Origin of the sequence: Sodalis glossinidius str. 'morsitans', assembly GCF_000010085.1 — a bacterium.
Lineage (GTDB): Bacteria > Pseudomonadota > Gammaproteobacteria > Enterobacterales > Enterobacteriaceae > Sodalis > Sodalis glossinidius.
In genome coordinates this window covers 1-230686 of sequence record NC_007712.1, presented here as the reverse complement: position 1 = coordinate 230686, position 230686 = coordinate 1, and the positions used below count along the sequence as shown (strand labels likewise).

The window sequence follows — 230686 nt, the reverse complement described above, 5'->3', positions numbered from 1 at the left end:
TGATTTTGGTAAAAGCCTTGCTGCTGCCGCCTTCCACCATATAGGTGGCCAGCGTCCAGGGACTGCCCGAGAAGCCGATTAACGGCACCGCTCCCTGCAAACGCTGTCGGATGGCGCGCACCGCATTCATCACATAGCCGAGCTCCTGTTCGGGATCGGGTATCGGCAGCTGTTCCACGTCACGCCGATGCTGAATCGGCCGGGCAAAGCGCGGTCCTTCACCCTGCTCAAACCACAGACCCAGTCCCATTGCGTCCGGGACGGTAAGAATATCGGAAAACAGAATGGTGGCATCCAGCGGAAAACGACGCAGCGGCTGCAGCGTCACCTCACAAGCCAGATCGGCATTACGGCACAGCGACATGAAATCACCGGCCTCGGCGCGCGTCGCTTTGTATTCCGGCAAATAACGGCCGGCCTGGCGCATCATCCAAACGGGCGTTACGTCGACCGGCTGGCGCAGCAGCGCACGCAAATAACGGTCGTTTTTCAATTCACTCATTCAGGTTTCCTTGCTGTCAGAGGTAAATTGTAGCATGTACGACGGATTTTACCGATGCGCGCGGCAAAGCGCGACGGTATCTTCAATCAGTCGGCGCGCTACGGTCCCCGGCGGCAGCGGCAGCGCGTCGTAACGATACCAGCCGGCGTCGAGAAGCTCATGCGGATCGTGCCGGATATCGCCACCGTCATAATCGGCCATATAACGCCATCATCAGCGAATGAGGAAACGGCCAGGGCTGCGAGGTCACGTAACGCACATTTTTGACCCACACCTGTGTCCCCTCCATACCTCGCGCGCGACGCATTGTTCCAGCGTCTCCCCTACTTCGACAAAGCCGGCCAGCACGGTATAGATTTCCCCGCGATGGCGGCTGTGGCGCGCCAGCAAAATGCGATCATCGCGTCGGATAGCCACGATAATGCAGGGCGCGATTTGCGGGTAATACCGTTCGTGACAGTGGTCGCAAAAACAGTCCCATTCCGTCTTGCTGCGGCGCATCGCGTGGCCGCAGTAGCCGCAGTGGCGATGGGAACGGTAGAACTCCGCGAGCTGCACGCCCCGTCCGGCAGGCTGAAACAGGCCCGGTTCGGCATCAAGTATTTGCCGTACCGATCCCATATCCCGCGGCATCGTTCGGCGCACCAGCCAAAGGGCAGTTCCCCCTTCGGCAGCCAGAGTTTGGCCTTCTGGCTGACCACCACCAGCCCTGTTCATTCCCTCTAAGTTCGTGTTCCATTTTAGTTGCACTACCTCTTATTCACTGGCAAGCTAGAAAACCTTAACGTTTTGCTCGCTTTTATTTATCAGTTACGCAGCGTTATTTTTATCACTTCGGAGTCAATCATGCTAAACCAGTTGGAAAACCTGGCGAAATGCGTTGGTGGCAATAATGAACTTATTGATCAATGGTTGCAGGCCCGCAAAGGACTTTTAGTGGCCTACTACCATTTGATCGGCCTCAAGCCCAACAAAGAAAAGCATACTCCGCTGGACGAAGAAGCGCTGGACGCCTTTTGCCATCAGTTGGTGGATTATCTCTCCGCCGGGCATTTTCTCGTTTACGATAGTATCGTGCCTGAGGGCGAGAGCTCGTCCACGCTGACCTACAGCGGTCTGCAGGAAAATACGCAGCAAATCATGGCGCTCTACGACAGCCATCTTGAAAACGCCATTGACCACGACAACTATCTGTCATTCCAGGAAGCGTTGTCGGGCGTGGGGGAAGCGCTGGCGACGCGTTTCGTCCTTGAGGATAAACTGATTCAGCAAGCGATGGAGTAGAGTGTGCAAGCCGCATCGACACTCCCCGCCGCCAACAGCGCCGATATTGCCCGGCCGGCCTGAGTCATCCCGGTAGCGGTCGCGAACAGGTGGAAGCGGTGCTGACATGCGGCGTGGGCAGCGTCGCGGTGGGCAGTGCTATCACCCGGGCGCCAGACTGGCGGCAGGCGACCACGGACCTGCAACAGCAAATATCGGCATGGGAGCGTGACCATGAGCGATGATAGACAGCGCACCACGGCCACTGCCGTTTGCCTGCCATCGGCCACGGCGTTGGACGATCACGCCTTTTTACGCTACAGCCGCCAGCTCTTGCTAGAGGATATCGGCATAGAAGGCCAAAAACGGCTGCTGGCGGCGCTCAATCCCGGCGGCCGCTACCTGCCGCTCACGCGCCGATCTGGTGCTGGATTGTAGCGATAATATGGCCACCCGCCACGCCATCTAATGCCGCCTGCGTGCGGCGCGGCATCGCACTTATCAGCGCCAGCGCGGTCGGTTTCGACGGCCAGTTGCTAACCGTACGCCCACCGTGGCGCGAGGGCTGCTATGCCTGCCTGTTTCCTGATAAAGAAGAGCGGCAACGCAACTGCCGCACCGCCGGGGTTGTTGGCCCGGTGGTCGGCATGATGGGCACGCTACAGGCGCTGGAGGCAATCAAACTTCTTTGCGTCGTTCCGAGCGATAGCGCCGGCCAATTGCGGTTGTTCGATGGCAAAACCTTACAATGGCGCACCCTGCGCCTGAACCGCGATCCCCACTGTCCAGTCTGCGCGGCCGCGTCAGCGTCCCCCGCGCGGGCGGGCGGGAGCGCCCGGAGACTTACCCGATGAAAATCACGCTTAACGACCTTCCGCTGGAGCTGGCGTAGCCGGTGACGCTGGCGGTATTACTTACGGAACATCATCACCCCGCGTCGGCAATGGGCGGATTACCGGGTACAGGATGGTGACGATATTCTCTTATTCCAGGCAATCGCCGGAGGCTAAACCATGTTTACCCTAGCATAAACTTCCTTCAAGTCGCGTTTATTCACCGGTACCGGCAAATTCACCTCGGCGCAGCTGATGCTGGACGCCATCCTCGCCTCCGGCAGCGAACTGGTTACTCTGGCGATGCGCCTGGTCGATTTACACGGCGGCGGCGATGCGCTGCTGCCGGCATTACGGCAGGCCGGCGTCCGGTTACTGCTCAACACGTCCGGCTCCAAAACCGCCGAAGAAGCTCTGTTCGCCGCCCATTTGGCGTGCGAAGCGCTGGGCACCCACTGGATCAAACTTGAAATCCATCCGGATATGCAATACCTGTTGCCCGATCCGATTGAAACCTTAAAAGCGGCGAAGCAGTTGGTCAAAGAGGGGGTTGTGGTGTTGCCCTACTGTGGCACCGACCCGGTCCTCTGCCGCCGGCTGGCAGAGGCGGGTTGCGCGGCGGTAATGCCGCTGGGATCACCTATCGGCTCGAATCAGGGGCTAAAAACCCGTGATTTCCTGCGTATTATCATCGAACAGGAGCAGGTACCGGTCGTGGTGGATGCGGATATCGGCGCGCCAAGTCAGGCGCTTGAAGCGCTGGAAATGGGCGCGGATGCGGTACTGGTCAACACCACTATCGCCGTGGCGCAGGATCCCGTTGCAATGGCGCTCGCTTTCCGGGTCGCGCTGGAAGCCGGCGAATTGGCCCGTCAGGCCAGCGCCACCAGCCCGCTGACCGGCTTTCTAACCCCCCGGCGGAGGCTCAAGCATGACCAGCTTTACCCCGCACTGGCAGCGGATTCAATGGGACGACGTCGGCATGCGTATCCACAGCCAGACGGCCCGCGACGTCGAACGGGCGCTGGCGGCGGAAAACCCCGGACCGGCGGAAATGATGGCGCTACTGTCGCCGGCGGCACTGCCCTATCTGGAGCCGCTGGCTCAGCGAGCGCAGCGGTTGACCCGCCAACGCTTTGGCAACGCCATCAATTTTTACTTGCCCCTTTACCTGTCAAATCTCTGCGCCAACGACTGTACTTACTGCGGCTTTTCCATGAGCAACCGCATCCGCCGCAGGACGCTGGATGAACAGAAAATCCTCAGCGAGTGCCGGGCTATCCGCGCCAAGGGCATTGACAACGTGCTGCTGGTTACCGGCGAGCATAAAAGTAAAGTGGGCATCGACTATTTTCGCCGTTACGTGCCGCTGGTACGCCAGGAATTCAGCTCGCTGATGATGGAGGTGCAACCGCTATCACAGGCGAAATACGCCGAGCTGAAAGGCCTGGGGCTGGACGGCGTGCTGGTGTATCAGGAAACCTATCATCCGCCCACCTACCGGCACCATCATTTGCGCGGGCAGAAACAGGATTTTGTCTGGCGGCTTGAAACGCCGGATCGTCTGGCGCGGGCCGGGATCGACAAGATCGGCCTCGGCGTGCTAATCGGCCTTTCTGATAACTGGCGCGCCGACTGCTATATGGTGGCCCGTCACCTGCTGTATATGCGCCACACCTACTGGCAGAGCCGCTATTCGCTGTCGTTCCCCCGGCTGCGTCCCTGTACCGGCGGCGTAATGCCGGCCTCTTTAATGGACGAAGCCTAGCTGTTGCAGGTCATGTGCGCTTTCCGCCTGCTGGCGCCGGAGGTGGAAATTTCCCTATCCACCCGCGAATCCGCCCATTTTCGCAATCATGCGGTCCCTATCGTGGTGAATAGCGTCAGCGCCGGATCCAAGACGCAGCCGGGCGGCTACACCAGCGATCGGCCGGAGCTGGAGCAATCTCTGCCCCACGATAACCGTTCACCGCAGGAAGTGGCGCACGTTCTTATACAAGCGGGGTTACAGCCAGTGTGGAAAGATTGGGAGCCCTACCTGGGACGCACGGCCGTTGCCGCAGACGGCGTCTGAACACGACGCCGTCTACGCGCGAGACAAAAAAAACCGCTCCCTCCGGAGCGGTTTTGGCTTCGCCAGCGGCGAGGAACGGTATCGACAATCAGTCGTCGTTGCCGCCCAGACCCGCATTCAACAGTTCAGCCAGGTTGGCGGAAGCTTCATCGGCGGTAATCTGCGGCGCGGCCGGCGCTTCGCCCTGCTGACGATGGCGAGCGCGTTCCTGATGATAAGCGTAACCGGTACCGGCCGGGATTAACCGTCCGACGATGACGTTTTCCTTCAGGCCGCGCAGTTCATCGCGTTTCCCGGCCACAGCGGCTTCGGTCAGCACGCGCGTGGTTTCCTGGAACGACGCCGCGGAGATAAACGACTCAGTGGCCAGCGAGGCTTTGGTGATACCCAGCAGATCACGCACATAAGTCATCTCTACCTTGCCGTCGTTTTCCAACTGACGGTTGGCAATCTTGATGCGCGAGTATTCCACCTGTTCGCCTTCCAGGAACTCCGAGCTGCCGCTGCTGGCGATCGTTGCTTTACGCAACATCTGACGAACGATAACTTCAATGTGTTTATCGTTGATCTTCACGCCCTGCAGACGGTAGACGTCCTGGACTTCGTTGACGATATAGCGGGTTACCGCATGGACGCCACGCAGACGCAGAATGTCGTGCGGCGATTCCGGACCGTCGGAAATCACATCACCGCGCTCCACGCGTTCACCTTCAAATACGTTGAGCTGACGCCATTTCGGGATCATCTCTTCGTATGCGTCGCTGCCGTCCACCGGCGAGATAACCAGACGACGTTTACCTTTGGTTTCTTTACCGAAGGAAACAATACCGCTGATCTCGGCCAGAATCGCCGGCTCTTTCGGACGACGGGCTTCAAATAGATCGGCAACGCGCGGCAGACCACCGGTGATATCCTTGGTCCCGCTGGTTTCCTGCGGCAGACGCGCCAGCGTATCACCGCCGGTGATTTTGGCGCCGTCTTCCAGCTGCACGATCGTTTTGCCCGGCAGGAAGTACTGCGCCGGCATGTCGGTACCCGGCAACAGCACATCGTTACCGTTAGCGTCGACAATGCGCAGCGCCGGACGCAGATCTTTACCGCCGCTGGTACGCTCGGCGGTATCCAGTATCACTATAGAGGACAAACCAGTCAGTTCGTCGGTCTGGCGGGTAATGGTCTGGCCGTCGATCATATCGGTGAAGCGGACGAAACCGTCGACTTCGGTGATAACCGGCATGGTATGCGGATCCCAGTTGGCAACGGTTTCGCCGCCCATGATCTCCGCGCCGTCGCCTTTGGCCATCACAGCGCCATAAGGCACCTTATAGCTTTCTTTGGTACGGCCGAATTCGTCAACCAGCTTCAGCTCGGTGTTACGCGAGGTGATCACCAGCTTGCCGCTGCCGTTTACCACGAACTTGGCATTGCTGAGACGGATAGTCCCTTTGTTTTTCACCTGAATACTGGATTCCGCCGCAGCACGGGACGCGGCCCCGCCGATGTGGAATGTACGCATGGTCAGCTGCGTGCCAGGTTCGCCGATGGACTGAGCGGCGATAACGCCGATGGCTTCGCCCTTGTTCACCAGATGCCCACGCGCCAGATCGCGGCCGTAGCAGTTGGCGCACACGCCGAAATCGGTGTCGCAGGTCACGACCGAACGCACTTTGACGCTGTCGACGGAATTTTCTTCCAACACGTCACACCACTTCTCGTTCAGCAGGGTATTACGCTCGACCAGAATATCCGCGGTGCCCGGTTTCAGGACATCTTCCGCCGTGACGCGGCCCAAAACGCGCTCGCGCAGCGGCTCTTTGACGTCGCCACCTTCGATAACCGGCGTCATCACGATACCGGCGAAGGTGCCGCAGTCGTCCTCGGTCACCACCAGATCCTGCGCCACGTCGACCAGACGGCGGGTCAGGTAACCGGAGTTAGCGGTTTTCAGCGCGGTGTCCGCCAGACCTTTACGTGCACCGTGGGTGGAGATGAAGTACTGGAGTACGTTCAGACCTTCACGGAAGTTCGCGGTAATCGGCGTCTCAATGATCGAGCCATCGGGCTTGGCCATCAGACCACGCATACCGGCCAGCTGACGAATCTGCGCCGCCGAACCACGAGCGCCGGAGTCGGCCATCATAAAGATGCTGTTGAACGAGACTTGACGCTCTTCCTCGCCGTCACGGTTAATCACGGCTTCGGTGGACAGGTTGTCCATCATCGCCTTGGCGACGCGCTCGTTAGCCGCGGCCCAAATATCGATTACCTTGTTATAACGTTCGCCTGCGGTGACCAGACCCGACTGGAACTGCTCCTGGATCTCGGCAACTTCGGCTTCGGCTTCATCGATAATTTCGGCTTTCTTCGCCGGAATCACCATATCGTCGATGCCGACAGACGAGCCAGAACGGGCGGCGTAGGCGAAACCGGTGTACATGATCTGGTCGGCGAAGATGACGGTCGGCTTCAGACCCAGCACGCGATAGCAGGTATTGAGCATCTTGGAGATGGCTTTTTTACCCAGCGCCTGGTTCACTAGCGAGAACGGCAGCCCCTTCGGTACAATCATCCACAGGATGGCGCGGCCAACGGTGGTGTCTACCAGATGGGTGTTTTCTACCGATTCGCCGTTGTCTCGTTTCTCGTGCTCGGTGATACGCACTTTAACACGGGCATGCAGCTCGGCCACGCCGGCGCGGTAAATGCGTTCCGCTTCTTTCGGCCCGGTCAGCACCATGCCTTCGCCCTTGCCGTTGACACGATCGCGGGTCATATAATATAGACCCAGCACGACGTCCTGGGACGGCACGATAATCGGCTCGCCGTTGGCGGGCGACAGGATATTATTGGTCGACATCATCAGCGCGCGCGCTTCCAGCTGAGCTTCCAGCGTCAGCGGCACGTGGACCGCCATTTGGTCGCCGTCGAAGTCGGCGTTGTATGCCGCACACACCAGCGGGTGCAGCTGAATGGCTTTACCTTCAATCAGTACCGGCTCAAACGCCTGGATCCCCAGACGGTGCAGCGTCGGCGCACGGTTCAGCATGACCGGGTGCTCGCGGATGACCTCGTCGAGGATATCCCACACCACGGCCTCTTCGCGCTCGACCATTTTCTTGGCCGCCTTGATGGTGGTCGCCAGACCACGCAGCTCCAGCTTGCCGTAAATGAAAGGCTTGAACAGCTCCAGCGCCATTTTCTTAGGCAGGCCGCACTGATGCAAACGCAGGTACGGACCAACGGTGATAACCGAACGGCCGGAGTAGTCGACACGTTTACCGAGCAAGTTCTGGCGGAAGCGACCTTGCTTACCTTTGATCATGTCGGCCAGGGATTTCAGCGGACGCTTGTTGGAACCGGTAATGGCACGGCCGCGACGGCCGTTATCCAGCAGTGCATCGACCGCTTCTTGCAGCATACGCTTTTCGTTACGCACGATGATATCCGGCGCGGCCAGATCCAACAGACGCTTCAAGCGGTTGTTACGGTTGATCACCCGGCGATACAGATCGTTGAGATCCGACGTCGCAAAGCGACCGCCGTCCAACGGTACCAGCGGGCGCAGATCCGGCGGCAGTACCGGCAACACGGTCAGAATCATCCATTCCGGCTTGTTGCCGGACAGCACGAAGGCTTCCAGCAGCTTGATGCGCTTGGTCAGCTTCTTGCGCTTGGTTTCAGAGTTGGTTTCTTCCAGCTCTTCGCGCAGCTGCTCGCATTCCTGCTCCAAATCCATGTTTTTCAACAGGGCCTGGATCGCTTCGGCGCCCATCTTGGCGTCGAATTCGTCACCGAACTCTTCCAGCGCGTCCAGATACTGCTCTTCAGTCAGAATCTGACGGCGTTCAAGGTTGGTCATGCCGCCTTCAACCACGACATAGGATTCAAAATACAGCACGCGTTCAATATCGCGCAGCGGCATATCCAACAGCAGACCGATACGGGACGGCAGCGATTTCAAAAACCAGATATGGGCAGTGGGCGAAGCCAGCTCGATATGACCCATACGCTCACGGCGCACCTTGGTCTGGGTCACTTCAACGCCGCATTTCTCACAGATAACGCCGCGGTGTTTCAAACGCTTGTACTTACCGCACAGGCATTCATAGTCTTTGACCGGCCCAAAAATACGGGCGCAGAACAGACCATAGCGCTCCGGTTTAAAGGTGCGGTAATTGATGGTCTCCGGCTTTTTCACTTCACCGAACGACCAGGAACGGATCATGTCTGGCGAGGCCAGCGCAATTTTGATCGCATCAAACTCTTCGGTCTTAGTTTGCGCTTTCAGAAACTTAAGTAAATCTTTCACGGATTGGCTCCTGTCGGAGTTGGATCTGTTAGGCGCCTGAAACGCTCAGGCGCCCTTATTACCAGTGCGAATCGCACCCGGGGGGCGGAAAATCAGTCTTCTTCCAGCTCGATATTGATGCCCAGCGAGCGGATTTCCTTCAACAGGACGTTGAAGGATTCCGGCATACCGGGTTCCATCATGTGATTGCCATCCACGATGTTTTTGTACATCTTGGTGCGACCGTTAACATCATCCGACTTGACGGTAAGCATTTCCTGCAGGGTGTAGGCCGCGCCGTAGGCTTCCAGCGCCCACACTTCCATCTCCCCGAAGCGCTGGCCACCGAACTGCGCCTTGCCGCCCAGCGGCTGCTGAGTAACCAGGCTGTACGAGCCGGTGGAACGCGCATGCATCTTGTCATCAACCAGATGGTTAAGTTTCAGCATGTACATATAGCCCACCGTAACTTGGCGCTCGAACTGCTCGCCGGTGCGGCCGTCAAACAAGGTGATCTGACCGGAGGTCGGCAGGCCACCGAGCTGCAGCAGCTCCTTGATTTCTTTCTCTTTGGCGCCGTCAAATACCGGCGTGGCGATCGGCATCCCTTTCTTCAAGTTCTCCGCCAAACGCAGCACTTCCTCATCGGAGAAAGTGTTGAGATCCACTTTCTGGCGAACATCATCACCCAGGTTGTACGCCTTCTGGATGAACTCGCGCAGTTTGGCCACTTCTTCGTGCTGTTTCAGCATGGCGTTAATCTTGTCGCCGATGCCTTTTGCCGCCATACCCAAATGGGTTTCCAGAATCTGGCCGATGTTCATACGCGACGGTACGCCCAGCGGGTTCAGAACGATATCCACCGGCACGCCGTTTTCGTCGTAAGGCATATCTTCGATCGGGTTGATCTTGGAGATAACACCTTTGTTACCGTGACGACCCGCCATCTTGTCGCCCGGCTGAATCTGACGTTTCACCGCCAGATACACCTTGACGATTTTCAGCACGCCCGGAGCCAGGTCATCGCCCTGGGTAATTTTACGGCGCTTGGCTTCCAGCTTCTTCTCGAACTCGTGCTTAAGCTCGTCATACTGCTCGGCGAGCTGTTCAAGCTGGTTTTGCTTCTCTTCGTCGGCCAGACCCAGTTCCAGCCAGCGCTCGCGGGTCAGCTTATCCAGCTTCTCCGCTTCAATGCCGCCAGAGATCAGTACGTCGCGAATACGGGCAAACAGACCGGCTTCAAAGATCTGCAATTCTTCGGTCAGGTCCTTTTTGGCCTGCTTAAGCTGCATTTCCTCGATTTCCAGCGCGCGCTTGTCTTTCTCCACGCCGTCGCGGGTAAATACCTGAACATCGATAACGGTACCGGAAACGCCGTTCGGCACGCGCAGCGACGAATCTTTCACATCAGAGGCTTTTTCACCGAAGATGGCGCGCAGCAGTTTCTCTTCCGGCGTCAGCTGGGTTTCCCCTTTCGGCGTCACCTTGCCCACCAGAATATCGCCGCCGGTCACTTCCGCGCCGATATAGACGATACCGGACTCATCCAGCTTGGAGAGCGCGGCTTCACCCACGTTCGGGATGTCGGCGGTAATTTCCTCAGGCCCCAGCTTGGTGTCGCGGGACACGCACGCCAGTTCCTGAATATGGATGGTGGTGAAACGATCTTCCTGCACCACACGTTCGGAGACTAGCATCGAGTCTTCAAAGTTGTAGCCGTTCCACGGCATGAACGCGATACGCATATTCTGGCCCAGCGCCAGCTCACCCAGATCGGTGGACGGACCGTCAGCCAGCACGTCGCCGCGCTCAACCGGCTCACCCAGCGAAACGCAAGGCGTCTGGCTGATACAGGTGTTCTGGTTGGAACGGATATATTTGGTCAGGTTGTAAATATCGATACCCGCTTCGCCCGGATACATTTCATCCGGGTTGACGTTAATCACGATACGGGAGGCGTCCACATACTGCACCGTTCCGCCGCGTTTCGCCACGGCGGTAACGCCGGAGTCAACGGCGACCGCACGTTCCATACCGGTGCCGACCAGCGGCTTGTCGGTACACAGCGTCGGCACCGCCTGACGTTGCATGTTCGCACCCATCAAGGCGCGGTTGGCATCGTCGTGCTCCAGGAACGGAATCAGCGAGGCGCCGACCGAGACCACCTGCTGGGTGGAAACGTCCATATAGTCAACCTGATCGCGGCTGAACAGGCTCGATTCGCCTTTGCTGCGGCAGGTCACCAAATCGTCAACGAAACTGCCGTCGTCGCCGAGGTTGGTGTTGGCCTGCGCGATAACGAAGTTGCCTTCCTCAATCGCCGACAGATAATGGATTTCGTCGGTAACCACACCGTCTTGCACGCGACGATAAGGTGTTTCCAGGAAACCGTACTCGTTGGTCTGCGCATACACGGACAGAGAGTTGATAAGACCGATGTTCGGCCCTTCCGGGGTTTCGATGGGGCACACGCGCCCGTAATGGGTCGGATGCACGTCGCGCACTTCAAAGCCCGCGCGTTCGCGCGTCAGACCGCCCGGGCCCAACGCGGAGATACGGCGTTTGTGGGTAATCTCGGATAGCGGGTTGTTCTGGTCCATGAACTGCGATAGCTGGCTGGAGCCGAAGAACTCTTTCACCGCCGCCGAAATCGGTTTGGCGTTGATCATATCCTGCGGCATCAGGGTATCCAGATCGCCTAAAGACAGACGCTCTTTCACCGCGCGCTCCACGCGCACCAGACCGACGCGGAACTGGTTCTCCGCCATTTCACCCACCGAACGGATACGGCGGTTGCCCAAGTGGTCGATATCGTCGACTTCGCCTTTACCGTTACGAATATCGATGAGCTTCTTCATCACTTCAATGATGTCGTCTTTGCTCAGGATACCGGAACCTTCAATCTCTTCACGCAGCAGCGAACGGTTGAACTTCATCCGGCCAACCGCGGACAGATCGTAACGATCTTCCGAGAAGAACAGGTTTTCAAACAGATTTTCGGCCGCTTCGCGGGTCGGCGGCTCGCCGGGACGCATCATGCGGTAGATTTCCACCAGCGCACTCAGGCGATCGCTGGTCGGATCGACACGCAGCGTCTCGGAAATATAGGCGCCGTGATCCAAATCGTTGGTGAACAGCGTTTCGATACGTTTGTGGCCCGCCTGGCTCAGCTTGGCCAGCAGGTCCAGCGTCAGTTCCATGTTGGCGGGGACGATGATTTCACCAGTATTTTCATCGATGTAATCTTTTACCACCGCCTTGCCGATAATGTATTCGACAGGGACTTCGATCTGCGCGACGCCGTCTTTTTCCAACTGGCGAATATGGCGCGCGGTGATGCGACGGCCTTTTTCGACATAGACGGTGCCGTTGGCCTCGATATCAAACGAGGCGGTTTCACCACGCAAGCGCTCAGGAAGCAGCTCCATCTGCAGCTTTTTGTCGTGAATTTCATAAACCACTTTGTCGAAGAACGTATCCAGGATCTGGCCGGTGCTGTAGTTCAGCGCGCGCAGAATAATGGTCGCCGGCAATTTGCGGCGGCGGTCGATACGGACGAACAAGTTGTCTTTCGGGTCGAACTCGAAATCCAGCCAGGAGCCGCGGTAAGGAATGATACGCGCATTGTACAATACTTTACCGGAGGAGTGCGTCTTACCCTTGTCGCTGTCAAAAAATACGCCAGGGCTGCGGTGCAGCTGGGAAACGATAACACGCTCGGTACCGTTGATGACAAAAGTGCCGTTATCGGTCATGAGCGGGATTTCGCCCATGTAGACTTCCTGCTCCTTGATGTCTTTTACCGTACCTTCCGGCGCTTCGCGCTCGTAAATGATAAGGCGCAGCTTGACGCGCAGAGGTGCGGAAAACGTCACGCCGCGGATCTGGCATTCTTTGACATCAAAGACAGGTTCGCCCAGGCGGTAACTGACATATTGCAGTTCAGAATTGCCGCTGTAGCTCTGTATAGGGAATACGGAACGGAAAGCTGCTTCCAGACCGTACTGACCTTCCGGATCTCGCTCGATAAACTTCTGAAACGAGTCAAGCTGGATGGATAGGAGATAGGAAACGTCCAAAACCTGCGGACGTTTTCCGAAGTCCTTACGAATGCGTTTTTTTTCGGTATAGGAGTAAACCATAGGGTTCCTCAGCTAGCTGACAAGTCGACCCACTCTGTCCGCCCTACTAGGACAGTACATGCAACGCCATTTATCACGATCGGAGAATCGATATTCTCTCCGCAATACTTGTTTCTATCACTCTTAAATCATTTCGCTGCACTTTGCTAAACCAGGGAGGCTCAGCAGGCGATGCAGTATATTAAGTCGTCGATAGAAAAAAATATTGTGGTTAATCAGTAGCTAAATGGTGTGAAACGCTACTGATCCCCCTACAGCGCAAAAAGGCTGGTGACCAAAAAGCCACCAGCCATCAGCCTAATTCAGGCTGCAACCTGGAAGGTTAACTTATTTAACCTCAACAGAAGCACCCGCTTGTTCCAGGTCTTTCTTCAGTGTTTCGGCGTCATCTTTGCTCACGCCTTCTTTCAGGGTGGCAGGTGCGGATTCAACCAGGTCTTTGGCTTCTTTCAGGCCCAGACCGGTAGCGCCACGCACGGCTTTGATGACGGCAACTTTGTTCGCGCCGATTGCGCTCAGAACAACGTCAAACTCGGTTTTCTCCTCTGCAGCTTCAGCCGGGCCACCTGCGGCAACGGCAACAGCAGCAGCGGCAGAAACGCCGAATTTTTCTTCCATCATGGAGATCAGTTCAACAACGTCCATGACGGACATTTCGGCAACTGCGTCCAGAATTTGTTCTTTAGTGATAGACATAACAAGTGTTCCTAAAATTCAGAAAGTATTTATACGTTTGCAATAGCTTCAGAATAAAACCGGCGCTTAAGCCGCTTCTTTCTGATCGCGCAGTGCGGCCAGCGTGCGAACCAGTTTTCCTGCAGAGGCTTCTTTCATGGCCGACATCAGGCGGGCGATTGCTTCTTCGTAAGTTGGCAGAGTGGCCAGGCGATCGATCTGCGACGCCGAGATAACTTCGCCTTCAAAGGCTGCGGCTTTAACCTCGAAATTAGCATTGTCTTTGGCGAAGGCCTTGAACAAACGAGCGGCAGCGCCCGGGTGTTCGTTAGAAAATGCAATCAGGGTCGGACCGACAAACGTGTCTTTCAGGCACTCGAAAGGAGTACCTTCAACGACGCGGCGCATCAGCGTGTTGCGAACAACGCGCATGTAAACACCGGCTTCACGACCTGCTTTACGCAGTTCAGTCATTTTATCTACCGTAACGCCACGGGAATCCGCGACAACGGCAGACAGCGCGCCTTTGGCTACTTCGCTGACTTCAGCAACAATCGCTTGTTTGTCTTGAAGATTTAATGCCATTAGCTTGTGCTCCTGGATTTAAACGGGGTACCCCCGGAACTCACTTCACATACCGCCACAGCGACGGTAAGCGTCGAAATACGGTGAGCAGAATCCAGCAAACGAAAATGTTATTCAGGCTCTGTCACCGTCTACGCAGGAAAATTAAGTGCTGTGACACACACCTGCGGTCTTGGACGGAGGTTGGATAGGCCAAGCTCCAACCGAAAAAATCTGTTTGTTACGCCCGCGGTCAAAAGGAAACCGTCCCGGAGAAACTTCGGGCGTTAAATTCTAGACAAATCCAACGCCCGCGTAAAGCAATAATTAAGCGGTCGTGGTGGACAGGCCGCTTTGATCCACGGCAACACCTGCGCCCATGGTGGTAGACAGGCTGACTTTCTTGATGTAAACGCCTTTAGCCTGCGTCGGTTTAGCTTTTTTCAGCGCGACCAGCAGAGCTTCCAGGTTTTCTTTCAATTTGTCAGACTCAAAGTCCACTTTACCAATGGTGGTGTGGATGATGCCGTTTTTGTCGTTGCGATAGCGCACCTGACCGGCTTTCGCGTTTTTAACCGCTTCAGCGACGTTCGGAGTCACAGTGCCGACTTTCGGGTTCGGCATCAGGCCGCGCGGACCGAGGATCTGGCCAAGCTGGCCGACAACACGCATCGCGTCCGGAGAAGCGATAACCACGTCGAAGTTAAACTCGCCTTTTTTGATCTGGTCAGCCAGATCATCCATGCCGACCAGGTCTGCACCGGCGGCTTTCGCCGCTTCCGCATTGGCGCCCTGGGTGAACACGGCGACGCGTACGCTGCGGCCGGTGCCGTGCGGCAGCACGGTGGCGCCACGGACGTTCTGATCGGATTTACGGGCATCGATGCCCAGATTGACGGCAACGTCGACGCTTTCAACGAACTTAGCGGTAGCCAGTTCTTTCAGCAGAGCTACGGCTTCACTGATGTCGTACTGCTTGGTGGAATCAACTTTGTCGCGGATGACGCGCATGCGCTTGGTCAGTTTAGCCATTTCTTAATCCTCCACCACCAGGCCCATGGAACGCGCGGTACCCGCAATGGAGCGAGACATCGCTTCCACGTCGGCACCGGTCATATCAGCCGCTTTGGTTTCCGCGATTTCACGGACCTGCGCGCTGGTCACTTTACCGACCTTGTCTTTATTCGGCTTACCGGAACCGGATTTGATGCCTGCGGCTTTCTTCAGCAGCACGGCGGCCGGCGGGGTCTTGGTAACGAAAGTGAAAGAGCGGTCGGAATACACGGTGATAACAACCGGAATCGGCAGCCCTTTTTCAATGCTCTCAGTTTTGGCATTGAAGGCTTTGCAGAATTCCATGATGTTAACGCCCTGCTGACCCAGGGCCGGACCTACCGGCGGACTCGGGTTTGCCATGCCTGCAGCAACCTGCAGCTTGACATAAGCTTGTACTTTCTTGGCCATGTTGATTTCCTCTAATGGGTGCTAGCGCCGTTTAAGGCTCCCCCGTAAATAAGCGTTTACGTGCACAAAGACGAAAGGCGCGAAATTTTAGATTAATTTCGCGCCCCGAGCAAGCAAAAATGTTGTTGGCGATTCAGCCTTTCTCGACCTGACCGAAATCCAGCTCCACCGGCGTGGCGCGACCAAAGATCGAGACCGACACCTTCAGGCGGCTTTTTTCGTAATCCACCTCTTCCACCACGCCGTTGAAGTCGGCGAAGGGGCCATCGTTGACGCGAACCAGCTCTCCCGGCTCGAAAAGGGTTTTCGGCCGCGGCTTGTCGCCGACCTGCTGCAGGCGGTTCATAATGGCGTCGACTTCTTTGTCGCTGATAGGCGCAGGCCGATCCGAGGTGCCGCCGATGAAACCCATGACGCGCGGTACGCTGCGCACCAAATGCCAGCTGGCATCGTTCATCACCATCTGCACCAGGACATAGCCCGGGAAAAACTTGCGTTCGCTTTTACGACGCTGGCCGCCGCGAATTTCAACCACTTCTTCCGTCGGCACCATGACTTCGCCAAACAGCTCTTCCATATCATGAAGTTTGATATGTTCGCGAAGGGACTGCGCTACGCGTCCCTCAAAACCGGAAAACGCCTGAACGACATACCAGCGTTTTTTTGGAGCTTCGGACATCTTAGAACCTCAGGCCAGTAATAAACGATACCACACGGACCAGAATGCCATCCAGCCCCCACAGAATCAGTGACATCACGGCGGTCACCGCGGCGACGATTAACGTGGTATGTAACGTTTCCTGGCGGGTCGGCCAAATCACTTTACGTACTTCGGTGCGCGCTTCACGCGCAAACGCAACGGTGGACTTGCCTTTGGCAGTTATCATGGCCACACCGCCCGCGATAGCAATAATAAGCACGACAGCCAGCGCTCGCAGCAGCAAGTGGTAATCGCGGCAGTAATAGTTACCGACGATAGCCACGACCAACAGAATCGCGACGACTAACCACTTAACCACTTCCAGGCCGCGCCCGCTTCCTTGAGCTTCGGTATTCGCACTCATAAAAAAACCTGTCACATAGGATTCAGACAAACAACTTATAAGCCCCGCAAAGCGTGAGGCTACCAATCGAAGTATGCCCTGGATGAGCAACATTACCTCGCGCCACAGAACAAGAGCCTATCTCTCCAATGATTATGACTTAAAATCGCTGATGAGATAGGTTCTCTGTCACAGCGTAGAAAAAGGGCATCGAATCATGCCCTTTAACCGCATGTCGCGTCAAATGGTTATTCGACAAATGTCGGCAATTGCCAGCTTAAGCGATAACTTTGGCAACAACGCCGGCGCCAACGGTACGGCCGCCTTCGCGGATAGCGAAACGCAGGCCGTCGTCCATGGCGATCGGGGCAATCAGATTAACAACCATCTTGATGTTGTCGCCAGGCATGACCATTTCAACGCCTTCCGGCAGTTCGATGGTACCGGTCACGTCAGTCGTACGGAAGTAGAACTGCGGGCGGTAGCCTTTAAAGAACGGCGTGTGGCGGCCGCCTTCGTCTTTGCTCAGAATATAAACTTCTGATTCAAACTGGGTGTGCGGCTTGATCGAGCCCGGCTTGGCCAGAACCTGACCACGCTCTACGTCGTCACGCTTGGTACCGCGCAGCAGAACGCCAACGTTCTCGCCGGCACGGCCTTCGTCCAGCAGTTTACGGAACATTTCAACGCCGGTGCAGGTGGTTTTGGTGGTGTCTTTGATGCCGACGATTTCCACTTCCTCACCCACTTTGACGATGCCGCGCTCTACACGACCGGTGACCACGGTACCGCGGCCGGAGATGGAGAACACGTCTTCGATCGGCAGCAGGAACGGCTTGTCAATGGCGCGTTCCGGTTCCGGAATGTAGCTGTCCAGCGCTTCTGCCAGTTCGATGATCTTGGCGGTCCAGGCTTCATCGCCTTCCAGCGCTTTCAGCGCCGAGCCGCGGATAACCGGCGTGTCGTCGCCCGGGAAGTCGTACTGCGACAGCAGTTCGCGCACTTCCATTTCTACCAGTTCCAGCAGCTCTTCGTCATCGACCATGTCGCATTTGTTCATGAACACGATGATGTACGGTACGCCGACCTGGCGACCCAGCAGGATGTGCTCGCGGGTCTGCGGCATCGGGCCGTCTGTCGCGGCAACCACCAGAATAGCGCCGTCCATCTGCGCCGCGCCGGTGATCATGTTTTTCACATAGTCGGCGTGTCCCGGGCAGTCTACGTGCGCGTAGTGGCGGGTCGGGGTATCGTATTCAACGTGTGAGGTGTTGATGGTGATACCACGGGCCTTTTCTTCCGGCGCGTTGTCGATCTGATCGAACGCGCGCGCGCTACCGCCGTAGGCCTTGGCCAGAACGGTGGTGATGGCGGCGGTCAGGGTCGTTTTACCATGGTCAACGTGGCCGATAGTACCGACGTTAACGTGTGGTTTTGTGCGTTGAAACTTTTCTTTAGACATCGATTGTCCCTCTAAGACACGAATATATCGGTGGTATCACCACATCAACCAGGCAACATGCCTGCTGAATTTGTTTTCTTACAGAAAGGGAATCAGGAGGGAGACTAGAAGTGGTGCTGATAGGCAGATTCGAACTGCCGACCTCACCCTTACCAAGGGTGCGCTCTACCGACTGAGCTATATCAGCACATTGGAGCGGGCAGTGGGAATCGAACCCACATCATCAGCTTGGAAGGCTGAGGTAATAGCCATTATACGATGCCCGCATCTTGAAACTCGGCTACCTGATATTTCTGTAGATTGTAGATTGATGCCAGGATTCCGGGCCGATGCTACGCATCGTTGTCTTTCTGCGCTCGGCCCGAACCTTGATCGAGGGTTCTCACCCCTTCCCCCACTGCGCCATGATGCTCTGCAGCCGGGTGTGTATCGTGCTTGATACGAATTTGGTGGTGGGGGAAGGATTCGAACCTTCGAAGTCTGTGACGGCAGATTTACAGTCTGCTCCCTTTGGCCGCTCGGGAACCCCACCAGATTTTTTTTGGTGCCGGCAGAAGGAGTCGAACCCTCGACCTACTGATTACAAGTCAGTTGCTCTACCAACTGAGCTATACCGGCATCAAGTGATGCGCATTCTAGGTAGAGCGGACGACCTATGCAACAAAAAAATCGCGTAATTCGCACTTTCGCTCAGAAATTACCCAATTTCACAACGGTGCGCGCAAAATTGGTTATTATTCATGCTCGAAGCAGTGGAATATCACGCTTTAGCCTGCATAGTAGCACTGTCGGCGCAACGGGTACAGCCCCGGCGTAGCCCTGTTTACTTATCAATGACCGCACACCGGTAACGGCAGGGGCGACGGCGGCCGAGGATCGCACGTCAGGCTCACAATTCCTCACCCGCGGCAGAAAAAACACTCTACGCTGGGTACGAGGCTGTCTATACTATGCAGCTTGTTTTCTTTCCGGGTTAGCGTCCTGCGCCCTGAATAGACTGTGCAACGGGCTGGCTCACGTTATGATTAAAGCTGTGCAATCTCCCCCCACACCATACCTGCAATTCAGCCGCAAACAGTGGGCCGCGTTGCGTAATTCCGTGCCGCTGACGCTCACCGAAGCGGAAATCGTCAATCTCAAGGGGATAAATGAAGATCTTTCCCTTGAAGAAGTGGCAGAGATTTATCTGCCGCTGTCGCGTTTGCTCAATTTTTATATTAGTTCCAATCTGCGCCGCCAGGCCGTGCTGGAGCAGTTCCTTGGCACCGACGGCCAGCGTATTCCCTATATCATCGGCATCGCCGGCAGCGTGGCGGTAGGCAAGAGCACCACGGCGCGCGTGCTGCAGGCGCTGTTGAGCCGCTGGCCCGAACACCGCACGGTAGAGCTGGTGACGACCGACGGGTTTTTGCATCCCAACAGCGTACTCAAGCAGCGGGATCTCATGAAGAAAAAGGGCTTTCCGGAGTCCTATGATATTCGCAGCCTGGTCAATTTCGTCTCGAAAGTGAAATCAGGCACGCCGCGCGTGACGGCCCCGGTCTATTCCCACTTGATTTACGACGTTGTGCCCGACGAACAGAAAGTCATTTCCCAACCGGACATTCTGATATTGGAAGGATTAAACGTGTTGCAAAGCGGCAGCGATTATAACCATGATCCCCACCACGTGTTCGTCTCCGACTTTGTCGATTTTTCCATCTATGTCGATGCGCCTGAGACGCTGCTGCAGAGCTGGTATATCAATCGTTTTCTAAAATTTCGCCAGGGAGCGTTTTCCGATCCCGACTCCTATTTCCACCATTATTCCCAGCTTTCCGAGCAAGAGGCGGTCGCCATCGCCAGCCAGCTGTGGAGCGAAATCAACGGCCGCAACCTGCAGCAAAACATTCTGCCTACCCGCGAGCGCGCGAGTCTTATCCTTGGCAAAAGCGCCAATCATGCGGTGGAGAGAGTCCGGCTGCGCAAATAGGGTCGTGCCGCTACTGCGGCAGACCCACCTTACTCCTCCTCCGGCATCGCGTCAGCGCGAATCTGCACGCCGCCGCAGATCCCTATCCATGCCCAATGCGCTTTTGCACCTACGCCGCCCTGTTTATTGGCGCCAGATGTCTCCCCAGGTATTATAATGCTTTTAGTGTCAGTCTCGGGTGTATCCGGTTCGCGTGGTCGACCCGGTCCGCAGAGCAACGAATGCTCGCTGTTATTCAATCGAGAGGCCCGTTAAGCGGTTTGTTTCAATCGACCGGCTGCGGTGCCCTCCGTTCCATCGGCCGCCTTCCTAGCCAGCGCAGGCCGGATACGGGCGATAATGACGACCCGCGCAGACTTCTACCTTATCTGCCCGATATCGGGCGGCACTGTTTTTGAGGGGGGGAATGAATGGAATTATTATTACTCAGTAACTCGACATGCCCCGGTAAACGCTATCTGGAGCACGCCATCGTCCCGATTAGCGACCTGCTGCGGGGCAGGCGGCGGGCGCTGTTCATACCGTTTTCCGGCGTCATCGTCGATTGGGACGCCTATACCGATAAAGTCAGACAAGCGCTAGAGCCGCTGACCGTCGAGGTAACGGTATCCATAAAACGGCAGACGCCGGTGCGGCCATGGCGAATGCCGAGGTCATTATCATCGGTGGCGGTAATACCTTTCATTTGTTGAAACACTGTCGCGACCGTGGCTTGCTGCGTGCGATCCACCGCCGGGTGCAGGAGGGCGCCGCCTATATAGGCTGGAGCGCCGGCGCCAATCTGGCATGCCCCACCCTATACACTACTAAAGATATGCCCATTGTCGATCCGGGCGGTTTTAACGAGCTTGGGCTTATCAATTTCCAAATCAATCCCCATTATACCAATCAGCTGCCCGCGGGCCATCAGTGCGAAACCCCCCAGCAGCGGCTAGATGAGCTCTTGCGGGCACGGCCGGAGATGACGGTGTTGGGGTTGCCCGAAGGCGACTGGTTAACGGTGGTCGGGGCGCAGCAACGCTTGCCGGCCCCTACGATCGGCGCTTTATCAATCACGCCGATTTGCCCGAGCCGCGGGCGTGCTGACGCCGGGGAGTCTGCTCCCCTGAATTAAACGTCAGCGCCCAGCCTGGCGACGGGACGGCTTTGGGCTGCTGCCCATCGCCGCCGTCCTCAGCGGCAAAAGCGTCACGGCTACTGGCCGCGCAGCGATATCTCTCCGCCCAAATAGGCATGCAGTTTCCCTTCCTGATCCAGCAGCAAGGCCCCCTGCGCGTCGATGCCGCGCGCAATCCCCTTGATTTCCCGTTCGCCAATAAGCAATTTCACCGGCCGGTCAAAGAAGTTGTCCAGCGCCTGCCAGCGGGCGACAAACGGTGCGAACCCGTCACGCTCGAATTGCCACAACGCCTGCCGCAGCGTGTCGGTCAATTCAGCGGCCAATGCGTTACGGTCGATGGCAATACCCGCTTCCTGCAAGTTAATCCACCCTTGGTCGATTTTACCCGCAGCGCCTTCGCGCATCGCCAAATTGATTCCAGCGCCTATGACGACATGGGCGGCATCACCAGCCTTACCGGAAATCTCCACCAGGATCCCGGCCAGTTTGCAGTCGTTCAGATAGAGATCGTTCGGCCACTTTACGCGAACCCCTTCTGCGCCAAGGCGTTGCAATACCTCCGCCATGACAATACCGACCATCAGACTGAGGCCACCTGCCGCCGACGGGCCTTGCTCAAGACGCCAATACAATGACAAATACAGATTATTGCCGAACGGCGATATCCACTGTCGACCGCGCCGGCCGCGCCCTTGCGCCTGATACTCCGCCACGCAGGCATCTCCTGGCTGTGCAATGCCGATACGTTCGATTAAATACTGATTGGTGGAGTCAATTACCGGCAGCACCGCCAGCCGACCCGCCGGTAAGCGCGCGCGGATGACGCTTTCATCCAGTAATTGCAGCGGAGCATATAAACGATAGCCTTTGCCGGGCACCGTAAAGACATCCACACCCCAGTCGCGCACCGTTTGAATGTGTTTGTTGATGGCAGCACGGCTCATTCCCAACACCGCACCAAATTGTTCGCCAGAATGGAATTCGCCATCGGCCAATAAACTAATCAGTTTAAGCGGGATGGTCACGTCTCTCATGTTATTGCTCCCACCGCATCCACTTCGCCAAAGGCACCAATAAACCGCACTTCAGGCTCCAGCCAGACCGCAAACCGCTCCGCAACCTGTTGACGCACATAGCGCGCCAGCGCGGCAACATCCTCACCCGTCGCGTTATCAGCATTGACCAAAACCAGCGCCTGTTTATCATGCACCGCCGCACCGCCGAGGCGATAGCCTTTAAGTCCGCAGCGATCGATAAGCCAACCTGCCGCCAGCTTCACCCCGCCCTCCGGCTGAGGATAATGGGGGGCATCAGGGTAGCGGCTTAACAGTCGTTCCGCTCTCGAGGCATCAATAACCGGATTTTTGAAAAAACTACCGGCGTTGCCCTGCAGCGCAGGGCCGGGCAATTTCGTGCGACGCATCGCGCAAACCGTATCATAAATCAGCCGCGGTGTGGCTTGCTGCGGATCCAGGCGGGCCAGAACTCCATAGGTCAATACCGGTTGCCAGGCTTTGGCGAGCCGAAGGCCCACCGCAACAATGGCGTGGCGTTCGCGCAGCGCGTGCTTAAAGATACTGTCGCGGTAACCGAATTGACATTCAGCTGCACTCAGGCGACGTAAGGTGCTGGTTGCCAACTGCAGCACATCGACATAGTCACAGAACTGGCGCAGCTCGACGCCATAAGCGCCAATGTTCTGGATCGGTGCAGAACCAACGCAACCGGGTATAAGTGCCAGATTCTCAAGACCCGGCATATGTTGTTCGAGACAGGTGCGCACCAGGTCATGCCACACTTCTCCAGCGCCGACGTGCAAATGCCAAGCATCGGGGCACTCTTCGATTGTTACGCCCGCAATCCGGTTCAGCAACACGGTGCCGGCATAGTTTTCCAGAAACAACACATTACTACCACCACCCAACACCAGCACCGGCGTAGCGTCGTCCGCAGCCTGCCGCCATAGCGTGAACAGCTCGGCTTCCGTATACGCCGCGATTACGCGCCGTGCCCGCACATCAATGGCAAAGCTGTTCAGGGGCTTTAACGCTCCACTGTCCGTCATCATTACATAACCTGTCTTTACTTTTATTGCCGTTAGTCTACTCGATCGCACTAGAAGGCAGCGAGTGACATTTTATGACGCGGGCGTGCCTGGGTACGTTCCTAGTGTTCGCTTAACGTTGGGCAACGTTGCAACGTCGCTTAGCTGTCGGACTCTGTAGAATCGAGCAATTCTTTCCAGGATTTATTTATCTGCGCCAGTTGCTCCCTGAACGGCAGCGGGCTCTGGCCATGACCTTGCTTGGCCAGATTATCAAATGTCGTAAATATCTCGTCATTAGCCTGTTTTATCGGATCAAAATCTGTAGGTGTTTCAACATTTCGGGAGAAGAGTTCACCCGTAAATACACTGATTAACGGATGCATGCCTGCGCCGGTTGGAATAAATATCTTATCTTGCTCAGACACTTCTTTTCCGTTCTTCTTGGCCTCTTCATTTTTTTCGGCATCTTTATCCCTGCACTTCAATCCTCTAATCCTCTCTCCATCGAGGCCGTACCTATTTCATGTAGATACCCCTTAGGCACGGACTGACCGATTTGCTTGCAATACGCCGTCATAGCATCGAACGCTTCGCTGTATACCAACGCCATGGTTGCTTCAACAACTGCTCAAAACCCTTTCCATCTGTTGTGAGAAAATGATTGACGGTGGCTTGCATTTTCTCTTTTGCGGCGGCGATATCCTCAGGTGTCAAAGGGTTTTTTCTCATGATGGCGGCATCATGAACGGCCACAGGCGTTGACTTGGCATTATCGGCGGGTTTTTCAGCGCTAGTTAACTTGTTCCCAACAGCGGACAAAAACTTATATGTGCTTATCATCCCGCCAATGCAGCGATTGGTAACCGTTGTGCTAAAAGTTTTCGCATTATTCTCAATTGTCATGATGCAATGCAAAATCTGACGACTCTAGTCACTTTTAGCGGACGTTTTCGCGCTGCCATTATCCGTCTGTTCCGGTTTTAGAATGTAACTACCCGTTTTAGAGCCAATAAACATGCAACTCTCCTTCTTATGATTGTCGAATTTCGGATTATATTAAGCGTGGCTAAGCACTGACCTGATACTACCTGGCTATAAAAGCCATTACGCCGTGGTCGCGCAACGTCGCTCCGTTGATCAAAGGGTATTAGACAGCACTCATTATCCGGCAACCATCAAATTTCGATATAACGAATCATTTGCGGCCCTTAGGTGGGGGAAGATTTGTCACGCCGCCGGCATATTAAGTGACTTAATTCGTGCGGCAGCACCCGTTACAGGCAAAAACAGTAGCAGGGGGGTGCGCCTGACCGCGGGCGCAAACGCGCCTTTATCGGAGAGAAAGTTGACTGTTGCGTCGCCGGCAGCAGGTCGCCATGGTCCTCAAAAACAAAAAGCCCTCTGCGGTTGCAGAGGGCTCGTTGATACTGCTCGTCACGGGCTACCCGTTAGGACGTAATGGATGCCTGGCAGTTCCCTACTCTCGCATGGGGAGACCCCACACTACCATCGGCGCTACGGCGTTTCACTTCTGAGTTCGGCATGGGGTCAGGTGGGACCACCGCGCTCGTGCCGCCAGGCAAATTCGTTTTCCGCACCGCTTTCACCATGCAGACTGCTCTTGCTGCCCAACCCTCACTTGCGTGACCATCGGGCGTTATCCGGAACATCGCTGATATCGTCTTTCTGGCGCTCGCGTTCATGTCGCTTGCGCTTTGCCGCTAACGTTCGTTACAGCTCTGGCTTTCGCCCTCTCTCAAACAGCTCAGGTGTTGTAAGGTTAAGTCTCACGGGTCATTAGTATCGGTTAGCTCAACACCTCGCAGCGCTTACACACCCGACCTATCAACGTCATCGTCTTTAACGTCCCTTTAGGAGGCTCAAGGCCTCAGGGAAGACTCATCTCGAGGCAAGTTTCCCGCTTAGATGCTTTCAGCGGTTATCTCTTCCGCACGTAGCTACCGGGCAATGCCATTGGCATGACAACCCGAACACCAGTGGTGCGTCCACTCCGGTCCTCTCGTACTAGGAGCAGCCCCTCTCAATCTTCCAGCGCCCACGGCAGATAGGGACCGAACTGTCTCACGACGTTCTAAACCCAGCTCGCGTACCACTTTAAATGGCGAACAGCCATACCCTTGGGACCTACTTCAGCCCCAGGATGTGATGAGCCGACATCGAGGTGCCAAACACCGCCGTCGATATGAACTCTTGGGCGGTATCAGCCTGTTATCCCCGGAGTACCTTTTATCCGTTGAGCGATGGCCCTTCCATGCAGAACCACCGGATCACTAAGACCTGCTTTCGCACCTGCTCGAGCCGTCACTCTCGCAGTCAAGCTAGCTTATGCCTTTGCACTAACCTCACGATGTCCGACCGTGATTAGCTAACCTTCGTGCTCCTCCGTTACGCTTTGGGAGGAGACCGCCCCAGTCAAACTACCCACCAGACACTGTCCTCGGCCCGGATGACGGGCCTGAGTGAGAACATCAAACATTAAAGGGTGGTATTTCAAGGTTGGCTCCATGCAGACTGGCGTCCACACTTCAAAGCCTCCCACCTATCCTACACATCAAGGCTCAATGTTCAGTGTCAAGCTATAGTAAAGGTTCACGGGGTCTTTCCGTCTTGCCGCGGGTACACCGCATCTTCACGGCGAGTTCAATTTCACTGAGTCTCGGGTGGAGACAGCCTGACCATCATTACGCCATTCGTGCAGGTCGGAACTTACCCGACAAGGAATTTCGCTACCTTAGGACCGTTATAGTTACGGCCGCCGTTTACCGGGGCTTCGATCAAGAGCTTCTCCTTACGGATAACCCCATCAATTAACCTTCCGGCACCGGGCAGGCGTCACACCGTATACGTCCACTTTCGTGTTTGCACAGTGCTGTGTTTTTAATAAACAGTTGCAGCCAGCTGGTATCTGCGACTGGCTTCAGCTCGGGGCGCAAGGCCCTCCACCTACATGCCAGCGTGCCTTCTCCCGAAGTTACGGCACCATTTTGCCTAGTTCCTTCACCCGAGTTCTCTCAAGCGCCTGGGTATCCTCTACCTGACCACCTGTGTCGGTTTGGGGTACGATTCGATGTGACCTGGAGCTTAGAGGCTTTTCCTGGAAGCGTAGCATCAATTCCTTCACTACCGTGGTAGCTCGTCATCACGCCTCAGTGTTATGAAAGAGCGGATTTGCCTGCTCTTTCCACCTGCACGCTTGAACCGGGACAACCGTCGCCCGGCAAACCTAGCTTTCTCCGTCCCCCCTTCGCAGTCACACCTAGTACAGGAATATTAACCTGTTTCCCATCGACTACGCCTTTCGGCCTCGCCTTAGGGGTCGACTCACCCTGCTCCGATTAACGTTGAACAGGAACCCTTGGTCTTCCGGCGAGCGGGCTTTTCACCCACTTTATCGTTACTTATGTCAGCATTCGCACTTCTGATACCTCCAGCAGCCCTCACAGGCCACCTTCACAGGCTTACAGAACGCTCCCCTACCCAACGGACGTATCCTTAAAACGCCTTGCCCTTGTCCGGCTGTTGCCGACTTAACGGGAATGTGGCTTGCACGCGCCCGCTCATCGTCGCGTGGAGCGTTTTAAGTGATACGTCCGCTGCCGCAGCTTCGGTGCATGGTTTAGCCCCGTTACATCTTCCGCGCAGGCCGACTCGACCAGTGAGCTATTACGCTTTCTTTAAATGATGGCTGCTTCTAAGCCAACATCCTGGCTGTCTGGGCCTTCCCACATCGTTTCCCACTTAACCATGACTTTGGGACCTTAGCTGGCGGTCTGGGTTGTTTCCCTCTTCACGACGGACGTTAGCACCCGCCGTGTGTCTCCCGTGATAACATTCTACGGTATTCGCAGTTTGCATCGGGTTGGTAATCCGGGATGGACCCCTAGCCGAAACAGTGCTCTACCCCCGTAGATGACTTCACGAGGCGCTACCTAAATAGCTTTCGGGGAGAACCAGCTATCTCCCGGTTTGATTGGCCTTTCACCCCCAGCCACAAGTCATCCGCTAATTTTTCAACATTAGTCGGTTCGGTCCTCCAGTTAGTGTTACCCAACCTTCAACCTGCCCATGGCTAGATCACCGGGTTTCGGGTCTATACCCTGCAACTAGACGCCCAGTTAAGACTCGGTTTCCCTACGGCTCCCCTATACGGTTAACCTTGCTACAGAATATAAGTCGCTGACCCATTATACAAAAGGTACGCAGTCACACCCCGAAGGATGCTTCCACTGCTTGTACGTACACGGTTTCAGGTTCTATTTCACTCCCCTCGCCGGGGTTCTTTTCGCCTTTCCCTCACGGTACTGGTTCACTATCGGTCAGTCAGGAGTATTTAGCCTTGGAGGATGGTCCCCCCATCTTCAGACAGGATATCACGTGTCCCGCCCTACTCATCGAGCTCACAACAAGCGCACCTTCGGATACGGGGCTATCACCCTCTGTCGCCGGACTTTCCAGACCGTTCTCCTGATGCGCAAGCTGATGATGGCTCTGGGCTGTTCCCCGTTCGCTCGCCGCTACTGGGGGAATCTCGGTTGATTTCTTTTCCTCAAGGTACTGAGATGTTTCAGTTCCCCTGGTTCGCTTCGTCAAGCTATGGATTCACCTGACAATGATGCAACGAGTTGCACCGGGTTTCCCCATTCGGACATCGCCGGCTGATAACGCTTCATATCAGCTCACCGGCGCTTTTCGCAGATTAGCACGTCCTTCATCGCCTCTGACTGCCTAGGCATCCACCGTGTACGCTTAGTCACTTAACCTCACAACCCTGAGCTGTCTGCGCGCTACAGTGATAACGCTTGCGCGTTACCTCAGGTTTGCTTACTTCGTTTGAGAGACTCGCATACTGAGTTTGCACTTCAGCATGTGTTTCAAATTTTCAGCTTGTTCCGGATTGTTAAAGAGCGGTATTTCGCAGCGCGCTTGATAAACGCGCTCTGAAATAACACTACAGCAAAAAAAACCTTCTCATACCCACAAATGACCAAACCCGACTCCACAGCGAAATGGTGGAGCTAAGCGGGATCGAACCGCTGACCTCCTGCGTGCAAAGCAGGCGCTCTCCCAGCTGAGCTATAGCCCCAAGTCGTTTACCTTGCATATGCCGTCGCTCACCCGCGACGATACCGTTTACCTGCCGGTAAACCCGATACCGCACCGCGACGTTACAGTACGACAGCCAGTCTCGCCTTCTTCGCCCCCCTGACGCACAGCCTCTCATGCCGCCTGTCGGCAACATGCTGCCCTCCTCATCACGGGAACCCACGGAAATAAGCAGAACTGGTAGGCCTGAGTGGACTTGAACCACCGACCTCACCCTTATCAGGGGTGCGCTCTAACCACCTGAGCTACAAGCCTATAGCAGGTTTTTCTTGCTCGTGACAATTATCAGACAATCTGTGTGGACACGTCACTCAACGTATCGCTTAGGTAAGGAGGTGATCCAACCGCAGGTTCCCCTACGGTTACCTTGTTACGACTTCACCCCAGTCATGAATCACAAAGTGGTAAGCGCCCTCCCGAAGGTTAAGCTACCTACTTCTTTTGCAACCCACTCCCATGGTGTGACGGGCGGTGTGTACAAGGCCCAGGAACGTATTCACCGTGGCATTCTGATCCACGATTACTAGCGATTCCGACTTCATGGAGTCGAGTTGCAGACTCCAATCCGGACTACGACGCACTTTGTGAGGTCCGCTGACTCTCGCGAGATCGCTTCTCTTTGTATGCGCCATTGTAGCACGTGTGTAGCCCTACTCGTAAGGGCCATGATGACTTGACGTCATCCCCACCTTCCTCCGGTTTATCACCGGCAGTCTCCTTTGAGTTCCCGACCAAATCGCTGGCAACAAAGGATAAGGGTTGCGCTCGTTGCGGGACTTAACCCAACATTTCACAACACGAGCTGACGACAGCCATGCAGCACCTGTCTCAGAGCTCCCGAAGGCACCAAGGCATCTCTGCCAAGTTCTCTGGATGTCAAGAGTAGGTAAGGTTCTTCGCGTTGCATCGAATTAAACCACATGCTCCACCGCTTGTGCGGGCCCCCGTCAATTCATTTGAGTTTTAACCTTGCGGCCGTACTCCCCAGGCGGTCGATTTAACGCGTTAGCTCCGAAAGCCACAGCTCAAGGCCACAACCTTCAAATCGACATCGTTTACAGCGTGGACTACCAGGGTATCTAATCCTGTTTGCTCCCCACGCTTTCGTACCTGAGCGTCAGTCTTCGTCCAGGGGGCCGCCTTCGCCACCGGTATTCCTCCAGATCTCTACGCATTTCACCGCTACACCTGGAATTCTACCCCCCTCTACGAGACTCTAGCCTGCCAGTTTCAAATGCAGTTCCCAGGTTAAGCCCGGGGATTTCACATCTGACTTAACAGACCGCCTGCGTACGCTTTACGCCCAGTAATTCCGATTAACGCTTGCACCCTCCGTATTACCGCGGCTGCTGGCACGGAGTTAGCCGGTGCTTCTTCTGCAGGTAACGTCAATCGATAGCGCTGTTAACGCTAACGCCTTCTTCCCCGCTGAAAGTGCTTTACAACCCGAAGGCCTTCTTCACACACGCGGCATGGCTGCATCAGGGTTTCCCCCATTGTGCAATATTCCCCACTGCTGCCTCCCGTAGGAGTCTGGACCGTGTCTCAGTTCCAGTGTGGCTGGTCATCCTCTCAGACCAGCTAGGGATCGTCGCCTAGGTGAGCCATTACCCCACCTACTAGCTAATCCCATCTGGGTTCATCCGATGGTGTGAGGCCCGAAGGTCCCCCACTTTAGTCTTGCGACGTTATGCGGTATTAGCTACCGTTTCCAGTAGTTATCCCCCTCCATCGGGCAGATCCCCAGACATTACTCACCCGTCCGCCGCTCGCCGGCAAAGAAGCAAGCTTCTTTCCGCTGCCGCTCGACTTGCATGTGTTAGGCCTGCCGCCAGCGTTCAATCTGAGCCATGATCAAACTCTTCAATTAAAAGCTTGATGCTCAAAGAATCAAAACTGGTATTCATATGAATATTTGTTGTTCACTCTTCAAGACTTGATATTTCGGTATGTCGATATCGTCTTGTGAGTGCCCACACAGATTGTCTGATAAATTGTTAAAGAGCAGTGCCGGCTGTTTTCTCGACCCGCACGGGTGGCACATATTACGCTTTTCTGCTGTAAAGTCAAGCTTTTATTTTCCCGTAGCGGGCCGCCTGCCTCTGGCTGAGCCTGTGCGCCGTAGCGACTGTTCCCGGTCAGTGGAGGCGCATTATAGGGCCTTCGCGGCCGTTGACAAGGATAAATAACTAAAATAGTTTTAATTGGTTTTTTTCAGCAAAACGGCCCGATTAGGGGCGCGGCGGCGCCTGTTTGGCGGTCAATTGCGCTAAATCACCGGCAAAGGCAGAAACTTGCTGCCAATCCGTATATTCCACTTCCTTGGTGCGATCGGTTTCACCGCCGGTCATGCGCATTATCATCTGGATCATCACTCGATCAAACCAGCTGTAGCGGGGGTAGCACAATGCACCCGCGAACACGGCGCAAAGATCCGGTCGCCAGGGGGTTTTCGCCAGGAATTTCCGGGTGTAGACGTTCGTGCTAGGGGTGCGTTTATCGGGCTTGCGCGCCGTCAAATTGACGGCATAAAACGCACTGGGGATACTGTGCAGCCATTCAAGCTGCTGCGCGATAAAGTGGTCAAGATCCGCGGCAAAGCGGCCATAGCGTATGGCCGCCCCCACGACCACCCGCTGATAACGCTGCAGATCAAGATCCTGTGCGAGGTGCAAATCCACCACATCACATTCGCAGCAATCGGTAAGATGGGCTGTAATCGCGCGCGCAATTTTGTGCGTTTGGCCATCGTGGCTCAAATAGAGAATCAACGTTTTCATGGTAAACCTTGTATCACTCACGCCAAAAGGTCGGCGTAAACAGAACCAATAAAGTGAATACCTCCAGACGGCCAAACAGCATGGTCAGGATGAGGATCCACTTGGCCACCGCGTTCATGGAGGTAAAGTTATCGGCCACGACACCCAGGCCGGGCCCGAGGTTGTTTAGCGTTGCCGCCACCGCCGCAAAAGCGGAAAAGTTATCGACACCGGTGGCGACTACCGCTACCATACTGAGGATAAACACTAGCGCATAAGCGGAAAAAAAACCCCAAACCGCTTCCAGAATTCGTTCCGGCAGCGCCCGGTTACCCAGTTTGATGGTGTACACCGCGTTTGGATGCACCAAGCGTTTCAGTTCACGCGAGCCTTGCAAATAGAGCAGCAGAATGCGGATCACCTTCAACCCGCCTCCCGTAGAGCCGGCGCAGCCACCGATAAACGCCGAGCAAAGGAGCAATATCGGCAGGAATAACGGCCATTGAGCGATGCCGTCAGTGGTAAACCCGGCGGTGGTTGCCATGGAAACCACTTGAAAAAACGCCTGATTAAGCGTTTGCAGGCTGTTAGCGTATACATCGTAACGCCAAAGAATCAAAATGCAGACCACCACCAGCGTCAACTGTACCGCAATAAACATGCGAAATTCGGGATCTCGCCAGTAGACTTTCAGATTGCGGCCGCTGAGGGCTGCGAAATGGAGACCGTAATTGCATCCGGATATCAGTAGAAATATGGCGACAATCGTGTTGATAAGCGGGCTATGGTAATAGCCAATACTCGCATCGTGGGTGGAAAAGCCGCCGATGGCGATAGTGGAAAAACTGTGGCTAATCGCATCGAATGCCGGCATACCCGCGCCCCACAGCGCTAGCGCGCAGGCGATGGTCAGCGCCACATAGATGAGCCATAAGGTCTTGGCGGTTTCGGCGATACGCGGGCGCATTTTATTGTCTTTCAGCGGACCGGGCATTTCCGCGCGATACAGCTGCATGCCGCCGACGCCGAGGATAGGTAGAATCGCCACCGCCAGCACAATAATACCCATGCCGCCAAACCACTGTAGCATCTGCCGGTAAAACAAAATGGCGTGGGGTAAGGTATCAAGCCCTACCAGCGCCGTGGCGCCGGTGGTGGTCAGCCCAGAAAAGGATTCAAAAAACGCATCGGTGACTGACAAATTAGGGTGTTCGGCAAATAAAAACGGCAACGCACCCACACTACCCAGAACGGTCCAAAACAGCACCACAATGAGGAACCCTTCGCGAGATTTCAATTCACTTTTTTGACGACGGTTCGGAAACCACAGCAAAAGTCCAATAGCCTGTGCGCAAAAAAATGTTTGCGCGAAAACGCTGCCGGCACCATCCCGATAGATCAAGGCCACCAGGCCGGGGATTATCATAGTCACCGAGAACAAGGTGACGAGCAGACCCACGATGCGGGTTATGGTGCGAAAATGCATGTCTGCACTATCCTTAATGATTACACAATTCAGGCGGAAGGTATTATTGTGGAACCAGCGTCAATTGCAATGCGTCGCGGCTAAGATCGCGCAATTTATCATTGGCCACCGTAATGCGATGCAGCGGTATCTCGAGAGTGAGTTATAATCGATTCCTGATATTTACCTTCAACGATTAGCCCTTCAGCCTGCTGTATCGCGACCTCTACCCAGGCCAACTGTGGGTAATGGCAGCGCAGCACGAAACACCAGCGCTGTAGGCTTTGACCAGTCCGCCGGTGCCCAGTTGAATCCCTCCATAATAACGCACCACTACCGCAGTGATTTCCCCGAGACCGCTTCTATCCAGCTGGGCCAGGATTGGCTTGCCAGCGGTACCCGAGGGCTCTCCATCTTCGGATAACCCCCGTAGGCGGGAGTCAGAAGGCGGGCCTGCAATATATGCCAAGCAGTGATGCGCGGCCGTCGGATGCTGCCGGCGACATTGCAGGATATAAGCTTTGGCGGCGTCGATCCCCTGAGTGGGGGACAGTAACGTGATAAAACGACTTTTTTGATTTCCTCCGTCAGCGTGACTTCCGCCGCCGGTGCGAACCATGACGTCGTCATTCCAATTTCAGCGCGCGCGTCATATTTTCGATGTGATTGTCGTGAATAACGATATTGTCCTCAATACGAATACCGCCATAAGGCTTAAAGCTTTCAATACGCGACCAGTTGAAATGACGGCCAAAGGTGTTGGCGCGCCAAGGGGCCAGCAGCGATTCGATAAAATAAAGACCGGGTTCGATAGTCAACACCATCCGCGGCTGCAGCACGCGCGTGCAGCGCAAATGAGTATAGCGTGACTGCGGCGCCAAAGACGTGCCGCGATCGTCTTGCATAAAGCCGGCGACATCGTGCACTTGCAACCCTAACGGATGGCCTAGGCCGTGGGGGAGGAACGGCAGGGTCAACCCCTCCGTCACCATCGCATCCTCACTCAAGCCACTGAGGATATCAAACTGCTTTAAAAGCTTAGCGATTCTACCGTGCATCTGTAGATGATAATCGATGTAGTTAACGCCAGTTTCAATGGTGGCGATAAGCGCCTGCTGCTCGCTATTCATCGCCGCGATCAGCGCGGCGAAGTCACTGTCTTTCTGCGCCGCATAGGTTCGGGTCAGGTCGGCGGCGTAACCGTTGTATTCGGTGCCGGCATCGATAAGAAAACTCATTACGTGTTCTGGCGTGTGCTGGTCCAGACGGGTGTAATGCAATACCGCCGCATGTTCATTCAGGGCGATAATATTATCATAGGGCACATCGGTATCGCGGTGGCCGCAAGCGCTGAGATAGGCGATATTGATATCGAATTCGCACATACCGGACAAGAAAGCCTCTTTTGCCGCCCGATGACCATTTACCGCTGATTTTTGCGCTTCGCGCATGCAGGCTAGTTCGTAGTCGGTCTTGTAGGCCCGGTGATAATGCAGATAATCCAGTACCGGCTGCGGGTTGATAAAGTCACGTTCCATTCCCAGCAGAGATGCCCGATGCGGCGACGATCCCAAATAGGCGACGTTGTCGCGCGGGGGCAACAGCGCGGCAATCTCGTCCGGATCGGCGAACGGGACGATATCTACATACGGCGTCCAAAAGCTGTCCGGCAACGGTTCCACCAGGTACCAATAATCTATTGACAGGTAGTACCACAGTTTTGGCTTGTTAACTCCGTCGACCCACAGCCAGCAGTGCGGCACGCGGGTAACCGGAAACCAGGCTTTGAACTGTGGATTGACCTTAAACGGGTAGTCATGATCATCAAGAAAGCGGCTTATCGGCTCGCCGGCATGGATCAGTAATCCTTCCAGCTGCTGGCGCTGTAATATCTCCCGGGTGCGCTGTTGGAGAGTGGCGATATGATCCCTGTATAACGAAGAAAGCGATTCCATTTTCAGACCCTATGCGGAACGTAATTGACCCATATTACCATAGCGCTCCGCCTGGAACAGCGCCCGACCGCCGCCGCGCGAGTCACTGCGTTGGTGCGGAGAGATCGGTTTAGATAAAAGCGAAAGCGTCACCAAAAATGCGTTCGACCACGGCGCTGCGCTCGGCGCAGAAACGTTCACGGGCGATTTTCGCCATTTCAAAGCGCCCCGCGATATAAATATCGTAGGGTTCCAGAGAGCCATAGTCCTGCATCACCGCCATCAGCACTGTGCCGGAACGACCCTGCCAGTACTCATCAGGCTGTTCCACAACCGGTACCACAGACAATTGCGGATGCAGTAGGGTAAGCGCTTCCAGCCCGTCTAAATCATACAGATGATCTCGCTCCCGTCCCCCCCAGTATATCGCCACTTTTCGCTCGGGCTGGCGCGCCAGCACCGTCAATAAAATAGAACGTGCGTAAGAGAAGCCGGTGCCACCGGCGATCAGCACGATCGGCCGGTCGGTATTGTCACGTAACCAGGCTTCGCCTTGCGGGACTTCGACGGTGATTTCCCTTTCTTTCAGGATACGGTCCATGACCGCCATCGCATACAGATTGAGTTCGGAAGCGCCGATATGCAGCTCGATAAACGTCGTTTCCATGGGCGTCGACGCCAGGGAAAAAGGCCGTTTATCACGTTCATCCATTACCACCATCAGGTACTGACCGGCGCGGAAGTGGAAAGCCGCTTCCGGTGCCAGCCGTACGCGGTAAACAGTATCAGTAATGGCATCCACGGAAGAGACCTTACAGGTCAATGTTGTCATGCAGTCCCTCTGTCGGGTCATTAAGCAAATTGCCACGGGCGCCACGTATATTACGACTCGTGACCATTGTTCAGGATAGCCAGTTGGTCCCAGATAGCGTCAACGCGCGCGCGTACCGTCCGATCCATTTCAATCGGCGTGCCCCATTCGCGCTGCGTTTCTCCCGGCCATTTATTTGTCGCGTCCATGCCCATTTTCGAGCCTAGTCCGGAAACCGGCGAAGCGAAATCAAGATAATCTATCGGCGTATTTTCCATCAAGACCGTATCGCGTGCTGGATCCATTCGGGTGGTCATCGCCCAAATCACGTCTTTCCAATTACGTGCATTAATATCATCATCGCATACGATGACAAATTTGGTATACATGAATTGACGCAGGAAAGACCAGACGCCCATCATCACCCGCTTGGCATGACCGGCATATTGTTTTTTGATGGTGACCACCGCCAGACGATAGGAACACCCTTCCGGCGGCAAATAGAAATCCACGATTTCCGGGAACTGTTTTTGCAAAATAGGTACGAAGACTTCATTAAGCGCTTCGCCCATTACCGCCGGTTCATCGGGCGGGCGACCGGTATAAGTTGAGTGGTACAGCGCATCGCGCCGCTGCGTAATATGGGTGATGGTAAAAACCGGGAAGCTATCGGTTTCATTGTAATAGCCGGTATGATCGCCATACGGTCCTTCCGTCGCCGTTTCGCCCGTCTCCAGGTAACCTTCCAGCACGATTTCGGCGCTGGCCGGTACGTCCAAATCGCAGGACGCACACTTGACCACCTTGGTTTTGCTGCCGCGCAGCAGGCCTGCGAAAGCGTATTCGGAGAGCGTATCAGGCACCGGCGTTACCGCGGCCAGGATCGTCGCCGGGTCGGCACCGAGTGCAACCGCGACCGGAAAGCGTTGACCAGGATTTTGCTGCGTCCATTCCTGGAAATCCAGCGCCCCGCCGCGGTGCGAGAGCCAGCGCATAATCACTTTATTTTTGCCTAATACCTGCTGGCGATAGATACCAAGATTTTGCCGTTCCTTGTGCGGCCCGCGGGTGACCGTAAGCCCCCAGGTGATAAGCGGCGCGGCGTCGCCGGGCCAACAGTGCATGATCGGAATACGGCCGAGATCCACATCCTCCCCCTGCCAGATCTGTTCCTGGCAAGGCGCAGAGTTCAGCCGTTTGGTCGGCATATGCAGCACCTGGCGAAATTGGGGAGCCTTGTCCAGCAAATCGCGAAAGCCCTTAGGCGGCTCCGGCTCTTTTAAAAACGCCAGCAATTTGCCCACATCGCGCAAAGCGTTAACGCTCTCCTGACCCATACCGAGCGCCACCCGTTCAGGGGTGCCGAACAGGTTGCACAGCACCGGCATGGTGTACCCTTTCGGGTTTTCAAACAGAAGTGCCGGACCGCCGGCGCGCAGCGTGCGGTCGGCAATCTCCGTCATTTCCAGATAGGGATCGATGGGCAAGCTGATTCGTTTTAATTCTCCTCGCTGCTCCAGCAGGGCGAGGAAGTCGCGCAAGTCACGGTATTTCATAGCTTCATCAGGAACATTATTTAGCCTGCATTATAAGATCTGTTTATCAGCCTTGCTGGCCTTTTGTCAAAGATCGGTAAAAATAAGCCGTCCTGACTGCCCGACAGCGGCGGCGTCCTGTGCTATATATATGTTATGGCTTTTGCTATGCTGAGACTTCGATGAGATAGGTAAATTGTTACTATGGAAGCTTGGTATTTATTGTATTGTAAACGCGGGCAATTACTGCGAGCTAAAGAACATCTGGAACGGCAGGCCGTTGCCTGTTTGACGCCGATGGTCACCCTGGAGAAAATCATCCGGGGCAAGCGCACAGAAACCTGCGAGCCACTGTTTCCAAACTATCTGTTTATCGAGTTCGATCCGGAAACGATCCATACGACCACCATCAGCGCAACCCGCGGTGTAAGCCACTTTGTCCGCTTCGGCAGCTTACCGGTAATTATCCCTTCCGCAGTCATTAACGATCTGCGCGAGCATAGTTTTGACAACGTGACCGATCCTGAGACGCCTTTATCCGGCGATAAGGTATTGATCACCACCGGAGTATTTGAGGGGCTGCAGGCCATTTACACCGAACCCGACGGCGAGGCGCGCTCTATGCTGTTGCTGAATCTATTGAACAAACAGGTCTATCAAAGCCTGGATAATCGTCTGTTTCAGAAAATGCAGTAGCCCGTATTAGCGCGGCGGACAACGCCGAAAAATCTGGCCATAGCAGCTACCTACAGCCCAAACCGCCTTAGTCCTGACAGACGTCATCGTGGCGCATACCGGTGTTACTCAGGCTCGTCTCCTCGGGATCTTCCTCTTTCCTCATCACGTTTGCGCCCTTTACCAACATAGAACCGGGCGAAGAAAAAGCCGATTTCAAACAGCAGGTACATGGGTATTGCCAATAGCGTCTGGGAAAACACATCCGGCGGCGTCAGCAGCATACCAATGACAAAGGCGCCGACGAGCACATAGGGCCGCTTTTTGCGCAGATCCTCCGGCGTCACCACGCCGCTCCAGCACAGCAGTACGATCGCCACCGGCACTTCAAACGACACCCCGAACGCCATAAACAATGCCATGACGAAATCGAGATAATTATTGATATCGGTCGCGATAAGCACGCCGCGCGGGGCGGTGTGGGCAAAGAAACTGAAGGCCAGCGGGAAGACGACGAAATAGGCGAAAGCCATACCGGCGTAAAACAGCAGCGTGCTGGAGAACAATAGCGGCATCATCAGCCGCCGTTCATGTTTGTACAGCGCGGGAGCAACGAACGCCCATACCTGGTAGAGCAACAGCGGCGCGGAGACAAATACCGAGACGATGATGGTCAGCTTGATTGGCGTGAAGAACGGCGACGCGACATCCGTCGCGATCATGCTGGCGCCCACCGGTAGCTGTTTGATAAGCGGTGCGGATATCAGCTGATAAATATCGTTAGCAAAATAAATCAGCGCCAAAAAAACCACCAGCACGCTAAGGATGCAATAAAGTAGCCGCTTGCGCAGTTCGATTAAGTGACTGATCAGAGGTTGGGTATCATCAACGGCCATGGACTAGCGATCATTATTCAGTGGAGAAGTGGACGAAGCCGGCCCCGTGGCGGTTGCCGCTCTGCCGGGTTCTTCTGGTGCCGGCGCCGGCGCGGCGGGCGTCGCAGCCTGCGTGGCCAGGTTTGCGGCGGAATCAGCCGGCGCGGATACTTTGGCGCTCGGCGAGGTCGAAGCAGCATCAACGCTTGCGGCAGCCGGCTGGCCGATAGCAGCGGCTGCAATCGGCTCACCCGGATTAGCGACCGAATCGGCCGGCGCAGAAGCCTTGACGCTTGGCGCCATTAGCGGCGCTTCAGCCTGACGATCGCCCTCCGCCGGCGTCACGCCGTCATGCAACGCCTCCGGATCGGTGACCAGCGGGTTATGAATGGTATGCGGTTCAGTCGGGTCCAGTGCTGCGCTATTGATACCCTTGAAATATTTCTTCATGGACTCCGCCGCCTCACGCAGCTCCTCCATAGAAGCTTTCAGCTCCGGCGACAGATTGTTTTTACTGGCCTCTTCGACTTTTTTCAGGCTGTCCTGCAACTCTTGCAGCTTAAGCTCCTGCGTTAATTCGTTCTGCACCGTCGACGCCATAGATCGTATTGCCCTGATCCACCCTGTCACCGTCCTGACCGCAACCGGCAGCCGTTCCGGACCCAGCACCACCAGTCCGATAACGAATAACAGCATAAGCTCACCAAATCCAATATCGAACACGGCTTATACATGCTCTTTATCTTTATTTTTGGCTTCATCCGGACATGCCAGGTTGGCTTTCGGCTCAATGGGCGGCGCGGTAAAATCGGCATCCTGAGAGGACTTGTCCGACGATGTCGACGTCGTGTTGTCATCCTCGCTCATGGATTTTTTAAAGCCTTTAATCGAGGCGCCCAAATCCGATCCCAGGCCGCGCAGTTTCTTGGTGCCGAACAACACCACCACGATAGACGCAATGATCAGTAACTGTGTAATGCTAATACCACCCATAACTTTGCCTCACAAAAGGGGTAAAACTCGGGTTAACGTTTCACCGACGGCTACGCAGTGCGTTTCCAGCCGATAATCCAACTGACGGTACCGGCGGCCATAAGCCAGGCCGGCAGGGATCCTTCGTCAGCGCCTTGCGTCATTAAAAACGTGCCAATGAGCAGCAGCGTGGCGCCAATGCCGAACAGAAAACGGGATTGGCTTTGGCGCACGTGATGAACCCGCATTTCCACCGTCAAGCGATCGACGCTTTTCTGCAACAGGCGATGTTGCTTGAAGCCGTCGTAAACAAGTTCGGGCAACTCGGGCAACTTTTCCGCCCAATAGGGCGCCTTTTCCTTAAGCGCGCGCAGAATGGCCGGCAGACCCATCTGATCCTTGATCCATTCTTCCAGAAAAGGCTTGGCCGTTTTCCATAAATCCAGCTGAGGATAAAGCTGGCGCCCGACGCCTTCAATATACAGTAGCGTTTTTTGCAGTAATACCAGCTGCGGTTGCACTTCCATATTAAACCGCCGCGCGGTATTAAAAAGATTCAATAGTACGTGGCCAAAGGAAATTTCCGCCAGCGGCTTTTCAAAAATAGGCTCGCAGACGGTGCGAATAGCAAACTCGAAATCTTCGACATTGGTATCCGGCGGCACCCAGCCGGAGTCCACGTGCAGCTCCGCTACCTTGCGGTAATCGCGGTTGAAAAAAGCGATAAAATTTTCCGCCAGATAGCGCTTATCTTCTTTATTAAGCGATCCGACAATACCACAGTCGATACCGATATACTGCGGGTTCTCGGGATGTTCAAAACTGACGAAAATGTTGCCAGGGTGCATATCGCCGTGAAAAAAACTATCACGGAAAACCTGGGTAAAAAAGACCTGTACCCCGCGCTCCGCCAGCAGCTTCATATTGGTGCCCTGCTTCTCCAGCGCGGCCACATCATTGACCGGTACGCCATAGATGCGCTCCATCACCATCATGGTTTCACTGCAGTAGTCCGGGTAGACCTCCGGGATATACAGCATCGGGCTACCGTCAAAATTACGTCGCAACTGGATGGCATTGGCCGCTTCACGCAGCAAATTGAGTTCATCGAGCAGCGTCTTTTCATATTCCAGCACGACCTCGACCGGCCGCAGACGTCGACCGTCCGGCAGCAGATGCGGCACCCAGCTGGCCAGCCGGTACATCAGACGCATATCGGCTTTGATCATCGGCAAGATATCCGGGCGGATCACTTTGATCACCACCTCTTGGCCGTTTTTTAGCCGGGCAGTATGCACCTGCGCAATCGAGGCGGAAGCCAGCGGTTCCTGCTGAAAATCGTCGAACCAGGTTTCCAGCGGCTGCCCCATGGAACGCTCGATATGCGCGCGCGCCAGGGCGCCGTCAAAGGGCTGCACCCGGTCTTGCAGCATCGCCAGCTGATCGGCGATGGCCGGCGGAAACAGATCGCGGCGGGTCGAAAGCATCTGGCCGAACTTGATCCATACCGGACCCAGTTCCTGCAACGCCAGGCGTAAACGTTCGCCCAGCATGCGTTGTGCATGGTTGTTCGGCATCCAGAACAGCAAATTGCGTCCCAGCCGCAGCGGCAGAGTCAACCGCGTTTTCGGGATAAGCTCATCCAGGCCGTAGCTGAGCATGACACCAATAATCAGATAGAGGCGGCGGAGCTCTCCGAATATCATCTGCTGGCCTCCAATTTTTCCAGGCGGGCCGCCAGATTCTCGCCGGCCCGGGTGACCTCATCCACTTCGCCGCAAAACCACGCCTGTTCCAGGGCCGAGGGCGCCAGGCGCCATTCATCAGTTATTGCCTGCATCACCCGCCCTTGGCCGGTGCGCAACAACCGCGGCGTGCTGGTCAGCCAGCGCGCGACCGTTCGACTGACGCTTTCAGCGGCGATATCGCCTATCCAGGGGGCCAGCAGTTCAGCCCCATCGAATTCAGCCATATCCAGCAGCGCGGCGAATTGCTGCAGGCACTGGAGATCGCCCTCTACGTCTAGGAAGCCTTGCTTAATCAGCTGCGTCAACTGCTGACGTTCCCGCAGCGCCGGCAATGTGGCAAGACGGGTGCGCACCGTGCAATCAGCCGCGCCATCCCAGGCGTTGAGCACATCCACCTGACGCTCGCCGAATACCAGAATAACCGGCGTCTCCCATTCGGCCAATTCAAACCGCAAAACTTTACCTTTCAGGCGCTCACGGGCGGCGGACATAGCGCGATCTTGATAAAGCAGGCGTTCAAGCACGACTTCCAGCGTTGCGCTTATCAACGGCATCAGCAACATGTCATATCCCGATCAGAATTTATAACCGCGGTGCAGGGCCACGATGCCGCCGGTCATATTGAAATATTCGGCGCTGTCGAACCCGGCATCCAGCATCATCGATTTGAGTGTTTCCTGATCCGGATGCATGCGGATGGACTCCGCCAGATAGCGATAGCTACCAGCATCCCGGGCCACCATTTCGCCGATGCGCGGCAGAACGTGGAAGGAGTAGAGATCGTAAGCTTTTTTAAGCGGCTTGAAACGCGGGGTGGAAAACTCAAGAATCAGCAGTCGCCCGCCGGGTTTCAGCACCCGGTACATAGACTTTAACGCCTGCTCTTTCTCGGTCACGTTGCGCAGACCAAACGAAATGGTAATACAGTCGAAGGTATCATCCGGAAACGGCAGCGCTTCAGCATTGGCCTGAACATAGCTGACATTGCCCAGAATGCCGCGATTACGCAGCTTCTCAAGCCCCACCTTCAGCATGGAGTCGTTGATGTCCGCCAGCACCACCTCCCCGTCTTCACCCACCAGACGTGAAAATTTGGCGGTCATATCGCCGGTGCCGCCTGCCAGATCCAGAACTTTTTGCCCGGGGCGCACGCCGCTGCACTGGATAGTGAAACGTTTCCAGATGCGGTGAATACCGAAGGACATCAGGTCATTCATCAAATCGTATTTTGCCGCGACGGAGTGAAAGACATCCGCCACCATCAACGCTTTCTGGTCCTTCGCTACGGTGCGGTACCCGAAGTGGGTCGTTTCACGCTTGTCGTCATCTGCCATGTTCGTCGTCCTGCTCAATCAGTTTCAGAGAAGTGTAACAGATGCGTGCTGAAAGCCCCACCGCGGCACGTTACTCCCGCAGCGGGCATTCCTCACGCGGCTGCCGTGACGGACCAGACCCGTCCCGTGCCCCATCCGTCGGTGAATCGCGTTCTTCCTCCTGCTGTGGCGCACCCGCTGTCGGCAGGTCAGTCACCGCCGCCGTCGCCTCGCCGGGGCGATCGGCAAACGGAACATGGACGCCCGGCGCTGAAGCAATGGGCCGTTTAATTTCTACGCCCAGGGCGCGGAACCCTTCAGCCTGGCCGATAATATTACCACGCCCGTCGGACAATTTATTCTTCGCCAGCCGGTAGCTGGCTTGCGCTTTATCAAGGCTTTGGCCGATAGCATTAATATCATCGACAAACAGCCGCAATTTATCATACAGGCGCGCCGCGCGTTCGGCGATATGCTGAGCATTGCGGCTTTGATGCTCGTAACGCCACAGGTTATTGATAGTGCGTAGCGCAACCAACAGCGTGGTGGGACTGACCAACATAATATTGTGCGCCAGCGCTTCGCTTATCAGCTCCGGCTGCCGGCTAATCGCCACCATAAAGGCCGGCTCTATCGGCACAAACATCAGCACATAATCCAGCGAGCGTAATCCCGGCAATTGCTGATAATCTTTACGTCCCAGCAATTTCATATGGGCGCGTAGCGAATTGACATGCTCGGCGAGCGCCAACTGGCGTTCAGCATCATTATCGCTGTTAAAATAACGTTCATAGGCCACCAGCGACATTTTCGCGTCAATGACCACATCTTTACCCTGCGGCAGCCGCACCACCACATCGGGCTGAAGACGTCGACCGTCGCCTTGCTGAATGCTGATCTGGGTCTCGAACTCATGACCTTCACGCAGCCCTGACGCTTCCAGCACCCTGCTAAGCACTACTTCGCCCCAATTTCCCTGCGCCTTGTTATCTCCCTTGAGCGCGCGGGTCAGATTGACGGCCTCTTGGGCCATCTGGGCATTGAGCTGCTGTAAATTGCGGATTTCATGGGCCAGCGTGTGGCGTTCACGCGCCTCCTGGCCAAAACTGTCCTGCACCTGGCGGCGAAAGCCCTCCAGTTGTTCGCGCAGCGGCATCAGCAGCCGGTCAAGGCTCTGCCGATTTTGCTCGTCTACCTTGCGTCCGCTGTGCTCAAAGATGCGGTTGGCCAGATTTTCAAACTGCGCCGACAAGCGTTGCTCGCTGTTCATTAACAGGCGTTGCTTCTCTTCTGCCCCCAGCCGGGTTTCCTCAAGACGGATAGCGACTTCACGCAGTTCCGCCTTCTGGCTGCTGTTAATTTCCCTCTGTGCCCGCAGCTCTTGATTCAGCTGCTCGCACTCCTGGCGAAAATGGGCAAGAGAGGTCAACCGCGCCTCGGCGGCGGCCAACCGGCCGAACAGATCACGCTGCTCGCATTCGCCCTCTCGCGTCGCAAGTTCGGCCTGCCGGCGAATGTTTTGTTCGTCGGCGAGCGCCTGACGCGCCGCCTGCAGCCCCTGCTCGAGACTGACCCGTTCCGCTTCCTGCGCCAAATGCCGCTGATGCAGACGGGTGCCAGCAATGAGCCAACCAACCCCCACGCCAATGAGTGCGCCGCCGATACCGTAAAACAGGCTGTAATCCATAGTGCCTCCACCTAACTCATGCTGACAGTCACGTTAAGGGGAAACTGTATAGATGTCCAGCTCCTTTTATTGGCCGACGAAGCGCGCCAGCCAGTGCAGGCCGAATGCCCAGAACGCTGCAGACACAAAATTGGCTAATTGGAACCCTAGCCGCAGCATACCGAAAAGCCCTGCCACGAGCGGTACTACCGCACGCAGCGGGCCGAAAAAGCGTCCGAGAAAAACGCCGGCTATCCCCCAGCGGCAAAAAAGACGTGGCTGCGCTGGAGCATGGCGGTATGACGGGTGAAAGGCAACAGGTCATAGACCCGTTGCTGATAGTGGGCGCCCACCTATTAAGAGAGCCAGTCGCCAAAAAAAGCCGCCCGCAACCGCGGCACAATAAATCGGCCAAAACGGGATGCCGGCTTCGCCAATCAGCGCGCCCAGCCCGAGCAAGATAATCGTCGCCGGCAGCAGTAGCGACAAAAAGGCCAATGACTCGCTGAAGGCCAGCAGAAAGACGATGCGGCAGGCCCGCCCAGATTCGGAGACGCCGCCCGCGGGCCCATCGACCGTCGTCAGACGGTAAACAACAGACGGGAGGCCTCGACGACGATAGTCACGGCGTCGCTTTCCGTTTGTTGCAATGCCGCCACATCAGGCGTTTCCTGCTGCAGGCGGTTGACGATAACCCCCGCCACCATACCGGCACGCAGCCCCTGCGTCGCGCACATGGTCAATAAAGTCGCGGATTCCATTTCGTAATTCATCACTCCCATACCCTGCCATTCCTGTAGTGATCCTTTAAACTGCCGCACCACCCCGCCAGAATAGGTGTCATAGCGCTCTTGGCCGGGATAAAAGGTGTCGGAGGAAGCGGTGACGCCCACGTGCAACCGGGCGCCTCTCTGTTTCGCCGCCTGCACCAGTGCGGTGGTGCAGGCAAAATCCGCTACCGCCGGGAATGCCAGCGGCGCAAAGTGCTGGCTGGCGCCGTCCAGACGCACGGCGGCGGTGGTGACCAGCACATCGCCCACATTGATGGCGTTTTGGATGGCGCCGGTAGTACCCACCCGCAAAAAGGTGCGGATGCCAAGCTGGGACAGTTCTTCCACCGCGATAGAGGTAGAAGGCCCGCCAATGCCGGTAGAACATACAACCACCGACTTGCCCTCCAGCTCCGCGCGCCAGGTGGTAAATTCACGGTGCGTCGCCAAATGTACCGGATTGGTCATCAACCGGGCGATTTTTTCCACCCGTTGGGGATCGCCCGGTACGATGGCAAGCGTAGCGCCTGCCAGGTCGGAAAATGTCAGGCCAAGATGGAAAACGTCAGACCGCTCCACGGCATATCCCTCTGAAAAAGATAGCTTATATCGCCGATAATATCATTAATTCCCGGGATTTAACGTGATAAATCCCCGTTTTTTCTCTCCGTGCCCTACCCCCCGCTACGGTTGGCGCGCACGAAAAGCTTGCGTAACTGGAAGCACGATCTACATTCGCATGATGGCGGCATTGACGGAACCGGCTTCGGCGATCTAAGTTGACAGGTGTAGCTGTTTAACTGGTGATAATGACAAAAGGTTAATGCCAATGAGCCCTAACGATACCCTTACTCCTTCGACGTCGGTTACCGGTTTTGCCCGCGCCGCGGGCGCACCGGGCGCAATCGCTATCGTCACCGACGAGGCAAATTTGACCTGCGGCCCCACCACCGTTCCCAGCCCACTGGCCAGCATGACGCTTTACCGGTAGTCATCGTGGTGCAGGAAATTTTCGGCGTCCATCAACACATTCAGGACCTTTGCCGCCGCTGGCCAAGGCACCTAATCAAAATTCAATTTTTTGTTTTATAAGTTTTTTATTTAAAAGTAAAATTCAAAGCCCCTTTTTAAAGCCACTTTTAAAATTTCGTCAATCCGCATTGCACAAAAAGCAAGCGACAGAGAGTGTATAGCAGTCCATGCTAATCTGTTGTAGTCCTCTGTATATCCCCAGCCCTCAAACACCAAGACGCACTTAACTATTCGCAAGATTTTATATTCACCAGTGCAATCATGTGTCGGTATAATATTAAGGCACAGGACAGAAGTCAAATGTTAATGAAATGTTTTCATTAAACATTCAAGTAACAAAGGTCGAAAACACAACAAATAGAAATTATTATTTATCAATACCTTATGTTTTTCACCTCTAGAATCTATATATGTTGCTCCAACTGTTCAGACTGGCACCTAATTCTATGTTTTTAAATATAAAAATAGCCTGAACACTTGTGTTCAGGATTTTTGGGTTTTCAGAGTCGAAATGTTAAATCTATGTTTCAGATAAAAAGCCCCGGAAAGGAGCTTTGAAGGGTGTTTGGGTAAAATATTATAGTGCTAAGGTATCATCCTCCGCCACGTCCTGCAACCATTCCTCGGCGCTCTCCGTCAGTTCCAGGTTGTACCGAACGCCTTTTTCTTTCTTGTCTTTCTTCAACTCCGTACCGTACTCTTTCAGCACGATGGGCAGTCCCGTCCAAAGGTGGTCAGCGTCAACGGGCGCTGGTGTCTGCAAGCCTCCAGATAGGTCAGATACGCATGGTAGAGGTATACTCTGGGGTCTGACGGGATACGGTTATTCCCCATATATATCCCATTGGCGTTTTCCAACGCTTTCAGGTGCTCGCAGAAGCTGTAGAGCGTGTCGTTGATATTTTTAACCGCCAACGCCTCGCTGGAATCCCGTTGCAGCACCAACAGGCGTTTAGCACGTTCTGGCTCGCTAAACGCCTCCAGTAGGGCGCGGACGATGACCGGTACCTCCGCACTGATTTTCTCTAATTAATAGCGGGTCTTGCTGCGATTCCTTTACCGAATGATTAAATGGAAAAATCACACGGCGTCGGGCGATGCCCTCTTGCCGTTCAGTAAAAAGCTCATCGGCTCGTTGTCGATAATAATCACCACGGCTTTTAGCACAAGGCTGTAGGGCTTAAGGTGCTTGGGGTCAATCAGCACACTATCGCTCCCGGTTACCGTCTTGATACCTGCACCCGCCCCGACGTAGCGCACCTGGTCGGGCAAGGTGATTAGACTCTTGCCAACAAACGGTTCACGCTCGCGGGCGCTATCCAATGCCGCCATGCTGCCGCTTTCCGCGTTGTGCTCCCCGGCCAGCAGCGTTGCAATACCGGTAAAGACGCTTTTTCCACTCCCCCCCCGGTGCCGGTTACCTCCAAAAAAGCTGCCAGTCATAGCGGTTTGCCAGTACCATAAACAGCACTGCCTTGATGCAAGCGGCTTTACGCTCTTCGCTATCGGCGCATGCGCTTTCGGCGTTTCGCCGGGCAACGGTGGTGTGTAGCTAATACCGTTATGGGTCGTCAGCCAGTCCTCGGCCTTGTGCGCCCGGAACGTTTTGGCGTTCAGGTCGTATACACCGTTCGCAAAGCCGACAAGGTGGCGGCTGGCCTCACCCATGAGCGGGATTTGCCATTTCATCGTATCCACGGCGTTAGTGATATCGCGAGGAGAGAATGTCGCCTCGTTCTCGCAAAATATCTGCGCCATCTGACGTTTCAACTCGCCATCCGGCAGATGCTACCATATCTGACCATTATAGCGATGCACCATCTCGCCGCACGCCTTGAGCCGCACATCGCCGTAGTACTCTGCCAGCAACGCGCCTCTTTGACTGGCGGCCATCTTTTTTTCAACCAACTGTGCGCGAAGGTGGTAAGCGCCGCGATTTACCCAGCCGAGGTCTTGAGCGTCATTGAAGATTGCCCGGCAGTTGGTGGTACTGGCCTTTAATGCATCCCAGCGTTTGGCGGCGACTTCTTCCAAATCCTCCTCGTAAGCCTCTTGGGCCGTTGCCGACCAGTCAATAAACAGTTGGCGCGCCTCGTCTTCGTCTCAGCGATCCTCTTCGCGACCAGCGCAGCAACGCGCAGCGGGAGCGCGTCAACGTCCACTGGCGCACCGTCAAAGGTCATGGCCCTGGCGCGGCTGTCGGGGCAATAGAGGAAGCTCTGCGCGCCATAGACGCTACGGTCCAGCAAGAGATAATCATCGCCGCTGGTTCATGTCGCCTTGCTCACGTCTACACTGTCAAGCGTGAAGCCGATATCAGCCATCAGTAGGCCCTCAAACGCTTCACACACTGCCGGATGCATCGGGATGCACCAGTCGAGAAAACGCCACCACGAGGCGTATACGCGGCGATTGAGGCGTATGGCTGGCCGTCTGATAGGAAAAGGCCGCATAGCGTGGTAAATGGTCGGTCAGTTTGCGCACCGCCCTCGGCGTACAGGCGTCGAAGTCATAGCCGCCAAAGGCGCAGGCAGCCATATTTTTCTTGATACGCAGCATACCGGCCTCCTTGACCGGCGGTGCGAACCAGAACAGTTTGGCTTTTTCAGCGCGCAGCGCTTGAGCGCTAATGTCCGGCGTTATGGCAATTGTCGTGCGCTTAGCAATAATGCGCTGGCGAAACGCATTAAACTATCCACAGTCTGCAGCTCGGGGGGGGGGGAGGTACTCGAAGATTATTTTTACTGTGCTCGAATTCTAGGTAGTGGATGTTAGTTTCTACATCACCCTTGCGATCTATTTCATAACCTGGATGTGCCTCCACCCAATCATCGTTAGCTATTTTTTCAGTGTAAGGACGAACTAACATTTCTGGTGCCGCTATAAATTCACAGTGAAAATTGCTTATTTCCTCAAACAGGTCGTGATATCTTGTAGCGCCATCGCTTCGGCGGCACGCTCAAGTGTGTATTCAGGAAGGAAAAAATTAGGTGGGATAGACTTGGCTTTTTTGCTCATTAAACGTTCGCCTTATTGCAATCGCCTCGAGAATGAAGTGAGGCAGGGTGGTAAGGCGAAACCGCCGGTTCTTCCCGTCGGGATAGCCTCAGTGACATTTTGTCATACCCCAGACGCAGATCAACGGCTGTAGACTGCACTGGACGACTTACGGGGTTTTTGCCAGAATCGGCGGAAAGTAGAGGGTGTGAGAATTTGCAATTCTAGCCGAGCGATAGAATTAAGCTTAATCAATGGGTTACATATACGGGCAAGGGTGGAATTTGAAATGCGCCCCTTGAGCGGAGGGGAGTTTGCGCTCGCCCGTTTTGGGGTGCTCAAATTGTAACCGAAGGTGGGATTCCACTATCGCTTATAATTTGAGCAAAATTTTGATTCGGGGTGTTTACCTCTTGCCATGTGCACAGAGTGTGTCGGCTGGGCTTTTGCAGCTAAGATATTGATATATATGGTATATTAGATTTGCGCTACGGCTAAGCACTCGTTTTTGGGTGTTTACCTAGCGTTTGCGAGTTACCGATGGTAACGCACAAATTTCGAGCAATGCTCAGAAATGAGCTTCGGGATTTCCCGATTTCAAATCGGCAAATTCCGATACGGTTACTTTTTGAACTACAAAATTTTTGTAGTTGCGAGTCGCTAGAAGATACGCTCAACCCTGAGCGTATCTGGCAAGGGCGAATTTGAAATCCGTGCTATGCGTCATGACACCGGGTGTTCAGAGTGGCAGATTGCCGCAACGTATTGCTATTTACCATGGCTCAACATTGAGCCATCTACCCCCTGCCCGAAAGCGTAGAGTCGATTCCGGCGTTTCGACGGAATTAAACAAAATCAATGGGTTGGCAGATTACCCGAATTTGGGTAATTAAATAAAATCAATGGATTATGCAAGAGCAACGAAATTAGTTGCTCTGACCTCCCCGGATTCGGGGAGCGCAAAAATCGGCATTGGTATTCAATATGTTATCTGGGCACAAGCCCCCTCTAGTCTCGCTGATTTTGCGAGTAACTTAATAGTAACGCACAAAGTTTGAGCGAAGCATTGATTAATGCTCCGGGGCTGCACAAATCTCCAATCGGCATTAACATTCAATAGGTTATCTGCACATACCCCATGAACTGCGTCGAAATAATCGACGCGGTTGGCCGTGCTGCACAAATCAAAAATATCCTAGCTATTTCAATCTATTATCTGCACACAACACCCTGTATCACACTCGAAAGTAGTGCTCATCGTCAGCTTTTTCCGGATTTTGCAAAGTTCCACTGCCGTGGAGTCGTGGAAGCTGATTTCTGCTTAAAAGTTGAACTACAAAATTTTCATAGTTCAAAATATAGAAAGGTGCACGTCAACCGACATCGTCAATCACTTCACTGCTCACGCGACCATGCCTGAAAGCGTCTGTGCGCCATTGTGAGAAGATTTCTATTCTAGGGGTAATCGAGTCAGACATTGGCAAAGCGTCTCTATCAAGCTAACAGGTGCCTTAAAATCGATATCGGTGAATGGATGCATGCCTGAAAGCGTCTGTAAGCCATCAGGTGCGTTTTATCTGCCAACTCAGTGTTTGAGGATGGAGAGAGAAGAAAATCGCTTACAGCGCCAACACGTGGGCCAAATGGGAAATTGCTGGAGACTGTTGGATGTGCCGGAAATGCGGATAACAAGATAGGTTTATAATGACATTGGTATTTATTTATGTGGGGGTGATTTCAGTAACGGTGAGGCCGAGACCAGCCAGAGCAACACCTTCATGCTCACCGATACGCTGACCCGCTGGCATAAATCCGAACTCGGCCAGTTCGCCCAGAGGCACTGACATCCATCTCGGCTCGTCGAGTTTGACATAAAAGCAATCATTCAACTCCCTCTGTGGCTCATCAGCCACCAAAAACCTTCATGTCTTCATCTCTCTTAAAGAAAGATGAAGACATTACCGGATAATAAAAATATTCTTTTTTAATTAAAGCACCATGTTTATTTTAAATTTCGCTCCTCGACAGGCCGGTATAAAATACCCAAAAACCATGAAAGATATAATAACACAGATCATAACAAGCTTATACACCTCATGGTTAATAGCACGCCAGAATATGCATTAAAAAATTTTATCTATATATTATAAAACAAAATTTAAAATATAAATAGCAAAAGAAAAAATTGACATGCAAAAAACACAAAAACAAATAAAAAAATCGATCGAAACGATCTATAACCTTTTCTTTTCTTTTGTTTTTTTTCTGGATAAATTAGCCTCAGCTTTTAAAGCAGAATAAATTTTTAACAAACCTTAACCATGGAAATATAAAACACATGAAAAAAATGTTACCGCCAATGGTGGCAACTCTGTATTTAATTCATATTCCTTGTGTACTTGCTGAAGAAGATAAAGGGCATCATGCAAAGCTTTATCACAATCAACAAATTAAACAGCCAGAACAAGAAACACATGCGTACGCACCTAACTATGGCACTGTCGTTGGAAATAACGGTAGTGCTATGGCTATGGGAATACAAAGCCGAGTAGATAGCGACACTCCCGCCATAGCCATGGGTGACTCTGCGATTGCAGCAGCTGATTATTCTATCAGTATCGGGGGATCAAGTTATTCCGACGGAATAAGCTCTATTGCAATGGGCGTTTTATCTTATACTGGCGGTAATTATGGCCTTGCAGTAGGTGCATCGAGTCACGCTAGAGCAACAGAATCTACCGCGTTGGGTAGCAATAGTTTTTCTTTGTCACCAAGCTCTGTCGCATTAGGCTCTGAATCTATGACAGAGAGACAGCCCGGAATTATAACCGAACTCTTTACTAATGCTAATAGACAGACATCTGGTGAAGTATCTATAGGTAATAACTATCAACTGAGACAAATAACTCATATTGCAGGAGGCACTGAAAAAACAGATGCTGCAAATATAGGTCAGTTACAAGCAATAGACAATAAAATAACCAACTTAAATTCACGATTTGATGAAAATGTATCTAAAAATAAAGAATTCATGGAAAATATGGAAAAGAATACACAAATTATCGCTGATAGTACTGAAGACATCAAAAAACATACTCAGGACGCAAGTCAATTTTCTACTTTAACTCAAGAGCACAAGGAACATGCTTTCTCTGCATTGCAAAAAACACAAAGCCATGAAAGCGCCGCAAGTATCTCTGCTCAAAATGCAGCTGAACATGAATCATTCGCCCATTCCAGTGCAGCTCAAGTGGCAAAATTTAAAGATATAGCAGAACATGATGCACAATCAATTGAGGGAAATAAAAGAGTTTCTGAAGGAGCATTAACACATATTGAAAAATCAAGAAAAGACGCAAAAGAAATGGCGGATATGACGAATAATTTGGAAATGGCTGCCAGTAAATCTTCCCATAAAGCAGCTGAACACGAAGAAACCGCTCGCGTCAGCGCAAACGAGGCAGGACAGCATCGTGATGCTACCCTTCACGCGCGAAATACTGCTGTAGATTTAGCGACGCAAACAATCGAATACAAGGATAAAGCAAAAAAATCATTTGTGCAAATTGAGGGATATCAGCAACAGGCTCATAGAAATTTTATCGCATTAAAAAAACAACATAATAAATTATTAACGCAAGAAAGAAGAGATAAGAAAAATATAGATAGAAAAATCACTGAAGACGCGAATGGTGTTATTCACATTGGTCAGTATGAAAATGGGACATCCATTTCTGTGAGTGGTCAGCAGGGTGACAGAACCATCACCGGCGTGGCTGAAGGTGTCAGAGGCAATGACGCTGCCAATATTGCTCAACTAAACCGTGTGAAAAATACCGCCACTACCGCGCATGCGATAGCTCAAAAAAATACTTCACGCATTAAAAACCTTGAAAATCAATTATCCAAAACCAACGCTAAAATAGACAGAGGATTAGCCGCATCTGCTGCACTAACCAGCCTTTTTCAGCCTTACGGAGTAGGTAAATTCAATGTTACGGCAGGCATCGGTGGGTACGGCTCTTCTCAGGCGCTAGCTATAGGGACTGGATATCGTATCAATAAAAATATGGCGATTAAAGCCGGAGCTGCTTATTCTGCGAGTGGTAGCATGATGTATAATGCATCATTTAACGTTGAATGGTAAGAAAGAACAATTAATACTTACCTCGGTGCAAAAATCTCCGTCCGGCCACGACATAATGCCCATTCCACCCCGCTATAATCGCACTGTAGCCGGTCAAGCTTTGAGGGAAGGAGCCGCACCACATCGGGATGCGAATGCACTATCATCACGATATCGCCCTGCACTGCCGCCTGCGCATAATCGTCCGGGGCTAGCGTAAAATGGTCCGTCGGAGACGGGTGGATATTGCGACACGGCAGGTAGTGCGCCCCTGTAGCCGTCTGAACAATCAGCCCGCACGCTTCTTTCGGGTATTCCCGCACCACATGCTCGCGGATGGGGCCTAACAGTGTCTCATCCATGTTACCGTCCCTGGAGGTTAGCGCTGGGTTGACCACCAAATGATAACGGCTGGTCGGGGCCGAAACGCGATTTACAATCCGCCAGTCGACCGCCACAAACATCTTTGGACGGGTCATTGGTTGGTACGCCGGCCTTGGTGAAATATTTTATCCCCTGATAGTCACAGCCATTACCGGAGCGATACCAGCCGCGCATCGCCCAGATACAGACCGGCGAAATCTGGCGCGTCGGGAGCTGAAGGTTTTGGATGTCGAAGGGGGTGCACAGCTCAAAATCCATCTGCTCCGGGGTCTCTGACACCTTGGCGTTGACGTAAAACAGCTGCACCCGCTCCTGTGTGTTGTCAGCAAGCGGGTTCCCCTCCTGCCAGTTGGCCGCGTCCAGGTATTTCGCCAGCGTGGTATGGATTTTTACCTTGGCCTGCACCAGGTCGTCATAGGCCAGACACAGCGTGGTAACATGGTTGCCGATGTTGCCCACCGACAGCCCAGGCTGTGGCTGCGACCCGGTACTAGTTGATGCCAGTCCGGTCACGGTGTAAGGGTGCGGATCGTACTCGTTGCCCTGCCAGCGGATAGAAGGCAGATTTTCCCCAGCAAAGGAGGCCCAGCCGTCAACATTGATATTATGGGCATGAAAGCGCAGCACCCTATCCATACCAAATGCCGTGCCGTCAACTTCGACCAGCTGAACCAGCGATCCCGGCTCAAGCGACTGTAAATCCTGTGTCAGACTCATGTCGAAAACGCCTCCCCGAAAGTAAAACCGATTTCCACCAGAGCGCCGTGAAGAAATCGCGTCCGGATCGCATCAGACTTGACGCGATAACGTTTTTTCTCCCCCCAGGGGTTAACCCACCAGAAGGCACTGGTTACATGGTTTATCAGAAAACGCCGAACGGCCAGCAGCGACGCCCGATCGCCGTTACAACTCAGTAACCAGCTTTCGCTGATATCATGAATGCCTTTACTGCTCACCTGCTTATAACCCTCGCCGAATTGCGCTTCAATCGTCGCCACTTTCAGCTGTTCACTGCTGTTTACCCTGACAGGCCAGCTAAATGTGTCCATTTTTACCGTCCCTTAATGGCATACCAGAGGGGAGATCCCTGTCTGCCCGCCTGTTCATTGACCACATTGATAATGAGTGGCTTTAATTGGTTCGCGATGCCATTAACATCCATCCCCCGCCCCGGCCGCGCTGTCACTGCGTTCATCGGTAGTGAAAACAAAGCCCCCCATATTCACAATCACATCGCCACCGCGTCCGCCGCCGTCCACGGCCTGCACACCCAGACTACCGTCGGGTCCACGCTTGAGTGGCATAATGGCTTCCGGGCCGGATTCCCCCATCAGCCCGGCGCCGTGGGAAAACGCAAACAGCGTCGGTTGACTGACCACCTGCCCGCTAAAGGCGCTCAGACTCCGGGAGGCGTAGACACCGCCTTTAGCGTTCAGGCTCAGCCCGTTATAGGCTCCACTGCTGAACGCATTGGCCGCAGAACGCCCGCCACCGCCAAAACCGCCCATAAACGAGGAGAAAAGTGTTTTGGTGATCAGCGCCTGCGCCGCCGTATCCACCAGATTTTTAATGACCGATTGCGCCAGTGAGGCAAACAGCCCCGACAGACTCTCCTTGAAAGAGCGGGCCCCGGTCAACATATTGGTTGTCCTTTCGCGCAGGGTCTCCGCCAGTGACAGCGACAGCTTGTGCAACCGGCTTTGGCCGCCATACAGGGCTAATGCGGCCTGATATTGCGCGTCCGCCGAATCCTGAGCGGTTTTTTGCATCAGCGCTTCGTACTGGGTTTTACTCAGGCTGCCGTTGGCATAGTACGCATCCAGAAGACTTTGTTGCCGGACCAACTGATTTTGCAGCGCCACTACCGGGTCAATCTCACCGGCAAGGCTAAGGCGAGGGGCAGCGGCAGACTCGGCCTGTGCTTTCGCTAGCGCCTGCGTACGGGTATAGGTCAGTTGATGGCGAGCCATGTGTTAGTCCTGCTCGCTCAGCAAGCGCGCCGCCCACAACGCATTCAACTCGCGGCTGGCGTCCCGCTCGTGGCGTAGCTGCGTTTTGACCGGGGAATAGCGCTCAGCCAGCTGTTGGCGCTGCCGCTGATAATTCTCTGCCTGCATTCCCTGCACACGCTGGAGATCAGACTGTGCCACCCCGGTGGCCTTGGCGCTCGCCAGCAACCGTGACTGCGCCGCCTGCTCTTGCAGGGCAAGGCGCTGTAAACTACCGGCGTGAGCTTGTTCAATCTCCTGGCGCAACTGCTGATACTGATTCAAGGCCAGTTTTTGACCCGATTTTGCCGTGGGGCTGTCCAGACCGGACCAGGGCGTTTTTACCGTTTCCGGCGGTGTGGCCTGTTTCGGCTTGACAGGGCCGTATGCCCCTGCTTTCAGATGTGCAAGCGCCTGGTGCGCATTGTCCAGCGAAGCCTTAACGGTTTGTGCCCCTTTATTGACGGCTTCCCAATCTGCCAGGGCGCGTTTTTTATCCGCCTCCACCTCTGAACGCTGGCCGAAAGGATCAAAGGCATTCAGGCCTTCCAGACGACTGTCGTAATCCTGCACCGCCTTCATCAGCTGGTTACGTTGGGTGATTTGGTTTTGATACTGCGCCGACAAATCCAGCACCTTGACACCAGCTGTTTTGACGACAGCGCCATCAGCGCCTCGGTGGTCTCCGTCACCGCCTCTTTCAGCCCAATCGCTGACTCACGGGCGTCTTTGGCCTTTTGATGAAAATAGAGCAAGGCGGAGCCCGCCAGTATGGCCGCCCACCAGAGAGCGCGCGCCCCGCGCGCCACGGACACCGCCGCCGAGACCGACAATCGTGCGTTGGCTGCCGCTAACTGCTCGGTGGCCCGCACCTTAGCAAGACGGGCCTCGCGTATCGTGCGACTTAACGCGATATGCTCACGCTGATAGCTTAGCTGGATGCCGTTCGCCCGGTTTACCGCCGTCTGGGCCGCCAGATAACGCGCCTGCTCCTGTGCCAGCTGTCTTGATGCCTGCGCCTGCGTGGCACGAGCAGTCTCGCCCTGTTGTGCCGCGGCGGCTTTGGCCGCCTGTTGTTGTGCGACCCAACCGGCGTTCCCGCAAGCCTGCGGTAAGCCGGGTGGTCAGCACCGGGATCAGGGTATAGAGCGCCACCGATGCCACGGTGGTGAAATTATCCGCCAAAGCATTAGTGGCGTGGGTGATATTTTATATCCCGGTGCGTAACGGCCCGTTCCCCGACTGGCCCACCTGGCTAACCAGCCCTTCAAACGCGCTGGTGAGTCCCATCAGATCACCATTGAGGTTATTCACGCGAATGGCCGACTGTTCATACGCGGTTTGGGTACCGGTCAGCGCATGGGTCAGCGCCTCCAGCTTGTCGCGATTATCCACCAGAATGGAGGCGGCATTGATGTTCTCCACCCCAAACAGCTTGACCGCCTGTGCTGTGGAAAGCTTTTTCTTCGCTAGCGTATCCAGTGCGCCAACCAGCCCGACCACCGAGGGTTTCAGCGTTTTATCGGTGCCTTTTTCAAGCGTCAGAATAACGTTTCGTAGCGCCGTGCCCGCCTGTCCGCCCTTGACTTCACGCTCGGCCAGCACCTGAATGGCCGCATTCAGCTGCTCAAACCCCACACCCGCTTGCGCCGCCGCCACACCGCCGTTTCTGATAGCCTCACTGGTCTGGGCAATTTCCGAGGAGCCGTACTTCGCCCCAGCCACCAGCACGTTGATATAGCGGTCGGCCTGCTCGGCGCTGGCACCAAACTGGTTCAGCGATAACGCCAGCATCCGGATCGCCTCCGGTAAGGTGGTGCCGGACGCCTGCGCCAGAATCAGCGCACTGTGGGTGGCGTTTGTCAGACCATCAGCGGTGTTTAACAGCGCCGGTTTGGCGGACACCATCAGCTTTAACGCCTCGGCGGCCTGGCTGGCGCTGTACTCGGTGGTGCGCCCCATCTGCTGCGCTGCCGCATCCAGTTTTTTTAACGCCTCGCCGGTCGCCCCGGTTATTGCTGACAAATCCGACAAGGCCTGACTGTATTGCCGTGAAGTGTGGATAACGGCACCCAGGGACAGCCCCACGCCCGCCAGCCCGGCCAGTCGCGAGGCCACGCCGCCAATAGCGGACGCCAGGCGCTGGTAGGCCACTTCGGCTTTTTGGGTCTCCTGCTGCACATTGCGACTAAAGCGACGCGACTGATCGCCCGCCTGACGATAAACCGCCGTCAGCTGGGGCGTAAACGCATTGTTCAGGTACAGGCCTACGGCCAAAGAAGCAATATCTGCCATCGTTATCCTAACGCTCGCATCACGGAAGCACATTGCGCCTCAACGTTTGAGACGGCTGGCTGCGCCGGGGGAAAGTCCTGTTTACAGGTAGGGGGTCACGCGGCGCTGCCTGCATCAGCAAATACGCCTGCCAGTGGAGGAGCTGAGCGGCGGGTAGCGCCGCCAGTTTGCGAATGTCTGCCTCGCCCAGGCGCTCTGCCAGTTGAAACAGAAAATAAAGCCAGGGCGAGTCGGTCAGTTTTTTTGCGCGTCCTCCAGTGATCCCATAGCATGGCGTTTGACGGTGGCAATGGCATCCAGCAGTGTGCCGTTATCGTGGGCCGCCATCAGCGCGTCTGCACTTGGCAGGGCCTCCGGGGGTATCGGCTGTCCGTCCGGATCACACAGGCAATCCAGCAGCATCTGCACGTTCAGCAACGACGCCTGACGCATATCCCCCGCATCAAATGCCTGCGTCGCTTTTTCTTCCTGCTCAAGTAACGCCAGCGCGGACAGACGACAGATAAAATAGCGCCCGCCTAACAATTCACATTCCTGCGCCGTGTTCAGCGGTTTGAGCAACGACATTTTCAGGTTGTCGGTGTAAACAGTCTGCTTCATACGCCATCTCCTGCACCACCTGTGCCTTTACCACCACCACCGCTAGATGGGGGCGTTGTCTTTGTTCCCCAGGTCAGTGTGTTTTGCTTACCTTTAACGGTGATCTGAATGGCTTCATTGGCCGGGGCGCTGATTTCATTCATCTCCCAGCCCGATAACGCCAATATCATGGTAGCCGTTCGTTTATTCGGCAATTCAATGTAAAACTGCACGGTTTCCCGGTTTTGCACCGCCGTCAAAAATGCAGAGAAGTCCGCATCTTCGGGATTATCGATAAACACCAAGGATTTTTCCGGACCTTCCGGTAAATCGGAGATAAACTGCTTGTTGGTATCAATCAATGTTGTACAGTCGATATAGCCGCCGGTTTGACCGGTCGCGCCAATCGCCCGACATTGACATAGGTTACTCTCTCTTTAGGTGGCATTAGCTCTGGCTACCGATTCTCAATGCCGCGACGGATTTCCGCCGCCAGCAGGCGTAAAACGTGGGATGTCTGGTATTCCAGCGCCGGGCGAATAAAGGGATGGGCGACTTGCTTCACGGTACCCCATTCCTGCGCCAGCGCTTTCATGCGGTGTTTTTTTTCGGGGCCAACCCGTAACGTGACCTGCGCCCGCCCGCCGGTAGTGCTGCGTATGGTGATACTGTCGCGCATATGGACGTCGTGACTCTCAGCGTCAAAACCGGCATGCTGACGCATATCGGCCTGAACCGGCGTCAACGCCGCCCGCCCTGCCTGACGCAGGATTTTTGTCGACATATCACGGCCCAGCGCCTCAAACTTGTTGCCCAAGCATTGCCAGCCCCTCAGCCTTCACAGTCATCATGAGGCGATTTCCGGGTGGCAAATCAGATAATTACGTACCCGACGGTATCACTTGCCGTCCTCCAGGCTGTCGTACAGGCGCGAACGCTCGATATACTGCACCGGGCATCCGCCTAGACCGGTGCCGCACTGTTGGTAAAAAGCTTTTCCTTCACATATTCCAAAGAATTACTGGAAATGCGACCCTGTGCCAGCAGATCGCGTATCACCAGACGCCGCAATCCCGGCATCACAATCCCCGGCACCTGCATCGGCTGGATCAGTGTTCCGGCGGATGCCGCATCACTGCCCAGGGATTTATTGAAGGTTTTCGCCTCAAAGTGACCCTTGCTGCCGTTCCAGGACTGGGTAAGCTCTTCCGCTGCCCGTTCAGCGAAGCCTTTTTGCACCGTCGGGTTATCGGCCCCTGGCCCGCCTTTTTGCTCAAGGTCAAACAGACGGGTCCCGGCGGCTTTTAACTCTTCCTGCACCTTAATCAGATCGTCATTAACGCAACACCCCGTGTTCGCGGGGTGCATGACCTAATTCATCCAGTGGAACGTTTTGCGATTGCCGCGTGGCGACATCGCCGCCGGGTAACGGCGGGTAATTATCCAGCCGCCGCATTTCATTGATGGTGAGTAACCCCGCGTCCCCATTGCTTCATAAAGGTGGCCCGTGAAGCCGAGTCCCCACTCAGCAAGCCATCAAGGTTATGCTCGGCATGCAGTCGCCCCACGTCAGCGGGCCTGACCAGCCAGCGCTGGATACAATGTTCCCAGCGGGTGATGTAGGGTTGCAGGGTGTATTGCAGGAAGCCCAGGTTCTGTTGCTCAATACCGGTACCCCACGATGTAGACTTTTCCACATCACCCACCAGATGCGGCGGGACGCCAAAGAAACGCGACAATTCACTGACCTGAAATTTGCGCGCCGCCATCGTCTCTGCATCCTGTGGACTGACGCCAATGTCGTGTGCCGAAAAGTTAGACTCCAAAATCCACAAACGCTTTTTCACCGGACCACCGGCGATTTCACGGAAGTTGGCTTCAACCTGGTCACGCTGCTCGGCACTCAACATATGATCGCCGACCGAGAGGATTTTGGGCGACTTGCAACCGTTGGCGTAAAATTCTCGTTGCTCCTCCTCCACCGCCACGCCGCCAGATTTCGCGGCATGGGCAATGGGAGAGAGGCCAACCAGACCGTTAAAGCCTAAGCCTTTCAGATGGAAAATTTCATGCTGCCTGAAGCGCGCAAATTCATGGTCACGCTGGTATTTGTAGATAATCTGTCTGCCTTCCAGCAGCACATCCATATTCGCCGACAGCAGCGGGATAAGGCTGACCACGTCTCCGGCACGGTTGCGCTCAATCAGCGCATAAGCGTTGCCGTAAAAACAGAGCTGCAGGGTCATCGCCTCACGAAACTCCTGGGCAGTCATATACGGATTAGGTGAATAACGTAGCAACCGCGCCAGCGGATTATCCAGTCCGACCTTGGTGCGATTATCCGTGCGGTCAGTCTCGAAAACGTCCAGCGGCAGGCTGTCAGGGTGGAAATCAGACTGACGCAGCGCCAGACGGTAGAAATTTGCAGAATGCGCTCATCGGTGACAGGCGAATCGCCCAACGAGCCACTGGCAGAGACCGGGCCGGTTTGCGAGCCCTGCTCCGGGGTTACCAACCGTCCGCCAACAAACCAGGACGCCAGCCGTGCCCACAGCCCGTTATGGGTGCGCAAATCGATACTGTAATTTTTTTCAGTCATTACATGCTCAGGAGTCGCGAAAGAAGATCCTCGAAATCGCCGCCAGAGGCCGCCATTTCACCGTTCAAGGCACCGACTGCCATCGCCACCATGCCATCAATGCGCCCGGTGGCCTTGGCCTTGTCCAGCTTGCGGTTACCGGCTGCATCCTTATTGATCACCGCATTAGCGGCACACATGGTCAGTACCGGGTGCGTGCCGTGGCGCAGTTGCCCGTTCAGCAACAGGGATTCCAGGCGATCAATAGCCGGGGCCATATCCTTAAAGCACTGACCAAATTCTTTCAGGGGCAGAGTCAGCCCGATGTCCTGGGCAGCTTTGCAAAAAATCTCAATACGCCAGCGGTCAAAAGCAATGGCGTCCACGTCATAATCCCCGAGGATCGCCGCGATATCCCGCGCCACCACGTCGTAGTCCACACTGGCACCGGGGGGGTATTAAGCAGCTCTTGACGCGCCCAGACGTCATACGGCACCCTGTCTTTCTTCGCCCGATCATGCAGCGTTTTCTCAGGAGTCCAGAAAAATGGCAAAACACTCCAGCGCCCGGTGATAGGCTCCACGGCTTCGCCGCAGGTATCCCATACCGAGCGCGGGAGATAAAGGGCGAGACGGTAGAGACCCGCTGGTTCAGGTTGAGGTTACGGAAGGTGTTTTCCGCACTGGGCATCCGGGCAGTCATTTCCGCTAAACGCTGCATGCCCTTGAGGGAACGAAAGGTGCCCAGCGCCGGGTTAGCGGCCCGCCACGCCAGCGGATCGGCTAAATCGGCCTCCTTGTCTCACACGCATTGTTCATGGCCTGAATGGCCGCCGTGGCGCTGTCTGAGCGCGTGCGTTTATTTGCCATTACTCTCTACCTGAATAACCTATAAAAAATCTAGTTAGCGTTAAAATAAAAGTTGACGGGCGGTTAATTCGCTTAATTCATTTGAAATTTCATCCCTCCTCCTGCCGTTATTTTATTTGAAACTGATGCAGAAAATTTATTATTTAATTTCATCATCAAATGAAACTAACAAATAAATTTTCAAGCGCACAATTTATTATTAAAATAAACCTTATCGCGACCAGTATTTATTTCTCTATAAAGGCATGCCCTGAAGGTCACACCCCATTCCCCCGCCGCGCTTCTCCATGCGTTGCTTGGTGGCGTTATGGTGCAGCGTACATAACGGCTGCCAGTTGCGCCGCTCCCAGAACAATCCCTGTACCTGCGCTATAGCCACAGTATTACCCGACTGCAACGCCGCCTTCAGCTTGTGCGGGGTGATATGGTCAACCACGGTCGCCGCCACCGTCTTACCCTGCTGCTGGCACATCATGCACAGCGGATGGCGGGCCAGAAAGGCACGACGGGCTTTATCCCAACGCGAGCCGTAGATGCGGGGTTCGGTCATTTTCGCATTGCCTCAATCTGCCTCAGCGCCGCTTTATCCTGATTGCACATCTCCAATGCCAGCAGCAGCTTCTCGTTGAGTATCACGCTGCCGCCCCAGATCATGCGCTCCGGGATAACTGGCGCTGGACAATCATCGAGCAGTGTGGCCGGTATCAGCGCGGGCGGGATGGGCAGGTATCTGGTCTGCGTACGCCCGCAGCCGGTTAACAACACTGGTAGGCACAGGCAGACGAGCACAGCGCTCAGGCGTAAGGGCCTCACGTATCTGGATAATGCGCGGCTGGAAGTCTTGCACCGCGTGCTGATGTGCATCCTGTGTTGCTCCGGCTATCTGGTTGAACAGCGCTACCGCCTGTTCATAGTGGGTAAACTGTGCGCGGGCGGCGTCACGCTCGGCGACCATCGATTGATTAGCCTGCTTTAGGCGGGTGATGTCGAGGCTCTGAATTCTAACCACTATAGAGAGAGCTGTCATGTGAGCAGCATTGCGGCAAGCGTGAAGAACTTCCAGCGCATTTAATTTACATTTGATATTTTTAACGAGGAACAATACTAAAACCCGACATTTCAAAGCGTCCGTTTAGGGGCACTGAAATGACCACAACGCTAGGAGTTGGCCCCCCGGCACTGATATCAACGTACTCATTGTTTATGAGTTTTGAACCACCTGAGGAAGCTTCTCCTTTAGCGTTTTTCACTTTTATTTTTAGCTTTTCTTCAAAAAAGGAATCACTAAGGTTTATAACCAACTCCCCACCTAGTTCTTCATATGTTTCAAGTTTTAAAATGTTTCCATCAAACTCAGCTAGTTTTAATGGATAAAGGTCGCTATTTTTCAAACCATAGTCTCTAAGAAATTTTCCTACGAAAAAATCAACATTAATTGGTTTCATTATTGTAACTCCCTTCTCATATAAAAATAGATACATTTAAAATGGTTGAATTCATGAATCACAGGGATCCCGAGCAAAGCTCGCGCTCTACTGCCCGCCGACTGACCAGTCCCTTCTAAAACGGTATTCCTTATGCCGGTAAATCCAGTTCAGCAGGAAGGTCACCAGCGTAAAGGCGATACCGGTAATCAATGAGCGAGAACGCCCCCAGCAGGCACGTGACAAGGGCCCAGCTGTAGGCAGAGCCGGTAGTAAGTTTTTCCATTGGGGTTATCGGGGTTATTACGCCACCTCGTCCGGGGTGGTTATCGGTCAGAAAAAAGGCCACGTCGGAGCGCAGCCTAAAGTATTTTATTTCGGAGGGTGAAACATCTATACAAAAGGTGAGGTGATACCCATTTCATTTTGCGGTATCTTAATCTGGCTTCATACCAAAGGAATGGTCGAAGCAAGCCCCCATCTAAATTTCAGCAAGGATGCCAGCGACTAAATTTAGATGGGGCACCTTAATGGAATAATTATCATTTAGTTTTCACCATCACACCAGTGGAATGACTACCTAAACAATACATAACTTAATATCATTAAGTTAATCATAAAATAATGATCAATTAATCAGGCATTCGCTGTCAACAAGTCGGCGCCAATGCCAACAGAGGATAACGCCTTGATGTCCTTGGAAGTCAGCTCACTATGCCGCTGGATATAGGCGCCAGGGTCAACCAGTACATCGTAGCGCCCCAGCCGTTCGTGCAAGGCGATGATGATGTCCTCAATGAGGGTGGGGTACTTGTAAGCGGTAGAGACTTTCACCGGATCTTCCTCCGTCTGCCCTACCTGCTCGGCAGCGAAGTCCAGTACACCCCGAAGGTGTTGGCCGTATCCCCCTTCCAGATGCGCTAGCATCCGGGTACAGGCATTAAACGACTGGCTTTCAAGCTCTGCCGTCAGCACTGTGCGGTTAAAGTTGCGCCGGGCAACCTGGTCACACAGGCGCTCAGGATTATCGTGATTAACTTCAGCCCAACCGATATCCGTCTCTTTAACCAGATGGTCGAGATAGCGCAGTATGCCCGCCGCTTGGGGCTTTTTCGTCGTCAAGCCGGTAGTGCTGATATCCAACGAGCGGAGCGCTGTTCGACATCTGACCAGCGAGGCCAACCTACGAGGAATACCCTGAAACACACTGGCTATGTGCCGAAAAACCGAGAGCACCGTACGCTTAACAAATGACTAGCACGAGGGCTTGCTGTCAAAGTCCACAGACCGGTTACGAACACTGGCGATACTTCCTGCTAGCGGATTCAGCACCGTATGACCGTGCAAAGGGCAAATGGAAGGCGTGATGGACGAATTTGCACAGATAGTGGATAGCATGTTCGCCCCTTCTGTAAATTCCAGAAAGCAAAAAGGCCACGCCGGAGCGTAGCCTTAAAGTGTTTACTAATCGAATGTTAGCTTTTAATGTTTTTGTACTTTTCGCATAACGCAGCTAGTATCGCCGCAGTTTCCGTATCCAGAACGCCATCATAATTTTCTTGGCGGAAATGCAGCTGGAATGCCCTGATTAATTGCTTAAAACCGTCCGCTGTATTGGCAGCTTTGACAGAATAGCCGTATTTATTCAGTAGATTGATAATGGCGCTACGTTCAGGTACCCCCTGTGAGATGAACTTAACCGTGTATTTCTCAACGGTATCTGCATCCGGCCATGCACCAATGCCCGCCTGGTAAAGCTCTTTCCAGGGGAAAGCAGCGCCCGGATCGCTTTTTCGACCCGGTGCAATGTCTGAATGTCCGACAATATTAACCGGAGTGATATCCGGGTAGCGTTGCACGATGTTTTTCGACAACTCAATGATGGCGTCTATCTGCTGCAGATGGAAAGGAGGAAAAACAAATTCGCCATGGTTGTCAGTCGCCAAATTAACCGTTTCAATGCCGATGGCAGTATCATTGAGATTGCTACGTCCCGCCCAGTCACTTGCCCCAGCATGCCAAGCCCTATCGTTTTCATCCACCAGGTTAAATACCCGCATATCCTTGAACCCTGCGTCGGTGTAGGTTTTATCCGACGGGTCGGGGACAAGGTAATGCGCGCTGACCGAATTGCCGGTAAGCACGGTGATTGAGCCTTTAAAATTGACCGCGGTATAGTGCATTACTAGGAAACGTACGCGACGGTTAAAGCTTTTTACAGCACGGTATGAATTGTAATCAATCAGATACATGATATAACTCTCTGGTTGTTAACGTCTTCGCTTTCGGGAGTACGATTATACCACTCATATGCTGTATATAAAAACAGTATTTCTGTATGAGCGATACTTACTGAACTAATATTTCCCGATTTCGGGTCGTATTTAACATAATAGGTCTTCCTGCACCGTCGTATTACCACTCATCGTGCAAACACGTAAAACCTGTCAAAAAGGGGCCTTTGGCCCGGCGAAAATGGCCAGTTTTCATGTTGCCGTTTTGTTAACAAAACGGCAAAGTCCGTTTGGCAGCCTTTTGCCGGTAAAAGACGCCTTTTTGACAGTTTTCGGTGTGTTTGCGTGTTGCGAACCGCGGAAACAATATCGCCCCGCCAGAAGGCCATAAATGGAAAAGCCCCAACCACCAGAGAGAATTGAGGCTCTGAGAAGCAGGATTTGATGCATCAGAGCTTTAGCTACAATTTAGACATCATATAGATTTATACTCAAATTATAGGCGAGAACCGGAATTTTGCAAATGCTTATTTTGAGAACGCTAATTATCAGATTTTCTCTTCATCAGTTGTTGCAATGAGAAGCTATAGATCTCAGTGCACAACTCCAGAATTTCCCTCCAAAACCCTTGATACCATTTTCGCCAATTGTCAACTGTCACACCCACCATATTCGCCAGTTCAGCATAGGTATAGCGCTTCGGACAACCACCGATTTCACGTTCCACCAACCGCACAGCAAGTAACGTCAGCTCTTGTAGGCGCTGCTTCACCTTGCCAAAAATACGCCCCGGTTGCTGCTCAATGAACTTCTGCCACACGTAAGGCACTACCTTGAGTTGTTACAGCATGATACCGGTAATCACCGTAGCAATACCGTATCCACGCCTGTAGAGGCTCATCGAGGCCGCCGATGGCACGACGTCAGGGCACGAGAGAATAATCGTACTCCAGCATCAGAATAGCGGATTTGCCCTTTACCCGCGTTTGCTTCGCTTTTACCGGCGACGATGGCACCCGGAACGTGCGCCCGTTCGCATAGCTCAAGAAGCGCGGCGGATTACGATTGTGACATCTCTACCCGCGTCCGCTCCGCCAGATTGCCCAACTGCCCGTTCCTGACGTTGCGAAAATCTGCCAACGCATCTCTGACACGACCCCGCACCCACTCAATGTTCATTCCACCGCCCTTCAGCTCTTGTTGTTCTTAATGCTGTAAATATTCTGCTTGCGAACCTCGAATTTTCGTGCCGCCTCTGCCACCGGCATACCGGAGTCCAGCAGCGCCCGGATAAGCGGAATGTCGCTCGCTGTAAGCCGCCCTCGTGGTCTCATCGTCGCCCCCGTAAAGTATGCGTTAAACTCATTAGTTCTAATTGTCATGACCAAAATCATGTCTCATTAATATAGATTGCTTATTCACTGACACAGCCCTAAATTTTGCCCTCACCACCGCTTAAGCCCCTTCTCAGGTGGGCCGATCCCCTCGAGGTTAGGTCGGCGCAGGTCGGCCAACCCGCTCAAAAACCCTTACCTTCTTCCCATTTACCCTAGAGCGATTATTGATGTACCCTAGTTTCTTTAGCACACCACTAATGCGGTTCTCTTCCCGCTTGCCAATGTTGCGCGGCGATAATCCGATGGCGTCCTGCAAGACATCACTTGCCCGTAAAAACTCGCGAGCACGTGGACGCTCACCTGTTAGTGCGTCGGGTTCATCCAACCAGCTTTCGACGATTTCAAACCAGGCATCCTTAATCATGTACTGTTCGTGTACGCCGCTCGCCAGTCGCTCAGCATCCCGCCCGGAACTGCACACCGCCCAATGTCCTGTAGAGCTCTGTACCCTCGGCCCATAGCTGCATCACATCGCGTTTGATGTCGTCTAAACGCATCTTACCAACGCGCAGCGGTAACCAACGCCGATTGCCGGTTTCGTCGGCCAGAAACTCTTCCTGATTGGTAGTGCCGAACATCACCAGACGGCGCGAGAACTGTGTGGCGAATTCACGGTATTTGGGCACAACGCCGCAATGCCGGTGGATTTACCGCAGCCCTGTTCACCCACCAGAACGGGGACCATATCCGCCTTGCAGCCGGGCGATAACACCCTGCCCGCCAAGGCTGTCCAGGCGTAAAGCGATACCGCAGAGGTATATTCCGACGGCTCGACGTCAAAATACGTCTCGAAGAAAGTTTTCACGCGTGGCACACCGTCCCAATCCACTCCGTTCAACCACTCGATGGCGCTATCGAACGGGTTCTCATCGGCAACCAGCAACACTGCATCCCGCTGAGCTCTTTACTCACCGGGTCAAACTGCCGCCGTTCCAGAGTGATACGCAGTCTGCTAAAATCGGGGCCGGTAATGGGCACCCATTGGTTATCGCCCTCCTCGGCCAGCATAATTTCATCGCGGAACTGGTCGAAGCAGACTTGCACGCCGCAGAAATCAGGCCGCGCAACAGCCTTGCTGACGTTATCGATGGTGTTTTTAATGACGCCGGTCTTGTCTTTGCGCACAAAGGCTGGCCACGGCGTTTTATTCGCCGCCTCAACCGCGCCCAGGTCCTCAAAATCCTCCACCACCGCCACGGGATGCTTCATGCGCTCAGAGCCGGGGTTTATCCAGCCAGCATCGCCCGTGCGCTTAAAGATGGCCTGATAACCAGTACGATCGGCTTTTAGTGCGTCGTTATCCCACTTGGCGGCGGCGGACCATTCGATCCACAGTTCGCGCACCCGCTCTTCGTACTCGGTACCTTTGAACCACGCCAGCCGGTTCCCCATCGCAATCCATGCCAAATAGCGCCCGCAACTACCCTCAGCGTCCGCGATAACATCGAGGTGCCACAGGGCGGAGCGGATATCGTCGAACGTCTCATCGTTAACATTGTCCAGCTGCACAAGGCGCTCTAAATCGTCAACGGAATTGGTATCGGATGCCGGCAGGCGATCGCACTCTTCCCCTTTCGCTGCCTCAGCCAGCAACGTGTCAACATCAACCGGTCGCCCGTTGAAGCTCTCAAATTCGGCGTTCTCATCAGGCAGATAGATGATTTGCGCCGAACCGTAAACGCTGTCATCCCAGCGAACCGGACCATCGTAGTTCAGCATGACAACGTGCATGATGTGCGCCTGCAGCTGCTGCAACACTCTAGGCTTTTCCGCCGCCGTAATCGGGCGGCTCGGTTCGAGCACAATGCGGATACGGCTTTCGCCATTCACCGCCGGGTGCTTGTGGCTGGCAGTGGTGTAGGAAAAGCCCCGATAGTCCGATATCGCCGACTTGACGCTCTGCCAGCCCTCTTCGCTGATGCCGTCAAGGTCTAGCGGCAGCACATACAGGTCACCCGCACTGGTATCACAGCGCCGTCGCGGCATCCCCGGCTTGAACGTGCACCAAAGGTAGGGCAAGTTCCGCTTTTTATTCTCTAATGCCTTTGGTGTCAATGGATTTAACGCCGATACGCACGCAGCTTTTGCGCACGGACTTCTCAAACGCAGTGAAGTCCGTGGCGCTCCTGTCGCGTGGCTGATTATCCTTAGCGTTTCGCCCCTGTGTGTAGCGAATCGCCATGGGTCATTTGGCCTTGGTGATGGTAGAGGTTGCTATTTGTGTTAGGTAAAACTGCTCCAAAGCACGCACTGTCGATATTCTAGGGTCAGCATTCTTGCCCGTCAGTATCCGACTTATTGAAGGTTGTTTTACCCCGTGTCTTTTTCTAGGTCTTTTTGGGTGAATCCAAGCTCCAGTAGAGACCTAACTACTTCTTGTAGTGTTTTTTTATCCATCATGTCAACTCTCAAAATATTTATAAAACGCATAAAAAATAACAATTCGTATATGAAATAAAAATGCGAAAATTTTATTTTTAGCCGATTATAATATGCGTAAAAGAATATATTTATATTTGGAGACATACAGATGAACTTAGGGACAGAAAAATTAAAAAGAAATATCAATAGCTTAATGTCTAATAAGCAAGTAAAAAGTGTTGCTGAATTATCACGGCGAATAGGGATGCCTCAGCCTACATTGCATCGGATGCTGAATGGTGAAGTCAAAAGTCCTCGGTTGGCAGTGGTCCAAAACATTGCAAAATTTTTCAATGTAGAGGCTAATGATTTGTTATATAAGGATTTAACTCTCAAGGATAATCATCAACCATATCGTTAACGCCTTCGGCATTACCCTGCCGGATATGCAGAAAAGTACACTTAAGCGGCGTATCAACGACCCCGATCTGCCGATAGCGTTGCGCGAACGGCTGATCGTCCGTCTCCAATCCTGTACAACCAGCACCAGTAAGTACGAGAAATTGGTCGAATCCGTCAGCCGCGATGGCCGTTTACGCGGCACCAAGCAGTTTTGTGGTGCCTCACGTACCGGGAGCTGGGCGGGGCGGCTTTTTCAGCCCGACAACCTCCCTCGGCCATCCATGTCACAGGCAGAGATTGACCTGGGGATAAAGGCGCTGAAAAAGGGCGTGGCAGATTTGGCGTTCGACGTTATGCCGCTCACCAGTTCTGCACTACGCGCCTGCATCCGCACGCCCGAAGGTAAGAAGCTAGTAGTATCCGACCTGAGCAATATCGAAGGCCGGATGCTGGCGTGGCTGGCGGGCGAGGAATGGAAGCTGCAGGCATTCCGCGATTATGACGCTGGTATCGGCGATGACCTGTACAAGCTGGCCTACGCCAAGGCGTTCCACATCGACCCAAGCGAAATGACCAAAGCGCAAAGGCAAGTCGGTAAGGTGATGGAGCTCGGATTGGGGTATGGCGGCGGCGTGGCAGCCTTCGTGACCTTTGCCCTCGCCTACGGCCTTGACCTCGATGCGCTGGCCGATGTGGCCCTGCCCTCCATACCGGCGACAATTATCCGCGAGGCCGGAAACTGGTACGCCGAGTCCGTAAAGCGGAAGAAAACCTACGGGCTGACAGAGCGCGTGTTTGTTGCCTGTAATTCGATAAAACGCCTGTGGCGGGACGCGCATCCAAAGACCATCTCGTTCTGGCGGACACTGGAGGACGGGGTACGGCACACCATTGAACACCCGGGTGCACGCTGCCTTGTCGGCGCGTCAAAATCCGGCGCGACGGTGCGTGGCTGCGCATCGCCCTGCCCTCGGGCCGGGTCGTCTGTTACCCGGGAGAGGGGAAGTGACCTACATGGGCATGGACCCGTACAAGCACAAATGGGACCGGCTCAAAACATATTCCGGAAAAATTGCGGAAAATCTCACCCAAGCAGCCACGCGTGACGTGCTGGCAGCAGCCATGCCCGTGATTGAAGAGCACGGCTACGAGATTGTTTTAACGGTACACGATGAGGTGGTCTGCGAAGCGCCGGATACCGATGACTACACGCATGACGCGCTAAGCACCCTACTGGCAACTACCCCACATTGGGCCGATGGCCTGCCGCTTAACGCTGGCGGGTTTGAAGCGCTTTATTACCGGAAGGAATAACTCGATGAACATTGAAAAACCATCCATGACCATCGTACCGTTCGCCAACGCTAACTGTAACGCGTGGGACTTCGGCAACGGCAACGTTGTTTATGACTTTTTGACCGCTGACCGTATGGCAAAACCCTCGCCCAACACCAGCACCGGCGCTTTAGCGAGAGCCATTAATGACGGGAAGGCATAAGCATGTACTACCTAAGAGAAAAAGCCATCGAGCAACAGCTTATCCGCGCGGTAAAAGCCACCGGCGGCATCGCCTACAAGTTTGTATCGCCGAGCAGGCGGGCGTACCTGACCGTCTGGTCGTCTTACCTGGTGGCCGGGTGCTGTTTGTGGAATGCAAAGCGCCGGGGCAGAAAGCACGCCCCTCTCAGAGGCGCGAACACGACCGGCTCAGAGCGCTGGGGTGCGAAGTAATTACTCTAGATAGTAAAAATATTAGCGAAATAGTATGAAAATCAAACGGGAACTTAAAACAGTCTACGGAGAACATGAATCATGAAACTGGATAACGCACGGGTGCTGACCTTCAGGCACCCCAATATGGGAGAAGTCGTCGCTATTACCAACGGCGGTGAGAGTATCGACGATGCCCGCTACCTGGTCAGTTTGGGCAGGCAGCCTAACGAGGACTGGGAAACGCAGACGCTCAGGGCAGTGATTGAGTATATGGCTGAAGACAACAAGCAGCTACGCAAGCAGGTTAGGCGCCTGATGCAGGAAGGAGTTGCTAAAAGTGGAGGGTCGAACAGGCATCGAACCCACGTCCTTACGGTTTAATAACTCGTACGCTCTTCAAATCTGAGCTACCGACCTAAGGTCAGTAATTACAGCAGTAAAGGGGGCCGACCACTTTGATATAGATCAATTTTACTCCAGTAATTTCTGTGAATTTAGCCGATAGTTACTGTTGCTGAAAATCAAAGCAGCTTAATTGCTACAGTGACAATGGTCGATGCCAGACCAGCAATAGCAAGCATGACAGCACTTAGCTTTATCAATAACCCATTCGCAGTATGTTCAACGTCCTTACGAAGCAAGGCTATCTCTGCAGATAAATCCTTACGAACATCGGCTATCTGCGCGTCGGTCTTCTCGAAACGAGCCTGCATCTGAGCTTCGTTCTTCTCGAAGCGAGCTTCCATATCCTTACAAACGTCAGCTATATCGCGCTTCACCTCGACAATATCAGCCTTAGTAGCCACATCAGCCACTTCATGAGACTTGCGTACGACGAGCGAAATCGCCCTGGCTTGCTCTCTAGAGATGCCAGCGGTTTCAAGCTCTTCTGACGCCTGCAATGTATCAAATGCAACTTGGCCCATGGGGAAATCCTCCTGTTTAGGCCAAGTGTAGCGTATCCACCACATCAACGGAAGGAGTATTGATGAAGGGCTGCTAGCCCATCACAAGCCGATTATGTAGGATTTGAGCCATGAAAAAGAGTACAGCGCTCGCACGCGCTTTGAAAGTGCAATCGTTCACCCGTAGCGAAATTGTTCATTTTGCGTTCACCTCGAAGTATCTGACCCCACGTCAGCGTATCTACCTCATGAATGTCGGGGTGCAACATGAAGGTGTTCGACCCGTCCCTGCACCCCGAGCTACGCAACCTTTTTCCTGAACCGACGCCTGTTCAATTTGAAACAGTATTCCTTTTCTCTTTTGGTTGTTCCCCCAGAAAGAAATAGCTGTATTACGTTCTGTAAATTACAGGCTAGTTCAACGTGAAATAGCAGGAGCAAAATCTCAGGGGCTTTGTTGAATAAATCAGAACTTGTGACTACGCCCCCCTAGCAGATCGATTGTTACGCGATCCGGATGCTGTTCGGCATTCCTAACAGCGTCATTTTGTTAAGCGCTTTGACCATCGCCATTGCCTCACCTACCTGCGCATCATAGTCACGCAGACTTAGATGATCGCCCATAAGCGTTTTGAACCGGAATATCGCTGTTTCAGCCACTGAGCGTCGATGATAGCCCACTTGCTTTTTCCATACATCGTTACTGCCGCTTAGATGCTGATTCGCAACGGCGTAGTTACGCTCATGGTATCGGTCTGGCCAATATTGCGCCCCACCTCGTGGAGGAATAAGAGGCCTTATTTTCTTCCTCAGCAGAGCATCATGACAGTAGCGGGTATCGTAAGCGCCATCAGCCGACGCTTCCCTGATTTTCCGCTGGGTCTGGTTTATCAGAGCGGGTAGGGCCTGAGCATCCGTCGTACCGCTGAGCGATAAGTCAGCACAGATAATCTCATGCGTTACACTGTCTGCGGCCATATGCAGCTTACGCCACACCCTCCGTCTGTCGGCACCATGCTGTCGGACTTTCCATTCGCCTTCGCCAAAGACCTTCAGGCCGGTTCCGTCAATGACTAGAGGTGAGATTTCACCACGGGTAGGCGTTTTTATGCTGATCTTAACTGTCTTTGCTCGCTTGCTGATCAGCGAGTAGTCTGGGCATCTTAGCAGCAGCACCATCAGTTTAAAAATGGCGTCAACGAAGCCCTGTAAAGCGCTTAACGAAAGGCCAAACACGCGTTTCATCATCAGAACAGTGGTGATAGCCATATCTGCGTAGTGAAGCGGCCGGCCACGCCGTTCAGGCGTTGTTTTTTCCGTCCATGCAACAATTGCCGACTCATCCAGCCATATCGTCAGAGCCCCGCGCTGCTTGAGAGCTTTGTTGTAAGTGGACCAGTTGGTTATTTTAAACTTTTGCTTTGCCATGGAGTGCAGATGTTGAAATGACGGTAGTGATCTGAGCAGACGATCACCTAAAAGTTATATTTATCCAACAAAGCCTTGGAATCCTGTAGCATCATTTTCGGTAGGGCCTATTCCGCAATGGTTTAGTAATATCTATTGGCTAATGTATGGACTCGGCGGTATAATTAATATCTTTTTTATTAATAATCCCAAAACCTACATTCTGTCTGCATCTATATTTTTATTATTTACATTTTATGCAATATACAAATCCCATGTAATTAGCTCATTAAAAATATTCATTACATTATCTTTGCTTGGCATCATGCTATCCTTTATCATTAGTTCTACTGAAGACGAAGAAAAACACGCTCAATTCTTTGTGAATATAATATATTTAGGTCTTTCTATTATATTTACCGCAGCCATTAAATCAAAAAATAGTTAGTGTGTTTTTTATCTCTATTTTATTCTTATCTCAACTTTATTCTCATACTCAAGAACCCAAAAAACTACTACCCCGGTCCGCAAATCAATTATATACCTTTGTTAAAGAGAACAACCTAACTTATGGTTATAGTCTTTATTGGGGTGCTCAAGCATTGGCTGTCAGTTGGATTTCAGGATGGCATAACATTATACGACCTGTAATGTTCGATAAAAAAAACGGCTCTATAATATTTTCAGGACGATCCCAGACTTTCACATATTGGTATAATAATGTTCATAAAGGAAGAACTTTTATTGCCATCATGAAAGATGTTGAAGAGTGTCATGACTTAGATAGATGCTTAATCGGAGTAAAACATCGACCAGGAGAGCCTGATGAAATACTAACTCATAAAGATATGACATTTTATATATACAAAAACGGCATATTTATTAAATAATCTATGAAGCCAATATTCAGTATATATTGACATTTATATTTCTTCATGTATTCATATACATTGTAACCACCTCATCATGCCGTTTAAATCAAAGAAGCAGTAAGACCTGCTTCTTATTCTACTACAAGCTACACAGGTGGATTTACGATTGCATTTCTAATCATTGTAAAACTATTATCATCATAGAAAAAACCATCATAATACATCTCTGGCTGACAAAATGTTTTCTCGTCGTACCTAACGGTGTAATAACCGTCGTGCTTATAGTCATCGCTGGCGACAATGATATTTTTAACCCTGTTGCTGTTTTCAGGTATCAGCGCATACGATCCTGTGTGTTCCTTTATAAGTACTCCTCGACAATAATCAGACCATCGCCACCGTGTCCAGAACCATAGTTAGTATTTTCATCGGCATAGGCCCCCATCGCACTGCCTCCACCGGGAAACGAACCATAATCGCCACTTGTAGAGACATGGGGCAGTGCGTTATAGCTGCCAAAAGAAGCCCCGCCGACGCCGTTGATTAAAAAACCGGAAGCGTAGGTTCCCCCTTCCCGGACTGCCCACCGACCATCATTACGTTTCCACCTGCGGGTTCACCGCCTTTGGCTAACCCTTTGCCAATCAGACCACCCTTGCCGCCGCCACAGATAACATGCTTGCCAAAATACGACCCGCCCCCATCGCCACCATCCAGTGAAACACCGTCTGCCGATGCGGCTCCGCCCGTACCCACTTCAACACTCACGGACGAAAACGACGTTGCATCCAGTAGCACCTCGGCATAGGCCCCGCCCGCGCCGGACACCGAACCCCGACTTTGTTTGGACATGCGTGCACCACTGCCGCCAGCGCCCCAGCATTTCACGCGGATTTTCCGTGTCCCCGGCGTGGGAGTATAGATGCCGCTTTCGGTGAAGGACTGGATATTCAGCAGGCGGCCACCACTGAGATTATCGACTATCGCCTTCACGGCTTTTGGCATCGCAGCCAGCGTCTCACTGTCGCTGTTAGTGGCGCTGCTGAGTTGGGTGATACCCGCCGTTTTCAGTGATGCGGCTGGCACGGTATTATTGACATTCTTAGAGAGCGCTTGAATTAACCCCGCCTGAAGTTTATCCAGGTCGCCGTCGTCAGCCACATCACTATTATTGGTATCGGCAATAAACTGCGCCACCACATGCGCAATCACCGATGCCTGCCGCCAGACCGTATTGAGCTCCTGCGAACGGGCGACACCCGCGCTAAAGCCATTACTGCGCGAGCGCAACGTCTGATAGTCTTCCGCCGACAAAACGTTAGCGCCGTCTGCCGTCGCAAACGGTAAAAATTCATTCTTGGCCATCATTATTCCTTACAGTTTTACCGACCAGCTGCCGGTATCAAATCCATCCACATAACCATTACGGATATCAAAACCAAAAATGCCGTTGTCGCCCTCTGAGCCACTGTAGGCATTGAGCTTCACCCCTTCTGGTTTGATATTGAGATACCCCTGACGTATTACCGCCTTGATGACTTCAGGCACCACCCCGCCGGTCAGATAGACGTCCATCGACATATCCTGATTGTCGGTAAAGAAGATATTCACCGTTCTATCCGGTATCACCCCTTGATAAATAGCCGCCAACATCTCACAGGTACCGTCCCAGTGATTGGCTCGAATTTTGGCCCGCAGTATGGCGCGGTAGGTCTCATCATCCAGCTCGGTAAAACCGCTGTCGGCATCAAAGCGCCTTTTCCAGCTGCCCTGGTCGAATCCCACCCGGTCAGTATCGAGGGCAAAATACACCCCGGTAATCGGTGTTTTCACATAGCGCGATAGCCCTATCCACTCTCCGATGGCATCCAGTTGTTTCCCAAAGGCGCCCTCCAGGCTGAACAGCGCGTTAAGCTGGCCCGCCAGCGCGGCGATATCTTGAAGCGGCCGCGTCATAAGCTGGATATGGCGCACAAACTTTGGCGCCGCCCAATGCTGCGGCGTCACGAAGTCGGTGTAATCCCTCATGTGGTCACCACCAAAGTGAGATGCTCGGTTGTGCCGCTGAGCGCCTCATTGAAGGCCACAAGCAGATTCTCTTCTTTAACCGCTTGGGCCGAGCGCCCGATTTTTATTGCCGTGATGTCGTAGGTCTGTCCTTCTTCGTCACCGGGCAGATTGGCCGGCAGATACAGACGCGTCAGATAAAGATTATCGCCAATCAGCTGCTGGTTAATGTAGGCCGCCACCGCTGAGCGGATTTTATCGCCGGTTAGCGTAGTGTAGCCGGTAAAGGCAGTCAGGGTTATTTCCACCGCCACGTTGACTTCGCGAGGACGGGAAAAGCGGATATCTTTCGGCAAACCGTAACGGTCGATGACCTTGACCAGGGTATCGCCATAGGTGCCTGCGCCAGGCGTTTTTTTCAACGCTATCGCCTGGGCAATCGCATTGACATCACCGCCATCAACTATCATGGCAATAGAGTGCGCTGGCAGGCCGTTTTTATCTGTCTCGCCCGTATCATTTTCAAATCCCCGCAACCGTACCACACCGGGCAGTAAACTGACCGCGCCCTGAATACCGTCCAGCACCGTGCGCGACGGTAAGGCAACGGATTTCTTCTGCCGAGCACGTAATGCGCTGTCCCGCTCAACCGGCCTGCCGGGTGTGGCAGCGGCCGGGTTGGTCACCGTCTGCCACCCCCGCGTCGGGGTCGCTATGTCGCTGATATCGCCGGGAGCCGCCGTGATATTACCGGCTGCCGTACAGACGGCGGTCACTCTGGCCTCACCGTGCGTATCGAAAGTCACCCGCTCAGGCAGGCGCCAGGTCTGGCCATTGCGGTCGCTTACGCTGCCGTGGGTAATAACGGTGCCAACCTGACCGGTCAGCAGGACATCAGCCTGGGAATACCCCGAGGCATGCCGGGTGATACCGTTAATCGCCACCGTGTTAGACAGGGCCGCGCCGGTACTGGTCATGGGGCTAAAGCTGTTGTAGGCGGCGATAACCGCGTTGTTGGCATCGTGGAGAGCCAGCGCGTAAATCGCTATCATCTGGCCGTCCTTGCTGTCCGGCGACAGATAGCACTCCCGGCCGTAAATCTGGCGAAAATAGCCGGTGAGCTGTTGCAGTATCGTCTGATAATCAGGTGCAGTGATGCCGCTGTCGGTGACGGTCGCCGATAGGCCAAGGGTATCGAGACAGATTAATGCCAGGCTGAATAAGTTCGGCTCGATAAGCCGCATCGCCTGTGCGGCCTTCCAGCTTATCCAGGCGGGCCATGATGGTTTTTATGTAAGACGGCACCGCTTCACTTTCGTCCGCCGTGGGCTCCACAATGGCTTTCGCCTCAGGCGGCAGAGGCTGTTGAGGTGGAAGGTTAATGTTGATGACGCCGGGTTGATCGTCTGCATCGCCTGTGATGGTGCGAGGCGCATTCTGCATCAGTTCAGCCGTGGTGTCGGCGTCGCCCGTTTTGATGGCACTTCTGAGCTTCTGATACCAGCTCTGATGACATTTGCTCATTGTGAAACTGTCTCTATCGAGCAGATAATTCCGGCTCTGCCTTTAGGGACAAGAGCCACATGATTACCGGTGATCTGGTACTGTATTGCCTTACCGGGTCCGGTTTGCCTGTACTTCGCGTCATAGCCGCAGGACATCTCTCGCAGGCCGCTATCGATGGCCTCTATCGCTATCTCGTCCTTGATAATAAGGTCGGCGATCAGTAACCCCGACGGCTCATCGTCTCCCTGGCGAATATTGCTGACATGGCCCACGGCCAAAAAGATATTTCATCAGTGACTCGAATGCCGGGCCACCAATATTGATAAGCTGACGCAATTCCTTGACTTTGTAGGTACGAAGATGCGCTTTATACACCAGCTGTGCGGCCCCCATGGTCGCGCTGTCAAAGGCTGTCAGCCGGTCCAAATCCGCTCAACAACAGACATGCCCCACTCGTTTTCCGTCAGGGCCTGCTGATACGGCAGCGTCACACCGTCAAATCGAATTAATCGGCTGTGATGAATGCGCCAGGCGGGGATCCCCGTTGCGGTAGTCACAACATCGTAACATTCTGGTTTTCCCAGGTGTGGCCCCATTTCCTTAATACGGCGACTGAGGTTAGGGTTGATCATTCAGCGGTCGAGCGGCAGGATGCCTTTAAACTGTCCTTCGCCAATAGTTTCCAACCTGAGCGGCGTAAAAGGGGCCTGTCCCTCAATCATGATAAAGCCAACCGCGCCACCATAAAGACGTGACCACTTGATGATGTCATTCAGCCGATCCCATATTTCCAGCTCATCAAACAGCGATTCCAGAATACCGCGCGCGGTGGGGTCAATCTCAGAGGTAATGCGTATGCCCTTGCAGGTCATATCGTCAGCGATGGCATCGACTGCTGAGCCAATAATTGCTGATGACCGGTAAGCCCATTCAATCTGCAAGCGGTTACGACTGGTGAAATTAGCCCGGTAAATCGATGCCTTTCCACTCGTTCAATTCCGTGCCAAACACGCTGGCAACGGCTTTGTCCGTTTTTAATTCGGCGCAGGCTGCATTGAGTTCCTGCATGACGCTGCGCTTGCGTGGATTGGTAACCTGACCTTTAGTCCAGTACTCATAAAGTACGTCATCGCATTCATTTTGATACTGAACTACCTTGTCGCGAATTTCGGACTTCACCTTGTTGGGGTTAATCGTTTGAAGCCAACCAGCAAGTTTACGCAGCGGAAGGCAAAGCATTTTCCTGTATTTACCGTCATCTGCAACTATTTCGATTTCCGAAAATATTTAGGCAAGCCGTTGTTTTAATTTCATAAATTGTGCTACCCAAACCATCCTCATACCTTCAACGATAGGTTTTATCGGGGTATAGGGTTCGCCGTTATGGTTGACGACATACAGAGCATTTCCATGAAACGGAACAGTGATTGTTTGCATAGTGCTTATCCTTACTTAGGTAATGAACTTTTGATGCATAGGAAATCAGCCCGTCGCAGGCAGCACTCGCCAGCTGCTTCCTCAAAGGCTCATTCCTAAACAAGGTCCGACGTGTGATGGGTGCATGCACTGCACCGATGAAAAAGCCCCGGACGATGCCGAGGCTCATTGATTTGGATTAAATAATTACAGAGGCTTCAGACAAAACTCGCGCTCTACTGATCGCCAATTGACCAGTCCCTTCGAGACCTTGCCGTCAACATACTTCCAGCACCGCATCTCATCACAGGCACCGGCCCTGTCTCCAGCGTTTAGCTTCTTCAGCAATGTCGAGCGCGCAAACGCCCCGCGCGCCACGTTGTAGACGAACGAGGCAAGCGCGGCTTTTTGGTTCTCAGTCAATGGTGCAGTGACATTGGCATCGACTATTGCCATCGCCGCTTTCTGGTCGCTATCCAGCAGGGATGTAGCGCTTACCGGGGACGATATCGCCACCGCACCGGTATGACCATAGCAGACCGATAACACGCCGCCGGAATCCCGGTATGGCGTGTAGAGTACGCCCTCGTGCCATTGGATTAGCACGGTCGCTAATGCGATAGCGCCGCCTGCTGTGGCTTTTATCAATCGGTTACGCAGCTCGGGATTCATTGGTCGCGCTTCGTCCTAAAACGGTATTCCTTATGCCGGTAAATCCAGTTCAGCAAAAAGGTAGCCAGCGTACAGGCGATACCGGTAATCAATGCCCATTCACTGAGCGAGAACGCACCTAGCAGGACGTGACAAGGGCCCAGATGTAGGCAGAGCCGGTAGTAAGTTTTTCCATTGGAGTTATCGGGGTTATTACGCACCTCGTCCGGGGTGCTATCGGTCAGAAAAAGGATTTCAGTCGGAGAGCTATAGCGTCATCATGCTTTCTAAGCGTAATTGATACGGCATCATCGAAGTTCCCTGCATGAGCGTTGACCGCATTCATGCCGGGCGACAAAAAACCGCCATGCTTACTTCTCATGGCATTCTCGACAATCGCCTCGCGATTAGCCGTGATGCATTCATCTGACGCAGCGCTAATCACGGTGTTCTTTATCGGCGCTTCTTCGATGAAAACCGTACCTGCTTCAATCTTGAAGGGCAGCTTGGTTGCCTCTCTGTTATACCAGCTTAACTACTCGCCTTTGGCCTGAATCAAGGCTTCTTCCAAGGCGGTGATGATTTGGTCCTGTGTGCCGTCCCGTAAATAACCAAGCGCGGCAAGGCCCTCACCTTTATCGGTATCACTGAACCAGATGACCTCGCCTTTCGTCTCTACAGAAACTTTCATTTATTTATCCTCTCGCCAGACGGCATTACGCGACGCACGACGTTACGCTCAGCCCTTTCAAATCCGGGCGATTATGCTTAACCCGGAGCGGCTCGTCTGAACATGCAACATCGTAGTCATGACGGTACGCCACTGTACTTCCGCCGTAAAGTGTATCGTCGATCAGCAGGTTATCGCCCTGCCATACCTTGAAAGCGGCGGAAGTCCCAACAGGAGCGCCATCACGCGTTTCGTTTAACACAGACAGGGTAACTATCACTTTTTGCATTTTCGTTTCTCCAGATAGCAAAAAGGCCACGCCGGAGCGCAGCCTTGAGATTATTTCGGAGAGTGAAGCATCTATACAAAAGTATGGATGCCTCGTCTTTAATTTTAAGCTATCTTGCCCACTATACATTTTCCTTGAAAGAAACGGTCATTTGACCTCCCCTCTTACGTTTCCGCTGCCTACGGAACGGAGGGGGCATATTTTTATCAAAAAAATGCGAATAAGAATAACATCTACTTTTTTTATCTTATAACAAAAAGCCCCAGAATTAACCGAGGCTTTATCGCACATCTGTGCAAAACTGATACGGACTGGACAACAATCAGATGCGCGACTCAATAATTTTATTCAGCAATCAGTAGCTGTCAATGGCAAAAAGCCCCAACCACCAGAGGGAGTTGAGGCCTCGAAGAGCCAGATTTGATGCATCCAAGCTTTAGCTACAATTTAGACGCCATATAGATTTATAGTCAAATTATAGGCAAAAACCGAAGTTTTGCAAATTCTTTCTCTTTTTCATCTCGATAAACCCCTTTCGTTGTCGATACAGCTCAGTCAATGCGTATCCATCTAGTACAGAAACTTCAGCCATCAAGGCGCGCCAATAGCCAGAATAACTTACCCGCGAATTATCAGACGTTACACCGATCATATCCGCCAGTTCGGTGTAGGTGTAGTGATTCGTGCGACCACCTGCACAGCGAGCAACGCCAACCTTTGTAAGCGCTGCTTCACCTTACCGGAAATACGCCCCGGTTGCTGCTCAATGAATTTCTGCCAGACGTAGGGCACCACCTTGAGTTGTTCAGCGTGGTACCGGTAAGCGTATCCACGCCTGTAGCGTCTCATCGAGGATGCCGATGGCACGAGGTAATAATCGTACTCATGCATCAGAATGGCTGATTTGCCCTTCACCCGTGTTTGCTTCGCTTTTACCGGCGACGATGGCACCCTAACCATGCGCCCGTTTGCATAGCTCAAGAAGCGCGGAGGGTTACGATTGAAACGTGAGGTCTCTATCCGCGTCCGCTCCGCCAGATTGCCCAACTGCCCGTTCCTGATTTGGCGAGTATCCGCCAACGCGTATTTGACCCGACCCCGCACCCACTCAATGTTCATTTCACCGCCCTCCAGCTCTTCTTGTTCTTAATGCTGTTTAGTCGGCCAGGTAATGTAGAACTCAGTCACGGCGGGCGTTATCGGACAATCGCCCAACTGCTCAATTGCCTGAACTTCGGCATTGGGAGGGATGTCGATCGCGAGGAGAGAAATGCATAATATCGGAAATTAATGCATATATTTTGCATTATTATTCAATCAGGGTCACGAAGTTAAGTGCCTTTCGCTAGGCAATTCCGGGGAAGGGGTGTGCAAACAGGGTGCGCAGCGTTGCATACGGCCGTTTGAGACAACCAAGGCAATAATATTGACTTGGTTCATTGTGGTCTTTTGCGAATCAGTAATGCTGACGCACAAAATGTGAGCGGTACCGGGATTCCGGTACCGGTCTGCACATACCCCCCCAACCAACTGACTATACGACGGTTAGTTACGTTCTGACCTACAAAATTTTTGTAGGTCCCTGTAGGCCATGTGGCTGGCCCCATGCTTAGGTCAAATTTTAAACTACGAAATTTTCGTAGTTCTCATCAGGCCCCAATGAGCTCTGCTATTTGCTTTTAGCTTATTGTAGGATAGATCTCTCCTACAAAATAAGAAAAGACCATTCACCCTATGCGCATGACCCGCCGCCCCTCGACGTGCAGGGGGTAGCATGGCTTCTGCATGGAATGCAGACCAACGACAAGAAAAGCGTGGTTGAATCTGTCCGGTGCACATTGGAGAGAATGGCCGCCGGTGGCTTACTGGAACGCATCACCGTTTACGAACGACGGCAGAACAGAACACAAAGTTCTGGAACTGCGGCAGGCGTCCGCTACGGATTACCGGGACGCTGTCATGTGGTGCAAGATGCTGAAGGCAGTGGCAAGTCCATAGATGGCGAATACAGAGTCGTAGAGGTAGAGGGTTGAAGCCTCAGATCCGGGTTTATCCACTTGATAAGTGAAAGATTATAGGCGGCGGTAATCGCCCGCACTGGCTTCCTCAAACTGAGGATTCCGAAAATATCAATAGCTTAGCTACCCCTGTTGACCTCGCGCCAATGGCGTTCTATCGAAACCCGCGAGTTAAGTGCGGCTCCGTACGTCCTTGTGCCCGCCAACTGGCTACAGCGCCGCTTTTCAGGTCGTGCCTATAACCCCTGGCCTAGCAGTGGGGCAAGCGAGGTCTCGCGACATCTACTAGGTCGGTAGCTCGCCCCCCGGCGCAGGGAAGCGCCTGTACGCCTCTCTGCGCAATTTTAACGCTTTCAACCTACGTAGCGGGCTAAAACCGAGAAAACGCCGTAGCGGTCTTTCTACGTGCCTTAAAACCGAAAATCCCCCATCCCCTTGAGCCGCACCGCTCGCCGCAGTTTCATGACCGAGCGCAGCGAGCGAATGAGCGAGGAAGTGGAATGTCATCGAATGGTGGGCCGATATCGGTCACTCTGTGCTGAGGGTATTTTTACGGGCAGGGAGTAGTAAATAAACCATACTATATAAATATATTTTTAGTAATCAAATCCTGAACAGTCCTGTTCAGGGTATTTTTCTATTATATATCATATTTTTAACCACTATCCTGAACAGTCTTAACAGTTAAACCCAAATAATACACGCGAGAAAAATAGCAAAAAATGTAAAGTGTTGACTTTATTGTGAAAAGCTCAATTCGCTTACAGATAGGAGCTTTCTATTGATATGTAGCATATGAAATTAATATTATTGAATCTAATTACCTACCTCTGCTTGTTACGCCGTGCAAAGTCGTAGAGTGAGATGTAGCTCTCCCGATTAGCATCAAGATAATCCGCCCACCACTGCATCATGAGGCGGCGCTCTTCAAGGTACTTGGTGGTGTGGAGATAGGCGGCCTTGACCCCGTTACGCTCGATATGACTCATCTGTAGTTCTATCCAGCTGGCTGTATGCGGTGCACAATCCCCAATTACGAGAGCGGCCGCCGCCTGGTATGGCAAATTGACCGGCGACAAAACGTTGTCAATGCCCAGGCACCCGGTGGACGTGGCCACCCAGCTTGGTGCGCCGGTGCTCGGTTTATACGGCGCACAGGACGGCAGTATTCCGCTGTAAACGATTGATACGATGCGCCAGGCGTTGCGCGCCGCCAACGCGGAAACGGAGATCGTGGTGTATCCCGATGCCGGCCATGCGTTTAATGCCAACTATCGCCCGAGCTATCATGCCGCCTCGGCGCAGGACGGCTGGCAACGCATGCTGGCCTGGTTTGCCCGCTTCGGCGTGAAATAAAGCGGCAGGATAATCAATGGACCAGGGGAAGAAAAGCGTCAGATATAACGCTGTGCGCAGCGGATAAACGCGCACGGCACAGCGGCGCCCTGGGGGGACCCGGCAACTATGTCTTACGCGTGCAGCCAGATCGGGATAGGGGCGGCCAGTAACTGGCCAGTCCCCTCCCACACCACCCGGCATGCGGGTCCGCATCGGGCGGTTCGAGCAGTTGAGGTTACGTGAGGCTAGGCATGCCAAGGGAATCCAAGTAAGCAATCGTCAACACGTTATGTACCGCCGACAGGCTGTTGTGCCACCACCGACGGCTTAGCGCTGCCACCGATTTTGCCACTTGAGGTTTAGCCCCAAGCTTCAACAGCTCCCGGTAAATCGTACTACCACGTCGCCACATTTTGAGCTGAAGAGCGCGCATCCTGCGACGCAACCATTCGTCAAGCTGTCGCCAGCGTCGTGCCGATTGCACTAGTTGGAAATACGCTTTCCAGCCCAGTACATAGCCGGCGTAGTGCTTTGATTACCTGGCTTATGCTGCGTCCACCCGATCGACCAGTCAATTGCCTGATCCTTTGCTTGAACGTCTCCAGCGCCTTTCTCGACACCAAGCGTCTAATCTCGCCGTTCGGGGCTTCCCAGAGGGTATAACCCCGAAACTTGCGGCCAAAGCCGCTTGCAACCGCACTTTTCGATGTATTGATCCTCAGGTGCAGCTTGTCGTAGCGGCACTTGAGCAGTTTCATCACTCGCTCGCCAGCCTTCTCACTGCGCACATAGACATTGCAGTCATCGGCATAGCGGGCAAAGCAGTGTCCCCGCAGTTCAAGCTCCCGATCCACTTCGTCGAGAAGCACGTTGGTCAGCAGAGACGAGAGGGGGCAGCCTTGCGGCGTCCCTTCCGCACGCTCGACCACCACACCGCCCTTCATGATTCCTGCGTTCAGGTAAGCACGCACCAGCCGGATCACTCCAGCGTCGTTAACGTGCTTCCTTAAACGATCAATCAGAATGTCGTGGTTAATCCGATCAAAGAACTTCGATAGATCAACATCAACCACCACGCGGTAGCCATCTTGTACGTACTGATATGATGCAAGAACAGCGTCATGCCCACGACGACCGGGGCGAAACCTGTAGCTGTATTCACTAAAAGTGGGATCGATCAGCGGTTGCAGCACCTGGAGCAGTGCCTGCTGAATCAGACGATCGATGACGGTGGGTATCCCCAGTTCACGTTCGCTTCCATCCGGTTTTGGGATGCCTACGCGTCGTACCGGTTATGGCCGGTACGTGCCGACTATCACTTGTTGCCGGATGGTCGGCCACGCGTACTTCAGAGCTTGCATGAGCAAGTCTCGCCCTGCGGCTTCCGGTTCTTGCCGCGGGAGTCGGGTTTCATCGCTGAGCGCTTTGGACGAGGTTTCACCTCGCCCTTAAACGATCCGCTCCGCTGGCGCGGACATCTGATGCAATACACGATTCATCGGCAAGGCGTTTGACGCTCCTTCTCGTTCGGCCCTTCGCCTAGATTGCGGCTACTACGACCTCTGCTGACTTCTCGCTCCGGCTTGCACCGTCGCCCTTTCAGGCGTCAGGCGAGATCTCCCCAGGTAAGAACGCACTCCTTCACTGCATAACCGCCGGATCTACGCCACCTCGCCTTGACCACAAGAGTTTCACGGTTTCTAGCCTGCTCGCCAGCGCCTTCTATCCGATTCTTGTTCATCGGCTCGCAGTTTCTCTCTACACTTCCTCCCCACGCTCGGTCACCCTTGCGCAGTTGTGCTTCGCTCACTGGGCCAGCTTGCGGCGGGACTTGCACCCACAAGAGTGCGCCCATGCTGGGCGCACTAAAAAAGGGGCGTAGTCGCGCCCCGGGAGAATGCGATGCCACCTTAACCGGATTGATGGTAGCCACCGCGCTTGAATGAACGCTGGTACGTTCTGCCCTGACGGGTATTTCCCTGGTGTGGAACAACCTTTCCCGGCTGAGGCTTATTATTCCGTTAATTGACTGTCGTCGCAGCGTGCTGGCCGTTCCTTGCCAGACTGCTCCGTCTGGCGTTTTCACACTGCGTCACGCTTCCCTGCGCGAGCGCCGGCGAACCGGCGGCCTCGTTTACGGCTGCTCCTCGCGCAGTTTTCTGGCAGCGGTGACCATATTGGCCAGCGATTGACGGGTTTCCGGCCAGGCGCGGGTTTTAAGTCCGCAGTCCGGGTTCACCCACAAACGTTCCGCCGGAATACGCTGGGCTGCTTTACGCAGCAATTCGACTATCCACTCCTCGCTCGGAACGTTCGGCGAGTGAATGTCATACACGCCTGGCCCGATTTCATTGGGATAATCGAACTCCTTGAAAGTTTCCAGCAGTTCCATATCAGAACGGGAGGTTTCGATGGTGATGACATCCGCATCAAGCGCTGCGATAGAGTCCATAATATCGTTGAACTCGCAGTAACACATATGGGTGTGGATTTGGGTATCGTCCTGCGCCACCGCCGCGTTCAACCGGAATGCTTCCACCGCCCACGTCAGATAATCTTGCCAGGCCGAATGTTTTAGCGGCAAACCCTCGCGCAGCGCCGGTTCGTCGATTTGAATGACGCCGATACCGGCCTGTTCCAAATCCGCCACTTCGTCACGCAGCGCCAGCGCAATCTGACGGGCGATGGTTTTACGGCTCACATCTTCCCGCGGGAATGACCAGCACAGTATGGTAACTGGGCCGGTCAGCATGCCTTTCACGGGTTTCGCGGTCAGCGACTGGGCATAACGCGCCCATTCGATGGTAATCGCCTCAGGCCGGCTGATATCGCCGATAATGATTGGCGGCTTCACGCAACGCGAACCGTAGCTTTGTACCCAACCGTTCTGAGTGAAGACAAACCCATCCAGATGCTCGCCGAAATACTCCACCATGTCGTTGCGCTCGGCTTCGCCGTGGACCAGAACATCCAGCCCCAGGCGCTCCTGCTCGACAATGGCCTGCTTGATATGTTCGCTAATGCCGGTACGGTAGTGGCCGCCGTCCAGACGACCGCGTTTGAAATCCAGACGCAGGCCGCGGATTTCCGTGGTTTGCGGGAATGAGCCGATGGTGGTGGTCGGCCAGGCGGGCAGTTTAAAGCGCGCACGTTGCAGGGCGGCGCGGGCGGCGTAGGGCTGCTGACGCTGGCTGTCAGCGGCGGTGATCTTTTCCAGACGCGCTTTGACCTCTGGGTTGTGCACCCGGCTAGAGTGACGGCGGGCGCGGATTGGCGCGCTATACTCGCCCAAACGGGCCTGATTCGCTTCATCCGGCGCATTCAGCGCGGCACGCAGCAGACCCAACTCGGCGCATTTTTGCAGCGCGAAAGCAAACCAGCTCTTTACTTCTTCATCAAGCTGCGTTTCGGTGCTCAAATCAATGGGGCTGTGCAGCAGGGAACAAGACGATCCCAACCAAAGCTCGCGTTTGCCCAGCAGAGGACGCAGTTGTTCAAACCAGCTCTGCAGATCGGCGCGCCAGACGTTACGCCCGTTGATGACGCCGGCAGATAACACCCACTCCGCCGGCAGTTGCCGGTGCAACTCTGTCAGGTCGTCGTCGCCCGCCACCAAATCTACATGCAGCCCCTGCACCGGCAGCGCGGTGATAATATCCAGCTGATGCCGGATGCTATCGAAATAGGTCGTCAGCAGTAGTTTTGTCTGGCCTTGCAGCGCTTGATAGGCCTCGCGATAGGCTTCGCGCCACGCCTGCGGTAATTCCAGTACCAATGCCTGTTCGTCGATTTGTACCCAATCGACGCCTCGTTTCGCCAGCTCACCCAAAACCTGTTTGTATACCGGCAGCAGCGCCGGCAACAGGGACAGGCGATCAAACGCCTCGCCTTTGACTTTACCCAGCCACAGATAACTGACCGGTCCAAGCAGCACCGGCTTCACGCGATGGCCGAGCGCCAGCGCTTCGTCCACTTCATCCAGCAACTGGGTCCAGCCCAGGCGGAACTGCTGTCCCAGGGTAAACTCGGGTACCATATAGTGATAGTTGGTGTTAAACCATTTGGTCATCTCGGCGGCGGCGGCCGGTTCACCGGTCGGCGCGCGGCCGCGGCCGATACGAAATAGCGTGTCAATATCGCTTTCGTTCGCGCCGCTGCGGTGGCGGGCCGGGACGTTATCCAGCATCAGGCTGGTGGTGAGGACATGATCGTACCAGGCAAAATCACCCACTGGCAGAAGGTCGACGCCCGCATCTTTCTGCTGTTGCCAATGACGCGCCCGCAGTTCGCGGCCGGTTTCAAGCAATTGCTGCTGGCTGATGTTACCGGCCCAATAACTTTCCTGCGCTTTTTTCAGTTCCCGGTGCAGACCAACGCGGGGAAAACCCAGTGTGTGACTCAGAATTGCCATTGCCCTCTCCCATTTAGACGTCCAGATGTTTACACATCCATAATCACCATGTAGTGTACTGTTCACAAGCGCAATTTATTCACTTCCAGGTGAAACACTTTCATGATCGAACTCAAACATCTGCGAACGCTGCAGGCGTTGCGTAACAGCGGTTCGCTGGCGGCGGCCGCATCGCAGCTACACCAGACCCAATCGGCGCTGTCGCATCAGTTCAGCGATCTGGAACAGCGGCTCGGCTTTCGCCTGTTCGTACGCAAAAGCCAGCCGCTGCGTTTTACGCCGCAGGGCGAGATCCTGCTGCAGCTGGCCGAACAAATCTTGCCGCAGGTTCAGCAGGCTCTGCAAACCTGCCAGCAACCGCACCAGGCCACGCTGCGTTTAGCTATCGAGTGCCATAGTTGTATACAGTGGATGACGCCGGCCCTGGCGGAATTCCACCAACAATGGCCGCAAGTGTTAATGGATTTCCGCTCCGGCGTCACCTTCGATCCGCAACCGGCGCTCCAGCAGGGCGAACTGGATTTGGTTTTGACCTCGGATATTCTGCCGCGTAGCGGGCTGTACTATGCGCCCATGTTCGATTTCGAGGTCCGGCTGGTGCTGTCGCCGGATCATCCGCTGGCGGCCAAAAAGGTCATTGCGCCGCAGGACCTGGACCAGGAAACATTGCTTATCTATCCGGTACAGCGCAACCGCCTGGACATTTGGCGCCATTTCCTACAGCCGGCGGGCATTAATCCCATGTTGAAAACCGTGGATAACACCCTGCTGCTGATACAAATGGTATCGGCGCGCATGGGTATCGCCGCGTTGCCGCATTGGGTCGTGGAAAGCTTTGAACGCCAGGGGCTTATCGCCACCCGGACGCTTGGGGAAGGGTTGTGGAGCCGGCTTTACGCTGCCGTACGCGACGGCGAACAACGCCAGCCGGCGACCGAGGCATTCATCCACTCAGCCCAACAGCACGCCTGCGCGCATTTGCCATATGTCCGCTGCGCCGAGGCAAACCTCTAACCTTGTATCTTGAAATTTAGTTAGCATGGTGACGAACGTTCCCGCAGGCAGACGGCGGCGCCCCAAAGCTCAGCTGCGTAAACCGACCAACCGCTTTGCCAAAGATAAGCCTTGCGTTTTGCGCCAGCCAACGGTCCGTCGCTCTGGCGATCTGAAATTGACGTTTTTTCACTCACGCTGCGCGGGAACAGCACACGTTTGTGCGCGCCAGCATGATCTACAACTCGGTGACGGGACATGGCCACTCATTGGACCACTATGGGTTCCCCTGAGCGTGATGTTATTGAAAGACGCCCCGTCGACAAAGGTCCCCTCGAACTTGGCGCTCGCCAGTTGCGCACCCTGGAGGGTGGTGTCCCTCAGGCAAGCGTTGCTGAGCTTTGCGTGACTTAGGTCAGCACAGGTGAAACCGGCATGACTGAGGTTGGCACCGATGAGGTGAGCTCGCCACAGTTTGGTTTTGCAACAAACTGCGCCCGTCAGCGTCGCCTCTTCTAAATCGGCATCAGCCAGCCAGGCAAACTTCAGGTTCGCCAGAGAAGCTCTTGTAAGAATAGCATGGCGCATATCCACCGCCTTCAGGTTCGTGCCACGCAAATTCGCCGACGAAAGATCGGCATATTTAACGTCAACACCGGCCAGATTCGCCTCGCGCAGGTCTATTTTCCCCTCTCCCGTCAGTGAATATTGGTATGCCGAGTGATGAGTTCGCTTTTGCAACAGCAACAGCGTGAGGGTGCGGTTGAAAAGCTCTTTATCTACGGTAGCAATAGTGGTGTAATTATCAGGTTCCGTAATTTTCACCTCCACCTTTATTTCACCGTTATACCAATGAGAAGGGGTATGAGAGTAAGATACTTTAAAAGCACCAATTGCGAACTCGAGGGTTTCTGGAATTGCGTAATCGTCGGGATCGGCTATTTTCTTCTCCAATGCGTCGATGAGCGCTTAGGTAAAGTTATCGTATTGCGATGAATATGCCTTTTGTACGCTGCCTGGCATGAATAGATTGAAAAGATATTCATGCCATCCTTGCGGCGAAATAGCGGATTGCCTATTTATTTCGCTGTAGTCTTCCACCGCGTGTTGGGAAAATAAAGCACAGCGCGCTGTGCTAGGATTACAAAAGGTCATTTCTTCTCCTATCATTATCAGGTGAGATTATTATTTTGGTACTTTATTTACATATTCTTCCCTGCGCCGTTCAACTCAACTTGCATCCTATTTAGATAGGTTTTACTAAACAGGGTAAAAGCCGGAGCAATATGACAACGCACCCTTCACGACACGCTTTCCCACGCGCAATGTAAGACTTTTATTGGTCGCTATGATCACCTGCGATTTAAATTGTTCGCTAAAGCACCCAGGTCAAAGGCCCTGAGAGGGTCTTGCGCCTTATTGACTTTACTCTCTTGCCAAACGCATATTTCCCCCAGGGGTATCACGCCAGGTTTGTTGCGCCAGGGTAATACCGCAACACGGGTAAAGAAAAAGTAAAATGCAGTCTTCTCCGCACGCATGTTAATAGGAATGCCTAGGGGTACCATGCCCCTCATTGTCAGTGATGGCTGTATTGTCTCTGCCACAGGATGACGACATTAGCGGGTTAAAATGCCTGGAGGGAACATCAACACGTCTTGCGGGGTATTTAAGGCGGCATAGGTTCACCGTTCAATGCGACATAATAACTTCTCAGGAGGGTGTTCAATGTATAACTGCATTGTCGTCATCAGCGTAAAGATCGAAAAGGGCTGTGCCCCCGTCTCAGGAGTTGGCGAAATCAGCGTCAATCAGGTCAATGCAGTCGGTACAGAGGGCGTCGACGCCCCAGCCTAACAGTGTGCGGGCGCGATAGGGGCTGTTAACGATCCAGGCCAAAATATGCAGTCCGCTGGCTTTAATAGCCTCAACCCGATCCTCGGTCAACGCCTCATGCTGCAGGTGCAAAGCCTGACATGACAACTGACTTGCCAGTGTATCCCAGTCGTCGCGCCACTCTTCCAGCAGCAATCCGCGCGGTAGTTCCAGCGGCGGCGGTGTCATCCCTTGCCACAGCTGACGCGCGGCCAGCGTCACGGCGCGGCCGGTCTCATCTTCAACGCCCGTGGTGGGTTTGATTTCGATGTTGATCGCAAGCCCATGTTGCCGGCAACGTTCCGCCACCGACGACAATAGCGGCAGCCGCTCACCGCGAAAGGTTTCATCGAACCATTCGCCGGCCTCAATCTGCGCCAGTGTAGACCAATCCAATTGGCCGGCGATGCCGCTGCCTTGGCTGGTGCGTTCCAGCGTATCATCGTGCAACAGAAAAATTTAACCATCGGCGGACAGTTTGGAATCCACTTCAATCATCTGCTGGCCATAGCGGGCACCGGTATCGATACCGGCAAGCGTATTTTCCGGCGCCAGCGAACCCCCTCCACGGTGGGCAACGATGGTCGGATAAAGCCATTCTCTGGTCATATTTCCACCCAGGTTCCATTTTGCGAGTCGAAATAGTGCCATGCGTTGGCCGGACAATTCAAATGCAGCGTCGCGTCGGGCGCCGGGAGATCGTCATGGGCCAGACGCACTACCATGGCACAGCTTACCAGTGGCCATAGGCCAAATTATCGGCACCCAGCCGCTCAAGCGTGGCCACCTCCAGGTGGCACATTTCTCCTGCGCGGCGCACGGGCGCCGCGCCTGGCCGTTAACGCTGCCCGCCGGTGGCGTTCGCGCGTCGCCGCGCGCGCAGGATCTGTTCTGGGCGAATGCCGGCGGTAAATTTCCGTCGGCGTGCCGATTTGTTCTACCCGGCCCCGATTAAGTACCACCACCCGTTCGGCCAGCGTCATGGCCTCGACCTGATCGTGAGTGACATAAAAACTGGTGGTCTTTAACCGGCGGTGCAATTGCTGCAATTCCAGGCGCATTTGCGTACGCAGCTTCGCATCCAGATTGGAGAGCGGCTCATCGAACAAAAACACGTCTAGTTCACGTACCAGGGCACACCCCATAGCAACACGCTGCCGCTGGCCGCCGGAGAGTTCTCGCGGCTTACGGTACAAAAGCGGCTCCAGCTCCAATATGTCAGCCACCTGCTCCACCGCATGTCGAATTTGCTGTTTCCCGAGACCGCGAATTTTGAGTCCATAAGCCATGTTGTCGAACACGCTCATGTGCCGATACAACGCATAATTTTGGAATACCATGGCGATCCTGCGGCTCGCAACCGGTGATGCGCTTGTCGCCGATATAAATATCGCCGGCGGTCACGCTCTCCAGCCCGGCCACCAGACGTAACAGGGTAGACTTGCCGCAGCCGGAAGGCCCGACCAGCACGATGAATTCACAGTCCGCCACCGTCAGATCCAGCGGCGCGATAATGGTGGTTTTGCCGTCGTAGCTTTTAACGACATGTTGTAATCGTAAACTTGCCATAGTGCGCTATTTCTCGCTATCCACCAAGCCACGCACAAACGCACGCTGCATAACTAAAACAATCGTCACCGGCGCAATAAGGGTCAACAGCATCGCCGCCATGACCTGATTCCACTGCGTGGTGCCATCGCCGCTGGCAATCATGCTTTGTATGCCCGCAACCGCCGTGCCCAGCGAAGCGTCGTTAATAATCAGCAGCAGCCAGAGATATTGATTCCAGCCGTAAATAAAGGTGATCACAAACAGCACCGCCAGATTGGTTTTGGACAGCGGCAGCGTCAGGCGGGTATAGCTGTCCAGCATATGTACATGGGCAATCACATCGACCGTGGGAAAAGTCTGCACCTCTACCGGCAGCATCAGCGTCATGAATATCAGCCAAAACGCCAAATTACGCAGCGGAAAACGGAAATAAATGATAGCGAAGGCGGATAGCAGCGATACGGTAATTTTACCGACAGTAATACCAAGCGCCATGATCAGACTGTTTAACAACAGGCTGCTGAAGGGTACACTCTGGCCGCTGACACCCTGCGACCATACCTGATGCAGGTTGTCCCACAGGTGGCCGCCGGGCAGCAGGCGCAGCGGGACCTGAAACACCTGATGTGAATCCAGCGACGCCGCTACCAACGCCACATACAAGGGAAACAGGATCACCACGACACCTGCCAGCAAGAGACCATGGCTGAACATAGCCAGCCCGGTGAAGCCTTCGCGGTAGATTTTGTAAATCAACGTGGTCGTGGCCTGAACCGGACCGCCGGCGGTAGTGATCGGCAGATAACCGGTTTGCTAATGCCATTCGGCGACAATGTCCGGCTCGGCCAGGAAATGCAGGAATTGAGCGACACCCTTATAGGTTTCCGCGCTCTTGCCAGCTATAACCCACAGGCTGCGCCGCCTATCATCGCGTTTTGCGGCGCGCCTTTCACATCGGCGTCATAAGGCATCATGCCAACGCCATAATTGAATTTGGCGTACTGGCGCACGGTCGACAACGAACCCGAAGAACCAATGGTCATACCGCATTCGTCACCATAGAACTTCGCCATATAGGTATCATCACGGCCGAAATAGCCGGCGCTGCCGTTCTTTAGCATATCCGCCAGCAATTGGATGTGTTTGATCTGTACCGGTCCCCGTTGAACACCAGCCGGGCATCAGTGCCGGCAAAACCGTTGTCCTGTGTCACAACCGGTAAGCCATGCCAGGCGCTGAAGTTTTCAATATGGATCCAGCCTTGGTAGCCGCCGTTGGCATAGCCGCAGGCCAGACCGGCTTCGCGTAGCTTAACCGCGTCCGCCGCCAGCTGCTGCAGGTTTGCGGCAGCTGTTCGGGGTCCAGCACCGACCGTTTGAAGGCGTCCTTATTGTAATACAGCACCGGCGTGGAACTATTAAACGGCTGGGAGAGCAGATGGCCAGTTTTACTGTCGCTGTAATAGCCCAGTACCGCTGGCACAAAGGCGGATTCATCATTATCAACGCCGGCGTCGCTAAACACCTGATACACCGATTTAATAGCGTGGCTGGCCATCATGGTGGCGGTACCCACCTCATACACCTGCAGGATAGCCGGCGCATTGCTGGTGCGCCAGGCGGCGATGCCGGCCGCCAGTTCCTGCGGGAAGCCCCCTTGTACACCGGCACGATGCGGTAATCCGGATGCGTCTGGTTAAAACGGGTGGCCAGGCTTTCCACCTCTTTTCCCAGTTCACCTTCCATGGCATGCCAGAAAGGAATTTCCGTCACCGCCCAGGCGCTTTGACTCACGACCCACATTAGCGCGGCGCAAAGCGCGCGGTACGGACAAAGGGGATTGCCATGCCGTTCTCCTAAAACCTAATGTCATTAACGACCTGTAACATGACATGCGAAGATGACAGAAAAATAACATCGGTGTGACGACCGTGTAACGCCCCCTCAAGCGGCAATTTCATAACGGTGGTTATCCCAACGTCCGGATATCGCGCGGTATATGCCGGCAATTGCGTTATACTGTCGCCGACTATCTTCACCTGTCTATGGGGATAGGAATAACGGTAATGTCTGTAAGGAACACATGAAACTGACGATTGAAAGGCTGACGGTATTAAGCCCCCAGGATAAACGTGATCTGGTAAATATTTGGCCTGCCGTGGATATCGACGCGCTGCAACAGCAATTTACCGACTCCTTCGCGCTGTTCGCCGCACGCTTTAACGATCGGCTGCTAGCCGCGGTGCAGGTAGAGCTAGACGCCGCCTGGGGAGAGGGGCGACTAATGGGGCTACGCGTGCGGCCTGAGACCCGGCGACGGGGCGTGGGCCTGTATTTAGTCAATGAAACCCGCCGCCAAATGCCCGATATCGTCTCTTGGTGGCTCAGCAATCAACAACCGCTGGAGGACGCCGCCCTGATGGGTAAATTCATGTCCGCCTGCGGCTTCTATGAAGAACCTGACGGCTGGCATCTGCGTTAGCGGCTCGCGCCTCGGTCGCCCCCGTGACGCCGCGCTGAAAACAACACAGCCGGTGAACAATCACCGGCTGTGATAAGCGCCTGCCGCTCAGGGCAACGAACGCGATGGGATGCAGCGGCAGATTGCCGCACTGCCGTCAGGCCTCGATCACCAGACGCATTTTTTTCATGGCGTTCTTTTCAAGCTGGCGCACGCGCTCCGCGGAAACGCCGTACCGGTCGGCCAGCTCCTGCAGCGTACTTTTGTTATCGTCATCCAGCCAGCGCGCACGGATAATGTCCTGGCTGCGCTCATCGAGACCTTCTAGCGCCGCACTCAGCTTGTCGGCGGCGTGATCGTCCCAGTTATCCTCTTCAATGCCGTCGGCAAAGTCGGACGACTTATCCTGCAGATAGAGCATTGGCGCCATCGGCTGCCCTTCGCGGGCTTCGTCTTCCGGCGTCGGATCAAACGTCATATCCTGCGCGGCCATGCGGGACTCCATTTCACGGACGTCCTTGCTGGTCACACCCAGCTCTTTGGCCACCATTTCCACTTCGTCCTGGTTAAACCAGCCCAGGCGCTGCTTGGTTTTGCGCAAATTGAAGAACAGCTTGCGCTGCGCCTTGGTGGTCGCCACTTTCACGATACGCCAGTTACGCAGCACGTATTCGTGAATTTCCGCCTTGATCCAGTGAACCGCAAACGACACCAGCCGCACACCCACTTCGGGGTTGAAACGGCGGACGGCCTTCATCAGGCCGATATTGCCTTCTTGAATCAGGTCAGCCTGTGGCAGGCCGTAACCGGAATAGTTACGCGCAATATGAACAACAAAGCGCAGGTGAGACAGGATCAGCTTCTTGGCCGCCTCCAGATCGCCCTGATAATGCAGCCGTTCAGCCAGCGCCCGCTCTTCCTCCGCCGTAAGCATCGGATAGGCATTGGCGGCCCTGACATAGGCTTCCAGACTGCCCTGGGGAACATAGGCTAAAACTTGCATATTTTTGATCATTCATGACCTCTCGCTAGAAACTTGGACGCCGTTCAAGAGAAAGCCCGCACCAGGACGCGACCTCCTGCCATTGAACGGCCGTTAAATAAGACCGCGATCCCGTCGGTGAGTTCAGCAACCGCGGTACTTTATCCCGATCTCATTATACCAAAAAAATTTTAGTCAGGTGTAAACCGGAGTAAATGTTGTACCGTCGCCAGCCAGGCCGCAAGCCACCCAATCATGGCCGAAATCAGCAGCAGAAGGATGGCTTCATCCCAGCTGAGACCGTGCAGCACGAACGTGGTGCCAAACACCGCCGCTACATTCGCCACCACAGATTCGAGCTGCCAGACCAGCGTGCCGGACAAGATGAGCGACAGCACCGAGCCGGCCAGCCCCAACAACGCCCCGCCGTTGAGAAACGGCCGCAGGATAAACCCATCGGTGGCACCGATCAATTTCATGACGTTGATGGTGTCGCGCCGGCTGAAAATGCTCAGACGTATACTGTTGCCGATGACGAGAAATACCGCGATAACCATCAGAATGCCTATCATGGCGGATACCTTGCCGACCAGACCGGTCAGCGCCGCCAGGCGGGCGAACCAGCTATCGTCCATTCGCACCCCATCCACGCCCTGCGTTGCGGCGACCCGGTCGCGCAGCGTCTTAAGCGTGTCGGCGCTCTGGAAATTGACCTTTGGCGTGATAATAGCCACCGCCGGCAGCGGATTTTCCTCCAGCATATCCATGGCGCCGCCAAAGCCAGACCAATCGCGAAACTCGCCCCTCGCCTCTTCGCGCGAAAGATAGTTGACCTTGGCGACGCCGTCCTCCTGTTTGAGCACGCCTATCACCTTCAGGGCAGCATCGTCATCCAGCACCTTATCCAGATATACCGTCAGCTGCGGCGTCGGATACCACTGCTCCGCCGCCTGGCTGACGTTTTTCCATACCAAATAGCATAAACTGGGCAACGTCAATGAAATGGCAATCACCATGACGGTCAACAGCGTGGCCAGCGGCTGGCGCCACATATCCGCCAGCGTATCCAGCCAGGCATAGTGCCACTGCTGCTTCCAGCCGCCGCGCAGCGCCCTGGATTTTGCCGCTTTCGCCTCCCCCGCCGTTTGCGCGCGCGGCGGTTTTGCCGGTTTGTGCGCGCGATGGGGCCGGTTGAATTTATTCGCCATGGACGCCCCCGGTCATTCTTCCCTGATTGAGCGTTAAGATACGGTAATTTCGGCGCGCTATCAGTCCGGTGTCATGAGTCGCCATCAGCACCGTCACGCCGACGCGGTTAAATTCCTCAAACAGACGCAATATGCCCTCGGACAGCGCGTCGTCCAGATTCCCCGTCGGCTCGTCGGCCAGCAGCACGGCCGGTTTATTGACAACGGCGCGGGCAATACCGATACGCTGTTGCTCCCCGCCCGATAACTGCACCGGGAAATTGCGCGCTTTATCCAGCAGGCCCACTTTATCCAGCGCCGCGGATACCCGGCGACGGATGTCTTCCAGACTGGCGCCGGCGATCACTAGCGGCATCGCGACGTTGTCATAAACGGTACGGTCCATGAGTAGATGATGATCCTGAAAGATCATCCCGATCTGACGGCGCAGAAATGGGATTTCGCTGTTTTTCAGCCGGCTGATATCGTGACCGCCAAATAAAATATGCCCCGCACTTGGGCGCTCAATGCCGCATATCAATTTCAGCAGAGTACTTTTCCCCGCCCCGGAATGGCCGGTCAGAAACGCCATCTCGGCCGGACGGAGGTGAAAATCCACTCCTTGCAATGCCTGTCGTCCGCCAAGATAGGCTTTGCTTACTTGTTCAAAGCGAATCATCCTTTATTAATCCTCTCGGGCAAAAAGTGCCTCTATAAAATCGTCAGCTTTAAAGGGCCGTAAATCCTCAATAGCCTCCCCGACGCCAATAAAGCGAATCGGGATGCCAAAGCGATCTGCCACGGCAAAAATCACCCCGCCCTTGGCGGTGCCGTCCAATTTGGTCAGCGCAATGCCGGTCAGTCCCACCGCATCGTTGAATAAGTTGGCCTGACTAACGGCATTCTGCCCGGTGCTGGCATCCAGGGTCAACATAACCTCATGGGGGGCCTCAACGTCCAGCTTTTTCATCACCCGGACAATTTTCTTTAATTCGTCCATCAGGTGCGCTTTATTCTGCAGTCGCCCCGCGGTATCCGCTATCAGCACTTCAATGCCGCGCGCTTTGGCCGCCTGGATAGAGTCGAAAATGACCGAGGCGGAATCGGCGCCGGTCTGTTGCGCTATCACCGGAATATGGTTGCGCTCGCCCCACACCTGCAATTGTTCCACCGCCGCCGCGCGGAACGTATCTCCCGCCGCCAGCATAACGCTTTTCCCTTCAGCCTGATAAAGACGCGCCAGTTTACCGATGGTGGTGGTTTTCCCCACGCCGTTAACGCCAACCATCAGGATAACGAAGGGCGCCTTGCCCGTCACCTCCAGCGGCCGCTCTACATTGACGAGAATGGTCGCCATTTCCGCGCGCAATTGGCTATACAGCGCTTCAGCGTCCTTCAGATGGCGGCGATCGGCGTGGTCAATCAAACCATCAATTATTTTGCGGGTGGTCTCAACGCCTACGTCGGCTACCAGCAGTTGCTCCTCCAATTCCTCGAACAGATCATCATCGATTTTCTTGCCGCGGAACAATCCGATAAATCCGGATCCCAGATTCTGCCGGGTCTTGACCAGACTGTTTTTCAACCGGGTAAAGAATCCCGCGCGCTCGGGGGCCGGCGGTTCACCGTCTGGTGTCGGGAGCGGGACGACGTCTTCCTCCGGGGCGACTTCCTCGGCCAGGGTTAATTCCGCGCTAGCGTCCTGACGGTTTTCCGCCGCCTCGTCGACGCTATCGTCAGGCGTTGCGGCGGTGCCGATTCCGGACGGCGCAGCGCCGGTGTTGCTGCCGGTCGCCGACTTGCGTTCGCTGGCGGCGACATTGTCCTGCCGCGCCGCGACCTGCTCGGTAAGAGAAACGATTTCCGCCGCCATACGCTGCGCGTCGTGCCCCCGGGCGGCCATGGGCGGCACGGGTTCGTCAGCCGCAGGAATCCTGTTAGCGGCGGGAATTTCCGCTTGCGCAGGGGGCGCCGAGGGACGATCCGCATCCGGTCTCTCCACCTGCGCCTGGGGTAAGGCCGGCTCGACAGCCTCCGCCGTCTCATCACGCGCTGCGGTAGCGGCAACTGGCGTGACGGTTTCGCCTCCGGCGCCGGAGACGTCGGTCTCCCGTTCGGCTTGCGGCTCGCTGCCTGCGTCATCGTCTTGACAGTTAAAGCCTAACCAGGAAAAGAAACTGCGTTTTTTCTCTTTTGCCATTTGCGACTACACTCCTCGCCCAACAAGGTGGCGAATAAATAACCTGTCTAATAATACTCAGAGTTTACCACTTTACCCCGGTGGGCAACATGCGTTGCGGCGGGGTTTTGTTCCACAGAACAAATCAAATGCGAAATACCGTTTCCCACGTCCCTCCTCCCCGCTAGAATAGACTATCGTTGACATTCGTTGTGGTCTTTGCGCGTTTTGACTCGTAACAAGATATCTATGGCAAAAAACAATACTGCCCGTTCCGCCGGCCAAATCCGTATCATCGGCGGCCGCTGGCGCGGCCGTAAGCTGCCGGTGCCAGACAGTCCGGGCTTGCGGCCGACGACCGACCGTGTGCGGGAAACGCTGTTTAATTGGCTGGCGCCGGTCATTCAGGGCGCGCGCTGCCTGGATTGTTTCGCCGGCAGCGGCGCTTTAGGTCTTGAGGCACTCTCGCGCGCCGCCGCCAGCGTCACGCTATTGGAGCAGGATCGCGCGGTCAGCGCGCAGCTTGCCCGCAATTTGCTGGTGTTGCAGGCACAGCAGGCGGAGGTCATCACCACCGACAGCCTGCGTTGGCTTGCGCAGCCGGGCGCCGTTTTCGATGTCGTCTTCATCGATCCCCCCTTTCGTCACGGGATGATAACCGCTACGGTGACCGCGCTGGAGCAGCACCGGCGTTTGGCGGACGACTCCTGGATTTACATTGAAACCGAAACGGAAGGCCCCGCTCCCGAGGTGCCGGCCCATTGGCAGCTACATCGGGAAAAAATTGCCGGTCAAATCTCCTACCGGCTCTATATCCGTCACGCTACGCCGGAGAAACAACATGATACTGATTAATCTGGGCCGCCTGTTGATGCTGGTGGTGTGGAGCTTTTTGTTATTTAACCTGATACAGCCGTTTCCGAAGCCGCTGAAATATTTTCTCGATATTGGCCTGTTCTTTATGGTGGTGATGCATGCGTTGCAGCTAACGCTGCAGAAAGCCACGCTGACCAAAGACGAGGCCAAGCCTGGCGCCGCTTTTCAAACGCGGGTTTTCCTTTTCGGCGTATTTGAAATGGTCGCCTGGCAGAAAAAACAGCGAGCGCAGCGCCTCTCCGATCGCGGCCGTTAACCGCCCGGCGAAATCCCGCCTGCGCAGTAACGGCCCGGCGGCGGGAATGAGAGTGTCAGGGCACGCACCCGGCTTATCAGGGTTTCTTACCGGGCAGATAAGGAAACATCGTAACGTTATCGCCTAAATCGGAAATGCGGGCGCTGCCCTTTGCAGTCACAACGTCAATGCGAATGACGGCCTGCAGCGGGATGTAGCTGCGGCTGACGCCGCTGAACTCCGTCTTTAGTTTTTCCTCGGAGGGATCAACCACCAAATTGCTGTGACTGCTGAATACAAAATCGCCGATTTCGATAAATCCGAATAGGGGGCTTTGACTTAGCTCACGTACAAAGAGCTGATAATTTTTGCCATTATTAATAAACTGAATGCGATAAATGGGCTGCTCGCTGCTCATAAACCTGCTGTCTCCCGCAATGTGTACGCATGAATTGCGCAGGAAAAAAGTGGCGCTAACATAGCATGAAGGCCGGCAACGCGCATCTGCCTCGACCAGGATGTCAACGCCAGGGCACACAAACGCCGTCAGCGGGGGCCCGGGACTGCCATCATCGCCGATATCAACTCACCACGCATCAAAAAGGAACGCCAATGCTTTGGTCTTTTATGGCAGTAGTCTTCTCGGGATGGCTTTACGTTGACGCCTCTTACCGTGGACCGGTCTGGCAGCGCTGGCTGTTTCAACCTATAACGCTGCTGTTGCTGCTGGCGCTTGCCTGGCAGGCGCCGGGCCTTACCGCCACCAGCTATTTAATCATCCTTGGCCTGCTGGCGACGCTCGCCGGCAGCGCGCTGCTGATGCTATCAAGCGAACGACTGCTTTACGCCGTCGGCGCTTTCTTTCTCTGCCATGTACTTTATACCATCGGCTTCGTCAGCCGTATGACACTGACGATATTCTGGCCGTTGCCGTTGACGCTTTTGGTTCTCGGTGTGGCGTTGATTATGTTTCTCTGGTCCAGACTTGATGAGTTGCGCTGGCCCGTGTGCACCTATATTGGCGTCACGCTTCTGATGGTATGGGTCGCGGGCGAACAATACTTCCTGCTCGGCAACGACTATAACTTCTCACTGCTGGCGGGAACCGCTTTGCTGCTAGTCGCGGCCGCCGTTTGGTTAATCAGTCATTACCGCTATCCGTTCAATGCCGCCCGCGCGGTGTTCGCCGCCTGTTACTTCACCGGCCATTTTCTGATAGTGCGCTCGCTGTATCTTTGACCTTCTTGCCCTAGCGTGCGGTCACGATCAGGCCGCCGCCCGCCCCTTGCGCAACAGGTAACGGTAAGGCAGCTGTTCCGTGGCCTGCGCTAGTAAGGTATGTTCCATGAACTGGCAGAAGCCGGGAATATCGCGGGTAGTGGCCGGATCATCGGAGATAATCAGCAATGTCTGACCGTCGGCCATATGGCGCACGGCTTTACGCACCATCATGACGGGTTCGGGGCAGCGCAGGCCGCGAGCGTCCAGGGTTTGATCCGCGGCGGCAAAAGCATCAGGCATACAGAATGTCAACGTTAATCGTTTAAATTGTCGGGCCGCTAGTTTACACCGGTAAATGATAGCTGCAAGCGGGGCAGCGGTTAAACGATTCTCCCGTTGCATTGACGGCACAAAAAGGTATTATGCGCGCCGCGCGCAATAAAAAGGCGTCAGGCATTCTGGGTTCCCTCACCCCATGGTTAAAAAAGGTTAGATCATGTTCAGATTTTCGCCACAACAGCGATTACACGCCTTGATAGGGCTGGCGCTGTTTCATTTACTCATTATCACATCAAGTAATTACCTGGTGCAGTTGCCGGTATCGATTTTCGGCTTTACCACCACCTGGGGCGCATTCAGCTTTCCTTTTATTTTCCTCGCTACCGACTTGACGGTACGGATTTTCGGCGCCCTGCTGGCGCGCAGGATCATCCTCACCGTCATGGTGCCGGCGCTGCTGATATCTTATTGCGCTTCGTCGCTGTTTTATCAGGGCGAATGGCAGGGATTTGCCGCGCTGGGGACGTTCAACCTGTTCGTAGCCCGTATCGCCTGCGCTAGTTTTATGGCCTATGCCCTCGGTCAGATTCTGGATGTGCACGTTTTTAACCGCTTGCGCCAGCGCGGCCAGTGGTGGATCGCGCCGACTGTTTCCACGCTGTTCGGCAACGCCTCCGACACGGTGGCCTTTTTCTTTATCGCCTTCTATCAAAGCCCGGATCCGTTTATGGCAACGCACTGGATCGAGATAGCCACGGTGGATTACAGCTTCAAGCTACTGATTAGCATGATTTTCTTCCTGCCTATGTATGGCGTGCTGCTCAACATGCTGCTTAAACGTTTAGCCCGCCAATCCAATCCCGGATTACTCCGGCTGAGTTAATCCCGCCGGTCAGTGCATTTCAAGGCGCAGGAATAACGGGCAGACGGCCCCCCCTCACTGCCGCTTGTGGCAGCGTCATCTGCTGATGGGATCCACCGCCTCGACGGCGGGATAATATGGAGTTAGAAGGTAAATCTATGCGTAAAGTAGCGAAGTATCTGGGCATTGGGATGCTGGTCTTCGGCCTGTCGGCCTGCGACAACAGCAAAGATAAGGAGACCGTCGGCGCACCTGACGGCGCCGAGCAGACCCAGGCGGAGAATAAAATCAGCCTGTTGGATGGCAAGTTGGCTTTTACATTGCCGGGAGATATGAGCGATCAAAGCGGTAAAGTAGGGACGCAGGCAAACAACATGCATGTCTATGCGGATTCAACCGGCCGCAAAGCGGTCATTATCATCCTGAGCGATGATACGCCGCAGGGGCTAGATACGCTGGCGCAACGACTGGAAAACGAGCAACGCGCCCGCGATCCGGATTTGCAAGTTGTCACGAACAAAGCTATTACCGTCAACGGCAAACCACTGCAACAGCTGGACAGCATTGTCGCCAGCGGCGGCAAACAGGCCTATTCGGCGGTCGTGTTGGGTAAAGTGGACAATCATCTGCTGACGATGCAGGTTACCCTGCCGGCGGACGATCAACAGAAAGCCCAGAGCGCCGCGGAAAGCATCATCAAGACGCTGACGTTTAAATAATGCCGGCAACGCCGCGTCATCAACAGTCGACCCGACGCGGCCAGCGAAGCGCATAAGGTCATCACGTGTTGAGCGTCAATGTGGCAAAGACGGCGCGTCAGGAGGGCTCCTATACTTCTTCGGCGTCGCACCGTTGGCGGCCCCCGGCACGCGCCATCAACATCCCCGCCAGCGGCCCGACAATGCCTAACGCCAAATCCATAAAGGCGGTAAAGATCGCCAGCGTGCTGCCCTGATTCTGCACCGGGACCTGTTTCATGGCCACGACTCCCAGCGCCGGGAATACCAAGGAGAATCCGGCCCCGGTCAGCAGCGCGCCGAGTTGGGCGGTGAAGGGTGTCGGCGCCAGCCAGACCAGCACTATAATATCGACCGTGTAGCACACCAGCGAGACCGCTAAACCGCCATAGCGATTAATACTGTTGGGAAACAGGAGCCGGGTGCCGACAAAGGCGGTGCTGAACAGCGTCAGGGCGAAGGCCGCGCCGTCCCAACCGCGTGAGGCATAGAACAGCGTAATACAAGGTGGCGATCACACCGAAGCCGCAGGAAGCGAATCCCAGCATCAGTCCGTAACGCCAAATCTTGCCCACCACCGCGCTGAAAGGGATTTTCTTGCCGGCCAGCGTTTTTACCGTCGGCAGCGGTAGCGAAAAGCCGATAGCAACGCCCGCAATCAAGATAATCACCGCCGAAAGCAGCCCGAGAGTCCCCCCAGGTGATGCAACCATACGCCGAGCGGCGCGCCGATAGCCAATGCGCCATAGCTGGCGACACCGTTCCACGAGATGACCCGGCCGATATTACTGGAACCCACCGCGCCGACGCCCCAAAGCATTGCGCCGGTGCCAACAAAACTCTGGCCAAGACCAAGGATAACCCGCCCCTCGCACAATAAGGCCAGCGCCACGACGGGCAGGGATTCGGTCCATAGCGAGGAGATAACACACGCCGCTGAGCAAACAGCCGCCCAGCCCGAGCACGACAATGCGCTTCGGGCCTAGCCTGTCAGCATAGCACCCAGCGTAAGGTCGGCTAAGCAGCGTCGCCATATATTGCAAACTGACCACTAGCCCTGCCCAGAAGGCGCTGTAGCCCATATGATCATGCACATACCCCGGCAGCACCGCCAACGGCAGGCCGATGGTGAGATAATTGACGAAGTTGAATACCACCACCGAAAGAATACGTAAGGTGAGTCGCCACCCGCTGGTGACCGGTTGGGGAGAGGATCCTGGTAGGGGTATTGAAAACTCGCGGCAAAAATCCCCACCACGCCTCTGGCGACCACCAAATCGCGCACCAGTCGTTTGTGGGTAAAATAATCGCCAAGTACCCAGCCGCCGCCGTGGAAAAGACAAATGCCGGCAGCACCCCGTCGGTATTGGCCGGGCGAACGATATTCAGGCTCAGCGGCTGAGCCGTCGACGGTGATAATCTGTTCCGACTCGTCAACGCCGCTCATATCAATGGCGACGGATTTCTGTGCATCAACGATCACCTGGCGCGCCTGCACCAAACTTTCCACAGGCGGCGCATCGGCACCGTTTAATGCTTGCAAAAAAGTTTCGACCTGACGATCGGTCCGTGCCTGTTCCGGTATCAAAGGGGAGTGGACTCATTATCGTCTCCTGGCAGAGGGATGTCGTCTTTAAAGCATAGTACGGCGTGAGAGGATTGTCCGCCGCTGCACGTTTAGCCTTTAGCCTTGTGCCTTGGACACAGCGTAAAAGGTGTTTACGCCAAGACGACCCCACGAAAGCCCTTTATACTGCGGTCATCGGCATCCTCAGGGCGGGAAAAAGCAGATTGAGATTTGGGGCAGAAAGACGTCTTCCAATGTGCAGGCGTTGATGTGGTGCATCGGTGAGATCGGGCTGCCGTTTGTCCGCTATGACATCGACCACAGCTACGGTGGCAACGACACGGCGACATTTTTAGCGATGAACCCCAACGGCACCGTTCCCGTCATCCGGGATGATAAAGGCGATCCAATATGGGAAACCGGCGCAATTCTACGTTATCTGGCCGGCCGCTATGGCGCGTTGGATTTTTGGCCGGCGGAGCATTCCGCCCGGGCGAATGTCGATAAATGGGCTGAATGGGCGAAAATCAACGTGGCGCTGAACTTTACCGCCCCCGTATTCTAGCGGGTCATCAGAACCGCCGCCCGCGAGGGGTATCTGGCCGACAGCGCTTTGACACTGGCGGATATTCAATTCGGCCACCTGCTGTACCGTTGTTATACCATCGCGATTGAGCATCCCATTTTTCCGGCGATCGCGCCCTACTATGAGCAATTGGCCCAACGTCCCGCCTTTGCTGAACATGTGATGGTGTCCTACGACGAATTACGCGTGCCTTAGCCATGGGTTACCCGTCGCGGGCAATTACTCTTCACTGAACTGAGCTACCGGCCGGCAGAAAAGCCGGCGCTGGATAATGGGCTACCGGCATTTCCTTCGCCTGCCGCGGAAAATAATTATTATCACTTGTGCTGAATTTAAATTCATTATTGGCAGGGTATTCTCTTTCCATGGCGAAAGGTAAAATTCTTCATCGGTAATATAATTGTTACTGGTATCCCCTCCCGTGAAAAAATTCCCTCTTCGCGGGATTAACGCGTAAGACAAGAGAATAATTTTCTCTTTATTTTCATAATATTATAAATATCCATTGACGCCATGCGACTCTTCGCCCGAATAATCCGGCCCACTCCGGCAAAGGTTTTCCGCGCTAAAAACGTATATTCTGCAACGCACTTATATATAACCCTTTTTTAGTTCCCGGGACGTGTCCAGAAAAAAATACATGATGGAAGAGCTGAAATTTGATACTCAGCATAGTATTGCCAGTCACGCAGGCATCGCGCAAACCCTGCTGGAGAAACTGATTCACGGCGGTTTTGATGCCACGCGGATGGGCGCTATCGAGTATGGCAATAACCTGATGATGCCGCTGTTTTTCATCAATCCCGAATTCAATATTCCGGTGGTACCGGTTTATATCAACGTTTTTTCCCCTCCTCTGATGCCGTATTCCCGTGCTTATGATTTAGGGTTGAAGGTGCGTGAAATCATCGATACCTTGCCGGACGATTATCGCGTTCACTTCCTCGCGACCGGGGGACTCTCACATTGGCCGCCGGTCTGGGTCGAGGGGGCACCGGAAGAGGATGAGCTGCTGCAGCGCATGAAGGTCTATCAGACCGTCGGCAAAAGCGCTCTTGTTGACGACCCCACGCTTTATACCGACTTTGCCTAATACGAAATCGATATGATGAGCAGAATGGAATGGCCTTTGGGCCACAGCCATCCTCTGGTCAATGAAGAATGAGATCGCGAAATGCTTGAGCGCTTTGAGGCTGGCGATGTGGCCTATATGCGCGCGCTGACCTACGAGGAAGTGGAAGAGCGTGGCGGCCACGGTGGCCATGAGGCGCTTAACTGGGTCGCGCTGATGGGCGCCATGAAAGGAGCCCGCCCTGATTATGTAGCGTATGAATCCGTTCCGGAATGGATTACGGGCATGAGCTATTTAACCTATCCGGGTCAGAGCTGAGCTTGAGCGTCGTTAAGGCTCATGATCGGGTGCAAACAGCGCCCAATGAAGAAAGGCTGATAACAAAGGCGCTCCGATCAGGGTGCCTTAGCCAGGTTTTCAGCTAACGCCAGCCGATGATCCTTTGTTGCGGGGCAACGAGGCTTAATGTCGCCGACAAGACATTGCATCCCCATTTTGTCGTAAATGACTGGAGAACAAACCCGATGACACGAATCGCAGTAATCGGAGCGGGTATGGGTGGATTAGCTTTCGCCGCCACCATGAGAAACAGCAGGCATGATGTTACCGTCTATGAACAGGCCAATGAATTAACCGAGCTCGGCACAGGCATCTCGCTTTGGGCCAATGGAACGCGCCTGTTTGCAGAAATAGGTATTGCGACATCTATGGCGGAACGGTCTTGCGAGACGGAAGCGGCCTATTTTCGCAATGAGGACGGCAGCGTGGCGGCCTCACAGCGTCTGGCGCGTGATAACTGGTACCGGCAGGAATATGGTTTACCCTATTATGGCGCTTTCCGTACCGATCTTCAGGCGACTTTGCTTGACGTCGTCGGGCGAGAAAATATCTGGCTCGGCAAGCAATTGACCCGACTGGATGATTCGGGGGAAGAAGCAACGCTTTATTGGGCTGACGGAACCCAGAATGCCGCGGATTTGGTCGTCGGGGCGGATGGTATCCGATCCGTGGTGCGGCAGACGGTCAGTGATACCGCCCACCCGGTATTTACAAGCAATAGTGCGTTTCGCGGACTGGCCAAAACTGCGCTATTAGACCGTCTTACCGAGCCGCATTCCTTTACGGACTGGATGGGCGAGGACATGCATGTCCTTAATTTTCCCATCGGCAAAGACTTTAAATATCAGACCATCGTGGTATTCATGGATGGCCCGGAGAAGTGGGAGCACGACGCCTGGCGAGTCCCTGCAAACGCCTCGGCCATCGGCAAAAAGTTTGCCCATTGGCATCCCGCCGTCGGGCAATTGTTTGAGCATGTGAATCTGGCTGAACGCTGGGGCATGTTCCAGGTCAGTCCCCTGTCCTCATGGCATCGCGGACGGGCGGTGTTAATCGGTGATGCTGCACACGGCATGATGCCGCATCACGGACAAGGGGCCATATCCTCGTTTGAAGATGCTATCGCCCTCGCCCATGTTATCAATGATGACACACTCTCCTCCGTGGCAGCCAAGTTCGATGCCTATGAGCGGGAACGTAAAGCGCGAGGTGAACGGATTCAAACGTCGTCGAGAAGCGTCAACGATTGCCTGCATCTCCCCGCTGGGGCGGCACGCCTGGAGCGCAATCGGGTCCTCAATGAACTTGGCCGGCATTTTTCCTGGCTTCACGGCTATAAGGTCGGCGTTTAATCGGGGGCGAAGCCGATTTAGCTCCCGGCACGGCCGAAATTCGCGCGGCAACACCCCAGGGCATTGCCCCTGCGCCCATGACTGCGCGCCCGCAATAGCCCCCTTCGCCGGCAGCTAGAGCACTTTTCATCTATTCCGGTTTTTTCGCATATAGCACTGCCTCAGTAGATAGAATTCCTAATCCACAGATGCGCCGAAATAGATGAAAACCGCTCTAGCGTTTGCCCAGTGCTTGGCGAGGAATCAGCGGGTGGGGGGCACCCCTTTATTGGCCCGACGGCGTCAATGGGGCGCCACGGCCAACGCCTGTGCGCAGGCCCAGGCGGAGCTCCAGGCCCACTGAAAGTTATAGCCGCCGAGCCAGCCGATAACATCGACCACTTCGCCGATGAAATACAGTCCCGGTACGTCGTTGCACGCGAGCATTTTGGAGGACAGATAGCGGGTATCGACGCCGCCCTGTATCACCTCAGCGGTGCGGTAGCCTTCAGTGCCGTTGGGTTGCACCCGCCACTGTTGCAGCGGTAATACCCATTGCGCCGTTAGGCGCGGGGTCAGCTGTTTCAGACTGATATCGGGAATGTCGTGCAACTGGTGCCAGCATTCCACCAGTCGACGCGGCAACAGCTTTGCCAGAGTATTTTTCAGGCTTTGGTTGGGATGGGCGGCGGTTTCCTCGCTGAGGAAGGACGACAATGCCACATCCGGCAGTAGATCGATGGTCAAGAACTCGCCCGTTTGCCAGAAGCTGGAAATCTGCAATATTGCCGGGCCGGACAGCCCGCGGTGGGTAAAAAGGATATTTTCGCGAAAACGGGTGCCATCTTCGGCGCTGACGACAGCCGGTACCGCGACACCCGCCAGTGTCGCCAGCGGATCCAGTAGCGGTTTATGCAGCGTAACGGGCACCAGCGCCGCCCGCGTGGGAATCACCGCCAGACTGAACTGCTGGGCAAGGCGGTAACCAAACGGCGTCGCCCCCAGGCCGGGCATCGAGAGACCGCCTGTAGCGATCACCAGCGCAGAGGTGAAAATCTCCCCCTGCGGTAGCGTCAGCAAAAAACCACCGTCGTGCCTGGCGACCGTCAGCACTTCGCTGCGCAGACGCAGCGTGACCTGTCCCAACCGGCACTCCGCCAACAGGAGATCGACAATCTGCTGTGCGGAGTCATCGCAAAACAGCTGGCCGAGGGTCTTTTCATGCCAGGCAATGCCGTGGCGCTGCACCAGATCGATAAAATCCCATTGGGTATAGCGTGCCAGCGCCGATTTGCAGAAATGGGGGTTTTGCGACAGATAGGCGGCCGGGTTTTTTGCCGTTATCCAAACAGTAGCACACGGCGGCCCAATTGGCCCGCCTGGGCGGCGCAAAACATGCCCGCCGCGCCGGCGCCGATAACAACCACCTCAAACTTTTCTGCCATGATGTCACTCTGCCTATACTCTTAATGGGCGACCTAACCTGGCGGGCTAAGCCCGCGGCCCGATTGTAATGATGGGCCTAACAGGACAATGCTATGTTAACAAAATGCTAGATTGGGTAAAAAAAAGCGTATCTTGCTGAATTTGAAAGTTTATAGGGGTAAATGCATGTCTGTCGGCGGCAAGAATATCAAAAAAAGGTCATATTTTCCTTTTCCCTTGGCCCTCTTGTCGCAGATAATGTGGCCCGTTCATGTCCAAACAATGGCGTAACTCTCTATGCTACATCTATTCACCTGCATGGAATTCCATACCGGTTTAATGTTGGTGCTCGCATTAATTTTTGTTCTGGTTTATGAGGCCATCAATGGCTTTCATGATACGGCCAACGCCGTGGCCACCGTCATCTACACCCGCGCACTGCGCTCCCAACTGGCGGTCGCCATGTCCGGGGTGTTCAATTTTCTCGGGGTTCTGATGGGCGGATTGAGCGTGGCCTACGCCATCGTTCATCTCTTGCCGACCGACCTTTTGCTCAATGTCAGTTCAGCCCACGGTCTGGCGATGATGTTTTCCATGCTGCTGGCGGCGATTCTGTGGAACCTGGGCACCTGGTATTTCGGCCTGCCGGCCTCCAGCTCGCACACCCTTATCGGCGCAATTATCGGTATCGGTCTGACCAACGCGTTGGTCAGCGACAGCTCGGTGGTCCAGGCGCTCAATATCCCCAAATTGATTGAAATCTTCCTGTCGCTAATTATTTCTCCGATAGTGGGTTTGGTGCTAGCGGGCGCGATGGTGTTTGTTCTGCACCGTTATTGGAGCAGCACCAAAAAGCGCCGCCGCATCCATCTGACGCCGGCGGAGCGTGAGAAAAAGGACGGCAAGCGCAAACCGCCGTTCTGGACACGTATCGCCCTGATTTTCTCCGCCGCCGGAGTGAGTTTTTCCCACGGCGCCAATGACGGGCAGAAGGGGATCGGGCTTATCATGCTGGTACTAATAGGCGTTGCGCCGGCGGGATTTGTGGTCAATATGAACGCCAGCGGCTACGACATCAGCCGCACCCGCGATGCGGTGAATCATTTGCAGCAATATTATACTCAGCACCCCGGCGCGTTCACCCATGTCGTTGGCCCGGATGAGCAACCCCTACCGTCGCCGGCCGCGGAAAATGCCGTCCCCGGCGCCGCGCCTGCCGTTGACCCTGCTGTCCCCCCTGCCGCCATCGGCGCGCCGATGGCCAATGGCCAGAGGCTGGATCAAGGGGATACCCCCCAGCCACAGGAGTTTCATTGCGACCTGTCCCGGGCGCTGTTCGCCATCAATCGCGCCTCGCTGCTGTTGGGCAATCTGGATAGCTATGAAACGCTTAACGCCGATCAGCGCTCGCACGTACGGCGTCTGCTGATGTGCATTGCCGACACCGCCGACAAAGTGGCGAAGCTGCCGGAAACCCCTTCTGCGGATAAACGATTCTTATCGAACCTGCGCCAGGATCTGCTGTATACGGTAGAGTACGCGCCGATGTGGATCATTATCGCCGTAGCGCTGGCGCTTTCGCTGGGCACCATGGTGGGCTGGCGTCGGGTGGCCACGACCATCGGCGAGAAAATCGGTAAGAAAGGCATGACCTATGCCCAGGGGCTGTCGGCGCAGATGACGGCGGCGGTGTCCATCGGCGTCGCCAGCTATACCGGTATGCCGGTTTCTACCACCCACGTGCTGTCATCCGCGGTCACCGGCACCATGTTGGTGGATGGCGGCGGTGTGCAGGGCAAGACCGTGAAGAATATACTTCTGGCCTGGGTACTGACGCTGCCGGTGGCGATTATTCTGGCCGGTAGTCTTTACTGGCTGGCGCTGAAATTGATTTAGCCTCAGCCGCACGCAGCAAGACGGCCAGCCGGCCGTCTTTTTTTTACCTGTCGTTCAGTGCCAGATAGCCAGAGCGATCAGGCTGACCACAATCAGACCACATAATGCGCTGGTCAACATGAACTGCCCTCGCACGCGTTCACAGCGGCGGATGAATTCCGGGTCGTGATGATCCAGGTAACACTGGGCAAAGATGTAGCGCACCAGACGCAGCTGCTTGCCAGGCTGACCATGGGGCGGTAAAAAAACCGCTACCGTCGACATATTGGTACAGAAGCGGATCGCAGCCACGCAGCACCACCAGCAACGCACTCAATGAAGAATAATAACGAGCCATATTAATCAGGCATACGACACATGAAGCCCAGAACAGCGCAACAGTGTTCATGATGGATCCTCCCGGCAACATCCAAAACCGCCGCAAAGCCCGACGTCCGCGGGACGACAGCGGTTATAACCGATATATGTAAGCTCACTACTGACAGACCATCTGAAGTTTGTTGCTATGCGCATGCGAGCGGCGCGGAAGAGAACTGTGAGATGATGGCATACTGTTCAGTGTAGAAAAATTTTGACAAAAGCCGCCAACCGAAGCGATAGAAATTATGCATTTTCGCAAAAAAAGTTTTACCCTCGCGTCAAGCGGACGCTGTCAGCCCGGTCGGGGGCAGATATCGTGACCCTTCTCGCAGTTGCGCAGGTCAGCCGCTTCGTTCCAGGGGCGAGTACGGCTATACTGAAAGAGGGATATCAAGACTGGAGACAGTGCGTCCGCTGTCGCCGGGGTCGCATATTGCGACGAGAATAGACAAGTGACATTTTGCAAGGAGTCTGATTATGGCTTACAAACACATCCTGATAGCCGTTGACCTTTCACCGGAAAGTAACGTGCTGGTCGAAAAAGCCGTATCGATGGCCAGACCTTATAACGCCAAAGTTTCCCTGATCCACGTTGACGTCAACTACTCCGACCTCTATACCGGTCTTATCGACGTCAATCTCGGCGATATGCAAAAGCGCATATCTGAAGAAACGCAGCATGCGATGACCCAGCTGTCGCAAAACGCTGGCTATCCGATTACCGAAACACTGAGCGGCAGCGGCGATCTGGGCCAGGTGCTGGTGGACGCCATTAACAAATACGACGTGGATCTCGTTTTGTGCGGCCATCACCAGGACTTCTGGAGTAAGTTGATGTCTTCTGCGCGCCAGCTTATCAACACGGTCCATGTGGATATGCTCATCGTTCCACTCAGCGATGATGAAGAAGATATGGATGAAATCGCCCCCTGCCCGGCGTGAAGATATAAAAAGGGGCGAATAAAGGCGCAAAACGCTAGGCAAACATTGGCCTCGTTGGATGGTTTGAAACAGGAAGCCGCACTAGCACAAACGGTGGCGGGAGACGTGTTGGCGATAGGCATCGTGCCGTCAGCTATGCGCGTGGTTTCCATGTTGATAAACGAATACCGCCGCAATATTCCCTGGCTGCGTCTGAAGGTGTTTGCTTTGAGCACGCGAGAAATACTGAGCCGGCTAAAGAAACATGAACTACACGTCGGCATCGCCTATACGGAGCAATGTCCTGCCGCGATCTATGAAACACTGCCGCTATTCACCGAGCGATTCGTGCTTTTGACCGGCGCCGCATCATCGAATATGCCTTTCAGCAGGCGGGCGTCAGCCCCTCGGTGGTGGTTGAAACCAATACCTTCGATGTGCTGTATAAGATGGTAAGCCGCGGACAGGTTGCCAGCATTGCCCTCATTAGCGCGATCCCACCTGTTTTCTCACTCATGGCATCGCCGTGCATCCCATCATGCCGCAACCGGCGCCGGAGATAAGCTTGGTGCGCTTGCGACAAGACATTCAGCCAGCGCTGCTTTGCAGTATTTGGACCATGACGCCGCCCTTCAATCTTCAGCATGCGCTGGATCAGGTAATGACCCACAAGGTAGATAGTTTGTCTCTATCAACAGATGCTAGCAATCGATCAGACGGAGGAGAGGTAAAGGCTCAGAGTGGAAAGCGCAATAGCTTTGAATGTTAAGCGCTTCATTAGCCTAAGGATGGACTATGTCGAAAACTTTATGTGTACTTTACCCCGATCCTGTCACCTGCTTTCCGCCGATTTACGCCCGTGACAGCCTGCCAACGATCCTCACCTATCCCGGCGGGCAATCCGCTCCGATGCCGTCGGGGCCGCTGGGTTTTACCCCCGGCGCGCTGGTCGGCAGTGTGTCGGGAGAGCTGGGCCTGCGGCCCTATCTGGAAAGTCATGGACATGAATTGATCATCACCAGCGATAAAGACGGCGCAGACCCCGTTTTTGAGCGCCACCTGCCCGATGCCGATGTCGTGATTTCGCAACCGTTCTGGCCTGCGTACCTCACTCACCGCTGAACGCATTGCTAAAGCGCGCAAGCTCAAACTGGCCCTGACCGCCGGTATCGGCTCAAATTACGTTGATTTAAAGGCCGCTGCCGAGCGGGGGATCACGGTGGCCGAGGTCACCTTTCCCAACTCGATTAGCGTGGCTGAGTATGTGGTCATGACCCTTTTGGCGCTGGTGCGAAACTATCTTCCCTCACACCAGATGGCGAAAAACGGCGGGTGGAATATTGCCAACCGCGTGACCCGCAGCTACGATATTGAAGGCATGCACTTTGGCACGCGGGGCGCATTGGCCAGGCGGTTCTTCGCCGACTTAAACCCTTCGCTATGAAGTTACACTACTATGATCCCCACCGCCTGCCCGCCGTATTGGAGGAAGAACTCGGTCTGACTTACCATGACACGCCCGAATCCATGGTGAGGGTTTGCGACATCGTCAACGTGCAGACGCCGCTCTATCCTACAACGCAGGGTTGCTCAGCGATATTCAAGCGTCATGCCCCGGCACTCAGTGCGTCGCAGGGACGTTCTTTGACGTCACGCTATTTCCTCGGCGTGTTTCGCCTTCAGTCGTTCCTCTCTGGCGGGGACGCCTGTGACGGATAAAGATCAAAACGATGGTTCTTGGTGGTGATAGAAGCCTGCGGCGGCGCATAGTCGGGCCTTTTTACTACCACCCGGCAGCCCAGACAGGCCAGTACAAAAGCATCCCGCCCCAGACCGGCGGTGGCGTCCACCACGTCCGGCAACCATTGGCCTTTGATACCCACCGCCTTGGCTACCGCCTCACCGCGCCCGCCGCCGATGCGCCAAGGCGGCCTTGGGATCGCTTATCAACCCCCAGCGCGCAGCCAGCGCCTGCAAAGATTTGGGGTCGATGCCGGCCTCACTGTCCAAAAAGACCGTGCTCAAGCTCCCTATTCCCGAATACCGTAATGGCGCAGCATAGCGTCCAACTGCGGCTCGCGGCCGCGGAAACGGGCAAAAAGCACCATCGGCTCTTCGGAACCGCCGCGGGAAAGAATCGTATCGAGGAACGATTCGCCGGTATCCCGGTTGAAAATCCCCTCCTCCTCGAAACGCGACCAGGCATCCGCCGCCAGCACATCCGCCCACAGATAGCTGTAATATCCCGCCGCATAACCACCGGCGAAAATATGGCTAAAGGCGTGGGGGAATCGTCCCCACGGCACGGTCGGTAACACCGCCACCTGTTTTTTCACCTCCGCCAGAGTGTCAAGTACGCGCGCGCCCTGCTCAGGCTGATATTGGTAATGCATGCGGAAATCAAACAGGCCGAATTCCAGTTGGCGCAGAATAAATAACGCCGCCTGGTAGTTTTTCGCTTCCAGCAGCTTGTTCAATAGCGCATCGGGCAGCGGCTCACCGGTTTCATAATGGCCGGAAATAAACGCCAGCGCTTCAGGCTGCCAGCAATAATTCTCCATAAACTGGCTCGGCAGCTCCACCGCATCCCAAGGCACACCGCTGATGCCGGCCACCCCGGGAGTGTCAATACGGGTCAGCATGTGGTGCAGCCCATGCCCGAACTCATGGAACAGCGTGGTCACCTCATTATGGGTAAACAGCGCCGGTTTACCGCTTATCGGGCGGTTGAAGTTGCAGGTGAGATAGGCCACCGGTTTTTGCAGTTCGCCATAGGCCTTGCGCATCATGCCGACACAGTCATCCATCCAGGCGCCGCCGCGTTTATTATCGCGGGCGTACAGATCCAGGTAAAAACTGCCGCGCAGTTCGCCATGCTCATCAAACAGATCGAAGAAGCGAACGTCCGGATGCCAGGTATCTACATCGGTGCGCTCTTTGGCGGTGATGCCGTAGATACGTTTGACCACCTCGAATAGACCGCTTACGGCACGCGGTTCAGGAAAATAGGGGCGCAGTTGCTCATCATTGATCGAGAACAGGTGCTGTTTTTGTTTTTCGCCGTAATAAGCGATATCCCACGGATCCAGCGTATCGCGGCCGAAGTGGCGTTGCGCGAAGGTGCGCAGCTGCGCCAGCTCTTGTTCTCCCTGTGGCCGTGCGCGCTTGGCCAAATCGGTGAGGAAATCCAGCACCTGCTGAGGATCCTGCGCCATTTTGGTGACCAGGGATTTATCGGCATAGCTGTTGAATCCCAGAAGTTGCGCCAGCTCATGGCGCAGCGCCAGAATTTCGCTCATGATGGGGCCGTTATCCCATTTGCCGGCATCCGGCCCCTGATCGGAGGCGCGGGTGTTATAGGCGCGGTAAAGCTCCTTACGCAGCGCGGCGTTATCGCAATAGGTGAGCACAGGCAAATAGCTGGGGATATCGAGCGTCAGCAACCAACCCTCCTGGGCGCGGGCGGCGGCAAGCGCGCTTTCGGGCATGCCGACCAATTCCTGCTCATCGGTTATCAACTTGCTCCAGCCCATGGTGGCGTCCAGAACGTTATTGCTGTAGGCCGATCCCAGCTCCGACAGCCGGGCGACAATTTGTCCGTAGCGCTGCTGTTTTTCCGCCGGCAGCCCGATACCGGACAATTCAAAATCGCGCAGCGCATTATCCACCGCTTTTTTCTGCGCCACGCTCAGCTGTACGTAGTGTTGGCCATCGCGCAGATTACGGTAGGCTTGGTACAACCCCTTATGTTGCCCTACCCAGGTACTGTATTCAGACAGTAGCGGCAGGCTCTGTTCATAGGCTTCGCGTAATTTCTGGCTGTTCTTCACCGCATTTAAATGGCCCACCGGCGACCAGATCCGGCTTAAACGGTCATCCGCATCCGCCAGCGGCTGGCAGAGATTCTCCCAGGTGAACGGGCCGGGCTGCGCCACGACCTCTTCAACGGTGTGGCGGCATTGTTCAAGAGCGGCTTTCACCGCTGGCACAACGTGCTCAGGACGAATAGCGGCAAAAGGGGGCAAGGAAAACGAGGTCAGTAACGGATTAGTCATAGCGCAGTCCTGATTATCGTGAAAGCCAATAGGATTAACATGAGGCTAACTATAGCGAAAATCAATGGCGAGCGAACCGTAACAGCCGCCGCGCGACGCGACTGGTCAATTTCCCTCCGCTTAGGCCGCCTAAGCGGTGATGCGTTGAGGGTTTCCAGCTCATCGGTCTCAATTAGCGTTTAATTGCTTGATCTGGTGCATATAAATGTTCAGTAATAATTAGTTTAATAGTTATTATTAATAGTTAATTCTTCACCACGCTATATCTGAGGACGGATATCATTATGCTAACTGCCTTTAACCGAATGCTGGATAAGCCGGATCTAGGGAAATTGCTGATGCGGTTTACCTTTGGCGCCATGATGTTGTTTCACGGCATCCTACAAACTGCTGTTCGGCATCGATGGCATCATCGGGATGGTTCAGGCCCATGGTATGCCTGCCATCGTCGCTTATGGCGTGTTCCTGGGTGAAATCATTGTGCCGCTGATGTTTATTTTCGGCATTCTGGTGCGGCCGGCAGCGCTGATTTTCTCCTTCACCATGCTGTTTGCCTGGCTGATTACCGAACCCGGTATCATTTTTACCCTGACGAACGTGGGCTCCTGGGGACTGGAGAATATCGCCGTCTATCTTTTTGCCGGGCTAGAGCACTTTTCATCTATTCCAGTTTGTTAAATAGCCATTAATCTATATGGTGTGGCTAATTTTTTTCTCTGAGGTCTGAATGGTACATTCTTACAGTGAGGAGTTAAGATCGCGAATAATCGGATTGATTCAGGTTGCTAGAGCACTTTTCATCTATTCCGGTTTTTTCGCATATAGCACTGCCTCAGTAGATAGAATTCCTAATCCACAGATGCGCCGAAATAGATGAAAACCGCTCTAGCCATCGCTCTGCTGGGCTGCGGCCGCTATAGCGTGATGAGCAATCCTACCTGGCGATAGGGTGCTGCCACGCTGCATAAGGGCGAGGAACGCGGGCCGGTACAGAGAGACGATGAGAGGGATCCGTTGGCGCTAAAGCCAACAGGATTCGCCGCGAGGGGCAATTTATGCCAGAGAACCATGACGGTAATGCCGCCTAAACCGGATGATGCAGCGCACCCAGCTCGTGGAAATATTGCTCACCCCGGTCACGCTCGGCGTCGCTGCCGGCATCGGCGAACAGCGTAATGACGCACTGCGCCGGCGTCATTTCCTGCGCCAGCCGATAGGCGCTGCTCCAGTTGGCTGCGGCGGACGCGCCAATACGGATATCGGTCAAAAGATGAAATTCAAACATCGCGCTCAGCGATACCCGCCAACTGACTTCATTGAACTGGACATCATCCAGCCCCACGTGGGCGAGAAAAGGTTGGCGGAAACCAAAACCCATCCCGCCCACGCCACCGAATTTATCGCAATCATTGGTCGGATCATAGGTACCAAACGGCAATTCTCTGGGGGTAGTGCCAAGCACCCTTAACGCCGGATTGTCCTTGACCAGTGCGGCATAGAAGCCGCTTAAGGTACCCCCGGTCCCCACCGCCGACACCCTGCCGTCCGCCTTCTTATACCCCAGTTGGCGGCGGATTTCCTACCCGGCCTGGTATTGGTGAACCTCCACATTCACCAAATTCAGATGTTGTGACAGCAGTATCCAGCCGGGATCGTGCAAACCTATCGCCTGGGCGCGGCTGATGAGTCCCAGCAGGAAAAAGCGGCGTTCCACGGTAGTTAATTCAGCGGCGGCGAACTCTCGGGGATGATCAAATGTATCGGAATGCCGCACAACTGACCTAGTTTCGCCAGGGCTTTGCCCATATTGCCGCCGGAGGCGTCCAACAGTTTCAGCGGTCCGCGGTTAACATCATGTTGATTGATAGCTTCACAGAACATACCGAACGCCACTCGATCTTTCACCGAGCCGAACGGATTGACAAACTCGAACTTCGCCAAAATACGGCCGCCCCCGGCGTGCTGGGCACCGGTTACAAAGGAGTACTGCCCAACGCCTGATAAAAGGGAGTTAACTCGGGGAACAGGCTGGGCGAAAGTGACTGACTTGTTATGTGTACTGACAATTTATCAGTTGGCCGACAAGGATAAATTCCTGTAAAATTAATTACTTATTGCTTTACTCCCGTCGATTTCAGTGCCCCAGCGGCGGGAAAAAAACGGTCTGGAGGCCTCGTGTATGTTTGAACTTTTCAAAGCAATCGGCTTGGACCTCCTAATGGTGCTGCTACCGTTAGTGAATCCGCTCACACCACCGTGGCGTTGTTCCTCAGCCTCAGTAAGAACATGACCGCGGCGGAACGCAATCAGCAGGCCCGGCTGGCGTCGGTCTATGTCTTCGCCATTATGATGGTCGCCTTTTATGCCGGTACGCTGGTGAAGACGTCTACTTTTCTCCCTGGGTTACCGCGCTCGCGCCGGTGCTGATTTTCTTCACCATCAGCGTGGTTGTCTGGATAGCTCTACGCAGTTCTGCGTGCCATTATGCATGTGGTCGGCGCCAGCGGTATTGAAGCGATTTCACGGCTAATGGGATTTCTGCTGGTGTATATGGGCGTCCAGTTCATTATCAATAGCGTACTGGAGATCATAGCCGACTATCACGCCTGATGCCGTCACTGGCGCCCCTATCCTGGCACGGCGACGCTTAGCCATCAGACCGGCAGCGACCTGATATCCTTTGTTTCGCCTGCACCATCAGCCAATAGAGCAGGCAACCTGCCAGCAATGCATTCAGTGACGGGATCCCCAGTTGGCAGGTGAGGCCCACCGCACTACCGCCCAGCCAGGCCGCCACGGCTGACCAGCCGATCACAGGCGTCGCCGTCACGTCGGGCAAAGCGTGGCGTGCGCGGGTCGCATCAAGCAACGCGCGATGCGTGCGCAGCACGTAGTAATCCACCAGCATGATGCCGGCGATCGGCGGGAACAGCACGCCCAGAAAAATGAGGAAGTCGATAAAATGGGCAATAATACCCATTACCGATAATGTGGTGCCGGTCAGTCCCAACAGCAGCGTCAGCCAGCGGTAGTGCCACTTGCGATGGGTCAACGCATCGAGCGCCGTTGCCATGCCAAGGCTGGCGGAGTACAAATTGACGTCATTCACTTTTATGGCGGAGAGAATCACGGTAACCAGGCCTATCCCGCCGGCGCTGTGGGTCATGATGGTGACCACGTCCGCCGTTCCTAGCGCGTGGGCGACAATAACGGACAGGCAATTTATGATTATCTCACCCACAATAATCGAAGCCGTCACCATAAATAAAACATGATTTTTATTCTTACAATAGCGGCAAATATCGGGAGAAATCAGCGCACCGACAATATACCCACCGGCTACCATGGTAGCCCCCTCACTTAATGACATCGCCGGCCCACCAGGCTGCCCATTTAGACAATTCAACACATCCGCGCCGCTGACAACACCATACAGAATATACAACACCACCAGGAAAAATAACGGTACGGACATTTTCGCCGTCCAGCTGAGTGCGGAAAAACCGTATAAAACTAATAGCGTAATGATCAATCCTGATAGAATGGCGGCGACGGGAAAATTAAGTATCCCTTGTGATGCATGCACCAATCCTTCCGCCAGCACGGAATTCTGCACGCCAAACCAGCCTATCAGGCTTAAGGCGATAACGATGCCAATCAGGCACGAACCGACACGTCCGAAGCCGCACCAGCGGGCCAACAGACTGGTGGATAACCCTTCATTCATCCCGACCAGCCCCATTCCCAGACTCACCATTTCCAGTATCAGGCTACCGAGCACCGTTGCCAGCATGGCCTGCCCGAAAGTCATACTGTGTCCCAGCGTCGCGCCAACCATGAATTGCGATAAGGAGGTCATTACACCCATTCGCACCAGCGTGGCATTTAATAGACTTGCCCGGGACGCTGCCGGCACCCGGTTATAGGCATGGTCATTTTTATGAATTTCTGCTCCGTGCATAATACTTCTCCCTGAGGCTTATTACCGCGTCGTTTCCTGGCGCGGATAGATTTTTAATGCATTAAATAATATTAATGTCGAATGATTTAAATCTGAAGCGACAACCGGGATATAATGAAACACATAAATGAGCATTTCAACACCTGACGTATTTTCAGATTAATGCGTGATATCATAATTTATTTAAAAAATAATGCTATTTTTAATAATTATTATCGCCAAACCGCGGCGTCACAAAGCGCAAAAGTAAGGTCCCCAGCAAAACACCGGCATCAAGCTCTCACAGGCGGTTCACTAACGGATGTTAAGGTACTATTGGGGCCTCCTGGTCATGCGTCACTCGCCGCGTCTGGCATCAAGAACCGCTCCCGCTAAGGCTTTCAGGCGGCTACCGCAGCCAGCGCGCTGGCTAACTGGTTCACATTTACAGGAAGGCAGCTTTACCCCCTCAATGTGCCGCCGCATGGGAGATAACAATGGCTGTAAAACGAAGGAATATACCCATAAGATCCCCGAAACGGGCCCTTTTCGCCCGCTTTTTCCGGCTCGCCGGGCGCTTAGCTCGTCTATCGCACGGCGGATTGGTTGGGGCGAAACATCGTTTCCGGGAAACGAGGGTAGAAAGAGGAGGCCGGTTTCCGAACCCTGGCACCGCTAACGTTGAGGGGCCGGAATGCATTTAAACCATTGCCTCCGCATCCTGATGGCTTTGTTGAATAAATCAGAACTTGTGACTATACCCCCCTAGCAGATCGATTGTTATACGATCCGGATGCTGTTCGGCATTCCTAACAGCGTCATTTTGTTAAGCGCTTTGACCATCGCCATTGCCTCACCTACCTGCGCATCATAGTCACGCAGACTTAGATGATCGCCCATAAGCGTTTTGAACCGGAATATCGCTGTTTCAGCCACTGAGCGTCGATGATAGCCCACTTGCTTTTTCCATACATTGTTACTGCTGCTTAGACGCTGATTCGCAACGGTGTAGTTACGCTCATGGTATCGGTCTGGCCAATATTGCGCCCCACCTCGTGGAGAAATAAGAGGCCTTATTTTCTTCCTCAGCAGAGCATCATGACAGAGCGGGTATCGTAAGCGCCATCAGCCGACGCTTCCCTGATTTTCCGCTGGGTCAGCTGGTAGGACCTGAGCATCCGTCGTACCGCTGAGCGATAAGTCAGCACAGATAATCTCATGCGTTACACTGTCTGCGGCCATATCCAGCTTACTCCACACCCTCCGTCTGTCGGCACCATGCTGTCGGACTTTCCATTCGGTTCCGTCAATGACTAGAGGTGAGATTTCACCCCGGGTCGGCGTTTTTATGCTGATCTTAACTGTCTTTGCTCGCTTACTGATCAGCGAGTAGTCTGGGCATCTTAGCGGCAGCACCATCAGTTTAAAAATGGCGTCAACGAAGCCCTGTAAAGCCCTTAACGAAAGGCCAAACACGCGTTTCATCATCAGAACAGTGGTGATAGCCATATCTGCGTAGTGAAGTGGCCGGCCACGCCGTTCAGGCGTTGTTTTTTCCGTCCATGCAACAATTGCCGACTCATCCAGCCATATCGTCAGAGCCCCGCGCTGCTTGAGAGCTTTGTTGTAAGTGGACCAGTTGGTTATTTTAAACTTTTGCTTTGCCATGGAGTGCAGATGTTGAAATGACGGTAGTGATCTGAACAGACGATCACCTAAAAGTTATATTTATTCAACAAAGCCCATCCTGATATACTCCTCCGTCAAAGTTATTGTCCCTTTGCTGGTCTTTGCTCAGGTACGCTGATCCCGAGAGCTTACGTGGGTAACACGAGCAGAATATGGCAGCGGCATTCATAAAATAACCGTTCATTATTAATCAAATATCAAAACTATGCTCAGCTATCGCCACAGCTTCCATGCCGGTAATCACGCCGATGTGCTCAAACATACTGTGCTCAGCCTCATCCTGAGCGCGATGAAGGAAAAAGAAAAACCTTTCCTTTATCTGGACAGCCACGCCGGTGCGGGCCGCTATATGCTTTCCGGTGAAAAGGCCGAGCGTACCGGCGAATTCCTGGAAGCCATCGCCCGAATCTGGCAACGTGACGATGTGCCAACCTTGCTAGCGCCTTATTTGGACGTAGTCCGTCATTTCAACCGCACAGGGCAGTTACGCTATTACCCCGGTTCGCCTTTGTTGGCCCGCCAACTGCTGCGCGACGAGGATAAACTGCTTTTGACCGAGCTGCACGCCAGCGACTATCCCCTGCTGCGCAGCGAATTCCACAAAGATGCCCGCGCCACGGTACGGCGGGCGGACGGCTATCAGCAGCTCAAATCTCAATTGCCGCCGGCGTCCCGGCGCGGCGTGGTGCTGATCGATCCGCCTTATGAAATGAAAACGGATTATCAGGAGGTGGTCAGCGCCATTCAGGAAGGCTACAAGCGTTTCGCCACCGGTGTTTATGCGCTGTGGTATCCGGTCGTGCTGCGACAGCAGATTAAGCGCACGCTGTCGGCGCTGGAGCGAAGCGGCATTCGGCGAATTCTGCAAATTGAGCTGGCGGTCCGTCCCGATAGCGATCGGCGCGGTATGACCGCCTCCGGCATGATTGTCGTCAATCCCCCCTGGAAACTGGAACAGCAAATGAATGCCTTGTTACCCTGGCTGCATCAGACGCTGGTCCCCACCGGCCAGGGCCACGCTTTCGCGCTCTGGCTGGTGCCGGAGTAACGGCGCCTCACCTATCATAGGGATTGACGCAATCTTTGCGACAACGGGCGTTTGCACGTTACACTTGTGCCAACGATTTTGCTGAAGGAAACGCCCGAATGACCCGACATTACGATTACCTCGCCATTGGCGGCGGCAGCGGTGGCATTGCGTCAATTAATCGCGCTGCACAATACGGCCGTAAATGTGCGCTGATTGAAGTCAAATACCTTGGCGGCACCTGTGTCAACGTGGGTTGCGTTCCGAAGAAAGTGATGTGGCACGCCGCGCAAATTGCCGAGGCGGTAAAGCTGTATGCGCCCGATTACGGATTTAGCACGACCGTTGAAAAATTTGACTGGCGCACCTTGATCGAGAGCCGCAACGCCTATATCAATCGCATCCATCAATCCTACGAACAGGTGCTGGGCAATAATCATGTCGATATCATTCACGGCTTCGCTCGTTTTGTTGATGCGCATACCGTGGAGGTGAACGGCGAGCACATCACCGCCGATCACATATTAATAGCGACCGGCGGCCGTCCCAGCAAAGTGGCTATTCCGGGCGCGGAATATGGCATTGATTCCGACGGCTTCTTCGCGTTGGACGCCATGCCGGAACGCGTCGCGGTAGTAGGCGCTGGTTATATCGCGGTGGAAATCGCGGGTGTGCTCAACGGCCTGGGCACCGATACCCATCTGTTTGTTCGCAAACACGCGACGCTGCGCAGCTTTGATCCGCTCATTGTCGAGACGTTGGTCGAGGTCATGCAGGCAGAAGGGCCTGCGCTACATACCGGCTCGGTGCCGCGATCGGTGGCGAAAAACCCGGACGGCAGCCTGACGCTGACGCTGCAAAATGAAGAGCAATTTACCGTTGACGCGTTGATTTGGGCTATTGGGCGCGAGCCGGCCACCGATAATCTCAATCTGGTGGCGGCGGGCGTAAAAACCGACGATACCGGCCACATTCAGGTGGATAAATACCAAAACACTAACGTGTCGGGTATTTACGCCGTTGGCGATAATACCGGCGCCGTCGAGTTAACGCCGGTAGCGGTCGCCGCCGGTCGCAGGCTGTCGGAGCGCTTGTTCAACAACAAGCCGGAAGAGCATCTGAACTATGATCTCATCCCGACGGTGGTCTTCAGCCATCCCCCTATCGGCGCCATTGGTCTGACTGAGCCCGAAGCCAAGGAAAAATACGGTGAAACCGAGGTCAAAGTCTACAAGACGTCTTTTACTTCCATGTACACCGCGGTCACCCGGCATCGTCAACTGTGCCGTATGAAACTGGTTTGCGTCGGGCTGCAAGAGAAAATTGTCGGTCTGCACGGCATTGGTTTCGGTATGGATGAAATGTTGCAGGGTTTCGCCGTCGCCATCAAAATGGGCGCCACCAAGCAGGATTTTGACAATACCGTGGCAATCCACCCGACCGCAGCGGAAGAGCTGGTGACAATGCGTTAAGCTCATTGTCCCTGTCACCCGGGCCTGCGAAATTGCCCTTTTTGCCCTTTTATTTCCTTTAAATTCCAATTTTAGCCGGTTTTTAATCTTATCGCACCGTTCTGCCGGAATACCGGCCCCTCATGCGGAATTATTGGCTATAATTATTTCCATTATAGCTTTTAATGATGGGCTGACTTCGAGAGGAACTATGACTATGGCCGAAAAAATAGACGCATACCGCGACCGCCCGGGAGCCGGAAATCACCACTCCGCTCACTACGCTTCGTACCGGCCATGAGTCGATTGATAAGGTTGCCCACCGTTCTGGACGGTTGATTGAAAAGATTAGTGCTTACCCGGTGGTAGCGCATATGATCCGCGCAACGGAACGGTTTAGCGATCGCATGGGGAGTCAATTCGGCGCCGCGATAACCTATTTTTCCTTCCTTTCCCTGATTCCCATTTTGATGGTGTCGTTTGCCGGCGTCGGTTTTTTTCTGGCGTCCAATCCGGATATCCTGACCGACCTGATTAATAAAATCGCCGACAGTATCAGCGAACAAACGCTGGCGACGACCTTAAAAAATACGGTCCGCACGGCCGTGCAACAGCGCACCACGGTCGGTATCACCGGTTTGCTGGTCGCGCTCTACTCGGGGCTGAATTGGATGGGCAACCTGCGTGAAGCCATCCGCGCTCAGCTGCGTGATGAATGGGAGCGCAATCCCCAGGAGCAGGAGAAATTTTACCTGAAATACCTGCGCGATCTGATTTCCTTAATCGGCCTGGTGGTGGCGCTGATCGTCACGCTGTCGCTGACGTCAATTTTCGCCGGCGCTCAGGATCAGATTATCAGGGCGCTGGGGCTCGACACCATCACCTGGCTGCGACCGGTGATGGTGGTGACCGGCACGGCGCTGTCTGAAGCCGTTGCCATAGCAGATTCAAGACAAATGAGGGGGAAATATTGGATATCGCTGCAGACCGTCAATCCGCCGTTCCAGGGCTATCGGTAAGCGGGCGCAGAGACGCGTCACACTCCTGTCGGATATATCGGCATTATTTATTATGTCGGAGTAATATTCCGCATAAGTGATCAATAAGCAGTGCTAATCACCAACTTTTACATATTTATAACCACAACCCAGCATTTATTGCTGGGGAGGAATTTTTCTTACGGGTTTTTACAGAAATTAACTCTTCTGAAAACGCTTTCTACGGCAGATTTCCCTGAAGGAAAATAATATGGAGGAATAATCTGCTGATGGCGGTGGGAAATGACTAATTGGTCAAAATTCAGCCATTGAAATGCCTTATTTCTCTGTCCAAGATGCCTATCTTTTCCGTAGTTGACCAATAAGAAACAATTATGCAAGCCTCAGCAGCACCGACTCTGGATTCCAACTCAGCCGCTCCCCCCGTTAATTCACGGGGTAAAGTGATTGTTGCCTCGTTGATCGGCACCGCCATCGAATTTTTCGATTTTTATATTTATGCCACCGCCGCGGTTATCGTTTTCCCGCACATCTTCTTCCCGCAGGGGGACGCTACCGCCGCCACGCTACAATCGCTGGCTACTTTCGCCATCGCGTTTATCGCCCGGCCGATTGGCTCGGCACTGTTCGGCCATTTTGGCGATCGCGCCGGCCGTAAAGTGACCCTGGTGGCCTCATTGCTCACCATGGGCATCTCAACGGTGGTAATAGGCCTACTGCCGGGCTATCAGACGATTGACGTTATGGCGCCGCTGCTTCTGGCGCTGGCCCGTTTCGGTCAGGGCCTTGGTCTGGGGGTGAATGGGGCGGCGCAGCGCTACTGGCGACAGAAAATGCGCCGGCGCATAAACGTGCCTTGTATGGCTCTTTCCCGCAGTTGGGCGCGCCTATCGGTTTCTTCTTCGCTAACGGCATGTTCTTGCTGCTTTCCTGGCTGCTGACCGACGAACAGTTTATGAGCTGGGGCTGGCGCGTGCCTTTCCTGTTGTCGGCCGTTCTGGTGCTCATTGGGCTGTATGTGCGCGTTTCGCTGCATGAAACGCCGGTTTTCGCCAAAATCGCCAAGGCCAAGGCGCAGGTTCGCATGCCTATCGGTACCCTACTTAACCAGCATTTGAAAGTGACCATCATCGCCACCTTTATTATGGTGGCCACTTATACCCTGTTCTATATCATGACGGTATTCTCCATGACCTACGGTACGGCGTCCCTGCCGCACGGTCTGGGATTTTCGCGCAACGATTTTCTGCTGATGCTGATGATCGGCGTTATCGGTTTCGGTCTGATGGTGCCCATCGCCGGCCAACTGGCGGATAAATTCGGTCGCCGACACACCATGATAGCCATTACCGTTTTGATTATGGCGTTTGCGTTGGTGTTCCCGTCGCTGTTGGGTTCGGGGAATGTCTGGGTGGTCATGGCGTTTTTGTTGTGCGGGTTTATGGTGATGGGCCTCACGTTCGGCCCCATGGGCGCACTGTTGCCGGAACTGTTTCCCACCGAAGTTCGCTATACCGGCGCCTCTTTTTCCTATAATGTGGCGTCAATCATCGGCGCATCGGTCGCCCCGTACATTGCCGTCTGGCTTACCGCCAATTACGGATTATTTTACGTGGGCATTTACCTGGCGACGATGGCCTGCCTGACATTACTGGCACTACTGGCACTACTGGCGGCGCATGAAACACGTCACCGGGCGCTGTAATTTGCACAGCTAAGCGGCCGGCCGGTAAAGATAACGGTAATGACGGGCTGTCATCCTGGCGGATGCGGCCCGTTTTTTTAATGCGGCGTAGAGAACATGAAGAGGGTGATCCATGACATGGCAATAGATCAAATATGCGCTGCTGCTGGTGATTGTTATTTTGGTTGCGGCACTCGGCGCGTGGCAATATTACACGACTTCTTCGCCGAAACACCCCGACGCTCTCTGGCGGATAGTGAGCGAAAAATGCGTACCCAATCAACTCCAACGCGGGGATCCGGCGCCGTGCAGTGAAGTCAATACCGCCGCCGGCTATGTGGTGCTTAAAGATGATTTTGTCGGGCCGCTGCAGTTTTTACTGATGCCCACCGATAAAATCAGCGGTATTGAAAGCCCGCGTTTACTCGCCACCTCGACGCCCAATTTCTTTTATCTTGCCTGGCAGGCCAGACATTTCTTATCCGAGAGGCGGGGTAAGGCGATCGGCGACCGTTTTCTGTCACTGGCGATCAATTCCGCCTATGGCCGGACGCAAAATCAGCTGCATATCCATATTTCCTGTCTGCGGCCGGATATCCGCGAGCGGCTGGATAACAATGCCGCCAATATCAGCACCGACTGGCAACTGCTGGCGCGTGAGGTACCGGATACTTCTGAGGAGATGGGAGAATACGATATGGCGCTTACGCCGCTACCCGATGGCTCATTGGTACTTTTGGCCAGCCAGCGCAGTCTGCTGCACCGCAATGTCGGCTCGGTCGAAGAAATCCAGGATCATAGTTGCGCCATTCTGAACGGCCATTGACCGACCCGGCGGCGGTATCGCGCCCCTTTACTGTCGGGATTGATCGACAAATCCAGCCGTTCGGTACTCAGGTTGGTGGTGCCGTCAACATGAATGACCGCGTTTTCCGTGTCGAACAGGAATAGCCGCGGCTGCGCCAGGCCGTTATTCACATTGACGTCCGCCGCGGCACGGTTGATTTTCACCTGCTCGTCGCCAAACAATTTACCGACGACGTAGTTACCGACGTTAAGACCGGCGATTTCCATCAAATTACGGCTGATAATCCCATCGTTCATCAACAGACGCAGATTGCCATTGCTGCTGCCCAACAGCGCCGCCATGGAATTGCCGGTACCGGCAAATTGCGCATAGCCATTCAATTGTCCCATACTACTGCGCATCGCCTCGACACTCGGAAACAGCGCTTTCAACTGCAAGCCACGGGCATGAAGATCCGCGCGGCCACGCATCGGCGTGCGCTGCCCTTCCAGACGAATGGTCGAGTTAAGCGTGCCGCGCGCCATGCCAAAGCGCAGCCGGTTCGACACCAGTTCACCACTCAGCGACGGCCGCGGTTTGCCCTGGCGGTATTCCAACGTGCCGTGAATATCGCTTTGACCAATCTTGCCGTTGAACTTCTCGTAACGGTAACGGCCCGCATTTTTGCCTTTAAAGTTGGCAACCAGATGGCCATCGGTATTGTAGGGCGGCGAATCGGGCAGCAGCACCCCGGTTAGCCCCTGCAAATCCCCGAGATTCTCTCCGGCGAGCCGCAGGCGCAAATTGAGACCACCGAAATTGAGCGGATCCTCAAGCGTCACGGTGAACGCCACGCGGGTCCGGCCCGAGCGCACATCCGCCTGCAGTGGGAACGGGGTGCCTGCGTTACGCAGCGCCAGTATGCCGCCAATTTTACCCGAGCCGCTAAGCGGTTAGTTGTTGTAAGTCCCCTCCGCTTTCCAGCCAAAAATATAGTTGTTGTCATTTTTCGCCGCCGCCTGCTTATCGTCGCCGCTGCCGGTCAGCTCGGCGAAGGCTACCGGTTTACCGAGCTGATTTACCATCAGGTAGATACCCGCCTTGGCGACAGCGTCCTGATAATCGATCTTACCCCGATCGAAAACGATATCATCCACCTGGAAGGACCACGGCGAGACGGGTTTTTGGCTGTCTTTCTCGTCGCTGTTGGCCAGGTTGAAAGTCCAGTTATTCTTGCCGTTCTCTAATCGTTTCAAGGACGCATCAAGGCTGACCAGAGTAATACGCGGCAGATACACTTCACGGTGCAGCAACGCTAAGGGGGCGATACTGGCCTCAATGCGTTTAAGCCGGGCAGTGTAATCGACCGGTACATCTTGCGGGTTGCCTAATGAGATATCTTCCGCATGGATATGCGGCCACGGCACCCAACCGCGCCAGCCATAGTCAATGGGCGCATCGGCTGACAATAGCGCGGCGCGCTGGCCTACCCACGCCGCGAATGGGTACCGCTGATGACCTCAGCATGCCGGAAATCGGCGGGTCGCCGGCTATACAATAGGGTTAATCAGCGGCCCCGGCAGAATGTGAATACGTTCGGCGTAAAGAGATAAGCAGCGGAAAAATTGCCACAGTGACGATCCAGGTCATGATAAAATAAAATAACGTTTCATAATTTCTTGACTGCATCAAACATTCTGTTGAGACTAGGTGCCTATATCAGCTTTCTTATTTATGACGGGCCAGTAATCAATGACTAGCAAAAAGATCTCCATTATCGGCGAATGCATGATCGAATTGTCGCAAAAGGGCAGCGACGTTAAGCGCGGATTTGGCGGCGATACGTTAAATACCTCGGTCTATCTCTCGCGCCTGGTCGCAGCCTCGCAGCTTAAGGTGCATTATATTACCGCCCTCGGTACCTACAGCTTTAGCGACGATATGCTGCAGGCCTTGCAACAGGAGGGGGTAGAAACCTCGCTCATCCAGCGCCTGGAAAACCGGTTGCCCGGCCTGTATTACATTGAAACCGACGCCCATGGCGAGCGTACCTTTTATTATTGGCGCAATGAAGCGGCCGCCCGTTACTGGCTGGAAAGCGCGTCGTCGGCTGACATTTGCGCCGCGCTGGCAGACTTTGATTACCTTTATTTAAGCGGGATCAGCATCGCCATCCTTTCGCTGCAAAGCCGTAAGCAGCTACTGGCCCTACTGCGGACCTGCCGTGCCAATGGCGGAAAAGTCATTTTTGACAATAATTATCGCCTGCGTCTGTGGCAAAGCCGGGAAGAAACCCAGGCGGCCTATCGCGACATTCTTGCCTGTACCGACATCGCCTTCCTGACGCTCGATGACGAGGACATGATGTGGGGTGAACAGCCGGTGGACGCTGTACTTGAGCGCACGCGTGCGCTGGGCGTCAGTGAAATTGTCATCAAACGCGGCGCCGAGGCCTGTCTGGTAGCGGAAGCGAACGAGGTGGTGCAGGAAGTGCACGCGGTGAAATTGCCAAAAGAGAAAGTGGTCGATACGACCACCGCCGGCGACTCTTTCAGTGCCGGCTATCTGGCTGTTCGACTGACCGGCGGCACCGCAACCGCCGCTGCCCAGAGCGGTCACCGCACCGCTAGTACGGTGATCCAGTATCACGGCGCCATCATACCGCGTGACGCATGCCGACCCGGAAGGGGCTGACGCCGCCACCGGGGCCGCAGGCTGACCGGCGACGCGGAGGTGGCCTCCTCTATCACGAGGCTGGCGGTATGTCGGTGACTTCCGGCTTGCTCTCGTCGATGGTCGCCGGCAGCGGGCAGGGATCCATGATGTGCTCGTAAATCGCCTGCAGCGCCTTCATGTTTACCTCCGGCTCGCCGTTAGGCTGCATCAGCACCATCGTGGCATTCTGCGACAGCTGGCTGCGCAATTCCTGATTCAGCATCTGCAGCGTCAGTCCTCCTAAAAAGGCGCTACGCAGTTTCTGATACTGTTCCGGTGCGATATCTACGACTTCATTTTGCTGCGAGCGTAAACGCTGACTCATCAGAACGTCGGTGCTGGTACGGGCATAAGTGGCGAACAAGGTGCTCAGTTCCCCGGTTTTACGCGCCATAAGCGCGTCGAATTCCGCCTGGCTCAGGCCATGGTTGCACACGTTGGCCAGCTCATGGGCAACAAAGATCATCGACGGCGTCAGATTGTCCGCTGGCGTATCGACGTGAATCGCACACTGTGCGCGCAGATAGTTCACATTGCAGTCAAAGCGCAAATTGGTCTGCTTCAGGTCGCTTTCCTTTAGCGCCTGCTGCAAATGCATATACAGCGCCTCACGCGCCAAATCCCCGCGCCAATAACGATTCAACGACAGCAAATCACGTATAGGCTGCCACGGGCTGTCCCAAACGAGTTTGAGACTGTCATAGACGCCTTCTTCGCTGAACAGGCTCACGGGCTGATGCGGTAGCGGCAACATCGTCGGCACGGTAGCCGGGGTATCGCGTTTGCCCTGCAGCGCAGAGAAGGTTTTCACGATCTGCTCGTTGAGGGCGCGCCCGTCCACGTTGCCCACCACATACAGCGCCATGGCGTCAGGGGTGTACCAACGCTGATAGAAATGCTGCAATTGTTAGGCATCTACCGGTGATTTCGCCGACGCATCCGGGCTGTGGGACAGCAGCAGCGACCCCTTCAGGCGATAGTGCCACCAGCTGTTACGCGGGTTCTCCGGTACCGTCACCACCGCACCGGATCCGCCGCCGCCAGCGCCTGCTGCACTGTCGCTGGGGTAATGGACAGGTGGCCGGCCGTATTGACTATCCATTTCAGCGCTTCTTTCACTAAATCCGGCCGACCGTTTGGCAAACTGAGGCTATACAATGTCGTATCATAGGAAACGCGCGCCGGCGGCTGTGGCCGTCGTTCATTCGCGCCCTGCTGCCATAAGGAGGTAAGCTGCGCGGTGGTGAAATTCTCGCTGTGCGTCAGGGCCAAACGGGAGAGAAGACGTGCGAAACCGGTTTGCTGGGTATTTTCCGCCAGTGAACCGGTATTGACCATCAGCCGCAATTCAACACGATCGTTCGGCCGCTGCGGCGTCGTCAGAATTTGCCAGGCAAAGCCATTGCTGAGTTTTCTCTGCTGCCAGGCGGCATAGGTTGTAATGCTTCGGCCTGTGCCCACCCGCCCGATGTCACCAGTAATACACCACTCAAGAAAAGACGAATTCCGGTGCCCTGCATGTGAACCCCTACTCAATCAATACCAATAAAAAACCTGACTCTCACTTTGACGGTTAGCTGTGTTTGCATCGTTTTACTTTTCCGCCGAAAAAGTGTGACGCAAAGTGCACCATGTTATTAGACAACGGGCCTTTGCAGATGTCACCCCATAGCAGAAAATATTACCTTCGTGGGACAGGGCAAAAAATGGGCGCCGGCCGCGGGCCTGGCGCAAGGGGAAAAGGGCAAGAACCAAGGAACAGGGGGCAAGGGGTAGGGTCAGGGGGTCGGCATGTGAAGAAAGCGTTGTTCAAACGCCGGCTGCGTCAGCGGCTCGGAGAACAGATAACCCTGACCGCGATGAATATCATGCGCCAGCAGATATTCGCACTGTGCGATATTTTCTACCCCTTCGGCGATAACCGGCAGGCCGAGCACGCCAGCAATGGCGCTCACCACTTGCAACATGACGGCGTCGCCGGGAAGCGTGGTGATAAAGCTACGGTCGATTTTCAGCATATCGACGGGCAAATGCCGCAGACGATCGAGGCAATATAAACTGAAATAGCCCATACCGAAATCATCCAGAGCGATAACGATACCAAGATCGCGCAGCACAGCGAACGAGGCATCGAATTCGGTAACTTCAAGCACCAATCGCTCGCTTCTGATCTGATAGCGCGCCAGCCAATGTTGCAACGACGCCGCCAGACCATTTTCCTGCAATTGGAGCACGGACAAATTGACCGCCAGCGGCAGGTCGATACCGAGCGCCTGCCAAGCGCCTAGTACCCGGCATGCCTCCTCGAGTATCCAGTTGCCCAGTGGGACCATTACGCCCCCCGCCTCCGCCAGGCTCCAGCTGCCATCGTCCTGGAGCCAGCGCAGCAGAGCTTCGGCGCTTAATAGGCGCTGGTCACGCATCGACCTGCGGCTGGAAAAACAGTGCGCAGCGCCCATGCTCAATCCCGTCCAGCAACGTGTGGGCAAACGTCAAACGACGAGCCACCACCTCCGCCTGCCCGGGCTCGAAAAACACAATCTGGTTTTTACCCCGCGCCGCTGCCGACAGGGCGGCGGACGCAGCACGGCGCAGTAAGCTCTCTGCGTTTTCGTCACCCGATAGCCTTATAGCAACGCCGATACGGGGCGCAGCGTCAGCGTTCCCAGGGTAAGCGGATGCTGGATACGGGATAACATGCGCTGGGCCAAGGGCATGGCCTGAAACGGCGGCGGCGTCTCCCAATGGCACAAGGCGAACTCATGGGGGCTTAACTGCGCCAGCAATCCACTTTCGCCGTGGTCAAGCCACAGTTGATCCGCCAGCGCGGCGCGCAGCAGACCGCGCTGCGATTCGGTTAACGCCCCCGCCGCCTCCAATAGTGAACTGACCGCAATAACCAGCAGACAACAGGGTCGGAATTCTTTCTGCGCCGCCAGACGGGCATCCAGCATCGTCAGGAAGCGCGCGCGGGTGGGCAAGCCGGTTTCAGGATGACGAGCCGTCCGCCGTTCGAGCTCCTGCCGGGCACGCGCGGTGAACTGCTGGTTGCGATTATAGCTACGCACCAACACCCCCAATTCATCGTCCCGGTGTATATTCGGCAGGGTAAGCTGGTGAGAGGGGATTTCCTCCGGCGCCAGATTTTTCAGCTCGCTGGCAATCGCGCGCAGCGGATGCACCATCAGGCGATTGATACACCAGGTAATGGCGACCGTCATGATAAGCGCCATAAGCAGATACGTCGTTATCATGGTGGCAATGGCGCTGACAATGAACTGATAAAGGCGATACGAGTCCGCCTGCAGCACCAAGTAAGCCAGCGCCTGGGGATGAGAAGGCCGCGGCAGGGAATAGAGCGGCACCTGCACCTCGACCGGCAGACGGAACACGCGGCTTATCAGCGCCGGCACCGGCCGCTCGGGCAAGAAATCGCCGTGCAAAACCTGGACATCATTCGGCAGTACCACATCGGCGCGGCTCAGTATGCCGCTGCGCTTAAGGGTAACCAGAATCTGTTCCTCCTGGGGGATATCGGCCTTCAGCACCGCGTTGGATAGCGACTGGCGCACCGACGAGGCGATATTCTGCAATTGCAGGGTGTAATCTTCACGGCGCTGCTGAACGAAATGGAAAAGCTGGATCACGATAAATAGGCAAATGGTTACCAATGCTACACCGGACATGGTTGCCATTTGTTTAATCGTTAAAGAACGTCTGATCCGCAAACTTTTCTCCATTTATGGCTAAAAGGTCAAACGCAGGCGGTGGTACCCGCCGCTGACCACATACCAGAACACCGCCATGTCGGTAGCCGAATGCCGGTGAATGACGCAACCGGGCTTACCGCCGGTCGCACCGATTATCCCGCCTAATATAACCGATTTGGTCGCGTGTTTTATGCCTCAAAACGGGCGATTCAGCCACACGTCATTCCTAAGGTGAGCCATGAATAATTATGATGACATTAAGCGATTCAAAGAAAAGCTGAATTGGAAGCTATTGATTATAAATAAATTTCAGAAAGTAATCCTAATAGTTCCGCTTCCAGCTGGACCATCATTCGACAGATCGTCAATGCCGACCGGCCGTTCCACCCGCTGGAGCAAGGTCATTCGACTCTGCCGCCCCCATCGCCGATATCACAACAAGAATTAAGCGCCCGTCCGTCAATAATGGCGGAGGGGCCACCCGCCACGCCTATGGTCCCCCGACGCTATCGCCGCTTTTCAATGCGATGGAAAACGCATTGCCGCCGCAGACAGCAACCGGCAGCGCTCTGCCATTCGGTGCCATCGACGGCACTAAGACTACCCATCGGCCGGGCTCGGTATTCGATCAATTGACCAGGCAGGCGGGAGCCGATACCCGCGCGCCCCAGACAGCCCGCGCCCCGACGCCGACGGAAGGTAGGCGTTACCGTTGCAAGGCACTGCGGCCCTGTTTGCCCAGCCGCCGGGCAACCTGTTGACGGCCCAACACGAGGCGCGCTCTGCGCTGCCGTTTCGCCAAAAGCAAGACCCCGCTGCCCCTACGCGGCACCGACCCGCACCCGCGAGGCTTATGCGCCACAGGGTAATCCGTTTGCGGTGCCAAATGCGTCGCAGGACATCCTCGGCAGCGCGGGTATGCGCTTTCAAAACTTATTCAACCGTAGCCCCGCGGTCCCCTGCCGACCCCCACGGCGGCCGCGATGTCCCCCTTTCACTTCTTCTAGAGCATATCGCTTTATGCTGTTAGTTTGAGTCTGTTCGCCGAAGGGCGGCGTGGGCAAAACCACCGTGAGCGCCAATTTAGCCTATGCACTGGCCCGCAGCGGCAGCAAAGTGCTGGCCATTGATTTTGACGTACAAAACGCCCTGCGACTGCATTTCGGCGTGCCGATTTCCGACACCCGCGGCTATGTCGCGCAGGCCACCACGGTCATGGATTGGAGCCAGTTTATTTTAAAAGCGGACGTCAATTTATTTGTTCTACCCTATGGCAAAGCGGAAGAAGAGCAGCGATTAGCGTTTGAAAACGCTATCATCCACGATCCGCACCACTTTCTGCAGCACAGTTTGAATATGGTGTTGAATTATCCGGGTCTGGTAGTTATCGCCGATTTTCCACCGGGGACGGGGCCGACTCTGAAGGCCGTACAGAACATTGCCGATCTGCATATCGTCATGATGCTGGCGGACACCGCCTCGCTGTCGCTGTTGCCGCAGATTGAAAATCACAAATTTCTTGGCGCGCAGCTCAATCAACGTCTGGGGCAATATTACGTCGTCAATCAAAGCGATATGCGACGTAATCTCAGCCGTGACGTATCCCATTTTTTGAACAGCGGCGGCTTGGGGACAAGCTGCTGGGCATGATTCATCGCGATGAATGCGTGCCGGAAGCCAACGCGTCCCAACGTTCGATTATCGAGTTCAGCCCGGTGTCTGCGGCGGCCTTTGATATTGAACTTATCAGTAAAAAAGTCTCCGCTATCGTTGGGGTCAAAGTAGGGGATAGCGAGTTTTATGCCATGCCCAATACGAGCATTTGACATTATCGCAGGTCAGGATATGAATAAAGCACTGTTTTATCTACTGTTACTAATAATGCTCCCCATCGCCACAATCATAGTGATTACGCCTATGGACAGTGATAAACAGTATTTTTTCGGCCTGGCCAGCCTGGGGCTAATGTTATTGCTCGGTATCAGTAAAAGCTACTATGTAAATGTCGTGCTGGTGGTGATGTCATGTCTGATGTCAACGCGCTATATCTACTGGCGCGCCACCGAAACCCTGCATTTTAATTCCACGGTGGAAGCCTGTCTGGGTATCGGATTTTTTCTCGCCGAGCTTTATACCTGGGTGATTCTGGTCCTGGGTTATTTGCAGACCACCTGGCCGCTAAAACGTCGTATTGAACCAATACCGGAGGATATTTCGCTATGGCCGACGGTAGATATTTATGTTCCCACCTATAACGAGAGCCTGGATGTAGTACGTGATACCGTGTTGGCGGCACAGTGCATCGATTACCCGCAAGACAAAATGCGTATCTATATTCTCGACGACGGCAAACACAGCGAATTCGCGGTCTTTGCCGCCGACGCCGGCGTGGGCTATATCACGCGGGACGATAATAAACATGCCAAGGCGGGTAACCTCAACCATGCGCTAACCCTCACCCGGGGCGAGCTGATTTGCGTATTTGATTGCGACCACGTCGCAACCCGCGGCTTTTTGCAGGCTACCGTCGGCAGTTTTCTTATCGACCCGCGACTGGCGCTTCTACAAACGCCGCATTACTTTTATTCCCCCGACCCGTTCGAGCGTAATCTTTCAGCGGCGCGACATAACCCCAATGAGGGCGCGCTGTTTTACGGACAGGTGCAGCAGGGTAATGATAATTGGAACGCGACCTTCTTCTGCGGCTCTTGCGCGGTTATCCGCCGTACGGCTCTGGAGGAAACCCAGGGCTTTGCGGTGGAAACCGTCACCGAAGATGCCCACACCGCGCTCAAGTTACAGCGTAAAGGATGGAATTCGGCCTTCCTGGCGATTCCACTGGCCGCCGGTCTGGCCACCGAGCGCCTCGGGCTGCATGTGATTCAAGCGTATCCGCTGGGCACGCGGCATGACGCAGATACTGCGCATGGATAATCCGCTGTTCGGCCGCGGCCTGAAGTGGCAGCAGCGATTGTGCTATCTCAACGCCATGCTGCATTTTCAATATGGCCTGCCGTGGGTGGTGTTCTTGACCGCGCCGTTGGTATATCTACTGTTTAACCAGAATATTATCGCCTCGTCGGCCAGCACCATTTTTGCCTATGTGCTGCCCCATCTGTTTATGGCTATCTGGCTTAATTCACGAATGAACGGTCGGTATCGTTATACCTTCTGGGGAGAGATTTATGAAACCGTAATGGCGTTTCACCTTATCATCCCGACATTCTTGACCCTGCTCTCCCCCAAGCATGGCAAATTTAACGTAACGGACAAAGGCGGCCTGTTAGATGAAGGCTTTTTCGACGCCCATATCGTGCGACCGCATATTATCGTGGCCTGTTTTCTGGTGCTGGCGATTATTGCGGGGATTGTACGGGCGGTGATGTATGACTATTTCAACGTCGATCCGCGGGTGATTGTCTTTAATGTCGTCTGGGCCATGCTTAGCGTCATTATTTTACTGGCGGCCATCGCGGTGGCCAAAGAAACGCGGGATCTTTCTATGGGCGGCGTAAAATTAGTCACGCCGGACGATCGTTATCGCCAGAGGATACCCTCGAAGAGGTGGAACTGCTGTTGCAATCCGGCGGCGTCTGTATTCCGGTCAATGTCATCCACGCCGGCCCGGACGTGATCCGGCTCATGTTCAAAGAGATGCCCCTGGATAAGCGGCGCGAGCTGGTGCAGATTGTTATGGCGCACGCCTATGCCTGGCTGACGCCACCCTATCCCCGCGATCGCCCTTTGCGCTCCTTTGCCAGCATCGTGCGTTGCGTATTCGAGCTGTTTTATAACACCTGGAAAGAACGCGGGCGGAATCACATATGTCATTTCAGGATGATGGTTTCTCTTTTGGCGACGTCGGCTGACGTCCATGCGGCAAAGGGAGAGGCAAGCACTTCCGGCCAGGACAAAGCCGCGCCGCTCTACCGCCTGCCGCCGCTGCCAGCCCCGACGCTCGGTAATGACGACGGCCATGCTGATGCCGACGACACGGCAAATAGCGCGGGTTACCTACCCCCCTCCGCTCGCGGCAGCCAAGCTGACGCCGGCGGCGCGGCAAATAATGCAGGCAGCACGGAAGCCGGCGCTCATGACGGCGCCGGGCTGCCTTTCTATTTCCCGCCGCCGACGCTGGATGTCGCTTCGGAGGCAGACATTTCCCCCACAGGTCTGAGCCTGGCGCCGCTTAACCTGATTGATTATGAGACCATTAGCATCGCGGAAATGGGGCAGCCCAACGGCCTGACCCTCAGCGGCGGGCAGTTACAGTCGGGCATTATCTTCACCCTGGCGCAAAACCAGGTGGTGACCAACGCCCGTCTCTCTTTGGCGTTGAAAGTGTCGCCGGCGCTGGCGGCGCGGGATACCAGCCTGCTTTTAATGCTCAACGGACAGGCTCTGGGCAGTATCCGGTTAAATTAAACGGCGGACGGCAACAACATCTATCGGATCGACGTGCCATCGGTGATGGTGGTGGGGAAAAACAATCTCAGCGTCAGCGACGATAATACGCTGTCCTGCGAGCGAGATCTGACCAATAAATATTGGGTCACCATTCTGCCCGACACCCATATGCAGTTGAGCAGCCAGATCCTCGACACGGGCCGGGATCTGTCGCACTTCCCGCGGCCGTTTTTCGATCCGCAGTCGATGAAGGGATCTTCGCTGGCCTTCTTGTTCTCACGGACGTTAAAGCCGGATGCGGTGGAAACCGCCAGCATGTTGGCCTCCTATTTCGGCCTCCTATTTCGGCCTGCACGCCAGCAACCGCAACGTTGATTTTTTTCCGTCTTTCTCGACGCGCTGCCGGCGCAAAACGGCATCTTGTTCAGCGAACCGGGCGACAAAATCGGCGCGCTTACCCTGCCACAGATCACAGAGCCGACGCTGCAGATTATCAATAATCCGCAAAATCCGGTGTATAAATTATTGCTGGTAGTGGGACGCAATGGCGTCGAACTGCGCCAGGCCGCCTGGCAGCTCATTTCAGCGCCGCTGCCGGCCAAACAGGATGTGATTCAGGTGCAAGAGCAGGCCATTCCTGAACGCCAGCCCTATGATGCGCCGCGCTGGATAGACACCAGCCGCCCAGTTTACCTGCAGGAACTGACGCAGGACATTCAGTCGCTGACCGCCAGCGGGCTGTATCATGACGGCATCCGCATTGGTTTTCGCGCCGCGCCGGATCTGTTTATGTGGGACGGTGACCACTTTACAGTCAATGTCGGCTACCACTTTCCCACCGATAGCGGGATCGATGAGGATCACTCCAAACTGGATGTTACCCTCAACGGCACTTTCCTTTACAGCCTGCCGGTGAACAAGCGCGGCCTACTGGAGGGTTTGTGGCGCAAACTGGGCGGCGACTCCCGTCAGGAACACTATACCCTGAAGTTGGTACCCTATCTGATCTATGGCGATAATCAGATGCAGTTTTATTTCTCCCTGTGGCCAAAGCCGTATGCCCCCTGTAGCCTGCTGACCAGCAACACCCTAAAAAGCCGCATCGATCCGGACTCATCTATTGATTTGAGCCGCACCTATCATTTCGCGCTACTGCCGAATCTTTCCTATTACGTGGGCGCCTCATTCCCTTTACGCGCATAGCGGATTTTTCCCAGACGGTAATGCTCCTGCCGGCCAAACCGCAGGCGGCGGAACTCGCCACGCTAATGGCGATGGCGGCCCGCGCCGGCAATGCGACCGGTATCACGTTGAACCGGGTAACGGTCCGGTTCGGCCTGCCTAACGGCGCCAGCGAGGACGAACAGTTGGCGGGCAAAGATATTCTGGCGGTAGCATCGCTGAAACAGGCGGCGTTTGTGCAACCGTTAGCCGCCAAATCGCGCTTCGCCTTGCGCAACGGCTTGCTGTCGGTGCGGGAGCGGCGACTGACGGATCGTCTGAATAACTATCTGAACGGTCATCTGTTCAGCCACGATCGGGAAGCGGATCGCTACCTGACCTCCACCGACGCCTAGCGCGGCTTTTTGAGTTTCGAGTCTCCCTGGACCGCGAAGCGGGTCGTGGTGTTGGTTACTGCGACCAACGATGATCAGTTGGTCAGGCTTAACCAGGATCTGCAATCGGCCGCAATCAACGCCGGCATCCGCGGCGATGTAGCGATCATTAATAACGAGAACGGCGTGCGCAGCTTTAGCGTCGGCGCGCTTTTCCCGCGCGGTGAAATGCCCTGGTACATGCAAGTGCTGTGGTACACCAATCAGCATATTATCCTGCTTGCGGTGTGCGGGTTGTTGTTTTCCTTACTGATCGTCAACGGTATTTACCTTCTGCTGGCCCGCCACGCCGCCAAATGGCTGGCTCACAGCGCCAATAACAAACAGGGTCATTAAATGAGGCATTGCGGAGTGGGTCTTATGAGTATCGGCTATGAAACGGGTCGCTAAACCAACCTTTGCCGCCTGGTGCGCCACGGGCATGACGGGGCTGTCGCTGTTGTCGGCCGCCTCATACGCGGCCGACAACAGCCCGGCGATAAACGCCCTGCTACAGCAGGCCGTCTACTGGCACGATAAAAGCCATGATGATCTGGCACGGGAGTCGCTGCAAAACGGTAATCAGGCGCAGTCGGCAAAGTGGCGCGCCCGTTTGACCACGGTTTCCCCCATGATAACCTCCTGCAAAGCCTGGACAACGCTAACGCCGTACAGGCCATATCCCCGGCGCAATTAGCCTATGCCCGCCGGTTGGCGGCCGACGGCAGGACCCTGCAGGCCGTGGCAAGCTATCGTGCGCTATTCCAGGATGCCACGCCGCCGGACAGTCTGGCAGTGGAATACTATGATACGTTGGCCGCGCTTCCCTCCGCCCGTCCGCAGGCGATAGCCGGTCTGCGCAGCCGGCTCCAGGCACAGCCGAACGACCGCGCCGCGCGGCTGGCGCTGGGACGTATATTGACCTATGACGAAGCGAGCCGCCCATCCTGACGCCGCCCGGAGTCGTTTCGAAGCAGTGCTCACCACCAAACAGGGCGGCGCCTTGAATCAGGCGAAGGCCGCCGCCGGCAATCCGGCCCAAGCGTTGACGCTCAGAGCGCCGCTGGCCCAGGAGGCGGGGGATAAGGGACTGGCCGCAGCGCTATTTCGCGCCGACTTGCAGCGCCGACAAAACGATTTCAATGGCGCGGAGCAGACCTATCGGGCGATTTTGAGCCGCGATGCGCAGAATAAAGACGCCAAATTGGGATTGTACTACACCCTGCGCCAAGCGAATAAGACCCGTGACGCCCAGGCATTGCTGCAAACCCTGCCCGCCGACGAACGCCACCGTGAATCGGCTGGCAACAGCGTCGATCCGCTGCACAGGCAGGCACAACAGGCACTGCAGGCGGGCAACACGCCGCAGGCGTTGGAGCGGCTAAATCAGGCGCTACAAAAACAGCCCGGCAACGTCTGGGTGCGGCTGGATATGGCGCGCATTCTGCAACAGCAGGGAGATAGCGCCCGCACGCAGGGGTTGATGGCAGCGATTTCCCAGCGCGGCGCCCCGGCGGATAACCTGTACGCCGCGGCGCTGTTTGCCAGCGAAACCTGACGCATGGCTACAGCGGCCCAATTGCTGTCCTGGATCCCGGACAGCCGTCGCAACCGCGCCATGCGCGAGTTGGCCGCGCGAGTGCGATTCCAACAGCAGATGGCCGATGCCGACACCTATATCGCCCAGGGCAATCGTACCGCGGCGCTCAATACGCTGCGCGTGCTGGCGCAAACGCCGATGTCGGCAATCTGGCTGGCGCAGCGACTACAAACATTAGGCGATAACACCACCGCGGTATCGCTGGTGCGCGCCAATCTGCGCCTGGGAGTTCACGGCGCAATCGGCGATTACGTGGCGCAAATCGACGTGCTGAATCAGGCGGGGTTGACCGACGAGGCCGCCACGGTATTGAACAATCCCACGATTGCCGCCTCCAGCACGCCGCAGGCGCTAAGCCGCCTGCGTCAGGGCGTGGTGATTAGTCAGGAGGACACGCTGCGCGAACGCGGACAATACGCCGCCGCTTACAATAAGTTGATCGTCGCACTGCAAAACGACCCGCAGAATACCGAATTGATGCTGGCCATGGCACGCCTTTATCAGAGCGGTAAAATGAATGCCCAGGTGGCAAAGGTTTATAATTATGGCTGACCCGCGAACCGCAAAACACGGTCGCGCGGGAAAGCGCGGTCAATGCAGCGCTGGGTGAGGGTGACGTGGCGCAAGGGGATCATGATCAGGCCATGGCGCTGCTGCGATCCGCCAAGGGTCGGATCATCGGCATGGCCGACACCGGCAATGTCTCGGTACCGCTGGTCGGTGAACTGCAAAGCGCCGATAATCCCGATAGCCGCGCAACGCTGGCCGGCGCGCGTACCGGCTCCAGCTACGGCATGGTGCTGCCCTGGCAGCAGGCAGACGGCGCCGGTCGCAACGCCGGAAACCAGAACGTTGACGCAAATTAACGCGCTGATGAATCAAGTTCAGGAGAAAACCGCCTCCTGGGCGCAGGGAGAGGTGGCGGTACGCAGCCGCGACGGCGAAAACGGCCTGAGCAATTTGACCGAAGTGAAAGCCCCGCTGACAATTTCCGGCGTGCCGGCCGACAACGCCCGGCTTAGCCTGACGGTCACGCCCATTTCGCTCGATGCGGGCAGTTCCTCCGGTTCCGCCAAAAATCGTTTCGGCACCGGCGCGACGACCTCCACCACCACGACCGGATCGGACGGTACCTCCAGCACCATCAATAGCGGCGATTATGTCGCCGATTCCTCCGGCGTGCAGAAAGCGACCGGGACCGAGGTCAATCTGGCGCTGAGTAGCGATAATTATAAGGTGGACGTAGGTTCGACGCCGCTGGGAACCGATATGGCCTCATGGGTGGGCGGCATCGAATGGTCGCCCCGGCTGTCAAACTTCAGCCAATTGACCTTCCGCACCGAACGGCGGCAGCATGCAATATGCCTATGACGATGGCGACATTGGCCTGTATGCCGGTCTGGGCGCCTACAGCTATCTGGACGATAACGTTAAAGTAACACCGGCATGAACGCGTCCTCAGGGGTCTATTTCCGCCCCTATCGCGCCGACGGCCGCGAGCTGCGCAGCGGTGTATCTGACCTGGATGGTGTTCGACCGCAACCTGAGCTATTACAGCTACGGTCAGGGGGGGTATTTCAGCCCGCAAAACTATATCAGCCTGTCGCTGCCGGTGGACTATATCCAAACCTTTGACGACTGGAATCTGACGCTCGGCGGCGCTGTCGGCTATCAATCCTATAATCAGGATAAGAACGATTATTATCCTAACGATCCCGCCATGCAGGCGGAAATGGAATCCCTGGTGACCAATGGCTATGCCGATGACGCCTCTTATAGCGGCAATAGCAAACACGGTGTCGGTTACAACGTACATGCCAAAGGGGTCTATAAAATCAACCCGCAGATGAGCGTCGGCGGGCAGTTGAGTTATGACACCTTTGGCGATTATTCCGAAGGTTCGGCGCAGTTGTTCTTAAAATATCTTTTAGGTGGTAACGAATGAAGCTGGATAATTTGCGGTATCCACGCCGCTGGACTATTACCGCCAGCGGCAGTTTCTAAATCTGGCGGGAGCACAGCAGGCCTGCCGCTTCCCACAGCCGGCCGCCGCCACGGTGGGAGATCTAGAGGACGGCCTGAATGGGCTTTGGTCACGTTTCAAATGGGCTATGGTCCGCCTGACGCCCGAAGGCCACCGCGCTAAGCTTTGCGGCATTGCGCCACACCCACGCGAACCCTGGTGACATTGCACAAACTATCTCGTTTACTTATTTTCACCCTATTTAATGCAGATGCATCGCAGGTGCTTTTCTCCATATAATCATCTCGCCTTGATTGATATCATTTTTATTTTACAAGGAACGAAGTATAATTGTAACTTGTACAAGCGTACCCGCGCTTGCTCAACCGGCACCCTTCCTGCAAGTTGAGGGCAATACATTCATTACTTTATGCGATTTTATTGATATATTATTCTTGCTTATCTTGCACTTTTTACATTGTTATGGCTATTTTTCTCTTTTGGTTATATTAGGAGATAAACAAATGGACAATCATGAAAATGGTATCAAAGCATATTTGAAATCGCCACAGTCATTGATATTATTCATAAAAAACAGTTCAGATCATTGGCTGATAAAAGACCATGAGGCAAGATATGTCTTTGTGAACGAATCAGCTTCAGATTTCTTCCGTTTTTCTAAAAGATTCAATGCCGAAGGAAAGTCAGATAAAGACGTCCAAACTGATATCTGTCAAGAACTTTGGCCTGAATTTATAGAAAGTGACCAAAAGGCTATCAAAGAAAATAAAAAAATAATATCAATAGCTATCCATCACTATGTCAAAGGTAACATGTAGCCTGGTCCCGCATTACCGCGAAAGAGCACCATTATATGATGATGAAAACAAGCTCATCGGTATTGTGGACTATGGAAGACGTCTAGAAGTGCCGGAATTGTTATATTATATGAATCGATTCAAATTGATACCGACAATGACCTTTTCACCAAAAGAGAGCTCGAAGTCATCTTCTGGGCGCAGTAACGACTTAGCGCCAAATAAATTGCCAAAAGACTTTATATTTCCTATAAAACCATTGAATTTCATCTCATGAATATCTACAAGAAGGCCGGCGTACACAGTCTGATTCAGCTTATCGAATACTGTAGGCATACGGGCCTTGATAAACATATTCCCTTAGATTTTATACGCAAAGGGGTACAACTAATCGAATAATTATGCATTTTACAGTTAATTATGAATGCGATTTAAAGTATGGTCGGCATGTCAACATCATGGCTGCCGGTGGGTATTCTTACTTTTGCGCCGGACTCATCCGTTTACGTTCAGCACGGGGGAGGAGGTGGCGGTTTCCCTGTCTTCTGGTTCCCTTGTCCGCGTTGCCTGGCAACACCTTGTTCGGCAGCGCGGGAGTGCTGGCTCGGTTATCGGGATGATATTGCATGTCTTCATCAACGTGACTGGAAAATCTGGGTCTCTTGTGCAAATCAATGTGCATCACATCGCCAGCACGTCTCTGCCAAGTGACACCGTGCGGAGAATCTCTCAACCTGCCGGCAATGGGGAGTAAGGTCACCTTTCGGGAACAGGCTTTTATCCTCACCGCCACTCTCGCATAGCCCACGTCTGGTCAACTATCGATAAGAACATTTGAAGCCCGGCCAGGTTAATCGCTGCACGTCGGGATGATTCCGGTCCTGCTGGCCAGGACGGGTACCGACGCTTAGTCATGTAACTGAAGCAGGGAATTTGGTGGGAGGCAGCCTGCAACTGCGAGGTAGTGGGAAATACGGACGCGGCTCAGGGGATACCATCCCCTGAGCCAAGGGTTAACGGGCTGGCTGCGCTTCATCCTGATCGACGGCAAAGCATGCCACCAGCTGTTCGCCATAGCCTTTCAACTGCGGCTGTAGCACGGTGCAGGAGCCGAAACGACGCCGGCAGCGCGCGTTGAATGCACACCCCGGCGGCGGGTTCAGAGGGCTCGGCAGCTCGCCGGTCAGCTTAATCCGCTCGCGGCGCAGATCGGGATTGAGCCGCGGAGTTGCGGACAACAGTGCCTGCGTATAAGGATGACGCGGATTGTTAAAGATCGCCTCCTTGCTGCCCTTCTCGACGCAGCGCCCCAAATACATCACAATCACGTCATCGGCGATATGCTCTACCACCGACAGATCGTGCGAGATGAACACATACGACAGCCCCATCTCCTGCTGCAAATCCATCATCAGATTCAAGACCTGCGCCCGCACCGAGACATCCAGCGCAGACACCGGTTCGTCGGCGATGACCACATCCGGATCCAGCATCAGGCCACGGGCAATGGCGATACGCTGACGCTGACCGCCGGAAAACATATGGGGATAACGGTCATAGTGTTCGGTTTTCAACCCCACTTTGGCCATCATCGCCAGCGCTTTTTCCCGACGCTCCGCCCGGCTTAGATCGGTATTGATCTGAAGCGGTTCCTCAAGAATCTGTCCCACCTTTTTGCGCGGATTCAGCGATCCATAGGGGTTCTGAAAAACTATCTGGATCTTCTGGCGGCGCAAATGCTCGGCGGTACGGTCGGGTTTGAGCAGATCCTGCCCGAGGTAATACAGCTCGCCGCCACTCGGCGTTTCGATCATGGTCAGCAATCGCCCGAGGGTCGATTTACCGCAGCCCGACTCGCCGACCACTGCCAGAGTTTTACCCCGCTCCATAGTGAACGAGACGCCATCGAGCGCTTTAACCAACTTCTCTTCGGCGAACAATCCTTTCTTCACCGGATAATATTTTTTCAGATCCACGGCATGCAGCAGCGAAGTGGATCGGTTATCGATAACGATTTCGCTCATCGGGTGGGCCTCCCGGCATCATCCAGCGGATAGTGACATTTGGACTGGCGGTCCGGCAGCGTGTGCAGCGCTGGTTCCGACTGGCGACAATGGTCGGTGGCATAGGGACAGCGCGGATTGAGTAAACAGCCTGACGGACGGTCATATTTGCCCGGTACGGTGCCCGGCAGCGACGCCAGACGCGCCTTATCGGCGGCAAACTCCGGCAGGGCGCGCTGCAGCGCCTGGGTGTAGGGATGACGCGGCGCGCGGAAAATTTCCGTCGCCTTGCCGGTTTCCACCACCTGGCCGGCATACATCACAATGATATGGTGCGCCACTTCCGCCACCAGCGCCAAATCGTGGGTGATGAGCACCAGCGCCATATTCTCGCGCTGCTGCAGGTCGAGCAACAGCTCGATTATCTGCGCCTGGATGGTCACATCCAGCGCGGTGGTAGGCTCATCGGCAATCAGCAGTTTGGGCCGGCAGGCAATGGCCATGGCTATCATCACGCGCTGGCTCATACCACCGGACAACTGATGCGGATACACATCCAACCGTGAGGCCGGATCGGGGATCCCTACTAGCGTCAGCAGATCGATGGCGCGCTGGCGCCGGGTCCTGCGGTTGCCGCCCTGGTGCACCTTTATGGCTTCCATAATTTGGAACCCTACGGTGTAGCAGGGGTTCAAGCTGGTCATCGGATCCTGGAAAATCATGGCCATATCGGCGCCGATCAGCTGGCGGCGCTCGTTGTCAGAGATTTTCTGTAAATCGCGGCCGTTGAACGCCAGATTGTCGGCCATGACTTTGCCGGGATAGTCAATTAACCCCATGACGGCCAGCGAACTGACCGATTTACCGGAGCCGGATTCGCCGACGATGCCCAGTACATGGCCTTGTTCCGCCTGGTAGCTGATTCGGTCTACGGCGCGGAACGGGGTGCCCTCATCGCCAAAATGGACCGAAAGTTTGTCTATGGTTAATAACGCCATTGCATCCTCGTTACTGCTTGAGTTTGGGGTCGAGGGCGTCACGCAGGCCGTCCCCCATTAAATTGAATGCCAACACGGTGAGCAGAATGACGAAACCCGAGAACGCCACTACCCACCAGGCACTCTGGGCGAACTGCAAAACATCCGCCAGCATCGTGCCCCATTCCGGTGTGGGCGGCTGTGCCCCCATACCCAGGAAGCCGAGCGCCGCCATATCCAGAATGGCGTTGGAGAACCCCAGCGAGGCCTGCACGATAAGGGGCGCCAGGCAGTTGGGCAGAATATTAACGAACATCTGCCGCAGCGTGCCGGCGCCGGCCACCCGCGAAGCGATAGTGTAATCGCGGTTGACTTCCCCCAGCACCGAGGCTCGGGTCAGACGCACATAGTGCGGCAGAGCGACAAAGGTGAGCGCCAGCGAGGCGTTAACGATGGACGGACCGAAGATTGCCACCAGCACCAGGGCCAGCAGCAGGCTAGGCAACGCCAGCATGATATCCACGACGCGCATGATGATAATATCCACCATACCGCCAAGGTAGCCGGCCAGCAGGCCAAAGATCACCCCCAGCAGCAGCGACAGAGCGACTACCAGACACCCCACCAGCAGCGACAGACGGGCGCCGTACATCAGGCGGCTGAGAATATCGCGACCGACATCGTCGGTCCCGAGCATAAACTGCCAGCTGCCGCCCTCCATCCAGACCGGGGGCCGCAGCAGCGCGTCGCGGAACTGTTCCGCCGGACCATGAGGCGCCAGTATGCCGGCGCCGGCGGCCACGATGAACATCAGCAAAATATAGGCCAGTCCAATGACCGCGCCCTTGTTGCGTTTAAAATAGTGCCAAAACTCCTGGAGCGAAGTCATCGGTTTCGGCGCACCGGTCAGCGTCACCGGTTCAGTTACTTGCGTCATTTTCCGTTCCTCTATTTCTTATGCCGGATACGCGGATTTACGACTCCGTACAGAAGGTCGACCAGCAGGTTGACCAGGATGATCAACGTCGCCACCAGCAATACGCCACCCTGGACCACCGGATAATCGCGGCGCTGTAGGGCCTCAATCAGCCAGCGGCCAATGCCCGGCCAGGAAAAGATGGTTTCGGTCAGGATGGCGCCCGCCAGCAGCGTCCCGACCTGCAGGCCGATAACCGTCACAACCGACAGCAGCGCGTTACGCAGCGCATGGACGACAATCACCCGCAGGCGGCTCAGCCCTTTGGCGCGCGCAGTACGGATATAATCTTCGCTCAGTACCTCCAGCATGGCCGAGCGGGTCATACGCACGATGACCGCCAGCGGAATGGTGCCCAGCACGATAGCCGGCAGGATGATATGCATGACCGCATCTTTGAAATCGCCCGGCTCACCCCAAATTAGGGTGTCAATCAGCATAAAACCTGTCAGGGGCTGGCTATCGTCGAGAAACACGGTATCCCCCACCCGACCGGACACCGGTGTGAGATTCAAATGCACCGAAACCAGCATGATAAGCATCATGCCCCACCAGAAAATAGGCATGGAGTAGCCGGTTAACGAGATGCCCACCGCGGTATGGTCGAAAATCGAGCCGCGCTTCACCGCCGCCAGCACCCCTACGGGGATGCCCACCAGCACCGCGAAAATCATGGCGCAAACGCCCAGTTCCAGCGTCGCCTGGAAACGCGGGACAAATTCCTGCCACACCGGAAGACGGCTTTTCAGCGAGGTGCCCAGATCGCCCTGCAACACCCCGGCGATATAGTGAAAGTATTGCTGAAACAGCGGCTTATCCAGCCCCATCTGCTCCATCAGCTCCGCGTGACGCTCCGGGGAAATACCGCGCTCTCCGGCCATGATCAGCACCGGATCCCCCGGGATCAGATGCACGAAGGCGAAGGTCAGCAGGGTAATGCCAATAAACGTCGGGATCACCAGACCCAAACGTCGGAGTATGAACTGCAACATATTCCGTAATCTCTGTATCTGTAAAAAATTGCCCCGGACGCAGTGGATAACGTCCGGGTGATTAACGCTCATGTCTTCAGGATTTCCCCCCATGGCCTCGCTGGCGCGTGGCCGTTCCCCGGTGCGGCACCGGGGAATACTCCCGCTTCCGCCGGGCTGGCGGAAGCTCCCTGCAGAGATAAAGGGGGGTTAGTAGATCATCAGTCTAAAGAAACGTTATCGAAATGGTGTTTGCCGAGCGGGTCAACCACATAGCCCTTCACCTCTTTACGCACCGGCTCATACACCGTCGAGTGAGCGATAATCAGCGCCGGCGCTTCGTCGTGCATCACCACCTGGGCCTGTTTGTACAGATCGATACGCTTGGCGTGATCGGACTCGCTGCGCGCCGGCTGAATCAAATCTTCAAACGGCTTGGAGCACCATTTAGAGTAGTTGGAGCCTTGTTTCGCCGCGTCGCAGCTGAACAGCGTTGCGAAGAAGTTGTCCGGATCCCCATTGTCGCCGTTCCAGCCCATCATCACGGTTTGGTGTTCGCCGGCCTTGGCGCGTTTGAGGTATTCGCCCCATTCATAGGTCACGATATTGGCCTTCACGCCAATCTTCGCCCAGTCGGCCTGGATCAGTTCGGCCATGCGACGCGCGTTGGGGTTATAGGGGCGCTGTACCGGCATCGCCCACAAATCGATGGAGAAGCCGTCCGCCATACCCACTTCTTTCAGCAGTTCTTTCGCCTTGGCGGGATCGTAAGGATAATACTGCACCGCGTCGTTGTAGCTCCACATCGTCGGTGGGATCAAATTTTTTGCAGCCTGACCGGCACCCTGATAAACGGCGTCGATGATGGCTTTTTTATTCACCGCCAAGGTCAACGCCTGACGTACTTTAACGTTATCCAGCGGTTTCTTCTCGACGTTATAGGCCAGATAGCCCACGTTCAACCCGGGCTGTTCCATCAAATTGATGGTGCTGTCCTGCTTCATGCGGGCAATATCAGCCGGATTGGGATACGGCATCACCTGGCATTCGTTTTTCTGCATCTTGGCATAGCGCACGGAGGCGTCGGGAGTGATGGAGAACACAAGACGATCGATTTTTGGCTTGGTCCCCCAATAGCCGGGGAAGGATTTATACAAAATGCGTGAATCTTTCTGATACTGCAGCAATTGGAACGGACCCGTGCCGATCGGGTTCAAATCCAGCTTCTCCGGCGTGCCGGCTTTCATCATCTTATCGGCATATTCCGCCGACAGAATGGAGGCGAAATCCATGGCCAGATCGGCGACGAACGGCGCTTCCTGGCGGATCAGGGTGAAGCGGACGGTGTAGGCGTCGACTTTTTCAATATTGGCGATCAGATCACCCATACCCATGCCGTTAAAGTACTCGTAGCGGCCGCCGGAGACTTTGTGGTAAGGCGCATTAGCGTCTTTTTGGCGGGTGAAGGAGAAAATGACATCATCGGCGTTAAAATCACGGCTAGGTTTGAAATCTTTGCTGTCTTGCCATTTTACACCGTGGCGTAAATGGAAGGTATAAACCTTACCATCGTCGCTCACATCCCATTTTTCCGCCAGGCTTGGCGTCACTTCCGTCGTGCCGAGCTTGAACTCAACCAGACGATTATAAATAGGCACCGAACTGGCGTCGAAGGTCGTCCCGGAGGTAAACAGCTGCGGGTTAAACCCTTCCGGCGACCCCTCGGAACAATACACCAAAGTTTTCGCTTGCACACTGGCCGCCACGGCTAACGCCGCCAGGCTGATACCGACTTTGAGAATCCCTGATTTCGTCAAGGAAATTGTCATTATTCTGCTCCAATATGTGATGTTGTGTGTTGCACGGCCAGACGCTGTTTTTTTATGGGACTGCGGTCTGTGCAGTATGCCCTGCGGCATTAGTAGGAAATGGGAGGAGACAAACCGGATTGCCGTTGGAAAAGCATTGACCGGCGGGTTGAATGCGCAAAAACATTCAAACAATCCTTTGCCTCCCTGACTTCCGAGGCTCCCAATTTGGCAACAGTTTGCCAAGACGTCAATATAACCCGTGGGGATTTACATGTTTTTCGTGAGGCGGCAAACGAACATAAAAGTGAGGTTCAGCGGCATAAATTAAGCATGAACGACAAGCGATATCACACTACAGTGCATATTTACACTGTGTAACAAGATTTTAATGGTGGGTTCTACTGCTAAAATTCTAAAAAACTTTCTTTCCGAATGGTGAATATATGAACGGTAATGTGGCGATTTCGCCCGTTGAGTAGGGTAAAATGCTGCCAGTGCTAAGGGCGGATAACCGTTTCAACGCACAATTAACGCTTATATGTCATGTAAAAAATAGTGATGCGCCCCGCCGCGGTCCTTTATCAGATTAAACCTAGTCAGGTGCTACCCTGTAGCCGCGCGCGCAGCCGTTTTATCGCCAGGCTGTGTAACTGGCTCACCCTTGATTCGCCCACGCCCAAGACTTCACCAATTTCCTTAAGGTTCAGCTCTTGATGGTAATAAAGGTTAAGCAACAGCTGTTCGCGTTCAGGTAGACGGCCTATTTCGTCTTTTACTTGCTTGCGAAGCCCGCCGGCCATCAACAGCTGAAAGGGATCTTGACCCGCGTCGGCAGGAAGCGCCGGACCGGTGCCCTGTGCTTCCTGCGCCATGAGTTCATCCAGCGAGAACAACTGACTGCAGTTGGTTTCATGCAACATGGTCTGGTATGCCGTCAAAGACACGCCAAGTTCGTCGGCAATTTGCTGCTCGCTGGTGTTGGCGCCCAGCCGCTGCTCCAGCCGCTGGATGGCCGCCGCGATTTCACGCGCATTGCGCCGCACGCTGCGCGGCACCCAGTCCCGTTCGCGCAATTCGTCCAGCATGCCCCAGCGGATGCGCGAGCGGGCGTAAGTGGTGAAGCTGGCGCCCTGCGCGGCATCGAAGCTATCGATGGCCGCCAGCAAACCTATCATCCCCGCCTGAATGAGATCCTCAAGCTCTACGCTCGCCGGCAGGCGGACCTGCAATCGCAGCGCCTCGTGGCGGATGATGGGCGCGTACTGTTGCCACAGGCCGCGATCGTCGGCTAGCCTTCCCTGATGATTGTATATGACGTCCACAATGTCCTCGCGCGGGCCGGTCGGTGAAATGTCATTATCAGACGCGCGACGGCGGATAATGGCGGCAAAATAGGGTGAAAATGCGGTTATTTGTCGTGAATAAACGTAAAAAACCCCGGTAAGCCGGGGTTGGCATAAACAGAGGATGCGATAATTAGCTTAGCAGTTTCAGGATACCCTGAGGTACCGCATTGGCCTGCGCCAATACCGCGGTGCCCGCCTGCTGCAGGATGTTGGCGCGGTTCATGTTGGAGACTTCGGTGGCGAAGTCCGCATCCTCGATATTAGAGCGCGACTGGCTCAGGTTGGCCACGGTGGTGCTCAGGCTGTTGATGACCGAACCCAGGCGGTTCTGGGTCGCACCCAAGGCGCCACGGGCGCCATCGACGATGGCAATAGCTTTGTCTATGGTTTTCAGGGGGTCCTCCGTGGCATCTTTGCCCGTAGAAATCACACCTTCTTTAGTTGCTTTGCCGGTTAAAGCATCATATTTCGCCGCGTAATAAACGTCTTTACCACTTGCATCCTGCCCTTTAATTGCATAGGTTGTCGCCCCTTTTTCATCGGTATAATTATAAAGACTTTCGCCCTTTGCTAAACCTGTTACAGGATCGGTGGCTTCAATTTTCTCCACTGTATCTGGGCTTGTTAATTCTATACCATTTTCCGCCTTGGTGATTTCAAATTGTGAGGTTTGACCTTTACGTTCTACTTTGTAATATTCATCCTTGGTTGCACTCTTGGTATAATAAATTCCGTCTTGGAAATAGATTTTTTTATCGGTTTTGTTTACCTCCTCTGTTTCTCCTTTCAAACTGGGTGCCACTTCCCCTGTAAATGTCTTAATTTCACTGCCTAGCTTTCCGGGAACGCTAACGCCATCATCGACGTTGAAACCCTCCATACCCAGTTTTTCAATGCCCATATTAAACAGATCAATATCAATGATCTGACCATCATTGGCACCGACCTGAATAGCCAGTTTCTGATCTTCACTTAATATTCTTATACCGTTGAATTCCGTTTGTTCGGCGATACGGTCAATTTCCTCCAAACGCTTGCCGATCTCATCCTGGATGGATTTTTTATCGGCGTCGGAGATCGACGCGGTGGATTTTACCTGCACCGTCAGGCGGCGAATCGCCTGCAGGTTTTCATTAATCTCGTTGATGGCGCCTTCCGCTGTCTGCGCCACGGCGATACCGTCATTGGCGTTACGCGATGCTTGGGTTAAGCCGTTAATCAGCGATGTAAAACGGTTGCTGATGGCCTGACCGGCGGCATCATCCTTGGCGCTGTTAATACGCAGCCCGGACGACAGCCGCTGAATAGCGGTGCTCAACGAGTTCTGCGACTTATTAAGATTATTTTGCGCGGTGATGGAAAGAATATTAGTGTTAATGACCTGGGACATAGCAGTTTCCTTTACTTTATTGTAGCTGTGGATAAGGTTTTGACATTAAAAGCATTAGCATTACTGCTGGCCTAACTGATATCGGCGCCGAAATCCAAAGCTTTAAAATTATCCGATTACTATGTATTGAGGTGCTGACAACACGCTGACCTAACTGATTAAATCAACTACAAACAAATACTCCCCCACAAAAATAACAATGATAATCAAGTGCCAGGCTCTACAATCGTTGTTCACACAAGATTAGCCTCACCCTTGTCACCTGATATAAGCGCCTGGATGCGCGCTGGCATTTCACTTGCCCATCATTCTTATGGCACGGGATTAGCCTGCGCCAGTACCGCACTACACACCTGCGGCAAATGAACTACTGAGAACGTCTATGCCGTTAATCCGTCATTCAGCGAAACGGTTGGCGATGACGAGATTGGCTGCATTTTTATTGACGCTATTAATGCTATAGCCGGACGACAGACGCACAACCGTGATATCTGACAGCCTGTGATTGGTCGAATTAATTTTTCGCGGTCATGGAGAAGGTATTATTGTGATACAGGACAGATTTGTGTCTCCTTGTCATTTACGCGTTCCATCCTCGTTTCACCGCACGCGTTGCCGAAGGGCAGTTATTTCTTTATCCTCGTTCTCTTGGGTCAATTAAACTTTTCTTCCTCGCGGCCGATAGCAATGCATACAATCCACTTGATGAATAACGGGAGAGTAAGCATGGGTGGTATATCAGTAACAGGCATAAGCGATTCGCTCATGGAGATGCAGGCCAAAAAAAATACTTTGTTGCTGCAACCCTATCAACTACGGCAAAAAAACATCGAAAGTAAAATCAGCGCATGGGGTAAAATCCGCTCAAGCCTGCAAACCCTGCTGGAGAAAAGCAACGCCCTAAAAAATGACGCCTTTTACGCCATGAAAATGAGCGAGAACAAAGCGTTTAGCGCCAGCGCCAGCAGCGGCGCGATGGCGGGAACCCATAACATCAGGGTTAGTCAGTTGGCGCATAATCACACCCTGTCATTAACGATGGAAAAAGGGATCGACACGCCATTGGGCAATAGCGCGGCAACCCGTAACTTGAAAATCAGCCAGAAGGGTGAAAACGGCCAGATAAAGGAAACTGTTATTTCTCTCGCGCAGGAGGAAACCAGTCTGGCGGGCATTGCCAAATCCATCAATGGCAAAAATGCCGGTATCCGCGCTGAAGTGAAGAGTGTGGACAATGAGGGTACGCAGCGTTTGATTTTGCGGGCGCAGGATTCTGGCTCGGCGGGCGAAATGGCCCTCTCCGTCGAAGGCGATACCACCCTGGCCGCCATAATGAATTACACCACACCCCCGGAGGAACCGGGTGATTCGACCGACAGCGGAGAAGTGTCTGAGAAAATAAAGCAGGATCTGCCGGCAACCGATGCCATAATCTGGGTGGATGGAAATAAGTACACCCGTTCAAGTAACACCATCAATGATATCCTGACCGGCGTCACCCTGACGCTGAAGCAAACATCCAAAGACGATGAATCTGAGGCGCTGACCCTAAGTCCAGACGAAAGCGCGGTGCAAGAAGCGGTAGAGGAATTTGTCACTGCGTTCAACGACTATATTACTCAGTCCTCCAGCTTAAGTAAATTCACTACCGCCAACTATTCAAATTTGAAGACCGATACTGTTGCGCTGCCCGACGCGACTAACGGTCCCCTGGCCGGTGAAAGTTTATTGACCGACCTGCAGGCCCTATTGCGCCGCGATGCCGGGAGTAACTATGGCAATGACGACGTTACGTCAATCGCCGATCTGGGTATTAAGGTGGACGCCAAGACCGGCAAGCTCGAACTGGATAGCACCAAGCTGAAGAATAAAATCCATACCAACCCGGAGGAGGTACAACGGCTGTTTCTGGGTACTGAAGAAAAACCTGGCCTGGCGGGCGTCATGTCCGACCATATTAAGGGGTATGTTGGTAGAGACGGCAAAGGCAATATCATCAAAGACGAGACCGAAAAGCTCGAAAAGGATAAGAAAGAAGCCAAAAAGCAGTTGGAACGCACTGAGGCGACCATTGAGGCAAGAATGCGTGCTTTTCAGAAACAATATCAACAGATGGAGGTCGCTATAACGAAGTTACAATCCCTTCAGGGGTCTCTCTCCGCGATACAGACTTTGAGTAAAAATTAATTCCGTCGCCGGCTCGCCCGTTATCCTGCCGATGACCCCACCGCCTTATAACCTTATGTCGCCACTCGGGAGAAAAAACGATGTCTGTGGATCAGGGCATCAACGCCTACCAACAAATCAGTCTGCAAACCAGTATCGCCGGAGCCACCCCACACCAGCTTATCGTTATGCTGTTTGACGGCGCCCATGGCGCGCTGGCCCGGGCGGGTATCTGGATGGCGCGCGGCAATATTGCCCGGCGCGGCGAGGAAATTTCCCGCGCTATCGCCATCATTGAAGGTGGCTTGCTGGCTACGCTGGATTACGAAAAAGGCAAAACCCTGGCAGAGGATCTGGCAAGTTTATACCGCTATATGATCCGTACCCTGCTGCAGGCCAATTTGCATAATGATCCAGAAGCGATAAAATATGTTGATGCATTGCTGAAAAACGTCTCCAGCGCCTGGAAAGAAATTACGCCAGCACGATAAAAAGGATAATATAATGCAAATTATTTCCCAAGCAGAGCATCCGTTCTCCCTGCCTTTGCAATTATCTTATCAGATAATTGCAAAGGCACGTCTTAAAGACTGGGACAGCGTGGTCGCACTAAATAATCGCTATGTTATTACTTTGCGAGAGGCAATAGAACATATTCAATCTGCCGGCATGGCGACCTATGAAGAAGAAGGGAGAATGAATGACATTGAACAATTGCTTAAAAATGAAAAGGAAATCCGTGCGCTAATCGGCACACGATTAACAACCTTAGAACAGGATATGGGTCAATTACGCCATAGCTCACAGGGTAATAACACTTATCATAGGCAGCTTTTGCAATCCTGATTTAGGGCTTTTCACGGCGCCGCGTCCCGCCCCTGGCGTTAGCGAGGCGGGACGTCGAAGGCCAGCGGCTATACCGCCATATTCATCACTTCCTGATAGGCATTGATCAATTTATTATTGACCTGAATTCCCAAATGCAGCGCCAGCGACGCCTTCTGCATGTCCACCATAACGTCATTCAATGCGATCCCCGGTACGCCTAATTCAAATTTCTCCGCCTTGCGACGGGCCTCTATTTGCATGCCGTTAATCTGTTTGATACTGCTATTCAATTCACTCATAAAACCCGCACCAGCGGTGGCTGGCGCGGAGAGCGTCAGCGTGTTTCCTGCCGCCTGTTCAGCCGTAATGTTCATCATGGCCAAAACGGAATGGATGGCCTGGGTCGTCATATAACCTCCTCAAATACCTGACTTCAGCACACTAACACACCGGGGCGACGATGAATGGCAAAATTAAGAATAAAATCGCAAGCTTATTTGCCTATCAGACAGGTTACCCTGTGCCAATATTGACACCGATTAGGAAATTACGTCATTGGGTGATGGAAAGCTATTCCCCAGTAATAAGCATTTTATTTCCTCACCCTACCACCATGATTCTTTGTTTTTAATTCTGCTTCAGGGATCCTGCATGAATGCCTCGGCCATGGATATCAATGCTAAATCGGCAATAAGCCTGACCAACCTAATAGCGCGTTTTCGCGACCATCCGAAATATATGCTATTAGCGGCAAGCGCCGCGGGAATCGCGCTGGCTATTGTCCTGCTGTTGTGGGCCAGAACGCCGGATTATCGCATTTTGTACAGCAATATCAGCGACCAGGACGGCGGAGCCGTGGTGGCGGAACTGACCACGATGAATATTCCCTACCGTTTTGCCGGCAACAGCGACGCCATTATGGTGCCGAGCGACCGGGTCCACGAAACCCGGTTGTTGCTGGCGCAAAAGGGGTTGCCGAAGGGCGGCGCACTGGGATTTGAACTGCTGGATCGCGAGAAATTCGGCATGAGCCAATTCAGCGAGCAAATCAATTATCAGCGGGCGCTGGAAGGTGAAATCGCCCGCACCATTAAAACGCTAAATCCAGTGAAATCGGCCCGGGTTCATATCGCGATGCCGAAACCCTCGCTGTTTGTGCGCGAACATAAGCCGGCGACCGCTTCGGTGACGTTGACGTTGTATCCCGGGCGCGCGCTGGATACCGGTCAAATCCAGGCCATTACCTGGTTGGTATCGGGCACCGTGCCCGATTTACCCGCCGGAAATATTACCATGGTAGACAGCCAGGGCCAATTACTTGCCCAACCGGGCAATAATGAGCTTGACCTCAGCACGACCCAGCTTGCCTATACCCGTGAAGTGGAGGGCGATTTTCAGAGGCGTATCAGCGCGATACTCGCGCCGGTGATAGGCGCAGCCAACGTGCGCGCGGAGGTGACCGCCCAGTTGGACTTTACCGCGGTGGAGCAAACGGCGGAGCAGCATAAACCTAACGGGCGCCCGGAGGAAATGGCGATCCGCAGCCAACAATTGAGCGCCAGCGACCAGATCGGTATTCAAGCGCCTGGCGGTGTACCGGGGGCGCTTAGCAATCAGCCCACACCGCCAGCCACGGCGTCGATTGAATCCCCCGCCAACGCCGCCGCCGGCAAAAAGCCCGCCTCCAAGGACAGTGTCCCGCCGCCCGCCGCCGCGGCACCCATCGTGCAGCCGCCGCGCAGCAGCCAGAACGAAAAAACCATTAATTACGAAGTCGACCGTACCCTGACCCATAGCCGGTTTCGTCCCGGTGTCATTAAACGCTTGTCGGGGGCGGTGGTGGTTAACGACCGGGAGGATAGCAACGGCAATCGCGTGCATTTGACGCCGCAGGAAATGCAGGACGTGACGGCGTTGGTGCGCGAGGCCATGGGCTTTTCCAGCGAACGCGGCGATACGCTCAATATCGTTAATACCCGCTTCGTTGCCAATCAGGACATTATGCCGCCGCTCCCGTTCTGGCAGGATCCGGGCCTGCAGTCTATCGCGTTCAGCCTCTTGCGCTATGCGCTGGTGGCGCTGCTGTTCTGGCTGGCATGGCGCAAAGGGCTTCGTCCACTCTGGCAGCGGCAACAGGAGATCGAGCGCGAACGCATCCGGGCGCAGTACGAAGCCAGCCAGCCGCGGGATGAACCGCGCCCCATTTCGCGCAGCGAGCTGGAGAAAGAAACACGTGAGAAAGCCCGCCAAGCAATGGAGGACAGTATCCGACAGCTGCGCGATGTCGCCGCCGCCCGACCACAGATGGTGGCACGGATACTGCGTCAATGGATAACCCGTGAGCAACAACCATCATGAATGCCATCGAAAAAAGCGCCGTCGTCATGCTGACGCTGGGGGAAGAGGCCGCCGCCGCCGTCTTTAAACATCTGCGCAAGCAGGAGGTGGAGGCAATAGGTAAGACGATGGCCTCTCTGGGCATCTACTCCCGTCAGCAGTTGACCAGCGTGCTTGACGCCTTTCATAGCGACGCGGAGACGATGATAAGCCCGGAGAAGGACAGCTACGACTATCTGCGCGCGGCCCTTATCAGCGCGCTGGGAGAGGACCGCGCCCTGCTGCTGTTGGAAGAATTGCATATCACCAGCGCGGACGATGACAAAGGCATTGACGCGTTGAACTCAATGAAACCGCAGGCGGTGGCGGCGCTTATTCAGGCCGAACATCCGCAGGTGATCGCCGCCATTCTGGTGTTGCTCAAGCGCAGTCTGGCCGCAGAAATTCTCTCCGGTCTGGAGGAAACGCTGCGTAACGACATTCTGGTGCGTATAGCCACGCTCGACGGCCTGCAGCCGGCCGCACTCCAAGAGTTGACACTGGCTTTGAATGATTTACTGCGCGGTCAGCGTAGCCGGCAAGGCAATAAGGGCGGTGTGCGTCCGGCGGCGGAGATCCTCAATTACATGCAAAGTCGGCAGGAAGAGGCGGCGATCGACGCAGTACGCGCCTTTGATGAAAGCCTGGCGGAGAAAATAGTCGATCAGATGTTTATGTTCGACGATTTGCAGGATCTGGACGATCGCAGTCTGCGCCGTATCCTGCAGGAGATCGACACCGATGTGCTCGTCATTGCCTTGAAAGGCTGCGCTCCACCGTTGGTGGAGAGGATCCTGGGCAATATGTCGCAGCGTCAGGCGGAGATCTTGCGTGACGATCTCAATCTCAGCGCCCCGGTTAAATTGTCTCGGGTGGAAAGCGAGCGCAAGGCGATTCTGGCCGTGGTCCGCCGCCTGGCCGATGCTGATGAAATAGTGATCAACAAGGACGGGGAAAACTATGTCTGAGCGCGCCGAAATAGCGCGTTGGCAACGCTGGCTGCCGGCGGATTTGGCTTTGGCATTCACCGAGAGCCTTCCCGCGCCGCTGGCGTCAGGGGATCAGGACGACAACGCCTGGCAGGCGGAGTTAACGCTACTGCGCAGCCAGGCGGAACAGCGCGGGTTCAAGCAGGGTCAGCAGGAGGGCGAGAAGCAGGGCTATCGGCAGGGTTTTGATCAAGGACGCAGCGCCGGTTTTGACCAGGGGTTGCAGGATGCACAGGCCGAACAAGGACAGATAACCGCCCAACTAGCAGATCTGCTGCGCGAACTGAAGGCTACCCTCTCGGGGCTGGATGCGGTGATGCCGGCGCGGCTAACGCAAATCGCGCTGACGGCGGCCGGCAAAATTCTGGGCCAATCGCCGGTATGCGACACCCGCGTCGTACTGGAGACCATTCAACAGCTACTGCACGAGCGGCCGCTGTTCGACGGCGATCTGCGGCTGTATGTGCACCCGGACGATCTGCCGTCGCTACAGCGTCATTTAGGCAGCATGCTGGAAAGCCAGGGCTGGCGCCTGCTGGCCGACGGACAGCTGATGCGCGGCGGTTGCCGCATCATCGCCGAGGACGGCGAGGTGGATGCCACTCTGGAAACACGCTGGCAGCAGCTATGCCAGATGCTCAAGGAGGGCCTGCCGCATGACCGTGCAGTTGGAACGCTGGATTAACGCGATGGCGCGCCAGGAACGCATGATTACCACCCTGCCGGACTGCCGCCACTACGGGCGGCTAACGCGGACGACCGGCATGGTGATGGAGGCGGTGGGGCTGCAATTACCCCTTGGCGCCACCTGTCTTATCGAACGCTATAACGGCAAGGCGGTAGGGCTGGTCGAAACGGAAGTCGTCGGGTTCAAGGGCCGGCAACTGTTTCTGATGCCGCTGGAAAATGTGGAGGGCATCCTGCCCAGCGCCCGCGTCTATGCGCCGGGTTCAGCTAACAGCAAAGTCCCCGCCCGCTTGCTTCCACTGGGTCCGGCGCTGTTGGGCCGCGTCCTCTGCGGCAGCGGGCAGCCGCTGGACAACCTGCCACCGCCGGAAACCGGTTATCGCGCCTCACTCTACAGCCCGCCTCTTAATCCTCTCGCGCGCAGTCCCATCACGGATGTGCTCGATGTCGGCGTGCGTGCGATTAATGGCCTGCTAACGGTAGGCCGCGGGCAACGTATGGGCTTATTTGCTGGCTCCGGCGTGGGCAAAAGTATGCTGCTCGGCATGATGGCGCGCTATACCCAGGCTGATGTCATTGTCGTCGGCCTGATAGGCGAGCGTGGGCGCGAGGTGAAAGATTTTATCGAAAATATCCTCGGCGAGGAGGGCATCGCCCGTGCGGTCATTATCGCCGCGCCGGCGGATGTTTCACCCATGCTACGTATGCAGGGCGCCGCTTACGCCACGCGTATCGCCGAAGATTTTCGCGATCGCGGCAAGCATGTGCTGCTCATTATGGACTCCCTGACGCGCTATGCGATGGCACAGCGCGAAATCGGTCTGGCCATCGGCGAGCCGCCAGCCACCAAAGGCTATCCGCCGTCGGTATTCGCCAAATTGCCCACACTGGTGGAGCGTGCCGGCAACGGCGCGGACGGCGGCGGCTCGATCACAGCCTTTTATACCGTACTGACGGAAGGAGACGACCAGCAAGATCCCATCGCCGACGCTGCCCGGGCCATTCTGGATGGTCATGTGGTGTTGTCACGTCAGCTTGCCGAGTCAGGGCATTACCCTGCCATCGACATTGAGACGTCCATCAGTCGGGCAATGACCGCCCTGGTAGATACAGCCCATTTTCAGCAAGTTCAACAGGTGAAGCAGTGGCTCGCCAGCTATCAGCGCAATCGCGATCTGCTCTCGGTAGGCGCCTACGCTGCCGGCAGCGACCCGCTGCTCGATCAGGCAATTGCCCATTATCCCCAGTTGGAAAGCTATTTGCGCCAGGATGTCTCGCAACCTTGTAGTTACACCCAATCCTGTCAACAGCTGTCCGATCTCCTCATCCCCCCTTCAACCGCATAAGGAATCCTTCATGACCAGTACATCGCCTATCGAAACCTTGAGGGAGCATGCTGAACGGGCTTTGGAAGAAGCCCTGCTTCAGCTCGGCGCCTGCCGCAGCGCGCACGCCAGCGCCGTGGCGCAGCTAAATCAGTTGATGAGTTACGAGCAAGAATATCGCAAACAACTTGAGGATAATATGACCGGCACCGGTCTGAATGTTGATAAATGGATTAATTATCAGTCCTTTATTGCCTCTCTGTATAAAATTGTCGCCCATCACAGCCAGCAGGTGTCGGTGTTTCAATCGCGGGTCGATCTGGCGGTGGCCCAGTGGCACCAAAAAAAACAGCGGCTTAATGCGTTCGAGATCCTCAAAACGCGTTCCGAGACCGCGCGTCAACTACGCGAAAATCGCCGCAGTCAAAAACAAATGGATGAGTTCGCGCTGCGGGCGTCCTTAAGGAGAGTGGAATCATGATACCCACCGCGAGCATGATTATCAGGGACAGAGGGCCCATTATCACGACCGCCGCCGCAACCGAATTGCACCAGAGTGAATTTGCTGACGCCTTACAACAGTATCTCGCTGGTACGCGCCGTCAGGATGTGGGCGCCGACAGCCCGGTCGCGGATCCGGACCCAAAGGCTTCCCTGACGCAGCGCTGCAAGGCTTTGGCGGCCCTAATCAACCAGCGTCTGGCGGAGGGGGATCACGCGCTGGACGATGACGAACTGCAGCATTTACAGGCGTTACTGGCGCAGTTTGTGTTGCAACAATGGCCCGCCGATGGCGATCCGGTGCTGGCGAAGCTGACCATCACCCCCGGCTCTGCGCACCGTTTGGCCGACGGCGCGGCGCAGACTCCCGGTGTACAGGATCGGCAGCCGTTGCTGATCCTGCCGCCGGCAGCCAAGCGAACTGCAAAATGTGCAGAAAACCCGTTACCGCGTCTTGTGTATGGCAACGGTCAGGCCGAAGTCGCGCTTACGCGCGTCCGCGGCAATGTGCCGTCGCACACCACGGCGCATAGTGACAGTCTCGCTGCAACCGCGACGCTTGCACCGGCCGGGCCGTCTTCAACTCTGCTTGCCGCTGTTACAACCGATCCGGCCCCCCTCCCGGCGCAGACCCCGCCGCCGGCGGCCACTGCACACCTGCGCCAGCCGTTAGGCTCTCCGGCCTGGCAACAGCATCTCGGCGAACACATCATGCTATTTAACCGTTACAGCATCTTTCACGCTCAGCTGCACCTCCATCCTCAGGAGTTGGGGGCGGTAAAGGTCAATCTGCGCTTGAGTCAGGAGCAGTTGCAGGTCCATTTCGCCTCCGACAATCAACAGGTGCGGTCGGTTTTGGAAACCGCCATGACTCAATTGCGCACCTCGTTGGCGGAAAACGGCATCGCGCTTGGCGATACCAGTGTCGGCACAGAAACATCCGGCCATGAAACCGCCGGGCAACAGCAGGGCCAGGGGGAAAGCCCGAAGCACGGGCGGACGCGAAGCGACTTGCTGTTAGTAGCGCAGCACAACGACAGCGTGGCTGTCGGTAGCGGCACGGGATATCGCGGCGGTATCGATATCTATGCCTGAAGGGGCAAAGTGAACGCGTTTAAGACGTTTTTTTTCCCCTTTGTTCGGGGTGATTAACGGGATACTCACTACGGCGCCTGGCCGCAGGCGTGTAGTGGCAAGGGAACAGGTTTTGGCTACAGGGGCAAAAGACGTGTCAGGCATTAAGGCTTTTTTTATCAAATACCGCTCCGCTGCGGTCATCATTCTGGGGACGATAACCGTGCTAGCACTCGGCCTGCTCGTCTATCTGCAGCCAGGCATCAAAGAGGATGCGATTCCCGTTGCACAAACGGTGGACAGTTTACCGGCGGAAAATACCTTACCGCCGGTGTATTTCCCATTGGATGCTTTTACCGTGAGTTTACAACCGGACAACGGCGATTACGGTGCCATGCTGTATGTCGGTTTAACCTTGCGTTTGCAGGACGAAAAGACGCGCGCGCTAATGGAAAGTCAATTACCCGAATTGCGCAACTACCTGATTTTGCTTCTATCGCAGCAGTCCCCCGCCTCGATCTCGTCTGCGGCAGACAAACAGGCCTTACTTACGCAGATAAAGCAAGAGCTGAATCAGCAGCGTCCAAACGGTCAGCCGCCCTACGTGACTGACGTATTTTTTAACTCATTTATTGTGCGGTGAACGCTATGTCCGAGAAAGATTCCGCCCGCCCCGCCCCGCTCACGCGTAAACAGGCCAAAAAGGAGTTGCGGCAGGCACAGGCGCGCGCCGCACAGCAGCCCTCGCCTAAGACCGGTTCAGGTTCGCCCTTCGATGCCGCTCAACGTCGGCGCCAGGGGGGCGAGCGCCTGAAAGGGCTAGAAATGATCAATCAGGATTTCGCCGGCCGGTTTCGGAGCGCGCTGTTCATTCTGATGCAGCGCCGCACCGACATCAGCGCGGAAGCGATATTGATCCAACCGTACCGGGAATTCGCCGCCCAGCTCCGTCCTCCCGCCAGTCTAAATCTGATCGACCTGAAACCGCTGCGGGGCAACACGCTCTTCGCCTTCACGCCGGGGCTTATCTTTACCACGCTCGACACGCTTTTCGGCGGCAGCGGGCGGCTGCCCGACGCGCAGGAACGGGCATTTACCCCGGCGGAACAGCGTGTTATCGACCGTTTGCTGAAGCTGATGCTACAGGCCTATGGCGACGCCTGGTTGGGGTTACATCCGCTAGAGCCGGAATTCATCACCGCGGAAACGTCCTGCCGGTTTACAGGCTTTAGCGATGGCGAAATGGTCGTGATTTCGCCGTTTCGGGTCGCTATCGGCGCCATGCAGGGGGAGTTTGCCATTGTTTTCTCGCAGGCCGCCCTGGAGCCGCTGTACGAGATCTTAAGTAAGCCACTGCCGGAGCATATTCGGCAGGATCAGGGCCATTGGCGCCAAAATCTGGCCAGACAGTTGCAGGGTACCGAACTGGAGCTTGTCGCCCGTTTTGCCGACCTGCCTCTATGCCTATCGCGGGTCATGGAGCTGCGGCGGGGCGATATCCTGCCGATCCCGCGCCCCGATCGGCTCACCGCCTGCGTTGATGGTGTCCCGGTCTTCCTCGGCAACTACGGCAGCCTGAACGGGCGGTATGCATTGCGAGTAGAACACGTGATTAATCAAGGCATTGACCAATTAAACAATAAGGACATTCCTCATGAGTGATACCCCACACACGCCCGGCGACGAGGCGCCCTTGCACGAAACCGACGGGCAAAGCCTTGGCGATACAGCATGCCCGGCACCGAGCAGGCCGGAATTCCCCCCTGCTTCCACCACCGAAGGGGGATCGCCGCTGACGGAAGATCTCAGCCTGATTCTGGATATTCCGGTGAAAATGACCGTCGAATTGGGGCGGACCCGCATGACCATTCGCGAACTGCTGCACCTGAGCCAGGACGCGGTAGTGCCTTTGGAAGGACAGGCGGGCGAACCGCTGGATATTCTGATAAACGGTTACCTGATCGCCCGCGGCGAAGTCGTCGTAATGGGAGAACAATACGGCGTGCGCATCGCCGATATTGTTACGCCCGCCGAACGTATGCGCCGGTTGAGCCGATAAATGAAACAGACCACACTACAGCCGCCGGTCGCGCATGACAGCGGCCACGGCACCGTACTTTTCAACGTGGCCGGATCGCTGGGGGCGGTATTGCTGCTGATCCTCGTGCTACTCAAACTGGCGCGGCGCTTTGGCTTTTCTGCGCCCCGCCACGGCGGCCAGCCGCTGCTCAAAGTCCGTGCCGGCTGCTCCCTCGGCAACCGCGAACGGGTGGTGGTAGTGGAGGCCGGGGAGCACTGGCTGGTGCTCGGCGTCACGCCGGGGCGAATAACGCACCTGCATACCCTGCCCGCCGGCGACGACGCGCCCGACGAGCCGCCGCCAACGTTCCGGACGCTGCTCGCGCGCGAGCGCCAATCGCGGGAGACGACATGAGCATGCCGATTCAGCGTGCTCCGCGCGGCATGCGGCGCGGGCCGGCTCGCGGCGTGTGGCCGCTTGTGCTGCTGGCGCTGCCGTTACTGATAATACTACTGCCTTTTCAGGCCGCCCACGCCGCACAGCAGGGGCTCATACAGATGCATCCCCTACCCGACGGCGGCCAGCGCTGGTCGCTGCCGGTACAAACGCTGGTATTGCTGACCTCGCTCACTTTTTTACCGGCGGCGCTGCTGCTGATGTCGGGATTTACCCGCATCATTATCGTGCTGAGTATCCTGCGCAATGCGCTGGGCACGCCCTCCGCCCCGCCCAATCAGATTTTGCTCGGGCTAGCATTATGTCTGACCTTTTTTGTGATGTCGCCGGTGCTGGACAGTATTTACCGCGATGCCTACCTGCCATTTTCCCAGGACCAGATTGATATGGACACGGCAATAGAGCGGGCGGCGCAGCCGCTGCGCCAGTTTATGCTGACCCAAACGCGGGAAACGGATTTATCGCTTTACGCCCGCCTGGGCAAACAGGCGGCGTTCGCCGGTCCTGAGCAGGTGCCGATGCAAATCCTGCTGCCGGCATTTGTCACCAGCGAACTCAAAACCGCCTTTCAGATCGGTTTCACGCTGTTTATTCCGTTTTTGATTATCGATTTGGTCATCGCCAGCGTCCTGATGGCGCTGGGCATGATGATGCTACCGCCTACGACGGTATCGCTGCCGTTCAAACTCATGCTGTTCGTGATGGTGGACGGCTGGCAACTCTTGCTGGGGTCACTCGCCCAAAGCTTTTTCAGTTAACCGATACGAGGCCGTGCCATGACGCCGGAAGCCGTAATGACGCTGGGTTTTGACGCAATGAAAGTCGGGTTGGCGCTCTCCACGCCTCCGCTATTGGCCGCCATGGTCACGGGCTTACTGGTAAGCCTGCTGCAGGCGTCCACTCAGATTAACGAGATGACGCTGTCGTTCATCCCGAAAATTCTGGCGGTCATTATCTCTCTGGTTATCGCCGGCCCCTGGATGCTCAGCCTGCTGCTGGATTATGTGCGTACGCTGTTCAGCCAGTTGCCCTATTCGATAGTGTAAGGAAACTATGCTGGACTTGACCGCCCTGCCGAGCGCCATCGGCCCGCATTTCTGGCCGCTGGCGCGTTTACTGGGGCTTTTTGTCAGCGCGCCGCTGCTCAGCGAAAAAATCATCGCGAAAAAGGTGAAAATCGGCCTGGCTGTGCTCATTACGCTGCTGATTGCCCCCGGGCTGGAGCCGGTGGCTACCCCCCTGGTTTCCGTGGCGGGGCTGTGGCTTATCATGGCGCAGCTTCTCATTGGCGTAATCGTGGGGCTGACGCTACAGCTCGCCTTTAGCACCGTGCGCTTCGCCGGCGAAGTGATCGGTTTGCAGATGGGACTCTCGTTCGCCACCTTTTTCGACCCCTTTAGCGGGCCGAACTCCCCCATTATTGCCCGCCTGTTAAATCTTCTGTTGCTCTTGCTGTTCCTCTCTCTCGACGCTCACCTGGTCATGATTGATGCCCTGGTCGACAGTTTTCAACTGCTCCCTATCGCGCCGCTGCCGCTTAACGGCGAAAGTTTCCTGGCGCTGGCGCGCGCCGTCGGCCTGTTGTTTTCCTGCGGTCTGATGCTGGCGCTGCCGGCAATGACGCTGCTGCTGTTGCTCAATATTACCCTGGGGGTGCTGAACCGATTAACACCGCAATTCTCCGTGTTTGTCATTGGCTTTCCTCTAACGCTCGGCGGCGGACTGCTGGCGCTGATGCTGGTCATGCCGCTGTTGGCAACCTTCGCCGAAGGGCTATTTACCACGCTTTTTCAACATCTCTCCGCCATACTGACCACCATGGTCGGCGGCCAGCAGGCATAAAAAAACCGGCACGAAAACGTCTCGGCGCCGGAAGTAGCCTAAGCGGATACTTACTTGATTTTGTTGAATAACGACAGTTCATTCATCATCTGAAAGACCATCATTGTGGAGTCCATCGCGACTTTGGATAAGCTCAGCTCCGTCACCAAGGCTATTTGCGAACCCGTATCCTGCCCCAGACCCTGCTGCAGCCGATCGGTGATCCCCTCGTGTTGGCTTACGCCGGCAGCGTCAAGATGGTCGAGCAGTTGCAGGTTAAGACCGGAAACCACCTGCGCATTACCGACGTTATCTTCTGTCTTTCTCACCGCGCTTCGGGCGGCGTCCATTACCGCTTTCAGGTCCTCGCCGGGCCACGCGCCGCCCCCGCCATTACCCGCATCGCTCTTTAGCGCGCCGATGAGCGCATCCAGTTTTTTGAAAACCGTATCCTGACCCTCGACATTGAAAATATCGCTGCCGATATGGCCAATTTTCATCTCCCGGCCTTCGTCTACCTGCTGGCCGATGGCGGTAGCGCCGCCCTGATAAACAATATCATCGCTGCCCTGCACCTTTTGAAAAGGCTTCACATCGGCTTTATAGCCGGCAAAGATATAATTTCCGCTGGTGTCCTGAACGTTAGCGCTGGCGAGGAGATCGTCGCGCAGGCCCTCCAACTCCTGAATTATCGGCGCGAGATCCCCCCCCGCCGGTTTCTGGATGGCCATGATTTTGGCATTGATGGCGGAGAGCGTATTGGTGACCGTTTGCAGCGTATCGCCCTCTTTCGTTAGCACGGCCCGGGCATAACCGCGCGTGCCGCTGTAATAATTCAACTGCGCCAGGGCGTTACGGTAAGTCACCGCGTCCATCGCCGCGGCGGGATCATCGGACGGGCGCAATACCCGGCTGCTGGCGCTCAAACGCATGGCCACATCATTAAAGCGTGACGCGGAGCTCATGATGAACTGGGTTTGCTGTTGATACATATAGTGGGTGCTGAGATTCATTATTTACCTCGTCAATGGCTGCCATAATGCCGGCAATTGGGTCACGTGGTGGCGATTTAGCGGATAGTAAGCAGGGTATCCAGCAGTGAATTAGCGGTTTGCAGCACCTGGGCGCTGGCATTGTAATACTGCCGGAACATTTCCATTTGAACGTATTCTTGGTTGAGATTAACCCCGGTTTTCTCGCTACGCTCCACGTAGGCGTCCTGGAAAGCTTTTTCCTGCGAGCTGGACGTTTCCCTTAAATTGAGGGTGGTGGTACCGACATAGCCAATCAGGCCGGCATAGGCATCACTCAGCGTGGCGCCATTGATTAATTTCTCATGCTGGATATTGCCGAGCGCAATGCTATTACCGTTGTTGCCCGTCTCTTTGCCGTCTGTATCTTGTGGCTCTTTTTTGCTGGCGGCGGCAATCTCATCGCCGTTTTTGATGCTCACCGCCACGCTGTCGGCAATACCGTTAAACGGATTTAATTGGTAGCTATCACCCTCTTGCGGATCACCCTCCACCGCTACCGTGACCCCCTCGAACGTCAGTTTGTCGTCGACGAAAGTAGATTCTACCTTTCTGCCGTCAGCGGTACCCTTGACCTGCCACGTGCCGTTCTCGAAACGCAGGGTATAGTCCTGCGGTTTCGCTACCCCGCCAACAGCGTCTGGGTCGGTGTTGAGTCCGGTCACCGAAAGGCTGGCTTCGCCTTGGTTTCTCCCGTTGGCGATGGAGTTGGGTAACGCGTAGCTGAATAGGTCCTCACCCTCTTTGCCGTTATCGTCATAGCCTTGCTTGTTCACCTGGTTGAAGCGATTACTTAAATGCAGCGCCAGCTCATTTAACCGGTCACGGATTTCCGGCAGGTCCTGATTGTGAAACGCCAGTAGTCCGCCCAGAACGCCCTTGTCCAGTAGGCTATCCTGTAGAGGGATAATGGCGTTCTCGGCATCGCGATAGGCAATCACTTGGCGCCCCGGGTTGTTATTATCGGTCGTGACTTCCAGCGCGTTGGCCTTGTCGCCGCTCACCAGCATATGACCATTACTCAACGTGACGTTGACCGCCCCGGTGCGACTGTCAATCTGCGTGTTGATGCCGGTTTGCTGGCTCAGCGCCTGTAACAGTGCATCACGCCTGTCCAGCAGATCGTAGGCGCCGCCCCCGTCAATGCTCTGTCGGTTGCTAATCTCCCGATTCAAACTTGCCAGCTGGCCAGTCAATTGATTGATGTTGTTAACCGACTGCCGGATGTCCTGATTATTTTTCTGCTCTTGTTTGCTGAGCTCATCGCTGAGTTTATTGAAGCGTCCGGTCAGTTCTTTAAGGGCCGTAAACGCACTACTGCGGTAGTTACTGTTCTTCGGCACTGTGCTGATGTCCTTCAGCGCATTGAACAAGCTGTTGAGCTTGGTATCAATGCCGTTGTCGGTTCTGCTGAACTCCAGATCCAGCGAACTCATCTTGTCATAATGCGCGCTGCTGGCCCGCAGCAACGTTTCCGTCCCCCGCACCCGCTCATTGGCATATTCATCGAAAGCGCGGGCAACCCCCTCCACGCGCACGCCGTTGCCGATATGGCCCGTTGAGGTCACTCTTCCCCCCGCAGCGCCCAAGATAATGTTTTGCCGGCTGTAATAGGGGTTGGTGGCGTTGGCGAGGTTGTTGCCGATGACGCTCAGCGCCTGCTGTCCGGTTTGCAAACCGCTGCTGGCAATATAATAAAGGTTTAGCATAAGGGTACTTGCTCCTGGTCAGAATGTGGCCGGCCAGCCAAAGCGTTGATGACCGGCGAGGGCTTATTTTCCTATCGGCCGGCGGGGAAAAAACTCAAGCGCGCCGGTCAGAAAAGAGTGGCGAGATCGTGCTAATAGGCCGCCTGCGCGCGCTGCCCAACCGTTTTCAATTGCGCGATGATAGTGATCAATTTGTCGGCATAATGCGGATCGGTGGCATAGCCGGAGGATTGCAGCGATCGGGCCGCCTGTTCCGGCGTGCGGGCCTGCATGACCCGTCGATAACGGGGGTTTTCCGTCAGCAACCGTGTATAATCCCGCAGCGCCTCGCCATAAGAGGCATAGACGCGAAATTTCGCCTTCACCTTCTGCATGACCCCGTCCACCCATTCGGTCGTAGTAATTTGCGTGCTTTCGCCCAGCCAGCCGGCATCCGCTTTAATGCCAAACAAATTGTGGCTCGGCGCACCGTGAGCGGTTTTGATTTCCCGAGCGCCCCACCCCGATTCCAGCGCCGCCTGCGCCACGATGAGCTGATGGGGAAGCCCGCTATCGCGTGCCGCTTGCTGAGCCGGTGCCGTAATGCGAGCAATAAAGCCGTCGGTATCGGTCTGCCATTCCCACGGCGCGTCGACGTACGCCTCGGGTGGGAACGCCAGGCCATCAACGGTAAGTTGCACCGGCGGCGGCCGCAATCGCGGGTCGATACCCTGGTACACCGGCCTCGGCGCCGGCTGGGCGGCTGGCGCATCATCGCCACCGAGCTGTCTGCGCAGGGCCTGGGCCAGCCCCACGCCGCGGGCCGTCAGATCCTGAGCCAGCTGCTGGTCGTACAGCGAGGTATAGAGCTGGGTCTGGGTGCTGGTCAGCAGCCCCTCCTGCGGGAGCGCGGCGCGCATGCTCTTGAGCATCATGTCCACAAATAGCCCCTCGACCTGGTGCGCTGCGTCCGCGACCCCCTGACGCGATGCCTGCGCGGCGCGGATTTTCATGGCCTCCAGTTGGGAAAAATCCAGCGTGGAGCCGAACAATGCGGTGCCGTCACTCATTAGTTGATTTCCAATTTGGCATTTAAACAACCGGTGCTTTGCATAGACTGCAAAATTGCCATCAAATCATTCGGCGTAGCGCCGATGCCGTTTAGCGCGCTGACAACATCATTGAGGTTCGCGCCGGCGTCGATTTGCTGCAGGGCGCCCCCTTCATTGCGCACGTTGATCGCGGTTTCCGGCACCACCACCGTGCGCCCGCCGCCGAAAGGCGTGTCAGGCTGGCTGACCTTGTAGGTCCGGTTGACTTCGACCGTCAGCTCGCCATGGGCCACGGCGCAACTACCCAGCACCACGTCACGGTTCATCACCACCGAGCCGGTACGCGAATTGATCACCACCACCGCATCGGTAGGGCCGAGCGTAATGGGGATATTTTGCAAGCTGGCCAGGAAACGGACTTTGCCCGGCCCGTCGGGCGGCACGGCGACGTTGATCGTGCGGCTATCCAGCGGCAGCGCGCTACGGTGGCCGAAATGACGATTGATGGCGTCGCTTATTTGCTGCGCCAGCGAAAAGTCGTCGTTATTCAACTGCAGCATAATAACGTTGCCGCCGGCAAAATCCGCCGGCACGCTACGCTCGACGATGGCGCCGCCGCTGATACGTCCGCCGTTCAGTTGATTCACCTGCACCCGATTGCCGCCCGCCTGCGCGCCGGAACCGGAAACCAGTATATTGCCCTGTGCCAGCGCATAAACCTGGTTATCCACGCCCTTCAACGGCGTCATCAATAGCGTCCCGCCGCGCAAACTTTTGGCGCTGCCGAGCGAGGAGACCACCACATCGATCTTCTGGCCGGCTCGGGCAAAAGCGGGCAATTTAGCCGTTACCATCACCGCCGCGACGTTTTTCAACTGCATGTTGGTTCCCGTCGGCACAGCAACGCCCAGTTGGGAAAGCATATTGCGCAAGCTTTGCGTGGTGAACGGCGTCTGGGTGGTCTGGTCGCCGGTGCCGTCCAGGCCCACCACCAGACCGTAGCCGATTAACGCATTCTCCCTCACGCCCAATACCGTGGTGAGGTCGCGGATACGCTCCGCCTGAATGGACGGCGCTAGCAACAGCCCGGCGATAGCGCAGAGGGATAACATCATTCTCACAACCGATTTGTTCATTCCTTATCCTTAAAAGGGGAAATAGTTAAGGAAGAAACGCTGTAACCAACCCATTTGCTGTGCTTCATTAATATAGCCATCGCCGACATATTCGATTCGCGCGTCGGAAACCAGCGTCGACACCACCTGATTGTTGCCATCGATAGTGCGGGGGTTGACGATGCCGGAAAAACGGATGAATTCCGTGCCCTGGTTAATGGCAATCTGCTTTTCCCCCACGACGCGTAAATTGCCGTTGGTGAGGACGTCGATCACGGTTACGGTGATGGTCCCGCTGAAGGTGTTTTTAGCGGCCGCGCCCCCCTTGCCGTTAAAACCGTTACTACTCTCGATATCCGTCGCCAGACGATCGCCGCCGATTAACCCGTTCAGCATGCTGGGGAGGGCGTTAATGCCCAAATCCGCGTTGCCTTTGCGATCGGCGTTGGAGGAGGAGCTTTTGCTGGCGCTGACGTTTTCTTGCAGCATAATCGTCAGCGTGTCGCCAATATTGCGCGGCCGGCGATCCTCAAACAGCGGCTGATAGCCATAATTCATCGCCTGGCCGGGCTGAAACACCGAGCCATTAACGGCGATGGGCATGGGCGCCGCAGGTGCCGCGGTAGTCGCACCGGCCACCAGCGGACGAGGCGGCGGCGCGGCGCAACCGCCGAGTAGTAGAGTGGCCAGGGCAATGCCGCTTCCCCTGATAAGGGCGCGGTGCGCGGCGCGCGTGCCGTGACGCCGGCACCCAGCGAACCTTGGCGATGTGAGCTGAGTCATATTTTCCATAAATGTTGATCACGCAGGTGAGAAGAAAAAGCGGGGCCGGACGCCGGCCCCCTGATGGCGCCCCTAGAGCTGCGCGAGTCGCTGCAGCATCTGATCGGAGGTGGATATCGCTTTGCTGTTCAACTCATAAGCGCGCTGGGCCTGGATCATGGTAATCAGCTCCTGGGCGACGTTGACGTTGGAGTTTTCCAGGAATTGCTGTTTGAGCGCGCCAGCTCCGTTCATGCCGGGCTTATTCTCCATCGGTGCGCCGGAGGAGGGCGTCTCGTAGTACAAGTTTTCCCCCAGGCTTTGCAGACCGGCATCGTTGATGAACGTGGCGAGGTTCAATTGCCCCACTTCTTGCGGCTCGGTTTGTCCGGGTAACGCGACGCTGACTAAACCGTCTTTGCTGATGGTCAGATTGGAGGCGCCGTTGGGTATCATCACCGCCGGCTGGATGGGATAGCCGCTCGAGGTCACCAATTGGCCGTACTGATCGCGCTGTAGTGATCCATCGCGGGTGTAGGCGTTGGTGCCGTCCGGCATCAGTACCTGCAGGAAGCCCGACCCCTCGATGGCCACATCGGTGGGATTACCGGTATTGGTCAACCCGCCCTGCAAATGGATGCGTGTAGTGGCAACGGGCCGCACGCCGGTGCCCAGCTGGAGTCCGGAGGGAATAGTGGTCTGTTCGGAAGATTTGGCGCCCGGCTGGCGCACGGTTTGATAGAGCAGGTCCTCGAATACCGCCTGTTGGCGTTTAAATCCCATGGTGGACACGTTGGCGATATTGTTGGAAATCACGTCCATATTGGTCTGCTGCGCTTCGAGACCGGTCTTGGCAATCATTAAAGAGCGCATCATGTTCTTTTCTCCTTCCTGGCTTAACCGATAGCCAACAGCTGATTACCGGCGCGGGCGTTATCGTTGACGTTGCTGATAACTTTCATCTGCATTTCAAAGCTGCGGGCGTTGCCTATCATCTCCACCATGGTCTGGACCGGGCTGACGTTGCTGCCCTCAAAGGCGCCGGGCGTCAGGCGCAGCGTAGGATCCGCAGGCAGCACGGCGCCGCGTTGCGCGCGCGCGGTATCGGTGAGATTAAACAAGCCGCTATCGTCGTGGCGCAAACTGTCGGGTTCGAGACGAACCAGCTTTAGCTGGCCAATCTGGACAAGGGTTTTCGGCTCATCGCCGTCGCCCAGGACGGACAGCGTGCCGTCCGGGCCGAAGGTCACAGCCGCGCCGGGCAGCACCGTCAGCGGCTGGCTATCGGCGCCCAGCAGCAGGTAATTCTGCACCCTGAGCCCTCCCGCGCTATCGATCTCGATCCGGCCGTTGCGGGTATAGGCTTCGCCGCCGTCGGGCAACCGCACCGCCAGCCAGCCGTGCTGGTCCAGGGCCACATCGAGATTGTTGCCGCTGATATTAATAGGGCCAGGGGAAAAATCGTTGCCCGGCACCGACGGTACGACCAGCGTGCGGGTGGCTAGGGTCGGCCCGTTGACCGGCGCGGCGCGAAAGGCGGCCAGTTGCGCCCGAAAGCCGGTAGTCGCCGCATTGGCCAGATTATTGGCGGCCACGCTCTGTTGCGTCAGCGCTGCGGAGGCCGCGCCCATGGCGGTATATATCGCGCGATCCATGGCACATTATCCTCAGCGCATACTGACCAGCGTTTGCAGCAGCTGATCCTGGGTTTTAATCGTCTGGGCATTGGATTGATAGTTGCGCTGCTGGGTCATCATTTTGACCAGCTCGTTGCTCATATCCACATTCGAGGCTTCCAGCATCTTGCCCCTGATGACGCCAAAGCTACCGGTATCGGAGGTGCCGATAAGCGGTGCGCCGGAGGCGCCGGTTTCTGTCCAGCAGTTATCCCCGCTGGGCTGCAAACCGCCGGTGTTGGTGAAACTGGCCATCACTACCTGCGCTATCAGTTGGGTCTGCTGATTACTGTAGCTTGCGATAATTTCCCCATTATCGCCGACGGAATAGCCGTTGAATTTGCCCACCGCATAGCCATTGGTCTGGGGTAAACTCATTGTCCATTCGGTACCCTGCTGTTTCAGCCCGAAGAGCGTAATGTCAAACTTTAATTCATTCGCCCCATTGAGTTTTGCGCTTTCAAAGGGGAGCTTTGGAGTTGTTTTTTCATCAAGATTACCGTACGCATCAAAAGTGATGTCTTGACTAAATATCTTAGGTTTTTTATCTTTATCATTGGGATCTAATAATACAGGCGCGGTTTCGTCATAGCATTTTACCGTCCACTGACCAGCCTCTTTTCCCTTAATATAATAAACCTTGATGTTGTGCGGATTACCCAAGCTATCATAGGCAGTAAACTGCGTGGAGTAGTTATAACTTTTCGGCTCTTTAATATCGAATTCCGCGACTTTCGGTGGTTCAGAGTTGGAGGGAAGGTTGTCACCCAAACTGCCTTCTGTAGATACCGCTCCTGGCATCGGCGTATCGGGCACGGTAATATTTCCCAAAGGCGTGCCGGTGGCTTTGTAACCGGTCAGATATTTACCCTGTTTATTAACGATCTCTCCATATTTATTGCGCTCAAACTCGCCGTTGCGGCTATAGTAAATTTTCCCGCCATTATCCGCGAGGCGGAAAAAACCGCTTCCCGCAATCGCCATATTGATATTACCCGCCCCCGCAATCATCGTGCCGTCATTGAAGTCTTGCTGCACCCCCGCCAATTGCACCCCAAGTCCTATCATCGATTCCGAAAACATATCGGCAAAAGAGGCCGATGATGATTTGAATCCGACCGTTTGCGCGTTGGCGATATTATTACCGATCACATCCAGCGCCTGCGCTGCGGCGTTAAGGCCGCTGACTCCCTGAGCGAATCCCATAGTGATAATCCTCTTTAGGTGAAATGTAGTGGTATTGGATGTATAGATTAATTATTCAACCAATATGACATCCTTAAGATAAATAGAGCCGTCTAACCCCAACGCCAATTTCGCGCTACCGTTGCTGAAAAAGACATTTTCGACTTTGGCGGCCTTAAGGGCGTTTACCGTCGGACGGCTTTCATCTTTGTTTTTAGCTTCAATGCTAACGTCATAGTGTTTGGCTTTCTCATCATCAAGAGGGGAAAGAACGATCGGCGGCATCGTTTGCGTCTTGCAGATATCCAATTTATAGGCGCCAGGTTTCACATCTTTGTAGTCTTGCGTATAGGTTTTGCCTTGCTCATCGGTGAAGGTCACCCGGACTTCATCCGCGCCGCTGGGCAATTCAAAACCATAAGCCGTCTGCCCCTCAAACGAAACCGAAGGCTTACCGACAATAAGCACGGTGCGACCCACCCAATTGGACAAATTGACCGCCTGCACGCTATTGACCATGTTCCCCATGCCCAGCACGGTGTTATTTAATTTCTCCACCCCGAGGGCGACATGCATCTGCGCCATTTGTGAGGCGAGCTGGTTGTTGTCCATGGGGTTGGTGGGATCCTGATTTTTTATCTGCGCCAGCATCATTTGCAGAAAATTATCCATCAATTCCTGGGTACCCTGGGACTGGGCGTCCATGGCCGACGTCGCGGCGCGGCTGTCGCTGATCGCGGCATCATTGTTGCCGGCTTTTAATGCCCCGCGCGTCTGCGCGTTCAAGGCGAAGTTATTCCCCGTTGCCGATGCATTCCGCGACGCCAAAAGGGGGGAAGCGCCGCGGGAATACTCACTGGGCGCCAGACCTGCTAATTCCATCGGTTTGTCCTTTACTGGCCCATCGCCAGGGTTTTCATCATCATCGACCGGGCGCTATTGATGACCTCAACATTAGCCTGATAGCTGCGTGACGCGGACAGCGTATTCACCATTTCCGCAACCCTATTGACGTTGGGCATTCGGATATAACCGCGGTCATTGGCCAGCGGATGGCCCGGATCATAAACCAGCCGCCAGGGAGCAGGATCCTCAACCACCTGGCTCACCCGCACGCCGCCCACCGGCTGACCCAATGCGGCATCGAGTTGAAAAACCACCTGTTTTGCCCGATAAGGCTCGCCATCGGGGCCCGTGACACTGTCAGCGTTAGCCATATTGCTCGCGCTGACGTTTAAACGCTGTGATTGCGCCATCAGCGCCGAACCGGAGATATCAAATATGCTAAATAGCGACATACAGATTTATCCTTTGGAAAGAACAGACATCATGCTTTTGATTTGCCCATTGATGAAGGACAGACTAGCCTGATATTTCATGCCGTTATCGGCGAAATTCACCCGCTCGCGATCCATATCTACCGTATTGCCATCCGCGGAGGGCTGATCGGGAATACGATAAAGCAAACTGTGATCGGCATGGGCAACCCCCTCCGCCGGTATATGCTGCCGTGAAGTGAGTGATAAACTCAGGTTATTGCTCCGCTGTTGTCCCTGTTCAATCGCACGGCGTAATTCCCGCGTGAACGGGATATCCCGTGCCTGATAGCCCGGTGTATCAGCGTTGGCGATATTGGCTGCCAGAACGTCCTGGCGCCGATTCAATATATTCAGCGCGGCCTGTTGAAAATGAATCTCTTCATTTATTTTATTAAACATTATTTTAATAATTCATGTTATTTAATTATTAATTATAATAGATGCCTACACGGGCAATGGGCGAAATAGTGGCTCATTCGCCGTTTATTTAGCCTTATAATTCTTACGCGCTGTTTCTATACTTACTCCCCATATTACGGCAGCCGTTAACAATGGGACGACACTAGGGAAAATACTATGAAAGGACTAACGTCTTCTTGGTGGAAACCATTAAGTCAGCTATGCCTTTTTTTATTTCCTTTATCCGCCGCGGCAGAAAGTGGCGACGCGTTAGTGACGCGGCTGGAATCACTATTACGCCAGCAGCGCCCGGATCGTTCTCTTGTGCAGAAAGTCACGCTCATCACGCCGGCGCGACTGTTGCCGGACTGCCCGTCGCCGCAATTACAATTGGCAAGCTATGGTCGTCTGAGCGGCAATATGAGCGTTACCGCCCGCTGCGGCGCGCGGCGATATTTTTTGCAAATCAAGGTTAGCGCCCGCGGCGATTATTGGGTGGCGGCCCGCGGCCTGCCCTCGGGGACCGCCCTTGGCAGCAAGAATGTCGCACGGGAAAACGGGGAGCTGGCCGGTCAGCCGCGCAATGTGATATTCGCGACGCAACCGGTGACCGGCTCGCTCACGACCCGTGCGATTCAAGCCGGTCAGCCGCTGACGGCCAATATGCTGCGCGCGCCCTGGAAAGTCCGCCAGGGCAATCCGGTGGCGGTCGTCAGCCGTGGACCTGGTTTTCAAGTTCGCCATTATGGCAAGGCCATGAGCGATGCCGCGGTCGGGGATGCGCTGCGGGTACGTCTGGCGTCAGGCCAAATGGTCAGCGGCGCGGTCGATAATCAGGGCGTGGTGTTGCAAAATGCACTCCCTTTCTCAAGTTTTACCGCGCCGGTCCGATAAGCAGAACAGTAAGCCGTCCCATTCTCAGGCGAGGAGTGAACTATGAGCATAGAACGCACATTACCCGCGCATGCCATCATGGCGGTGGTGAATGACCTGCGTCACGGTCAAGAGATAACCCTTAGCGATACCCGATTACAAATGCGTCGCCAAGATGTCGACCCCAACCTCGTCGCGCAACTTCAGCATGCGATCGGTCAAGGAAAGCTGATTATGGATTCAGGGCGCGTGGCGGATGCCCTACTGATGAATGCCTGGCAAAATTAATGCGACTCACCGCGCCAAAAGCCGGAGACAAGACGATAATGGATAATCTGACGCTTGCGTTACGCCAGCTCGACCAGGCGCTTGATAAACTCGGTCAGATACTGCAGGCGGAGTATCAATTACTGATGGCTGTGCCCCTGCAGCCCGTTGCACTACAGGGCGTTACCCATGACAAAAGTCAGCAGCTTAGCGCGGTAGCCTATTACGATGCGCTGCGCCAGCGGGCTGAAGTTAACTGCGGATTGCGGGCGCCTTATGCATGCCATCCCGATCTGGACGACCTGTGGGCGCTGATCCAGGCCCGAACCCGGGATCTGCATGAGCTGAATCAACGCAACGGGGTGAGCCTTGAAGCACAAATGGCGCATGTCCGTTCCCTTAGCTCCGCGATAAAGGCACTTGCTCCGCAACAAATGTTCTATTGCGCCGACGGCGCTTCACATCATGGTATGCGGCTGCAAAATCTCGATATCAATGCCTGATTTTCATCGATTCACGCGACGTTAATACGCAACACTTTTCCTTCCTTTGTCGCCACGCCGGCGCATCAGGTAAAATCAACCGTGAGCTGCTGCGATACCTCGAGCGGCGATGATTTTCCATCCGGCGTATAGCGATAAACAAAATAAAAGGGTCCGCGCGCGCCCACCAAGCCAGTGCCCTGCCCGACAAGCGTGTGCAGCCGTACGTAGCGCTCCTTACCGCACAGCATCAGGCTAAATCCAGGCGGCGGCGCGGTACCCGTAATCGAATGTGCCAACGTAACTGATTTACGCGGCTGCGTTCAGGGACTTGCGCCGGCGCCGTAAACGTCGGCGAAGCTATCGGCAACACGCCGGCATCGACCTTGATTCCGTGTCGGCCGCCTGCGCCAACGGGACGCTCATCAACCATAACAGGAGGAAAAAAGGTATAGGAGGTCCTATCTACAGGAATAGATTGTCCCGCGGCCGGGAGGTGGCGGGATTGGGATTAGTCAACCGCCGCTCCAATCATCGTATTAAAGCGCACCGGCCGGTTGTCGGCGATTTCGGTACTGGCCAACACGGTCAGCTGCGGCAGTGAGCGGCGCAAAAAGCGTGAAAGCATGGCGCGCAGAATCGGATTGACCAGCAGAACCGTCGGCGCCCCCAGTGCCAGCTGCCGCTGCAGCGCCCGTTCGGCCTGGACCAGCAACCGATCCGCCACGCCAGGCTCTAGCGCGCCGCCGTTTTGTACCGCCTGTATCAGCACCTGCTCCAAAACCACCTCCAGGCCAATGACCTGAATATCCCCTGTACCGGGAAACCAGCGTTGGGTAATGGCGCGGGCCAATTTATGGCGTACCAGACTGGTTAACATGTCTACATCGTTTTGCTGCGGCGCATGTTCCGCCAGACACTCCACTATCGAGCGCATATCGCGGATCGAAACCTGTTCAGCCAGCAAATTTTGCAAGACTTTATGCAACGTCGTGAGCGAGAGCACATCCGGGATCAAATCCTCGGTAAGCTTGGGCATTTCACGACCCAAATGCTCCAGCAATTGCTGCGTTTCCTGGCGGCCAAACAGCTCCTCGGCATGCTGCATGAGCAACTGGTTGAAATGTGTCGCGACCACCGTGCTAGCATCCACCACGGTATACCCCAGCGCCTTGGCCTCATCGCACAGTACCTGGTCTATCCATACAGCCGGCAGGCCAAACGCGGGTTCCTGACACGGGTCGCCCGGCAGCGTATCGTTGGCGCTACCGGGATTGATGGCCATCCAGCACTCGGGATAGGTATCCCCGCAGCCGATTTCCACTCCGTGCAATAAGATGCGGTAGTGGGTCGGTGGTATTTCTAAATTATCGCGAATATGTACCACCGGCGGCAGATAACCCATTTCACGGGCGAATTTTTTGCGGATCCCCCGTATGCGCTTTAACAGTTCCGCTCCCTGACCGCTATCCACCATCGGGATCAGCCGATAGCCTACCTCTAATCCGAGGGTATCCTCAGTCTGCACGTCGTCCCAGCTTGCTTCCTCGTTTTGCCGGGTTTCCGGCGCCGGATTATCCCTCGGCGCGCCCCCCGCCGTCGCTTCCCCCCGCATCACCGTATGATGGCGCAGCAGCCACGCGATGCCGAGCAGCAGCAATGTGAATAACAGAAAGACGACATTCGGCATCCCCGGCACCAGTCCCAGCAAACCGATCACCGCGGCGGAGAGCATCATGACCCGGGGATTGTTGAACAACTGGCTGACCATCTGCTCACCCACGTCCTGATGGGTGGCCACGCGCGTGACAATAACGCCGGCGGCGGTCGAGATGACCAGCGCCGGTATTTGCGCTACCAACCCGTCGCCAATGGTCAACAGCGTGTAGGTATCTCCCGCGCGGCCGAGATCCATGCCGTGCTGCAAGACGCCGACCAACAAGCCGCCAATCAAGTTGATGGCCATGATCAATAAACCGGCGATAGCGTCACCGCGGACGAATTTACTGGCGCCGTCCATAGAGCCGTAAAAATCCGCCTCTTGTGTCACTTCCGCACGCCGCTGTTTGGCTTCTTCTTCGCCGATAAGCCCGGCGTTCAAATCAGCGTCGATAGCCATCTGCTTGCCCGGCATCCCGTCCAACACAAAGCGTGCGCCGACTTCCGCTATACGTCCGGCCCCTTTGGTAATTACCATAAAATTGATAATCACCAGAATGGCGAACACCACAATACCGATCGCAAAGTTGCCACCCACCAGAAAATGACCGAACGCGTCGATAACCTGCCCCGCCGCCGCTTCCCCCCGATGCCCGTGCAGCAGAATAACCCGCGCCGACGCCACATTGAGCGCCAACCTCAACAGGGTGGAAAATAACAACACTGTGGGAAAAGCGGCAAAATCGAGGGTGCGCTGCGTAAACATCGCCACCAGCAGGATCATTATCGATAGCACGATATTGAAGGTAAAAAAGAGGTCCAGGGCGAAGGGGGGCAAGGGCAGGATCATCATCGACAAAATCATGATGATGACGATCGGGCCCGCAAAGATTTGCCACCTGGTCTGGCTGAAATCGGTTAAATGCAGTTTAGCTACCAGGTTTACCATTAAAAATACTCCCTTTTGCACAATCCATTGCTTTCGGTACCGTGAGGTTGCCCGGTTGACGGGGCCGCAATCCCCCTTGTTTGCGCCAGCGACGCAAGCCATATACCCAAGCCAGCACTTCCGCCACGGCGCCATAGAGCGCCACCGGAATAGCGCTGCCTATCTCGCAGTGCCGAAACAGAGCCCGGGCCAGCGGCGGCGCCACCAGAGTCGGAATCCGATGCTGCTCCGCCCGCTGGCGGATATTCAGCGCGACGGCGCCGGCCCCTTTCGCCAATAACCGCGGCGTGGTCATACGCATTTGTTCATATTTCAGCGCCACCGCATAATGTGTCGGGTTGAGGATGACGACATCGGCCTTCGCCACATCCTGCATCATCCGCTGCTGCGCCTGTTGGCGCTGGCGCTGACGAATCAGGCTTTTCAGTTGCGGATCGCCTTCCTGTTCTTTGTATTCTTCGCGGATATCATGACGCGACATCCGCAGTTTTTTCATATGGCTGAATAACTGATACAGAATGTCGAACCCCACCACAGGGATGAGGGCCAGGATTATCACCAATACACACTGGCTGATGAGCGACAGGCTTTCAGCCATCACCCTGTGAGGTGCGCCCTGCGCCAGCTGTGTCATCCGCGGCCAGACAAACCACAACGCGGTGCCGCAGGCGCCGCCCACCAGGCAAACTTTAAATAGCGTCTTGATAAATTCGGCAATCATCTGCATAGAAAACAACCGTTTCAACCCGCTAAAGGGGTTCAACCGTTTGAGATCCAGGCTGACGGCTTTGCTGCTAAACATCACGCCGCCTATCAACATCGGTGCACCGGCGGCGACCAGCGTCACGCCGAGGATCAACGGTGCGCACGCCAGCAAGGCCTGACGCACCAGACCGGAAAATTGCGCCAGCAGCCAGTGCCGATCGCCGTTGATGTGGAAACTAAACGTCAGTCCGCTTTCCAGCATCAGTCCCATACCCTGGGCAAGATGCCCCCCCGCCAGCCATAACAGGCTCCAGCCCGACAGCAACATCAGCCATGACACCAATTCTTTGGAACGCGGGACCTGGCCTTCTTTGCGTGCTTTTTGTAGCCGGTGAGGGGTGGGCGCCTCGCTTTTTTCCAGATCGCTTTCTTCGGCCACGGTAATCTGCCCTTACCTAGTCAAAAAGTCATCTCAGGGCTTTTAGCCTACTTAACGCAAGATGATCTGATGAGGTGAAGAAACGCCGGATACGCGTGGCTTTTACCGGACGATGCACTCAGACGGCGGTCCATCAGGCCCCGATGACGCGGTAAGCGGTCTTACGACCGCGCCGCGCAGGCGTGAGTCAGGCAAATACGCAATAGCAGATAAAGATCTGAGGCGGGTCGCCGTGCCGGTGTAAGATGCAGCGCACCGCAAGCTCCCGCAGCAGGGTCAGACACGCCTCGTCGAGGGCTGAACACAGCGCATTAGCGTTAGGCATGTTGCGCTGAAAAGGGGGGCGACAGGCAGCGTCAGGGTGTGCCTGGTGGTCGATATCGGCGTGTTCTCGCCGCTGCCACCATTACCCTTTACCCTTGACCGGCGCGGACGACGCCGCGTCAGCTTGCGCCGCGGGTGACACCTCTGTCGCGGATGCGGCCTTGGGCGGGGCTGGCGCGACGGGCTTAGCGGATGAGGCGGGCGCCGATCCCTTGCCGGCCGGGGGCGAGGCCAATCGCCACAATTGCGCTGCCGCATCCTTGCCGCCGTCAATCTCTTCGCTGACGCTTTGCGTATTTTCCTGGCGGATAGCCTCTTCCTTCTCACGGGTCAGAATGACGATACTGATGCGCCGCTGGGCGGCGTTATCATCAACTTTTCCCGCCGGCGCCATGGTATTCGCCATGCCGATAACCCTGAGAATTTTATCGCCCGCCAACCCGCCTTCCACCAGTTCACGGCGCGAAGCATTGGCTCGATCGGTCGACAACTCCCAGTTACCATAACCACGCTCGCCGTTGAGATAAGGCTGATTATCCGTGTGTCCGGCCAGGCTTATGCGATTGGGCAAATTATCAAGCACCGGCGCAATAATACGCAAAATACTGCGCATATAAGGCGCAATCGCCGTGCCGCCGGTAGCGAACATCGGCCTTTTTTTACTGTCGATAATTTCAATACGCAATCCATCATGCACCAGCGTAATGCGCATATTCGGCTGCAATTCTCGCAGCCGCGGATCGTTGCGCAACATCTGCTCCAGACGATGGCGGGTATTCTTCAGACGCTGAATATCCCGCTGATGTTCCAGTTCACGCTGGCGCAGACGCGTCAGCCCGTCGGTGTCTTTCGCGTCAACCGGCAGCGGAATGTTACCCATGTTGAATTTACCGTTATGGGTCAGTGCCTCCTTCAAAGGCATCTTGAAATAGTCGGCGATCTGCTCGCGCTGCTGCGGCGTCGTTGCCCCCAGCATCCACATGACCATAAAAAATGCCATCATTGCAGTCATGAAGTCGGCATAGGCTATCTTCCACGAGCCGACATAATGATTAGCATTCTGCGCCCTGCGCCATTTGATCACAACCGGTGGTGAAGGCTTTTTCATGAATTAACCGTCGTTTCAGCCGATTCCATCAGACCAGCTTTTTTTATTCTGCGCAGGTGGGCTTCTAATTCATCGAAGGAGGGACGTTCGGAGGAGTAAAGGGTCTTGCGGCCGAATTCAATCGCGATCGGCGGCGCATAACCGTTTAAACTAGAGAGCAATGTCACCCTGATGCATTGCAACATCTTGATGTGCTCATCGCCTTTCTGCTTAAGCAACGCCCCCAGCGGCATAACGCAACCGTAGGCCAGGAGTATACCGAGCAGCGTTCCTACCATCGCATTGGCAATTAAAGCGCCGAGTTCGCCGGCAGGCCGGTCCGCCGCGGCTAGAGCATTCACTACACCCATCACCGCCGCAATAATACCGAAGGCGGGCAACGCATCACCCACCTGCAACAGGCTACTTACCGGGATATCATTTTCTTGTTCATAGGTTTCTATCTCCTCATTCATCAGCGCCTCAATTTCATAAACGTTAAGATTACCGCTGACCATGAGTCGCAGGTAATCAATCAGGAAATCGATAACCAATTTATCGGCTAGCAATGAAGGATAGTGGGCGAAAATGACGCTGTTGTGCGGATCGTCAATTTCTTTTTCCAGCGTGATCAATCCTGATTGGCGGCTTTTGGACAGCAGGCGATACATCAGCGCCATGACATCCATATACATCGCTTTATTATAACGCGATGAATGAAACAAGCGCGGAAACGACTTTAAGGTAGCAAATATGGCCTTTCCATTATTTCCTACAATAAAGGTACCTAATCCCGCCCCCACAATAATCATAAACTCCGCTGGCTGAAACAAAGCGCCGAGTTGCCCTTCTGCCAACAAAAATCCACCAAAAATCGACATAAACACAATGATATAACCAACGATAACTAGCACGGTGATCCCTTACAAGATGGTGACATCCGGAAAATGAACGTTGTATCCAGTGGTGGAATAATCCGTTTGTGAAAAGGGTATTCAGTGCACACTGTTCAACATGGCTTTACATTGCACATATTCCGTTGTCTCAAGTTATATATGCGATTATCGGCGGCGGCATGGGAAAGTTTACGCTTTTTAACAGCCCTTGAAGGGGGATGGCAAAAGCTGCAAACAAAGTTATGGGGCGGGTGAAAGGCATAAGTAATAAATGCTCCCCCACATAGCTTGCAGCGCGTTTGACCCAGTAATTGGCTGTCGATAAAACGGAGCAATATCCAGGCTCGGGTCAACCCGAGCAACGGCCCGCCATCCTGACGCTGCGGGCACAGCTCAAGATACAGCCTATAAGCTTTTATCATTGCCTCGATTGTCGGGATATTTCCTACGCGAATCAGGCAAAGATAAGCGTTGTAAAAGGCGGAAGAGTGTATATTTTGCTCCCATGACAGAAACCAGTCTGCGGAAAATGGCAACAATCCTTTAGGTGCCGGCGTTCCTTTGACTTCCTTATACAATCTTAGCAATCGACTGCGGCTCAGGCAGGTTTCATTTTCCAGAATGGGTAGCCGGGCGCCAAGCGCAATCAGCTCCATGGCCAGCTGTATGTCCCTGGATTCCTGCATGATACTTTTCCTGTACACGGGATCATTCCTTAAGCAAACGGGTAGGATCGGGAGTCGCTGAATTAAGCAACTGCGTAGACAGCACAATCCCTGTATGGACCTGCTGTAACTCATCGACACGGGATTCGCGCGTCAGGCAATTGATGATCTGTTCGTCGTCCAGGCGCAGCAGGCAAATAAGCTGATTGATCTCGCCAAGCTTTATCAATTCAGACAGTGAAAGTCCCGCCAGTTTATCGAGCGTGTCTTCACCCACTCCCAGGCGGAATCCCGCTACCTTCTTATCTTTTTTGATAAGCTCCTGGGCAAGTAAGAGATAGGATAGATTTATTTCATGTATATTCCTGAGAAGGTTATCACTACTCATCATCGATGCATCCTTGTTATTTTAATAGCAAAGGAGAGTTAAGCATTAATGACCGCAAAGCATTAAAGAGAGATATCGGTCACCAGGCACTTATTTAAACTTACACTTAGCAAGTTAATAGTTTATTAACTTTGCAATTACTGCCCTAGGGCGCTATTTATAATGGCCTAACCGAAAGCATTATTATCTTAACCACGCCACCCATGCAAACATATTTTTTACCATCCATCTCAGGCGGCAATTAATGATAAGTAACAGTCATCCTACGCGCTAATTCGGCGTACAATAGCCTAACACTTTATTATTTATCCATTGATCAAAAAAAGAAATTACATCACTGCCTCATTAGTAAATCCATAATCCGCTGATTTAATGTTTCGGCGGACATTTATGTTACATGGTCTGTGACGCTTGCGATTGACCACACAATATACATACTAGTTATATTGCAATACAAATAAAAAATCGCATTTTTACGTGCTAACCCGTCATTAGTCACACTTGTAACTTACATTAAAAAACACAGCCTTAATCATCGCTTATTTTGCCAATTAAATATCGTTTCAGCCGGTTAAAATCACTGGCTATCATTTGAACCGATAATTAGCAACGCTAACCTTTTTACCTTATTTTGCCTCCGTCGGACTAAATGGGCTGTCGTAATAACACGTGGACTTGCCCGATGGCGGGATATTAATCGCTGTCCCTCCACCGCAATCCAGACCGGCGGCGCGAAGGAGGGTGCCGTTGATATGTCGAATAGCGCTGTCGCGACAACGACACGGGAGAGCGTCATCATAACCGTCAATGCCATTTTAGGTTAAGCAAGGGTAATCATTGCCGGCGTGTTGAAGCCCTTCTGTATCGCGTTAGCGGTTTTTACCGCCCGGGGCATATCGCCAGAAAGCGCGAAGCGGTAACGACAGGACAAAAAAAACAGCGGACCTTTTCAGGCCCGCTGTTAGTAGCGATAACGTGCGGCTTGTTGCATCACGCTAAGGCATAAAATTGGTCGGTGAGAGAGGATTCGAACCTCCGACCCATACGTCCCGAACGTATTGCGCTACCAGGCTGCGCCACTCACCGTAATGCGGGCGCATATTACTGCGCCGCGCTACAGGCGTCAATCCCTTTTTCAGTAAATACCGTCAACTGTTTACAAACTCATCAGCCACGATTAACCGTGACGGCCGACGACAATGCAGAGGGTTTCTGGCACCAGTTATTTTGCGCTTTGATACCCCCGTTCGGCGACCGATATCCCAGGCACCCCAGCAGGGTATCGAACAATTCTTCATGCCGATGGATCACACCTGCGCGCTGCTGAGCCTGCAGACGCCCGAATGCCTCATGATTCTCGGGGTTAGCCAGGAAAGCATTGGATGCCCAGACCATCATCGGCACGCGGAACTGCTACGGCGGCGCCATGTCGCGCGGCGTACCGTGCAGGTGATAATTCTCATCAATAGACTCGCCGTGGTCGGCGGCATAAAACACCAGCGCTTTTTTATCGCGGACCTGATCGATGACATTATCGATGAAACTGTCGGTATACAGCACGCTGTTATCAAACGCGTTGATCAGCTGTGCTTTGCTGCAGGCCTGATCGACACCGATACACTCCGGCTGATAACGGACAAAACTGCTCGGATAGCGCTGGGAGTACAGATAGTGCGATCCTTCGGTGTGCAATATAACTAAATGCTTGCCCTGCGGATGGCGCGCCAGCGATTCCTTCAACTCGTCAACCAACAGCATATCGTCAACAAATTTGCCGTCGTTGCGCTTCTCTGAGGAGATCATTTCACGGAAGGCATAATTATTGGCGTCGGTGTTATTGTAAAACCACACCTCGCTTTGCATGGCGAATAGCTCGAAGGTAAGCCCAATTTACGCATCACGGCAAAGACATTTTGCTCTTTTAGCATGCGCTGCGGATTATCGAGCGTTCCCCCTTCGCGCACAAACATACAGCGTAGGGAGAGTTTGGTGGAGGTGTCGCAGGAATGCCCGCGGAACGCCACCAGATTTTTCTCGCGGGACAATTTCGGCGTGGTATCACGTTCATAGCCCAGCAGGCCCATATGATCCCAGCGGGTCGTCTCGCCGATAATAAACACGACATAGGTATCATCAATGCCCGCCGGCGGGATATAGGCAAACTGTTTGGCGGGATCAAACAGGCTCTCGTTATCCTGGCTTTCATCAAGACGCGTATAGGCGAATAGCCCAAGCGCCGCCAGCCAGTTCGACGGCAGATACGAGTGCGCCACCAAACCGCCATAGCTGGGCATATCGATATTAGTGATGCGTTCACGCAAATTTTGCGCTTTATCCTGATAACGCACCGGCAACCACACCAGCGCGAGTACCACCAACAGCCCCAGCAGGGATTTCAGCCGCCTTCCCGGCGTTTTCATTTGCTGAAACAGAGTATCCGCGAGGGCATTTTGCCATATCAGCAGCAGCGGCAGGGCGCTTACCCCTACCATCCAGACCAGGAATTTTACGCCCACCACCTCGCGGGATAGATCGATATCGGTGGTCATGACCGAGGCGATGATGCCGTAACCGATAACGACATTGAAATAAGTCATGTAGTAGCTGGCAGCAACCGAGATCAGTACCAGCAATGACGCCACGACGCGATACAACAGGCGCCCGCCGAACGACAGTATCCACATCAAAAAGAAGGTAGAGAGGATGGCGGCGGTGATTTCGGTTAATGCGATGACCATATGCCCGACCGTTGAGGACGGGTGCAGCATATCGAATCGATGGATAAAGACCGAGAGATTGAGGAACAGGCCGATATAGATGGCAAGCAGCAGGGAAAGCGTCTGGTGTGACAGTGTTTTTACAATTTTCATTTAAGGCAAAAGCCCAGCAAAGATAAGGTCGTGACGGCCACAGGGCTTAACACTGACGCAACGACAGGCTAAATTCGATGGTAATTGAGCAGCGCAATAGTGACCGATTGAAATTTTTTGACAAGGAAAATAGCAAAAAGTTTTCGCACAAGCGCAGCGGGAAACGAAACGCGGGCATGAATACGCCGGAGGACGATTCCCCCGGCCATTCAGAGAAGGTATTAAGCGGTAATGACCTGCAGAGAGACATCGATGTTATTGCGGGTAGCGTTGGAATACGGGCACACCACATGGGCTTTCTGGACCAGATCTTCCGCCACGCTGCGCTCGCCCACCGGTAAATGAATCTCTAGCTGAACCTCAATGGCAAAACCGGTGGCGATCGCCCCGATACCGACAGTGCCTTCGATAAAGGTTTCGGACGGCAGCGGGGTTTTGGTCTGCGCGGCGACATGTTTCAGCGCGCCAAGGAAACAGGCCGAATAACCCGCGGCAAACAGTTGCTCGGGGTTGTGAACGCCCCTCCCTGTCCTCCCATTTCTTTAGGCAGACCCAATTTGACATCCAGCACGCCATCGGAAGACGTTGCACGCCCGTCACGGCCACCGGTAGCTTTTGCTTTCGCGCGATATATTACTTTCTCGATCGACATAAAGACTCCTTTGTTGGGGGTAAAAGATTTCCCGCGCACGGAAAAATATAACTAACGATTAAATCGCTTACTATATAAATTAGTGAAAGACATACGCCTGATGTGACCCGATCAGACTCCCGCGTTACCGGTCGTCACCACTGCGCCAAATGGCCGCGCAAGGTCTCCAACTCGCGTTTCAGCGCTCCAAACTCTTCAGCGCTGCACGACGAAGCGCAGAGAATATCTGCCGGGATGGTCGCCGCCAGCACGCGCAACGAACGCCCCTTATCCGTCAGGCGGATAATGACTTTCCGCTCGTCATCGGCGGAGCGAAAACGTCCCAGCAGGCCCGCGCTCTCCATACGTTTGAGTAGCGGCGTCAGCGTCGCGGAGTCGAGGAACAATCGCTCGCCAATGTCGGACACCGTGACCGCATCCCGCTCCCAGAGCACCAGCATCACCAAATATTGAGGATAGGTCAGGTCCAGCTTGGCCAATAATTTGCGATAAACCTTATTCAGCGCCAGATTGGCCGAATAGAGGGAAAAGCAAAATTGCTGGTCCAGCAACAGCAGTACGTCGTCTTGGCTATTATTCGCGGAAGTGTTCATAGCAAAGATTATAGATAGCGCACGATATAGTAGCAAGTCATTTCCTGGTCTATAATGACTTAATGAAGTTTGATGACCGCTATGGCGGCGCGACAATCGGAGGGCAGATTATGCCGACACTTGAGCAGCGAGCGCGACACTTCGCCCGCGATGCCCATGGGAAACTCGATCAGCGCCGCAAATACACCCAAGAGCCCTACATCATCCATCTGGCCGCCGCCTGGCTCCACGATACCGTAGAAGATACCGGCGTAGATACAGCAGCGTTTTGGCGCCGACGTGGCTGAACTGGTGGAGATGCTAACGCTGCCGCCCTTCCCCACCCAGACCTCACGCGTGGTTAAACAACAGGCCGCCCTGCGCCATTTAGCTGACGCCTGCGATGAAGCGAAGACCATCAAATTGGCGGACATCATCGACAATACATGCTCGCTTATCGGCTATGATGCCGGCTTCACCAGCGTTTATCTGATTGAAAAAAAACTTCAGCTAAAGGTATTGCGCGTCGGTGATAGCCGACTATGGCACGAGGCGGAACGGACACTGGACAAAGGCTTGCAGACATTGCGTCAGCCGCCCCATTCAATCAGCGATGAGTGGTTTAAACAATTAACCGTCAGCTATCAAAACAACCCGCAGCGGCTGCACGGCGGTTAAAAACGCCGGGGCGGGCAATTTTCGATAGGGCAGCTTGAGCAAGGATGGTACCCTATATTCCCACCTCACTTTTGCTCGGTGTAAGTACTGACTATGGAAGCCTGGAAGGTCAATATTATATCGGTCTGGCTGGGATGCTTTTTTACCGGCCTGGCGATGAGCCAAATCCTGCCTTTTTTGCCGCTGTATGTGGAACAACTCGGCGTCCGCTCGCACGAATCTCTCAGCCTTTGGTCCGGTATGGTGTTCAGCGCCACCTTTTTAGTGTCGGCCATCGTGTCGCCCCTGTGGGGCAGTATGGCGGACCGCCGCGGGCGCAAGCTGATGCTTCTGCGCGCCTCGCTTGGTATGGCGGTAGTGATAGCCCTGCAGGCTTTCGTCACCAGCGTCTGGCAATTGCTGTTGCTGCGCGCGTTGATGGGGCTGACCTCGGGGTATGTTCCCAACGCCATGGCGCTGGTGGCGTCGCAGGTGCCGCGGGATAAGAGCGGCTGGGCGTTCGCCATACTGTCGACCGGCCAGGTTTCCGGGGTGATTATCGGTCCACTGCTCGGCGGTTTTATGGCCGACCATCTCGGTCTGCGGGTGGTCTTTCTTATCACCGCCGCGCTGATGACCGTCAGTTTCCTCATTACGCTTGTGTTAATCAAAGAACGAGTGGTGACGGTAAAAAAGGCCGATCAACTGCACGGACGGGCAGTATTCGCCGCGCTACCCTACCCACGGTTGATTCTGACGCTGTTTGTCACCACCATGATGATTCAGCTGACCAACAGTTCCATCAGCCCGATCTTGACCTTATTTATTAAAGAGCTCTCTAGCGACCATGATAACTTGGCGTTCATTAGCGGTGCGATTGCCGCGGTGCCGGGGGTGTCGGCGCTGCTGGCCGCTCCGCGCCTTGGCCGCTTAGGGGATCGTATTGGTACGGCGCGCGTGCTGATGACGGCGTTAGGCTGCCTGATTGCGCTGTTTTGCATCATGGCGCTGGTCAGAACGCCGCTACAGCTGGGAATATTACGCTTTTTAATGGGATTTGCCGAAGGGGCGTTGATGCCGGCGGTGCAGACGCTGCTGGTAAAATACTCAAGCGATCAGGTCACCGGTCGCGTTTTTGGCTACAACCAGTCGTTTATGTATCTGGGAAATGTTGCCGGCCCGCTGGTGGGCTCCAGCATTTCGGCATTGCTGGGCTTTCGCTGGGTCTTTATCGCCACCGCCGCTCTGGTGCTGATCAACACCTGGCAGTTGCATGCCGGGATACACAAACTTAGCGTCGCGCGCGAGCGGAAATCCGTCTAAGGACAACAGCTTAGATCCACGGATAATGACCACCCATTTGGACCACCATGACCCCAGCACATACGGCGATGAAAAATAGAAAGACTAGCAGAATTCGGGTCATGGCGTTTCTCCTCTTGTTGGTTAACGTCTGAAACCAGCGCCCCCTGGCCGCTAATCATCCCACGTCAGGGGCGCCGATCCGGTTCGGAATTGTCTGTTTTTTTAGACGGCCCGGACTATAACTATAGCCGCCACGCGCGAAAGTAAAACCGCCATTGCGTTAAGGGCAAAAAAAGACCGGCGCAGAGGCCAGCCGGTCGAGCCTGTCATTGCAGCTTATTTGAATACCTTGAAGCGGGTTCCATCGGAGATATACGTCTTTTCACCAGCGGGGTTCTCAATCGAGCCAAACGGCATCTGCGCCTGCAATTTCCAGCTGTCCGGCAGCTGCCAGGTCGCTTTGACTTCATCGTCAATCAGCGGGTTATAGTGCTGCAAACTGGCGCCGATCTTTTCCTACGCCAGAGCGCTCCAAACCGCGAATTGCGCAATCCAGGTGGAATGTTCGGACCAGATCGGAAAATTATCGGCGTAAGCGGCAAATTGTTTTTGCAGTTCATCGATGACCGTGGTGTCTTCAAAAAACAGAATCGTACCGGCGCCGGCGGCAAAGGACGATAATTTGTTTTCGGTCGCTCCAAAGGCTTCCGCCGGCACAATTTTTTTCAACGTGCCTTTGACAATGTCCCACAGCTTTTCATGCGCATGGCCAAATAAAACCACGACGCGCGAGCTTTGCGAGTTAAACGACGAAGGGCTGTGCTTCACCGCCTCTTTGACCAGCGCGGTAATGGCGTCCGACGACAGTGGAACGTTTTTGCCGAGGGCATAAATGGAGCGGCGCGCAGCTATGGCGTCGATAAAAGCATTACTCATAGTGAAGCTCCTGCAAAAGAGAAGGGATCGGCGGCATACGCCAGCCGTCATAATTCATTGAATAGCTTAAGCCTTATTAGCGTGCTCTGTAAATCATCCCCTTGGCGCAAAATGTTGACTATGCTGATAGGACTTAACGCAAAAATTCTGAATGTCACTCGTTATGATGATTGAAACCCTTTCCTTGACTGACGCCGTCAAGGGCGTTCCTAACAATACATTACCGGTGGTGATTTACCGCGGGGTGATCCCCGGCGGCACAGTACATCCAACGGTGTGGCTTGAAAGGCATTTCGCCGCCAACGGCTGGCCGGCGCAATGGTGCTACGGCATTTATCCCTTTACGCATTTTCACAGCAATACCCATGAACTGCTTGGCGTCTACGCCGGCCAGGCGCAGATCCAGCTGGGCGGCGAAACCGGGCCGGCGTCGGTCATAAAGCCATTGAGACCAGCGCGGATTTGAACCAAATGAACAAACTCACCGCCGCGATGAGCACGACGGCAAGCAGAAATACCACCGCCGCCAGCGGTGTAACACGTTTGTTATCCAGCGTCAGCAGACCAATCGCGCGGCCGAAAATGGCATACAGCAGATAATAAACCATGTTGCCGTTGATAAATAAGTTCACCGGCACGATCTTCACGTCCGCCAGATGGCCGGCGCTTAACGCTTTTAACTGAATCAACGGCGACAGCAAATAGAGAGCAATAGCAGCGTAGAAATACCATAAATGATATTTTGTAATATCCCTGACAGTGCCTGTTGCGCGCTGATAGGGGTAAGCAAGGCCATATAGACCAGCCCTACCACACTGTAGAACAGTAAACAGCCCGCCAGACGAAAAAGGTGTTTCTTTGTCGCCGCACGTTCGCCGTAAAACAGATAGCCGGAAATCATCATAAAGAGCGGCACCGCCACGCGCGAAGCCGAATTGAGCATATTGGCGAACATCCAATTATGTTCCCCTACGATATTGCTGTGAGTTACATAATAGGTAGTGTATATATCACCACCATCATACAAGCGCAGCCGTGCAGATTGTCTATCCAGATAAATTTTTTTTTGTAGCTATCTGCGTCATCCTTTTCCCCGGCCGGCGGTCAACAGCTTGATCATCAAATAGTTAGATTATCTTAACTAATTATTTAAAAGGATATATCTTTGTCCGAATTGTGCTAACGGCAACGCAGGACTTGCGACTTTGTCAATTTGTATGCAAAATAGCCGACCAGTATCGCTGATGCCGTCAGATAAAGTCGTTTTATCATTTAATTTCAATTGGTTATATCATGAAGTCTTCTATTTCTTCCCCCGCCCTTTTAGGCCGGGGGCGTTGCTGTTTCCGCTGTGCCTGGTGTTGTTTGAATTTGCCGTTTATATCGCTAACGACATGATACAACCAGGCATAATGGCCGTTGTGGAAAGCTTCAACGTTAGTCATGAATGGGTGCCGACGTCGATGACCGCTTATTTGGCGGGCGGCATGGTGCTGCAGTGGTTATTAGACCCCCTGTCCGATCGTCGCAGCCGTCGTCCGATGATGCTGGCGGGGGTTATACTTTTTATCGGCGCATGCCTGGGTATTTTGCTGGTAAATACCATCGAACAGTTCATCGCCATGCGTTTCCTGCAGGGCTTTGGCGCGCAATGCTGGAGACCGCCACCCGTTTGGGCGAGCCACTGTCGCCGGCATCGCTGTGGGCTGATTACCGCGTCATCCTCAGCAACCGCCAGTTTTTGTACGGTGCGATAGCCATAGGCTGCGCCTGCCTGCCGCTGCTGTCGTGGCTGGCACAGTCGCCGGTGATCCTGATGGGCGACCACTGCCTGACCGCTGTAGAATATGGCTTGCTACAACTGCCAATCTTTGGCGGGCTCATCGTAGGTAATGTCACGCTGGCACATTTAAGTGGCAAGCGCGCGGTTGATAGGCTTATCAAATTCGGCGCGGTCCCTATTCTTGGCGGGCTGCTGGTCTCCACCGCCGGCATGAGCCTGTATGCTTTTGGCGTCGGCGTCGCCAATGCCTTTCGCCGACGATGCAGACGCGTTGCCCGTCCCGCTATCCACCGCCGACGCCACGCCGGACGTGCCTGCCAGTCCGGCGGCAGCCATCATGAGGAATAATGCGATTTTGATATTATGCCTGGTCATAGTCCTCAATCCTTCTCCGCAATGGTGCTCCATTAAACGTAGCAAGGGCCTCTGAATTACGCAACTTACTGAAAAAAACTGTTTAGGTAAAGTCAACCGCTTGCCCGGGTTGAGGGTTTGCATCGCTCGCCCGAGCAGCGAATAATAACGCCCTACTAGCATTGCGGGAGAAAACCATCTGAAACACACCGCTTTCCACGCTGAGGACGACCGGCCCTGCATGCGTCAATCCAGCGCATGGCGCTGAAAGCGCAGCGCCATGCGCTGGATCGATTGCAAGAAGTGCAGCCCATCGGCCAGCTTACGGGCTGCACTCACGCCGCAGCCTGGATCTCGCCGGAAGGGGAACTGTGCTATGGCACCGAGGACGTCGGCCGCCACGTGGCGGTGGAGGTTGCCGAACGCTGCGGCTTGACGTTGGTAGGGTTTAGTAAACCGGGACGCGCCATGGTCTTTACCCACCCGACGCGGATCGTTGAAGACGTAAGTTAACCTTATTCTTTTTAAAGTCACCGATAAACGTTTTATTCAACATTTAATTAACTATAATGATCGGATTGCTTACGCGACCCTAACATGCATTTAAAGGGGGCCGGTTCAACTAAAATGGAGAGATTGATATGAGCTTTACGCTACCTTCCCTGCTTTATGGCTATGACGCCCTGGAACCGCATTTCGACAAAGAAACGATGGAAATTCATCACACTAAACACCATCAGACCTATGTCAATAACACCAATGGCGCCTTGGAAAGCCTGCCAGAATTTGCCAACTTGCCCGTCGACGACTTGATCCAAAAACTGGACCAGCTTCCGGCGGACAAAAAGACCATGCTGCGCAACAACGCCGGCGGCCATGCCAATCACAGCCTGTTCTGGAAGGGGTTGAAACAAGGTACGACCCTGCAGGGCGAACTGAAAAGCGCTATCGAACGTGATTTCGGCAGCGTTGACGCGTTTAAGGAAGCGTTCGAGAAGGCCGCCGCCACCCGCTTCGGTTCCGGCTGGGCCTGGCTTGTGAAAAAAGACGGCAAACTGGCCATCGTGTCCACCGCCAACCAGGACAACCCGCTGATGGGCGAAGCGATTTCTGGGACTTCCGGCTACCCGATCCTGTGCCTGGACGTCTGGGAGCACGCATACTATCTGAAATACCAGAACCGCCGCCCGGACTACATCAAGTCATTCTGGAACGTGGTGAACTGGGATGAAGCGGCCGCACGTTTCAGCCACTCCTGATCCGGCTCCGCGGCGCACACCGACACCGGTTAGCGCCCGCCCGTCCCCGCCCCAGCGGGGATTTTTTTGCCCGCGCGTCGGCGAATTAATGCGCGGCCAGGCCGGAGTCAAGTCCGTGACAACAGCAGTGACGCAGGTGCAGCTATTTATTCGCGGAGGAGGTAGGCCTTAGGTGAGGGCGACCGCCGGTCCGCAGGCGCCGCGACCGCAAGGCGAACGCGCCGACGTGAAATCCGGCGCGGCGGCTATTTAAGCAATAGCCGATCGGAGAACGCCTTTTTGGCGCTAATTCGCACCAGATATTCGGTGGCGGAAAGGACCATCGTGGAGCGCACCATTTGCTGGTAGCGCTGCCGTTGCATCTTCGTCAGTGCTTCATCCTCCGGCGCGCGCGAGATTTGCGGCGATGGCGGAAACGCGGCGACACAATGCAACTCGCCAAACGGCCCCAAAATTTCATCGTCGGTAAAGCGATAATCGCCTGGATCCTGCTTCAGTTCTTCATGCAGCGCCATCAGCAGTTCGGCGTCTTCGTACTCCTGGCGGCTTATCACCCCGAGCGCATAAACCAATTTCAGGCGTACCGACAGTTCCACCAGCGGCCCGGCTCCCACCAGCAGCGGCTCCACGGCGTATTTGACCGCATAGTCATCCTTGCGGAACACCTGCGTCACCAAAATGGCTACTGCTTCCGCCAGCAGCGTAATCGCCGCCCGCAAAAACTCCCGCACCGTGGTTCCGGCATTCAGGCGTTCGAGCACGCTGTTTTCCAGCAGCTGAGTGTTTTCCGTCATGTTGCACACCATGTAGCGGGCCAGGGGGCAGAAGCGTGTCCGCCCCCGGTTCTGTCGGTTACTGCATGGCGTTATAGGCATTCACCACTTGCGCGACAACTTCACTGTCTTCTTCAAGGCCGGAGACTTTGGCCAGCGCCGCCTGCGGACCGACCTCGGCCAGCAATGCCGCCCACTCTTTCGCCTGCGGGTCCTGGTCGCTGTGATAGTGCATAGCCGCGGCGATGCCGGTCACCAGATTAGCATCGCCAAGACCGTATTCCAACGTACCGCGCAAGGGCTTGATTAACCGATCGCCAGCGCCCAGTTTGCGCAACGGCTGCCGGCCAACGCGTTCCACGTCGTCATGCAAATAGGGATTTTCAAAGCGCTGAAGAATTTTGTTGATATAGGCGGCATGCTTTCGTGCATCAAAACCATAACGATTAATAAGCACCGCTCCGCTCTCCTCCATCGCGCCTTTTACTGTCTGGCGGACAGCCGGATCCAGAATGGCATCGCGGATGGTCTGATGGCCGGCGAGCTGGCCCAGATAAGCGGTAATGGCGTGGCCCGTATTCAGAGTAAACAGCTTACGCTCCATAAACGCCATCAGATTGTCGGTCAGTTCCATACCGCCGAGAGCGGGCGGGACGCCTTTGAATTGGGTTTTATCCAAAATCCACTCGCTAAAACTCTCGACCGTCACCGCCAGCGGGTCGTCGCTGCCCGCTTCAACCGGCGGCACGATGCGGTCCACGGCGGAATCGACAAAGCCGACATGCTGGTCAACCCAGGCATGATAGCGCGGCTCCAGCGCATTAAGCACATGCTGCTTAAGCTGGCTGGTGCCGCGCACCATGTTCTCACAGGCGATAATGTTCAGCGGCTGCGTGCCACCGCCGTCATGTCGCTTAACCAGACCGCGGGCAATGGCGGGCGCAATGCGTTCAAGGATCTGCGGACCGACCGCCGCCGTCACCAAATCCACGCTGGCGATAAGCGCAACAACGTCGTCGCTGCCGCTATGCACCGCGCTGACCCCGCGAACGGTCTCTACCTGGGCCTGTTCACCCACTACCCGCACCTGGTATTGGTGGCGCTGGTTCAGCGCGTCGAGAACCTGCTGGTTTACATCGGCGAAAACAACCTCAACACCGGCATCGGCCAACAATTTACCGATAAACCCGCGGCCGATATTCCCTGCTCCAAAATGTAATACTTTCATAACGTTAACCTTGAATTATCTAAGCAAAAAAGGGGCCATAGCAGGCCCTTTCGTTTCTTGCGTCAATGACCCGCCCGCATGCCTGGTCAGGACGCTTTGCCGCTCGCCAGCAGTTCCAGGACTTCCTGCACGTCGGTGGTGTGGCTTAACCGCGCGATCACCGATTCATCGTCCAACGCGTTGGTCAAACTGGTGATGACCTGAATGTGCTCATTATTACGGGCGGCGATCCCGATCACCAGTCGGGCAATATCCTCTTCCTCATCGCCAAAGCGAACGCCGTCAGGGTACTGGCAGAATACGACGCCGGTACGCAGGACGCGGTCCTTCGCTTCGATAGTGCCATGGGGCACTGCGATGGACTCACCCAGGTAAGTCGAGGTCAGTTTTTCACGATCCATCATCGCCTGAACGTATTCGGGCTGGACGTAACCCCCTTTCACCAGTTGTTCACCGGCGAAGCGGATAGCCTGCTCTTTGTGGTCTGCATGTTGACCGAGAAAAACGTTGTCCGCAGTGAGGCGGAACAGGTTTTGTTCGCCATCTTCAAAGCTGTCGTTCAACGTTGTCATTACTCTTTGCTGATTATCCCCACTTTTTTGTACCGCTACCAGACGCGCGGTCAAATCGCTGTAAAGCTGGCTGTCGAGGAAGTTATTCAGCGAAATATGCTGCGCCTGCGGCGCATGACGCATTGCAAGTTCGGTCAGATCGCGATGGGTTATCACCAGATCAACATCGTCGGGTAAATTATTGATGGCGCTATTGGTCACGCTGATGTTCTTCAGCCCGGCCTCGTTCACCTTTTTACGCAAGACGCCGGCGCCCATGGCACTCGACCCCATGCCGGCATCGCAGGCCACGATAATTTTCCACACCGAACTTAAATCACCCGAAGCACCTGCATTGACGGGAGCGGCCACGCCTTTGGACTGGGCTTTCATATCCTGCACACGGCGTGAAGCCTCGGCTAAATTGTCTTCATCGCCGGTGGCGCGTGAGCTCTTGAGCAAAATGGACGAGATGACGAAAGAAACAGCGAAAGCGGCAACAATAGCGGCCAAGTTGGCGAAATAGGTGCCTTTGGGCGTCATGGCTAATACGGCCAGGATAGAGCCCGGGGAAGCCGGCGAAACCAGACCGCCGCCCAGCAGATTCAGCGTGAATACGCCAGTCATACCGCCGAGGATAACCGCGATCAACAAACGCGGATTCATCAGCACATAGGGGAAATAAATTTCGTGGATACCACCCAGGAAATGAATGATGGCTGCACCGCCGGCGGATTGCTTGGCGTTACCACGGCCAAATATCATATACGCCATCAGGACACCCATACCCGGGCCGGGGTTGGCTTCAATCAGGAAGAATATCGATTTACCGGTCTCGGTTGCCTGCTGAATGCCCAGCGGCGAGAAGATGCCGTGGTTGATGGCATTATTTAGGAACAGAATTTTGGCCGGCTCGACGAAAACGGACGTCAGCGGCAGCATGTTATAGGTCACCATCAGGTGAACGCCAGCCGCCAGCCCTTTTGACAACATTTCTACCAGCGGACCGACGGCCAGGAAGGCCAATACCGCCAGCAACATACCGATAATACCGGCCGAGAAGTTATTAACCAGCATCTCGAAACCGCTTTTAATTTTACCGTCCACGGCGCGGTCGAAGCGTTTGATAGCCCAACCGCCGAGAGGACCGGCAATCATTGAGCCGAGGAACATCGGCATATCGGCACCGGCGATCACCCCCATGGTGGTAATCGCGCCGACGACGCCACCGCGTTCGCCACCCACCATCCGGCCGCCGGTATAGCCAATCAGCAGCGGTAGCAGGTAAGTGATCATCGGGCCGACCAATTTGGCCAGCGTCGCGTTGGGTGTCCAGCCGGTAGGAATAAACAGCGCGGTGATGATACCCCAGGCGATGAAAGCGCCAATATTGGGCATCACCATATTGCTGAGGAAGCGGCCAAAGTTCTGCACTATGACCTTGATATCCGATGAAGACATAAAACTCACCCCTATTGAAACGCGCTATACAATAAGAGCGCGTGAAATTTGTTGCGGCAGTGTTGCATCATCCGCCGGTATTACTATTGGCAGCGCGACTCTACCACGCTCTTTTGTTATAGAGTAGCGATGTCAATTATTGTGATGCTAATCACGAGCCCTCCCCTATTTAGGGCTATCTGAGTGATATTCATCACAAAAAACCCCTGAAATAAAACTACATTTATGCATTACCGACCAGATTAAGCGCCACATTGTGATATATATCACATCATTGGTTATCTTATTTATAATTAAAATGAGATTTAAATCACAAAAAATTATTATCCGACTGCCACTGAGGGCACAGTCTTATTGAAAGCACGCCTGTAACGAGGATAGGACTTAGAGATCAATGGAAAAGGTGTAACAAAGTTACCGCTAAAAGAAGTCCCCCAAAGGCGAAGCCTTCGCAGCTAGACATAATCGGATGAGACACGCCGGCGCAGGCCCGCCATGGAGGCCGGCAGGAAATGTTGCTCAGGTGCAGCCTAGGGTTAGCCGCTCAGTGGCCTAAACTAAAAAAGACAGGTCGCCACCGCCAGGGTAGCAGCCTAAGGCCGCGGGGGACGCTATCAGGCCAGCCTTACACCGACCTTTGGAAATCACTCCCCCTGGGCGAGGGTGATGACACCCCCGGGGGGGGGATACCATCATGTCAACAGCGCGCCCGCGCCGTTTTGCGCCTGTAGCAACTGCTGGTGCTGGTGCTGGTTTTGCAGCCCGGTCATGAGCTCATTGTATTACGTCACTTGCAGTTGCGTGGGGAAGCTTACCGCCCCGCCATCAAAGCTGGGCTGGCCCTGCCCCGTCTGCATGGCGAGAAAATCCCCCACGTGAACCAGCTGTTCCGCCAGTGAAGAAGCGGCGCCAATACCCGGTGTGACTTTCTGCACCGGGCCGGTCACCAGCTTGTCGTAGGCCTGCGCGTAGACTTTTTGCAGATCTTCAGGCTGCTTGAGCGCGGCGCGAGCATCGTCCGACTGTTTCCTGGCGCGGGCCAACCAGATCGGGCGCCAGCATATTCAACGCGCCTCTCGCCTGCGCGAGCGTCCGCCGATGGGACAGGTAATCCTGGGGCACGCGGATTTGGCTTATCTCATCCAGCACCGGTACCAGTGAACCGTTAACCGAGCTGAGGAATTTGTCGCTGAAAGTTTGCAAAATCTGGTAATCATTAGCGTAAGGGCCAAACTGCTCCTTTTGCGCCACGCTCAGGGTGGGGATCCGTTCACCGCCAGGCAAAATCGTATTTTGCAGAAATTGTATAAAGGCTTGGCGCTGTTCCGGTTCTTTATCGCCGCAGCCGGTCAACTGAAAGACGCCCAGCAATACAGCAGCGGCCGGTAGAGGCCCATGCGCTCCCTTAAGGTCATAACCTTTACTCCTGTAAATGAAGGACTTATTTTCCCGGTTTAGGTATTCACTTCGCCTTCCCTGACTCAGTAACAATATAGTTCAGTTTTGCGACGGGCAAAAACCGCCGAGGTCGACGGCGACGTGCCAGCAGGCAACGCGCGGCCTATTGCAACAGCGAAATATCCGCGACCTGCAAAAACAGCTTGCGCAGCTGCGCGAGCAGCGTCAGACGGTTAATACGCACCTGAGGGTCGTCCGCCATCACCATAACGCTATCAAAGAAAGCGTCCACCGGCTCCCGCAGCGCCGCCAGCTCTACCAGCGCGTCCTGATAGCGACCCGCCTCGAATAACGGCTGTAGTTTTTCGCGCAACACCACCAAATGGGTCGCCAGCGTGATTTCCGATGGATCCTTGAGCACCGAGGCCTGCAAGTCCTTGTAGACCGGATCGTCAGATTTGGCCAGTATGTTTGATACCCTCTTGTTGGCCGCCGCCAGCGACGCGGCTTCCTCCAGGGTGCGGAAATAGCTCACCGCGCGTACCCGAGCGTCGAAATCCGCCGGGCGAGTCGGACGTCGCGCCAGCACCGCCTGAATGGTGTCGACGCTGTGCCCCTGCTCCTGGTACCAGGCGCGGAAACGACCGAGCATAAAATCGATGACATCATTCACCACAGCGTCATTGGTCAGCTTCTCGCCGTAGAGGCGCACCGCCTCTTCCGTCAGCGTCTGCAGGTCGAGCGGCAGCTGTTTTTCCACGATAATGCGCAGCACGCCGAGCGTGGCACGGCGCAGGGCAAAAGGATCTTTATCCCCTTTAGGATGCTGGCCGATGCCAAAAATGCCGGCCAGCGTATCCATCTTGTCAGCAATGGCGACCGCGCAGGACACCAGCGTCGTGGGGAGCGCATCGCCGGCAAATCGCGGCTGATACTGCTCTTTTTGCGCCAACGCCACTGCTTCCGGCTCGCCGTCATGGCGGGCGTAATGCATACCCATCACGCCCTGGGTGTCGGTAAATTCAAACACCATATTGGTCATCAGGTCGCATTTGGACAACAGACCGGCGCGCGCGGCCTGGGGCACATCCGCACCAATCCGGCCGGCGATCCAGGCCGACAGAGCTTCGATCCGGTCGCTTTTGTCGCGCAACGTGCCGAGCTGTTTTTGAAACAGCACCGTATCCAGCCTCGGCAGACGATCTTCCAGCCGCTGTTTGTGGTCGGTGTTAAAGAAGAACTCCGCATCAGCCAGGCGTGGACGCACGACCTTTTCATTACCGGCGATGATCTGCTGGGGATCTTTCGACTCGATATTCGCCACGAAAATAAAGTGAGGCAGCAGGTTGCCCGCGGCATCGTAAACCGGGAAATATTTCTGGTCGCCTTTCATGGTGTAAACCAGCGCCTCCGCCGGCACCGCCAGAAACTTCTCTTCAAAACGGGCGGTGAGCACCACCGGCCATTCCACCAGCGAGGTGACCTCTTCCAGCAGGCTCTCGCTCAGATCGGCCACGCCGCCTAACCGTTTGGCCGCCTCTTCCGCATCTCTGCGAATGGTCTCTTTACGCTGCAGATAGTCCGCCATCACCCGGCCGCGATCCAGCAGCACCTGCGGATACTGATCGGCGTGCTCCAGGCTGATTTCCCGCTCGCCCATAAAACGGTGACCGCGCACGATGCGATCGGCGTCAATGCCGAGCACATTGCCCGCAATGACGCCGTCATCCAACAGCAGCGTCACGGTGTGCACCGGCCGGATGAACTGGGTTTCATTGTCGCCCCAGCGCATCATTTTCGGGATCGGCAGTTTGCCAAGCGCGCGGCTGACCACAGCGCACAGCAGCTCTTGCACCGGCTGCCCCTTCACGCGGGCGCGATAGACCAGCCATTCCCCTTTATCTGTCGCGAGACGTTCCGCCTGGCTGACCGTAATGCCGCAGCCGCGCGCCCAGCCTTCGGCCGCTTTGGTGGGATTGCCGTCGGCATCAAACACCTGTGCGATGGCGGGACCGCGCTTCTCAACGTCGCTGTCGGCCTGTGCGCCGCCGAGCGCGGCGACCTTGACCGCCAGCCGGCGCGGGGCGGCAAACCAGCTGACTTCGCCGTGGCGAACGTTGGCCGCATCAAGTTCGCCGCTAATGTGGATGGCAAAGGCCTCAGCCAACGCGCGCAGCGCCTTGGGCGGCAGCTCTTCCGTGCCGATTTCCACTAGAAAAGTGTGTTGCGTCATGGCTGCCTCTTAGTTCTCATTCTTCTTGCACATCGGGAAACCCAGCGCTTCGCGTGAAGCGTAGTAGGCTTCCGCCACGGCCTTGGTCAACGTGCGGATCCGCAGGATATAGCGCTGGCGCTCCGTAACCGAAATAGCTTTGCGGGCGTCGAGCAAATTGAAGCTGTGCGCCGCCTTCAGAATGCGCTCATAGGCCGGCAGCGGCAGCGGTTTTTCCAGAGCCAGCAGGTTTTGCGCCTCTTTTTCATACTGTTCAAAACAGGTGAACAGAAAATCCACATCGGCATACTCGAAGTTGTAGGTGGATTGCTCGACTTCGTTTTGGTGGAACACGTCGCCATAGGTGGTACGACCCAGCGGCCCATCGCTCCATACCAAATCATAAACGCTGTCGACGCCCTGCAGATACATTGCCAAACGCTCAAGCCCGTAGGTGATTTCCCCCGTGACCGGCCGGCATTCCAGCCCACCCACCTGCTGAAAATAGGTGAATTGCGTCACTTCCATACCGTTCAGCCAGACTTCCCAACCCAGCCCCCAGGCGCCCAGTGTCGGGTTTTCCCAGTTGTCCTCCACGAAACGAATATCGTGAATAGTGGGATCCAGGCCAACTTCTCTCAGCGAACCGAGATATAATTCCTGGATATTCTCTGGCGAGGGTTTGATGATGACCTGGAACTGGTAGTAATGCTGCAGCCGGTTGGGGTTTTCACCGTAACGGCCATCCGTGGAACGGCGCGAAGGCTGCACGTAGGCGGCGGCGATGGGCTCCGGGCCAAGCGCCCGCAGACAGGTCATGGGATGGGACGTCCCCGCGCCGACTTCCATATCCAGCGGCTGGACGATAGTGCAGCCCTGGCGCGCCCAGTAATCCTGGAGCGTCAGGATCAGGCCCTGAAAGGTCTTGGGATCAAACTTTTGCATGTTGAATTCGCACGCGTTGCAAGTGGATGTAATGAGAAGGCCCCAGTATACCCTCTGGCGTTCAGATATACAGCCCGGATCCGGCAACAACTGCGAATACGCGCCGCAGATTTAATCAGAACAGTCAGCGCCGCTCTTAACTGGTACGCCGGTGGTATAATGCACGCCGTCTTCCGTCCCTCATCCTGAGCGCCAGACCGGAACCACTATCCTCCTGCAGCGTTGCCCGGGGTCCTCCGGGTTGTCTTCCCCGTGTCAGCATCTCCCATCAGCGCGCCTGTTCCCCGCGTTGAAAAGTGGTATGCTGATTAATAATGAATCTGGTAATCACTGATTAATGGAGAATTCGATGAAGCCTGCTGTGATTTTGTATAAAGCCATCCCGGAAGATTTACGCCGACGTCTGGACGAACATTTCAGCGTAACGGCGTTCGACGGGCTTACCGACGACAATTTGCAGCAACATGCGCAGGCCCTGACGGAAGCGCTGGGTCTTATCGGCACCGGTGGGAAGGTCGATGAGGCTTTGCTTGAGCGTATGCCGGCGCTAAAAGCCGACTCGACAATCTCTGTGAGTTACGACAATTTTGATGTGCAGGCGTTGAGCGCGCGCGACGTAATCAACGCGGGCCGGTGGTGGATGAAGCGGCACTGATTGCGACGCTGGAAAACTGCACCCTCCTTGGCGCCGGACTCGATGTGTTCGAGCAGGAGCCGCTGCCGGTAACGTCGCCGCTGCTGCGCCTGCCCAATGTCGTGGCGCTGCCGCATATCGGCTTCGCCACCCATGAGACGCGCTACAACATGGCCGCCGACGCGGTGAATAATCTCATCACCGCCCTTCCGGCCGGGTGGAGAAAAACTGCGTCAATCCGGAGATTCTCCCCGGCCATTAACGCTACAGCGCCTCCGGCGACGGCCAAAGCCAGGCCTGGCGGCGCCGACAGTCGCCCGCGGTGAGCGCGACGTTTTTCTTGCTCCTGACAGGGGGCGATGACGCTGCGGTTTAAGCTGTCGGTGCTATGATTACCGCTTATGCTATTTGCTATTCGCGCAACAAAGGAACCTGCCAGCAATGAAAGGAAAGAAGAATGAGCGTAAGTGAGACATGGCTGAAGGCAACCTCTTACCTGTTAATGTTTCTTTTTATCACCCTGATCATCCCGCTGCATTTGTTTCCCTGCTTTATCGCCGGCTTTCTGGCGTATGAGGTCATCATTTCTCTGACGCCGTGGTTTGAACGTCTGGTGGGCAGCGGCCGCGCACGTTGGGTCGTGGTAACTCTGATTGCCGCATTTGTGGTCATTGCCATGACGCTGGGTATCGTGAGCCTGGTAAGCTTCCTAACCTCGGACATTCAGCGCGGTATCGACATTACCGCCGAAACCAACCGCATCTTTTCCGACGTGAAGAACCGCATTCCTGATTATCTCCCCTCGTTCCTGCCCGAAAGCGCGGAAGAGCTGAAAGATCAGCTCTTTGCCCTGGTCGAGTCCAATTTAATTATTATCCGCAATATGGGCCGCTCTTTCCTGCACGGGCTGATTACCATTTTTATCGGCCTTATTATCGGCGCTGTAATTTCGCTAAATAAGCCGTCCGGGCGCAACACCTATTTTACGCAGCAGTTGCTGGAGCGCCTGCATTATCTCTCTCAGGCGTTTCGCAATATTGTCTTTGCCCAAATTAAAGTGTCGCTGGTCAATACCCTGCTGACGTCGATGATGATTCTGGTGCTGTTCCCCCTGTTCGGCGTGCATCTGCCGCTGGGTAAAACGCTGATCGTGGCTACTTTTATTTTTGGCCTGCTGCCGATTATCGGTAATCTCATTTCCAATTTCATGATTATCATTTCAGCGCTCTCTATCTCTTTGAGCGTGGGGAGTGTGATGGTACTGTACCTCATCTTGATTCACAAGTTGGAGTATTTCCTCAATGCCGAGATCGTCGGCAGCCGCATCAATGCCAAATCCTGGGAGCTGCTGCTGGCAATGCTTATCTTCGAGGCGGCGTTTGGTCTGGAAGGATTGGTAGCGGCGCCGATCTATTACGCTTACCTGAAAACCGAATTGCGGGCGCGGAAACTGATCTGACCGGTGATGGCCTGCGCGCATGCCTGGCGCCGCCCCTTAGCGGTCACTCCCGGCGGCGTTGTAACGCCGTCAGGGTAAGGGGGATTGCCAGCAGGTAAGGTGTCAGTCTGGCCCGCTACGAACTGCAGTCTAACGCTATGACTTTTTCCCGCTTCGGCAACAAATTCACCCGCCATTGCGGTATCGCCCAGTTGATGGACGACATGAACGAAGGCCTGCGCACCCTAGGCGCCATTATGCTCGGCAACAACAACCCGGCGTCGATTCCTGCTATGGAGCGCTACTTTGACGGCCTGTGTCGCGAGATGCTCGACGATGGCACCCTGAATGAAGCACTATGCAACTATGACGGCCCCCAAGGTAAAGATACTCTCCTGACCTCGCTGGCCGCACTGCTGCGCAAGGAGTTCGACTGGCCTGTCACCGCAGCCAATATCGCACTGACCAACGGCAGCCAGAGCGCCTTTTTCTATTTATTCAATCTCTTTGCCGGCCGCGGTGAAGACGGCACGTTGCGCCGGGTCTTGTTCCCGCTGGCCCCAGAATATTTGGGCTATAGCGATGCGGGGCTTGAGGAAAACATGTTCGTCGCAACGAAGCCGACGCTTTCCCTGCTAACCGACGGCCAGTTTAAATACCATGTAGATTTCGCGCATCTGAAGGTAGGTGAGGATATTGGTTTTATTTGCGTCTCACGGCCGACCAATACGACCGGGAACGTGATTACCGATGAGGAACTGATGAAGCTGGACGCGCTGGCGCGGCAGCATCAGGTGCCGCTGCTGATTGATAACGCTTATGGCCTGCCGTTCCCGGGACTGATTTTCACCGACGCCCGACCGCTGTGGAATCCCAACATCATATTGTGTATGAGCTTGTCCAAATTGGGATTGCCGGACGTGCGCGGCGGTATCGTCATCGCCGGTGAACCGGTCATAAAGGCGCTCGGCAATATCAACGGTATTATCAGCCTGGCGCCGGGCGGGATCGGACCCGCCATGCTTAATAGCATGATTCGCCGGGGTGACTTGCTCCGCCTGTGTGAAGAGGTTATCCGCCCGTTTTATCGTCGCCGCGTCGATGAAGCCATCGCCTTTATACGCCGTTGGCTGCCGCCGGAGCGCTGCCTGATCCATAAGCCGGAAGGCGCGATTTTTCTCTGGCTGTGGTTTCCCGATTTGCCTATCTCGACCGACGCCCTCTATCAGCGCCTGAAGCTGCGCGGCGTACTGATGGTCCCCCGGCCACTACTTTTTCCCCGGGCTGGAGCAAGAGTGGCATCACCGTCGTCAATGCCTGCGTATGAATTATGTGCCGGAGGCTGAAAAAATCGAGCGCGGCATTGCCATTCTGGCGGAAGAAGTGGCGCTCGCCCACCGCGAGACGGTGGTCTGACGGCAAGCGGCCATAAAAAAGCCCGTCAGTTCCCTGACGGGCTTGTCGTTACGAGGCCAACGCGGGCGCGGGCAGAACGCCATTCGCCGCCGGAACAGGCCACGGATTATTGCGCGACGACGGCACAAGCGGGCACCTCAGGTGGAAAGAGGCGCCCCGACAGGTTTACTCGGCATCCAGGGTACGATCCTGGAGCGCCGGACGCTGGGCCGTGGTGCCAATGGCAATATGCCGCGGCTGCAGCGATTCAGGAATGTGTCGTTCCAGGTCGATGTTCAGCAAGCCGTGGGTAAAATCAGCCTGTTCCACCGTCATATGTTCCGCCAGGGTAAAGCTGAGGGTGAATTCTTTGCAGACCAACCCCTGGTGCAGATAGTGCACCTCCTTTTCCGCCAGCGCGGGTTTACCCTTGATGGTCAGGCGCGGGCCTTCTAACTCAATCGACAGTTCTTGCTGGGTAAAACCGGCCAGCGCCAGGGTAATGCGATAATGGTTATCATCGCTTTTCTCAATATTGTAGGGGGGATAACTTATCCCCTGATGATCATCTTGAATATTGCTGGCTAATTTATCAAAACCGATCCATTACCGGAATAAGGGGGAGAGATCATAATTACGCATATTATTAACTCCTTCTTTGAAGCGAGATAATTCGCTCAACCCGCCAATCGGGCTGAGACAGGCCCCCCTGTACGGGCGGGCGTATGAGATACTGTCTGTAAAATGTTATTTTATTTCAATGCGGCGCGGTTTTAGCGTGTCCGGTACCACGCGTTCCAAATCAATAAACAGCAGGCCGTTGGCCAATTGGGCGCCTTTTATTTGTATATGTTCAGCTAACTGGAATTTACGCTCGAAATCACGCTCGGCGATACCCTGGTATAAATAGTTGCATTCGCTTTGATCGCTGGCGTGGGCGCCTTTTACCGTCAGGAGGTTGTCATGGGCGGTGATTTCCAGCTCGCTTTCGGCAAAGCCGGCAACCGCAATGGCGATGCGGTACTGATTTTCGCTCACTAATTCAACGTTGTAGGGGGGATAACCGCCGTTGCCCTGGCTCTGCCCTGATTCCAACAGATTAACCAGACGATCGAAACCGATAGCGGAACGGTACAGCGGTGAGAAATCAAAATTACGCATAGCTTTAAAGCCTCCAAAATTCAGCGAGGGTGCAATAACCTTCCCGTTGGACAGGTCAGTGACCGGAATACCCTTACGGCGTATCCATTTCTGGTCACGTAATTAAAATGGTACCGCCGTCGGATTTTTCAAGAGGCGATAAGAAAAAAATATCGGGATGGCGGTAAAATTTAGCTTGGGTTTATTCAATCTCTATTACAGCTTGCGTCAGCTAGAGGGTTCAAGCACAATTTCAATCGGTCCTGAGAGCAGGCTTTGCTGCGCAAGAAGTTAAACCCAACGGATGCGGAACAGGTTATGTTAAGAAAGGTCTTGTTTGTCGTAACAGCAAGATGCACCGTGCTGGGCACCACCGGCTGCTCCAGCGTCATGACGCATACAGGCCCCTATCAGGGCTACTATCCCGGTACCCGCGCCAGTATGCATGTTTTAAGCGACAAAGACAGTAAATTGGTGCATCCGTCCTCTTGCGGCCATAGACTTACCCTTCTCCGCGGTCATGGACACGGTGCTGTTACCTTATGACTATTTTCGCCGCGATAGCAATACCGATGAGGAATCTCCCCGATCGCGCATGCTGCACAGCCACGATCACGCGTCCGCACCGGCTCGCGACTAAGCCGGCTTAGAGCGAGCATTGCGCAGCCACTTCCTTTATTTTCCTGCTAATATCATTTTATCTTCCTTTAATATTTCGTTTAGCGCGGCAGCAGGCGTACGGGAATAGCGGTGGTCCCGCCGGCGACGACGGCTAACCGACATCCTGCACGCCCGCGGCACCGGGATAGGTTATGGACACGGCTTCAGTTGTCAGCGGACGGTTTGGCGCAGAGGGGACCGCAATGTCCGACGCCGCCGCACCGTCGGCGCCTTTACCCTTGGCGGCCGATCTGCGGGGCTGCGCCAATAGTCCTGCATCATCCTTCCCGTTGATGGCATTGCCGCCCGAACTGCTCAGTCTCACGTTTGCCAAACTTGATCTCGGCAATCTGCATGCGGTGTCCCAGGCGCATCCCCGCCTGCAGGAGCCTGCCCGCCGCGCTTGCCAAAACTATCGGCATCCGGCATCTGGTCACCGTGCTGATGTATAACGGCGAGGATGACCTGCTGGCCACGCTCTTGAGGATGCCGGGCGCCAACATCTGCGCACGCTTACCCGGGATGACCGGCGATGGGTTGCTGCTGGAACTTCTGAACTGTCTGCCGTCGCTTAGCAACAGCGTTCTTGCTCTATTGACCCATCCGCATTTGGAAGCGAATACCCCCGATCGCAAAAATGAAACACCGCTGATGAAAGTGATCCGCCACGGTCATTTGCCGCTGGCGCAGGCGCTGCTGGCACGCCCGGATCTCAGGCTGGCGGACGCCACGGATAACGAAGGCCGTACGCTACTGATACAGATGGCATCGAAAGGGGACAGTGCATGGGTAACCGCGATCCTTTGCCGTTTCGATTGCGCGATAAGCGCTGGCGGCCAATCATGACCTTACGGTTGAGGGTACTGCTACAGCATACCGCTATCGTCATTGCGGCGCCGAATATGCGCGGGTACACCCTGTTACAGCAGGCGGTCATCAATGGCCAATGCCGGATGGTGCATGTGCTGCTCGCGCATCCCCGCATGCCTGTGGCGCAGCGGGACGCTGCTGCATTTGGCGGCAATGCATGGCCATGCCGAGATCATCAAGATACTGCTGACGCACACTTGGCTGGATAGGAACAGCCGGGATAGCCACGGCCAGACAGCGCTGGCCGTGGCGGCGGCAGGAAATCACTGCGGCGCGCTGACTGCGCTTTTGCCGGGGCAGAACCCCGCTGATGGCAGCGGTGGAAAACGGCCATCGCGCTATTGTCCGACAATTATTGCGCCGCCGGGAAACCGCCTCCGACCTGATCGATTGGGCGGGCTTGGGCGCAATCGATTATGCCGTGCGCAGCGGTCATTACACCATCGCCGGCCTGATACGCCAACGCGGCGCGCTTGGCGGTGTCACGCAGCTCTGGGCCATCAGCTATTTTTTGCTTAACTAGCCACCAAGACCCACCGCCGAAGGCAAATCGTCCGTGTGCCACTTTCGCTTAGGCTTCCCCTACGCGTTTCACTTCCCCAACCAGCAGAAGATAGGAAAGCGCGCCCAAAAACGCCACCATGGCGATGTAAATCAGCGCCGGCGCAAAGCCATAATCCTGCCCACCACCAACGGTACGGTGATGCCGCCCAGACCGCCAACGAAATTGAATACGCCAGCGCCATGAGCACCATAATCCAGAGGGGATCGTTGGTATAGTTCGCCCCCATGATGCAGGTGGAAAGCAGCAGTCCGCAGATGATCGGTGTTTTGCGGGCAAAGCCGAGCGATTTGCCGGCGCGTACCATGCGATCGGCAAAGTAGCCGGATAAAATCACGCCAAAAAAGGCGGCCAGGAACGGCACGGTGGTCATGAACCCTGCCGTCAAGGCGGCGATATGCTTTTCCTGCGTGAGATAGTTAGGGAACCAGGTGAGGAAAAACCACAAGGTTGAGGTCACGGAAAACTGGCCTAAATACACACCCACCAGTTTGCGGTTGAACACCAGCTTCCAATCGCTGCCGCTCATCCGCACACGATTCTTTTTCTCCACCGGAGCATCACCGTCCACCAGACCGCCGCCGGCTTGATATATTCCAGCTTGGCAGCATTGATACCCCGGCTTTTGCGCGGCGATTGATATACTGCGAACCAGATTAGCACCAAAATAATGTCGATACTACCGGTCAGGATAAAGACCCAGTGCCAGCTCAATACTTCCTGTATCCAGATCAGAAGCGGCGTCAGGAACGCCAGACACAAACTGACCGGAAGTTAACAGACCTACCGCCGAGGCGCGCTCCCGTTCGGGGAACCAGCTTGTCACCATCCGGTTGTTAGTCGGAAACGCTGGCGCTTCAAACAGGCCGGTGAGCGCACGCAGGCCAAGTAAACTACCCAGCCCGGAGGCGAAACCCTGCGCGAGGGTAGCAACCGACCAACCGAAGATGGCAATAAAATAGATTAACTTTGAACCCACCCGATCAAGGAAACCAGCCGCCGGGAATTTGGCAAAGGGTATAGGTCCAGGAAAAAGCGGAAAAGATATACCCCATTTGCGCTTTGTCAATACCCAATTCTTGTTGAATATCGGCCGAGGCAACCGCCAAATTAGCGCGGTCGACATAACAAATAACCACGGTAATAAAAATCATTAATAGCGTAAGATAGCGCCGCCGGGTGGGGCGCGAGGTGATGACAGTGTCCATCTTATTTATTCCGGTTAAATTATCACAGGGTACGGAGAAACACCGGTCAGGATAGCACCATACCGGGTTACGCCAGTCTGGTGTATTTTTACTGCGTTCAATGACCAATTCCTCATTTATTTCCACGCCAAGTCCGGTTTTATTTAGCGGGTAGAAATAACCGTCATTCATGGCAAAGTCTTCCTTATTGGCAACATAGTCCAATAATTCGGCGCCCTGATTATAATGAATTCCCATACTTTGCTCCTGCAGAACCGCATTGTAGGAAGCAAAGTCAACATGCAGGCAAGAGGCGAGCGTAATAGGCCCCAGCGGACAATGTGGCGCCAGGGTCACATCATAGGCCTCCTCCATGGAGGCAATTTTCATACACTCGGTAATCCTGCCGGCATGGGACAGATCGGGCTGTGCGATCGCCAGACCGCCATTGGCCAACACCCGCTTAAACTCAAAACGCGAAAACATCCGTTCGCCGACGGCGATGGGTATGGATGTTTGCACCGCCAGCAGGGGATAATATTCCGCTTGCTCTGTCATCACCGGCTCCTCGATAAATAATGGCCGATAAGGCTCCAACTCTTTTATCAGCACTTTGGCCATCGGCGCATTCACCCGGCCGTGGAAATCGAGGCCAAATTCAATATCATTGCCGAGGGCCTCGCGTACCTGAGCTGCTACCGCAACCGCTGCATCCACTTTACGTTAATTATCCAGTAGCCCCATTTCCTCACAGTCGTTCAGCGGCTTTGTTAAATAATAGGGAATCATGCTGTTTTGCCATACTCGTTTTGGCGGAAAATGCTTGTCACCCTAGGTGTGCCGTTTTCTTACGCGGCCTAACTGCATGATTTTACGTTGCCAGGATCAGCAGTTGCACTGGAGGGGCAGCATAAAATCGGTTTATTCAACAAAGCCCCGTTCAGCTTGAAAGTATCAAAGCCAATTTCGGTCAATTTCTTCATACCGGCGGCTTTGTTGAATAAATCAGAACTTGTGACTACGCCCCCCTAGCAGATCGATTGTTATGCGATCCGGATGCTGTTCGGCATTCCTAACAGCGTCATTTTGTTAAGCGCTTTGACCATCGCCATTGCCTCACCTACCTGCGCATCATAGTCACGCAGACTTAGATGATCGCCCATAAGCGTTTTGAACCGGAATATCGCTGTTTCAGCCACTGAGCGTCGATGATAGCCCACTTGCTTTTTCCATACATCGTTACTGCCGCTTAGACGCTGATTCACAACGGCGTAGTTACGCTCATGGTATCGGTCTGGCCAATATTGCGCCCCACCTCGTGGAGGAATAAGAGGCCTTATTTTCTTCCTCAGCAGAGCATCATGACAGTAGCGGGTATCGTAAACGCCATCAGCCGACGCTTCCCTGATTTTCCGCTGGGTCAGCTGGTAGGACCTGAGCATCCGTCGTACCGCTGAGCGATAAGTCAGCACAGATAATCTCATGCATTACACTGTCTGCGGCCATATGCAGCTTACGCCACACCCTCCATCTGTCGGCACCATGCTGTCGGACTTTCCATTCGCTTTCGCCAAAGACCTTCAGGCCGGTTCCGTCAATAACTAGAGGTGAGATTTCACCACGGGTCGGCGTTTTTATGCTGATCTTAACTGTCTTTGCTCGCTTGCTGATCAGCGAGTAGTCTGGGTATCTTAGCGGCAGCACCATCAGTTTAAAAATGGCGTCAACGAAGCCCTGTAAAGCCCTTAACGAAAGGCCAAACACGCGTTTCATCATCAGAACAGTGGTGATAGCTATATCTGCGTAGTGAAGCGGCCGGCCACGCCGTTCAGGCGTTGTTTTTTCCGTCCATGCAACAATTGCCGACTCATCCAGCCATATCGTCAGAGTCCCGCGCTGCTTGAGAGCTTTGTTGTAAGTGGACCAGTTGGTTATTTTAAACTTTTGCTTTGCCATGGAGTGCAGATGTTGAAATGACGGTAGTGATCTGAGCAGACGATTACCTAAAAGTTATATTTATTCAACAAAGCCCATACCGGCGATAACATCCGACGAACGGTAGCCACCGACCCAGCTATAGGCTTTAATACGATCGCGCACCAGCCCACCTAACAGCTGATAAACCGGCACACCCAATGCTTTGCCCTTGATATCCCACAGCTCCCGATCAATGCCGGCGATGGCGCTCATCAAAATGGTGCCACCGCGGTAAAGGGTCTGCCAAATGTCGTTAATGCGAGCAGGATCTTGCCGATAACATATTCGCCCAGCTCGTGTACCGCGGCTTCGACGCTCTTCGCGCGGCCTTCAATAACGGGCTCGCCCCAGCCGACACCCCCCTCGTCCGTTTCTATTTTCAGAAACATCCAGCGCGGCGGTAACCGGTAGGTAGTCAGTTTGGTTACTTTCATGGTATGTGATTCCTTATCAAGGCAAAACAATTGGTTGCCGCTGTCGCTAGCGGGGCAAACCTGTCTGTATGCGCCAGAATGTAGTACTATAAATTATTATCGTACTATAACGAAGATCACACTTCAGACAACTCCCACCTGGCAGCATTCCTTTTTTTGCCGGTGGCCGGAGCACGCCTGGGCGGGCATGAACGCTTAAGCCATGCGCCATTATAGGGCGCCCAAAGACCGTTAAGTGTCCAAAAGCTCCCCTGTCCGTTAGACGACATTCTTTCGACGGAAAAAACGGCGCTCACCTCAATGCTAATTTTTAAAGCGTAGCGATACAGCCCAATGACGCTTTTCGTCATTCATCCATCGAGCGGCTTCGTTCTGATAACATCTCGGCTTTGCTAAAAAAATTGCTTTGCGCCTGGCGGCGTAGTTTTGTTGTGAACGGGAACCGACACCGCGGCATTAAAAGCATGCCCCCTATGTTTTAGGGTTAAGAAATGTCGCTGAAGGTGATTATGTTGGTGGCATCGCATGGTTCAAATTAATTATAGAAAATTTTTCCGACCCGGAGTGTAAGAATAATGGCGTCCAGGATCTCTCATCATCAGTCAGTGACTTGTTGTGAAGGAGTGATTAGTGAAATCATATAAAAATCATTAAAAAAAGAATGTTTTTTTATATTTTCCATCGCGAAAAAAGAAGATAATTATTAACATGAATTTTTGGCAACCGGAAAAACCTTTGTTGCATCAGGAGAAACCATGGTAGATACAATTTGCAGGACACACTCTCATATTATACACATGACCTTTTCCCATGCCGACAGCCTACAAAGCGAGGTGGTAAAAAAAGAGCTATTCCAAGAGAATGTTAATGATAATTGTCTCGATCTCATTGATCAACTCGGTCAATTATCAAGTAAACATAGTGACTTGTATCGATTGAAAGCAGGAATAAAGACTTTTAAGCAACTAATGGCAGGGGAACCCGGTTCGCGCGTTCAAGATATCCTTAAAAAGATCGAATTACTCTCCCCTTCTCTAACAAGAATTGATTCATCGGAACCTGACAGTATTGAATCGCTAAAGAGAAGACAAAAAGAATCTGCTAAAGCTGCATCCGAGTTGAGTGAAGCCCTGCAAGGGGAAATACGCAAAGAAAGTTTTATCAGGCAGAAGAACTATAACACCCTAAATCACATAATCGAGGAAGTAAAACAAGAACCAAACCTTGAGGAAGCGTATAATATTTATCTGAAAGATGAGACTCAGCTAACCTATTCGGAATTCTGGGCGTCAATTGCCGCCACGATTGCCTCGATTAAAACAAACTATGTCGACTTTTATTCTTCACTGATGCTGCAATATGCTGATTTCTACCAGGCCTATACCGAGCTACAATCCAAAGCAGCAGGTGCGGTCAGCGAAGGGAAAGACGGTAATTATATCAAGTGGGATAACGATGTAATGGATTCCGCTTTCAAGGAGTTTGAGAATAAAATTGCCAGCTTGAATAACAATCTGGGCACGGTGCCGCAGTGGGACCAGTTAAGCGATACGGAGCATCAGCAGATGGCCGATACGTTAAAGCCCGCGTTTGCTGTCGATATGGAGACCGGCAAAATCACCTTCGATCAATCGGCTCTCTCCGCTTGTCCCAAAAGTCCTTCGGGCGGCAGCGGGAGCGGCAAAAGCGATGTCGATATGGCAAGCTATAATGCCTGGCTGGCAGCGTTTAATTCGATGGGAAATACTTTCCAGAGTAATATGCAATCTTTTGCCCAACGATATACCCAAGCAAATAGCACCTTTGATAACCTGAATAAAGTTCTCAGTAGCTCCATCACGGCGTTACTGGAATGCGCCAAGGCGTTTCTGAGTAACTAATCGATGACAACTCACCTAGGAATCGCAGGCGGGAACGCCCCTGCGATAACAAGGCCAGATCTTGAGCGTCACAACATCAGCGTCACCTCTGGCGTTAATGGCCGGTGACGCACATGGCAATAGCTCAGAAGTCCTGCCGCCCGTTTCCGGCTCTGAACAAGTCGACCAGATTATGGATAATCTTGCAAAAGTGCGCGGGCGGCAGCGACCACTGTGATAATACGCGATTGATATCGTCATCAAGTGCCTGAGGGTCGTTGCCATGCGCATGCTTATCAAGCAACGCAAAGAGTTCATCACGTCGGCTGGAAGGCAACACTTCATGGATCGTCATAGCGCGGATATCGACCAACGGGTACACCTCCATATAAGCCGCTTCACCGAGACCGGGATGCGAAAAGAAATCGGGTAAACGCGTACTTGTAGGCGTTAGCCGGCGTCCGGCCATGATAAAACAGCAACGGTAGCACCACCGGGAATTTACTATTTCCTTGCTCGATGTGCCGCTGCATAATGGTCAAACTGTATCGATACATACGCAACGGCATCATTTTTTCCGGCCGCGATTGCAGATCCTGCACACAATGAATATACCCCTTTCCCCTGACGGTGCTCAGTGAAAACAGCAAATCGGAAAACTGACCACGCAGGGCGTCATCTATAATATGACTGGCCTGCAGGGATAGCGTGGTTAAATCGCAGCATCGCCGAATTGGCGCCGGTAAAAAACCGTCGAGGAAATGCCGAGCGTCGTTAATATTCGCAGCAATAAAGTTGAATAATGAAATAGGCTGTGGCAGTAGCTGCATCATAACGCCTCCCTGGCAAAAGTGACGCAGCATAATAGCCCCTAAAACCAACGAGAAACTATACCCTGTTCTCGTAATTGAGAGGCTATTTTTTTGCGCGCTATCAGGCAGGCTAAGCAACAAGACCCACTAACGCGGACGCACATATCGCTACGCTATCAGCGTCCGGTGGCGGCTTTCCAAGCATAAACGAACGCTTCGGCCTGTTCGGCAGGACGGCTGACCCGCCCGGTAAAGATCGCTGCCCAATCCGGGCACCCACGCAACCTGCTTTGAGATACGCGTGTAAATTCGCCGGCGAGATACCGCCCACGGCAAACACCGGGATCTCAGGCGGCAATACCGCTTTTAACGCCTTGATATAATCAGGGCCAGACACCGACGGGAAAATTTTCAGCGCCTGCGCGCCGGCCTCGATGGCGGTAAAGGCTTTGGTCGCGGTGGCGCATCCCAGTCAAACCTGTAACCCAAAGCCCACCGCGCGGCGAATGACTTCCGCGTTGATATTCGGCGTCACCATCAACGTCGCACAGGTGGCTTGTAATTTCTCTACCTGGACGACGGTCAGCACCGTCCCTGCTCCGATAAGCGCCCGATCGCCGAACGCCGCGACGGCTTTGGTAATGCTTTGTTCCCAATCAGGCGAATTGGTGGGGATTTCCACCGCCTCGAAGCCGACATCAATGAGCACCTGCACATGGGCCAATACCTCATCGAGGGTAATGCCGCGCAAGATGGCAATTAGCGGTAATTTCTCATTCCAAATTATTAACTATGCTCCTTATGCCGGCCTGGAAACAGTCATCGCCATCCAGCAACCGGTGGTTAAGCCCCGCATGGTCCAGAGCCTGTTGATAACGGGCGGCCAGCGATGGGTTGCCGATGACGGCCACGGTTTCCCCTGACTGCAGGCGCCAATCGCGCTGCATCTGCGCCGCTTCATTACCGATGAGAAGACCGGATAGCCATTCACTGACGGCACTGCGGTCGAGCTTGCCCAGCACGTGGGTGGCTCGGATTTCAAACAGACAGCGCAAAATATTGCTTTCGGCAAATCCCTGCTCCATTCCCTGGCGGAACACCGCGCCGTCGGGCTGCTGTTCGGTCAGGCCCACGCCCACAGCGATTGCGTCATTAGCAAATGATGCAGCTCGCCGGTCATGAAGGTACGGAAATCATCAATTACACCATCACGATTGCGGACCCATTTACAATGGGTGCCGGGCATTAAATAAAGACTGGCGGGATGGGTACGATAGGCGCCCAGCAGCTAGGTTTCCTCGCCGCGCATGACATTACAATTGTTGTCGTTCAGAATGCTGATGCCGGGAATAATCCGGATATCCCAGGGCGCCGCCTCATTAACGCGCGTCAATTGACCGGCGATGCCGGTCAGGCTGGTCGGGCAGGAACAAATACGGCACCAGCACCCAGCCGGCGTTGCTGCCCACCATCCCGGCCATGATCACCGGGACGTTATGCTACTCCCACGGCGCAACCACCTCACGGAACACCTGCTCTGCGTCCCCCAAACCGCGTTACCCGGGCCTCAGAACGCGTACTTGCCGCCAGTTCCCCGTTCACATAAAGCCAGGCGCGCAGGTTAGTCGACCCCCAATCAATGGCGATGTAGCTATTGCTCATGTTATATCCTTCAACCGTTGTGTTGAGCTGACGATTATGGTCAAGGCCGCCCGCCTGCTCCGCCGCCTCGCTATCCTGATGGCGGATAGCATCATACAAATTCTGATGTTCTTGCAGTGTGCGGGGCATATTGCCTTCGTCGGGCATATATGTGCGTTCAAATACCGCCCGCTGCAGCGAACTTATCGCGACGCCCAACTGCTGCAGCACCCGGATTGTGCACGGCATTCAGCACCGCCTCGTGAAAGCGGATATCCGCTTCGTTAAACGCATCGTGATTGTTGTGGTTGGTGATCATGCCATTGAGCGCGTCTTCAATGACGGCCAGCTCGCCGGAGGTAGCCCGTTCAGCTGCCCAGCGGGCAATAGTGGGTTCCACCAGATTCCGCACTTCGGTCATGGAGGCGATAAGCCTGGGATCATAATCGCAGGCCAGCACCCACTGCAGCACATCGCTATCCAGGTAATTCCATTTGTTGCGCGCGGTGAAAAACGCACCGCGATAACGAATAATCTCGATGAGCCGCTTAGCGGTCAGCGAACGCAGCACCTCGCGGATAATATTGCGCGACGTACTAAATTCCTCGCATAATTCCGCTTCCGGCGGTAAACCGCTGCCGGGAATATACTTGCCACTGATGATCTGCTGGCCCACTTCATTGATAATTCGTTCAGTTTTGCTAAGAGACTGTTTATTCATCCTTGCTCCGAAGGCCTGGGGAAATAAAAGCGATTCTATCAGTTCCTGAAGGTCTGTCGCACAAGAATGGGGGTATCGGCAAAATCGAACCCAAATTGTAGTACCATTATTATTTATCGTACTACATTATGGATCACACTTTACTACGTTGGCCATCAAAGGTGCGCTAGGTTCAGGCAGGCAATGCCGCCCTATCTGACGGTGCGTCGAGCACGAACTTATGGATAGCCAGCGCGACCCCATCCTCCAAATTGGTCTGGGTGACGAACTGACTGGCGGCCTTGATTTCATCGGTGGCGTTACCCATCGCCACGCCGGTGCCGGCATACTCAATCATCGCCAGGTCGTTGGCCTGATCGCCAAGCGTCATGACCTCTTCGCGGTGCAATCCCAAATGCTCCGCCAGCGCTTTTACCACTGTGCCTTTATTGGCCTGTTTACTCAATAATTCCAGATAGTACGGCGCGCTTTTCATGATGGTATAACGGTCGAACGCTTCCTGCGGAATGCGTTTGATGGCCGCATCCAGAATAGCGGGGTCGTCTATCATCATGACTTTCGGGAAGCGCAGAGAAGCATCCATCTCTGCAGCGGTACGAAACTTGAAAGGCATGCCGGTTAATGAGGCCTCATAGACGGTATAGCGACTGATATCACGATTCGCGATAAAGCGTATTAAAGTCCAGCGCGTGGAAATGTACCTCCAGCTGGCGGGACAAAGCTTCAAGGTAGCGGTAATCGTTGATGTCCAGTACCGTCTAAGAAATACAGGATCCGTCCGCTGCACCATGCACCAGCGCACCGTTATTGGTAATACAGTAATTCCCCTCCAGCTGTAAATCCAGCTCCATCAAATACCGTTCGATACCGATATAGGGCCTGCCGGTCGCCAACGCGACGTACACCCCTTTGCTGCGCGACGCGCTGATAGCGTCTTTCACCGCGGAGTAATTTCGTGCTAATGATTTAACAGCGTCCCGTCCATATCAATTGCAATCAATTTTATCGCCATCGCATCCTCTTGGATTGCGCTACAAGCATAAATCTGATGCCTGCCGCTTGTTTATAACTGCTTCAGGGCAGTGGTCACTTAGCCTATATGACCCGACAACGCTGTCAACCGTTGTTGCGGCGACCAGCCCACTATCTGAGCCTGCGCCAGAGATAATGCCGGATAATGACAAGGAGGGGACATTTCTATTAAGCGACGCGCGGATGTGTCCGGCGGAATATGCAGTGCCGCCGCCGACTGGTGCAGCGCATTGGTCGGTGGAAGCGGGGCAAAAAAAATCCGGGAGGTTAATCCCGGATGATAAAGGTCGGCGCTTGCCGTCAAATATCAATATTGGCGGCTTTCAACGCATTTTCTTCGATAAACGCACGCCGCGGCTCTACCGCATCCCCCATCAGCGTGGTAAACAGCTGATCGGCCGCGATGGCGTCCTTTACCGTGACGCGCAGCATACGGCGGCTGTCCGGGTCCATGGTCGTTTCCCATAGCTGTTCAGGGTTCATCTCGCCCAGACCTTTATAGCGCTGCACCGCCAGGCCACGGCGCGACTCTTTCACCAGCCACTCCAGTGCCTGCTCAAAGCTGGTGACCGGCTGACGGCGTTCACCGCGCTCGATATAGGCATCCGCTTCGATAAGATCGCCCAGCGTTTCGCCAAGCGTCGCCAGTTTGCGATATTCACCGCCGTGAATAAAATCGTAATCCAGCAGGTAATCCGTATCGACGCCATGCGTGCGTACCCGCAGCAGCGGCTCAAACAGCTGGCGTTCGCGATTTTCCTGCACTTTGTAACTGTAGCTGCTGCCGTGCTTCTCATTATCGTTCAGCGCCTGCACCAGTGAGGCGATCCAGCTTGTGACCTGATCCTGCTTGCTCAGCTGCACTTCAGTCAGGGCCGGCTGATAAATCAAGTGGTTAAGCAGCACACGCGGGAAGCGCCGCTCCATGCGGCCTATCATCTTCTGCACGGCGTAATGTTCAGCCACCAGATTTTCCAGCGGCTCGCCGGCCAGCGCCGGGGCATGCGCGTTGGCGTGCAACGTGGCGCCATCCATTGCCAGCGCTATCTGATACTGATCCATAGCCTCATCGTCTTTGATATATTGCTCCTGCTTGCCCTTTTTGACTTTATAAAGCGGCGGCTGAGCGATAAATACATGGCCGAGCTCGATAATTTCCGGCATTTGCCGATAAAAGAAGGTCAACAGCAGGGTGCGGATATGCGAACCATCGACATCGGCATCGGTCATGATAATGATATTGTGATAGCGCAGCTTGTCCGGATTGTATTCGTCGCGGCCGATGCCGCAGCCAAGGGCGGTGATGAGTGTAGCGACTTCCTGAGAAGAGAGCATTTTATCGAAACGGGCTTTTTCGACGTTTAGGATTTTCCCTTTCAACGGCAATATCGCCTGATTTTTACGGTTACGGCCCTGCTTGGCCGAACCGCCGGCGGAGTCACCCTCCACCAGGTAAAGTTCCGACAGCGCCGGATCGCGCTCCTGACAATCCGCCAGCTTGCCCGGCAGGCCGGCCAGATCCAACGCCCCCTTACGGCGGGTCATCTCGCGCGCCTTACGGGCGGCTTCACGGGCGCGGGCGGCGTCGATGATTTTGCCCACCACAATTTTGGCGTCGTTAGGGTTCTCCAGCAGGTATTCCACCAGCCGCTCATTCATCAGCGATTCCACCGCCGATTTCACCTCGGACGAAACCAGTTTGTCCTTGGTTTGGGAAGAGAACTTGGGATCCGGCACCTTGACAGAAACCACGGCGATAAGCCCTTCGCGGGCGTCGTCGCCGGTCGCGCTGACCTTGGCCTTCTTGCTGTAGCCTTCTTTATCCATATAGGAATTCAGCGTGCGGGTCATCGCGGCGCGGAAACCGGCCAGATGGGCACCGCCGTCGCGCTGGGGAATATTATTGGTGAAGCAGTAAATATTTTCCTGGAAACCGTCGTTCCATTGCAGCGCGATTTCCACACCGATGCCGTCTTTTTCGGTAGAAAAATAGAACACATTCGGGTGGATAGGCGTTTTGTTTTTATTCAAATATTCCACGAAGGCCTTGATGCCGCCCTCATAATGAAAGTGATCTTCCTTATCGTTGCGCTTGTCGCGCAGACGGATAGACACGCCGGAGTTCAGAAAGGAGAGTTCCCGCAGCCGCTTGGCCAGGATTTCATATTGAAATTCAGTGTTATTGGTGAAGGTGACAAAGCTCGGCCAGAACCGCACGGTGGTGCCGGTCTGATCGGTTTCGCCCACCACTTCCAGCGGCGATTGGGGCACGCCGGCATGGTAGGTTTGCTGATGCACTTTACCTTCGCGTTTTATCATCAGCTCAAGTTTTTCCGACAGGGCGTTCACCACCGACACGCCGACGCCGTGCAGGCCGCCCGACACCTTATAAGAGTTGTCGTCGAACTTCCCGCCCGCGTGCAGTACGGTCATGATGACTTCGGCGGCGGAGACGCCCTCTTCTTCGTGGATGCCGGTCGGAATGCCGCGACCATCGTCCTGGACGGAAACCGAATTGTCTTCGTGGATCTTGACCACGATTTCTTTACAGTGACCGGCAAGGGCTTCGTCGATAGCGTTGTCCACAACCTCGAATACCATATGATGCAGACCGGTACCATCATCGGTATCGCCGATATACATACCCGGGCGCTTACGCACCGCGTCCAGTCCCTTGAGTACTTTGATACTTGAGGAGTCATAAGAATTCGACATCAATGTTTCCCGCTCATTTTAAACTTCGGATTGGAGGCTTATTTTACCCTGTTCCACCTTGAACATCTTGCCCTTTTCATCGGGAATATCACGGATTTGATCCGCGCTAACCGCGCTGACGAAAACCTGGGCATGGGTGGCTTTCAGACGCTCCGCCAACAGGCGGCGGCGTCCGGTATCCAGTTCGGAGGCGAAGTCATCAATAAGATATAGACATCGCCGGCCGTTCCGGTGGGTAAGGAATTCGCCCTGCGCCAAACGCAGGGCACACATTAATAATTTGAGCTGACCGCGCGAGAGAATGTCCTCCACCGGTACTCCTTCGGCACGGATTCGGAAATCCGCTTTATGGGGGCCTGACGCGGTGTAGGTTAGCGCGCGATCGCGCTCGAACTGGCGTTCCAGCAGCTCGCCGAAATCGCTTTCTTTGTCCCAGCCGCGCTGAAAACTGAAATCGAGGCGAAACTCCGGCAAAAATTGCGCACACGTGGCGGTAATATCCGCCGCAATAGCCGCACTGTAGTCCGCACGCCATTCACTGATTCGGTTCGCCAGCGGAATCAGCTCTTGATCCCAGACGCGCAGCTGTTGATAACGACTGACCTGACGCAGGGCGGCATTTCGCTGTTTCAACAATCGACGCAGATTGCTCCAGGCGGTAAAGAAAGCCGGCTCGTTATGAAAACAGCCCCAGTCCATAAAGGCGCGCCGGTACTTGGGACCGCCATTAAGCAGCGTAAACCCTTCCGGCGTAATCAGCTGCATCGGCAACAGCTGGGCCAATTCCGCCACCTTATGACCATCGCTGCCGTCGATGCGCACCGTGCTGTCGCCCAAACGATTGCGCGAAAGCCCCACCGAGGTTGCGCGCGCATCCACATTGCCTGCCTCAATACGTCCATGCAGCACGAATTCCGGCTGCTCATGGCGAATAACCCGCCCGGATTGCAAACTGCGAAACGCGCGGCCGTGGCCAAGAGTATAAATGGCTTCCAGAACGCTGGTTTTGCCGCTGCCGTTGGCGCCCACCAGAAAGTTGAAATCAGCAGCCAAAGACAAATCGGCGACAGAGATATTACGAAAATCACGAATCATCAGACGCGACAGAGCCATTAACTCACACTACCTTACCACATTGGCTACAGACGCATCGGCATAACGACATAGGCGGCCGCCTGGCTGGCGCTATCTTCAATCTGCACGCTGGACACCCCATCGGTCAGCAGCAGCCGCACTTCCTCGCATTTCAACGCATTCAGCACGTCAAGCACGTAGCTGACATTGAAACCGATTTCCATCTCGCTGCCCTGATAGGTGACATCCAGAATCTCTTCCGCCTCTTCCTGCTCCGGATTGTTGGCGGTAATTTTCAGCTGGTTGGCACTAAGATACAGCCGCACGCCACGAAACTTTTCATTGGAAAGGATCGCGGCCCGGGCGAAGGCCTGTTTAAGCACATCGCAGCCCGCTTCCAGCGTTTTATCGGGATTCTTCGGCAATACGCGGCGATAATCGGGGAAACGGCCGTCAACCAGTTTGGAGGTGAAAATGTAATCACCGACGCTGGCGCGAATGTTGTTGCTGCCGATTTGCAGCTTCACCGGATTTTCGCCGCCGTCCAGCATCCGCACCAGCTCCATGACGCCTTTGCGCGGCACAATGACGGAATGGGACGGCAGCGCCTCGCCGACGGACATGGCGCAGACCGCCAGACGATGCCCGTCGGTGGCCACGGTACGCAGCTCCTCGCCTTCGGTTTCAAACAGCATACCGTTGAGGTAGTAACGCACATCCTGATGGGCCATGGAAAACTGGGTCGATTCAATCAATCGCTTCAGAATAGACTGCGACAGGGTGAACTCCACCTCGCTTTGCCAATCATCCAGATTGGGAAAGTTGGAGGCGGGCAGCGTGGAAAGCGAATAGCGGCTGCGCCCCGAGCGAATCAGCATCCGTTCCCCTTCCAGCGTCACGGCGATCTCCGCCCCTTCCGGCAAGCCGCGGCAAATATCAAAAAACTTGCGCGCCGGCACCGTGGTCGCGCCCGGCTCATGGGCGGCGCTCAGCGCGACCTGCGCGACCATTTCCATTTCCAAATCGGTACCGGTCAGCAGCAAGCGGTCTTCGGACACCTGCAATAGCAGGTTACCCAGAATCGGTAATGTCGGGCGGCCCCCCAATGGGCTACTGACCTGTTGCAGAGGCTTAAGCAGCTGCTCACGTTCAACGATAAATTTCATAGTTAGGAAGATAATGTTCTGATTAAGTTGGAGAAATCTTCTTTAATATCGTGGCTCTCTTCACGCAACTGCTCGATTTTCCGGCAGGCGTGCAGCACCGTCGTATGATCTCGCCCACCGAAAGCATCGCCAATTTCAGGCAGACTATGATTGGTTAATTCTTTCGATAACGCCATCGCCATCTGTCGGGGGCGGGCGACCGAGCGTGAACGCCGCTTGGAGAGTAGATCGGCCACCTTGATTTTATAGTATTCCGCCACGGTTTTCTGGATATTATCGATAGTGACCAGCTTTTCCTGTAGCGCCAGCAAATCCCGCAGCGCTTCGCGCACAAAATCAATGGTAATCGCCCGGCCGGTAAAGTTGGCGTTAGCGATGACGCGATTTAACGCGCCTTCCAGCTCGCGCACGTTGGAACGCAAACGCTTGGCGATGAAAAACGCAACTTCCCCCGGCAGGCGGATCGCGTTCTCGTCGGCTTTCTTCATCAATATCGCCACACGCGTCTCAAGCTCCGGCGGCTCAATCGCCACCGTCAGCCCCCAACCGAAGCGCGACTTCAGCCGGTCCTCCACCCCGTTTATCTCCTTCGGATAGCGGTCGGAGGTCAGGATAATCTGCTGATTACCTTCCAGCAACGCATTAAAGGTATGGAAAAACTCCTCCTGCGAGCGTTCTTTATTAGCAAAAAACTGAATGTCATCGATAAGCAACGCGTCGACCGAACGGTAGTAACGTTTAAATTCCTCTATGGCGTTGTTCTGCAAAGCCTTAACCATATCCTGGACAAAACGCTCGGAATGCATATACACCACTTTGGCATTGGCCTTGCGCGCCATGATGCCGTTGCCCACCGCATGCAGCAAATGGGTCTTGCCCAGCCCGGTGCCGCCATAAAGGAATAGCGGGTTATAAGCGCCGCCCGGATTGTCGGCGACCTGCCGCGCGGCCGCGCGCGCCAGCTGGTTGGACTTACCTTCAACGAAATTGTCAAAGTTATGTTTGGGATTTACATTGGAGCGATAAGAGAGCTCCGGCTGAACCGGGGCGTTATCCCAGCTCGGACGGCTTGGCCGCGGACGGGCAACCGCCGCCTGGGAAGGCGCTTCGCTGGCGTGCTGGCTCGCGGGCTGCAGCACCGCCATCTGCGGCGGCTTGCTGCCCACTTCAAAGCGCAGCAGCGGCGCATCGGTGCCGCAGAAATCATTTAGCAGGCCGTTGATGTTGTTCAAATACTTATCCCGCACCCAATCCAGCACGAACCGGTTAGGGGCGTAAAGCGCCAGAGTGTTGTCACTCAGTTCCGCCTGTAGGGGGCGTATCCACATACTGAATTCTGTGGCAGGTAACTCATCCTGTAACCGGGCAAGACATTGCTGCCAAAGCGAAAGTGACAC

At 54.8% G+C, this 230686-nt stretch carries 200 protein-coding genes, 7 tRNA genes, 3 rRNA genes and 53 pseudogenes (1 of these 263 cut by a window edge); 94 read left to right on the top strand and 169 right to left on the bottom strand.

What is annotated here, in order from left to right:
* Positions 1–502 carry the start of a uroporphyrinogen decarboxylase gene (gene hemE, locus SGP1_RS01165; RefSeq protein WP_011410002.1) on the bottom strand. Its footprint begins 563 nt before the window's first position, so the window shows 502 of its 1065 coding nt (coding positions 1–502); its start codon is at positions 500–502; the stop codon falls past the left edge of the window.
* A gap of 48 nt (positions 503–550) precedes the next feature.
* Positions 551–1241: pseudogene (gene nudC, locus SGP1_RS01160) on the bottom strand (NAD(+) diphosphatase).
* Between the two features lie 107 nt (positions 1242–1348).
* Between nudC and rsd the strand changes: the two are divergent.
* The 7 genes and pseudogenes from rsd to thiH all read left to right on the top strand — a co-directional run bounded on the left by rsd (position 1349) and on the right by thiH (position 4672).
* Entirely contained in the window at positions 1349–1786 is a 438-nt protein-coding gene (rsd, locus tag SGP1_RS01155; RefSeq protein ID WP_011410001.1) for a sigma D regulator, read from the top strand.
* A gap of 71 nt (positions 1787–1857) precedes the next feature.
* Positions 1858–2010 (top strand): annotated as a pseudogene (locus SGP1_RS34850) (thiamine phosphate synthase); the annotation flags it as partial.
* Complete coding sequence (locus SGP1_RS35965) at positions 2000–2203, top strand: hypothetical protein (RefSeq protein ID WP_041866509.1); 204 nt, start codon at positions 2000–2002, stop codon at positions 2201–2203. The pseudogene SGP1_RS34850 and the gene SGP1_RS35965, both read left to right, overlap by 11 nt.
* Positions 2175–2619: pseudogene (locus SGP1_RS01145) on the top strand (HesA/MoeB/ThiF family protein); the annotation flags it as partial. The gene SGP1_RS35965 and the pseudogene SGP1_RS01145, both read left to right, overlap by 29 nt.
* Positions 2620–2688: 69 nt before the next feature.
* On the top strand, positions 2689–2775 hold the full coding sequence (gene thiS / locus SGP1_RS35960; protein WP_166506876.1) for a MoaD/ThiS family protein: 87 nt from the start codon (positions 2689–2691) through the stop codon (positions 2773–2775).
* A 24-nt stretch (positions 2776–2799) separates the two neighbouring features.
* Positions 2800–3507 (top strand): annotated as a pseudogene (locus tag SGP1_RS01140) (thiazole synthase); the annotation flags it as partial.
* 22 nt (positions 3508–3529) lie between these two features.
* Positions 3530–4672 (top strand): annotated as a pseudogene (thiH, locus tag SGP1_RS01135) (2-iminoacetate synthase ThiH).
* 88 nt (positions 4673–4760) lie between these two features.
* Here the strand turns inward: thiH and rpoC are convergent.
* The 13 genes from rpoC to SGP1_RS01070 all read right to left on the bottom strand — a co-directional run bounded on the left by rpoC (position 4761) and on the right by SGP1_RS01070 (position 18928).
* Complete coding sequence (rpoC, locus tag SGP1_RS01130) at positions 4761–8981, bottom strand: DNA-directed RNA polymerase subunit beta' (protein ID WP_011409999.1); 4221 nt, start codon at positions 8979–8981, stop codon at positions 4761–4763.
* 92 nt (positions 8982–9073) lie between these two features.
* Positions 9074–13102: a DNA-directed RNA polymerase subunit beta gene (rpoB, locus tag SGP1_RS01125; RefSeq protein WP_011409998.1), complete on the bottom strand. Its 4029-nt coding sequence runs from the start codon at positions 13100–13102 to the stop codon at positions 9074–9076.
* 327 nt (positions 13103–13429) lie between these two features.
* Complete coding sequence (gene rplL, locus SGP1_RS01120) at positions 13430–13798, bottom strand: 50S ribosomal protein L7/L12 (protein ID WP_011409997.1); 369 nt, start codon at positions 13796–13798, stop codon at positions 13430–13432.
* 66 nt (positions 13799–13864) lie between these two features.
* Positions 13865–14362 carry a 50S ribosomal protein L10 gene (gene rplJ / locus SGP1_RS01115; protein ID WP_011409996.1) on the bottom strand — a complete coding sequence of 166 codons (498 nt, stop codon included), beginning with the start codon at positions 14360–14362 and terminating at the stop codon, positions 13865–13867.
* A 306-nt stretch (positions 14363–14668) separates the two neighbouring features.
* Positions 14669–15373, bottom strand: coding sequence for a 50S ribosomal protein L1 (rplA, locus tag SGP1_RS01110; protein WP_011409995.1), 705 nt, complete (start codon positions 15371–15373; stop codon positions 14669–14671).
* Positions 15374–15376: 3 nt separating this feature from the next.
* The gene (gene rplK / locus SGP1_RS01105) at positions 15377–15805 is read right to left on the bottom strand and encodes a 50S ribosomal protein L11 (RefSeq protein WP_011409994.1); all 429 of its coding nucleotides are present in this window, start codon (positions 15803–15805) and stop codon (positions 15377–15379) included.
* A 133-nt stretch (positions 15806–15938) separates the two neighbouring features.
* The gene (gene nusG / locus SGP1_RS01100) at positions 15939–16484 is read right to left on the bottom strand and encodes a transcription termination/antitermination protein NusG (protein WP_009639145.1); all 546 of its coding nucleotides are present in this window, start codon (positions 16482–16484) and stop codon (positions 15939–15941) included.
* Position 16485: 1 nt separating this feature from the next.
* The gene (gene secE, locus SGP1_RS01095; protein ID WP_011409993.1) at positions 16486–16869 is read right to left on the bottom strand and encodes a preprotein translocase subunit SecE; all 384 of its coding nucleotides are present in this window, start codon (positions 16867–16869) and stop codon (positions 16486–16488) included.
* 256 nt (positions 16870–17125) lie between these two features.
* Positions 17126–18310 (bottom strand): elongation factor Tu, encoded by a 1185-nt coding sequence (tuf, locus tag SGP1_RS01090; RefSeq protein WP_011409992.1) that lies wholly within the window; start codon positions 18308–18310, stop codon positions 17126–17128.
* A 111-nt stretch (positions 18311–18421) separates the two neighbouring features.
* Positions 18422–18497, bottom strand: a tRNA-Thr gene (locus tag SGP1_RS01085).
* A 4-nt stretch (positions 18498–18501) separates the two neighbouring features.
* Positions 18502–18576: transfer RNA gene (locus tag SGP1_RS01080), tRNA-Gly, on the bottom strand.
* A 181-nt stretch (positions 18577–18757) separates the two neighbouring features.
* Positions 18758–18842 (bottom strand) — tRNA-Tyr (locus tag SGP1_RS01075).
* A 10-nt stretch (positions 18843–18852) separates the two neighbouring features.
* Positions 18853–18928, bottom strand: a tRNA-Thr gene (locus SGP1_RS01070).
* 403 nt (positions 18929–19331) lie between these two features.
* Here SGP1_RS01070 and coaA point away from each other — a divergent pair.
* Both coaA and pepE read left to right on the top strand, forming a co-directional pair.
* On the top strand, positions 19332–20282 hold the full coding sequence (coaA, locus tag SGP1_RS01065; protein WP_011409991.1) for a type I pantothenate kinase: 951 nt from the start codon (positions 19332–19334) through the stop codon (positions 20280–20282).
* A gap of 410 nt (positions 20283–20692) precedes the next feature.
* Positions 20693–21314 (top strand): annotated as a pseudogene (pepE, locus tag SGP1_RS23000) (dipeptidase PepE); the annotation flags it as partial.
* Positions 21315–21476: 162 nt separating this feature from the next.
* On the opposite strand, the gene birA reads toward pepE, so the two are convergent.
* The 15 genes and pseudogenes from birA to ubiD form a co-directional block, all read right to left on the bottom strand.
* Complete coding sequence (gene birA, locus SGP1_RS01055) at positions 21477–22436, bottom strand: bifunctional biotin--[acetyl-CoA-carboxylase] ligase/biotin operon repressor BirA (protein ID WP_011409990.1); 960 nt, start codon at positions 22434–22436, stop codon at positions 21477–21479.
* On the bottom strand, positions 22433–23470 hold the full coding sequence (gene murB / locus SGP1_RS01050) for a UDP-N-acetylmuramate dehydrogenase (RefSeq protein ID WP_011409989.1): 1038 nt from the start codon (positions 23468–23470) through the stop codon (positions 22433–22435). Before murB ends, birA begins: the two co-directional genes overlap by 4 nt.
* A gap of 137 nt (positions 23471–23607) precedes the next feature.
* Entirely contained in the window at positions 23608–23934 is a 327-nt protein-coding gene (locus SGP1_RS01045; protein ID WP_011409988.1) for a hypothetical protein, read from the bottom strand.
* A gap of 88 nt (positions 23935–24022) precedes the next feature.
* Positions 24023–24352 (bottom strand): hypothetical protein, encoded by a 330-nt coding sequence (locus tag SGP1_RS01040; protein WP_148203326.1) that lies wholly within the window; start codon positions 24350–24352, stop codon positions 24023–24025.
* A gap of 561 nt (positions 24353–24913) precedes the next feature.
* Positions 24914–25029 (bottom strand): 5S ribosomal RNA (gene rrf / locus SGP1_RS01035).
* Between the two features lie 196 nt (positions 25030–25225).
* A 23S ribosomal RNA gene (locus tag SGP1_RS01030) occupies positions 25226–28230 on the bottom strand.
* Between the two features lie 247 nt (positions 28231–28477).
* Positions 28478–28553: transfer RNA gene (locus SGP1_RS01025), tRNA-Ala, on the bottom strand.
* A gap of 198 nt (positions 28554–28751) precedes the next feature.
* Positions 28752–28828 (bottom strand) — tRNA-Ile (locus SGP1_RS01020).
* 73 nt (positions 28829–28901) lie between these two features.
* Positions 28902–30443, bottom strand: a 16S ribosomal RNA gene (locus tag SGP1_RS01015).
* Together the 16S, 23S and 5S rRNA genes with 2 tRNA genes alongside form the textbook arrangement of a ribosomal RNA operon.
* 361 nt (positions 30444–30804) lie before the next feature.
* Positions 30805–31353: a menaquinone-dependent protoporphyrinogen IX dehydrogenase gene (gene hemG / locus SGP1_RS01010; protein ID WP_011409986.1), complete on the bottom strand. Its 549-nt coding sequence runs from the start codon at positions 31351–31353 to the stop codon at positions 30805–30807.
* A gap of 13 nt (positions 31354–31366) precedes the next feature.
* Positions 31367–32818 carry a Trk system potassium transporter TrkH gene (gene trkH / locus SGP1_RS01005; RefSeq protein WP_011409985.1) on the bottom strand — a complete coding sequence of 484 codons (1452 nt, stop codon included), beginning with the start codon at positions 32816–32818 and terminating at the stop codon, positions 31367–31369.
* Between the two features lie 43 nt (positions 32819–32861).
* Positions 32862–33427 (bottom strand): annotated as a pseudogene (locus SGP1_RS01000) (YigZ family protein).
* A complete protein-coding gene (gene pepQ / locus SGP1_RS00995; RefSeq protein WP_011409983.1) occupies positions 33424–34752 on the bottom strand; it encodes a Xaa-Pro dipeptidase in 1329 nt (442 codons plus the stop codon). The pseudogene SGP1_RS01000 and the gene pepQ overlap by 4 nt, the downstream one beginning before the upstream one ends.
* A gap of 109 nt (positions 34753–34861) precedes the next feature.
* Positions 34862–35563, bottom strand: a complete 702-nt coding sequence (gene fre, locus SGP1_RS00990) for an NAD(P)H-flavin reductase (protein WP_011409982.1) — start codon at positions 35561–35563, stop codon at positions 34862–34864.
* A 50-nt stretch (positions 35564–35613) separates the two neighbouring features.
* On the bottom strand, positions 35614–37098 hold the full coding sequence (gene ubiD / locus SGP1_RS00985) for a 4-hydroxy-3-polyprenylbenzoate decarboxylase (protein WP_011409981.1): 1485 nt from the start codon (positions 37096–37098) through the stop codon (positions 35614–35616).
* 183 nt (positions 37099–37281) lie between these two features.
* Between ubiD and rfaH the strand changes: the two genes are divergently transcribed.
* Positions 37282–37773 carry a transcription/translation regulatory transformer protein RfaH gene (rfaH, locus tag SGP1_RS00980; protein ID WP_011409980.1) on the top strand — a complete coding sequence of 164 codons (492 nt, stop codon included), beginning with the start codon at positions 37282–37284 and terminating at the stop codon, positions 37771–37773.
* 104 nt (positions 37774–37877) lie between these two features.
* On the opposite strand, the gene tatC is transcribed toward rfaH, so the two are convergent.
* The 9 genes and pseudogenes from tatC to udp form a co-directional block, all read right to left on the bottom strand.
* Positions 37878–38648 (bottom strand): Sec-independent protein translocase subunit TatC, encoded by a 771-nt coding sequence (gene tatC / locus SGP1_RS00975; protein ID WP_011409979.1) that lies wholly within the window; start codon positions 38646–38648, stop codon positions 37878–37880.
* 3 nt (positions 38649–38651) lie between these two features.
* Positions 38652–39350, bottom strand: a complete 699-nt coding sequence (gene tatB / locus SGP1_RS26200) for a Sec-independent protein translocase protein TatB (RefSeq protein ID WP_011409978.1) — start codon at positions 39348–39350, stop codon at positions 38652–38654.
* A gap of 3 nt (positions 39351–39353) precedes the next feature.
* A complete protein-coding gene (tatA, locus tag SGP1_RS00965) occupies positions 39354–39620 on the bottom strand; it encodes a twin-arginine translocase TatA/TatE family subunit (RefSeq protein WP_011409977.1) in 267 nt (88 codons plus the stop codon).
* A gap of 50 nt (positions 39621–39670) precedes the next feature.
* Complete coding sequence (gene ubiB / locus SGP1_RS00960) at positions 39671–41305, bottom strand: ubiquinone biosynthesis regulatory protein kinase UbiB (RefSeq protein WP_011409976.1); 1635 nt, start codon at positions 41303–41305, stop codon at positions 39671–39673.
* A complete protein-coding gene (ubiJ, locus tag SGP1_RS00955) occupies positions 41302–41910 on the bottom strand; it encodes a ubiquinone biosynthesis protein UbiJ (RefSeq protein WP_011409975.1) in 609 nt (202 codons plus the stop codon). Before ubiJ ends, ubiB begins: the two co-directional genes overlap by 4 nt.
* A 12-nt stretch (positions 41911–41922) precedes the next feature.
* Positions 41923–42681, bottom strand: a complete 759-nt coding sequence (ubiE, locus tag SGP1_RS00950; protein WP_011409974.1) for a bifunctional demethylmenaquinone methyltransferase/2-methoxy-6-polyprenyl-1,4-benzoquinol methylase UbiE — start codon at positions 42679–42681, stop codon at positions 41923–41925.
* A gap of 70 nt (positions 42682–42751) precedes the next feature.
* Positions 42752–44347, bottom strand: a complete 1596-nt coding sequence (rmuC, locus tag SGP1_RS00945; RefSeq protein ID WP_011409973.1) for a DNA recombination protein RmuC — start codon at positions 44345–44347, stop codon at positions 42752–42754.
* 66 nt (positions 44348–44413) lie between these two features.
* A pseudogene (locus tag SGP1_RS32345) lies at positions 44414–44911 on the bottom strand (DedA family protein).
* Positions 44908–45675: a uridine phosphorylase gene (gene udp / locus SGP1_RS00935; protein WP_011409972.1), complete on the bottom strand. Its 768-nt coding sequence runs from the start codon at positions 45673–45675 to the stop codon at positions 44908–44910. Before udp ends, SGP1_RS32345 begins: the two are co-directional and overlap by 4 nt.
* Before the next feature lie 382 nt (positions 45676–46057).
* Between udp and SGP1_RS28895 the strand changes: the two are divergent.
* A pseudogene (locus SGP1_RS28895) lies at positions 46058–46146 on the top strand (dienelactone hydrolase family protein); the annotation flags it as partial.
* A 559-nt stretch (positions 46147–46705) separates the two neighbouring features.
* Here SGP1_RS28895 and SGP1_RS34845 read toward each other — a convergent pair.
* The 6 genes from SGP1_RS34845 to SGP1_RS34840 all read right to left on the bottom strand — a co-directional run bounded on the left by SGP1_RS34845 (position 46706) and on the right by SGP1_RS34840 (position 50972).
* Positions 46706–46837, bottom strand: a complete 132-nt coding sequence (locus tag SGP1_RS34845) for a hypothetical protein (protein WP_279379419.1) — start codon at positions 46835–46837, stop codon at positions 46706–46708.
* On the bottom strand, positions 46831–47070 hold the full coding sequence (locus SGP1_RS32340; RefSeq protein ID WP_243466313.1) for a primase-like DNA-binding domain-containing protein: 240 nt from the start codon (positions 47068–47070) through the stop codon (positions 46831–46833). Before SGP1_RS32340 ends, SGP1_RS34845 begins: the two co-directional genes overlap by 7 nt.
* A gap of 138 nt (positions 47071–47208) precedes the next feature.
* The gene (locus SGP1_RS22990) at positions 47209–47898 is read right to left on the bottom strand and encodes a DUF5906 domain-containing protein (RefSeq protein WP_050747313.1); all 690 of its coding nucleotides are present in this window, start codon (positions 47896–47898) and stop codon (positions 47209–47211) included.
* 18 nt (positions 47899–47916) lie between these two features.
* A complete protein-coding gene (locus SGP1_RS22985; RefSeq protein WP_050747312.1) occupies positions 47917–48162 on the bottom strand; it encodes a hypothetical protein in 246 nt (81 codons plus the stop codon).
* 309 nt (positions 48163–48471) lie between these two features.
* A complete protein-coding gene (locus SGP1_RS00925) occupies positions 48472–48687 on the bottom strand; it encodes a hypothetical protein (protein WP_041866507.1) in 216 nt (71 codons plus the stop codon).
* Between the two features lie 2159 nt (positions 48688–50846).
* Positions 50847–50972: a hypothetical protein gene (locus SGP1_RS34840; RefSeq protein ID WP_279379418.1), complete on the bottom strand. Its 126-nt coding sequence runs from the start codon at positions 50970–50972 to the stop codon at positions 50847–50849.
* Between the two features lie 491 nt (positions 50973–51463).
* Here SGP1_RS34840 and SGP1_RS30485 point away from each other — a divergent pair, with 491 nt between their 5' ends.
* Positions 51464–53272 carry a YadA-like family protein gene (locus SGP1_RS30485; protein ID WP_158302299.1) on the top strand — a complete coding sequence of 603 codons (1809 nt, stop codon included), beginning with the start codon at positions 51464–51466 and terminating at the stop codon, positions 53270–53272.
* 17 nt (positions 53273–53289) lie between these two features.
* Here SGP1_RS30485 and SGP1_RS00910 read toward each other — a convergent pair whose 3' ends face one another.
* The 23 genes and pseudogenes from SGP1_RS00910 to SGP1_RS32305 all read right to left on the bottom strand — a co-directional run.
* A complete protein-coding gene (locus tag SGP1_RS00910) occupies positions 53290–53613 on the bottom strand; it encodes a C40 family peptidase (RefSeq protein ID WP_050747310.1) in 324 nt (107 codons plus the stop codon).
* A 1-nt stretch (position 53614) separates the two neighbouring features.
* Positions 53615–54352 (bottom strand): phage minor tail protein L, encoded by a 738-nt coding sequence (locus SGP1_RS00905; RefSeq protein WP_011409971.1) that lies wholly within the window; start codon positions 54350–54352, stop codon positions 53615–53617.
* Complete coding sequence (locus tag SGP1_RS00900) at positions 54349–54684, bottom strand: phage tail protein (protein WP_041866505.1); 336 nt, start codon at positions 54682–54684, stop codon at positions 54349–54351. Before SGP1_RS00900 ends, SGP1_RS00905 begins: the two co-directional genes overlap by 4 nt.
* A gap of 333 nt (positions 54685–55017) precedes the next feature.
* Positions 55018–57918: pseudogene (locus tag SGP1_RS35955) on the bottom strand (phage tail tape measure protein); the annotation flags it as partial.
* A gap of 234 nt (positions 57919–58152) precedes the next feature.
* Positions 58153–58518 (bottom strand): hypothetical protein, encoded by a 366-nt coding sequence (locus SGP1_RS00890; protein WP_011409970.1) that lies wholly within the window; start codon positions 58516–58518, stop codon positions 58153–58155.
* A pseudogene (locus tag SGP1_RS00885) lies at positions 58515–58922 on the bottom strand (phage tail protein); the annotation flags it as partial. The gene SGP1_RS00890 and the pseudogene SGP1_RS00885, both read right to left, overlap by 4 nt.
* Before the next feature lie 32 nt (positions 58923–58954).
* On the bottom strand, positions 58955–59281 hold the full coding sequence (locus tag SGP1_RS00880) for an HK97-gp10 family putative phage morphogenesis protein (protein WP_148203323.1): 327 nt from the start codon (positions 59279–59281) through the stop codon (positions 58955–58957).
* Positions 59282–59463: 182 nt separating this feature from the next.
* A pseudogene (locus tag SGP1_RS00875) lies at positions 59464–59829 on the bottom strand (phage major capsid protein); the annotation flags it as partial.
* Between the two features lie 4 nt (positions 59830–59833).
* A pseudogene (locus SGP1_RS00870) lies at positions 59834–61096 on the bottom strand (phage portal protein).
* The gene (locus tag SGP1_RS32315; protein WP_050747305.1) at positions 61096–61515 is read right to left on the bottom strand and encodes a terminase TerL endonuclease subunit; all 420 of its coding nucleotides are present in this window, start codon (positions 61513–61515) and stop codon (positions 61096–61098) included. The pseudogene SGP1_RS00870 and the gene SGP1_RS32315 overlap by 1 nt, the downstream one beginning before the upstream one ends.
* A gap of 664 nt (positions 61516–62179) precedes the next feature.
* The gene (locus SGP1_RS00860; protein WP_011409968.1) at positions 62180–62494 is read right to left on the bottom strand and encodes an HNH endonuclease signature motif containing protein; all 315 of its coding nucleotides are present in this window, start codon (positions 62492–62494) and stop codon (positions 62180–62182) included.
* On the bottom strand, positions 62491–62709 hold the full coding sequence (gene lysC / locus SGP1_RS35950; RefSeq protein WP_041867054.1) for an Rz1-like lysis system protein LysC: 219 nt from the start codon (positions 62707–62709) through the stop codon (positions 62491–62493). Before lysC ends, SGP1_RS00860 begins: the two co-directional genes overlap by 4 nt.
* Positions 62627–62971, bottom strand: a complete 345-nt coding sequence (locus tag SGP1_RS00850) for a hypothetical protein (RefSeq protein WP_041866501.1) — start codon at positions 62969–62971, stop codon at positions 62627–62629. Before SGP1_RS00850 ends, lysC begins: the two co-directional genes overlap by 83 nt.
* A 61-nt stretch (positions 62972–63032) precedes the next feature.
* Positions 63033–63389: a hypothetical protein gene (locus SGP1_RS00845; protein ID WP_041866500.1), complete on the bottom strand. Its 357-nt coding sequence runs from the start codon at positions 63387–63389 to the stop codon at positions 63033–63035.
* 87 nt (positions 63390–63476) lie between these two features.
* The gene (locus SGP1_RS32310) at positions 63477–63554 is read right to left on the bottom strand and encodes a phage holin family protein (protein WP_243466321.1); all 78 of its coding nucleotides are present in this window, start codon (positions 63552–63554) and stop codon (positions 63477–63479) included.
* Positions 63520–63654: a phage holin family protein gene (locus SGP1_RS26175; RefSeq protein ID WP_243466327.1), complete on the bottom strand. Its 135-nt coding sequence runs from the start codon at positions 63652–63654 to the stop codon at positions 63520–63522. Before SGP1_RS26175 ends, SGP1_RS32310 begins: the two co-directional genes overlap by 35 nt.
* A 350-nt stretch (positions 63655–64004) precedes the next feature.
* Positions 64005–64511, bottom strand: a complete 507-nt coding sequence (locus SGP1_RS00840; RefSeq protein WP_041866499.1) for a hypothetical protein — start codon at positions 64509–64511, stop codon at positions 64005–64007.
* 332 nt (positions 64512–64843) lie between these two features.
* On the bottom strand, positions 64844–65620 hold the full coding sequence (locus SGP1_RS00835) for an N-acetylmuramoyl-L-alanine amidase (RefSeq protein ID WP_011409965.1): 777 nt from the start codon (positions 65618–65620) through the stop codon (positions 64844–64846).
* A gap of 523 nt (positions 65621–66143) precedes the next feature.
* Positions 66144–66422 (bottom strand): bacteriophage antitermination protein Q, encoded by a 279-nt coding sequence (locus tag SGP1_RS26170; protein ID WP_050747304.1) that lies wholly within the window; start codon positions 66420–66422, stop codon positions 66144–66146.
* A 103-nt stretch (positions 66423–66525) separates the two neighbouring features.
* The gene (locus tag SGP1_RS28880; protein WP_148203322.1) at positions 66526–66648 is read right to left on the bottom strand and encodes a bacteriophage antitermination protein Q; all 123 of its coding nucleotides are present in this window, start codon (positions 66646–66648) and stop codon (positions 66526–66528) included.
* Positions 66649–66661: 13 nt separating this feature from the next.
* Positions 66662–66781, bottom strand: coding sequence for a bacteriophage antitermination protein Q (locus SGP1_RS28875; RefSeq protein WP_148203321.1), 120 nt, complete (start codon positions 66779–66781; stop codon positions 66662–66664).
* An 11-nt stretch (positions 66782–66792) separates the two neighbouring features.
* Positions 66793–66936, bottom strand: coding sequence for a hypothetical protein (locus SGP1_RS30480; protein ID WP_158302298.1), 144 nt, complete (start codon positions 66934–66936; stop codon positions 66793–66795).
* Positions 66937–67093: 157 nt separating this feature from the next.
* A pseudogene (locus tag SGP1_RS32305) lies at positions 67094–68184 on the bottom strand (VapE domain-containing protein); the annotation flags it as partial.
* Positions 68185–69529: 1345 nt separating this feature from the next.
* On the opposite strand from SGP1_RS32305, the gene SGP1_RS26160 reads away from it, so the two are divergent.
* The 5 genes and pseudogenes from SGP1_RS26160 to SGP1_RS28870 all read left to right on the top strand — a co-directional run bounded on the left by SGP1_RS26160 (position 69530) and on the right by SGP1_RS28870 (position 71856).
* Positions 69530–69781 carry a helix-turn-helix domain-containing protein gene (locus SGP1_RS26160; protein ID WP_148203320.1) on the top strand — a complete coding sequence of 84 codons (252 nt, stop codon included), beginning with the start codon at positions 69530–69532 and terminating at the stop codon, positions 69779–69781.
* Positions 69762–71076 (top strand): annotated as a pseudogene (locus tag SGP1_RS26155) (DNA polymerase); the annotation flags it as partial. The gene SGP1_RS26160 and the pseudogene SGP1_RS26155, both read left to right, overlap by 20 nt.
* Before the next feature lie 4 nt (positions 71077–71080).
* Entirely contained in the window at positions 71081–71260 is a 180-nt protein-coding gene (locus SGP1_RS00805; RefSeq protein WP_041866496.1) for a hypothetical protein, read from the top strand.
* Positions 71261–71262: 2 nt separating this feature from the next.
* A pseudogene (locus SGP1_RS00800) lies at positions 71263–71531 on the top strand (VRR-NUC domain-containing protein).
* 43 nt (positions 71532–71574) lie between these two features.
* Complete coding sequence (locus SGP1_RS28870; RefSeq protein WP_148203318.1) at positions 71575–71856, top strand: hypothetical protein; 282 nt, start codon at positions 71575–71577, stop codon at positions 71854–71856.
* Between the two features lie 140 nt (positions 71857–71996).
* On the opposite strand, the gene SGP1_RS00790 is transcribed toward SGP1_RS28870, so the two are convergent.
* Entirely contained in the window at positions 71997–72401 is a 405-nt protein-coding gene (locus SGP1_RS00790; protein ID WP_011409964.1) for a hypothetical protein, read from the bottom strand.
* A 483-nt stretch (positions 72402–72884) separates the two neighbouring features.
* Positions 72885–73808 (bottom strand): IS5 family transposase, encoded by a 924-nt coding sequence (locus SGP1_RS00785; protein ID WP_011409963.1) that lies wholly within the window; start codon positions 73806–73808, stop codon positions 72885–72887.
* A 428-nt stretch (positions 73809–74236) separates the two neighbouring features.
* On the opposite strand from SGP1_RS00785, the gene SGP1_RS28865 reads away from it, so the two are divergent.
* Complete coding sequence (locus SGP1_RS28865; RefSeq protein WP_148203317.1) at positions 74237–74677, top strand: hypothetical protein; 441 nt, start codon at positions 74237–74239, stop codon at positions 74675–74677.
* A gap of 525 nt (positions 74678–75202) precedes the next feature.
* On the opposite strand, the gene SGP1_RS32300 is transcribed toward SGP1_RS28865, so the two are convergent.
* The 13 genes and pseudogenes from SGP1_RS32300 to SGP1_RS26125 all read right to left on the bottom strand — a co-directional run.
* The gene (locus tag SGP1_RS32300; RefSeq protein ID WP_011409962.1) at positions 75203–76027 is read right to left on the bottom strand and encodes a phage tail protein; all 825 of its coding nucleotides are present in this window, start codon (positions 76025–76027) and stop codon (positions 75203–75205) included.
* Positions 76028–76033: 6 nt separating this feature from the next.
* On the bottom strand, positions 76034–76687 hold the full coding sequence (locus SGP1_RS00770; RefSeq protein ID WP_011409961.1) for a DUF2612 domain-containing protein: 654 nt from the start codon (positions 76685–76687) through the stop codon (positions 76034–76036).
* Positions 76684–77910, bottom strand: coding sequence for a baseplate J/gp47 family protein (locus tag SGP1_RS00765; RefSeq protein ID WP_011409960.1), 1227 nt, complete (start codon positions 77908–77910; stop codon positions 76684–76686). The genes SGP1_RS00770 and SGP1_RS00765 overlap by 4 nt, the downstream gene beginning before the upstream one ends.
* Positions 77810–78190, bottom strand: coding sequence for a hypothetical protein (locus SGP1_RS31280; protein WP_166506343.1), 381 nt, complete (start codon positions 78188–78190; stop codon positions 77810–77812). Before SGP1_RS31280 ends, SGP1_RS00765 begins: the two co-directional genes overlap by 101 nt.
* Positions 78187–78444, bottom strand: coding sequence for a DUF2213 domain-containing protein (locus SGP1_RS31275; protein ID WP_050747297.1), 258 nt, complete (start codon positions 78442–78444; stop codon positions 78187–78189). Before SGP1_RS31275 ends, SGP1_RS31280 begins: the two co-directional genes overlap by 4 nt.
* A gap of 13 nt (positions 78445–78457) precedes the next feature.
* Positions 78458–79152 (bottom strand): annotated as a pseudogene (locus tag SGP1_RS26140) (anti-CBASS protein Acb1 family protein); the annotation flags it as partial.
* Positions 79133–79609 (bottom strand): annotated as a pseudogene (locus SGP1_RS26135) (phage antirepressor N-terminal domain-containing protein). The pseudogenes SGP1_RS26140 and SGP1_RS26135, both read right to left, overlap by 20 nt.
* A 186-nt stretch (positions 79610–79795) precedes the next feature.
* Positions 79796–80260, bottom strand: a complete 465-nt coding sequence (locus SGP1_RS00745; protein ID WP_011409959.1) for a lysozyme — start codon at positions 80258–80260, stop codon at positions 79796–79798.
* Positions 80257–80460, bottom strand: coding sequence for a phage holin family protein (locus SGP1_RS26130; protein ID WP_243466118.1), 204 nt, complete (start codon positions 80458–80460; stop codon positions 80257–80259). Before SGP1_RS26130 ends, SGP1_RS00745 begins: the two co-directional genes overlap by 4 nt.
* Before the next feature lie 314 nt (positions 80461–80774).
* Positions 80775–80930, bottom strand: coding sequence for a hypothetical protein (locus SGP1_RS00740; protein ID WP_041866494.1), 156 nt, complete (start codon positions 80928–80930; stop codon positions 80775–80777).
* A 25-nt stretch (positions 80931–80955) separates the two neighbouring features.
* Complete coding sequence (locus tag SGP1_RS00735) at positions 80956–81198, bottom strand: hypothetical protein (protein ID WP_041866493.1); 243 nt, start codon at positions 81196–81198, stop codon at positions 80956–80958.
* Positions 81199–81846: 648 nt separating this feature from the next.
* Positions 81847–82317: a bacteriophage antitermination protein Q gene (locus tag SGP1_RS00730; RefSeq protein WP_041866492.1), complete on the bottom strand. Its 471-nt coding sequence runs from the start codon at positions 82315–82317 to the stop codon at positions 81847–81849.
* Positions 82318–84040: 1723 nt separating this feature from the next.
* Positions 84041–84217: pseudogene (locus tag SGP1_RS26125) on the bottom strand (tyrosine-type recombinase/integrase); the annotation flags it as partial.
* Between the two features lie 2 nt (positions 84218–84219).
* Here SGP1_RS26125 and SGP1_RS00725 point away from each other — a divergent pair.
* Positions 84220–84572: pseudogene (locus SGP1_RS00725) on the top strand (dienelactone hydrolase family protein); the annotation flags it as partial.
* Positions 84573–84789: 217 nt separating this feature from the next.
* Here SGP1_RS00725 and SGP1_RS32295 read toward each other — a convergent pair.
* From SGP1_RS32295 to metE, 3 genes are all read right to left on the bottom strand, one after another.
* Positions 84790–85038 (bottom strand): hypothetical protein, encoded by a 249-nt coding sequence (locus SGP1_RS32295; RefSeq protein WP_243466140.1) that lies wholly within the window; start codon positions 85036–85038, stop codon positions 84790–84792.
* The gene (locus tag SGP1_RS00720) at positions 85007–85768 is read right to left on the bottom strand and encodes a reverse transcriptase domain-containing protein (RefSeq protein WP_243466320.1); all 762 of its coding nucleotides are present in this window, start codon (positions 85766–85768) and stop codon (positions 85007–85009) included. Before SGP1_RS00720 ends, SGP1_RS32295 begins: the two co-directional genes overlap by 32 nt.
* A 920-nt stretch (positions 85769–86688) precedes the next feature.
* The gene (metE, locus tag SGP1_RS00710; RefSeq protein ID WP_011409957.1) at positions 86689–88965 is read right to left on the bottom strand and encodes a 5-methyltetrahydropteroyltriglutamate--homocysteine S-methyltransferase; all 2277 of its coding nucleotides are present in this window, start codon (positions 88963–88965) and stop codon (positions 86689–86691) included.
* 102 nt (positions 88966–89067) lie between these two features.
* Between metE and metR the strand changes: the two genes are divergently transcribed.
* Positions 89068–89979, top strand: coding sequence for an HTH-type transcriptional regulator MetR (metR, locus tag SGP1_RS00705; RefSeq protein ID WP_011409956.1), 912 nt, complete (start codon positions 89068–89070; stop codon positions 89977–89979).
* A gap of 168 nt (positions 89980–90147) precedes the next feature.
* Here metR and SGP1_RS22900 read toward each other — a convergent pair whose 3' ends face one another.
* The 5 genes and pseudogenes from SGP1_RS22900 to ugpB all read right to left on the bottom strand — a co-directional run.
* Positions 90148–90912 carry a pentapeptide repeat-containing protein gene (locus SGP1_RS22900; protein WP_011409955.1) on the bottom strand — a complete coding sequence of 255 codons (765 nt, stop codon included), beginning with the start codon at positions 90910–90912 and terminating at the stop codon, positions 90148–90150.
* Positions 90913–91743: 831 nt separating this feature from the next.
* Positions 91744–92442, bottom strand: a pseudogene (locus tag SGP1_RS00690) (glycerophosphoryl diester phosphodiesterase).
* A gap of 164 nt (positions 92443–92606) precedes the next feature.
* Positions 92607–93402: pseudogene (locus SGP1_RS00685) on the bottom strand (ATP-binding cassette domain-containing protein).
* Between the two features lie 6 nt (positions 93403–93408).
* The gene (locus tag SGP1_RS00680; RefSeq protein ID WP_041867315.1) at positions 93409–94098 is read right to left on the bottom strand and encodes a glycerol-3-phosphate transporter membrane protein; all 690 of its coding nucleotides are present in this window, start codon (positions 94096–94098) and stop codon (positions 93409–93411) included.
* Positions 94099–94200: 102 nt separating this feature from the next.
* Positions 94201–95186, bottom strand: a pseudogene (gene ugpB, locus SGP1_RS00675) (sn-glycerol-3-phosphate ABC transporter substrate-binding protein UgpB); the annotation flags it as partial.
* Positions 95187–95466: 280 nt separating this feature from the next.
* On the opposite strand from ugpB, the gene panM reads away from it, so the two are divergent.
* A complete protein-coding gene (panM, locus tag SGP1_RS00670; protein WP_011409953.1) occupies positions 95467–95865 on the top strand; it encodes an aspartate 1-decarboxylase autocleavage activator PanM in 399 nt (132 codons plus the stop codon).
* 136 nt (positions 95866–96001) lie between these two features.
* Here the strand turns inward: panM and rpoH are convergent, their stop codons facing one another.
* From rpoH to ftsY, 4 genes are all read right to left on the bottom strand, one after another.
* Positions 96002–96859 (bottom strand): RNA polymerase sigma factor RpoH, encoded by an 858-nt coding sequence (rpoH, locus tag SGP1_RS00665; RefSeq protein WP_011409952.1) that lies wholly within the window; start codon positions 96857–96859, stop codon positions 96002–96004.
* 158 nt (positions 96860–97017) lie between these two features.
* On the bottom strand, positions 97018–98034 hold the full coding sequence (gene ftsX, locus SGP1_RS00660; RefSeq protein ID WP_011409951.1) for a permease-like cell division protein FtsX: 1017 nt from the start codon (positions 98032–98034) through the stop codon (positions 97018–97020).
* On the bottom strand, positions 98024–98692 hold the full coding sequence (gene ftsE, locus SGP1_RS00655) for a cell division ATP-binding protein FtsE (RefSeq protein WP_011409950.1): 669 nt from the start codon (positions 98690–98692) through the stop codon (positions 98024–98026). Before ftsE ends, ftsX begins: the two co-directional genes overlap by 11 nt.
* Before the next feature lie 6 nt (positions 98693–98698).
* Entirely contained in the window at positions 98699–100213 is a 1515-nt protein-coding gene (gene ftsY / locus SGP1_RS00650) for a signal recognition particle-docking protein FtsY (RefSeq protein ID WP_011409949.1), read from the bottom strand.
* Between the two features lie 228 nt (positions 100214–100441).
* Between ftsY and rsmD the strand changes: the two genes are divergently transcribed.
* Both rsmD and SGP1_RS00640 read left to right on the top strand, forming a co-directional pair.
* Positions 100442–101047, top strand: a complete 606-nt coding sequence (gene rsmD, locus SGP1_RS00645; RefSeq protein ID WP_011409948.1) for a 16S rRNA (guanine(966)-N(2))-methyltransferase — start codon at positions 100442–100444, stop codon at positions 101045–101047.
* Complete coding sequence (locus SGP1_RS00640) at positions 101037–101324, top strand: DUF1145 family protein (RefSeq protein ID WP_041867313.1); 288 nt, start codon at positions 101037–101039, stop codon at positions 101322–101324. The genes rsmD and SGP1_RS00640 overlap by 11 nt, the downstream gene beginning before the upstream one ends.
* A gap of 76 nt (positions 101325–101400) precedes the next feature.
* Here the strand turns inward: SGP1_RS00640 and SGP1_RS00635 are convergent, their stop codons facing one another.
* Positions 101401–101721 carry a DUF1820 family protein gene (locus SGP1_RS00635; protein ID WP_011409946.1) on the bottom strand — a complete coding sequence of 107 codons (321 nt, stop codon included), beginning with the start codon at positions 101719–101721 and terminating at the stop codon, positions 101401–101403.
* 194 nt (positions 101722–101915) lie between these two features.
* Between SGP1_RS00635 and SGP1_RS00630 the strand changes: the two genes are divergently transcribed.
* Positions 101916–102542, top strand: a complete 627-nt coding sequence (locus tag SGP1_RS00630) for a lysoplasmalogenase (protein ID WP_011409945.1) — start codon at positions 101916–101918, stop codon at positions 102540–102542.
* 27 nt (positions 102543–102569) lie between these two features.
* Here SGP1_RS00630 and tusA read toward each other — a convergent pair whose 3' ends face one another.
* On the bottom strand, positions 102570–102824 hold the full coding sequence (gene tusA, locus SGP1_RS00625) for a sulfurtransferase TusA (RefSeq protein ID WP_011409944.1): 255 nt from the start codon (positions 102822–102824) through the stop codon (positions 102570–102572).
* 196 nt (positions 102825–103020) lie between these two features.
* On the opposite strand from tusA, the gene SGP1_RS00620 reads away from it, so the two are divergent.
* Positions 103021–103686 carry a 7-cyano-7-deazaguanine/7-aminomethyl-7-deazaguanine transporter gene (locus SGP1_RS00620; protein ID WP_011409943.1) on the top strand — a complete coding sequence of 222 codons (666 nt, stop codon included), beginning with the start codon at positions 103021–103023 and terminating at the stop codon, positions 103684–103686.
* A gap of 137 nt (positions 103687–103823) precedes the next feature.
* Entirely contained in the window at positions 103824–104384 is a 561-nt protein-coding gene (locus tag SGP1_RS00615; RefSeq protein ID WP_011409942.1) for a DcrB family lipoprotein, read from the top strand.
* 142 nt (positions 104385–104526) lie between these two features.
* On the opposite strand, the pseudogene SGP1_RS26115 reads toward SGP1_RS00615, so the two are convergent.
* Together SGP1_RS26115 and SGP1_RS32290 are read right to left on the bottom strand one after the other, a co-directional pair.
* A pseudogene (locus SGP1_RS26115) lies at positions 104527–105571 on the bottom strand (MFS transporter); the annotation flags it as partial.
* Positions 105454–105990 (bottom strand): alpha/beta hydrolase fold domain-containing protein, encoded by a 537-nt coding sequence (locus SGP1_RS32290; RefSeq protein ID WP_050747293.1) that lies wholly within the window; start codon positions 105988–105990, stop codon positions 105454–105456. The pseudogene SGP1_RS26115 and the gene SGP1_RS32290, both read right to left, overlap by 118 nt.
* Positions 105991–106237: 247 nt before the next feature.
* Here SGP1_RS32290 and SGP1_RS00600 point away from each other — a divergent pair.
* The 4 genes and pseudogenes from SGP1_RS00600 to SGP1_RS00590 all read left to right on the top strand — a co-directional run bounded on the left by SGP1_RS00600 (position 106238) and on the right by SGP1_RS00590 (position 109318).
* Positions 106238–106750, top strand: a pseudogene (locus tag SGP1_RS00600) (glutathione S-transferase family protein).
* Positions 106751–107195: 445 nt separating this feature from the next.
* The gene (locus SGP1_RS31810) at positions 107196–107648 is read left to right on the top strand and encodes a hypothetical protein (RefSeq protein WP_050747292.1); all 453 of its coding nucleotides are present in this window, start codon (positions 107196–107198) and stop codon (positions 107646–107648) included.
* Between the two features lie 81 nt (positions 107649–107729).
* Entirely contained in the window at positions 107730–107945 is a 216-nt protein-coding gene (locus SGP1_RS31805) for a hypothetical protein (protein ID WP_050747291.1), read from the top strand.
* Positions 107946–108181: 236 nt separating this feature from the next.
* The gene (locus SGP1_RS00590) at positions 108182–109318 is read left to right on the top strand and encodes an FAD-dependent monooxygenase (RefSeq protein WP_041866490.1); all 1137 of its coding nucleotides are present in this window, start codon (positions 108182–108184) and stop codon (positions 109316–109318) included.
* A 282-nt stretch (positions 109319–109600) separates the two neighbouring features.
* Here the strand turns inward: SGP1_RS00590 and SGP1_RS00585 are convergent.
* A pseudogene (locus tag SGP1_RS00585) lies at positions 109601–110742 on the bottom strand (NAD(P)/FAD-dependent oxidoreductase).
* 277 nt (positions 110743–111019) lie between these two features.
* Here SGP1_RS00585 and pitA point away from each other — a divergent pair.
* Complete coding sequence (gene pitA, locus SGP1_RS00580) at positions 111020–112618, top strand: inorganic phosphate transporter PitA (protein ID WP_011409940.1); 1599 nt, start codon at positions 111020–111022, stop codon at positions 112616–112618.
* 54 nt (positions 112619–112672) lie between these two features.
* Here pitA and uspB read toward each other — a convergent pair.
* Positions 112673–113009, bottom strand: a pseudogene (gene uspB / locus SGP1_RS00575) (universal stress protein UspB).
* Positions 113010–113455: 446 nt separating this feature from the next.
* Between uspB and uspA the strand changes: the two are divergent.
* From uspA to SGP1_RS32280, 5 genes are all read left to right on the top strand, one after another.
* Positions 113456–113920, top strand: a complete 465-nt coding sequence (gene uspA, locus SGP1_RS00570) for a universal stress protein UspA (RefSeq protein ID WP_011409939.1) — start codon at positions 113456–113458, stop codon at positions 113918–113920.
* A gap of 45 nt (positions 113921–113965) precedes the next feature.
* Entirely contained in the window at positions 113966–114355 is a 390-nt protein-coding gene (locus tag SGP1_RS00565; RefSeq protein WP_148203315.1) for a LysR family transcriptional regulator substrate-binding protein, read from the top strand.
* 339 nt (positions 114356–114694) lie between these two features.
* On the top strand, positions 114695–115021 hold the full coding sequence (locus tag SGP1_RS31800) for a hypothetical protein (protein WP_198408759.1): 327 nt from the start codon (positions 114695–114697) through the stop codon (positions 115019–115021).
* Positions 114999–115343: a hypothetical protein gene (locus tag SGP1_RS32285; RefSeq protein WP_341532873.1), complete on the top strand. Its 345-nt coding sequence runs from the start codon at positions 114999–115001 to the stop codon at positions 115341–115343. The genes SGP1_RS31800 and SGP1_RS32285 overlap by 23 nt, the downstream gene beginning before the upstream one ends.
* The gene (locus SGP1_RS32280) at positions 115340–115618 is read left to right on the top strand and encodes a hypothetical protein (RefSeq protein ID WP_243466139.1); all 279 of its coding nucleotides are present in this window, start codon (positions 115340–115342) and stop codon (positions 115616–115618) included. The genes SGP1_RS32285 and SGP1_RS32280 overlap by 4 nt, the downstream gene beginning before the upstream one ends.
* Positions 115619–115686: 68 nt before the next feature.
* Here SGP1_RS32280 and SGP1_RS35945 read toward each other — a convergent pair.
* The 3 genes and pseudogenes from SGP1_RS35945 to prlC all read right to left on the bottom strand — a co-directional run.
* Positions 115687–115821 (bottom strand): annotated as a pseudogene (locus tag SGP1_RS35945) (class I SAM-dependent methyltransferase); the annotation flags it as partial.
* The gene (locus SGP1_RS35940) at positions 115799–115924 is read right to left on the bottom strand and encodes a hypothetical protein (protein ID WP_424141131.1); all 126 of its coding nucleotides are present in this window, start codon (positions 115922–115924) and stop codon (positions 115799–115801) included. The gene SGP1_RS35940 and the pseudogene SGP1_RS35945, both read right to left, overlap by 23 nt.
* 5 nt (positions 115925–115929) lie before the next feature.
* The gene (gene prlC, locus SGP1_RS00550; RefSeq protein ID WP_011409938.1) at positions 115930–117954 is read right to left on the bottom strand and encodes an oligopeptidase A; all 2025 of its coding nucleotides are present in this window, start codon (positions 117952–117954) and stop codon (positions 115930–115932) included.
* Between the two features lie 435 nt (positions 117955–118389).
* On the opposite strand from prlC, the gene SGP1_RS32275 reads away from it, so the two are divergent.
* Positions 118390–118632 carry a DoxX family membrane protein gene (locus SGP1_RS32275; protein ID WP_243466138.1) on the top strand — a complete coding sequence of 81 codons (243 nt, stop codon included), beginning with the start codon at positions 118390–118392 and terminating at the stop codon, positions 118630–118632.
* A gap of 406 nt (positions 118633–119038) precedes the next feature.
* On the opposite strand, the gene SGP1_RS32270 is transcribed toward SGP1_RS32275, so the two are convergent.
* The 3 genes from SGP1_RS32270 to SGP1_RS32265 are packed head-to-tail and all read right to left on the bottom strand — an operon-like array spanning position 119039 to position 119895.
* Positions 119039–119482, bottom strand: a complete 444-nt coding sequence (locus tag SGP1_RS32270) for a hypothetical protein (protein ID WP_243466137.1) — start codon at positions 119480–119482, stop codon at positions 119039–119041.
* 51 nt (positions 119483–119533) lie between these two features.
* The gene (locus tag SGP1_RS34835) at positions 119534–119668 is read right to left on the bottom strand and encodes a hypothetical protein (protein WP_279379424.1); all 135 of its coding nucleotides are present in this window, start codon (positions 119666–119668) and stop codon (positions 119534–119536) included.
* A 5-nt stretch (positions 119669–119673) separates the two neighbouring features.
* Positions 119674–119895, bottom strand: a complete 222-nt coding sequence (locus tag SGP1_RS32265; protein WP_243466136.1) for a pyridoxal-phosphate dependent enzyme — start codon at positions 119893–119895, stop codon at positions 119674–119676.
* A 238-nt stretch (positions 119896–120133) separates the two neighbouring features.
* Here SGP1_RS32265 and SGP1_RS00535 point away from each other — a divergent pair.
* Positions 120134–120564: pseudogene (locus tag SGP1_RS00535) on the top strand (MarC family protein).
* Positions 120565–120601: 37 nt separating this feature from the next.
* Here SGP1_RS00535 and SGP1_RS00530 read toward each other — a convergent pair.
* Positions 120602–121915, bottom strand: a complete 1314-nt coding sequence (locus SGP1_RS00530) for a purine-cytosine permease family protein (protein ID WP_011409936.1) — start codon at positions 121913–121915, stop codon at positions 120602–120604.
* 759 nt (positions 121916–122674) lie between these two features.
* Positions 122675–123562 (bottom strand): annotated as a pseudogene (locus SGP1_RS26100) (IS5 family transposase).
* A gap of 226 nt (positions 123563–123788) precedes the next feature.
* Between SGP1_RS26100 and SGP1_RS00515 the strand changes: the two are divergent.
* The 5 genes and pseudogenes from SGP1_RS00515 (at position 123789) to SGP1_RS00495 (ending at position 129569) form a co-directional block, all read left to right on the top strand.
* Complete coding sequence (locus SGP1_RS00515; RefSeq protein ID WP_011409934.1) at positions 123789–124631, top strand: 23S rRNA (adenine(2030)-N(6))-methyltransferase RlmJ; 843 nt, start codon at positions 123789–123791, stop codon at positions 124629–124631.
* Positions 124632–124729: 98 nt separating this feature from the next.
* Entirely contained in the window at positions 124730–126082 is a 1353-nt protein-coding gene (gorA, locus tag SGP1_RS00510; protein WP_011409933.1) for a glutathione-disulfide reductase, read from the top strand.
* Between the two features lie 242 nt (positions 126083–126324).
* A pseudogene (gene yhjD / locus SGP1_RS00505) lies at positions 126325–126987 on the top strand (inner membrane protein YhjD); the annotation flags it as partial.
* Between the two features lie 446 nt (positions 126988–127433).
* Positions 127434–128764 (top strand): annotated as a pseudogene (locus SGP1_RS00500) (MFS transporter).
* Between the two features lie 127 nt (positions 128765–128891).
* Positions 128892–129569: a CDP-diacylglycerol diphosphatase gene (locus SGP1_RS00495; protein WP_041866485.1), complete on the top strand. Its 678-nt coding sequence runs from the start codon at positions 128892–128894 to the stop codon at positions 129567–129569.
* Between the two features lie 17 nt (positions 129570–129586).
* Here SGP1_RS00495 and SGP1_RS26095 read toward each other — a convergent pair.
* Positions 129587–130972, bottom strand: a pseudogene (locus tag SGP1_RS26095) (AsmA family protein); the annotation flags it as partial.
* 310 nt (positions 130973–131282) lie between these two features.
* Here SGP1_RS26095 and SGP1_RS00485 point away from each other — a divergent pair.
* The gene (locus tag SGP1_RS00485) at positions 131283–132224 is read left to right on the top strand and encodes a sugar kinase (RefSeq protein WP_011409932.1); all 942 of its coding nucleotides are present in this window, start codon (positions 131283–131285) and stop codon (positions 132222–132224) included.
* Positions 132225–132276: 52 nt separating this feature from the next.
* Here the strand turns inward: SGP1_RS00485 and SGP1_RS00480 are convergent.
* Together SGP1_RS00480 and hmsP are read right to left on the bottom strand one after the other, a co-directional pair.
* Positions 132277–133765 (bottom strand): annotated as a pseudogene (locus tag SGP1_RS00480) (M16 family metallopeptidase).
* A 258-nt stretch (positions 133766–134023) separates the two neighbouring features.
* A pseudogene (hmsP, locus tag SGP1_RS00475) lies at positions 134024–135973 on the bottom strand (biofilm formation regulator HmsP).
* Between the two features lie 1053 nt (positions 135974–137026).
* Here hmsP and SGP1_RS00470 point away from each other — a divergent pair.
* The 14 genes and pseudogenes from SGP1_RS00470 to SGP1_RS35930 all read left to right on the top strand — a co-directional run bounded on the left by SGP1_RS00470 (position 137027) and on the right by SGP1_RS35930 (position 146737).
* Positions 137027–137781, top strand: a pseudogene (locus SGP1_RS00470) (cellulose synthase operon protein YhjQ/BcsQ).
* A 19-nt stretch (positions 137782–137800) separates the two neighbouring features.
* Positions 137801–139765 (top strand): annotated as a pseudogene (gene bcsA / locus SGP1_RS26090) (UDP-forming cellulose synthase catalytic subunit); the annotation flags it as partial.
* 27 nt (positions 139766–139792) lie between these two features.
* Positions 139793–141939: pseudogene (locus tag SGP1_RS32260) on the top strand (cellulose biosynthesis cyclic di-GMP-binding regulatory protein BcsB).
* Positions 141940–141948: 9 nt separating this feature from the next.
* Entirely contained in the window at positions 141949–142314 is a 366-nt protein-coding gene (locus SGP1_RS28825; RefSeq protein WP_148203311.1) for a hypothetical protein, read from the top strand.
* A 37-nt stretch (positions 142315–142351) separates the two neighbouring features.
* The gene (locus SGP1_RS35455; RefSeq protein WP_050747280.1) at positions 142352–142654 is read left to right on the top strand and encodes a hypothetical protein; all 303 of its coding nucleotides are present in this window, start codon (positions 142352–142354) and stop codon (positions 142652–142654) included.
* A 44-nt stretch (positions 142655–142698) separates the two neighbouring features.
* Positions 142699–142908 carry a hypothetical protein gene (locus tag SGP1_RS35450; RefSeq protein WP_341532830.1) on the top strand — a complete coding sequence of 70 codons (210 nt, stop codon included), beginning with the start codon at positions 142699–142701 and terminating at the stop codon, positions 142906–142908.
* A gap of 25 nt (positions 142909–142933) precedes the next feature.
* Entirely contained in the window at positions 142934–143515 is a 582-nt protein-coding gene (locus SGP1_RS35445; RefSeq protein ID WP_050747278.1) for a tetratricopeptide repeat protein, read from the top strand.
* A gap of 3 nt (positions 143516–143518) precedes the next feature.
* Positions 143519–144109, top strand: a complete 591-nt coding sequence (locus SGP1_RS35440) for a hypothetical protein (RefSeq protein ID WP_050747277.1) — start codon at positions 143519–143521, stop codon at positions 144107–144109.
* 65 nt (positions 144110–144174) lie between these two features.
* A complete protein-coding gene (locus tag SGP1_RS35435; protein ID WP_050747276.1) occupies positions 144175–144423 on the top strand; it encodes a hypothetical protein in 249 nt (82 codons plus the stop codon).
* The gene (locus tag SGP1_RS35430) at positions 144410–144928 is read left to right on the top strand and encodes a cellulose synthase subunit BcsC-related outer membrane protein (protein ID WP_050747275.1); all 519 of its coding nucleotides are present in this window, start codon (positions 144410–144412) and stop codon (positions 144926–144928) included. The genes SGP1_RS35435 and SGP1_RS35430 overlap by 14 nt, the downstream gene beginning before the upstream one ends.
* A gap of 139 nt (positions 144929–145067) precedes the next feature.
* Positions 145068–145502: a cellulose synthase subunit BcsC-related outer membrane protein gene (locus tag SGP1_RS35425; RefSeq protein WP_050747274.1), complete on the top strand. Its 435-nt coding sequence runs from the start codon at positions 145068–145070 to the stop codon at positions 145500–145502.
* Positions 145503–145530: 28 nt separating this feature from the next.
* The gene (gene bcsD, locus SGP1_RS35935; protein WP_424141185.1) at positions 145531–145743 is read left to right on the top strand and encodes a cellulose biosynthesis protein BcsD; all 213 of its coding nucleotides are present in this window, start codon (positions 145531–145533) and stop codon (positions 145741–145743) included.
* A 301-nt stretch (positions 145744–146044) separates the two neighbouring features.
* Positions 146045–146359 (top strand): PAS domain-containing protein, encoded by a 315-nt coding sequence (locus SGP1_RS00450; RefSeq protein WP_011409930.1) that lies wholly within the window; start codon positions 146045–146047, stop codon positions 146357–146359.
* Between the two features lie 252 nt (positions 146360–146611).
* The gene (locus SGP1_RS35930) at positions 146612–146737 is read left to right on the top strand and encodes a hypothetical protein (protein ID WP_083764618.1); all 126 of its coding nucleotides are present in this window, start codon (positions 146612–146614) and stop codon (positions 146735–146737) included.
* Between the two features lie 614 nt (positions 146738–147351).
* Here SGP1_RS35930 and dppF read toward each other — a convergent pair.
* The 7 genes from dppF to SGP1_RS00410 form a co-directional block, all read right to left on the bottom strand.
* Entirely contained in the window at positions 147352–148362 is a 1011-nt protein-coding gene (gene dppF / locus SGP1_RS00440; protein WP_011409929.1) for a dipeptide ABC transporter ATP-binding subunit DppF, read from the bottom strand.
* Positions 148359–149339: a dipeptide ABC transporter ATP-binding protein gene (gene dppD, locus SGP1_RS00435; RefSeq protein WP_011409928.1), complete on the bottom strand. Its 981-nt coding sequence runs from the start codon at positions 149337–149339 to the stop codon at positions 148359–148361. The genes dppF and dppD overlap by 4 nt, the downstream gene beginning before the upstream one ends.
* Before the next feature lie 10 nt (positions 149340–149349).
* A complete protein-coding gene (dppC, locus tag SGP1_RS00430) occupies positions 149350–150255 on the bottom strand; it encodes a dipeptide ABC transporter permease DppC (RefSeq protein WP_011409927.1) in 906 nt (301 codons plus the stop codon).
* 11 nt (positions 150256–150266) lie between these two features.
* Positions 150267–151286 carry a dipeptide ABC transporter permease DppB gene (gene dppB, locus SGP1_RS00425; protein ID WP_011409926.1) on the bottom strand — a complete coding sequence of 340 codons (1020 nt, stop codon included), beginning with the start codon at positions 151284–151286 and terminating at the stop codon, positions 150267–150269.
* A 200-nt stretch (positions 151287–151486) separates the two neighbouring features.
* Complete coding sequence (gene dppA / locus SGP1_RS00420; protein WP_011409925.1) at positions 151487–153094, bottom strand: dipeptide ABC transporter periplasmic-binding protein DppA; 1608 nt, start codon at positions 153092–153094, stop codon at positions 151487–151489.
* Positions 153095–153672: 578 nt separating this feature from the next.
* Positions 153673–154398, bottom strand: coding sequence for an RNA polymerase sigma factor FliA (locus tag SGP1_RS00415; protein WP_011409924.1), 726 nt, complete (start codon positions 154396–154398; stop codon positions 153673–153675).
* A gap of 154 nt (positions 154399–154552) precedes the next feature.
* On the bottom strand, positions 154553–155812 hold the full coding sequence (locus SGP1_RS00410) for a FliC/FljB family flagellin (RefSeq protein WP_011409923.1): 1260 nt from the start codon (positions 155810–155812) through the stop codon (positions 154553–154555).
* A 501-nt stretch (positions 155813–156313) separates the two neighbouring features.
* Between SGP1_RS00410 and fliD the strand changes: the two genes are divergently transcribed.
* From fliD to SGP1_RS00395, 3 genes are all read left to right on the top strand, one after another.
* Positions 156314–157999: a flagellar filament capping protein FliD gene (gene fliD, locus SGP1_RS00405; protein WP_148203310.1), complete on the top strand. Its 1686-nt coding sequence runs from the start codon at positions 156314–156316 to the stop codon at positions 157997–157999.
* An 80-nt stretch (positions 158000–158079) separates the two neighbouring features.
* Positions 158080–158469 carry a flagellar export chaperone FliS gene (fliS, locus tag SGP1_RS00400; RefSeq protein ID WP_011409921.1) on the top strand — a complete coding sequence of 130 codons (390 nt, stop codon included), beginning with the start codon at positions 158080–158082 and terminating at the stop codon, positions 158467–158469.
* Positions 158470–158482: 13 nt separating this feature from the next.
* Positions 158483–158824 carry a flagellar protein FliT gene (locus tag SGP1_RS00395; RefSeq protein WP_011409920.1) on the top strand — a complete coding sequence of 114 codons (342 nt, stop codon included), beginning with the start codon at positions 158483–158485 and terminating at the stop codon, positions 158822–158824.
* A 68-nt stretch (positions 158825–158892) separates the two neighbouring features.
* Here SGP1_RS00395 and fliE read toward each other — a convergent pair whose 3' ends face one another.
* Positions 158893–159216 (bottom strand): flagellar hook-basal body complex protein FliE, encoded by a 324-nt coding sequence (fliE, locus tag SGP1_RS00390; RefSeq protein WP_011409919.1) that lies wholly within the window; start codon positions 159214–159216, stop codon positions 158893–158895.
* 241 nt (positions 159217–159457) lie between these two features.
* Between fliE and fliF the strand changes: the two genes are divergently transcribed.
* The 13 genes from fliF (at position 159458) to fliR (ending at position 170076) form a co-directional block, all read left to right on the top strand.
* Positions 159458–161164, top strand: a complete 1707-nt coding sequence (fliF, locus tag SGP1_RS00385; RefSeq protein ID WP_011409918.1) for a flagellar basal-body MS-ring/collar protein FliF — start codon at positions 159458–159460, stop codon at positions 161162–161164.
* Positions 161161–162150: a flagellar motor switch protein FliG gene (gene fliG, locus SGP1_RS00380; protein ID WP_011409917.1), complete on the top strand. Its 990-nt coding sequence runs from the start codon at positions 161161–161163 to the stop codon at positions 162148–162150. Before fliF ends, fliG begins: the two co-directional genes overlap by 4 nt.
* Positions 162143–162856 carry a flagellar assembly protein FliH gene (gene fliH / locus SGP1_RS00375; protein ID WP_011409916.1) on the top strand — a complete coding sequence of 238 codons (714 nt, stop codon included), beginning with the start codon at positions 162143–162145 and terminating at the stop codon, positions 162854–162856. The genes fliG and fliH overlap by 8 nt, the downstream gene beginning before the upstream one ends.
* Positions 162828–164204, top strand: a complete 1377-nt coding sequence (gene fliI / locus SGP1_RS00370; RefSeq protein WP_011409915.1) for a flagellar protein export ATPase FliI — start codon at positions 162828–162830, stop codon at positions 164202–164204. The genes fliH and fliI overlap by 29 nt, the downstream gene beginning before the upstream one ends.
* A gap of 10 nt (positions 164205–164214) precedes the next feature.
* On the top strand, positions 164215–164664 hold the full coding sequence (fliJ, locus tag SGP1_RS00365) for a flagellar export protein FliJ (protein WP_011409914.1): 450 nt from the start codon (positions 164215–164217) through the stop codon (positions 164662–164664).
* Positions 164661–165779 (top strand): flagellar hook-length control protein FliK, encoded by a 1119-nt coding sequence (locus tag SGP1_RS22790; RefSeq protein WP_011409913.1) that lies wholly within the window; start codon positions 164661–164663, stop codon positions 165777–165779. Before fliJ ends, SGP1_RS22790 begins: the two co-directional genes overlap by 4 nt.
* Before the next feature lie 112 nt (positions 165780–165891).
* Positions 165892–166401, top strand: a complete 510-nt coding sequence (locus SGP1_RS00355) for a flagellar basal body-associated FliL family protein (protein WP_243466134.1) — start codon at positions 165892–165894, stop codon at positions 166399–166401.
* 5 nt (positions 166402–166406) lie between these two features.
* Positions 166407–167420 carry a flagellar motor switch protein FliM gene (gene fliM / locus SGP1_RS00350; protein WP_041866482.1) on the top strand — a complete coding sequence of 338 codons (1014 nt, stop codon included), beginning with the start codon at positions 166407–166409 and terminating at the stop codon, positions 167418–167420.
* On the top strand, positions 167413–167817 hold the full coding sequence (gene fliN, locus SGP1_RS00345) for a flagellar motor switch protein FliN (RefSeq protein WP_011409910.1): 405 nt from the start codon (positions 167413–167415) through the stop codon (positions 167815–167817). Before fliM ends, fliN begins: the two co-directional genes overlap by 8 nt.
* A complete protein-coding gene (fliO, locus tag SGP1_RS00340; RefSeq protein WP_011409909.1) occupies positions 167818–168192 on the top strand; it encodes a flagellar biosynthetic protein FliO in 375 nt (124 codons plus the stop codon).
* A gap of 29 nt (positions 168193–168221) precedes the next feature.
* Complete coding sequence (gene fliP / locus SGP1_RS00335) at positions 168222–168992, top strand: flagellar type III secretion system pore protein FliP (RefSeq protein WP_011409908.1); 771 nt, start codon at positions 168222–168224, stop codon at positions 168990–168992.
* A gap of 18 nt (positions 168993–169010) precedes the next feature.
* Entirely contained in the window at positions 169011–169280 is a 270-nt protein-coding gene (gene fliQ, locus SGP1_RS00330) for a flagellar biosynthesis protein FliQ (RefSeq protein ID WP_011409907.1), read from the top strand.
* Positions 169281–169287: 7 nt separating this feature from the next.
* Positions 169288–170076 (top strand): flagellar biosynthetic protein FliR, encoded by a 789-nt coding sequence (fliR, locus tag SGP1_RS00325; protein WP_011409906.1) that lies wholly within the window; start codon positions 169288–169290, stop codon positions 170074–170076.
* A gap of 50 nt (positions 170077–170126) precedes the next feature.
* Here the strand turns inward: fliR and flgL are convergent, their stop codons facing one another.
* From flgL to flgB, 11 genes are all read right to left on the bottom strand, one after another.
* On the bottom strand, positions 170127–171068 hold the full coding sequence (gene flgL / locus SGP1_RS00320; protein ID WP_011409905.1) for a flagellar hook-associated protein FlgL: 942 nt from the start codon (positions 171066–171068) through the stop codon (positions 170127–170129).
* A 56-nt stretch (positions 171069–171124) separates the two neighbouring features.
* The gene (gene flgK / locus SGP1_RS00315) at positions 171125–172795 is read right to left on the bottom strand and encodes a flagellar hook-associated protein FlgK (RefSeq protein WP_011409904.1); all 1671 of its coding nucleotides are present in this window, start codon (positions 172793–172795) and stop codon (positions 171125–171127) included.
* Between the two features lie 131 nt (positions 172796–172926).
* On the bottom strand, positions 172927–173844 hold the full coding sequence (flgJ, locus tag SGP1_RS00310; RefSeq protein ID WP_011409903.1) for a flagellar assembly peptidoglycan hydrolase FlgJ: 918 nt from the start codon (positions 173842–173844) through the stop codon (positions 172927–172929).
* The gene (locus SGP1_RS00305; RefSeq protein WP_011409902.1) at positions 173844–174941 is read right to left on the bottom strand and encodes a flagellar basal body P-ring protein FlgI; all 1098 of its coding nucleotides are present in this window, start codon (positions 174939–174941) and stop codon (positions 173844–173846) included. Before SGP1_RS00305 ends, flgJ begins: the two co-directional genes overlap by 1 nt.
* A 30-nt stretch (positions 174942–174971) precedes the next feature.
* Complete coding sequence (locus tag SGP1_RS00300; RefSeq protein WP_011409901.1) at positions 174972–175733, bottom strand: flagellar basal body L-ring protein FlgH; 762 nt, start codon at positions 175731–175733, stop codon at positions 174972–174974.
* A gap of 63 nt (positions 175734–175796) precedes the next feature.
* On the bottom strand, positions 175797–176579 hold the full coding sequence (gene flgG / locus SGP1_RS00295) for a flagellar basal-body rod protein FlgG (protein WP_011409900.1): 783 nt from the start codon (positions 176577–176579) through the stop codon (positions 175797–175799).
* A gap of 20 nt (positions 176580–176599) precedes the next feature.
* Positions 176600–177358 carry a flagellar basal body rod protein FlgF gene (locus SGP1_RS00290; protein WP_011409899.1) on the bottom strand — a complete coding sequence of 253 codons (759 nt, stop codon included), beginning with the start codon at positions 177356–177358 and terminating at the stop codon, positions 176600–176602.
* A gap of 12 nt (positions 177359–177370) precedes the next feature.
* Complete coding sequence (gene flgE, locus SGP1_RS00285) at positions 177371–178585, bottom strand: flagellar hook protein FlgE (protein ID WP_011409898.1); 1215 nt, start codon at positions 178583–178585, stop codon at positions 177371–177373.
* A gap of 51 nt (positions 178586–178636) precedes the next feature.
* Positions 178637–179446 carry a flagellar hook assembly protein FlgD gene (locus tag SGP1_RS00280; protein WP_011409897.1) on the bottom strand — a complete coding sequence of 270 codons (810 nt, stop codon included), beginning with the start codon at positions 179444–179446 and terminating at the stop codon, positions 178637–178639.
* Positions 179447–179457: 11 nt separating this feature from the next.
* Positions 179458–179862 carry a flagellar basal body rod protein FlgC gene (gene flgC, locus SGP1_RS00275; protein WP_011409896.1) on the bottom strand — a complete coding sequence of 135 codons (405 nt, stop codon included), beginning with the start codon at positions 179860–179862 and terminating at the stop codon, positions 179458–179460.
* A 6-nt stretch (positions 179863–179868) separates the two neighbouring features.
* A complete protein-coding gene (flgB, locus tag SGP1_RS00270; protein ID WP_011409895.1) occupies positions 179869–180282 on the bottom strand; it encodes a flagellar basal body rod protein FlgB in 414 nt (137 codons plus the stop codon).
* Between the two features lie 273 nt (positions 180283–180555).
* On the opposite strand from flgB, the gene flgA reads away from it, so the two are divergent.
* Genes flgA through SGP1_RS00255 form a run of 3 tightly spaced genes read left to right on the top strand, consistent with a single transcriptional unit; the run spans position 180556 to position 181925 of the window.
* Complete coding sequence (flgA, locus tag SGP1_RS00265) at positions 180556–181176, top strand: flagellar basal body P-ring formation chaperone FlgA (RefSeq protein ID WP_050747273.1); 621 nt, start codon at positions 180556–180558, stop codon at positions 181174–181176.
* 42 nt (positions 181177–181218) lie between these two features.
* Positions 181219–181443: a flagellar biosynthesis protein FlgM gene (locus tag SGP1_RS00260; RefSeq protein WP_011409893.1), complete on the top strand. Its 225-nt coding sequence runs from the start codon at positions 181219–181221 to the stop codon at positions 181441–181443.
* Between the two features lie 38 nt (positions 181444–181481).
* Complete coding sequence (locus SGP1_RS00255) at positions 181482–181925, top strand: flagella synthesis protein FlgN (protein WP_011409892.1); 444 nt, start codon at positions 181482–181484, stop codon at positions 181923–181925.
* 65 nt (positions 181926–181990) lie between these two features.
* Here SGP1_RS00255 and SGP1_RS28820 read toward each other — a convergent pair whose 3' ends face one another.
* The 9 genes and pseudogenes from SGP1_RS28820 to eptB all read right to left on the bottom strand — a co-directional run bounded on the left by SGP1_RS28820 (position 181991) and on the right by eptB (position 191886).
* Complete coding sequence (locus SGP1_RS28820; protein ID WP_148203309.1) at positions 181991–182203, bottom strand: flagellar protein FlhE; 213 nt, start codon at positions 182201–182203, stop codon at positions 181991–181993.
* Positions 182204–182415: 212 nt separating this feature from the next.
* Entirely contained in the window at positions 182416–184512 is a 2097-nt protein-coding gene (flhA, locus tag SGP1_RS00245) for a flagellar biosynthesis protein FlhA (protein ID WP_011409891.1), read from the bottom strand.
* A complete protein-coding gene (flhB, locus tag SGP1_RS00240; protein ID WP_011409890.1) occupies positions 184493–185656 on the bottom strand; it encodes a flagellar biosynthesis protein FlhB in 1164 nt (387 codons plus the stop codon). Before flhB ends, flhA begins: the two co-directional genes overlap by 20 nt.
* A 406-nt stretch (positions 185657–186062) precedes the next feature.
* Positions 186063–187088, bottom strand: a complete 1026-nt coding sequence (gene motB, locus SGP1_RS00235; protein WP_011409889.1) for a flagellar motor protein MotB — start codon at positions 187086–187088, stop codon at positions 186063–186065.
* Entirely contained in the window at positions 187085–187981 is an 897-nt protein-coding gene (gene motA, locus SGP1_RS00230) for a flagellar motor stator protein MotA (protein ID WP_011409888.1), read from the bottom strand. The genes motB and motA overlap by 4 nt, the downstream gene beginning before the upstream one ends.
* Before the next feature lie 95 nt (positions 187982–188076).
* A complete protein-coding gene (flhC, locus tag SGP1_RS00225; RefSeq protein WP_011409887.1) occupies positions 188077–188667 on the bottom strand; it encodes a flagellar transcriptional regulator FlhC in 591 nt (196 codons plus the stop codon).
* A gap of 4 nt (positions 188668–188671) precedes the next feature.
* Positions 188672–189019, bottom strand: a complete 348-nt coding sequence (gene flhD / locus SGP1_RS00220; RefSeq protein ID WP_011409886.1) for a flagellar transcriptional regulator FlhD — start codon at positions 189017–189019, stop codon at positions 188672–188674.
* A gap of 1006 nt (positions 189020–190025) precedes the next feature.
* Positions 190026–190102: transfer RNA gene (locus tag SGP1_RS00215), tRNA-Pro, on the bottom strand.
* Between the two features lie 81 nt (positions 190103–190183).
* Positions 190184–191886: pseudogene (gene eptB / locus SGP1_RS00210) on the bottom strand (kdo(2)-lipid A phosphoethanolamine 7''-transferase).
* 77 nt (positions 191887–191963) lie between these two features.
* Here eptB and SGP1_RS31095 point away from each other — a divergent pair.
* A complete protein-coding gene (locus tag SGP1_RS31095; protein WP_041866478.1) occupies positions 191964–192227 on the top strand; it encodes a hypothetical protein in 264 nt (87 codons plus the stop codon).
* Here SGP1_RS31095 and SGP1_RS26075 read toward each other — a convergent pair.
* Both SGP1_RS26075 and SGP1_RS00200 read right to left on the bottom strand, forming a co-directional pair.
* Positions 192108–192538: pseudogene (locus tag SGP1_RS26075) on the bottom strand (organic hydroperoxide resistance protein). The gene SGP1_RS31095 and the pseudogene SGP1_RS26075 sit on opposite strands and share 120 nt — an antisense overlap.
* A gap of 134 nt (positions 192539–192672) precedes the next feature.
* Positions 192673–193131: a MarR family winged helix-turn-helix transcriptional regulator gene (locus SGP1_RS00200; protein ID WP_011409885.1), complete on the bottom strand. Its 459-nt coding sequence runs from the start codon at positions 193129–193131 to the stop codon at positions 192673–192675.
* Positions 193132–193193: 62 nt separating this feature from the next.
* Between SGP1_RS00200 and SGP1_RS35420 the strand changes: the two genes are divergently transcribed.
* The 3 genes from SGP1_RS35420 (at position 193194) to SGP1_RS00190 (ending at position 195090) form a co-directional block, all read left to right on the top strand.
* The gene (locus tag SGP1_RS35420) at positions 193194–193418 is read left to right on the top strand and encodes a hypothetical protein (protein WP_341532829.1); all 225 of its coding nucleotides are present in this window, start codon (positions 193194–193196) and stop codon (positions 193416–193418) included.
* Positions 193411–193788 carry a hypothetical protein gene (locus SGP1_RS00195; RefSeq protein WP_050747271.1) on the top strand — a complete coding sequence of 126 codons (378 nt, stop codon included), beginning with the start codon at positions 193411–193413 and terminating at the stop codon, positions 193786–193788. Before SGP1_RS35420 ends, SGP1_RS00195 begins: the two co-directional genes overlap by 8 nt.
* Positions 193789–193881: 93 nt before the next feature.
* Entirely contained in the window at positions 193882–195090 is a 1209-nt protein-coding gene (locus tag SGP1_RS00190; RefSeq protein ID WP_011409884.1) for a multidrug efflux MFS transporter, read from the top strand.
* 318 nt (positions 195091–195408) lie between these two features.
* Here the strand turns inward: SGP1_RS00190 and SGP1_RS00185 are convergent.
* Positions 195409–196008 (bottom strand): annotated as a pseudogene (locus tag SGP1_RS00185) (nitroreductase family protein).
* Between the two features lie 163 nt (positions 196009–196171).
* On the opposite strand from SGP1_RS00185, the gene SGP1_RS00180 reads away from it, so the two are divergent.
* On the top strand, positions 196172–196474 hold the full coding sequence (locus tag SGP1_RS00180) for a hypothetical protein (protein WP_050747270.1): 303 nt from the start codon (positions 196172–196174) through the stop codon (positions 196472–196474).
* Here SGP1_RS00180 and SGP1_RS22785 read toward each other — a convergent pair.
* Together SGP1_RS22785 and SGP1_RS22780 are read right to left on the bottom strand one after the other, a co-directional pair.
* Positions 196443–196697, bottom strand: coding sequence for a hypothetical protein (locus SGP1_RS22785; RefSeq protein ID WP_148203308.1), 255 nt, complete (start codon positions 196695–196697; stop codon positions 196443–196445). The genes SGP1_RS00180 and SGP1_RS22785 overlap by 32 nt on opposite strands.
* Entirely contained in the window at positions 196694–196963 is a 270-nt protein-coding gene (locus SGP1_RS22780) for an acyltransferase family protein (protein WP_050747268.1), read from the bottom strand. The genes SGP1_RS22785 and SGP1_RS22780 overlap by 4 nt, the downstream gene beginning before the upstream one ends.
* A gap of 338 nt (positions 196964–197301) precedes the next feature.
* Between SGP1_RS22780 and SGP1_RS26070 the strand changes: the two are divergent.
* The 3 genes and pseudogenes from SGP1_RS26070 to sodA form a co-directional block, all read left to right on the top strand.
* Positions 197302–198040 (top strand): annotated as a pseudogene (locus SGP1_RS26070) (MFS transporter); the annotation flags it as partial.
* A 387-nt stretch (positions 198041–198427) separates the two neighbouring features.
* A pseudogene (locus SGP1_RS00165) lies at positions 198428–198658 on the top strand (formate dehydrogenase accessory sulfurtransferase FdhD); the annotation flags it as partial.
* 128 nt (positions 198659–198786) lie between these two features.
* Entirely contained in the window at positions 198787–199404 is a 618-nt protein-coding gene (gene sodA, locus SGP1_RS00160; protein ID WP_011409882.1) for a superoxide dismutase [Mn], read from the top strand.
* A gap of 245 nt (positions 199405–199649) precedes the next feature.
* Here the strand turns inward: sodA and SGP1_RS00155 are convergent, their stop codons facing one another.
* The 7 genes from SGP1_RS00155 to glyQ all read right to left on the bottom strand — a co-directional run bounded on the left by SGP1_RS00155 (position 199650) and on the right by glyQ (position 207972).
* Positions 199650–200198 (bottom strand): MltR family transcriptional regulator, encoded by a 549-nt coding sequence (locus tag SGP1_RS00155; RefSeq protein ID WP_011409881.1) that lies wholly within the window; start codon positions 200196–200198, stop codon positions 199650–199652.
* Between the two features lie 58 nt (positions 200199–200256).
* Positions 200257–201405, bottom strand: coding sequence for a mannitol-1-phosphate 5-dehydrogenase (locus SGP1_RS00150; RefSeq protein ID WP_011409880.1), 1149 nt, complete (start codon positions 201403–201405; stop codon positions 200257–200259).
* 86 nt (positions 201406–201491) lie between these two features.
* Complete coding sequence (locus tag SGP1_RS00145) at positions 201492–203417, bottom strand: PTS mannitol transporter subunit IICBA (RefSeq protein WP_011409879.1); 1926 nt, start codon at positions 203415–203417, stop codon at positions 201492–201494.
* Positions 203418–204199: 782 nt separating this feature from the next.
* Positions 204200–204460 carry a DUF3053 family protein gene (locus SGP1_RS34830; protein WP_279379423.1) on the bottom strand — a complete coding sequence of 87 codons (261 nt, stop codon included), beginning with the start codon at positions 204458–204460 and terminating at the stop codon, positions 204200–204202.
* On the bottom strand, positions 204405–204788 hold the full coding sequence (locus tag SGP1_RS34825) for a DUF3053 family protein (protein WP_279379422.1): 384 nt from the start codon (positions 204786–204788) through the stop codon (positions 204405–204407). Before SGP1_RS34825 ends, SGP1_RS34830 begins: the two co-directional genes overlap by 56 nt.
* A gap of 190 nt (positions 204789–204978) precedes the next feature.
* Positions 204979–207048, bottom strand: a complete 2070-nt coding sequence (glyS, locus tag SGP1_RS00135) for a glycine--tRNA ligase subunit beta (RefSeq protein WP_011409877.1) — start codon at positions 207046–207048, stop codon at positions 204979–204981.
* Positions 207049–207057: 9 nt separating this feature from the next.
* The gene (gene glyQ / locus SGP1_RS00130; RefSeq protein ID WP_011409876.1) at positions 207058–207972 is read right to left on the bottom strand and encodes a glycine--tRNA ligase subunit alpha; all 915 of its coding nucleotides are present in this window, start codon (positions 207970–207972) and stop codon (positions 207058–207060) included.
* 349 nt (positions 207973–208321) lie between these two features.
* Between glyQ and SGP1_RS31785 the strand changes: the two are divergent.
* The 3 genes and pseudogenes from SGP1_RS31785 to SGP1_RS00110 all read left to right on the top strand — a co-directional run bounded on the left by SGP1_RS31785 (position 208322) and on the right by SGP1_RS00110 (position 211460).
* A pseudogene (locus tag SGP1_RS31785) lies at positions 208322–208868 on the top strand (NAD(P)-dependent oxidoreductase).
* A gap of 195 nt (positions 208869–209063) precedes the next feature.
* Positions 209064–210065, top strand: coding sequence for an AI-2E family transporter (locus SGP1_RS00115; protein ID WP_011409875.1), 1002 nt, complete (start codon positions 209064–209066; stop codon positions 210063–210065).
* Positions 210066–210202: 137 nt separating this feature from the next.
* Positions 210203–211460 (top strand): annotated as a pseudogene (locus SGP1_RS00110) (valine--pyruvate transaminase).
* A gap of 165 nt (positions 211461–211625) precedes the next feature.
* Here the strand turns inward: SGP1_RS00110 and SGP1_RS00105 are convergent.
* Together SGP1_RS00105 and ibpA are read right to left on the bottom strand one after the other, a co-directional pair.
* On the bottom strand, positions 211626–212042 hold the full coding sequence (locus SGP1_RS00105; protein WP_243466318.1) for an Hsp20 family protein: 417 nt from the start codon (positions 212040–212042) through the stop codon (positions 211626–211628).
* 144 nt (positions 212043–212186) lie between these two features.
* Positions 212187–212600, bottom strand: coding sequence for a small heat shock chaperone IbpA (ibpA, locus tag SGP1_RS00100; RefSeq protein WP_011409873.1), 414 nt, complete (start codon positions 212598–212600; stop codon positions 212187–212189).
* Positions 212601–213057: 457 nt separating this feature from the next.
* Here ibpA and SGP1_RS35925 point away from each other — a divergent pair, with 457 nt between their 5' ends.
* The 5 genes and pseudogenes from SGP1_RS35925 to SGP1_RS32250 all read left to right on the top strand — a co-directional run bounded on the left by SGP1_RS35925 (position 213058) and on the right by SGP1_RS32250 (position 214632).
* A complete protein-coding gene (locus tag SGP1_RS35925) occupies positions 213058–213219 on the top strand; it encodes a YceK/YidQ family lipoprotein (RefSeq protein WP_424141184.1) in 162 nt (53 codons plus the stop codon).
* A gap of 172 nt (positions 213220–213391) precedes the next feature.
* A complete protein-coding gene (locus SGP1_RS28815) occupies positions 213392–213691 on the top strand; it encodes a hypothetical protein (protein ID WP_148203307.1) in 300 nt (99 codons plus the stop codon).
* Positions 213684–214085, top strand: coding sequence for an ankyrin repeat domain-containing protein (locus SGP1_RS00090; protein ID WP_166506327.1), 402 nt, complete (start codon positions 213684–213686; stop codon positions 214083–214085). The genes SGP1_RS28815 and SGP1_RS00090 overlap by 8 nt, the downstream gene beginning before the upstream one ends.
* A gap of 93 nt (positions 214086–214178) precedes the next feature.
* A pseudogene (locus SGP1_RS35920) lies at positions 214179–214352 on the top strand (ankyrin repeat domain-containing protein); the annotation flags it as partial.
* 67 nt (positions 214353–214419) lie between these two features.
* Positions 214420–214632: an ankyrin repeat domain-containing protein gene (locus SGP1_RS32250; protein ID WP_041866471.1), complete on the top strand. Its 213-nt coding sequence runs from the start codon at positions 214420–214422 to the stop codon at positions 214630–214632.
* Here SGP1_RS32250 and SGP1_RS32245 read toward each other — a convergent pair.
* From SGP1_RS32245 to SGP1_RS00055, 5 genes and pseudogenes are all read right to left on the bottom strand, one after another.
* The gene (locus SGP1_RS32245; RefSeq protein WP_243466133.1) at positions 214625–215242 is read right to left on the bottom strand and encodes an MFS transporter; all 618 of its coding nucleotides are present in this window, start codon (positions 215240–215242) and stop codon (positions 214625–214627) included. The two genes, SGP1_RS32250 and SGP1_RS32245, sit on opposite strands and share 8 nt — an antisense overlap.
* A 108-nt stretch (positions 215243–215350) precedes the next feature.
* Positions 215351–215650, bottom strand: a complete 300-nt coding sequence (locus SGP1_RS32240; RefSeq protein WP_243466132.1) for an MFS transporter — start codon at positions 215648–215650, stop codon at positions 215351–215353.
* 274 nt (positions 215651–215924) lie between these two features.
* Positions 215925–216629 (bottom strand): annotated as a pseudogene (gene dgoD, locus SGP1_RS00070) (galactonate dehydratase); the annotation flags it as partial.
* A gap of 272 nt (positions 216630–216901) precedes the next feature.
* Positions 216902–217733: pseudogene (locus SGP1_RS00060) on the bottom strand (IS5 family transposase).
* 156 nt (positions 217734–217889) lie between these two features.
* Positions 217890–218269 (bottom strand): annotated as a pseudogene (locus SGP1_RS00055) (galactonate dehydratase); the annotation flags it as partial.
* Positions 218270–219024: 755 nt separating this feature from the next.
* On the opposite strand from SGP1_RS00055, the gene SGP1_RS00050 reads away from it, so the two are divergent.
* Positions 219025–220149: an IpaD/SipD/SspD family type III secretion system needle tip protein gene (locus SGP1_RS00050; RefSeq protein WP_083764616.1), complete on the top strand. Its 1125-nt coding sequence runs from the start codon at positions 219025–219027 to the stop codon at positions 220147–220149.
* A gap of 124 nt (positions 220150–220273) precedes the next feature.
* On the opposite strand, the gene SGP1_RS22765 is transcribed toward SGP1_RS00050, so the two are convergent.
* From SGP1_RS22765 to dnaA, 10 genes and pseudogenes are all read right to left on the bottom strand, one after another.
* Positions 220274–220501, bottom strand: coding sequence for a hypothetical protein (locus SGP1_RS22765; RefSeq protein WP_148203304.1), 228 nt, complete (start codon positions 220499–220501; stop codon positions 220274–220276).
* A 25-nt stretch (positions 220502–220526) separates the two neighbouring features.
* Complete coding sequence (locus SGP1_RS00045; protein ID WP_050747263.1) at positions 220527–220961, bottom strand: Rpn family recombination-promoting nuclease/putative transposase; 435 nt, start codon at positions 220959–220961, stop codon at positions 220527–220529.
* Positions 220962–221116: 155 nt separating this feature from the next.
* A pseudogene (locus tag SGP1_RS00040) lies at positions 221117–221727 on the bottom strand (2-dehydro-3-deoxy-6-phosphogalactonate aldolase).
* Positions 221714–222602: pseudogene (locus SGP1_RS00035) on the bottom strand (2-dehydro-3-deoxygalactonokinase). The pseudogenes SGP1_RS00040 and SGP1_RS00035 overlap by 14 nt, the downstream one beginning before the upstream one ends.
* Positions 222599–223302, bottom strand: a pseudogene (locus SGP1_RS00030) (FadR/GntR family transcriptional regulator). Before SGP1_RS00030 ends, SGP1_RS00035 begins: the two co-directional pseudogenes overlap by 4 nt.
* Before the next feature lie 172 nt (positions 223303–223474).
* Positions 223475–224254, bottom strand: a pseudogene (gene yidA, locus SGP1_RS00025) (sugar-phosphatase).
* A gap of 380 nt (positions 224255–224634) precedes the next feature.
* Positions 224635–227049, bottom strand: a complete 2415-nt coding sequence (gene gyrB, locus SGP1_RS00020) for a DNA topoisomerase (ATP-hydrolyzing) subunit B (protein WP_011409869.1) — start codon at positions 227047–227049, stop codon at positions 224635–224637.
* Between the two features lie 18 nt (positions 227050–227067).
* Positions 227068–228162, bottom strand: a complete 1095-nt coding sequence (gene recF / locus SGP1_RS00015) for a DNA replication/repair protein RecF (protein WP_011409868.1) — start codon at positions 228160–228162, stop codon at positions 227068–227070.
* A gap of 26 nt (positions 228163–228188) precedes the next feature.
* Positions 228189–229289 (bottom strand): DNA polymerase III subunit beta, encoded by a 1101-nt coding sequence (gene dnaN, locus SGP1_RS00010; protein ID WP_011409867.1) that lies wholly within the window; start codon positions 229287–229289, stop codon positions 228189–228191.
* Positions 229290–229291: 2 nt separating this feature from the next.
* Positions 229292–230686 carry a chromosomal replication initiator protein DnaA gene (gene dnaA / locus SGP1_RS00005; RefSeq protein ID WP_011409866.1) on the bottom strand — a complete coding sequence of 465 codons (1395 nt, stop codon included), beginning with the start codon at positions 230684–230686 and terminating at the stop codon, positions 229292–229294.

Excerpts from the sequence above, each read along its gene's own strand:
- rsd (WP_011410001.1), top strand. The coding sequence starts at position 1,349 with ATGCTAAACCAGTTGGAAAACCTGGCGAAATGCGTTGGTGGCAATAAT.
- SGP1_RS35965 (WP_041866509.1), top strand. The coding sequence starts at position 2,000 with ATGAGCGATGATAGACAGCGCACCACGGCCACTGCCGTTTGCCTGCCA.
- rpoB (WP_011409998.1), bottom strand. The coding sequence starts at position 13,102 with ATGGTTTACTCCTATACCGAAAAAAAACGCATTCGTAAGGACTTCGGA.
- rplL (WP_011409997.1), bottom strand. The coding sequence starts at position 13,798 with ATGTCTATCACTAAAGAACAAATTCTGGACGCAGTTGCCGAAATGTCC.
- rplJ (WP_011409996.1), bottom strand. The coding sequence starts at position 14,362 with ATGGCATTAAATCTTCAAGACAAACAAGCGATTGTTGCTGAAGTCAGC.
- rplA (WP_011409995.1), bottom strand. The coding sequence starts at position 15,373 with ATGGCTAAACTGACCAAGCGCATGCGCGTCATCCGCGACAAAGTTGAT.
- rplK (WP_011409994.1), bottom strand. The coding sequence starts at position 15,805 with ATGGCCAAGAAAGTACAAGCTTATGTCAAGCTGCAGGTTGCTGCAGGC.
- nusG (WP_009639145.1), bottom strand. The coding sequence starts at position 16,484 with ATGTCCGAAGCTCCAAAAAAACGCTGGTATGTCGTTCAGGCGTTTTCC.
- secE (WP_011409993.1), bottom strand. The coding sequence starts at position 16,869 with ATGAGTGCGAATACCGAAGCTCAAGGAAGCGGGCGCGGCCTGGAAGTG.
- tuf (WP_011409992.1), bottom strand. The coding sequence starts at position 18,310 with ATGTCTAAAGAAAAGTTTCAACGCACAAAACCACACGTTAACGTCGGT.
- coaA (WP_011409991.1), top strand. The coding sequence starts at position 19,332 with ATGATTAAAGCTGTGCAATCTCCCCCCACACCATACCTGCAATTCAGC.
- birA (WP_011409990.1), bottom strand. The coding sequence starts at position 22,436 with ATGAGAGACGTGACCATCCCGCTTAAACTGATTAGTTTATTGGCCGAT.
- murB (WP_011409989.1), bottom strand. The coding sequence starts at position 23,470 with ATGATGACGGACAGTGGAGCGTTAAAGCCCCTGAACAGCTTTGCCATT.
- SGP1_RS01040 (WP_148203326.1), bottom strand. The coding sequence starts at position 24,352 with ATGACAATTGAGAATAATGCGAAAACTTTTAGCACAACGGTTACCAAT.
- hemG (WP_011409986.1), bottom strand. The coding sequence starts at position 31,353 with ATGAAAACGTTGATTCTCTATTTGAGCCACGATGGCCAAACGCACAAA.
- trkH (WP_011409985.1), bottom strand. The coding sequence starts at position 32,818 with ATGCATTTTCGCACCATAACCCGCATCGTGGGTCTGCTCGTCACCTTG.
- pepQ (WP_011409983.1), bottom strand. The coding sequence starts at position 34,752 with ATGGAATCGCTTTCTTCGTTATACAGGGATCATATCGCCACTCTCCAA.
- fre (WP_011409982.1), bottom strand. The coding sequence starts at position 35,563 with ATGACAACATTGACCTGTAAGGTCTCTTCCGTGGATGCCATTACTGAT.
- ubiD (WP_011409981.1), bottom strand. The coding sequence starts at position 37,098 with ATGAAATACCGTGACTTGCGCGACTTCCTCGCCCTGCTGGAGCAGCGA.
- rfaH (WP_011409980.1), top strand. The coding sequence starts at position 37,282 with ATGGAAGCTTGGTATTTATTGTATTGTAAACGCGGGCAATTACTGCGA.
- tatC (WP_011409979.1), bottom strand. The coding sequence starts at position 38,648 with ATGGCCGTTGATGATACCCAACCTCTGATCAGTCACTTAATCGAACTG.
- tatA (WP_011409977.1), bottom strand. The coding sequence starts at position 39,620 with ATGGGTGGTATTAGCATTACACAGTTACTGATCATTGCGTCTATCGTG.
- ubiB (WP_011409976.1), bottom strand. The coding sequence starts at position 41,305 with ATGATATTCGGAGAGCTCCGCCGCCTCTATCTGATTATTGGTGTCATG.
- ubiJ (WP_011409975.1), bottom strand. The coding sequence starts at position 41,910 with ATGTTGCTGATGCCGTTGATAAGCGCAACGCTGGAAGTCGTGCTTGAA.
- ubiE (WP_011409974.1), bottom strand. The coding sequence starts at position 42,681 with ATGGCAGATGACGACAAGCGTGAAACGACCCACTTCGGGTACCGCACC.
- rmuC (WP_011409973.1), bottom strand. The coding sequence starts at position 44,347 with ATGGATTACAGCCTGTTTTACGGTATCGGCGGCGCACTCATTGGCGTG.
- SGP1_RS00925 (WP_041866507.1), bottom strand. The coding sequence starts at position 48,687 with ATGCTGCGTATCAAGAAAAATATGGCTGCCTGCGCCTTTGGCGGCTAT.
- SGP1_RS34840 (WP_279379418.1), bottom strand. The coding sequence starts at position 50,972 with ATGTCAGTGCCTCTGGGCGAACTGGCCGAGTTCGGATTTATGCCAGCG.
- SGP1_RS30485 (WP_158302299.1), top strand. The coding sequence starts at position 51,464 with ATGAAAAAAATGTTACCGCCAATGGTGGCAACTCTGTATTTAATTCAT.
- SGP1_RS00910 (WP_050747310.1), bottom strand. The coding sequence starts at position 53,613 with ATGGATGAGACACTGTTAGGCCCCATCCGCGAGCATGTGGTGCGGGAA.
- SGP1_RS00905 (WP_011409971.1), bottom strand. The coding sequence starts at position 54,352 with ATGAGTCTGACACAGGATTTACAGTCGCTTGAGCCGGGATCGCTGGTT.
- SGP1_RS00900 (WP_041866505.1), bottom strand. The coding sequence starts at position 54,684 with ATGGACACATTTAGCTGGCCTGTCAGGGTAAACAGCAGTGAACAGCTG.
- SGP1_RS00890 (WP_011409970.1), bottom strand. The coding sequence starts at position 58,518 with ATGAAGCAGACTGTTTACACCGACAACCTGAAAATGTCGTTGCTCAAA.
- SGP1_RS00880 (WP_148203323.1), bottom strand. The coding sequence starts at position 59,281 with ATGTCGACAAAAATCCTGCGTCAGGCAGGGCGGGCGGCGTTGACGCCG.
- SGP1_RS00860 (WP_011409968.1), bottom strand. The coding sequence starts at position 62,494 with ATGACCGAACCCCGCATCTACGGCTCGCGTTGGGATAAAGCCCGTCGT.
- SGP1_RS00850 (WP_041866501.1), bottom strand. The coding sequence starts at position 62,971 with ATGACAGCTCTCTCTATAGTGGTTAGAATTCAGAGCCTCGACATCACC.
- SGP1_RS00845 (WP_041866500.1), bottom strand. The coding sequence starts at position 63,389 with ATGAAACCAATTAATGTTGATTTTTTCGTAGGAAAATTTCTTAGAGAC.
- SGP1_RS26175 (WP_243466327.1), bottom strand. The coding sequence starts at position 63,654 with ATGGAAAAACTTACTACCGGCTCTGCCTACAGCTGGGCCCTTGTCACG.
- SGP1_RS00835 (WP_011409965.1), bottom strand. The coding sequence starts at position 65,620 with ATGTATCTGATTGATTACAATTCATACCGTGCTGTAAAAAGCTTTAAC.
- SGP1_RS28875 (WP_148203321.1), bottom strand. The coding sequence starts at position 66,781 with ATGAACATTGAGTGGGTGCGGGGTCGTGTCAGAGATGCGTTGGCAGAT.
- SGP1_RS30480 (WP_158302298.1), bottom strand. The coding sequence starts at position 66,936 with ATGAGACCACGAGGGCGGCTTACAGCGAGCGACATTCCGCTTATCCGG.
- SGP1_RS26160 (WP_148203320.1), top strand. The coding sequence starts at position 69,530 with ATGAACTTAGGGACAGAAAAATTAAAAAGAAATATCAATAGCTTAATG.
- SGP1_RS00805 (WP_041866496.1), top strand. The coding sequence starts at position 71,081 with ATGAACATTGAAAAACCATCCATGACCATCGTACCGTTCGCCAACGCT.
- SGP1_RS28870 (WP_148203318.1), top strand. The coding sequence starts at position 71,575 with ATGAAACTGGATAACGCACGGGTGCTGACCTTCAGGCACCCCAATATG.
- SGP1_RS00790 (WP_011409964.1), bottom strand. The coding sequence starts at position 72,401 with ATGGGCCAAGTTGCATTTGATACATTGCAGGCGTCAGAAGAGCTTGAA.
- SGP1_RS00785 (WP_011409963.1), bottom strand. The coding sequence starts at position 73,808 with ATGGCAAAGCAAAAGTTTAAAATAACCAACTGGTCCACTTACAACAAA.
- SGP1_RS32300 (WP_011409962.1), bottom strand. The coding sequence starts at position 76,027 with ATGATGGCCAAGAATGAATTTTTACCGTTTGCGACGGCAGACGGCGCT.
- SGP1_RS00770 (WP_011409961.1), bottom strand. The coding sequence starts at position 76,687 with ATGAGGGATTACACCGACTTCGTGACGCCGCAGCATTGGGCGGCGCCA.
- SGP1_RS00765 (WP_011409960.1), bottom strand. The coding sequence starts at position 77,910 with ATGCGGCTTATCGAGCCGAACTTATTCAGCCTGGCATTAATCTGTCTC.
- SGP1_RS31280 (WP_166506343.1), bottom strand. The coding sequence starts at position 78,190 with ATGAGCAAATGTCATCAGAGCTGGTATCAGAAGCTCAGAAGTGCCATC.
- SGP1_RS00745 (WP_011409959.1), bottom strand. The coding sequence starts at position 80,260 with ATGAATCCCGAGCTGCGTAACCGATTGATAAAAGCCACAGCAGGCGGC.
- SGP1_RS00740 (WP_041866494.1), bottom strand. The coding sequence starts at position 80,930 with ATGAAAGTTTCTGTAGAGACGAAAGGCGAGGTCATCTGGTTCAGTGAT.
- SGP1_RS00735 (WP_041866493.1), bottom strand. The coding sequence starts at position 81,198 with ATGCAAAAAGTGATAGTTACCCTGTCTGTGTTAAACGAAACGCGTGAT.
- SGP1_RS00730 (WP_041866492.1), bottom strand. The coding sequence starts at position 82,317 with ATGAACATTGAGTGGGTGCGGGGTCGGGTCAAATACGCGTTGGCGGAT.
- metE (WP_011409957.1), bottom strand. The coding sequence starts at position 88,965 with ATGGCAATTCTGAGTCACACACTGGGTTTTCCCCGCGTTGGTCTGCAC.
- metR (WP_011409956.1), top strand. The coding sequence starts at position 89,068 with ATGATCGAACTCAAACATCTGCGAACGCTGCAGGCGTTGCGTAACAGC.
- SGP1_RS00680 (WP_041867315.1), bottom strand. The coding sequence starts at position 94,098 with ATGTTCAGCCATGGTCTCTTGCTGGCAGGTGTCGTGGTGATCCTGTTT.
- panM (WP_011409953.1), top strand. The coding sequence starts at position 95,467 with ATGAAACTGACGATTGAAAGGCTGACGGTATTAAGCCCCCAGGATAAA.
- rpoH (WP_011409952.1), bottom strand. The coding sequence starts at position 96,859 with ATGATCAAAAATATGCAAGTTTTAGCCTATGTTCCCCAGGGCAGTCTG.
- ftsX (WP_011409951.1), bottom strand. The coding sequence starts at position 98,034 with ATGGCGAATAAATTCAACCGGCCCCATCGCGCGCACAAACCGGCAAAA.
- ftsE (WP_011409950.1), bottom strand. The coding sequence starts at position 98,692 with ATGATTCGCTTTGAACAAGTAAGCAAAGCCTATCTTGGCGGACGACAG.
- ftsY (WP_011409949.1), bottom strand. The coding sequence starts at position 100,213 with ATGGCAAAAGAGAAAAAACGCAGTTTCTTTTCCTGGTTAGGCTTTAAC.
- rsmD (WP_011409948.1), top strand. The coding sequence starts at position 100,442 with ATGGCAAAAAACAATACTGCCCGTTCCGCCGGCCAAATCCGTATCATC.
- SGP1_RS00635 (WP_011409946.1), bottom strand. The coding sequence starts at position 101,721 with ATGAGCAGCGAGCAGCCCATTTATCGCATTCAGTTTATTAATAATGGC.
- SGP1_RS00630 (WP_011409945.1), top strand. The coding sequence starts at position 101,916 with ATGCTTTGGTCTTTTATGGCAGTAGTCTTCTCGGGATGGCTTTACGTT.
- tusA (WP_011409944.1), bottom strand. The coding sequence starts at position 102,824 with ATGCCTGATGCTTTTGCCGCCGCGGATCAAACCCTGGACGCTCGCGGC.
- SGP1_RS00620 (WP_011409943.1), top strand. The coding sequence starts at position 103,021 with ATGTTCAGATTTTCGCCACAACAGCGATTACACGCCTTGATAGGGCTG.
- SGP1_RS00615 (WP_011409942.1), top strand. The coding sequence starts at position 103,824 with ATGCGTAAAGTAGCGAAGTATCTGGGCATTGGGATGCTGGTCTTCGGC.
- SGP1_RS31810 (WP_050747292.1), top strand. The coding sequence starts at position 107,196 with ATGATGGAAGAGCTGAAATTTGATACTCAGCATAGTATTGCCAGTCAC.
- SGP1_RS31805 (WP_050747291.1), top strand. The coding sequence starts at position 107,730 with ATGCTTGAGCGCTTTGAGGCTGGCGATGTGGCCTATATGCGCGCGCTG.
- SGP1_RS00590 (WP_041866490.1), top strand. The coding sequence starts at position 108,182 with ATGGGTGGATTAGCTTTCGCCGCCACCATGAGAAACAGCAGGCATGAT.
- pitA (WP_011409940.1), top strand. The coding sequence starts at position 111,020 with ATGCTACATCTATTCACCTGCATGGAATTCCATACCGGTTTAATGTTG.
- uspA (WP_011409939.1), top strand. The coding sequence starts at position 113,456 with ATGGCTTACAAACACATCCTGATAGCCGTTGACCTTTCACCGGAAAGT.
- SGP1_RS31800 (WP_198408759.1), top strand. The coding sequence starts at position 114,695 with ATGTCGAAAACTTTATGTGTACTTTACCCCGATCCTGTCACCTGCTTT.
- SGP1_RS32280 (WP_243466139.1), top strand. The coding sequence starts at position 115,340 with ATGAAGTTACACTACTATGATCCCCACCGCCTGCCCGCCGTATTGGAG.
- prlC (WP_011409938.1), bottom strand. The coding sequence starts at position 117,954 with ATGACTAATCCGTTACTGACCTCGTTTTCCTTGCCCCCTTTTGCCGCT.
- SGP1_RS32275 (WP_243466138.1), top strand. The coding sequence starts at position 118,390 with ATGCCTGCCATCGTCGCTTATGGCGTGTTCCTGGGTGAAATCATTGTG.
- SGP1_RS00530 (WP_011409936.1), bottom strand. The coding sequence starts at position 121,915 with ATGCACGGAGCAGAAATTCATAAAAATGACCATGCCTATAACCGGGTG.
- SGP1_RS00515 (WP_011409934.1), top strand. The coding sequence starts at position 123,789 with ATGCTCAGCTATCGCCACAGCTTCCATGCCGGTAATCACGCCGATGTG.
- gorA (WP_011409933.1), top strand. The coding sequence starts at position 124,730 with ATGACCCGACATTACGATTACCTCGCCATTGGCGGCGGCAGCGGTGGC.
- SGP1_RS00485 (WP_011409932.1), top strand. The coding sequence starts at position 131,283 with ATGACTAGCAAAAAGATCTCCATTATCGGCGAATGCATGATCGAATTG.
- SGP1_RS35455 (WP_050747280.1), top strand. The coding sequence starts at position 142,352 with ATGAAACGGGTCGCTAAACCAACCTTTGCCGCCTGGTGCGCCACGGGC.
- SGP1_RS35440 (WP_050747277.1), top strand. The coding sequence starts at position 143,519 with ATGGCTACAGCGGCCCAATTGCTGTCCTGGATCCCGGACAGCCGTCGC.
- SGP1_RS00450 (WP_011409930.1), top strand. The coding sequence starts at position 146,045 with ATGGACAATCATGAAAATGGTATCAAAGCATATTTGAAATCGCCACAG.
- SGP1_RS35930 (WP_083764618.1), top strand. The coding sequence starts at position 146,612 with ATGAATATCTACAAGAAGGCCGGCGTACACAGTCTGATTCAGCTTATC.
- dppF (WP_011409929.1), bottom strand. The coding sequence starts at position 148,362 with ATGAGCGAAATCGTTATCGATAACCGATCCACTTCGCTGCTGCATGCC.
- dppD (WP_011409928.1), bottom strand. The coding sequence starts at position 149,339 with ATGGCGTTATTAACCATAGACAAACTTTCGGTCCATTTTGGCGATGAG.
- dppC (WP_011409927.1), bottom strand. The coding sequence starts at position 150,255 with ATGACGCAAGTAACTGAACCGGTGACGCTGACCGGTGCGCCGAAACCG.
- dppB (WP_011409926.1), bottom strand. The coding sequence starts at position 151,286 with ATGTTGCAGTTCATACTCCGACGTTTGGGTCTGGTGATCCCGACGTTT.
- dppA (WP_011409925.1), bottom strand. The coding sequence starts at position 153,094 with ATGACAATTTCCTTGACGAAATCAGGGATTCTCAAAGTCGGTATCAGC.
- SGP1_RS00410 (WP_011409923.1), bottom strand. The coding sequence starts at position 155,812 with ATGTCCCAGGTCATTAACACTAATATTCTTTCCATCACCGCGCAAAAT.
- fliS (WP_011409921.1), top strand. The coding sequence starts at position 158,080 with ATGTCTGTGGATCAGGGCATCAACGCCTACCAACAAATCAGTCTGCAA.
- SGP1_RS00395 (WP_011409920.1), top strand. The coding sequence starts at position 158,483 with ATGCAAATTATTTCCCAAGCAGAGCATCCGTTCTCCCTGCCTTTGCAA.
- fliE (WP_011409919.1), bottom strand. The coding sequence starts at position 159,216 with ATGACGACCCAGGCCATCCATTCCGTTTTGGCCATGATGAACATTACG.
- fliF (WP_011409918.1), top strand. The coding sequence starts at position 159,458 with ATGAATGCCTCGGCCATGGATATCAATGCTAAATCGGCAATAAGCCTG.
- fliG (WP_011409917.1), top strand. The coding sequence starts at position 161,161 with ATGAATGCCATCGAAAAAAGCGCCGTCGTCATGCTGACGCTGGGGGAA.
- fliH (WP_011409916.1), top strand. The coding sequence starts at position 162,143 with ATGTCTGAGCGCGCCGAAATAGCGCGTTGGCAACGCTGGCTGCCGGCG.
- fliI (WP_011409915.1), top strand. The coding sequence starts at position 162,828 with ATGACCGTGCAGTTGGAACGCTGGATTAACGCGATGGCGCGCCAGGAA.
- fliJ (WP_011409914.1), top strand. The coding sequence starts at position 164,215 with ATGACCAGTACATCGCCTATCGAAACCTTGAGGGAGCATGCTGAACGG.
- SGP1_RS22790 (WP_011409913.1), top strand. The coding sequence starts at position 164,661 with ATGATACCCACCGCGAGCATGATTATCAGGGACAGAGGGCCCATTATC.
- fliM (WP_041866482.1), top strand. The coding sequence starts at position 166,407 with ATGTCCGAGAAAGATTCCGCCCGCCCCGCCCCGCTCACGCGTAAACAG.
- fliN (WP_011409910.1), top strand. The coding sequence starts at position 167,413 with ATGAGTGATACCCCACACACGCCCGGCGACGAGGCGCCCTTGCACGAA.
- fliO (WP_011409909.1), top strand. The coding sequence starts at position 167,818 with ATGAAACAGACCACACTACAGCCGCCGGTCGCGCATGACAGCGGCCAC.
- fliP (WP_011409908.1), top strand. The coding sequence starts at position 168,222 with ATGCGGCGCGGGCCGGCTCGCGGCGTGTGGCCGCTTGTGCTGCTGGCG.
- fliQ (WP_011409907.1), top strand. The coding sequence starts at position 169,011 with ATGACGCCGGAAGCCGTAATGACGCTGGGTTTTGACGCAATGAAAGTC.
- fliR (WP_011409906.1), top strand. The coding sequence starts at position 169,288 with ATGCTGGACTTGACCGCCCTGCCGAGCGCCATCGGCCCGCATTTCTGG.
- flgL (WP_011409905.1), bottom strand. The coding sequence starts at position 171,068 with ATGAATCTCAGCACCCACTATATGTATCAACAGCAAACCCAGTTCATC.
- flgK (WP_011409904.1), bottom strand. The coding sequence starts at position 172,795 with ATGCTAAACCTTTATTATATTGCCAGCAGCGGTTTGCAAACCGGACAG.
- flgJ (WP_011409903.1), bottom strand. The coding sequence starts at position 173,844 with ATGAGTGACGGCACCGCATTGTTCGGCTCCACGCTGGATTTTTCCCAA.
- SGP1_RS00305 (WP_011409902.1), bottom strand. The coding sequence starts at position 174,941 with ATGATGTTATCCCTCTGCGCTATCGCCGGGCTGTTGCTAGCGCCGTCC.
- SGP1_RS00300 (WP_011409901.1), bottom strand. The coding sequence starts at position 175,733 with ATGGAAAATATGACTCAGCTCACATCGCCAAGGTTCGCTGGGTGCCGG.
- flgG (WP_011409900.1), bottom strand. The coding sequence starts at position 176,579 with ATGATGCGCTCTTTAATGATTGCCAAGACCGGTCTCGAAGCGCAGCAG.
- SGP1_RS00290 (WP_011409899.1), bottom strand. The coding sequence starts at position 177,358 with ATGGATCGCGCGATATATACCGCCATGGGCGCGGCCTCCGCAGCGCTG.
- flgE (WP_011409898.1), bottom strand. The coding sequence starts at position 178,585 with ATGGGATTCGCTCAGGGAGTCAGCGGCCTTAACGCCGCAGCGCAGGCG.
- SGP1_RS00280 (WP_011409897.1), bottom strand. The coding sequence starts at position 179,446 with ATGGAATTAGCAGGTCTGGCGCCCAGTGAGTATTCCCGCGGCGCTTCC.
- flgC (WP_011409896.1), bottom strand. The coding sequence starts at position 179,862 with ATGTCGCTATTTAGCATATTTGATATCTCCGGTTCGGCGCTGATGGCG.
- flgB (WP_011409895.1), bottom strand. The coding sequence starts at position 180,282 with ATGTTTAATAAAATAAATGAAGAGATTCATTTTCAACAGGCCGCGCTG.
- SGP1_RS00260 (WP_011409893.1), top strand. The coding sequence starts at position 181,219 with ATGAGCATAGAACGCACATTACCCGCGCATGCCATCATGGCGGTGGTG.
- SGP1_RS00255 (WP_011409892.1), top strand. The coding sequence starts at position 181,482 with ATGGATAATCTGACGCTTGCGTTACGCCAGCTCGACCAGGCGCTTGAT.
- flhA (WP_011409891.1), bottom strand. The coding sequence starts at position 184,512 with ATGGTAAACCTGGTAGCTAAACTGCATTTAACCGATTTCAGCCAGACC.
- motB (WP_011409889.1), bottom strand. The coding sequence starts at position 187,088 with ATGAAAAAGCCTTCACCACCGGTTGTGATCAAATGGCGCAGGGCGCAG.
- flhD (WP_011409886.1), bottom strand. The coding sequence starts at position 189,019 with ATGATGAGTAGTGATAACCTTCTCAGGAATATACATGAAATAAATCTA.
- SGP1_RS31095 (WP_041866478.1), top strand. The coding sequence starts at position 191,964 with ATGGTAATTGAGCAGCGCAATAGTGACCGATTGAAATTTTTTGACAAG.
- SGP1_RS00200 (WP_011409885.1), bottom strand. The coding sequence starts at position 193,131 with ATGAACACTTCCGCGAATAATAGCCAAGACGACGTACTGCTGTTGCTG.
- SGP1_RS35420 (WP_341532829.1), top strand. The coding sequence starts at position 193,194 with ATGAAGTTTGATGACCGCTATGGCGGCGCGACAATCGGAGGGCAGATT.
- SGP1_RS00190 (WP_011409884.1), top strand. The coding sequence starts at position 193,882 with ATGGAAGCCTGGAAGGTCAATATTATATCGGTCTGGCTGGGATGCTTT.
- SGP1_RS00180 (WP_050747270.1), top strand. The coding sequence starts at position 196,172 with ATGATGATTGAAACCCTTTCCTTGACTGACGCCGTCAAGGGCGTTCCT.
- SGP1_RS22780 (WP_050747268.1), bottom strand. The coding sequence starts at position 196,963 with ATGTTCGCCAATATGCTCAATTCGGCTTCGCGCGTGGCGGTGCCGCTC.
- sodA (WP_011409882.1), top strand. The coding sequence starts at position 198,787 with ATGAGCTTTACGCTACCTTCCCTGCTTTATGGCTATGACGCCCTGGAA.
- SGP1_RS00155 (WP_011409881.1), bottom strand. The coding sequence starts at position 200,198 with ATGACGGAAAACACTCAGCTGCTGGAAAACAGCGTGCTCGAACGCCTG.
- SGP1_RS00150 (WP_011409880.1), bottom strand. The coding sequence starts at position 201,405 with ATGAAAGTATTACATTTTGGAGCAGGGAATATCGGCCGCGGGTTTATC.
- SGP1_RS00145 (WP_011409879.1), bottom strand. The coding sequence starts at position 203,417 with ATGTCTTCATCGGATATCAAGGTCATAGTGCAGAACTTTGGCCGCTTC.
- glyS (WP_011409877.1), bottom strand. The coding sequence starts at position 207,048 with ATGACGCAACACACTTTTCTAGTGGAAATCGGCACGGAAGAGCTGCCG.
- glyQ (WP_011409876.1), bottom strand. The coding sequence starts at position 207,972 with ATGCAAAAGTTTGATCCCAAGACCTTTCAGGGCCTGATCCTGACGCTC.
- SGP1_RS00115 (WP_011409875.1), top strand. The coding sequence starts at position 209,064 with ATGAGCGTAAGTGAGACATGGCTGAAGGCAACCTCTTACCTGTTAATG.
- ibpA (WP_011409873.1), bottom strand. The coding sequence starts at position 212,600 with ATGCGTAATTTTGATTTCTCACCGCTGTACCGTTCCGCTATCGGTTTC.
- SGP1_RS28815 (WP_148203307.1), top strand. The coding sequence starts at position 213,392 with ATGGACACGGCTTCAGTTGTCAGCGGACGGTTTGGCGCAGAGGGGACC.
- SGP1_RS00090 (WP_166506327.1), top strand. The coding sequence starts at position 213,684 with ATGTATAACGGCGAGGATGACCTGCTGGCCACGCTCTTGAGGATGCCG.
- SGP1_RS32250 (WP_041866471.1), top strand. The coding sequence starts at position 214,420 with ATGGCAGCGGTGGAAAACGGCCATCGCGCTATTGTCCGACAATTATTG.
- SGP1_RS00050 (WP_083764616.1), top strand. The coding sequence starts at position 219,025 with ATGGTAGATACAATTTGCAGGACACACTCTCATATTATACACATGACC.
- SGP1_RS00045 (WP_050747263.1), bottom strand. The coding sequence starts at position 220,961 with ATGATGCAGCTACTGCCACAGCCTATTTCATTATTCAACTTTATTGCT.
- gyrB (WP_011409869.1), bottom strand. The coding sequence starts at position 227,049 with ATGTCGAATTCTTATGACTCCTCAAGTATCAAAGTACTCAAGGGACTG.
- recF (WP_011409868.1), bottom strand. The coding sequence starts at position 228,162 with ATGGCTCTGTCGCGTCTGATGATTCGTGATTTTCGTAATATCTCTGTC.
- dnaN (WP_011409867.1), bottom strand. The coding sequence starts at position 229,289 with ATGAAATTTATCGTTGAACGTGAGCAGCTGCTTAAGCCTCTGCAACAG.